Below are 225,339 nucleotides of genomic sequence, written 5' to 3' on the forward strand. Positions count from 1 at the left end.
AAGCCCACCATTCCCACCGTGATATAGGGGCGCTTCACGATATCCGCCCAGACCCGATCCAGAGCCTGAATATCCAGCACCGCCCAGGTCAGCAAGTGCAGGGTGACAAAGAAGAAGCAGCTCAGCCCGATGGCACGACGGAACTTCAGCAAGTTGACCCCAAATATCCGGCGCAGCGGCGTAACGGCCAATCCCGCGATCAGCAGATAGAGTGCGGCCTCGCCCAGTGCATGCTCCAGCGCTTCGACCGGGTTTGGGCCAAGCCTGTTCTCAATCCCCAGCCATAAAAGCCATCCGGCATAGGCAAAGCTGCCGATATAGATCAACCCGGCGGGCATGCGCCGCGCCGGCGCGTTGATGACGTCGGACGGGGTCACGCTTACACCCTGCAACAGGCATTACCCGTCTGCACCGGGGGACACCGAACCGTACCGTATGAGCAAAAGATACAGCAATCGCCCTCCAGCGGCTTCAACACCTGCCCGCAACCAAGGCATTCGTAGAAATAAATGCACGCGTTATCCGGCATTTCCTCGCGTGTGACATGGCCGCAATGCGGGCAAGAGAGGTCGGAATGGCGAACGATGCTCATCAGTGGAATTCGATCAGGTCCATACCCTCATAAAGGCTGGCGACCTCTTCCTCGTAACCGTTGAACATCCGCGTGGGGATCTTCTCGGCAAAAAGCCCCTGCCCCAGCAGCTGCTCATATTCCTGCGACCAGCGTGGATGCGCCCGGTTCGGATTCACATTGGAATAGAATCCGTATTCGCGCGCGCTGTACTTGTTCCAGGCGGTGGGGGGCTCGGACTCCGTCAGCGTGATGCGGACGATCGACTTGATGGACTTATAGCCATATTTCCACGGCACGACCAACCGTAGCGGCGCGCCGTTCTGGTTCGGGATATCCTTGCCATAGATGCCGGTGGCGATCATCGTCAGCGGGTGCATCGCCTCATCCAGCCGCAGCCCCTCGACATAGGGCCAGTCGATGACGGGCTGGCTGACACCCGGCATCTCGTCCGGACGCAGGGCGGTCTCAAAAGCCACGTATTTCGCATCGCTCTGCACCCCGGCCAGGGCCAGAAGGTCGGCCAGTTCGAACCCGTTCCACGGCACGATCATTGCCCAGCGTTCGACACAGCGGAATCGATAGATCCGCTCCTCGATCGTCATCTTGGCCAGGATGTCCTCAAAAGCATAATCACCGGGGCGGTCAACCAGCCCGTCGATCTTGACGCTCCACGGCTTGGTGGTCAGCATATGCGCATAGCGGGCCGGGTCGCCCTTGCCGGTGCCGAACTCATAGTAGTTATTGTAGCTGGTGATGTCTTCCCAGTCATTGGGCGCGCCGGTGTCCTCGCCTTTCCACGGCCCCATTGCCAAGGCCGGGGCAGCGGCGACACCCGCCGCGATGCTGCCCGCCGCCGACGCCATCAGCTGGCGGCGGTTGAGGAACACCGACTCGCAGGTGACTTCACTCTCTTTCAGTTTGTTCTTCCAGCGATGGGCCATTCGCACCGGTCCTTCTTGCAAGCGTTGGTCGCCCTTTGTCTAAGGGTCGCGCAGCTTGCCCGGCAAAACAACACTCCTCACGATGAGTTCAAGATCCTGAAACAAGCGGGATCAGACACCCAACAGCCGAGCAACGGCCTGCATGTCGTGGACGACGGCATCGCAATGTGGTGCCAGAAATGCCCCCTGCCCAGCATCGGCATACCCGATGCACCGCATTCCCGCCGCGCGCGCCGCCCGCGCGCCTGACACGCTATCTTCGACCACAACACAGTTTTCGGGGCTTGCATCCAGACAGCGCGCGGCATGCAGGTAGATGTCGGGCGCGGGTTTCGGGTTTTCCAGTTCCTGAGCCGAATAGATATGCGGCGAAAGCCAGTCTCGCAGCCCGGTACGCGTCAGGGTAATCTCCATCTTGGCAGGCGGCCCGTTCGACCCCACGGCCCGGGCAATCCCGGCCTGATGCAGCCGCGCCAGCAGATCGGTAACCCCGGGCACCGCCTCAACTTCCGCCGCCAGGGCCGCGAACATCTTGGCGTAGAAAAGCTCGGTCCAATCCTCTGGCAGTGCGGCCCCACGGCGGATGACCTCAACCGCACCTCCCTTGATCGTGCCGCCGACAAAGATCGCCATGATCTGATCCAAAGGCAGATCGAACCCATAGCGCGCCAGATCATCGCGCAGTAGGCGAATGGTTATCCGCTCGCTGTCGACCAGCACGCCATCGCAATCAAAGATCACCGCCCTGATGGCGGCACCCGGCAGTTTCATGTCACTGTTCCGGAAATGGCCAAACCGTCCAACATCAGCGCTTGTGGATCACGGCCACCTGGTCCTTGCGGCCTTTCTGAAACCGGACCGGTTCGATGATACAGCCCGAGATGTCCTCGCTCAGCGCGTTGAACTCTGCCGCTATCGCGGGATCGGAATGCCGGAATTCGCGATGATCCAGCCAGCTGCGGAACAGCTCGGCGGTCTTGGTGATGCCGGGCTGCTCGTAGGGTTTGGGCTGCCAGCGCAGGTCTTCGATCACGTAGAGCCCGCCGGATTCGAGCCTCGGGAAGATTTCCAGGAAGGCGTTCTGCTGGTGATGGCTGGCATGGCTGGCATCATCCACCACGATGGTAGGTGCGGGGGTGACCTCCTTGATCGCCCGGGCGATCTCGGGCCGGTTGTCCATGTCGCAGCGATGGAAGGTAAAGCGGTCATGCTTGAACCAGCTGAAATCCGACACGTCCAAGCCATGGACATGCGCCTTGGGGAAATATTCCAGCCACATGCGGACCGACGGCGCATCGGTGGTCTCGCGATCCTTGTCGATGCCGTGTTCCGGCCCGCCGATCAGCAGGCCCATTTCCAGAAAACTGATCTTGCGACCCCGGTAAGGGTGAAACAGCATGTGATAGAGTTCGGTATAGCGATGCTTGATCGACCCTTTATCAGATCCGTACCTGTCCGCGAGATCTGTCAGGTTCTCGCCGCCTTTGCCGGTCACCGCGCGCGGTACGGGATTGGCCTTGGGCGCCTCGGGCTTGGCCTTTTCCTTGGTTGCCTGCATGGCGGCTTTCTCCTCCCGCGACATGACCGGCGCGGCATCGGTGTCGATCTTGTGCTTTTTCAGAAGCATGTCCATGTAGCTGCCGTCGCCCGGCAACCCGCCGCGGTTTGACAGAAATTCGCGCACGCGACGTCCGTAAAAGTGGATCGAGTAGGTATCAGGGGTGACCACCGCCTCGACCTTGTCGCGCAGCCGCGGTTGCATCAGTTGCCGCCGCTGGCGGAAGCCGACCGGGTAAAGCCCCTCGACCGGCAGCGCGTATTTCGCCTCACCGGTTTTCTGCAGGTAATGCGTCACCGCATGGGGTCCCCAAACGCCCCACGCCATCTCTCCTACATGAATCGGCTTGCCGTCATCCTTCAGTTTTTGCAGGCGCGCCTTCTCTTCGTCCGAGGCCCATTCCGGAATACCAAACTCATCCTCGGTCATCTCCAGTAGCTGACCAAGCGCGTCGCTGTCCGGCGGCAGACCCAGAACGCCGCCATTGATATGCCGCTCGCTTTCCCAGCCAAAGAAATGGCCGGTCTCGCTTTCGAACGGTTTGACGCAATAGGCATCCAGATCCGCCCAGATCATCCGGTCATTCTGTTGCAGCAGATGATAGCGGAACACGTCGGAAAAGAGCGCAAAGCTGCCGGTGCGGCCATGCTGGATGAAGCGGTCAATCTTGAGCACGTTATCGCCATGCACCAGCTCGACGCCATCGGGGACGTTCTGCACATCCTTGTAGTGATAGAGCTTCACGTGATGCCCGGCATCCAGGAACGATTGCGCGCACAGCACTTCGACATAGCTCAGGGCACCTTCGACCCACAGCATACCGATCTCATAATCCCTGCTCATCTCAGCCCTCTTTTTCACGTTGCCGTTGATCGCGAACCGGCAATTCTTTTGGATAAGTTCTACGAAGGACCGCAACAGCACGCAAGAAGAAGCGGGCAGCCATCGCCGGAGTGTTGCAAAGTCACGTGTCGCCGGCCCGCAGAAACGTCACGCGCTCCATCCCGGCCACCTCTTCAAGATCACGTTCGTACATGCGTGTGAGATGCGCGCGCTCATGTTGGGACCAGGGATCATAGGCGGGGTATTTGTCACCCTTGGGAAAGCGCTCCTGTATCTCGACCCTTTTCTCCAGTGCCGCGGCGCCACCGATACGGTCGATCTCGATCAGAAGTTCCTGCACCGCCCTGTGCGATGCCGTAGGCCGCCCCCGCGACCGTTTGGGCTGCGCAAACTTCTCTACATCAATGCCCGGACCACTGAGATTCTGAATGATCCGCTGCGACAGCCTGCCAAACTCCTCATGCGGCCATAGAACCAACCGGGCATCGGGGAAGGCATCGGAGACGACCTCGATGAACCCTTTCCAGCTTGGCAGATTTGACAGCAACCTGAGCTTCATCTGTGCTTCGGTAACCAGTTTGTCACCGCTGGCCGAGCGTAGATATTCCACGTAGGCGGCCGCGAAAAAATCAGCGTAGTTACGTAGCGCGAGATGTACCTCCTGCACCGGATAGGCGATCTCACGGGCAAAAATCGGGATCAGCACGTCACGCCGGTTATAGAGCACACCTGCGTTGACGCATTGGCCGCAATGGCCCGGCATGTTCTCGTCTGACAGGATGATCCGCTCACCGGACTTGGCGCCGATCTTGTCGAAGAACTGACGGGTGGCTTTGCGCAACGTGTCGTCGGGAAATTTCCGGCGGTAATCCAGGCCCAGTTTTTCATAACCGTTCAGCTGGCAGGGATAAGTGAACTCCTTTCGGGTATCGCGGTGATGGACATAATGCACGCCGCGCTTGCCCATACGCCCTGCGTTGCGCTGCAGGATCGATTGGATGTAGCTGGTCGCCGTCTTGTGCACCCCGCCATGAACCACGACATAGGGGTCAGACCGGGGCATCTTCTGCCTGAACCTCATGGTTCTTCGGGGCAGCATTGATCTGACTGATACGCGCATGGAAATCGTCCCATCCATCGCGTTTCATCAGCTGTTTGATCTTGCCACGGTGCCAGTCGCATGCCCCTTTATGGAGTTGCGCCAATTTCCTGTCTTTCAGCAATTCCGCCAGTTCGGTCCGCAGCATGGGCAGCCGGTCATGGATCGAGGTATCGCGCGTCGTATTGTAGTTCATCGTCGACCAATAGGCCTCGCCCTGATCGTCCCCGACATGGTTGGTGCGCCCACGATCGCGCTTGACCAGAAAGCTTTCGACCGACCGGACCGCATAGTGATGCAGCCGCGCAAGATCGTGAGTGAAGCCGGCATGGGTTTTCCATCCGCCCTCAAGATACGAGTCAGGCATCGGTCGCCCCCCGCCATCGACCCACCTCACATCGCCCTTGTCCAGGCGAAAAGCAGGGCGGTGGATCCGCAGCCGGTCCAGCCGTTCGGACCGCCGAACCAGCGTTTTCATACCGCGAGCACGGAAGTTCGGATATTCATTTTCCCCGAGGCAGCAGTCGAACTGTTCCGTCACCAACCCCTCTTCATAGGTCTGCCGCCCGCTGTTGCCGAAGAGTTTCCAGCAGACCGAGATTGCATCGGCGTCGCCGACAGCAGCAAAGAGATCGTCAAGACGGCCCTTGCCGACCCGGATATTCAGGAACTCATCGCAATCGGCACAGATCAACCAGTCGGCATTCTGTACCAACGGCTCTGACTGGCATGCACGCAAGGCGGTACGCTGCGGACTGCCGCCTTTTTTGAACTTGTTTACACGATGCTGGGCCAGCCCAAGCTCCTGCAACCTCTCCGCGATCTGGTCGGTATTGTCATCGCAATCGTTGGTGTAGATCAGGAAATCCGTGAAACCGATCGCCCGGTTATAAGCCACCCATTCCAGCATGAACGGGCCCTCGTTCTTCATCGTCGTAACGATAACCCGACCGCTCGGATCCTTTTGCGTTGCAGTCGCCGATACCGTGGCCTCTACGACGCTGGGGGCCACGATCCTTGCCTTACCCTTGCCGTCAGCGGAGCGTTTTAATTTCTTGATTTTCTCCGGTTGCGATACCGCCTCTTGCGGCGGAGGGGTGGCAGGCATCTCCGCAGGCTCTTCTGACATGGCGGCATCGGCGCGCTTCTTGCGGCGAAGGCGGATACGAAAGGCCTGATCAAAACGTTCGGCAAGGCCATCCCGCCCCAGATCGCGGAAATAGGCGGAAACAGATCCGCGATACCACGGCAGATAACGCCGCGCACGGTAGAGCCGGTAGAATGACAGTTCCGTCAACTCATCAAAGATGCAATGCCGCATCACCGGTTTTAGCGCATCGATCTTGCGCAGGAACACCGCCGTCTTGTGATTGGAGAACCAGCATTTGAAGACATGGATATTCTTGCCGCTGAATCGCTGCACATGCTGGTGGTCCAACGCGTGATAGGGGTCGTAGAAGATATTCACCCGGCCTAGTTTCTTGGTCAACTTGGCCGCATCGCCCAGTGGCAAAGACCAATCCTGCCGTCGGCCGTTCTCATAGCGCGTTTCCCACGGCACCAGGTCCGGGTTCAGCGTGCTTTGCGGGTTGACCGATACCACATGGGCATCCGGCACGATCGAGCCATAGGCAATCGCCGCATAGCCGCCCATCGACACCCCGGCAAAGACCACCCGGTCATAGCCGTCAAAGAACCCGTCCTTCTTCAGCTTCTTCATCCGTTCGATCAGTTCCGGATCGCGGTACCAGTCGCTGACATGCGCCATGACACCCAGATGAGAGATATTCTCGTCCTGCGCGAACTTGAACGCCCACGGCTCTCGCTCGACCGAGGTATCGCCGACATTCGACAGGTTGTCGAAAGTAACAAGCAACCGGTTCACAGGGCGGCGGACGAAAAGCAGGCTGTGCCGCAACCGCTTCTCCAGAAACCCTTCGCCCTCACCACCCGGTCGCACCTCATCCAGCCAGCGCGGCGGCACCGGATCGTCGTTCGTCGTGGCTGACTGCTCTGCCATTGCTCGTACTTTTTTGTTCAGTATCGAGCCGGTAGTCTCGGCCCGCTTTGCCCATTATAGGCAATCGGTCCGAAAACACGCAACAACTGTCTCTATTCGCCTGACGACACAACGAAATCCGATGTCGGCCCGGTTTGCGCCTGCGCAAAAAGCAGCATGCCGGACAATTGGCCCAATTCGATCAAATTCTGGCCTTATTACCCAACCCTTCTGTCCATTCTTTTCGATTTCAAGCCGGAGGGTTTCATGCCGCGTATTACCGAAGATTACGATACCGAAAATCAATTTGACTGGTCTTACATGCGCACCAGTTACAGCAAGGGCAAGGTTGCCGAGATCTATACACTTTACGACGATGGCTCCGAAGGCTTTCAGACCTTCAACCGCGGCAACCTCGTTTCCGAAATCCGCACCGACAACCCTCAGGACGGCACGACCAACCCCTGGACCGAGATCCACACGGTCTATGACGCGAACGGCGCCCCCGCGAGCGTTCACACGATCAATGATGACGGCACCACGCAAGATGACCAATACGCGGATGGCGTCTTGACTTCGAGCGTTCTGATCGACGATCCCACCACCAATACCAAGGCTTGGGAACGGATTGAACGCAGCTACGACGCCAATGGCGATCTGCAACAGCAAATCATTTTCTTCGATAACGGCACCGTGCTGGATGAGGAGTACTCCGGCGGTCAGCTACTCTCGAGCGTGCATTACGACGATCCCACCACCAATGCCGAGGCCTGGGAACGGATCGAACGCAGCTACGACCCCAATGGCGATCTGCAGCAGCAAATCACTTTCTTCGATAACGGCACCGTGCTGGACGAAGAGTTCTCCGGCGGTCAGCTACTCTCGAGCGTGCATTACGACGACCCGGCCACCAATGCCGAGGCTTGGGAACGGATCGAGCGCAGCTACGACCCCAATGGCGATCTTCTGGAACAGGTGATATTTTTCGACAACGGAGTCGTCGATTTCTCTCAGTACATGGGCGGCACCCTGTCCTACCGCGCGCAATATGATGATTCCGACGGCAGCGCCGAAGATTGGGAGCGGATCGAAAGCCATTACAACGCGGCGGGCGAATTGCAGCAGGAGATCACGTTTTACGACAATGGCGTGGTAGACGACGCAACCTACTCCAACGGCATGCTGTCTCAACGCTCGCAATATGACGACCCTTACAGCAATGCCAAGGACTGGCAGCAGATCGACAGCACCTATGATGGCAGTGGCCAACTGTCACAGGAGGTCATCTTCTATGACAACGGCACGGTTCAGGATACGCAATATACCGATGGTACGATCTCCTACCGGGCTCAATACGACGACCCCTATTCGAATGCCGAGATCTGGGAACAGGTCGAAAGCTTCTATGACGGAAACGGGCTTCTGACGCAGCAGGTGACCTTCTACGACAACGGTATCGTCGATGACATGCAATATGTCAGCGGCACGCTCAGCTATCGCGCGCAATACGACGACCCCTATAGCAATGCGGCTGAGTGGCAATCCATCGAAAGCTATTACGACGGAAACGGGCTTCTGACGCAGCAGGTGACCTTCTACGACAACGGTATCGTCGACGACATGCAATATGTCAGCGGCACGCTCAGCTATCGCGCGCAATACGACGACCCCTACAGCAATGCGGCCGAGTGGCAATCCATCGAAAGCTATTACGACGGAAACGGCGACTTGCAGCAGGAGGTCACGTTCTACGACTCCGGCATTGTCGAAGATGCCCACTATCAGAATGGTAACATCAACCTGCGCGTACTGCATGACGATCCCTATACCAATGCCGAAGACTGGCAGACGATCGAGATTTGGTATGACGGTGCGGGCCAGATCGGGTCGCAGCTTACTGTTTACGACAACGGCATCGTCGATGACATGCAGTTCTATAACGGTTTGGCCACATACCGCATGCAGGTTGATGACCCCTACAACGATGCCGCCGCGTGGCAATGGATCGAAACTTTCTATGACGGATCGGGCGAAATCAGCAGCGAAACAACCTATTTCGATGAAGGTATCGTGGCGCACAATTCATATGAGAACGGTGCGCTTGTACTGGAGACGGCCTATGACGATCCCGACGGGCCGAACCTGCAGGAATGGACTGCCCAGGTCACCGAATACACGCCGGGCGGCCAGGAGATGCTGAGCGCGATACTTTACGATAACGGCGATTACATGCGGGACGATTACGCCGCCGACGGATCGCTGGCGATTCACTGGGATTACGATGGCGACGGTGACATGGCATGGCTTGGCAGGCGGATCGATTATGCACCCGACGGCTCCGAACTGGAGACCACCTATTGGTACGAGGGTGATACCCTGCCGCCGGAACTCAGCAGCGAGGATTACGTCGCCGTCATGTTCTGACCGGTCTCGTACAGGTCTGCCGTTGCGGCGGGCACCTGCCCGTGGACGCGCCCGAAGGGCAAGGACGAGATACCCTGCATGCGCGCCAGCGCACTCCTTCAGGCAACACTCCATAGATGACACACCCCGCCAATTTGATCGCGGGGTGTTTCGCTCATTCAGTGCACAACTGCGTCTTCGGGCGGTTGCCGTCCGGAAGTGCCTACCCGGTCGCCGATGATCAACCCTTCGGGCCCGGCGCCGACAGGCACCACCGCACCATCCAGCACCTCTCCTGCCAGCAGCATCTCGGCCAGCGGATCCTGCACTGCGCGCTGGATCACGCGCTTGAGCGGCCGCGCGCCAAAGACCGGATCATAGCCCTCGTCAGCCAGCCAGGCCCGCGCCGGATCATCCAGTTCCAGCGTGATGTTGCGCCCCGCCAGCCGTTTCGCCAGGCGTGCCAGCTGAATATCGACGATCCCGTCCATATCCGCCCGCGCCAGCCGGTCGAAGATGATGGTCTCATCCAACCGGTTCAGGAATTCCGGGCGGAAATGCGCCCGCACCGCATCCATCACGTCGCGCTTCGCGTCACTGGCATCCGCCCCATCGGGCAACCGGCTCAGCGCCTGCGCCCCAAGGTTCGATGTCAGTACGATCAGCGTCTGCTTGAAATCGACCGTGCGGCCCTGCCCGTCGGTCAGAACGCCGTCATCCAGCACCTGCAACAGCACGTTGAAGACATCCGGATGCGCCTTTTCGACCTCGTCGAAAAGCACCACCTGGTAGGGCCGGCGGCGGACGGCCTCGGTCAGCACGCCACCCTCGTCATATCCGACATAGCCCGGAGGCGCCCCGATCAGACGGGCGACGGCATGTTTCTCCATGAATTCGCTCATGTCGATCCGCACCATCGCGCTGTCATCATCGAACAGGAACTCGGCCACCGCCTTGGTCAGTTCGGTCTTGCCCACGCCGGTCGGGCCCAGGAACAGGAACGACCCAAGTGGGCGGTTCTCGTCATTCAGACCTGCCCGCGCCCGGCGGACGGCATTGGCCACGGCCTTCACCGCGTTGTGCTGCCCGATGACACGCTTGTGCAGACCATCCTCCATGCCCAGCAGTTTCTCGCGCTCGCCCTCCAGCATCTTGGCGGTCGGAATACCCGTCCAGCGTTCGACCACCTGGGCAATCTGCTCGGGCCGCACCGCCTCTTCCACCATGACGCCGTCTTCCTCGGCCTGCTCGGCTTCGGCAAGCTGCTTTTCCAGCTGCGGGATGGTGCCGTATTGCAGCTCACCCGCCCGGGCATAGTCGCCGCCCCTGGTGGCGTGATCCAATTCGATCCGGGCCTTGTCCAGCTGTTCCTTCAGGTCGCGGGCGCTGGCCAGCTTGTCGCGTTCGGCCTGCCACTGCGCGGTCAGTTCGCTGGATTTCTGCTGCAGCTCCGACAATTCTTTCTCAAGCTTTTCCAGCCGGTCCTTCGAGGCCGCGTCATCCTCTTTCTTGAGCGCCTCTGCCTCGATCTGCATCTGCAGGATCTGACGGTCAAGCTGGTCAAGCTCCTCTGGCTTGCTGTCCACTTCCATGCGCAGACGGCTGGCGGCCTCGTCCATCAGGTCGATCGCCTTGTCCGGCAGGAACCGGTCGGTGATATAGCGGTGGCTCAGCGTTGCCGCTGCAACCAGCGCGCTGTCACTGACCCGCACACCATGATGCAGCTCGTATTTCTCCTTGATACCGCGCAGGATCGAAATGGTGTCCTCGACCGTCGGCTCCTCGACCAAGACCGGCTGGAACCGCCGCGCCAATGCCGCGTCCTTTTCCACGTGCTTACGATATTCATCGAGCGTGGTCGCGCCCACACAGTGCAACTCGCCACGCGCAAGCGCCGGCTTGATGAGGTTCGCGGCATCCATCGCGCCATCCGCCTTGCCGGCGCCCACCAGCGTGTGCATTTCGTCGATGAAAAGAATGATCTCACCGGCGGCCGATGTCACCTCGTTAAGAACCGCCTTCAGCCGTTCCTCGAACTCACCACGGTATTTCGCACCGGCAATCAGCGCGCCCATGTCGAGCGCCAGAAGCCGCTTGTTGGCAAGGCTTTCGGGCACGTCGCCATTGACGATCCGCAATGCCAAGCCTTCGGCGATGGCGGTCTTGCCCACGCCGGGTTCACCGATCAGGACCGGATTGTTCTTGGTCCGGCGGCTGAGCACCTGCATGGCGCGGCGAATCTCGTCATCGCGGCCGATGATCGGGTCGATCTTGCCCTCTTCGGCGGCCCTGGTCAGATCGTGGGCGTATTTCTCCAGCGCCTCATAGGTATCCTCGGCGCTTGCCGTGTCGGCCTTGCGCCCCTTGCGGATGTCGTTGATCGCCTCGTTAAGCTTCTGCGCCGTCACGGCCCCGGCTTCCAGCGCTTCCTTTGCGGGCGATTTCACGATCGCCAGCGCGGTCAGCATACGCTCGACCGGCACGAAACTGTCCTTGGCTTTGGTGGCAAGCTTCTGGGCCTCGTCCAGCACCTTGGCGGTCTGCTGATCCATGTAGGTCTGACCGGCGTCACCACTGACCTGCGGAATCTTCTGCATGGCCACGTTCAGCGCCTCTGCCACGCGTTCGGGTGCGCCGCCCGCGCGCTTGATCAGGTTGCTGGCCAACCCTTCTGCATCATCCATCATGGCTTTAAGTATATGTTCGGGTGCCAGCTTCTGGTGGCTTTCCCGCATTGCGATCGTCTGGGCGGCCTGAATGAAACCGCGCGACCGCTCCGTGAACTTCGACAAGTCCATGGGCATTCTCCTTTTCACAAGCGTTACCCCGGTTGGCGCACCCTGCGATAGGCATGTGCCGGTCGGGAACCTTATGCCTTAGATGGGTAACACCTTCGTTATCGTCAACCCGGCCCTGCGGCAAAAGATTACAGGCAAGAACATTTCCGTGAATCCCACTTGGACCGACACGCAACCGTCATACTTATCCCCATAATTATCCACAGGCCCGCCAGGGGCTCGAGCAGAAGGAAGTTTTCATGCGTACCGATAAACTTCAGCTTTCGGACGTCCGCTACAACCCCGAGCGCAGCGCGTTCGAGGCGATCATCCGTATCCATGACGAGAACGAAACCTACGAATACCCCGCGCATGTCGTCGCGCCGGTTCAGGCAGAGTTTCCGCTGATTTCACGCGGACTTGTCGCGCAGGCCCACCGCGCCCACAAATCTGCGGCGCCCGCCCTGCGGATGCGCCGCGCACAGGCACCTGTCCAGACGGCAAACCGCCCGGCCCCAATGCGCACCGAAACACCGCTGATGGTTCGGATGCTGCGCGCCCTCGCCGCCTAACCAGCGTCCCGGCGCACCCCCAACCAGCGGACGGCCCGCCAAGGCGGGCCGCGCTGTCAGTGCAGGTCAATCAGGACGGCGGCGCCGTTTTCCGTCGGCGGCGCAGGATGCTCAGGCCACCCAGGCCCAGCAGGCTACCCAACCCCAACAGTCCCGAGGCAGGCAGGGGCACCACGCCGCTGATTTCCCGGATCGTGATCGTCGCCACCGAAAACCGGTCGGGATCCGTACCGAAATCAATCAGATTTCCGTCCAGAATACCCAAAGGCGTTTCGACCCCGGCAAAGGCGGCAAAGGATTCGACCCCGTGCACCACGCCGTTCTCATCGACACCCGCCAAGGCATCCTGCAGCGCGACGAAGGCAGGGCCACCCAGCGGATCATTTACCTCGGTGCCGGCATCCCACAGATGAGACGCGGTCACGTTGATGACCCTTTCGCCCAGGAAATTGCCGAGCGGGTCGAACAGTGAATAGGCCAGCGGATCATCGTTGCCCAGGAACGTGTCATTCGACGGCACCAGCATCGACAGGAAGGTGAAGTAGCGATTGACGCTGCCATCGACCTCGATCGTCGCCGTCGTGGTTTCGCCCGGATCGATCGTGGGCGGCCCGCTGCCCGGCGCGGCCACGACCGTGGCGACAGAGCCCGGCGCCACGGCCAGCCGTTCGGCAGGCAAACCGCCAGCACTGCCGGTCTCTGCGATCAGTTCGACACCGGCACTGGCGGTGCTGCCCGCGTCGAACGCATCAAAACTGCCATCGTGAAACGCAGAATAGACGGGTGTAATGGCAAACCCGCCGGTCTGGGCAGTATTGGTTATCGTGATCTCAAGCGTCGCGGCCTGGACGGCCGTCGCCAGCCCGAGGCCGGCAATAACCGAGGCCGCGAGGCCGAGATCGGGTAGTCTGGGACATTTCATGAAAGACTCCTCTCAAGGAAAGGCCACCGGGGAATTCCGGCAGCAAGGGCAGCGTGCCCCGTCTTCAAGAGGTTCGGAAAACACGTCTCTTGACGTTGTTGTGCATTACCTTGATCACATCGTGAGGATTTCGTGAGCGCCCAACCACCTGCCTGCCATGCGCCCTTACATAATTGCTTGACGGCGCATCGCTTGCCCGCGAAAAGGAGTGAATTTATTCATGAGGGGCCCGCACGATGTCTGATGACCGCCTGATCGTCGCGCTTGATGTCGCCAATGCGCTCGATGGGCTGCGGCTGGCGGACCGGCTGGGCGACAGCGTTTCGTTCTACAAGATCGGGCTGGGGATGCTGACCGGGGGCGGCCTGGCGCTGGCCAATGAGCTGAAACAGGATCACGGCAAACGCATCTTTCTGGACATGAAGCTGTTCGACATCGGGGCGACGGTCGAAAACGCCGTGCGCGGGCTGGCGCAGTTCGATCTGGATTTCCTGACGGTGCATGGCGACCCGCATGTGGTGCGCGCCGCCAAGGAAGGCGCCGCCGGCAAGGACCTGAAGATCCTGGCAGTCACCATCCTGACCTCGCTTGACCGCGCTGATCTGGATGCCGGGCTGATCCGCGCCGGAGACATCCCCGAGATCGTGGCCGAACGGGCCGCGCGCGCCTTTGATGCCGGCGCTGACGGGGTGATCGCGTCGCCGCAGGAGGCCGCCAGGATTCGCGCGTTGCCCAATGCCGCGGGCAGGCTGATCGTCACACCGGGCGTCCGGCCGGCAGGGGCCGATCTTGGCGATCAGAAACGTGTTTCGACCCCGGCCCGGGCGATAGCCGATGGGGCGGACCATGTCGTTGTGGGCCGTCCGATCCATCGCGCCGACGACCCGCGCGCGGCCGCGCTGGACATCCTGGCCGAAATCGCGTCGCCGCAGACGCAGCAGGTCAGCGGCTAGGTGACGGCGTTGCTTGCCGACAGATAGTCGCGCAGCCGGGCCTGAAATTGCGGCACCGCTTTGACATGTGACAGGTATTCTGCAGCGGGCATCAGTTTCCATGACTGCCCCTCGGCGCCGAATTCGATCTCTTCCGCCAGTCGCCCCGGCATCCGGGCCGCAAAAAACCAGTACACCATGCCGCCGCGATGATAGGCGCGGGCATAGCTCAGATCGCTCTCGGACAGGCGCAGGCCCAGTTCCTCGTTCAGCTCTCTCAGCGCGCAGGCCTCGGGGCTTTCCACGCCTTCACGCCCGCCGCCCGGCAGATCCCAATGACCGGGCCAGGGAATGTCATCGCGCTCGTCGCGCAGGATGACCGCCAGTTCATGGCCCAGGAACAAGGCAAGCTTGGCGCCATGAAATCGGCTGCGCTCGGCCTCGCCGGGTGTTACAAGAATATAGTCACTCATCGGTTCTGCCCATGCCTGCCCTCTGTCGCGATTGCCTGACCCAGTTCGATGCCGCACCGCGCTGCCCGTCCTGCCGCAGCCCGCGCGTCATCGCGCATGACGAACTGTTTGATCTGTCGATCGCGCATATGGATTGCGATGCCTTCTACGCCAGCGTCGAGAAGCGCGACAACCCTGAACTGGCCGACAAGCCGCTGATCATCGGCGGCGGGCGACGCGGCGTGGTTTCAACCGCTTGCTACATCGCCCGCATTCGCGGCGTCCGTTCCGCCATGCCGATGTTTCAGGCGCTGAAGCTCTGCCCCGAGGCCGTTGTGCTGAAACCCCGGATGGAGATTTATGCCGAGGCCTCCCGGGCGATCCGCCGGATGATGGAAGAACTCACCCCCGCGATCGAGCCGCTCTCGCTGGACGAGGCATTTCTTGACCTCAGCGGCACGACACGCCTGCATGGCGTACCGCCCGCGGTCATGTTGGCGGGGCTGGTGCGCCGGATGAAATCCGAGCTTGGCCTGACCGGGTCGATCGGCCTGTCGCATAACAAGTTCCTCGCCAAGGTCGCCTCGGACCTGGACAAGCCACACGGGTTTTCGGTGATCGGCAAGGAAGAGACGGCCGCGTTTCTGCGCGACAAGCCGGTCAGCCTCATCTGGGGCGTGGGGCAGGCCACGCGCTCGTCGCTGGACAAGGCCGGCATTCGAACATTCGCCGATCTGCTCCGGTGGGAACGCGAAGACCTGATCGCGAGGTTCGGGTCGATGGGCGACAGGCTGTGGCACCTGGCCCGGGGCCAGGACAAGCGCCGCGTTTCGGCCCATGCGCCGGTAAAGTCCATCTCCAGCGAAACCACGTTTTTCGAGGATACCGGCAATGTCGACATTCTGGACGGCCATATCTGGCGCCTGTCAGAAAAGGTATCGGACCGGGCCAAGACCAAGCAGATCGCAGGCCGGGTCGTGACCCTGAAGCTCAAGCGCGCCGATCATTCCCAGATCACCCGCCGGCTGTCGCTGCGCGACCCGTCGCAGATGGCTGACACGATCTACCGCACGTCCCGGAGCCTCTTTGACCAGGTGGTGGACCAAGGGCCTTTTCGCCTGATCGGCGTCGGCATTTCGGACCTGATCCCCGAGGATGGCGCGGATCGTTCCGGTGATCTTCTGGATCCGCTCGCCAGCCAGCGCAACAAGGCCGAACGCGCCACAGACAGCATCCGCCGCAAGTTCGGCCGGGATGCGATCCGCAAGGGGCGCTCGTTGCGATAGGGTGCTATTCGGCTGCCAGCGACTGCTTTTCGGGCCGGCCGATCTTGGCCAGTTCGGCAATCACGCCCCGTAACAGCGCGCGGAAACTCTTGAAATTGCCGTTGGGGCGAATCAATTGCTCGTTCATGTAAAGCGCCCGGTCGATCTCGACTTGAACGGCGTGGCGGCGACGCAGGGGGCGGCCGTAATGCTGTGTGATATAGGCCCCGGCAAAGGGCGTGTTGCGCGTTACCACCAGCCCGGCATCACGGAACGCCGCTTCGATCCGGTCCACGATTGTCTCGTCCGCCGCAGCGCCGAACCTGTCACCCAGCACGACCTCCGGGCGGCGGATACCCGAGCGCGCCACCGCATCCATCGCCTCATGCGGCATCGAGTGGCAATCAATCAGAATCGCCTCGCCAAACATCAGGTGCGCCTGATCCAGCTGGCCCTGCAACGCCTCGTGATAGGGCCGCCAGTATTGGGCAATGCGCCGTTCGGCCTCGGCCATGGTGATCTTGCCGGAATAGATCGCCTTGCCATTGGCCACGACGCGCGGCACCACGCCAAGCCCCGACGCGACGCGCGGGTTGTGCCCCTGTCGCTGTGCCCCTTGGATCAGCGCCGGGTCCAGTTCATCGTCGCTGCGATTGAGATCGATAAACGCCCTCGGCGCCCCGGCCTTGAGGAACGGCGCCCCGAATTGTGGCGCGCTATCAAACAGTTGATCCACAAAGGCGTCTTCGGAACTGCGCACCGTGTGTTCGTTCAGATTGGTCCGCCGGATGAAATGCCAGGGATAGTCGCGCCCGCTATGGGGCGAGGCGAAGACAACGCTGGTCGTGCGTCGTTCGGGGTGAATCAACTGATACGCAACTTTGGGCATGGCCGCTCCTGTTGCCGATTATCATACCTGCAAATTGCCATTCTAAAAGCCCTTGATCCCTCACCCGACTCCTTTTATAGAGCGGTCACTCCGGCGCGGATTTCCGCGCCCCTATTTATTGGGGCAACTGACGCGCAGGATGTACGGGCGATTAGCTCAGCGGTAGAGCACTTCGTTGACATCGAAGGGGTCACAAGTTCGATCCTTGTATCGCCCACCATATTCACTGTCCCGCGATCGCGGGGCACCCGCAACCCCAGGCGCTGGCCCGCGCCGCGACATTAAGGAGAGGACCATGAAGGTTCGCAACTCGCTTCGCTCGCTCAAGAGCCGGCACCGTGATTGCCGCGTCGTGCGCCGCAAAGGCCGCGTCTATGTGATCAACAAGACCCAACGCCGGTTCAAAGCCCGCCAGGGCTGAGCCTGCACCAACGAACGGTGAAAACGAAACCCCGCTGGCCAAAGCGGGGTTTTTTGCATTTAGGGTGGCGGGTTTTGGCGCGGATGCCCGGTACTGCGGGTCAGGACGGGCGGTCGAATGCCGACAGGCCGGCGCGCCGACCATGTCGCCGGACGGGATTACAGCCTGTCCCAGGCAACGTAGACGGCAAGAACCAGAATACCGCCCAGCAAGGAATAGATCAGCGGAGCACCGAGGTAGAGGCAGATGATCGCGCCTGCACCTGTTCCGATCAGAAACGTGATCAGCAAACCTATCGTGTCGCGGATGAGCCCCTGCAGGAGCGTGGCGAGAAACCCCTGCTTGTCCGAGCCGTCTGGCCTGTCCGGCTTATCATCCTTCTGCATGGAACGCCTCGTGCAATGTGCCGCCTCTCTGACTCAATATAGCACAAATGGGGCATCGCAGGGTATGAAAGCCACCTGCACTGTTTCCGACGCCATGCACCCGGCCCACCAAGACTGAGAAATTCCAACTGCAATGCAGATCCGGCTGCAGCCAAAGGTACTGGGCTCAATCGAGCGTCCGCGCCTCGTCGATCAACATCACCGGGATGCCGCTGCGGATGGGATAGGCAAGCCCGGCGCTGTGGCTTATCAGCTCTTGCGCCTCGGCATCATATTCCAGCCGGCCCTGGGTTTGGGGGCAGACAAGTGCCTCCAGCATATGCCGGTCAAAGGCCGGCTGCCTGGGTGTATCGGTCACTGCATCAGCTCCTCGTCATCCCCGCCACGCAGGGCAAACTCGATCAATGTCACCAGGGTTTCGCGCCGGGTGGACAGCGATGGCGCCTCAAGCAGCGCCTGCTTGTCCTCGGGTTCGAACCCCAGAAGCATCGACAGCGAGTTTATCAGCAACTCGTCATCCGCCTCTTTCAGCGAATCCCAGTCGGTCTGCAGCTCGCGCGCGTGGAAATACCGGCCCAGCAGATCCAGGAACGGGCCACGCTGGAAATGCACATCGACATCCGTCGGGCCGAGATCCCGCTCGAACCCCGCCCAGGAGACCCTGGCGCGGCGATAGGGCGTGAAGCCGTCGACCTCTTCAACGATGCGGAACCGCGAAACGCCCGTAAGCGTGATCATGTAACGCCCGTCCTCGGTTTCGGAAAACTGGGTCACGCGGCCCACGCAGCCGATCGAATAAAGCGAAACGTTGCAACCGTCCGGCACCCTGTTGGGTTGGATCATCGCGATCATGCGCTCAGGCGTCTTCAGCACGTCGTCGAGCATCGCAAGGTAACGAGGTTCAAAAAGATGCAGCGGCAGTCGGGATCGCGGCAGCAGAAGCGCCCCCGGCAAAGGAAAGATCGGGACAACATCCGGCAGGTCGGCGGGGTGTTTCATAACCCTAACCTAGCGCATGAGCCGGCTCAGGCAAATATCATCGAACTCAGTTTGCGCCGCCCGTTCAGAACCACCGGATCATTGGGTTTGAGCGCGTCAAAGATGGTGAAGAGCTGCTGTTTGGCAGCGCCCTCATTCCACTCGGAATCGCGGCGGAACAGTTCCAGCAGATGATCGACGGCCTCCTCGGTCTTGCCATTGGCGCTCAGCGCCTGCGCCAGATCGAAACGCGCCTGATGGTCGTCGGGATTGGCATCGACCGCGGCCGACAACTCGCCCACGGGTCCGGCGTCGGCGGCCTGGCGGGCCAGCTCGAGCTGGGCGAAAGCAGCCTCGATCTCGGGCGCGTGGCTGATCTCCGCAGGCGCGCCGTTCAGGATCGCCTCGGCCTGGTCCAGGTCATCCATCGCCAGGTGCGCACGGGCCAGCCCGGCATAGGCGGACGCGTTGGCGGGATCTTCCTGCAGAATGGCGGCAAAGGTCTGTGCCGCATCGGTGGCGGCTCCTTCTTCCAGCATTTCCTCGGCGGCGGCCACGGCCTCGTCCAGCCCGCCGCTGGCGTCGCCGCCCGCTGCCTTGACCGTGCGTTCGACAAAGGCGTCGATTTCCGACGGCGGAAGGGCCCCTTGGAATCCGTCGATGGGCTGGCCCTGCCAGAAGGCATAGACCGTCGGGATCGACTGCACGCGCAGCTGGCCCGCGATGCCCTGGTTCTCGTCGACATTCACCTTGGCCATCCGAACCGCACCCCTGGCCTTGGTCACGGCCGCTTCCAGCGCGGGGCCAAGCGTCTTGCACGGGCCGCACCAGGGCGCCCAGAAATCGACGATCACCGGCACGGTTTTCGACGCTTCCACGACCTCGGCCATGAAATCGGCCTCGGACACGTCCTTGATAAGATCCTGCGCGGGGGGTTGGCTGCCAAGTTCGATCATGTCACGCCTGTCCGTTCAACTTGCTGCATCGGGTTGGGGCTTACATGGCGCACCATGCCACCCGTTGCAAGGGCTAGCGTGCCGGAAGCGGCAAGCAACCCGGCAGGCCCGCCGGCAGCACCAGCCGTCCGCCCGCCCGGTAGAGCGCCCGTCCAAGGCCGGGATCATCCGACCGGACCGCCAGCCAGATGCCCCCGCCGCCCACCACCGCGGCTCCTGTGGGCAGGTTGCCGACAAACCCCTCACGGGGAAAGAACACGATGGCGCCCGGCGCCGCGTCGGTGAATATCATTACCGCCGACAACACCGCCAGCCAGCCCGCAACAACCGCGATGATCGCCAGCGCCCAGCGCCTAATAGTCATGGATATGTTCCAGGGTCAGCGGCCCGGTGCGCATCTCACGCAAGGTTTGCGCCAGTTCCGTCACCTTCAGCAGGATCAGATGCCGGAAATCGTCATGGCCCTGGCGCGGAAAGCTGAACAGCGCGTCGTTCACGCGCCCGCCCGGGGCCGTCGCCGTCAGCAGGATGTCGTCATTGCCCGCGATCTCGGTGAAATTCACGCCGTCGCGCGCCATCTGCTGCAAGAGACTCGTCAGCACCCGGTAACGCGGCGTTTCGATCTCGAACCCGTCGCCCAGGGGGCCGATGACCGTCACGCCCTCGTATTCCGCCAGGGCCTCGGGCGTCGTGTCCCGCACAACCATCCGCAGGCGCAGCGCATCAGCCCCGACATTGGCCACGGCCTGTTCGATCACCCCGGCATAGAGCGTCTTGACCCCGTATTCCAGGCTCAGCGCCAACAGGCGTTCGGTATCACGCAGACTGCCCGAGGTGTTGTCCGCCAGTTCCTGCGCATCCAGCGCGAAATCCCATTGATACCACGGCACCTGTTGCAGGAATTCGGCATATTCCGCCGCCTGGCGCGCGGACACGACATCCAGCGGCGCGCGCGGCGATTCCCGGGTCATCGCGGCCAGACGGCCAAGGGTTTCCTCGTAGGCGGCCTTGGCCAGCATCTCGGCGGTAAAACTGACCCCGATCGTATAGACCATCTGCTTGGTCTCGTCGGGGAAACCGCCATGCTCGGCCGAGGCATAGGACAGCTCGCATAGTGACGACCAGAAACCGCGGATCGCCCGGATGAAGCCGAACTCATGCGGATCGCCCTCCGCGATCACCTTTGCATAGTCGTCATAGGCGTGCACGATATGCCACTCGGGATAAGTCAGGAGCGTACGCGATTCCGGGCGGTGATGTTCCTCGGGCAGAAGGGCGGTATATTCCGCCTCGACCGGCTGGCGGATGCAGGCCATCTCGACATAGCCAACCGGCAGCAGCAGCCCGACCCCCAGAAGGATCAGCAACAAGACCAGCCGGAAGAACCATCTGAACAACCGCCGCATCACGCCTGCCCCCATCTCAGCCCGGCCCACAGGGCAAAGCCCCCCAGGGCGACATGCGGCAGGTTGGCAAAGACACGCGGCAAGGTAAAGGACATCCCCGCCGATGGATTGGTAAAGATGCCCATGTCCAGATATCCGTAACCGGTAAAGAACCCGAACACACCGTCGCCCAGATAGAGCGCGCCGAAGATCACCAGGAAGATGCGCGATGCGCGATGGCCGATCAGCCCTGCCGACAACGCCCAGAGGGCCGACGCCACATGCAGCGCGTCGTCAAAGAGATCGAGCGCGAATATCCCGAAGGCCAGGCCCTGATCGTCGGTCAGGCCGGGGATGTAATTCAGCGACGCCGCGATCATCAGCGCCACGAAATATCCCAATGAAATCTTCTGCAGTATGCTCATAGCGTGCCCAGATACCTGTCCCAGAGATTGTTGCGGAATGTCAAAGTCGGGTCCAGAGCACGTTTTGCGGCGGCGAACTCGGCGGCGCGGGGATAGGCGCGCGCCAATTGCTCCACCGTGGCATGGGGGCGGTACGGCAGGTAGTAGGTGCCGCCGATCCCGGTGATTCCGTCGATCAGCTCTCGTGTCATGCGCGCCATGTCGGCCTCGGCCCGGGTGGTCATTTCCTGGCTGAAGGACATGACGGCGGCAATGCGCGGTACCGGAGCGTAGGCCAGCCAGCTGTCGGGATCAGTATCGATGAAACGCAGCGTGACGTTCAGGAATTCCTGGTAGGACGCCGGGATCACCCGCCGGCAGATTGCGATAAACTCCGGAAACCGCTCCGGCGCGACAAAATATTCATGCAGAATATCCGTACGCTGCGGATCGCGGTCATCCAGCGTCACGACGGGCTCGTTTATCAGCGAGTTGCGCGTAACCGCCCCACCGGCCAGACGCGGCCCTATGTCGGTTTCCGTCCACCAGCGCAGCCGCTTGATGCGCTCGTTTCCAAGCTGTGCGCGGTAGACATACCGCGCCATCTTCGACGCAAACCCCGAGCCGCTGGCGGGCGGCAGATCATCCTGATCCCCGGTCTCGCGATAGGTGATCATCAGCGCTTGCCGAAAGAAATTCGCGCGATCCACGTTCAGTCGGCCATAGGCCATCGTCACGCCACCATCGGCAAGCGCGTCGATGAAACGGGTGCCGAAATCCTCGGCCGGCATCTCCTCGAACGAGGGTTTCAGGCGGCTGTTGCGCGCCATTTCCACCTCCATCGAGGTGATCGCCCCGGTCAGCCCGTAACCGCCCATGGTCATGCCGAAGAGCTCGGCATTTTCGTCGCGCGAACAGCTTACAAGTTCACCGGACGGCAGGACCATGTCAAAGCTGCGCACCGTCGCCCCCATCGGCCCCAACCGGACCGGCCAGCCATGGGCATTGACGCAGAAGGTCGCCGCGACGCCGAAATCGTTGTTGGATTGCATGACCTTGGGGCCAAATCCCAGCGGATCAAGCGCGGCGATGACCTGTGACCAGCGCGCGCCGGCATGAACGCGAAACGTGCTGTTGGCGATGTCCGGTTCGATCCAGCCGTTATCGTAGGTGACAGCGTAGCCAAGGTGGGGAATTGCCTGCGCGCCCATCGAGTGCCGCGCCGCACCCACGTTGAACGGCAGGCCGTTGGCCTGGGCATCGCGCAGCTCCGCCCGGATCGCGACCACCAGCGCCTCGCCTGGATCCTGCTGCAGGATCGCATGTCGGAATATCGGGGTTTCGCTGAGCCCGCTGGCATCGTTCAGCGTTGTGGCGGCGCCGGCCGGCTGAAGCGACCTGGTCCCTTCCAGCGTGGGATTGGCGGGGGTGAAATGCCGGGTCGCCCACCCGCCAATCACCGCGCCGCCGCCCAAGAGCAAAGTACGTCGGGAGATACTATTCATCATACTAAAATTTGCCCCTGTGAAGAGTGTTCAACATTTCGGCAAAAATAGATAGGTCTGGAAATCCTGACCTTGTGCGAGTATTGCATGCGTGCCTCACCGCAGTTCTTTCCGTAGCATCAGCTTCAACCCGGACCAGGTAGCATCGACGGCGCAGACCTTCACGTCTACCAGCCCCAGGGGTAATGCAATTTCCCGGATCTCGTCCTCGGTCACATCCGACGCCAGTTTCGATGCCTTCTTCGGCCAGCTTACCCAGATCATGCCGTCCCGCGCCAACTGCGTCAGCGCCTCGGGCAGAAATGCCTGCAGATGAGCACGTGACGCGGTGAACAGATGCACGACCTCCACCCCAGGGGTTAATGTATCCGTCAGTGAAATCTCTGGCGCGTCGGGCCCAAGCAGGTTCTGGTAGGCGTCAAAATCACAATCCGCGACAAGAGTAACGCGTTGGCCGGGTTTCAGGCCCAGCTTGGCATGGAGCGGTTTGCCCGAATATCCGGCCATCTACTCTCCCAGTTTGACATGCACCTCGTCCAGGTCGATCTCGCCGGTGGGCATCTTGTTCGACGGATCCTGGAAGTCATATCTGAACAGCTCGAAATCGCGTTTGTAGATCTCGTAGACAAGGTGCATCGACAGATCGTCGAAGTAATCCTGGACCGGGTGCGCGCGCTTGGGGCCGTGGCCTTCGGATTCATTGAAACGGGGGATCGCCTCGATATCCACCTTGTTGGGCGTGTCGATGGATTTCAGCACCGCCGCCATGCCCTCGTTGAACTTCTCGGTCCAGAAGATCTTGTCATAGGTGCCGCCATTGGCAATGAAGGTCGACACATGCCCCGCCTGCGCGGACCAGTGAATGTCAGGCTCCATCGGGCGGCGCCAGCGGATCGTGTCCCGGGCAAAGAGCAGAAAGCGGCGGAAACTCTTGATCTGGTCGAACTCCTGCTTGCCGTCATCGCCGCCCACTTCGATCCCGTATTTCTGCACCAGAAGCGGCACCAGCTTGCCGCGATAGCGTTTGCCATTGCGCTGAATGCCGCAGATCTTGTCGAAAAAGCTGCTGAGGATCCGCGTGTAAGGGTTGCGCACGCAGGTGAAGGCATAGGATTGGTGCGCCTTGACATTCGCCGTGATCACCGGCTGGCTTTCCTCGCGCGCCCATTTATGCAGGCCATCGACCGCATCGTGAATATCCCCGTCAAAGAACGCGCCGTGATCCGAGTAATACATGATCTGGCCGATGGTCGAGCAGGCGCATTTCGGCACGACGCGATAGACCACGCTTTCACTTTCGGTCATCCAGGTGCCGGGAAACCCCATTCTGCCGCCTCCGCGCTCGATCCGCCCGTTCTTTGAGGGCTTTATGATTTCTAGCGCGTTAAAAAATTCAAAGAAACCCTGTTTATTCAACGCTTGTTCATGCTTAACAATGTAAACAATCGCAGCAGCGCCAGGTAGATCGTTTCCCGTATGGCTAAAATCGCCTACATTCTTCTGTGTCACAAGGATCCCGATGCGATCATTGGCCAGGCAGAGATGCTGACGGCAGCGGGCGACTACATGGCGATCCATTTCGATGCCCGCGCCAAATCGGAACACTACCAGAAAATCCGCACCGCCCTTAAAGACAACCCCAACGTGACCTTTGCCAAGAAACGCGTCAAATGCGGTTGGGGCGAATGGTCGCTGGTGCAGGCCACGCTGAACACGATCGACACCGCGATCAGGGAATTCCCGAGGGCCACGCATTTCTACATGCTCTCGGGCGATTGCGCGGCGATCAAATCCGCAAAATACGCGCATGATTTCCTTGACGCCCGGGACGTGGATTACATCGAGAGCTTTGACTATTTCGACAGCGACTGGATCAAAACCGGCATGAAGGAAGAGCGGCTGATCTACCGCCATTTCTTCAACGAACGCAAGAACAAGCGACTGTTCTACGCCAGCTTCAATGCGCAGCGGAAACTGCGGCTGACGCGCGATATCCCCCATGACATCCAGATTCAGATCGGCAGCCAGTGGTGGTGCCTGCGCCGCCGCACAGTCGAGTGGATACTGGACTTTACCCGGCAGCGCCGCGACGTGATGCGGTTCTTCCGCACCACGTGGATCCCGGACGAGACCTTCTTTCAGACCCTGGTGCGCCATGTCGTCCCGGAAACCGAGATCGAGGTCCGCACGCTGACTTTTCTGATGTTCACCGATTACGGGATGCCGGTGACCTTCTACAACGATCACTATGATCTGCTGCTGTCGCAGGATTTCCTGTTTGCCCGCAAGATCAGCCCCGAGGCCTTGGAGCTCAAAGAACGGCTGGGCGCGCTCTACGCCGATGACGACGCGCAGTTCCAGATCTCGAACGAGGGACGCAGCCTGTTCAAATTCCTCAGCGGCCGGGGCCGGATCGGCCGCCGTTTCGCCAGCCGTTTCTGGGAGACCGAAAGCACGCTGGGCCGCGAACGCGAATTGATGATCGTGGTCTGCAAGAAATGGCACGTGGCCAAACGCCTGCTGGAACGCATCCGGCAGGTCACCAATGTTCCCGCGATCGAATACCTGTTCAACGAGGAGGATACCGCCCTGCCCGATCTGGGCGGCATTCAGGCGACGCTCGGCAAACGTACCCGCCACCGCCGCGCGCTCATGCGAATGCTGTTCGATTATTACGAGACCGACCGCCTGATTGTCTGCATTGACCCTGGCAATCTGGATCTGCTGCAGGATTTCTGCAGCGATCGGTCAACCACCAGGCTGCTGGAGATACAGTGCGAGTTCACCGACGACTACCTGACCGGGCATGCCATGCGCATCGGCCTGGCGGGCGAGCAGACACCGGCTGAAACCCTTGAGCGGCTGTTGCCCACGATCCGTGGCGACATGACCTTCGAATCGGATCGGATCAGGGATGCGGAGTTTGAAAATCATATGATCATGCGCCAATCATCCGAACCGGACCGCAACGCCGATCTGCTGTCGCAGTTCCTTGATCTCCCCGTGGAGAAAGCGCAAAAGATAGCCGAGCACGAACATCTTTTTGCCGATTGAGGATCCCTGCCCCATGCCCTACAGCTACGATGACCAGAATATCTTTGCCAAAATCCTGCGCGGCGAAATCCCGAATGACACCGTGCTCGAGACCGAGCACACGCTGGCCTTCAACGATATTCAGCCTCAGGCCCCCGTCCATGTACTGGTGATCCCCAAAGGCGCATATGTCTGCCACGATCATTTTGCGCTCGAAGCCAGCGATGCCGAGATCATCGATTTCAACCGCGCCGTTGGGCAGATCTGCAGCATGAAAAACCTTCAACCCGGCGAAGACGGCGCCGGCTACCGCACCATCGCCAATGCCGGGGAGCACGGCGTTCAGGAAGTACCGCATTTTCACATCCATATCCTTGGCGGTCGCCCGCTTGGCCGGATGCTGTCCGGCTCGGGCTGACGGTAGGCGTAGTTTGCTAACATTGGGCAAACCTCCGCTACCGTGTCGGCAGACGAAAATTACGGAAGAAAAGCGATGATTGAAGGTCTGAGCCACGTGACATTCATTGTAAGCGATCTCGACAAGATGGAAGAGATGCTTACGAAAGTTCTGGATGCCAACAAGATCTATGACAGTGGCGAAAAAACCTTCTCGCTTTCAAAAGAACGGTTCTTCGATATTGGCGGCGTTTGGGTGGCGACGATGGAGGGCGATCCGCTTTCAGCCAAGACCTACAACCACGTGGCCTTCAAAATGGCGCCAGACGAGTATGATAACAGACTTCAGCGTATCAAGGCGCTCGGTCTGGAGGTGCGTGAAGGTCGCTCACGCGTAGAAGGTGAGGGGCGTTCGATCTATTTCTACGACTATGATAACCACATGTTTGAACTGCATAGCGGCACTCTGGAAGAACGGCTCAGGCGCTATGCGGAAGCCTGAACGCAGCCATTCGCTGCGTCCTGGCGAATTCACGGGTTGGACTCTCAGCGAACAGGGCAGGTTCTGAACATGGGGCGCGGGGCTGTTTATCTGCCGCATGACACATCAAGTGCGCAGCCGGTCAGACCAGCGAAGTCACCCACAGGATCGTCGCATCCTCCTCGCTGACCGACACCACGTTATGCCCCATCGTCGCATCGTAATAGGCGCTGTCGCCGCGGCGCATCTCGATCGGTTCGTAGAATTCGGTATAAAGCCGGATCACCCCGGTCAGCACATACAGGAACTCCTCGCCGTCATGGCGCACCCAGCCGTCGAATTCCTCGACATTGCGGGCGCGGATGCGGGCGCGGTAGGGCAGCATCTGTTTCTTGGTCAGGGTCTCGGCCAGCAATTCGTGCTCGTAGGTCACCGTGGCCTGATGCGCGCCGGTGCCGGCCTTGGTCACAGCCATCCGGCCGTTGATCTTGTCACGCTGCGGCGGCGTGAACAGCTGCGGCACCGAGATCTCCAGCCCCACCGCCAGCTTTTTCAGCGCGTCATAGGTGGGCGACATCTGGCCGTTTTCGATCTTGGACAGGGTCGAACGCGCCAGCCCCGCCTGCGTGGCGGCCTGTTCCAACGTCCATTTCCGCGCCTTGCGCAGCTCGCGCACCCGCTCCCCTAGGTTGAGCGGCTCGGTCTCGACCGATTTGCCGTTTTCGCGGGCAATTCGGATCAGGCTGCCATGGTTTTGCGTCATGATCGGTATTATCGCAGCCTTTCGGCCACTTGCAACCGGCACGGCAGGAGCCTAAGCCAATAATATGATGTCCGAATTCAACCAGGGCCCGCCACCCCCCTGCCCGGCACCTTTCAACATGGCCGCGCATGTGCTGGGGCGCGCAGACCAGATGCCCGACAAGGTGGCGCTGGCCGTTCTGGGCCTGTCGGGTGCGGAACGCTGGAGCTATGGCCGGCTGAAGGAGGCGATCCTTGGAACGGCCACAGGTTTGTTGGAAACCGGCCTCAGTCGCGGGGATATCGTGCTGATGCGGCTGGGGAACACGGTGGAATTTCCCGTGGCCTACCTGGCCTGCCTCAGTGTCGGGCTTGTCCCGGTACCCACCTCGTCGCAACTGACCGAAACCGAGGTCGCCGGCATCCTGGATACGATCCGTCCTGCCGCGATCCTGCTGGGTGACGGCATCGCCTGCCCCGAAACCGGGACGAAGACCCTCGACCAGCGGACGCTTGAGGCGATGCGCGATCTGCCGCCCGCAGCCTATGACATGGGTGACCCGAACCGGCTGGCCTATGTAATCTACACCTCGGGCACCTCGGGCGTGCCGCGCGCCGTGGCCCATGCCCATCGCGCCATCTGGGCGCGGCAGATGATGTTCGAAGGCTGGTACGGACTGCGCGAGGATGACCGCCTGCTGCATGCGGGTGCCTTCAACTGGACCTACACGCTGGGCACCGGCCTGATGGATCCGTGGACCATCGGCGCTACCGCCCTGATCCCCCAGCCAGGCGTCACGCCGGAACAGCTGCCGCTGCTGATGAAGCGCCACGATGCCACGATCTTTGCCGCCGCGCCCGGTGTCTTCCGCAAGTTCCTGAGGGACGGTGCACCGATCAGCCTGCCGAAACTGCGCCATGCGCTCTCGGCCGGGGAAAAGATGCCCGATCGGGTGCGCACCGCCTGGATGGCGGCCACCGGCACCGAGGTCTACGAGGCCTACGGTATGTCCGAATGTTCGACCTTCATTTCGGGCAGCCCGTCAGGCCCGGCCGCTGCGGGCACGCTCGGACGTCCGCAGGCGGGCCGCCGGGTCGCCATCCTGGGCGATGACGGCCCCGTACAAGCGGGCGCCGAGGGCACCATTGCCATCCACCGCGACGATCCGGGGCTGATGCTGGGCTATCTGCACGCCGAAGACGACACCGCGGCGCGGTTTTGCGGCGACTGGTTCGTGACCGGTGATCTTGGGGTGATGGACGCCGACGGCCAGGTCACCTATCTGGGCCGCGCCGATGACATGATGAACGCGGGCGGCTACCGGGTCTCGCCGCTTGAGGTCGAGGCGGTGCTGAACGCCCACCCCGGCATCACCCAGGCCGCCGTCACCGATATCGAGGTCAAGCAGGACGCCCGCCTGATCATGGCGTTCTACACCGGCCCCGCGCCGCTGCCAGCGGACGAACTTGACGCCCTTGCCGCCGACAAGCTTGCCGCCTACAAGCGCCCGCGCGGCTATTACCACCTGGATAGCCTGCCCACCGGGGCCAATGGCAAACTCCTGCGGCGCAAACTGCGCCCGATTTACGAAAGCCTGCAATGATCAAGCTCGACATCATCTCCGACCCGATCTGCCCCTGGTGTTACATCGGGAAAACCCTGCTGGATCAGGCGCTGGCACAGCGGCCCGACCACCCTTTCGTGGTCGAATGGCACCCGTTCCAGCTTAACCCCGACATGCCCGCCGAAGGGATGGACCGGCGCGAATACCTCGAGACCAAGTTCGGCGGCAAAGAGGGCGCCATTCGCGCCTATGCCCCGGTGGTGGAGCGCGCCGAACAGGCCGGGCTCAAGATCGACTTTGCCGCAATCAGGCGCACCCCCAACACCATCGATGCCCACCGCCTGATCCATTGGGCGGGGATCGAGGACCGGCAGGATCAGATGGCAATGGCGCTTTTCGCCGCCTATTTCGACGATGGGCGCGATATCGGCGACAAGGAGGTCCTGGCCGACCTGGCCGACAGCCTTGGCATGGACGGCGCCGTGATCCACCGGCTTCTGCAGACCAATTCTGATACGGACGACATTCGCGCCCGCGACAGGCAATTCCGTGAAATGGGCGTCACCGGCGTGCCGACCTTCATCGTCGGCGGTCAGCAGGCCGTACCCGGATGTCAGCCCCCGGAACTGTGGTTGCAGGTAATCGACGAGCTTGCCGCCAAGACGGACGCGGCCAGCCGGGCGTGATAACCGCGCATCTGCCGGCCGGATACCTGACCGGGCGGACCATGGCGCGCGCGGGCCCGGTGCTTTGGGCGGCGGTGGCAGGCGGCGTTGCACCGGATATCGACCTGGTCTGGTTCTACCTGATCGACAGCCGCGCCTTTCACCACCATCACTACTGGGTTCATGTGCCCGCCTTCTGGATCATGTCGGCGGCTGTCTTGCTGCCGCTGTTGCACGCGTTCAGGCCCGGTTGGCTGCGCCCGGCATCAGCGTTTCTGGCGGCCGTTCTGGTACATCTCTGTCTCGACGGGATCGCCGGAGGCATCAAGTGGCTTTGGCCGTTTTCCGACCGGCTTTCTTACCTGCTGCAGGTTCCGGCCCGACATGCCCACTGGGTGCTCAACTTTGTCCTGCATCCGGTATTCCTGCTGGAAATCCTGATCTGGGCTGCGGCACTATGGGCCCTGTTCCACCCTGCCACCTACAGGAAAGGTAACTGAATGGTCATGCTCAGATTGATTACGCTGTTCTCCCTGCTTTCGTTCATCATCAGCACCGGCACTGTATTTTTCCGCCATGTCGAGGGGTGGAGCTGGCTTGATGCCTATTTCTTCACCGTCGTCACCCTGTCAACGGTCGGCTACGGCGAACTTGTGCCCGCAACCACACTGGGCAAGATCGGCACGACGATCTTCATTTTCACCGGTCTTGGCGTCTTTGCCCTGACGATCCAGCAATTCGCCGCCTTTGCCGTCAGGAAACGCGAGGAACATGCCGAGCGGCTGGCCCGGCGGATGGCTCGGGACACTGTCGAGGATACGGCCCGCCGGGACGGCTGAACCGCAGGCAACTGTGCGGAAATGACGGCGGGGCTGTGCGAAACGCTATCTGGCTCGGCACGGCCGGGAATGATAGGCGTCTGGGATGACGGATCACACGCTATCCACCGCTCGTCCCCGCATGGGCAAAGTGGAATTCATTGCCCTGATGGCGATGATGGGCGGCGTGGTTGCGTTTTCGATCGACGCGATGCTGCCCGCCCTTCCCCAGATCGCGGCCGAACTGTCACCCGGCGCGCTTAACCGGGCGCAGCTTGTCGTGACAACCTTTGTCCTCGGCATGGGGCTGGGGACATTTCTGGTCGGGCCGCTCTCGGACGCGTACGGGCGCAAACCGGTCATCCTGGCAGGCACGGCGATCTATATGCTGGCCTCGCTGCTGGCGCTGTTCGCCCCGTCGCTGGAGCTGTTGATCCTGTCGCGCATCCTGCAGGGCCTTGGCGTTTCTGCCGCCCGCATCGTGTCGATGGCAATCATCCGCGATCTCTACGCGGGGCGGGAAATGGCGCGGCTGATGTCCTTCGTCACCATGATCTTCATGATCGTGCCGGCCATCGCGCCGCTGATCGGCAGCGGTATCATCGCGCTGGCCGGGTGGCGGAGCGTGTTTGCCAGCTTTGTGGGCTTCGCCGCCCTCTACAGCCTGTGGATGACAGCCAAACTGGCCGAGCCGCTGCCCCCCGGACACCGCCGCCCCTTCCGGCCGCACGAGTTGCGGCGCGCGGTGCGCGAGGTGCTGGCGCATCGCACGGTTCTTCTGGCGATGGCGGTGATGACGCTCTGTTTTGCCGCGCTTTTCGCCTCTCTCAGCTCGATCCAGCAGATCGTGGGCAACACCTATGACCGCCCGGCACAGTTCCCCTACTGGTTCGGATTGATCGCGCTGATTTCCGCAGGGGCAAGCCTGCTCAATGCCGCGCTTGTCCTGCGCTTCGGAATGCGGCGGCTGGTGACCGCGGCACTGAGCGTCCAGGTACTGTGCTGCGCGCTGGCGCTGTTGCTGCTGCATGTCGGCCAGCCGCCGGGATGGCACTTCGCCATCTATTTCGCCTGGCAGGCCACGGTCTTTGCCGGCGCATCGCTGACCCTGGGCAACCTGACCTCGCTGGCGATGGAGCCGTTGGGGCATGTCGCCGGCATGGCCGCCAGCCTGATCTCGGGCCTGGCCACCGTCGGATCGGTTCTGCTGGCGATTCCGATCGGCCTGGCCTTTGACGGGACACCGACACCGCTGATCATCGGCGTATTGGCCTGTGCTTTCCTTGGCGCGATGATAATGCTGTTGCTGAAACGGAGGGAAGAATCTGCGGAGCAGGTCTAGACTTTCTCTGTATACTATTGCATACCGACTTTCAGAAACTGCCTGCCTGCTATATCGTGCAGGAAAATCCATAACCGGATCGAAAGGGTTCCCCGATGGCCACCACATCCAATCCAGATATTGTCTACACCAAAGTTGACGAGGCACCCGAACTTGCCAGCGCGTCGCTGTTGCCGATCATCCAGCGATTTGCCGCCGCCGCCGGCGTGTCCGTGGGCACCAAGGACATATCGCTGGCCGGGCGCATCCTGGCGACCTTCCCCGAACATCTGAGCGCGGATCAGCGCATCCCCGACGATCTTGCGGAATTGGGAGAGCTGGTGAAGACGCCGGATGCCAACGTGATCAAGCTGCCCAACATCTCGGCCTCGGTCCCGCAGCTGGTGGCCGCGATCCGGGAATTGCAGGACAAGGGGTTCTCTGTTCCGGACTATCCCGAAAGCCCCGAAACCGACGACGAAAAGCAGGTTCGCGCACGCTATGACACGATCAAGGGCTCGGCGGTGAACCCGGTCCTGCGCGAGGGCAATTCCGACCGCCGCGCCGCCAAGGCCGTCAAGGCCTTTGCGCAGGCCAACCCGCACCGGATGGGTGACTGGTCCGCAGACAGCAAGACCCGCGTCGCGTCGATGTCCGGCGGTGATTTCCGCTCCAATGAAACCTCCGCCACGCTCGACCGGGAAGCAACGGCGAAAATCGTGCTCGAAACCGCCGCCGGCGAGACGGTGCTGAAAGACGGCATCACCTACCCCGCCGGTACCGTCGTCGATGCCACCTACATGTCGGCACAGGCGCTCGATGCTTTCCTGGCCGACGAGATCGAGAAGACCAAGGCCGAGGGCGTGCTGTTTTCGCTGCACATGAAGGCCACGATGATGAAGGTGTCCGATCCGATCATCTTTGGCCATGCGGTCAGAGCGTTCCTTGCACCGGTCTTCGCGCAATTTGGCGACGAGATGGCGGCACTGGGCGTGAACCCGAACCAGGGTCTTGGCGCGCTGCTGGACAAGGTTTCGGGCAATGCCGATATCATGGCCGCAATCGATGCCTGCATGGCCGACCGCCCGCCGATGTACATGGTCGACAGCGACCGCGGGATCACCAACCTGCATGTTCCCTCGGATGTGATCATCGACGCATCGATGCCCGCGCTGATCCGCGCCGGCGGCAAGGGCTGGGGCCCCGACGGCAAGGAAGGCGATGCCGTCTGCGTCATCCCCGATGACAGCTACGCGCCGGTCTATGACGAGACGATCAAGTTCTTCAAGGCCAATGGCAAGCTTGACCCGGCCACCGCCGGCACCGTGCAGAATCTCGGGCTGATGGCGCAGAAGGCCGAGGAATACGGCTCGCATCCGACCACCTTTGAAATCCCCGAAGACGGCACCGTCAGGATGGTGCTGGACGATGGTACGGTGCTGCACACGCATCAGGTCGAAAAGGGCGACATCTGGCGTTCCGCCTCGGCCCGCAGGGCGCCGATCGAAGATTGGGTGAACCTGGCCATCGAACGGCAGAAGGCCACGGGTTACCGGGCGATCTTCTGGCTGGACGAGAGCCGCGCGCATGACGCGGAACTGATCGCCTATGTCAAACCGATCCTCGAGGCCAAGGGCGTCGCCGACAAGTTCGAGATCATGGCCCCGCGCGCGGCCTCCCGCGCCTCGCTGGAAACCATCACCAAGGGCGAAAACACCATCGCCATCACCGGCAACGTGCTGCGCGACTATCTGACCGACCTGTTTCCGATCCTCGAACTGGCGACTTCGGCCAAGATGCTGTCAATCGTCAAGCTGATGAATGGCGGCGGGTTGTTTGAAACCGGCGCCGGCGGCTCGGCCCCCAAGCACGTGCAGCAGCTGCACGCCGAGAACCACCTGCGATGGGACAGTCTGGGCGAATTCTGCGCCCTGGGGGAAAGCTTCAAGTTCCTGGCCGATGCCAGGGGTAACGCCCGCGCGAAGGTACTTGGCGAAGCGGTCGAGACCGCGACCCAGGGTATTCTGGACAATGGACGCTCGCCCAGCCGCAAGGTCGGTGAACCCGATAACCGCGACAGCCATTACTGGTTCGCCCGCTATTGGGCCGAGGCGCTGGCGGCACAGACCGACGATTCGGCGCTGGCCGAGGAATTCGCACCGATTGCTGCGGCACTGGCGGAAAACGAGGCGAAGATCACCGGTGAACTTGCCGCCGCCCAAGGATCGCCCGCGGATACCGGCGGTTACTACACCGCTGACCCGGCCAAGCTGGCCGCTGTCATGCGCCCCAGTGAAACGCTGAACGGGATCATCGGGTAACGCCTTTAGCTCTCTGGCGGGCCGGCCACACCGGCCCGCCATTGTTCCGCAAAATGTCCAATCTCAAAAACCTGTAATGCGGACGGAGCGGCCGCTGTTCCTTTCGGTGCAAGCCTCGCAGGGCGCCTGTCGACTGTCGGGGTAACGCTCAGAGCGGCCCCTCAACACAACCGCGCTCTACTGACCCCGGTTATGGGTTCTGGCGTACATCTCCGCGATCATCCGGCTTGCCGTCTTTTCGAAAGCGCAGGGCAGAATGGCGTGGATCAGCGCGCAGAACGCGGCCGCGAAAAGCTTCAGGCTGAACTTTCCGGCAAAGGCCATGTGTTCGAAATAGGTCTCATCGACGCTGCGCGGGTGGTCCAGAAAAATGCGGTTCATCATGGGATTGATCCTGTTCCGTGAGTGGTGTTTCAAGCAATCTACACCGTGCGGCGGTTGAAAATTTCTCAAATCTCCACGAAAATTTGTTGTATGCGGGATGATATCCCATGTAGATACCAAAGTATGAGCGTTCTTGACGAACTTGACCGAAAGCTGTTGACAGAAATTCAGCGCAACGTCGATGTGCCACTGGAAGAACTGGGCAATCGCGTAGGCCTGTCGCGTAACGCCTGCTGGCGACGGATCAAGGCGATGGAGGCCGCGGGTATCATCCGCGCCCGCGTGGCCCTGCTGAACCCGGCCAAGATCGGTCTGGGGCTGGAGGTCTTCATCCAGGTCAAGGCGGCGGCGCATGACGCGACATGGCTGGAAAAATTCGCCCGCGCCACGCGCGGCACGCCCGAAATCACCGGCGTCTACCGCATGACCGGCGAGCTGGATTACCTGATCCGCGCCCGCGTGGCCGACATGGCCGATTATGACAGGCTCTACCAGACGCTGATCGCGCGGGTGCCGATGGGCGATGTCTCGGCCAGTTTCGTGATGGAAGAGATCAAGGACACGACCGAACTGCCGCTGAGCCGGGCGGGTCGTGCATGAAGCGTCTCAAACGTATATTGATCGCGCTTCTGATCGCGGTTCTGGTCCCGACACTGGGCTTTCGCGCGGCGGCCATGTTGCGCGAAACCCAGAGCGCCGCCGAGGCCCGGCCGGAATCGGGCCGTATGATTCAGACCGCCATGGGCGCGATCTACGTGCAGGAGGCCGGGCCCGAAGGCGGCCCGCCCCTGCTGCTTGCGCATGGCACCGCCGCATGGTCGGGCCTCTGGGCCGAAACGATGGCCGCCCTGGCCGGTCAGGGGTACCGCGTCATCGCCTTTGACATGCCGCCCTTCGGCTTTTCCGAACGCGACGCAGCAGGCGATTACGGCCGCCGAACCCAGGCCCGGCGGATTCTGACCCTGACGGAGGCGCTGCAGACCCGCCCGACCCTGATTGCCCATTCCTTCGGCGCGGCCCCGGCGGCCGAAGCTGTGATGATAGATCAGGATGCCTTTGCCGGGCTGGTGATGATTGACGGCGCCCTGGGCCTCAACAGCCATCTGACCCCGAAACCCCTGCCCGTGCCGCTGCGCCCGCCCTGGCTGCGCCGGACCCTCGTGTCGCTGACCGGCACCAACCCGCTGCTGACCGGAACGCTGCTGGCGCAGCTCTTGTACGTCAAGGACGCCGCCACCGACGAGCTGATCGCGATCCTGCAGCGCCCGATGGTGATCGAGGGGTCCACCGCCGCCTTTGCCGATTGGCTGCCCTCTTTGCTGGTGCCGCCAACCGACGCACTCAGCACCCGGCCTGAAAACTACCGGGCCCTTGGCCTGCCGACGCGGCTTATCTGGGGCGACCGCGACACCGTGACACCGCCCGAACAGGCCACCGAACTGGCCGCGCTGATCGGCCAGGGCCCGCCCCTCATGCTGACAGATGTTGGCCATATCCCCCAGATCGAAGCACCCGGCGCTTTTCAGGCCCTTCTGTTTTCCGTGCTTTCCGATATTAAGGCAGGGAACTGAGCCAACAGGAAATCCCATGCCCTTCACCCTCGCCACCTGGAACATCAACTCGGTCCGCCTGCGCGCCCCCATCGTCTGCAAACTGCTCAGCGAAGAGGCGCCGGATGTGCTGTGCCTGCAGGAATGCAAATCCCCGGTCGAGAAGATCCCGCTTGAGGATTTTGCAGCCCTTGGCTACCGCCATATGCTGGCGCGCGGGCAGAAGGGGTATAACGGCGTGGCGATCCTGTCGCGCCTGCCGATCCAGGAAGTCAGCTCGCAGGATTTCGCCGGGCTCGGCCACGCCCGCCATATCGCCGGACAGCTGGAAAACGGGGTCACCATCCACAATTTCTACGTTCCCGCGGGCGGCGACGTGCCGGACCGCGAACAGAACGAGAAGTTCGGCCAGAAGCTGGACTACCTGACGGATATGCGCGATTCATTCCATGCCGACGCCCCGCGGAAATCCATCCTGGTCGGCGATCTGAACATCGCCCCGCGCGAGGATGATGTCTGGTCACACAAACAGCTTCTGAAGGTGGTCAGCCATACGCCCATCGAGGTCGAACACCTGGCCCAGACCCAGGAGGCCGGGAAATGGGTCGACGTGACCCGCGCCGATATCCCCGAAGGGCAGCTTTACAGCTGGTGGAGCTACCGCGCCCGCGACTGGGACGCCGCCGACAAGGGCCGCCGGCTGGATCACGTCTGGGCCACCCCCGACATCTCGGGCGCCGCCCATTCCAGCCGCATCCTGCGCGGCGCGCGGGGATGGGACAAACCCTCGGACCACGCGCCGGTTTTTGCGACATTCGACCTCTGAGTTGCCGGCGCCCTAGACCGCGTCCAGATCGGCGCCGCATTTGATGCAATAGCGATACCCCTTGCGGCGGGTCGTGCCGCAGCTGGTGCAAAAGACCACCCGGACCTTCGCCGTGGTCCCGCGCGGACGGGCGCTCTGCTTCGGCGGCGCATCGCTCCGCTTCTTCTGCTGATCCGCCCGGCTGGCGGGTTGCACCCTTTCCAGCGCCGCCAGTAGCGCGCCAGCGTCCTTGAACCGTTCCGGGTGCGGCGCAGTGCAGGTTTCGATCATATGGATCAGATCGTCATCCACATGCGCATGCCGCAGATAGGATTGCCAGTTGCCCTGCATCTTGGTGGTGACCGACCCCATCAGCAACTGAAAGAAGATCACCCCCAGCGCGTAGACGTCATCGCGCGGGTTCGGACCCTCGCCGGGGGGTTTCATCGGATCGGCATACATCGGCGTGAAGGCACCGGGGAAATAGGCGCTTTGCGTGATCTCGGTGTCGTCGGCATCCCCCACGGCGGGTTCGGATTGCGCCAACGCATAGCCGATGCCGAAATCGGTGATCTTGACGCGCCCGCCCGAGGACATCATCAGGTTGGCCGGTTTCAGATCGCGATGCACGATGTCACTTTCATGCGCAACCTGCATGGCCCGCGCGGCCATCTTCATCACGCTGACGACATCCCTGACCTGGGGCCGGGCACCGCCAAAGCCTTCGACCCAGTTCACCAGACTGCCGCCATCCATGTATTCAAAGACCAGAAACGGCGGGTCGGCGGTGAAATTCGTCTGCATCAGCTGCACGAAATCCTTGTCCGCCGCCGGATCAAAGCCGCCGATCCGGTCCAGCACGCGGATCTCGTTCTTCAGCCCTGCCATCAGCGCCTTGTCGAAGCAGAATTTCAGCGCCACCGGCCTGTCGCGGTTGAACTCCGTCGGGTAGGCTTTCCAGACCTCGGCGAACCCACCCATTCCCAACAGCGTATCCAGCCGGAAATCATGCCCCCTCAACGTGTCATCGGGCTGAAACCGCGGCGCGCGAAGGGGCACGAACTTGGCCATCTCTTCGGCGCTCTGGGGCACCTGCGACACCATCGTCGTGACATGGCCGTCCTTGTTGCCGCTCCGCAGTGCCTGGCGTGACGTCATGGGAATGGCTGCCAGATAATTGACCAGCTCGTCCTTCTGCGCCTTGCTCATGCAGGTCCGGTCAAGCTCCCGCTGGGCTATGTCGCGCGCCTGGGCATAGCTCAGGTTCGAGACGGCGGACATGGCCTCGGGCTCGACCCCGGCGAACTGCGTCTTGTACACGCGGAAGGCGGCGACAGTCGCGTGTTTGGCCACGGCGTAGAAGGTTTGTTTCATCGGAATGGCCACGCCGACAAGATCCTCGATCAGGGCCATCACGATGTCCTGGAATACCTTTTCACCGTTGATTACTGTGGCCATTCTAGGTCCCCTCCCGGAACCAGCGGGCTTGGGATGAACCCCGCGATCAACTCAAAAATGTCCCGATCAGCGCCAGTACCACGTAAATCACCGCGATCCATTTAAGCGCGATGATTACCTTGCCGCCCCATCCGGGCGTCGCGCTGGAGTTCAGCCAGCCCAAGACCCCGGGCTTAGCGGTTTGAATCTTTGCACCACATTTGCCGCAGAACCGGGCCGATGGCGGGTTTTCTGAATCACAGGAGTTACAAATCATCATCGCCTCCGCTGCCGTCACGGGCATATCTCTGGTCATCTAAATGGCGCCGTTCCGAAAAACCGGAGGGCAGAAAAAAACTTGTGGCTACGTTCCGCAATGCCAATGAACCGGGCGCGCCGGACTGCCCTCAATCTATGGGATTGCCGAGTATTAATTTCGCAACTTTAGCATTTAAGGCCGGAATTGTTAAGCCCGGTCCAGCGGGCGTATCGGTCACCGGTTTCGACCATGCGCAAAGAATGGCGTTGCCTATCTGACCGCCACAGCCCAGGCGCAGAAGCTAGCGGTTGGTCCCGAAGAGATCGCGCAAAAGATTCTCGATTGCATTGCCCCTGTTGCGCCGCTGGCGCTGCCGCTGGTCCTGCCGTTCCACGGTCTTGGGGGCGGGACGGGTCATCGGCAAGGCGTGGACGGGCGTTCCCTCGTGCACGCGCGTCATCGTTTCGTGCCAGATCTCCGCCGGAAGCCCGCCACCGGTTACACCGGTCAGGGGCGTGTTGTCGTCATAGCCCATCCAGACACCGGTCACGTAATCGGCTGTGAAGCCCAGGAACCAGGCATCGCGCGCCGCCTGGGTGGTGCCGGTCTTGCCCGCGGCATCACGGTCGGGCAGCTTGGCGCGGCTGCCGGTGCCGTTATTGACCACCTGGTACATCATCCATGTCAGCTCGCGCGCCGCGGCCTCCTGGATCACCCGCTCGCCAATCCCGCCGGTCTGGTCCATCGTGGGCTGGTCATCCCCCAGCAGGCGCAGCTCGGTCAGCCCGTAGGGAGTGACCGACGAACCGCCATTCAGAATGCCCGCATAGGCGCCGGTCATCTCCAGCAGCGTGCTTTCCGACGCACCCAGCGCCAGCGCCGGCCCTTCGGCGAGTTCATTGTCGATGCCGAACCCCGTGGCGACCTCGCGTACCAGCTCGCGGCCCACGCTTTCGCTGACCTTGACCGCCGGCACGTTGAGCGAATTGCGCAGCGCATCGACCAGCCGGACGCGGCCATAATGTTTGCGGGTGTAGTTTTCGGGGCACCAGCGGCCTGAACCGGGGATATTCAGGCAATAGGGTTCGTCCACCACCACCGAATCCCAGCCGTGGCCCAGCTCGAGCGCGGTGGCGTAGACGAAGGGCTTGAACGCCGATCCGGTCTGACGCTTGGCCTGTGTGGCGCGGTTGAAGGCGCCCACCACCTTGGAATCGCGCCCGCCCACCATCGCCCGCACCGCGCCGTCGGCGGACATGACGACGATTGCCGCCTGCGCCTTGGACCCGTCGCGCACCTTGTTCTCAAAGATATAATCCAGCGCATCTTCGGCCGCCTTCTGGATGCGCTGGTCCAGCGTGGTCCGGATAATCACGTCCTCGGTCGTGTCACGGGTAAAGAACTCGGGGCCGCTGTCCATCACCCAGTCGGCGAAATAGCCGCCGGTCTGCGCCTTGGCGGCCGCGCTCAGCGTCGCCGGGGCGTTCTGCGCCTCGCGCATCTGTTTCGCGGTCAGGTAGCCCTGCTCATACATCAGCCGCAGCACCGTCGCCGCCCGGTCCTGCGAACGCTTGAGGTTCGAGGTAGGCGCCAGGGACGAGGGCGCGGTCAGCAACCCCGCCAGCATGGCCGCCTCGGACGGGTTCACTTGCGCGCTCGATTTGCCGAAATAGCGTTGCGAGGCCGCCTCGGCACCGTAAGCCCCGCCGCCCATATAGGCGCGGTTCAGATAGATCGAGAGGATCTGGCCCTTGGTATATTTCAGCTCCATCGCCAGCGCATAGACCGCTTCCTTGATCTTGCGCGACATCGACCCGCGGCGGCAATCGTTCACATAGGCGGCCTCGTCCTTCCACTTGCTCTTGTCATATTCGACACCGAGGCACAGCAGCTTGGCCGTCTGCTGGGTGATGGTCGACCCGCCATGTCCGCTCAGCGGCCCGCGCCCCTCGCTCAGGTTGATGCGCACAGCACTGGCAATCCCGCGCGGGCTGATCCCGAAATGGCGGTAGAACCGCTTGTCCTCGGTCGCCACGACGGCGTTCTTCAGGTGCTTGCTGACTGTATCGGCCGTGACTTCGCCGCCGAACTGGTCGCCGCGCCAGGCAAATACCTCGCCTTCGCGGTCCAACAAGGTAACTGAGCCGCGCGCGCGCCCGTCCAGCAATTGCGCCAGATCCGGCAGCGTGGCGTAGACATAGCCCACCGACAACCCGACAACCAACGCAACCACCGCCGTTACCCGCCAGGTGATCCACCAGATGACCCGCAGGCACCAGCGCATGATCCGCAGGAAAAACGCCACGATCGGATTGCGTTTGCGCGCCGGTGTTCGCCGCCTGCGCTTGGTCGCGGGCTTGCGCCGGGTCGCCTTCGCAGACCTGCTCTTGCTATAACGTCTCTCGGCCACCAAAGGAGGCCTTTTCCCACCGGATTTACTCATGCGTGCCCTGCCCGGACCTTATTGTTTTGCGGCACTCTATCGTGCGATCGGGCAAATGTAGACCCCCGAGCGCAAGGTGTTTGTCCTTTTTGATTTGCACAATTTTTAGCCACTTCGTATTTTGTGATTAATTTTTGTGCAAATATCTCGCAAATATCGCACCTATCCCCACCCAAATCTTTTGCTGCGGCGCAGAATCAAACCAGTCTGAGCGCGACTGAAACATGTGTTCGGCACTTGAGAAATTAAAGGGGAAACAGGTGAAACTGATAATTGCGACGATCAAACCCTTCAAACTGGACGAGGTTCGCGAGGCGCTGACCGGTATCGGCGTGCGCGGCATGATGGTAACGGAAATCAAGGGCTTTGGCGCACAGTCAGGCCATACCGAAATCTATCGTGGCGCGGAATATGCCGTGAATTTCGTTCCGAAGGTCAAACTGGAAATCGCGGTAAGCTCGGCCATGGCCGACCAGGTGGTCAGCACCATCTCGGACGCGGCGCGCACCGGCAAGATCGGTGACGGCAAGATATTTGTCCTCGACCTCCAGCAAGCAACTCGCGTGCGCACCGGCGAAACCGATGACGACGCGCTTTGAGACAACCCACTACAGGAGAAACCACATGCAAACCCTGACTAAACTGGGCCTTGCCGCAACTCTGATCGCATTGCCGGGTATTGGCCTTGCGCAAGAGGCGGACACGACGCCCACCAATGCCGATATCGGCTTTATCTTCACCACGTTCATGTTCCTTGTCTCGGGCTTTCTGGTCTTTTTCATGGCCGCGGGATTCGCCATGCTTGAGGCCGGGCTGGTGCGCGGCAAGAACGTGACGATGCAGTTGACCAAGAACGTCGCGCTCTTCTCGCTTGCCTCGATCTTCTACTACGTGCTGGGCTACAACCTGATGTATCCGGGCGATGGCTGGTCGATTGACGGTATCCTGGGCGCGTTCTCGGTCACGTCGCTGGAACCCGTCGGGCTGGAAGGTGCCGAACCCGACCTTACCTATGCGTCGGTCGGTTCGGATTTCTTCTTTCAGCTGATGTTCTGCGCCGCCACCGCCTCGATCGTTTCCGGTGCGCTGGCCGAACGGATCAAGCTGTGGCCCTTCCTCGTCTTCGTTGTCGTGCTGACCGCCGTGATCTACCCGATCCAGGCCAGCTGGAAATGGGGCGGCGGCTTCCTTGACGGCATGGGCTTCCAAGATTTCGCCGGTTCGACCGTCGTGCATTCCGTCGGTGGCTGGGCGGCACTGACCGGTGCCATCATCCTTGGGCCGCGGCTGGGCAAGTACAAGGACGGCAAGGTACATCCGTTCCCCGGTTCGAACCTGGCACTGGCGACCCTGGGTACCTTCATCCTGTGGCTGGGCTGGTTCGGCTTCAACGGCGGCTCGCAGCTTTACATGGATACCGCCGGCAATGTCGCCGACATCAGCCGCATCTTCTCGAACACCAACACGGCGGCTGCCGCCGGGGCTGTCGTGGCGCTTATCATGACCCAGGTGATGTACAAGAAGCCTGACCTGACCATGATCCTGAACGGCGCGCTGGCAGGCCTGGTGTCGATCACCGCCGAACCGCTGACCCCGTCACTGATCCAGGCCACCCTGATCGGTGGGGCAGGCGGTGCCATCGTGGTCTTCACCGTACCGCTGCTGGACAAGTTCAAGATCGACGACGTCGTGGGCGCGATCCCCGTCCACCTCTTTGCCGGCATCTGGGGCACCATCGCCGTGGTATTCACCAATGACGCGGCCAGCCTGGGCACGCAGCTTTACTCGATCGTGGTCGTCGGCCTGTTCGTGTCGGCCGCTTCGGCCATCGTCTGGCTGGTGCTGAAGACCACCATGGGCCTGCGCGTCGACGAAGAGGTCGAGATCAACGGCCTGGACATGGCGGAACTGGGCATGGAGGCCTATCCCGAGTTCTCAACCACCTGAGACTTCCTGATCAGTTGGGACGAGACGCTACTGACCCGGGCAGAGATGCCCGGGTTCTTTCGTTGCGGCGGCCCGTCAGCCGGTGCCTCAATCAGCCATGGATGCGCTGTGGCGCGCCCGTTCCCATGTTGATGCCAAGATAGGGGTGCTTCGCGGCCTTCCACGCCCCGAACCCGCCGCGCATATGCGCAATGCGCTCGATACCGGCCTCGATACAGGCCCGCGCCACCCGTTCCGACCGGGCGCCGCCGGCACAGTGGAACACGATCCGTTTGTCCGATTGCCCAGGCAACTTGTCGGCATGAAAAAACGCCATCGGCATCAGCAAGGCGCCCTCGATGCTTTCCAGCGCATATTCCTGCACCGTGCGCACGTCGATCAGCACGATCTGGTTTGCCGCCCAGGCCTGTGCCACCTCGTCCACTTCCCAGGTTTCCAGCACCGATCCGCCGATGTTTTCCTGCTGCATGCCATGCCTCGCTTGCTGTCGGTCTTTGCTGGCTCACCCTATCGCGCCCGGGGCGGAACCTCCACCGTAATCCGGTTCCCGAATCGCAGACAACTGTGCTAAGTCTTGTGGCATGGCCCAATCCGCACCCCATATAAGCCAAAACCGCACCGAAACGGCACCCGTCATTCGCCAGCTTGACGATGCCGCGATCAACCGGATCGCCGCGGGCGAAGTGGTCGAGCGTCCGGCCTCGGCGGTCAAGGAACTGGTGGAAAATGCGCTCGATGCGGGCGCCACGCGGATCGAGATCGCCATCGCAGATGGCGGCAAGACCCTGATCCGCGTCACCGACGATGGCTGCGGCATCGCGCCGGATGATCTGCCGCTTGCCCTGTCGCGCCACGCCACCTCGAAAATCGACGGCAGCGATCTGCTTAATATCCACACGTTCGGGTTCCGTGGCGAGGCGTTGCCGTCACTGGGCGCCGTGGGTCGGCTGACCGTCACCTCCCGCACGCGGGGGACGGATGCCGCCGAGATTACCCTCAACGGCGGCACGACCGGCGCTGTCAGACCCGCCGCACTGGGAAGCGGCACCATCGTGACGCTGCGCGATCTGTTCTATGCCACACCGGCGCGGCTCAAGTTCATGCGCACCGACCGGGCCGAAACCCAGGCGATCACCGACACCGTGAAACGGCTTGCCATGGCCGAGCCCTTCGTGGGCTTCACTCTGCGTGACACCTCCGGCGGTGGCGAGGGCCGCGTGACCTTCCGCGCTGATCCCGAGACCGGCGACCTGTTCGACGCGCTGCATGGCCGGCTTGCCCGGATCCTGGGCAATGACTTTGCCGAAAATGCGCTGCGGATCGACGCCACCCGCGAGGGGCTGCACATGACCGGCTATGCCGCGCTGCCCACCTATTCGCGCGGTTCATCCGTGGCGCAGTACCTTTTCGTCAACGGCCGTCCGGTACGTGACAAGATGCTCTATGGCGCACTGCGGGCGGCGTATCACGATTTTCTCAGCCGCGATCGTCACCCGGCGGCGGCGCTCTTTGTCGACTGCGACCCGACGTTGGTCGACGTGAACGTGCACCCGGCCAAATCCGAGGTCCGGTTTCGTGATCCGGGGCTGGCGCGCGGCCTCATTGTTTCCGGTCTGCGCCATGCGCTGGCCGAGGCCGGGCACCGCGCCTCGACCACGGTTGCGGGCGCCACGCTGGGAGCATTCCGCCCCGCCCCCGGCACCCCGCGCGTGTACCAGATGGACCGGCCAGCCGCACCGCCGATGCCGCCTGTAGAGGCCCGTGGATTTGACGAGTTACAGGACCGCTACAGCGCACGGGTCGAACCCGTTGAAATCGAACAGCCCGAGACACCGGCGCAGGACATGCCCCTGGGTGCCGCGCGCGCGCAGGTTCATGAAAATTACATCATCGCCCAGACCGCCGATGGCATGGTCATCGTCGATCAGCACGCCGCGCATGAACGGCTGGTCTATGAAAAACTGAAACGCCAGATGGCCGAGAGCGGCGTCGCCTCTCAGGCCCTGCTGATCCCGGAAATCGTCGAGATGTCCGAGGCGGACGCCACCCGCCTGATGGAGCTGGCAGAAGGGCTTGCGACCCTTGGGCTAACGATCGAGCGTTTCGGGCCCGGCACGGTTGCGGTGCGCGAAACCCCCGCCATCCTGGGGCAGGTCGACGCGCGGGCGATGGTCCTCGATATCCTTGACGAGCTGGCTGACCAGGATGACAGCCTGACGGTTCGCGCCCGGATCGAGGCGATCCTGTCGCGCGTCGCCTGCCACGGGTCGGTCCGGTCGGGCCGCCGGATGCAGGCCGAGGAGATGAATGCGCTTCTGCGCGAGATGGAGGCGACGCCGCATTCCGGCCAGTGCAATCACGGCAGGCCGACCTATGTCGAACTCAAGCTGGCCGATATAGAACGGCTGTTCGGGCGCACATGATCCAGATCGGCCCCCACACCTTTGCTTTGAACGAGCCGCTGACCATTGCCGCGCTGGCCGGTGCCTTCGTGCTTCTGGTCATACTCGTGCTGCTTGTCATGGCGGTGCGCGCCTCGGGCCGTTCCGCCCGGACCGTCGAGGCCGTGGTGCAGCAGGTCGGGCAGCTCAACCGCGATGTCCAGACCATCGGCCAGAACCAGCACCAGCTTGCGGGCAACCTGCAGACCGTCAGCGAAACCCAGACCAATGCCCAGCTTCAGGTCATCCAGACGGTCGAAACGCGGCTGGCGGATGTGCAACTGCAGATGAACGAGAAGCTGGCCGAAAATGCCCGCCGCGCGGCACTGGCCCTGTCCGAGATGCAGGACCGGATGAAGGAAACGCTGCACGGCTCGTCCGAGAAGACCACCGAATCCCTGACGCAACTGCAGGAACGCCTGGCCACGATCGACAAGGCCCAGACCAATATCGAAAAGCTCAGCGGCGATGTGCTGAGCCTGCAGGATATCCTGTCCAACAAGCAGACGCGCGGTGCCTTTGGCGAGATCCAGCTGAACGATATCGTGTCCAAGGCGCTGCCCGCGGATGCCTACAGCTTTCAGGCGACCCTCAGCAACGGACGGCGGGCGGATTGCCTGATCCATCTGCCCAATCCGCCCGGTCCCATCGTGATCGACGCCAAATTCCCGCTGGAAGCCTACGAGGCGCTGGTCGCCGCCGAGACCAAGGAAAGCGCGAACCGCGCGTTGGGCGAGCTCAAGACCGCGGTGCGCACGCATATCAACGCGATCTCCGAAAGATACCTGATCGAAGGCGAAACCGCCGATGGCGCGTTGATGTTCCTGCCCTCCGAAGCGGTCTATGCCGAGTTGCACGCCCGCCTGCCCGATATCGTCCGCCACGGGTTCAACCAACGGGTCTGGATCGTCTCGCCCACCACCTGCATGGCAACGCTGAACACGATGCGCGCCATCCTCAAGGACGCGCGGATGCGCGAGCAGGCGGGCGCGATCCGCAAGGCGCTGAAACAGCTGCACCGCGATGTCGAGATCATCGGCGAAAAAGCCGGCAAGCTGGAAACCCATCTGCGCCAGGCGGGCGACGATGTCTCGGGGGTGATCACCGCCGCCACCCGTGCCGGAAAACGTGCCGACAGGCTGGATAATTTCGATTTCGAGGAACTGGCCCAAGACACCGACACGACCATCGTGAAACTGGCCAAGGACCGCTGAAAACCGGCTGGGCCAGGTGCTGGCCGCACAGCGCAGGGGAGCGCCGGAGGTTTCTGCATTCAGTACCTTTTAGCGCCCTGAACCTTAAGCGTGGTTTTTCGTGAAATTCCGACGTAGGATTCGGATCGTACATTATCCGAACGCGGGGTCTGCCCATGTCTGAACACACGATCATCCGCCCCATCGTTCCCGGCGACAAGACGCAATGGCGCAAGCTGTGGACCGCCTATCTGGAATTCTACGAGAGCAGCGTTTCGGACGCCGTCTATGAGGCAACATTCGAGCGGCTTTGTTCCCATAACCGACCGAATCAAAAGGGATTCGTGGCCGAACAGCACGGCGATCTGGTGGGGCTCGTGCATTACATCTACCACCCGCATAACTGGCGGCTGGAAAATGTCTGTTATCTTCAGGATCTCTATGCCGACCCGGCGGTGCGCGGCACCGGCGTGGGGCGCAAACTGATCGAGGCGGTCTATGCCGCCGCCGATACCGATGGCTGCCCATCGGTCTATTGGCTGACGCAGGATTTCAACAAGGACGCCCGGAAACTCTATGACCGGATCGCCACCCTGACACCTTTCATAAAATACAGCCGCTGAACTGCGGCATCACCAATGGTGCTGGCTGCACTAGGGCCAGGTTTTCTGGTGGTCAGGTGAATGCGCCGCACCTGACACGACCGGCGCGGCGCGATCAGCGACCGTGGCTTCGGTCGTAGCCGTTCGATGCGGGGCTTTGCCAGCCGTCCAGCGCGCCTTGCTGCGGTGCAAAAACCTCGACCAGCAGCGGATAGCAGGCCGCGTCATCGCTGGAATGCCCGGTCGAGCAATCGCCACCCGGACAGGCAGAGAGCGCGCCCAGAATGTCGATCTCGGCAAAGAACTCGATATAGTCGCCGGGGCGTACCGGGCTGGCCTTCATGAAATACTGCCCGGTATCGCGGGTGAACCCGGTGCACATGAAGACGTTGAGCACGTCATGCACATGCGGTTCGGCCTCTGCCAGCGACATCCCGGTCTCGTCCGCCAGGGCGCGGATCAGGTTGGAGTGACAGCAATGATGATACTGCGTACCGCTCAGCAGGTTGCCGGTATAGGGGTCGCAGCGCGTGCCGATCACGTCATGGACCGAGCCGCCGAACCCGTCGATCCCGTACCAGTTCAGCGTATCGGTGGTGATCGTCGCCATCGGCCGCATATGCGGAAAGGATGACCACATCCGCTCGCCGGTTGTCAGATGCGTGCCATGCAGCGCGCGGGATTTGCCCGAGTAGAACCGCTCGGACAGGTCATTGGCGTTCCACAGGTTCAGATCGCCCACCTGCGGCCCCTCGACCGACGTGATGCGAAAGAAATGGCCCGCCGGGGCGCGAAAACAGGCGGCCTCGCGCGGGGGTGCCAGCACTTCGGCAACCTTCTGCGCACCCTCCCGCGCAGACGCGTAAAGCGCCAGATCGGGTTCGAGCAAGGTGTCATTCGGATAGCAGATCACCGGCTTGATCGCGCGGCGGGCATCGGCATCAGAAGGGCTGGTCATGGGCGTATCCCTGGATCGTTCGCCCCGGATACTATCCGCCATTCACCGGCTCTGAAACCACGGATTACTCCGCCGCGACAGCCTTGGGGTCGGCCAGGGTCACGATATCCATCATGATCGTGTTCAGCTCGAAATCCTTGGGTGTGTAGACCCGCGCAACGCCCATTTCCAGCAATCGTCTGGCGTCTTCATCGGGGATGATGCCGCCCACGATCACCGGCACGTCGCCCAGACCGGCCTCGCGCATCCTTCCCATCAGGTCTTCGACCAGCGGCAGGTGCGAGCCGGACAGGATCGACAGCCCGACCACATGCGCCTGGTCCTCAAGCGCGGCGGTCACGATTTCCTCGGGCGTGAGGCGAATACCTTCGTACCCGATATCCATGCCGCAATCGCGGGCGCGGAAGGCAATCTGCTCGGCGCCGTTGGAATGCCCGTCCAGCCCCGGCTTGCCGACCAGGAATTTCAGGCGGCGGCCCAGACGGTCGCTGACCGCATCGACCGCGTCGCGGATCTCGTCCAGCCCTTCGGTCTTGTTCGACGGGCTGGCGGACACGCCGGTGGGGCCGCGATATTCGCCGTGGATCTGGCGCATCTGCGCGGCCCATTCGCCGGTGGTCACCCCGGCCCTGGCGGCCTTGATCGACGCGGGCATGATGTTCTGGCCTTTGCTGGCCGCTTCGCGCAGCTCCGCCAGCGCCAGTTTGACCGCGTCGCCGTCACGCTCGGCGCGCCATTCGTTCAGCCGCGCGATCTGTTCGACCTCAACCGCCGGGTCGACCACCATGATGCCGCCGTCGCCGGTCATCAGCGGGCTCATCTCTCCCTCGGTCCACTTGTTGACGCCCACGACGACCGTTTCGTTCTTCTCGATCCGGTTCAGGCGCTCGGCGTTCGAATCGACCAGCCGCGACTTCATGTAGTCGATCGCGCCGATGGCCCCGCCCATGCTGTCAAGATTCGCCAGCTCGTGCCGCGCGCCGTCCTTCAGCGCCTCGACCTTGGCATCCACCGCCGGGTTGCCGTCAAACAGGTCATCGAATTCCAGAAGGTCAGTCTCATAGGCCAGGATCTGCTGCATCCGCATCGACCATTGCTGATCCCAGGGGCGCGGCAGGCCAAGCGCTTCGTTCCAGGCCGGCAGCTGCACCGCGCGGGCGCGGGCTTTCTTGGAAAGCGTAACCGCCAGCATCTCGATCAGGATGCGGTAGACGTTGTTTTCAGGCTGCTGCTCGGTCAGGCCCAGCGAGTTGACCTGGACGCCATAGCGGAAACGGCGGAATTTCGGATCTTCGACGCCATAGCGGTGCTGCAGGATTTCATCCCAGAGATCGACAAAGGCGCGCATCTTGCACATCTCGGTGACAAAACGGATGCCGGCATTGACAAAGAACGAAATCCGCCCCGCCAGCGCCGGGAAATCGGCATCGGGCACACGCGGTTTCAACTCGTCCAGCACGGCGATTGCGGTGGCCAGCGCAAAGGCCAGTTCCTGTTCGGGCGTGGCGCCAGCCTCTTGCAGGTGATAGGAACACACGTTCATCGGGTTCCATTTCGGCACGTTCGTATAGCAGTATTCGGCCACGTCGCCGATCATCTTCAGGCTGGGCTTGGGCGGGCAGATATAGGTGCCGCGGCTCAGGTATTCCTTGATCAGGTCGTTCTGCACCGTGCCCTGAAGCTTGCCGACATCCGCCCCCTGTTCCTCGGCCACGGCGATATAGAGCGCCAGCAGCCACGGCGCGGTGGCGTTGATCGTCATCGAGGTGTTCATCTGTTCCAGCGGGATCTGGTCGAACAGCGCACGCATGTCGCCCAGATGGCAAACCGGCACGCCGACCTTGCCGACCTCCCCGCGTGACAGCACGTGATCGCTGTCATAGCCGGTCTGCGTAGGCAGGTCGAAGGCAACTGACAGCCCCGTCTGCCCCTTGGCCAGGTTCGACCGGTAAAGCGCGTTCGAGGCCTTGGCGGTGGAATGGCCAGCATAGGTTCTGATCAGCCAGGGGCGGTCTTTCTGCATCTGCGACATGGTCGGACCTCGTGAATCAGCTTGCGCAATTTTGTTACGTCAAGGGATTGATACTTGGAAGATTATGCCAATGTCAATTCGCTGCATCGCGGCATTTCGGAGCAATCACCCAACGGAACGTTCCATCGTCGTCGCCGCGCGAAAGCCGAAAACCGGTTCGAGCAGCCCGGTTCGGACACGGCCCGTCGCCACGAAGCCCTCGCGTTCGTACAGCGCCCGCGCGCGCGGGTTGCGATCAATTACATCCAGCCGCACGGAATTCAGGCCCGAATGGCGCGCATGTTCCTTGACCGCCGACAGCAGCGCGGTGCCCACGCCCTGGCTCCGCGCGGCAGGGCTTACGCAGATACCGTCCATCAGCAGCACGCCGGGCTGCACCTCGCGTTCCAGAAATGACAGGAAGAGCGCGCGCCAGGTGCCACCAACCCATCCGTAAGCGCCCGTCATGTCGCGCAGGGCGCCGCCCGTCAGGCTGCCATTTCCAGTCTTGAACCCGGCAAGCCCCAGCAGGGTGTCATCCGCGCCAATGGCGCAGAATACGTAACTCGGATCCATCGCGATCTCGAAATAGGCCAGCGCCCGTGCGTCCGGGCCCATCAATTTGCCAAGCTTTCCCCGGAACGACCGCCAGTATAATGCGGCGGCCGCCGCGCGATGGACCGGGCCGAAACCCTGCTGGATGGTGTATTTCTGCACGTGAACCTCTTGCCAATCCGTGTAACTGATATTGTCCCCCCGCCTCATTGCTGCAAGAGTCGCCGGATGATGCGTTCTGTCGAAATGCCCCTCTGGGCACTGGTGATGCTGTTGCTGTTCGCGGCGGTGACGTTTGCCTCGCATTTTCTGTTTCCCTCCGTGCGCTGGTTTTTCCGCCGCCGGATGGAACGGGCCGTGGCACGGCTGAACCAGCGGCTGGAGCGGCCGATAGAGCCATTCAAGCTGGCGCGGCGCTACGACATGATCCAGCGCCTGATCTACGATCCCGAGGTCAGCCGCGCCGTCGCCGATCACGCCCGGGCGGAAGGCATCCCCGAGAACGTGGCCTTCGAACAGGCCAAGCGTTACGCCCGCGAGATCGTGCCCGGCTTTTCCGCCACCGCCTATTTCGGCGTGGCGATCAAGCTGGCAAAATGGCTGAGCAGTTCGCTTTACCGCGTCCGGCTGGGCAATTTCGACGAGGCCTCGCTGAGCAAGGTCGACAAGGATGCGACGGTGGTTTTCGTAATGAATCACCGCAGCAACATGGATTACGTTCTGGTCACATGGCTGGCGGCGGAACGCTCGGCGCTGAGTTACGCGGTCGGAGAATGGGCCCGCGTCTGGCCGCTGAGCAGGCTCATTAAGGCGATGGGCGCCTATTTCATTCGCCGAAAATCCCGCAATGACCTCTACCGCCGGGTGCTGGCGCGCTATGTGGGCCTTGCCACCGATGGCGGCGTCACCCAGGCGATGTTCCCCGAAGGCGGGCTGAGCCTGGATGGCAAACTGTCGCCGCCGAAGCTGGGCCTGCTCAAATATATCGTCGAGGGCCGCACCAATCTGGAACGCGACGTGGTGTTCGTGCCCGTCGCCGTCAACTACGACCGCGTCTTCGAAGATCGCATCCTGGTCACCGCCGGCCAGAAAGGCGAGCGCCGGTTCCGGGCACGGATCAGCGTGATCACCCGTTTCGTCTTTCGCCAGATCAGGCTGCGGATCACCGGCAAATATCATCGCCACGGCTATGCAGCCGCCAGTTTCGGCGCGCCGGTGTCGCTGAACGGATTTCTCAAGGACCATCCGAGGGGCGATTTGAAAGACCTGGCCCGCCTGCTGATGACCCGGATCGGCGAGGAAGTGCCGGTGCTGCCGGTGCCCCTGGTTGCGCGCGCCCTGATACTGGCCGATGGCGCGCTGTCCCGGGCAGAACTGGATGCGCAGGTACAAGAGATGATGGCCGGGCTGCCTCAGGCCCACATACATATGCCGCGGGATGACGAGGAATACGCGGTGGATGTCGGCCTGCGAAACCTGGTCAAACGGGGCATGGTCATCGAGGATCAGGGACATCTGACCCTGGCAGAGCATGAACGACCGATCGTGGCCTATTACGCGGCGTCGATTGAACATCTATTTCGCAAACGCAGCGAATAGAGTCGATTTTTCTGCATCTGCTCGGTTATAAAATTACAAAAATACCACCTACGGCATTGCATTGTTGCGCATCGGGCGCTACCAATTGCCGGAAATCGCGATTCTGCATCGCGGCGAAACGCTCTGACAAGGAGGTCCTAATGGCTTTGGATACGGAAACCGGCATCGCGCCCTACGATGCACCCCAAAAAGACCTGTACGAAGTAGGTGAAATGCCCCCTCTGGGCTATGTGCCCAAGCAGATGTACGCCTGGGCCATCCGGCGCGAGCGCCAGGGTGAACCCGATCAGGCCATGCAGCTTGAAACGGTCGATGTGCCCATGCCCGACAGCCACGAAGTGCTGGTTCTGGTGATGGCCGCCGGCGTGAACTACAACGGCATCTGGGCAGGCCTTGGCATCCCGATCAGCATGTTCGACGTTCACGGCGCCGATTACCACATTGCCGGCTCTGACGCCTCGGGCATCGTCTGGGCGGTGGGCGACAAGGTCAAGAACTGGAAAGTGGGCGACGAGGTCGTGATCCACTGCAACCAGGATGACGGCGATGACGAGCACTGCAATGGCGGCGACCCGATGTATTCGCCCAGCCAGCGAATCTGGGGCTACGAGACGCCCGACGGCTCCTTCGCGCAGTTCACCTGCGTGCAGGCCCAGCAGTTGCTGCCGCGCCCGCGGCACCTGACCTGGGAGGAAAGCGCCTGTTACACGCTGACGCTGGCCACCGCCTACCGAATGCTGTTCGGCCATCATCCGCACGAGCTGAAACCCGGCCAGAACGTGCTGGTCTGGGGCGCCTCGGGCGGGCTGGGCTCTTACGCGATCCAGCTGATCAACGCGGCGGGCGGCAACGCCATCGGTGTCATCAGCGACGAGGACAAGCGCCAATTCGTCATGGACCTGGGCGCCAAGGGCGTGCTGAACCGCAAGGACTTCAACTGCTGGGGCCAGTTGCCCACCGTAAACACGCCGGAATATAACGACTGGTTCAAGGAAGTGCGCAAGTTCGGCAAGGCGATCTGGGACATCACCGGCAAGGGCAACAATGTCGATATCGTCTTTGAACACCCCGGCGAGGCGACTTTCCCGGTTTCCAGCTTTGTCTGCAAGAAGGGCGGCATGGTGGTGATCTGCGCGGGCACGACCGGCTATAACTGCACCTTCGACGTGCGCTATATCTGGATGCACCAGAAGCGCCTGCAAGGGTCGCACTTTGCCCACCTGAAACAGGCCGCGGCGGCCAATCAGTTGATGGTCGAGCGCCGGCTTGATCCGTGCATGTCCGAGGTGTTCCCGTGGGATGAGATCCCGGCCGCGCATGTCAAGATGCGCAAGAACGAGCACAAGCCGGGCAACATGGCAGTGCTGGTTCAATCCCCCAAAACCGGCCTGCGCACCGTCGAGGATGTCGTCGAAGCCGGCAAATAGGACACCCCCGCCCCGCCTGCCATGAAGGGCGGGGCGATCCGCAACCAAGCAAGGTTACACAACCCTGCGCAGCATCCATTCACCCCGCCAGGCTCTGTCCTGCAGCGGCTGCATCACAGGCATCACCGCGTCCTGAGCAGGTTCAGCACCTCTTTCGAAGCATACCCGTCGGGTTTGACACCTACCGATTGCTGGAAATGACGAATTGCCTTTGCACTGTTCGGCCCGATGATGCCGTCGATCTTTTCAAGCTGGTAGCCACGCCGTTTCAGCAGCCGCTGGACCTCCATCCGTCCCTCGAATGTTAACGGCTCGTAACCGCGTGGCCAACTGGCCTGAATCTCGGGCCCGCCCGCGATCCGGTCCGACAGATGGCCGACGCCGATCGCATAGGCATCGGCATTGTTGTAACGTTTGATCACGTCGAAATTGGCAAAGACCATGAAGGACGCGCCATTGGGCCCCGCCGGTTGCAGGATCCGCGCCGAGCCGAAATCGCGCACCGGTTTGCCGTCGATGCCGACCACCCCGCGCGCTGCCCAGTCCGAGGGCATCCGCTTGGCGCTGCCCGGATTGACGCCGCGGGGCACACGTACCTCGACCCCCCAGGGCATCCCCCGGCGCCATCCGAAGCGTTTCAGATAGGCGGCGGTCGAGGCCAGCGCATCGGTCGGGTCATCCGACCAGATGTCGCGTTTGCCATCGCCGGTAAAATCCACTGCATAGGCCAGGTATGAGGTCGGGATGAACTGCGTATGTCCCATGGCGCCCGCCCAGGAACCTGTCATGTTCGCCGGTGCCACGTCGCCCGACTGAATGATCCTGAGCGCCGCGATCAGCTGTTTTTCAAAGAAAGCCCCGCGGCGCCCGTCAAAGGACAGCGTGGCCAGCGCCCCGATCAGCGGCGTGTCGCCCTTGCGGGTGCCGTAATAGCTCTCGAGCCCCCAGATGGCGGTCACCACTTCTTTCTCGACGCCGTAGTGCTCTTCGATCCGGCGCAGCGTGCGGTTGTGCCGGCGCAGACCCTTCTTGCCGCCGTCGACCCGGGGCGGCGAGGTCGCGCTATCGAGATAGTCCCAGATCTGCCGCTTGAATTCCGCCTGGTTGCGGTCCTTCTTGATCACGTCCGGGATGTACTGCACCCCGCGGAACGCACGATCAAAGGTCCGGCTGCTGATCCCGGCATTCAGGGCGCGGCCCCGGAAGGCCGCGATCCAGCGGTCAAAAGCCGGGTTCGACGTGGCGACCTGGATGACCTTGGCCTCGCCACCGGTCGCGGCCGCCGCCGAGGGCCGCGCCACCGGTCTGAGGCTGCGCACGGGCAGGTCGATGCTGACAACCACCGCCTCCGCGCTCATCGTTCCGGGCCGTACCTGCGGCCTCAGAGAGGTTTCCACCGGCGCCGCCGCCAGTGCCGAAATTCCGATTGATGTGCCTGTTACTGCGGCCACCAGAACACGTATGTGCATTGCCCGGCCCCTTTTTGTTTTACCCGAACATAGTCCGAATCCGGTCAGATCGAAAGGGATCAAACTCGAAAGATGCGAGCTTCTGCCGACATCGCTGGAATCAGCCGCACATCTGCGCCAGGCAATCACGCAGCATCGGCACCCGGCGCGGCCGAAAGGAGGCATCCGTGACGGTCAGGTTGCGCATCCGGTCCAGCCGGAAGGCGCGGAAATCCTTGCGCAGATGACACCAGGCCAGCAGGCAATGCGATGCCTGCATGTAGACGATCGACAACGGATCGACGCTGCGCGTGGTCTGCCGCCCCTCGACATCGGAATAATCGAACCGAATCGTGCGCTCGTCCCACGTCGCCCGCCTGAGCACGGTGACGTCGACCCCCGGTTCCGGCAGGGGCGCGTATCGCTGCGCGGTCAGAACCGCGTGTTCCAGCCGGCGGGCCTGGCTTGCGGGCAGGCGGGCGCGAAGCTTGGACATCGCGCTGTCGGCCGCGGCGGCCAAAGCCGGGTCACCCACCACCCCCACCTCGCGCAGGCCCAGCACCAGCGCTTCCAACTCATCATCGTCAAAATTGAGCGGGGGCAGGGCCGCATCCTCGACCAGCGTGTAACCAAACCCCGCCGCCCCGTCGATCACCGCGCCCAGGCTGCGCAGGCCATCGATATCGCGATAGATCGTACGCGGCGTGACCCCCAGGGACTGGGCCAGCGCCGACGCGGTCGCTGGCGGCTCGGTATTGCGCAGCGACTGCATCAGTTGGAAAAGTCGGTGGGTCCGTGTCATGTCAGCCAGTATCTTCGCATATGCTGACAAATATTGTCATCAGCGGATGTTATCTGAAATTGTTTTTTTCATGAGCGATGTCATGCCCGCCCCGTGCCCGCCACCCGAGATAGCCCGTGTCATGTCAGGCTACAAGCCGTCGACTCGTGCGGGCGTGCTTATGCTGCGGGATCTGGTTTACCGCGTCGCGGAGGAGATTCCGCAGATCGGCCCGCTGCGGGAAGAGCTACGGTGGGGTCAGCCCGCCTATCTGACCTCAGGACGCGCGGGGTCGACGCTCCGCCTCGGGCCACACCGTGAAGCCAGCTTTGCCATCTTTGCCCATTGCCAGACCACGATCATCGCCAGCTATGCCCAGGCCTTTCCCGGCTGGGACCGGATAGACGGCAACCGCGCTGTTCTGTTCGACAGCCCGAACCAGGTCGAGCCGGAACGCCTGTCGTACCTGGTCCGGCACGCCCTGACCTACCACCTCAGCGCCGCCGTCTGACCTTGCGCTTGGTCTTGTCCGATTTGCGTTTGGCCTTGGTCAGCTGTCGCTTTGCCGGCCTGCCGCGCCTGCCGGTCCCGGATTTCGGCATCGCCTTGCCATCCAGGCTGACAAGGTCCAGCGCCAGCCCGCCCGTCACCGGCGCAGCCTCGGCCAGGCGCACGGTAACGCGTTGGCCCAGCCCGACCTGGATACCTGTATCCGATCCCATCAGCGTCCCGGCCTCGCGGTCGAAATGAAAATACTCGTGCCCAAGGCTGCGCACCGGGATCAGCCCGTCTGCTCCGGTTTCATCCAGCCGCACGAAGGCGCCGAACTTGGCCACACCGCTGATCCGTCCGGTGAATTCGTCACCCACCCGTTCGGAAAGATAGGCCGCAAGGTAACGGTCAGTCGTGTCGCGCTCGGCCATCATCGAGCGCCGTTCGGTATCGCTGATATGGGCGGCGGTGCCGTCCAGCCGGTCCTGATCCTCTTTGCTCAGCCCGTCATCTCCCCAGCCATGCGCGCTGATCAGCGCCCGGTGCACGATCAGGTCGGCATAGCGCCGGATCGGCGAGGTAAAATGCGCATAGGCCTGCAAGGCCAGTCCGAAATGCCCGAAATTCGACGGCGCGTAATACGCCTGGGTCATCGCGCGCAGCGTCGACATGTTGATCTGTTCGGCATGGTCCGTGCCCTGCGCGCCGCGCAGAAGCGCGTTGAGATGCGAGGTCTTCAACACCTGTCCCTTGGCCAGCACCAGCCCCGCCGCCTCGGCCACGTCGCGCAGCGTATCCAGCTTCTCCGGTGACGGCTCCTCGTGCACCCGGAACAGCAACGGGGATTTTCTGGCGATCAGCGTCTCGGCGGCGGCGACATTGGCCAGAACCATGAATTCCTCGATCAGCTTGTGCGCCTCCAGCCGGTCGGTGAAATTGACGCTTTCCACCGCCCCGTCATCGCCCAGCACCACCTTGCGTTCCGGCAGCTCCAGTTCCAGCGGCTGCCGGTTCCGGCGCGCGGCCTTGAGCGCGTCATGGGCGGCATAGAGCGGGCGAATCACCTCCTCCATCAGCGGTGCGCATTTGTCGTTGGGCGCGCCGTCCATCGCCGTCTGCACTTCGCGGTAGTTCAGCGAGGCCGGCGATTTCATCAACCCGCGCACGAACCGGTGCCCGATCTTGTCGCCCTGCGCATTCACCTGCATCCTGACGGCAATGCACGCCCGCGGCACGCCTTCGTGCAGCGAACACAGATCGCCGGACAGCCGGTCCGGCAGCATCGGCACAACGCGGTCCGGAAAATAGCTGGAATTGCCCCGCTTGCGGGCCTCACGGTCCAGCGCAGAGCCGGAAGTCACGTAATGCGCCACGTCGGCGATCGCGACCCAGATCACGTGACCGCCCTCGTTCTTCGGATCATCATCCGAATGCGCCCAGCAGGCATCGTCATGATCGCGCGCATCCGCCGGGTCGATGGTGATCAGCGGCAGATCACGCAGATCCTCGCGCCCGCTGAGGCCCGCGGGTTTCATCCTGTCAGCCTCGGCAATCACGTCATCGGGGAAATCATCCGGGATGCCGTGCTGGTGAATGGCGATCAGCGACACCGCCCGTGGCGCCGTCGGATCACCCAGGCGCTGGACGATGCGCGCCCGCGGCAGCCCCATGCGGCCCTTTGGCCCGGCCTGTTCGGCTTCGACCAGTTCGCCATCCTTGGCGCCGCCGGTGGCATCCGCCGGCACTTCCCATTCCTTGCCGTCGCCCTTGTCGATCGGCACGATGCGCCCGCCCTCGGTCCGCTTGCGGAAAACACCAAGTACCTTCAGCGGGTTGGTCCCGATCCGGCGGATCAGCCGCCCTTCGTAGTGGTGCGCCTCGCCTCTCACCTCGGTCAGGCGCGCCAGAATCCGGTCGCCTTCGCCAAGGGCCGGATCGCTGGACCGTGCGACAAGCAGGACACGCGGCGCCTCGCCCTCGCCATGCCATTCCAGCGCACGCGCAATCAGATCGCCGTCCGGCGTGACGCCGGAGACCTTCAGAACCGCAACGGGCGGCAGCTTGTCGGGATCGCGGTAGGTCTTCTTGCGTTTTTGCAGATGCCCGTCGGCCTCGAGCTCCTTGAGCATCCGTTTCAGATCAATCCGGGCCGCTCCCTTGATGCCAAAGGCACGGGCAATTTCACGTTTCGAGGTCTGGGTCGGGTTGTCCGAAATCCACTGCAGGATGTCGTCCTTGGAAGGCATGTCATTCATACCGCTGACCTACCATGAATGGCCGGGCCGCACCACACGGCAAACGCAACGCCGCGGGACGATATTCACAATCCACCGCCCGGTCCTGGCGGTCCGAGGAGGCGGGCAAAGCCCAACGACGAAGCAACCTGCGTGAGCGAAGCGAACTCCTTTTGGGAACACCCCCTTCAGAGATCGCCGGCGGTATCCACATCGCGCAATTCATCGACCAGCACGACACGGGCTGGCGTGCCCAGGCTGGCAATACTGTCCTGCAAGGCGTCTTCACTTGACCAACGGACGCCTTTGAACAGCGTCGCCGGAATCCGGAGACGCTTCAGCCCCACCAGCCAATACCCGCCATCCGGGGCCGGGCCGAACGCCGCCTCATGCGCGCCAAGCCGTCGGAATGCGCGCGCGATGTGGCTCTTGCGCACAGCCGGAATATCCCCGCCGATGATACAGACCGGCCCCGGCGGCAACCCGCGCATCAGCCGGGCCATTCGCGCGCCCAGATCGCCCGACCCCTGCGGCACCCGTGCCAGGTGCGGGGGCCAGACCCGCGAGGACATGCCCGCCGAATCCGGTGCCACCGCCAGGATCAGCCGCCATCGCGGGTCTTCGACCTCGCGCAGGAGCCGCCGCACCTGGTGGCGAAACCACCATGCCGCCCCGACCATGCCGATATCGCGGCCCAGCCTGGTCTTGACCCGGCCCGGAACCGGCTCTTTGAGCATGACTACCAGCGTTGGGCGCATCGGCTCAGCCGAAATAATCGCGCAGGATACGGGAATAGATCGCCTTCAACTGGACGATCTGATCGACGGCCACGCGCTCGTCCACCTGGTGCATGGTCTGGCCCACCAGGCCGAATTCGACCACCGGGCAATGATCCTTGACGAAACGCGCATCCGATGTGCCACCGGTTGTCGACAGGGCGGGCGCGATGCCGGTTTCCGCCTCGACCGCCGCCGCCACCAGGTCCGAGAGCGCACCGGGCGGTGTCAGGAAACTTTCGCCCGAAATCTTGACCTTCATCTCACCGCGCACCCCGAATTCTCCGGCAACCTTGTCCAGCTCGCCTTGCAGCCACGCGGACAGACCGGCGCCGGTATGGGCATCGTTGAACCGGATGTTCACCGTTGACCGGCACAGTGCCGGGATCACGTTGGTGGCCGGATTGCCGGTGTCGATGGTGACCACGGCCAGGGTCGAGGGGTCGAAATGTTCGGTACCCTCGTCCAGCACGTGGGCCGACAGGCGGTCCATCAGACGAGCCATCGCCGGCAGCGGGTTACAGGCCCGGTGCGGATAGGCGGAATGGCCCTGCTGGCCGGTGATCGTGAACCAGGCCGAAAGCGACCCGCGCCGCCCGATCTTGATCATCTCGCCCATCGTGTCGGGGCATGTCGGCTCTCCGACAAGGCAGACATCCATCGCCTCGCCCTGTTCTGCCATCCAGTCGAGCAGCGCAGTGGTGCCATGTTCGGCATCGCCCTCCTCATCGCCGGTGATGGCCAGGATGACCGCGCCGTCAGGCGGCGTCTGGCGGACAAAATCCACCGCCGCCGCGGCAAAGGCGGCCACGCCGGATTTCATGTCTGTCGCCCCACGGCCCCAGAGATGGCCATCCTTTATCTCGGCCCCGAAGGGCGGCACCGACCAGGCAGCCGCGTCGCCCAGGGGCACCACATCCGTGTGGCCGTTGAAACCGAACGTCCTGGCCGCGCCCTTGGTCCCCCAGCGGGCGAACAGGTTCGGAATGCCGCCGCGGTCAACCCGCGTACAGGCAAACCCCGCGTCACTGAGCAGCCCCTCCAGCAATACGAGCGCACCGCCTTCCTCGGGCGTGACCGAGGGGCAGCGCACCAGGTCGGCGGTCAGGTCAACGGGATCTACGGATGGATTGGACATGGTTTCTGATCGGATTTTCGTGTCGCGTTGCGCGGACCTAGCGCGCTTTGCGGCAAAGCGCAAATGCCACTGAAAAGCCGCACCCGGCCGGATTGCAGCAACCAAAAGCGAAAAATCCTTAACAGCAATGTAATTTCTTGCTAACGCCTTACTCAAACAAATGACCCGAGGCAGGGCAAATTCAGCAGGGCCGCAAAGGCCCGGTATCGAGCGGGCAATCAGATTGTCCATGTAACATAAGGCGGGGAAAACCCCGCCAGGCTGGCGTTTGCGCTGCCTCCAACAGATGGGTTGGGGCAGTAAATGGTTGCAGGTACCGAACTACCGATCAACAGAGGCGCATCTGCGACGCAGATGGCACAGGAAATCTTCGGGGATGGCGTCACCGTCGTCAGCGCCTCCTACACCGGTGATCGGGATTCCTCGGGCATCTACACAAATGGCGACGCCATCGCACCGGGCGTTACCCCCGGCGACAGCGGCGTTCTGTTTTCCACCGGTGATCTGCGCGGCTTCACCAACTTCAATCCGTTTCAGTCCAATCTGAACACAGGCACGACGACCAATTCGAGCGGGCCCAACAACGACCCCGATTTCAACGCCGCCGCCGGGACCAACACATTCGACGCGTCCTACCTGGATGTCGATTTCATCCCCACCGGTGATGTGATGACGATGCAGTTCGTCTTTGCCTCCGAGGAATACCCCGAATTCACCAACGGCCAGTTTCAGGATTTCGTCGGCGTCTGGATCAACGGCACCCAGGTCGACCTTGCCGTTGGCGATGGCGATATCGACCCGAACAACCTGAATTCCGGCAGCAACAGCAATCTCTTCCTCGACAACACGGCAGACCAGTTCAATACCGAAATGGACGGGTTTACGGTCACCATGACCCTGACCATACCGGTGAATTCCGGGGTGCTGAATTCGATCAGGATCGGTATCGCCGACGTGGCGGATAACCGGTACGATTCCACGCTGCTGATTGCGGGCGACAGTATCCAGACCACGCTGGTGGCAACGGACGATACCTCGAACCTCTTTCCGACCGGCACCAAGACCATCGACCTGCTGGCCAATGACATCAACAATACCGGCGGCACACTGACCATTACCGAAATCAACGGCCAGGCCGTGACCGCCGGATCCGTGGTAACACTCAACAGCGGTCAGCAGATCACCCTGAACGCCGATGGCACCATCACCATGGCCGGTGACGGGGATATCGAGGATTTCAGCTTCACCTACGAGGTTTCCAGCACCACAGGCAACACCGATGTGGGATTTGTCACCGTTTCGTCGATCCCCTGTTTCGTGGCCGGCACGCTGATCCGCACCCCTGAGGGCGAAGTGCCCGTCGATACGCTGGCTCCGGGCGATCTGGTGATGACGCAGGACGACGGCGCACAGCCGCTGCGCTGGATCGGTCAGCGCCATGTTCAGGCGATTGGCGATTTTGCCCCGATCCGGATCGCCCCGAACACCTTTGGCACCCATCGCGAACTGCTCGTGTCGCCGCTGCATCGCGTCCTGATCCGCGACAGCCTGGCCGAGCTCTTGTTCGGCGAAGCCGAGGTGCTGATTGCCGCGCGCGATCTGGTCAATGACCACAGCGTACGCCGTGTCGAAGGTGGCATGGTCGAATATGTCCACATCCTCTTCGACCGCCATCAGGTTGTCTTTTCCGAAGGATTGGAAACCGAAAGCTTCCTGCCCGGCCCGCAGACCGCCAAGAGTTTCGAGGCTGAAATCGTTGAAGAAATCTGCGCGCTTTTCCCCGAGATCGACCCGGAAACCGGCGCCGGATACAGCCCCGCCGCACGCCGCACGCTCAAACGCTACGAAGCACAGCTGCTGATGACCGGCAAAAGGGCGGCCTGAGATGGGATGGATTGGCATCGCCGACCGGAACGGCGGACGCTTTGACGCCGCAGGACTGGGGCAAGCGGCCGGTTCCGATGGCGGCCCGCGCGAGGTGGCGGACCTGATGCCGCGCGGCACGTTGATGCTGGAAACCAGCCTCACGCCCGAGAAGAAGCCGCAGACGCTTCTGGCCTTTCGCAGGCATTACCCCAGGCCCGGCAGCTTCTCGATCCAGGCGTTGCCCGGTGGCGGTATCATCCTGATCGAAAACCAGGGCGATGATATCCGCCACGCGACCCTCAGCCATGATCCCAACAGCCGGGCTACCGTTCTGCGCCTGACATATTCTTGGGATGCCCCCGGAGAATGGGCGCGGCTGACCCTGGAACAACCCGAACTGGATCTGGTGCAATCGGTGATGCTGGCACCGCCACGATCAGTGCCGCAGGAAGATTTGCGTATGCTCATCACCCAGCCTGGGCAGCGCGATGTGCATCCCGAGGTCGATTTCATCGCCGTTTCGTCACGCATCGAACCGGTCGGCCCGATGCCCGGCCTGACCGGTTCCATCAGAATTGCCACGCCGCACGGAGAGGTTTTCGCCGACCGTCTGAAGCGCGGCAACCTGGTTAAGACCGCCGAAGGCGATCAGGTGCCGGTGCTGCACACCGTGCGCAGAACCGTGCCGGCCCGCGGCAGTTTCCGGCCCGTCCTGATCCGCGCGCCCTATTTCGGCCTGCATCGCGACATCGTCGTCGCACCTCAACAGCGGCTGGTCCTGAGCGGTACCGAAGTGGAATACATGTTCGGCAAAGAGGCCGTTCTTGCCCCTGCCCTGCATCTAGTAAACGGTGTCTCGGCCAGGTTCGCCGAGGGTGCTGACCTCGTGACCTATCACCACCTCCTGTTACCAGGTCACGAGGCGATCCGGGCCGGCGGCTGCCCTGTCGAGAGCCTGTATATCGGCCGGCTGCGCCGCAAACCCAAAGAGCTTGCCACAAGTGTCCTGGCCGGTACCGACCGAGCCCGCCTGCCCGAACATGCCAAACCGATCTGGCCGGTGCTGAAACCGTTCGAAGCGATCACCCTTGCAATGAACAGAGCCGCATAAAGCGGATCGCGGCGCGCAGCGTTCCGAAATTCGCCTGCACGCCGGATTCGGCGGTGACCATGACAGGCGACCGGGGGCTTGGCCCACGGTCCGTCAATCGAAAAACGGCGTTACCTGCGCAACGATCACGGCGTTTTCATCCAGTGCGCGCTGCATCAGGTCGCGTTCCTCGTCGCTGATCTCATGCCCCTCGGCCAGGCGCTCGTCCAGGGTGCCGTAGCCCGAAACATCCAGCGGCGCGGTGTCGGCCTGTTTCAGAATCGCAACCGTTTCGCGGACGGCCTCGGCCTCATCCACCCCGCTGGCATAGATCACCAGCGCCGCACCCGTCGCGTTCTCGGCCAGGCCGTCGCCGTCCTTCCGGCCGATTTCGACCAGCAGGGTATAAACCTGCTGGCGCGATTTCTTGCCGGTCTTGTCAGTCACGCAGTAGCTCGTTGATGCCGGTCTTGGAGCGTGTCTTTTCGTCCACGCGCTTCACGATCACCGCACAATAGAGGCTGACGTTGTTCTTGGTTGGCATCGAGCCCGCAACCACCACCGAATACGGCGGCACCTCGCCATAGAACACCTCGCCGGTGTCGCGCTCCACGATCTTGGTCGACTGGCCGATGAACACGCCCATCCCCAGGACCGAGCCTTCGCGCACGATGCACCCTTCGACCACTTCGGACCGGGCCCCGATAAAGCAGTTGTCCTCGATGATCGTCGGCCCCGCCTGCATCGGTTCCAGCACGCCGCCGATACCGACACCGCCCGACAGGTGCACGTTCTTGCCGATCTGCGCGCAGCTGCCGACAGTGGCCCAGCCATCCACCATCGAACCCTCGTCGACATAGGCGCCGATATTGACGAAGCTCGGCATCAGCACCACGCCGGGGGCAACATAGGCCGAGCGGCGCACGATCGAGCCCGGAACCGCCCGGAAACCCGCCGCGCGCCACTGGTTTTCGCTCCAGCCATCGAATTTCGACGGTACCTTGTCCCACCAGCCGGCATTGTCCGGGCCACCCTCGATAATTGCCATGTCCTTCAGGCGAAAGGACAGCAGCACCGCCTTCTTGGCCCATTGATTGACATGCCAGTCACCATTCTCGCGACGCTCCGCCACCCGCAGTTTGCCGCTGTCGAGCGCATTCAGCGTGTCCTCGATGGCTTCCCGGGTCTCACCGGTTGTGGCCGTGGTAATGGAATCTCGCGCCTCCCAGGCGGCTTCGATGGCTGTTTCAAGCTGGGCATTCGACATGGGAACCTCCGTCAGGTTAATCATTTGCGTCGCAATCGCCTATATGACGTGCGTACGCGATGCGCAATGCGACCTCCCGCGGCGCAATCGCGCCAGCAAAGACGCGTGAGGGCGCGGGGGTGGGCGGGCGGGACGTGCCCGAACGCGTCTTTTTACGCCAGCGGGTCCGGCGCCACGTTTCCACCGCAGATCAGCACCGCCACCCTCTCGTCCGGCGCGGGCACATACGCGCCCGATATCAAAGCCGCCAGCGCCGTTGCTCCGGCCGGCTCCACCAGCTGCCGCGCCTCCTGCCACAACCACCGCTGCGCCTCTGCAATCGCGGCGTCGCTGACCAGCACCGAGGCCAGTTCCTGCTGCATCGCCAACCCGAAACAGATCTCGCCGATCCGCCTGGCGCCCAGCGCGTTCGCAGCCACGCCCGATACCTCGACATCAACCGGCGCCCCGGTTTCCAGCGCCGCGTGCAGGGCGCAGGATGTCTCCGGCTCGACCGCCACGACCCTGCGCCGCCCTGCCAGCCAGGCCATCGCCCCGGCGATCAGCCCGCCGCCGCCAACCGCGATCAGCACCGTGTCGGCCTTCAGCCCCTGGTCCTCCCATTCCGCCATGCAGGTGCCCTGCCCGGCCACCGTAGCCGGTGCGTCATAGGCATGAACCTGCATCGCGCCGCTGGCCTCTTCCACTTCGCGCGCCATCGCCAGCGCGTTGGCATATTCGCCCGGCACCACGGTCAGTTTCGCGCCGGTCCGCTCGATCAGCGCAATCTTGGCGGGCCCCGCCATTTCCGGCACGAAGATCTGCGCATCGTGACCCAGGTGATGGGCCGCATAGGCAACGGCGGCCCCGTGATTGCCGCCGCTGGCCGCCACGATCCCCGCCTGGGGCACCGGCCCGCTGAGCAGCGTGTTGAAGGCCCCGCGCGCCTTGAAACTGCCGGTATGCTGCATCTGCTCCAGCTTCAGCGCCACGGGCAGATCAATGCCGGGCAGGCGCACCTCCGCAACCGGCGTGTGGCGCACATGCCCGCCGATCCGTTCCCGTGCCGCCCCGATCAGCGATTTCCACTTCATCTCGCGCCCCTTTCACTGGTCAACCCGGAACGAGTCCTATACGCCTTGTTAACCATACCCAAGCAAGGATGTGCCGCCCATGAAAGATGATCGCCGCAGCCAGTTCCGTGACGCCCATTCCGACCGCTCCTCGGCCGAGCAGGTACCCGATACCCCACAGACCCGGGCACCGGCCTATCGTCTGGCCTTCAACGATATGGATTTCATGTGCCGGGACGAACTGCGCCCGGTGCGCCTGCAGCTGGAATTGCTCAAGCCCGAGATGATCCTCAACGAACGCGGAATCGAAAGCACGATCGTCCTTTTTGGCGGCGCCCGCATCCCCGAACCCACCCGGAAATCCGAGGCCCGCACGCAGACCCTTGCCGACCTGTCCGCCTATTACGACGAAGCGCGCGAATTCGCCCGGCTGATGACCGAAAAATCGATGGCCAGCTACGGGCGCGAATTCGTCGTGGCCACGGGCGGCGGCCCCGGTGTGATGGAGGCCGGCAACCGCGGCGCGGCCGACGCGGGCGGCAACTCGATCGGGCTCAACATCGTGCTGCCGCATGAACAGGCACCCAACGAATATGTGACGCCGGGGCTGTGTTTCAATTTCCATTATTTCGCCATCCGCAAGATGCACTTTCTGATGCGGGCCAAGGCGATCTGCGTCTTTCCCGGCGGCTATGGCACGCTCGATGAAATGTTCGAGGCGCTGACCCTGATCCAGACTGACCGGATGAACCGCGTGCCCTTCCTGCTCTTTGGCGAAAAGTTCTGGCGCTCGATCATCAACTGGGAGGCATTGTCGGAGGCCGGCACGATCTCACCTGAGGATCTTGACCTGTTCCGGTTCGTCGAAACCGCGCAAGAGGCGATTGACCTTATCGACAACTGGGAAGAACCCGCCTGATCCCGAGACTGCCGGTGTTTCCGTCAGGTCGTCTCAAGGCAATGCCGGCGAAACGCCCTTTTGAGCATATCCAGCTCCTCGCGCAACAGCGTGACTTCGGCGCGGATATCATAGCTCAGCGCGTCCCCTGACATCAGCGCAAAACTGTCAAGCATCTCGCCGTCGCGCTTGTCGCAGATCACGAAGGTCTGGACGCCGTCGGCGATGATCTCGGCCGGGATCGGCACCCGAACCACCCACAGGTTGCCCTCGGGTTTTTCGCTGACCTCGACACCGGCCACGGGTTTCTGCAGATGGGTCACCTCGATCTCGGGTTGGTAATTGCCCTCGCCCTCGTAGGTCAGCACGCCCTCCCAGACACCCTCGAAAAGCCGGGTCTTGGTCAATGTCAGTCCGTTCATCGAAACCTCCGTCAAAACTCGGCCCGCGGGCGGCGGCCGAAGGTCAGGTCGCGCAGGACCACCTGGCTCATCTGCGGGTTCTCGAAGATCAGGTCGATCCACGCACGCTCGATCCGCTTTTCATTCAACTGGCTGTAGGCCAGGTCGAATTCGACCATCACCTCTTGCTCGTGCAGCGGTAGTTCCCGCACCAGCTGCTCGGTGTTGGGACCGTGCTTGATGTTGAGACGCGCGAATATTTCCAGCGGCTTTTCCATCTCGACGATCGTATCCATCCGGATCAGGTGCTTGCGCGTCAGCCGGTCGACCGCCTCGAAGGGCAGGTCCAGCACCAGCGACAGGAACGACCCGTCGAAACTGAACACATCCATGCGCAGGCCATAGGGGGCCAGATCGGCCTCGCGGCTGTTGCGAAGCTGGCGCAGGGTCAGTTCGGAATGGGCGCAATCGTGAAACAATGTCACCTCGTCGCCCAGCATGGACTTGCTTTGCACCGAGGACATGCCCGGCGTCGCCAACGGTTCCCGCCAGAGCGACGGACGCCAGGACCAGTCGGTGCCATGCGGTTTGGGAAACGCGTTCGAGCCGATCATTGGCAGCGCCAGCCGATTATCAGCCACAGACACGACTTCGTTCAATGAATACATCAGCTTGCGTGCCCGCGCACGTTCCGAGCGCAGCAATGAAAGCCGCATTCGAGGCGCCTCGCGGGCGACCCGGCCCCACCGCCGCAACTCGCGCTTGTGGCGCGCCCAGTCAAACAGCGAGCTGCGTAATCTCAACATTGCGGATCCATCTTGCCCTGGTTCCGTCCCACTCTGCCCCGGATCATACTTCCATAGCATTAACCAGGATATGGAAACAATCCAGCCTGTTTGCAGCGCAACACCGGCGCCGCCGCACGGCTGCGGCGGAACGTCAAAGCTTTTCGCGGCGGGGAAAGGTCAGAGAAGCAGAACCTGCGTGCCCACGTCAGCCTGTGCGAACAATGCCTCGATATGGTTGTTGTACAGACCGATGCACCCGGAGGATGACCGGCGCCCGATCTTGCGCGTATCATGTGTGCCGTGGATCAGGTATGCGGGCCACGACAGGTAGAGCGCGTGCGTACCCAGCGGATTGCCCTCGCCCGCGGCCATGAATTCCGGCAGCGACGGGTCGCGTTCGCGCATGGACGCGGTCGGCGTCCAGGAGGGCCCGACCTTCTTGCGCACGATCTCGGTATAACCGCGGCGGGTCAGTTCATCGGATTTCGGTACAGAGGACGGGAACAGGCGATAGGTTTCCCCATCAGGGCTCCAGTAATGCAGCGCCCGGCTGTCGATATCCGCCACGATGGCGCCTTTGCCCAGGGTGTCGAAATGGTCGCTCCAATGCCGGGTACGGAACGAGGACATGTTGCGCCGCACGCCTTCGGGCGCCGGCTGCTCCTGCGCCCGCAAGAGAGCTGGGCTGGCCAATACGGTCAAACCACCCAAAAGAGTTGAGCGGCGGGTCAATCCGGATCGTGACATGATTTCTGTATCCTGTTTGCCTGAAAACTGCTCTGCCGCAAACCTAAGTCACTGTGATGCGGCAGACCATGCGATAGGGGTCTGTTCACGGAAATGTAATGACGCGTGTTCTGGCCGCAACCGGCCCGCGTCACGATCAGATATCCGCGTAGACGTGGCGTTCTTCGCCGCCCCCGGGATGCGTGACCGCGCCCTTGTAGGTCTCGCCGACCAATTGGGCGTATTTCCAGAGCGCACCGGAGGCATAGATGGTTTGCCGCGGGCCAGACCAGCTTTGCTTGCGGCTGGCCAGCTCGTCATCGCTCAGGTCGACGCTGATCTCACCCTTGATGGCGTCGATCGTGATCATGTCGCCATTCTGCACAAGCGCGATCGGGCCGCCATGGGCGGCCTCGGGGCCGACATGGCCGACGCAGAAACCACGCGTCGCGCCCGAGAACCGCCCATCGGTGATCAGCGCCACTTTCTTGCCCATACCCTGGCCGGACAGCGCCGCCGTGGTCGCCAGCATCTCGCGCATGCCCGGTCCGCCGGCGGGACCTTCGTTGCGGATGACGATCACTTCGCCTTCCTTGTAGGCACGCTCCTGCACGGCGGCAAATGCGTCCTCTTCGCATTCGAACACGCGGGCGGGCCCGGTAAAGACCTGCTGTTCCTCGCTCATGCCGGCGACTTTCACGATGGCGCCCGCTGGGGCCAGGTTGCCTTTGAGGCCAACCACGCCGCCGGTCTTGGAAAGCGGCTTGTCCACCGGATAGATCACCCGCCCGTCGGCCTCGCGCGTGATCTTGTCCAGCGCTTCGCCCATGGTGATGCCGTCGGCGGTCAGGCAGTCCTCGTGAATCAGGCCCGCCTTGCGCAATTCCTTCATCACCACCGGGACGCCGCCCACCTCGTAAAGATCCTTGGCCACGAATTGCCCGCCGGGCTTGAGATCGACAAAATAGGGCGTGTCCTTGAAGATATCACAGACATCGTCGAGGTAGAATTCGATGCCCGCCTCGTGCGCAATCGCCGGCAGGTGCAGCCCGGCATTGGTCGACCCGCCGGTGCAGGCCACCACGCGGGCAGCATTTTCGAGGCTCTTGCGCGTCACCACGTCGCGCGCACGTATGCCTTTCTCAAGCAGTTTCATCACCGCCGCGCCCGAGGCCTCGGCATATTGATCCCGGCTCTCATAGGGCGCGGGCGCACCCGAGGAATTCATCAGCGCAAGGCCGATCGCCTCGGACACACAGGCCATCGTGTTGGCGGTGAACTGGCCGCCGCAGGCCCCGGCCGAGGGGCAGGCGACCTTTTCCAGCTTTTCCAGCTCGCATTCGCTGAGGTTCCCGGCCTGGTTCTGACCGACCGCTTCGAACACGTCCTGCACGGTCACGTCACGGCCATCAAGCCGGCCCGGCAGGATCGACCCGCCATAAAGGAATACCGACGGCACGTTGAGCCGCACCATCGCCATCATCATGCCCGGCAGCGATTTGTCACAGCCCGCCAGCCCGACCAGCGCGTCGTAGCAGTGGCCGCGCATCGTCAGTTCAACCGTATCGGCGATCGCCTCGCGCGATGCCAATGACGAGCGCATCCCCTCGTGCCCCATGGCGATACCGTCGGTAACGGTGATGGTGGTGAATTCGCGCGGGGTGCCGCTGGCATATTTCACGCCCATCTTGACCGACTGCGCCTGACGGTTCAGCGCGATGTTGCACGGCGCGGCCTCGTTCCAGCAGGTGGCGACGCCGATCAGCGGCTGGTGGATTTCCTCCTCGCTCATGCCCATGGCATAGTAATAAGACCGGTGCGGTGCCCGCGCGGGGCCTTCGGTTACGTGGCGGCTGGGCAGCTTGGCTTTGTCGAATTTGGTCATGGCGAGGCCTCTTAAGAATGCTCCGAACGGTCTAGGACACGGGGCCGGATTGGGCAAGCGGGTTCCGGCCCCGATTGCGCTACCCCGGCTGCCCGCCTAGGGTGCGGCCATGCGATACGATGCCTACGATCCCCTTGTTGCCCCCGCCCGCGCGACGCCGGGACTGCACGTGCTGGCCACGGGTATCGTGCTGACGGTGCTGATCTATTACGTGATCAACTACGTGCTCTGGATGGTGATCTTTGCGGTGCTGACCGTGGATCAGAGCAACGCCGTGATCGCCACCGTGGACCAGCCGCGCACACCCGGCGGCGTGATCGCCAACCTGATGGTCTTCGCCCTGCTGACGGCTTCGCTGGCGGTGGCCCTCCGGGTGCTGCACCAGCGAACCCTCTTGTCGCTGATCGGCTCCGTGCCGCGGGCAGTCATGCAGTTCCGCCGGGTCCTGATCGCGCTGGCAATCCTTTTTGCCACAGCCTTCCTGTTACCGATGCCCGACGAGATAACCCCCGAGGCGAACCTGCCGTTCCGGCGCTGGATCCTCTTGCTGCCGGTGACCCTGGTGGCGCTGCTTATCCAGACCTCTGCCGAGGAACTGGCCTTTCGCGGCTATATCCAAAGCCAGCTGGCAGCGCGTTTTCCCAACCCGGCGGTCTGGATACTGGCGCCGTCGGTCCTGTTCGGCATCGTGCACTACGATCCGTCGCTGCCCACGCAGAACGCGTTGATCGTCGTGCTCTGGGCCGCGCTTTTCGGGATGGCTGCCGCCGACCTGACCGCGCGTTCCGGCACCTTGGGCCCGGCCATCGCCCTGCATATGGTGAACAATTTCAGCGCGATCGCCATCGCCGCGCCGAAGGGTCCATTCGATGGGCTGGCGCTTTTTACCTTTCCGTTTTCACTGGCCTCGGCAGATGAGCTGATGACCTGGGCGCCAGTCGACCTGATGATCCTTCTGTGCGGCTGGCTGGCCGCGCGTCTGGCGCTTCGACGCTGATTGCAATTCGCCGCGCGGGCCCTTATTTCTGGTCCGCAAAACGAACAAACGGACCATCGCTCAATGAACTGGATCACCAACTACGTGCGCCCGCGGATCAACTCGATCTTTTCGCGCCGTGAGATGCCCGAAAACCTCTGGTCCAAGTGCGATGCGTGCGGCACGATGCTGTTTCACCGCGAACTCAGCGAAAACCTTTTTGTCTGTACCGGCTGCGGCCACCACATGGCAATCAGCCCGCGCAACCGGTTCAAGGCGCTTTTCGATGGCGGGATCTTTACCGAGGTCAAGGTACCTGCGCCCAAAGCCGACCCGCTGCAATTTCGCGATCAGAAGAAATATCCCGACCGGATGAAGGCGGCACAGAAAGCCACCGGCGAGACCGAGGCGATGCTGGTTGTTACCGGTGAGATGGGCCGCACGCCCATTGTCGCCGCGGCGCAGGATTTCAGCTTCATGGCGGGGTCCATGGGCATGTACGTGGGCAACGCCATCATCGCCGCCGCCGAGGAGGCGGTGCGCCTGAAACGCCCGCTAATCCTGTTTTCCGCCGCCGGCGGCGCACGCATGCAGGAGGGCATCCTGAGCCTGATGCAGATGCCGCGCACAACCGTCGCGGTGCAGATGCTGAAAGAGGCCGGCCTGCCCTATATCGTCGTGCTGACGCATCCCACAACCGGCGGGGTAACTGCCAGTTACGCGATGCTGGGCGACGTGCACATCGCCGAGCCCAATGCGCTGATTTGCTTTGCTGGCCCCCGGGTCATCGAGCAGACCATCCGCGAAAAGCTGCCGGAAGGGTTCCAGCGCGCTGAATATTTGCTGGATCACGGGATGCTGGACCGGGTCACGCCGCGCCCGCAGATGCGGGACGAACTGATCACCATCACCCGGATGCTCCTGGGCCTGCCCCCGGCGGTGAAGGGCGATCTGCCCTCACCGGAAGCGCCCGCCGACACTGCCAAGGCAGAGGCCAAGAAGCCCGAAGAAAAGCCCGCCAAGAAATGACCGCGCCCAGTTCGGACATCGTCCTTGAACGGATGATGGCGCTGCACCCCAAGATCATCGACCTGACGCTGGATCGGGTCTGGCGCCTGCTTGCGGCCCTGGATAATCCGCAGGACAGGCTGCCGCCGGTGATTCACCTGGCCGGCACCAATGGCAAGGGCTCGACCCAGGCCATGATCCGCGCCGGGCTGGAGGCGGCGGGCAAGCGCGTGCACGCCTATACCTCGCCCCATCTGGCACGGTTTCATGAACGTATCCGCCTTGCTGGCGATCTGATCACCGAACCCGATCTGATCGCCGTGCTGGATGAATGTTATGCGGCGAATGGCGGCGAGGCGATCACCTATTTCGAGATCACGACCTGTGCCGCGATCCTGGCCATGAGCCGCATCCCGGCGGATTACACCCTGCTGGAGGTCGGGCTTGGCGGACGGCTGGACGCCACCAACGTGATCGACGCGCCCAAGCTGACGGTCATCACGCCGATCTCGATCGACCACGAGCAATATCTTGGCAACACGCTGGCCAAGATCGCCGCCGAAAAAGCCGGCATCCTGAAACGCGGCGTGTCCTGTATCGTCGGCCCGCAACCGGATGAGGCGATGGAGGTGATCGAGGCGCAGGCCACACGTCTTGGCGCGCCCCTGATCGCCCAGGGTCAGCACTGGCATGTCTTCCCCGAACGCGGGCGGCTGGTATTTCAGGATGAAAACGGCCTGCTGGACCTGCCACCGCCCAACCTGCCCGGCGCACATCAGATCGAAAACGCGGGGTCGGCGCTGGCGGCGCTGCGCCATCTGGGCCTGGGCGAACAGACCTGTGAGGCCGCCGTCACCGGTGCCCGATGGCCCGCCCGAATGCAACGGCTGGAAACCGGCCCGCTGGTCGACGCTGCGCCGCAGGCCGAACTGTGGCTGGATGGCGGGCACAATGCGGCGGCGGGGCAGGCGCTTGGCGCGCATCTTTCGACATTGCCGGCGCGGCCGACGCACCTGGTCTGCGGGATGCTGAACACCAAGGACGTCGCGGGTTACATGAGACCGCTGGCGCGCCATGCCGACAGCCTGACTGCGATTTCGATCCCGGACGAGGTCAACACCCTGCCCGCCAGCGAAACCGCCAATGCCGCGCGCGCCGCCGGCCTGAACGCCAGCACCGCCGACAGCGCCATCGAAGCGGTCACCCGAATCGTCGGCGAAACACCCCACGCCCGGATCCTGATCTGCGGCTCGCTATATCTGGCTGGTCATATTCTGCGTGAGAACGGCTGACGCCCGAAATTTGCGCCGAAACCCCAATAAATTCGTCAATCGAATCAGTTTCTGTTGACCGATTCGTTTCGCGTCGCCTATACCTGAAGCAATTAAATTACACGCTCTGGAATTTCAGAATCCAAACTATCCACTGAAGACACCAGGCAGGACGGATTGAGGGGCCGGATCAACGGCCCCCTTTCTTTTTTCATGCGGCAAAACCAGCGAAAACGACGCTATCGGCTGCCCCGCCATCTGGGGCTGGGTGGTATCGCGTGACGGCTTTGCCCGGGCGTAAACCCACCGTTACGCGGCGATATCGACCTCATGCCGGGTGCGGAAGCCCACCGCCAGCCTGTTCCAGATGTTGATCGTCCCGATGGCGACGCTGAGCTTCACAATCTCCTCTTCCGAGAAATGTCGGCGCAGCTCGTCGAACTCGGCATCCGGCGCACCGGTCTCGGCCAGATTGGTCAACGCCTCGGTCCAGGCCAGCACGGCGCGTTCGCGGGCGTCAAACACCGACGCCTCGCGCCAGACGCAGATCAGAGCGATCCACTGTTCGCTCAGCCCGTCCTTGCGGGCCTCCTTGCTGTGCATGTCGACGCAATAGGCGCAGCCGTTGATCTGTGACGCGCGCAGCTTCAGCAGATGTATCAGCCGCGCCTCCAGACCGGATTTCGCCGAGACATATTGTTCAAGTTCGTAAACCGCCTTGAACGCGTCCGGCGCTGCCTTCATGTAATCAACCCGTTGATGCATTTTCGTAACCTCTTCAGTTTGTCGGTTTGGAGTTAGGTTTGCGCAGATGTTCGGCCAGGAACGCGCAGCCGCGTGCTTCGATCGTGCCGTCGTCGTCCCGTGCCACCTCGGCGACCAATTGCGCGATGGTCACCGATTTCAGCTCGTTGCGATAGGCGCGTTCGGCGCGCAGCATCGCAGCGTTGATCTGGCAGGGCCTGGCAAAGGCAGACGCGGGCAGGGGATTTGGCCCGCGTTGCCTGATCTCCTTGCAGCGAAAGGCCGGTTCAGGCCCTTCGACAGCCAGGATGATATCAAGCAGCGTGATGTCCTTTGGCGCCCTGCCAAGGCGATAGCCGCCTTTCGGGCCGGCCACTGTCTGGACGATTCCGGTGCCCGACAGGGCCTGCATATGTTTGAGCAGATAGCTGACCGAGACGCCGTGAAACTCTGCCATCGCGGCAGCCGACAGCAGCCCGCCTTCCGGCACCGCCGCCAGAAGCGTCGCGCAATGAATGGCCTGTTCCACCCCGTCACCCAGTTTCATGTCCGCTCCTGATTTCGAATCATGGATAATTATTATCCACGTTATAGACCGGGTCAAGCGGAAACGGTTACGGCGTTTGCCGGATGGTTATAGTCTCAAAAAACAAAGACCCCGGACCTTTCGATCCGGGGTCTGATTGGTCTGTCAGACTGGTGTGCGTCAGTGCAGCTTGGCATCCACGTCGTCGATGGCGCTGTCGATCAGCTTGTTGGCTTCGGCATCTGTCATCTGCTTGGCGATGACATCCTTGGCCGCGCCAATGGCGATCGAGACAGCCCGGTCACGAACCTCCTTCAACGCCGCAGATTCCGCCGACGCAATCTGATCTTCGGCCGCGGCCAACCGGCGGGCGATCGACGTCTTCAGGTCTTCCTTGGCCTGCTCTGCCGCCGCCTTGGCCTCTTCCTTGGCATGGGCGATGATGCGTTCGGCCTGGTCCCGGACTTCTTTCTGCTTGCGCTCGTACCCCGCCAGCAGCGTCTGGGCCTCCTCGCGCAGGGCCCGGGCCTCGTCCAACTCGGCCTGGATCCCTTCGGCGCGCTTGTCCAACATACCGCCCAGCAGGGACGGTACCTTGTAATAGACCAGCACACCAATGAAGAGCAGGAAGGCCACCAGCACGACGAAATTGGTGTTGCTGAGCGACAGGAACGGTCCCGACGCGGCCAGCGCCGGGCTGGCTGCGGTCACGGCGGTCAGGGTTGCAATTGCTGTGCGCATGTCGTTACCCCTTCATCCGTGCAGTGACGGCTGCAGTGACCGATCTGGCATCGGCCTTGCCACCCATCGCCGCCACGATTTCCTTGGCGGTGTCCTTGGCGACGGTCTTGACGTTGTCGAGCGCGCTGGCGCGAATTTCGGCGATGGCCTTTTCGCTTTCGGCTGATTTGGCCGCGATCTCGGCATCGGCCTTGGCAATCGCGTCATCCAGGTCGCCCTGAATTTCCGCCTTGGCCTGTGCCACGATGTTCTGCGCCTCGGCGCGGGCATCCGCCAATGCCTTGTTATAGGCCTCTTCGGCCTCTTCGGCCTTGGCCTTGAAATCTTCGGCAGCGGCAAGGTCATTGGTGATCGACCCCTGACGCTCGGCCAGGATCGACGCAATTCGCGGCAGGGCGACACGCGACAGGACAAAGAAGATCACGACCAGCGTAACCACCAGCCAGAAGATCTGGTTCCCCATCCATTCGCCGCAAAGCTGCGGCATCCCCAGGGCACCGCCATGCGAATCGACGCAGGCGCTGGCCGCGGTATTGGCCGTATCGTGCGTTTCGGTTGCCATGTCGTCGTCCTCTCTTAAGGAAACTTTCCGATTACACCGGGGGGCAGGTCAAGCCCCGCCGCCCCGGCCGTAAGGATCAGGTTCCGTAAGTTAGACGGCGAACATCAGCAGAAGGGCAACGAGGAACGAGAAGATCCCCAGCGCTTCCGAGAACGCGATACCGATGAACATGGTTGCGATCTGGCCACCGGCGGCTGACGGGTTGCGCAGGGCGCCCGACAGGTAGTTACCGACAACGTGGCCCACACCGACAGCAGCACCGCCCATGCCTGTACAGGCCAGACCAGCACCGATGTATGCACCCATTTGTACGACGTCACCTTCCATTTGATTTCTCCTTACGATGGAATTGAGTTGTTAGATGTTGTTCTTGCGGCGGGCGCACCCGCCAAGTTGTTCGAGTTGCCCTTAGTGGTGCGGATGCAGCGCATCCTTCAGGTACACGCAGGTCAGGATCGTGAAGACATAGGCCTGAATGAACGACACCAGCAGTTCGAGCGCGTAGATCGCGGTGATCGCGAGGATCGACAGCGGCGTGACGACCAGCCCGATACCGGTCGAGATCAGGATCATCGGCGCGAAGGCCGCGAAAACCTTGATCACCGCGTGACCGGCCATCATGTTGCCGGCAAGACGGATCGAGTGGCTGACCGGGCGCACGAAATACGAGATTACCTCGATCAGCGCCAGAATGGGCCGCAACGGCAGCGGCGCGGCGCTGATCCAGAACAGGCTGAGGAATCCCATCCCGTGCTTGACGAAGCCCAGAACGGTCACGGTCAGGAACACCGCCATCGCCAGCACGGCCGTGACCGCAATATGGCTGGTGGTGGTAAAGGCGCCGGGGATCAGGCCCAGCATGTTCGAAAAGACGATGAAGACGAACAACGTCATGATGTAGGGAAAGTAGGGCAGCGCCTCTTTCGAGGCGACATCCTCGACCATCTTGCGGATGAACCCGTAGCAGAGCTCGGCAACCGACTGGATGCGCGACGGCACGATCGAGCGGCCCGAGGTGCCCAGAACCAGCAGCGCGATGATGCAGATCACGGTGATCGCCATCCACAGGGTCACGTTGGTGACGGTGAACAGGCCGACCCCGCCATCGCCGAAAAGCGGCTTGACGATAAACTGATCCATCGGGTGGAAAACCAGCTCTGCGCCTTTTTCTGCGGCATCGTGCGATTCAGTCGCCATCTTCTGTCCTCTCGTCATCACCCGGTGCGGGTGCGGTCTCTTTCTTCTGCTGGATTTCCGCGGCGCTGCGCATCATCGTCTTGATGCCCGCGGCAAGGCCCAGCAATGTAAAAATCACGAGGAAGATCGGGAGTGTCCCGAACAGGCTGTCCAGCCCGTACCCCATGCCGAAACCGATCAACAGACCGGCCACCAATTCGATCACCATGCGCCAGGCCAGATGCGCCTGGGAATAGTGCGTTTCCTGATGAGGCTTCGGCGCGTCCTTCGCCTTCAGCGCGTTGATCCTTGCCTCAAGCTGCGCCAGGCGCTCGCTTTCGTCCGGCTCTGCCACGCGGATTACCCCCTTGAAACGGTTGCCCTTTGCTATGCGGGCGCGCGGATTGAGTCAAGCTGGGCCGACGGCACCGATGTCGCAGATTAAAATACTGTTTTTAAACGAAAATGTTTGGATCGCTTGAATCCGCTTGGCGCCTGGAGACGCCCGAACAGGCCTGAATCCCCGAATTCACCATATTCAACCATCTGGTTTAGTTTATGGCCAGCCAGACCAGCCGCCAGCACGTGCCATTGCGCCGCTGTCGGGCTTGCAGGCGGCGCCAAACCCGTTCCGCCGCATCCGATGGCGCGGCGGAACGGATGGTTCACCTCCTCAGGAGACCAGGCGCTGCAATCCCGGAAGGCGGGAGATGACCAGCAGGTCCAGCGCCATCAGCGCAAGCAGCGTGATCCCGGCCATTGGAAACGCCAGCGACACCAGCAGACCGACAAGCACGGCGCCTTTCCACAGCGGCATCGAGGACGGCATCGGCGGCGCGGCAAGGCGCATGACCCCGGCGGGGCGGCGCATCCACCACATGACGATCGCACTGACGCACAGGAAGATCACGGTCAGGCAGACAAGCGTGTTGGCCAGAACCGACCACAGGCCAAGCGTGCCCATGTGCAGCGCGATACCAACGGCCATCGCCTTGCCCGCCAGCGAGTAATCCGCGAAACGCACATCGGCCAGGACCTGGCCCGAATAACGATCCACATGCACCGTCCGGTCCGCGGTCGGGTCGGGGCTGTCATTGCTCATCGAATCGCGGGCGAACGTCCAGACGCCGGTTTCACCCTGCGGTGTGCTCAACTGGTAACGGCCGTCGAAACCGATCTCGCGTGCAAGGGCGTCCATCTGGTCGAGTGTCGGGTTGAGCGCGGCCGCCGCATCCGTGACCGCACCGGCCGCAGCCGTTGCGGCCCCCTGCGAGCCACCACCATGTTCCGCGTGGGCGTCGGATGCCGGCATCGGCGTGAGTTCAAGCGCCCACGGGACCTCCTTGCGGCCACCGTTCAGGCTGGCATGGGTCATGTCCGACAGCGGCGCACCCCATTTCTCGGCGGGAAACTGGCTCCAGGCCTGTGTGATCTTCTCGCCCCACACGCCGGTCCAGGCAAGGCCGGAAATCAGGAAGAAGATCAGCACGGTCGAGATCCAGAACCCGGCCGCGCCATGCAGCGATTTCCACAGGTTTCGACCGCGGCCAACCGCCGGAAACAGGGCGGCGCGCCATCCGCCGCCCCGCGGCCACCACATGTAAAGCCCGGTGGCGATCAGGACCATGCCAAGCGAAGCCGCGATTTCAATCATCCGGTCGCCGGTGACACCCAGCATCAGACTGCTGTGCAGATTGTCCATGAAGTCGTACCAGCCGGAACGCCGGGGGTAGATCTGCAAAAGCGTTCCGTCATAGGGATCGACGGCAACCATGTGCGCCGCGCCGTCGCGGTCAACGCGGAACACCGCCGCCATGTCGTCGCGATGGGGCGAAAGATAGGTTTTCAGCGTACCGCCCGGCACGGCCTCGACCGCCACATCGGCCAGTGCCGATACGGCCAGCGTCTGTTCCTGCGGTACAACCGCGATACGCTCGCCATCGCGGCCATCCAGATAGGCCAGCCACAGCATGGTCAGCCCCGTCGCGGCCAACATGAGGAAAAAGGGAATGATGTAGAGGCCGGCGTAGAAATGCCACCGCCACGCGGCCTTGTAGCACTTGTGAGATTCCGGGGTGTCAGGCACCCTATTCGTCACGGTGTTTCCGTCGATCGAGACCATTGGTCCCTCCATTATCTGATCTTTTCTTGAGTTGGTTGGGGTCAGATCAGACCGTGGGCGGGGCCCGCGCCGGATAGGGGGTGACGGCCTGACGATGCGGCGCAAGGTCACGATCCGGAGATGCAGACCGGATACCGCTGATGCTGATCGGCGGGATTGGTCCAGAGATGACCGGCAGGCACAGGTTCTGGCCCAGAAGCGACCAGCCGCAATCGGCGCTCTCACGCGGGGTATCAATCGGTGCACCGTTCTCGTCGACGATGACGGTCAGCGGCCCGTCGCCGGTGCACAGGACAACCTCCAGGCCGCTGGCGCCACGCACTGCCATCGTGCCGTGCGGAAACGCAGACATGACCACCAGCGGCAGCAGCAGGAAAACCGCGATTGCCAGATGCCGAAGGGCGCTATGGGTACGACGAGACATGTCCTGCTGGCTACGTAATTTGCCAGGGCACGGCCAGATTTTTCTGATTTTTCGCGCGATATTTGTATTCACCGCACGGCGGAATGAACGATCACGCAACGAATCGCCGGGAATTCGGGAATTGACCCGGGCTTTGCATTGCCCCTAGGTGGAAGCCATGTCCGACCCGCTCGATACCGTTTTTGCCGCCATGGCCGATCCCACGCGCCGCGCGATCCTGGCGATGCTGCTGGAAGATGACATGGCCGTCACCGATGTGGCCGAACCGTTCGAGATGTCGCTGGCGGCAATTTCCAAACACCTCAATATCCTCAGCCGCGCCGGGCTGATCAGCCAGGAAAGGCGCGGTCGGGTAAAATGGTGCAAGCTGGAGCCGGACGCCATGAAGGCGGCCAGCGTCTGGATGCAGGGTTTCGGCCAGTTCGAACCGGTCAATCTGGACGCGTTCGAGAGGTTTCTCGCGGCCGAACTGACGCCCGGTGGCTCAGAGGATACCCAAAAATAAGGCGCCGATCGCAACGATCAGGATGATGCTTTCGATGTTGATCACTTTCCGCCCCCCATTGTGCAGCGCATTGTGTCTACACGCCGGACATTTCCCGCATAACGGGAATAGTAGAACGGTTTTCCCCGCCGACGACCCTAGTGCTCATCCTTGAGCAGCATGAGCAGGGCCAGAACGGTCAGGCCCACGCCCACAAGCAGCAGACCACGTGGCAGCCCGTGACCCAGAGCCGCCTGCCAGCAGATAACCCAGCTGGGCGTCAGATAGGTGTAGGCCATCACCTTGGCGCTCGGGAGCCTGAGCGAGGCATATTGCAGCAAGACGAAAGTCGCGGCGGTGGCAAAGACCGCCGTGTAGGCAATGGTGATCCAGACGATGGCCGGGAGGGATGTCCAATCCGTCGCGCGGATATCGCCCCACCCGGCCAGCGCGATCAACAGCGCCGCCCCGGCCATCGCCCCGAAGGAAAAGACCACTGGCGGCTCTCCCCGGTTCAGCCTGCGCACCAGCGGCGTATAAAACGCATGGGCCACGCAGCCCACGAAATAGATCGCCTCGCCCCGCCCCACCTGAAACGCCAGCAGCGCCTGCATATCAGCACGGAAAATGACCCAGAGCGCGCCCGCCGCCCCGACCGCCAGCGCCAGAGCCATGCGCCGCGTGGTGACCTGGCGCAGCAACACGTAGCCAAACAGCCCCGATATCACCGGCGTCAGGGTAAAGACCGCCGAGGCCGAAACCGGCGGCGCGGTTTTCAGCCCCTCGAACATCAGCACGAAATAGATGCCCATGCAGGCACCCATCAGAAGATAGCGCCAGGGGGCGGCCAGGGCGCCGCGGGAAATCCCGGTCGTGCCCAGCGCAACCGCCCCCACCAGCACCGACGCCAGCACGAACCGCACGGCATTCAGGGCCGTCGGTGCCACATGCGGCGCCGCCATTGATCCAAGCGCGAAAGAGCCCGCGATCAGGCCCGAAAAGCAAAGCATCGCCAGATGCCCGCGAAGGGCCTCGGTCATGCGGTTTCCCACGTCTTGGCGCGTTCTTTCAGGAAACTCAGAAAGGCCTGCACCTTGGTGGTCCGATGCAGATCCATGTGGGTAACAAGCCACAGCGGCGCCAGCCATTCCTCCTGGGGCGCGTGAACCTGGACCAACCCGCCCAGCTCGGCCGCGTGATGCTCGGACATGAAGCCGATCCCGATACCTTCCTGCACCGCACGGCGCAACGCATGCACGTCACCGCTGCGAAAGATTACCCGCTCGGGCGCGACATGTTCCCGCAGCCACTTGTTGAACGGTGCGCGCGACTTCGGATCGTCGGTACCGACAAAGCGATGGCTGTCATACGCCGCCGCCCCCTCCGGTATCCCGTGCCGCGCAATGTAGGCTTCGCTCGCATAGAGCGCGAATCTCTGCTTCAGGAATGTCTGCACCACGTTGTCGGGCTGGTCCGGCACTGAACCCGCACGAATGGCCACATGCGCCTCGCCATATTCCAGCCGGAACAGGCGATCCCCGGTCAGATAGCGCACGATCAGATCGGGATATTCTTCCTGAAAGTCTGCAAGTACCGGCACCAGCAAGTGGCTCAACCCGCCCAGGGAGGTCACCACAAGTTCGCCGCTGACCGCATCGCCCTGTCCCTTGATCCGCCCGGCCAGCTGGCTGAACTGGTCATCCGTCGCCTGTGCCACGCGCAGCAGGTCATCCCCTGCCTCGGTCGGCGTGTAACCCCGCGCATGGCGCTGAAACAGGCGCACGCCCAGCCGGTCCTCTAGCGCGTCGATATGGCGGATGACGGTGGCATGATGCACGCCCAGCACCTCGGCCGCGCCACTCACCGTGCCGATCCGTGCCACATTATAGGCGGTTCTGATTTCGTCCCAGTTTTCCATCTGTCTCTCGTGGTTCGCGTATGCGCAAATTCGCACATATCTTGTTATATTTCACCCATTGAGTTCAAAAACGCAATAGGCCATTTTCCCGTCAAGGTCAAAGCGACACTCTTGAAAAGGACTTCTGAAATGTCTCACACGGTTTTGCATGTTGACGCCTCTGCCCGTTTGAACGGCTCCACCACGCGCCAGCTGACGGCACAGATTGTTGAAAAACTCGGTGGCAAGGTCATCCACCGCGATCTGGCAGATGCGCTGCCCCAGATCGACGAAACCTGGGTCAATGCCAATCTTACGCCGGCTGACAAGCGCACCGGCACACAGCAGCAGGCCCTGGCCCTGTCCGACGCGCTGATCGCGGAAATCAAGGCGGCGGATACGCTGGTGATCGGCGTCCCCCTCTATAATTTCAGCGTGCCGACGGCGCTCAAGGCATGGATCGACCAGATCGGCCGTGCCGGGGTTACGTTCAGATATACCGAAACCGGCCCGGAAGGCCTGATGGAAGGCAAACGTGCCATTCTGGCCGTCGCCACCGGCGGCACCTCGGTCGGCTCGGACATCGACTTCGCCACGCAATACATGCGCCACTTCCTGGGTTTCATCGGCATCACCGATGTCGAAATCGTCGCGGCTGACCGGCAACTGGTCGATGCCGAACAGGCGCTGTCGGGCGCTCTGGCTCAGATCGACGCCTTGGCAGCCTGATATATCCCCCTCCTCCCTGCCTCATTCCCCCGGTGCCACCGCATCGGGGGTCTTTTTTGCCTGCGCATCTGCGCCTTGACTCACACCGTTCGCGCGCCTAAAAGCCGCGCAACTCCGGGAGTTCGTCAAAGCTTCCGGTCCCATGGGATATTCCCGGGATCGCCCTCCGTCAGCGCGTTGCGCCCACGGGGGCCTTTTTGATTTGAACCGTCGCCCCTAGATTGGCGGCAAGGACGTAACCGGCATAGGAGGCTTTGGGCCATGTTTGAAAATCTATCCGAACGCCTCTCCGGCGTCTTTGACCGGCTGACCAAGCAGGGCGCCCTCAGCGAGGACGACGTCAAGACCGCCCTGCGCGAGGTGCGCGTGGCACTGCTTGAGGCTGACGTGTCGCTCCCGGTCGCCCGTGAATTCGTCAAGAAGGTTCAGGAAGAGGCCACCGGCCAGGCGGTCACTAGGTCGATTACCCCGGGCCAGCAGGTCGTCAAGATCGTGCATGACGCGCTGGTCGATACGCTGACCGGCGAGGGTGATCCCGGCGCGCTCAAGATCGACAACCCGCCCGCGCCGATCCTGATGGTCGGCCTGCAGGGTTCGGGCAAGACCACCACCACAGCCAAGCTGGCCAAGCGGCTCAAGGAAAAGGACGGCAAGCGCGTGCTGATGGCCTCGCTTGACGTCAACCGCCCGGCGGCGATGGAGCAGCTCGAAATCCTCGGGAACCAGATCGGCGTCGACACCCTGCCGATCGTCAAGGGCGAGGATCCGGTCGCCATCGCCAAACGCGCCAAGACCCAGGCCAGCCTTGGCGGGTATGATGTCTACATGCTCGACACCGCCGGCCGGCTTCATATCGATGCCGAGCTGATCCAGCAGGCGGCGGATGTGCGCGATATCGCCAACCCGCGCGAAACCCTGCTGGTGGTCGATGGCCTGACCGGTCAGGACGCGGTCAATGTCGCTACCGAGTTCGACGACAAGATCGGCGTTTCCGGCGTGGTCCTGACCCGGATGGACGGGGACGGGCGCGGCGGCGCGGCGCTCAGCATGCGCGCGGTCACCGGCAAGCCGATCCGCTTCGTCGGCCTGGGCGAAAAGATGGACGCCATCGAGACCTTCGAGCCCGAGCGTATCGCTGGCCGCATCCTCGGCATGGGCGACATCGTCAGCCTGGTCGAAAAGGCCCAGGAAACCATCGAGGCCGAACAGGCCGAGAAGATGATGAAACGGTTCCAGAAGGGCCGCTTCAACATGAACGACATGAAGATGCAGCTTGAGCAGATGATCAAGATGGGCGGCATGGAAGGCGTGATGGGCATGATGCCCGGCATGGGCAAGATGGCCAAGCAGGTGCAGGATGCCGGTTTCGACGACAGGATCCTGAAGCAGCAGGTCGCGCTGATCCAGTCGATGACCAAGATCGAGCGCGCCAACCCGCAGATCCTTCAGGCCAGCCGCAAGAAACGCATCGCCAAGGGCGCGGGAATGGAAGTCTCCGAACTGAACAAGCTTCTCAAGATGCAGCGCCAGATGGGCGACATGATGAAGAAGATGGGCAAAGGCGGGATGCTGAAACAGGCGATGAAGGGCATGTTCGGCAAAGGCGGCCCCTCGCCCGAGGATATGGCTGCGGGCATGGACCCCAAGGCGCTGGAACAGGCGGCGAAACAGATGGGCAAAATCCCCGGTGGCGGGCTGCCCGGCCTCGGCGGCGGCATGTCCCTGCCCCCCGGCCTCTCGGGTTTCGGCAAGAAGAAATAGCGCCATGCTTTCATCGTTCCACAAATACTCCTGCCGGAGGCTCCCGTCCTCGACACCCGCGTCAGCGGTCGCGGCAGGGTATTGCGTGGACAAATCGCCGAAATCAGCCGCGCGGCAGCGCGACAACTGGATCGCGCCGTCATGAGTCTCACTCTCACCATTCCCCGGCTGGAGACCGACCGGCTGATCCTGCGCGGACCCGAAGCTCGGGATTTCGACCCGATTGCGGAGTTCTACGCCGATGAACGCCGCTCCTGGGGATTTGGCGGGCCGATGAACCGCGCCGACGCCTGGCGCTGGCTCGCCACCTCGGTCGGGCACTGGGCGTTGCATGGCTATGGCTTCTTCACGATGGAGCTGAAAGAGACGGGCACCGCCTGCGGCCTGACCGGCCTCTGGAATCCCGAGGGCTGGCCCGAGCCGGAACTGGGCTGGATCCTCTTCCAGGGGTTCGAAGGCAAGGGGCTCGCCCGCGAGGGGGCGGAGCGGGCGCGCGAATGGGCCTATCTCGATCTCGGGATGACCACGCTCACATCGAATATCAAACCCGGCAATGACCGCTCTGTCGCGCTGGCGGAACGCATGGGTGCATGGTACGAACGCACCTATCACAACGTGCATTTGGGCGAGGATCTGCTTTATCGGCACCCGGCACCTGCGGCGCTTGGGATGACCGGCGGCACGACATCCAGGCCGGAGGCGACCGCATGACGACCGCCTGCCAAGTTCCGACCATCAATACCGACGACCTGATCCTGCGCGAATACCGCGAAACGGATTTCGAGGCGTTTGCCGCCTTCGGCGCCTCCGAGCGGGCGCGTTTCGTCGGTGGTCCACAGGACCGCTGGAGCAGCTGGCGGTCCTTCATGGCGGGGATCGGCCATTGGACCCTGCGCGGCTACGGCATGTGGATGGTCGAGCATCGCCAGACGGGTCGTGTGGCGGGCCGCGTCGGCATGATCTTCAACGACAGCTGGGATGAACCGGAGCTTGGCTGGCACATTTACGATGGCTTCGAGGGCAAAGGCTATGCGTTCCAGGCCACGCACGCCGCCCGGGCCTATTCGGCCGAACATTTCGGTCTGGACGCGGTGATCTCCTATATCGACCCCGAAAACACGCGCTCCGTCGCGCTGGCCCGGCGGCTCGGCGCGCAGTTCGAACGCGAAGGCCGGTTGCTGGGTACCCCCTGTCACATCTATCGCCACCCCCGCGAGGTGCGTCGATGAAGATGCCCTGCGAAACACCATCGACCGGACCCGCGGCGGCCATCGCCGCCGGGCTGGCGGCGCGGATCCCTGAACTGCACACCCCAAGGCTGCGTCTGCGCGCGCCCCGGATCGCCGATTTCGACAGCTATGCCGGTATTGTCACCGGCCCGCGGGGGGCACATTTCGCCCTCACGGGCCGCGACGAAGCCTGGCTTGACTTCAACCAGATGGTCGCGGGCTGGGTGCTGCGCGGCCACGGGCTCTGGACGGTAGAAGATCGCCAGGGCGGCCTTCTGGGGTTCGTTCTGCTCGGCTTCGATCCGGAAGACCCCGAACCGGAACTCGGCTATATCTTCAGCGAAGCTGCCGAAGGACAGGGGTATGCAACCGAGGCGGCAACCGCGGTCCGCGACTTTGCCTTCGGCAGGCTCGGCTGGCCGACGCTGGTCAGCTTCATCAGCCCCGGCAACACCCGTTCGATCGCCCTGGCCGAACGGCTGGAAGCCTATCCCGACGGCCAGATCGACGATCCCGCCGGCGGCCGGACGCTGATCTATCGTCACCCGGCACCGGGAGGGCACCAGAATGCCTGATGGTGCTATTCCGACCCTCGAAACACAACGCCTGGTGCTGCGCAGCCCGAAGCCGGAGGATTACCCCGATTTCAAGGCCACCTTCACCTCGTACCGCTCCCGCTTCATGGGCGGGCCGCTCAACAAATACGAGGCCTGGATGCTCTATGCCGCCGAAATCGGCCACTGGAACATCCGCGGCTACGGCATGTGGATGATCCACGACAAGAATACCGATGAGACGCTCGGCATGGCCGGCGGCTGGTTCCCGGCGGCCTGGCCCGAGCGCGAAATCGCCTGGATCATCTGGCCCGAAAAAGCGGGCCGGGGATATGCGCTTGAGGCGGCACATGCCGCGCGCGGGTATCTCTACGCCCAGTTGGGATGGGAAGGTGCGGTCAGCTATATCGACCCGAAGAACCTCGACTCCATTCGCCTTGCCGAACGTCTGGGCGCGGTGAAGGACCACGAGGCGGCCACCATCGACGGCAACGACGCGGTCTATCGTCACCCATCACCTGCGCAATTGCGCTCCAGCCAGATTTCCGACGGGATCGAGCTGGAGATCAGCCATTATTGCGACCCGCTTTTCAAACCGAAAGGAATGCCCGTTGACTGATGAACATTCCCAGATCGCCGCGACGCTGCTGAAAGAGCACCGCGACAGCATCGACCGGCTCGATGCGGTGCTGGTCTATACGCTGGCGGAACGGTTCAAGCACACGCAGGCGGTCGGGCGGCTCAAGGCCAGCCACACCCTGCCCCCTTCTGATCCGCTGCGCGAAAGCCAGCAGATCGAACGGCTTCAGCGCCTGGCGCTGGATGCCGATCTCGACCCTGAATTTGCCACGAAGTTCCTGAACTTCATCATCGGCGAAGTCATCCAACACCACAAGAAACACCAGGAATGACGGGGCATTCGCCCCTCAAATAGCTAGGATATAGGAGAAAACACCATGGCTATGAAAATTCGTCTCGCCCGCGGCGGCTCGAAAAAACGTCCCTTCTACCGCATTGTTGCGACCGACTCGCGGATGCCGCGCGATGGCCGTTTCATCGAGAAACTGGGCACCTATAACCCGCTTCTGCCGAAGGATAGCGAAGAGCGCGTGAAAATGGACCTGGAACGCGTTCAATACTGGCTGGGTCAGGGCGCACAGCCCACCGACCGGATCAGCCGGATGCTGGAAGCCGCCGGCGTCCTGGAGAAGAAGGAACGCAACAACCCGCAAAAGGGTGAACCTGGCGCCAAGGCGAAAGAGCGTGTAGAAGAGAAAGCCGCCAAGGCCGCCGCCGCAGCCGAAGCAGCCGCCGCTCCGGCCGAAGAAGAAGCCCCCGCCGAGGAGGCACCCGCCGAAGAAGCGGCAGCGGAAGAGTAAGACAGGCACAAGCTGGAATGTCGCAGTTTTCCCAAGACTTCCAGAAAGACCTGCAAAACCTGATGCGGTGGCGGCGTGACGTGCGCCGCTTCCGCACGGAGGCTGTGGACGAGGCTGTGCTGACGCAGTGCCTCGACAGTTTCCTTTTGGCCCCGTCCGTCGGCCTCAGCGAACCGTGGCGCGTCGTGCGGGTTCAAAGCGCCGAAAGCCGGCAGGCGGCGCTGAGCAATTTTCAAGCCGCCAATGCCGATGCCCTGGCGGGCTATCACGGTGACAAGGCAAAGCTCTATAGCGGGCTGAAACTCTCGGGCATGCAGGAGGCGCCGGTACAACTGGCGGTTTTCTGCGCTGACGAAACCGCCAAGGGCGACGGGCTGGGCGCGGCCACCATGCCCGAAACGCGGGCCTATTCCGTGGTCGGTGCGATCACGCAATTCTGGCTGACGGCGCGGGCGGCCGGACTGGGCGTGGGCTGGGTGTCTATTCTGGACCCCGCGCAGCTTTGCCATGATCTGGATACGCCCCCCGACTGGCGGCTGGTGGCCTATCTCTGCGTCGGCTGGCCCCAGCAAGAAACCCTGACCCCCGAACTGGAAACCGCCGGCTGGGAGGCCCGCCGCGGCACCCTGCCGATCGAGGTGCGCTGAGAGATGTTTCGCCCCGTCCGCACCCTGATAACGCTGGCGATGGTTTTTGTCGCGGGCGTCTTCTATGAACGGTTCCAGCATGGTGAACGCTGCGTCGCCGCCGGCGGCGAGATGCAATCAGGGCTGTGCACCGGGGCAAAACCGGAGACAAGCGAATGAATGACAAGGGGCGTATCTGTGTCGGGGCCATTGCCGGCGCCTTCGGCGTGCGGGGCGAGGTCCGGCTGAAAAGCTTTACCGCCGTGCCCGAGGACATCGGCGGATACAGCCCGTTATATTCCGAAGACGGTCAGCAAAGCTTCAGCGTCAGCCTGATCGGCCAGACCAAGAACGGGTTTACCGCGCGCCTGACCGGCATTCAGACCAAGGAACAGGCGGATGCGTTGCGCGGGATGCGGCTTTATGTCGACCGCGATGTCCTGCCGGCATTGCCGGATGACGAATATTACCATGCCGACCTTATCGGGCTTGAGGTCTACGACACCGGCGGCACCTTGCTGGGCCGGGTCGCAAACGTGCTGAACCACGGCGCCTCGGACCTGCTTGAAGTGAAACCTGACCTGGGAGAGAGCGTGCTGCTACCGTTCACCATTGCCGCCGTTCCCACTGTCGATCTGGCGACCGGCCGTATCGTCGCCGATCCGCCGGAGGGCTTGTTCTAGCGACGCAAGACCCGATCCGTCAGGTTAAGGCGCCCGGCGACAATTGGCCTGAGCGCGGCGGCAAGCACCGGGTCGTCAGCCTGCAGCATTTCCAGTTCGTCCAGACGGTTGGTTGCGATCAGGTTCAACGCGTCCTCCCGCACCGCGCCCTCGGCGGTCCGCGGCAGGGACTTGACCGGCTGAATCAGTTCCGGCCTGGGCTCGGGCGCCAGGGCACGCAGCGCGGCCACCGGCAGATCGCACTCGACAAACGCATAGAGCCCGACCCCCTTGGCCGGCAGCGCGTAGGTGTGCAGCGCCACCCCGGTCACGCGCGGGTCCGCGGTCAGCGCGGCGATCAGGGCGGGGCCATCCCGGCTGATGCGGTCCTCGGTGCCTTCGCCATCGGACCAGTTCATCAGCCTGCGGGTGATGAAATTGTAGAGCCGTTTTCCCGTGGCCATCCAGATCCGCGCAGGCAGGGCCTTGGTGGCCAGCATCCGGTGCTCGGACGCGGTCAGCAGCTCGGGCGCATAGGCGCGTTTCTGTTTCAGCAGATGGCGCAGATCCTCGCGCGCCATGGTGCGAAACAATACGCCCCGGCGGCGGTGGACCGAGGCGAGTTGAAAATCAATCACCGCGGCGCGGCCATCCGGCGTCATCAGCCAATTCTGCGGCTTGGCAATGTCGTTATGGGTGACCCCCGCGCGACGCATCTGGCGCAACAGCCTTTTGGCATCGCGGTACCAGGCGGGATCGGTGGGCTTGGCCAGCTGCAATGGCGTGCCCTGCGTCCAGCTGCGCAACAGCCCGGTCTTGTCCACGCGCACCAGCACCGGCGTACCGTCGATCCCCTGCACGGCCCGCAGCCCCCTGATCTCCTTGCGGGCCAGAAACCAGGCGATCGGCCGGACATAGAATGGCACGCCGTCAAGTTTGCGCAAGACCACCGGGAAACCGGGGACACCCTCAAGCGTTCCCGAAATCGTCTCGGAAAAGATATCGCGCTTGTGCACGGTCCCGGGCACGAAGCGGGCGTTGGCGATCTCTGTATCGGGCATCATGGTCAGCGTCTTAGAGGCTTTGCGCCGCCGGCACTAGAGGCGCAGCCACTCTTCCGGGCAGATATCGGGGTTGCTGAGCGCGTCCTTGGCAAACCAGTCCTTCGGAGCGACAACCAGTCTACCCGGATGCGCGTTCAGCCAGGCCCCCCACCAGGAAAAGGTGGAATTGGCGATCACGTTATGGGCGCAGAGCGACATCAGGCGCAGGTCGAAATGGCCGGTTTTCTCGTCGTTGAGATCGACGAAGACACTCTCTTGCCCCAACTCGAGGTTGTCGCGTGCCCAGGCGGGATCGTTGGAGATCACGAAACAGGTAAGCGGCCCGCCCAACTTGTCCGCCAGCAGGTCGGTGGCGGCCCGGTAATATTCCGGCGAACAGGCCGCGTAGCTGCCAGAGGCGATGTAATCGCCACGCCGCACATGCAGGGCCACGGGGGTGGGTGCGGTGGCGATCTGCGCCGCCATCTCGGCATTGGCGGGGTTCAGGTCGGTCGTGAATTCCAGATCCTCGCGAAGCTGGTCGCAGATCGCCGCAAAATATCTCTGCGACTGCCAGTAACCATGCAGGTAGGTATTGGGCGGCAAATCGAAAAACGCCGGGTCAAAACCCAGCCCGCTTTCACGGTAAAATTTCGGGTCACGTCCGAATTTGCGCCAGAGGCCATAGCGCAGGGCGCCGTCGGATTTTGCCGGCGGCAGGTCGGCATCGCGGGTGAAACGGGCGTTGCTGAAATGCTCGAAGCAATCGCCCCTGTCAGCGCTGCCCGCCACGTAACGTGAATCGAGCACCAGATCGCACCCCAGATGATCGGCCAGCGCGCGCCCGGCGGCATATTGAAAGAGCTGGTTGCCAGCCCCGCCGAATAGGCGCGAGATAATGCGGTCAGCCATGCAACCCACCCTCCTTCGGCGCCTCGCTGCGACGAGAAAGTCGCTTGACCGCGCGGCGATACAGGCCGCGCGAAACCTCTCTTCGGACCTTTTCGATCAGCGGTTTCCGCCCGCCCTGAATGGTCGATCCATCCAGCGTCCCGGCAATTTCAAGAACACCCGAGGGCAGCACCATCGCCGGGCGCAACCCGGTATGCCAATGACTTTGCACGAACGTATCGACCGGGCGGTCGATGACCTGGGAGCTGTTCAACAGATGCTGTGCCGCCTCCTGGCTGACCATCTGCGCGGTGGTGCGCAATCCGCCCAGTTCGGGCACGACCAGCGCGCTGCCGCCGGCCGTATCCACCAGCGTCGTTGGTCCCCCCTGGTTGCGTGTCTGAAACTGGATGTACCCAAGCCTGTCGATATATTGCGCGGCCAGCTCCAGCGCCTTTGGAAACACGTCCAGATCCAGCCCGGCGTCATCTTCGATGATGAACGCCGCCGGAACCCCACGCCTGACAATCTCGGCCCACATCTGCCGATGGCTGAGGAAACACCCGATTTCGCCTGTCTTCAGGCCAAACGGATAGCGCGGATCGAACACCTGTTTTCGCACCACGCCCGCCAGATCGGCAGAGGACAGCGACGCGCCGTCAACCGCGGGCCAGATTTCGGCATCCAGCCCGCATTTTTCCTTTAGCTCAAGCGCGTTTGCCCGGCGTTTCTCCGCGCGGGTCAGATGCAGAACAAAAGCGCCAAGCTGCATCAATCAGGCGTCCGGGGTCCAGCCCGAAACGGCCTTGACCTCGACAAAATCCTCGATGCCCCAGGTGCCGCCCTCGCGCCCGTTGCCCGATTGCTTCATGCCGCCAAACGGCGACCCGGCAGAGCGGGGCTTGCCGTTCATCTCGACCATGCCGGACCGCAAGGCGCGCGCCAGGCGGTTGGCGCGGCCCGGATCGGAGGTCTGGACATAGTTGGTGAGGCCGTAAGGGGTATCGTTGGCAACCGCGACACCGTCTTCCTCGGTGTCGAAGGGCATGATCGACAGGACCGGGCCAAAGATTTCCTCGCGGGCGATGGTCATGTCGGGGGTCACGTCGGCAAACACCGTGGGCTTGACGTAAAACCCGCGGTTCAGCCCGTCAGGCCGCCCGGTGCCGCCAGCGACAAGACGCGCCCCCTCGTCGATACCCTTCTGGATCAGGTCCTGGATCTTGTTGAACTGCACCTCGTTCACGACCGGGCCCATGTGGCGGCCTTCGTCGTGCGCCGAACCGACCGTGACCTTGTTTGCCACCTCTGCGGCGGTTTCGACCGCCTGGTCGTAGATCTCGCGCTGAACCAGCATCCGTGTGGGTGCGTTGCAGGATTGTCCGCTGTTGTTCATGCAGTGCAGCACGCCGCGCTTGACCGCCTTTTCGTCGGCATCGGCAAAGATCAGGTTGGCGCCCTTGCCGCCCAGTTCGAGGCTCACGCGTTTGAGCGTGTCAGCCGCCGCCTTGGAAATCAGCTTGCCCGCACGCGACGACCCCGTGAAGGAAACCATGTCGACATCCGGATGCGCGGTCAGCTGGCTGCCAACGCCCGCGCCATCGCCGTTCACCAGGTTGAAGACGCCCGGCGGCAACCCGGCCTCGTCCAGTATCTCGGCAAAGAGGATGGCGTTCAAAGGCGATTCCTCGGACGGTTTCAGCACCATGGTACAGCCCGCGACCAGCGCCGCAATGACCTTGAGCGTGACTTGGTTCATCGGCCAGTTCCACGGTGTGATCAGCGCGCAGACGCCAACCGCCTCATGAATGATCCGGTCGTTCGGCGCGTGATCACCCAGGGGCGCGTCAAACTCATAGGCTTTGGCGGCGGTGATGAAATTCTTGATGTGCCAGCTGCCCGACGTCACCTGTTGCTGACGCGACATGTCGATGGGCGCGCCCATTTCAAGACTGATCGCCTTGGCCATCTCCTCGGTATGCGTGTTATAGATGTCCAGAATACGTTCGGCAGCAGCGATACGTTCTGCCGGAGAGGTCGCCATCCAGCCCGGCAATGCCGCCTTGGCGGCGGCAACCGCGGCATCCGTATCCGCCTGGGAACCCAGGGAAATAACGGCGCAGGGTTCCTCGGTCGACGGGTCGATCACATGGTGATCATTTGGCTGGCTGGGGGCCACCCAGGCGCCGTCAATGTAGAAATCGCGTTTCTCGATCATGGTTGACCTCCGTGAATTTTGCGGCACTGTGTCAGGGGACAAGCCGGCCTGCAAGGCCGGAAATATGTGATTTCAAGTATAGATCAAGTTTCGAAACAGACTGACCGAAACACCAGAGAGAGGACAAGACGATGGCTCTGCGCATCAACGATACGGCACCTGATTTCACCGCGGACACGACCGAGGGCAAGATCAACTTTCACGAGTGGATCGGCGACGGATATGCGGTCATGTTTTCGCATCCCAAGGATTTCACGCCGGTGTGCACAACCGAACTGGGCACGATGGCGGGAATGACGCAAGAGTTTGCCAAGCGCAATGCGAAGATCATCGGCATATCGGTTGACCCGGTCGAGGATCACCACCGCTGGAAGGCCGATATCAAGACCGTGACCGGTAATGACGTCAGCTATCCGATGATCGGCGACCCCAAGCTGGAAGTCGCCAAACTGTACGACATGCTGCCGGCCGCGGCGGGCGACAGCTCGGAGGGGCGGACCCCTGCGGATAACGCCACCGTACGCACCGTCTTCATCATCGGGCCCGACAAGAAGGTAAAGCTGAGCCTGACCTACCCGATGACCACCGGGCGGAATTTCGATGAGATCCTGCGCGCGCTGGATTCGATCCAGCTGACCGCCAATCACCAGGTTGCCACGCCTGCCAACTGGAAACATGGCGAGGACGTGATCATCACCCCGGCGGTGTCGAACGAGGATGCAAAAGAGCGGTTCGGCGAGTTCGAAGCGGTTCTGCCCTATCTGCGCAAGACCAAGATGCCGGGGTAAGCTGCGAAAGGCGGTTAACGGGCCGGGCAGCGGGTATCGCCGATATCCACCGCCCGGCAATGAATGGCCTCAGGCGCACCTAGCGGTAGAGCCGCATGATGGCCCGGGCTTTGGTATCGGCAACCCTTTCAAGCCTGCTGGCCTGCAATTCCGAACGGTGCAGCCCGATATCGGCAAGCTGCGCGTCACTGTGATAGGACAAATGCTCGATCGCCGCCCTCGAGGCTCGGGCAGCCCGGATCGTGGCCATTGCATCGGCCATGCGGGTCATCAGGCCGCGCGGCGTAAAATCGCGCGCATGCGTGGGGTTTGTGCGGAAAGTATCAACTTGTGTCATCGTAAAAGGTCCTTCTAAAAATACGATGACGAGGGGTTAATGGGCCCGTGTTTCAGTTTGTCGCCGCCGGCACGATAATCGTGTTTCAATCATTTCAGAGACAGCGCCGGGCCGGGCAATCACGCCGCACCGGTCTTCTGCCCGAAAGGCATCTTGTCACTTGTAAGCTGGATCCGAGCTGCTCGCGGCCCAGGCGGGCTCGAACCCTAGCACCTCCGTATCCGGAGGAAGGGCCGGATTGAAAAGCTTGTTATGGGCGATGGTGGCCTGATGCAGCAGGTTATGCGGTGCCAGCCGCCAGACCTTGCAGGATAGGTCGAATTTCTGCGCATAGGCATCAAACAGCAGGCGGCATTCGCCTGCCGAGTGGATCTGCGCGGCACCGGGTGAACCGGGCGGGAAGGTCGCCGTCAGGATGTCCGAGAACTCCTCGGCCTTTTGGTAATATCCCGCTGCCAGAAACCGCAAGGCGGCATCCCGGCGCTGAGCCGGGTCGTTGGTCTTGGCCGACATATGGGTAAGCTCGGCGGTCACTGAATAGGCCGGGGATTTGCTCATCACCGTGATGATATGGCCCATCGGCTCGGCATCGCCGGGCAACATCACACCCGGCATGATGGCATCGTCGGGCCGCCCGTCCTGATCGCGCATCGACATCTGGCGCACCCGGCATTGCCAGCGCAGAAACGCCTTGCGCAGGGGATGATCGGAATAGCTTTCGCCCAGTTGGGAGGCGACGGAACTCATGCAACATTCCTTTTGGTATCGGTCGCGAACGTGAAGGGCCTGTCATGGGTCAGGCTGGGGATACGGGCCTGGGTCTCGGCCACCTTGTCGAGGTCGATGCGCGCCTGGACCACACCGGGCAGGGTGCCGCCATCGCTGATGACTTCGCCCCAGGGGTCGACCACCAGAGAATGCCCATAGCTTTCGCCGCCGCCCGGCACCGGGCCGATGGCACAGGGAGATATCACGAAACGCGTGGTTTCGATCGCACGGGCACGGTTGAGGATATGCCAGTGCGCTTCGCCGGTCTTGCGGGTGAACGCTGCCGGGCAGATGATGATCTCGGCACCCGCCTGCGCCAGCCGGCGAAAAAGATCGGGAAACCGAAGATCGTAGCAGATCGTGTGGCCGATCCGGGCGAAGGGCGTGTCGTGGATAACAGCGGCCTCGCCGGGGCTGACACAGGCGCTTTCGCGGTAGATTTCCGTTTCCGACAACTGGATGTCGAACATGTGGATCTTGTCGTACTGCCCCCGGATCTTGCCGGTATCGTCCAGCATGTAGCCGCGGTTGATGATCCGCCCGTCCGGGCCGTCTACGGCAATCGAGCCAAGGTTGACCCAGACCTTCTTGCGCGCGGCGAAGTCCTGCATCGCCTGCAGAAACGGGTGCGCCTCGGCGGGTGCCGAAGGCGGGGTGACGCGCGGGCCGTCGGTTTTCAACCCGCCGCAATATTCCGGCAGGAAAAGGATATCCGCGCCCGCCGTGACCGCCGAGGTGGCCAGCGGCATCGCCTCGTCCAGCGCCGATGCGAATTCGGGCATCGGCCGAGTCTGGAGACAGGCGATATCAAGCGGGCGCGACATAGTTCAGAACTTCATATACGCCTTGCGCAGATTGACCAGCGGATGGCGGTCCGACATCTGGAACTTCAGCAGAAGTTCGCGCGCGATCATGTCGCGATCCTGCTGGTTGTCCGGCAGTGCGATCGAATCCGGCACCCGGATCCAGCCGTTATTGTTCCGGTCGAACACCGCGGGCATGCCTTCTTCGTAGCCCATGTGAACGTCTTCCAGCCAGTTCAGGTCGTCCCAACCCATCACCTCCATGTATTTTTCCAGGTAAGGGGTGATGCGGTTGTAATCGGGCACAAGGTTCACATCGTAGCGATAGCCGATATGCTGGCCGATTTCCTTTTCGCGCTCCGAGCCGAGCCCGTCAGCGTCTTTCAGGAACTGATCGACATCGGTGATCTCCGAGCCGCGGTACTGTGTTCCAGCCATTTTGTTTCTCCTTTCGGGTGGTGAGTGCCACCCCACCCTGCGCGATACCGGCAGGGCGGGGCTTCGGCTCACCTCTTACAGGTGGTGATAGTCTTCGATGCCGACCGTGTGGCTGGTGCCCGCAAGCGGCACACCGGCCATGGCCGAGGCTTCCATCGTCAGCGCCGCCAGATCCTCGGGCTCCAGCGAGTGGAGGTAGGTCTTGCCGCAGGCACGGGCGAAAAGCTGCGCCTCGATGGTGAGCGTGTGCAGGAAATTGTACACACGTTCCGCCGCCGCATCGGGATCCAGACGCTCGCGCAGTTTCGGATCCTGCGTTGCCACGCCGACCGGGCAGCGGCCCGTGTGGCAGTGGTAGCAGTAGCCGGGCTCGGCACCGATTTCCTCGGGGTAGTTGGCCTCGGGGATATCCTTGTTGCAGTTCAGCGCCATCATCGCCGAATGGCCGATGGCGATGGCATCCGCGCCAAGCGCGATGGCCTTGGCAACATCGGCCCCGTTGCGGATACCGCCCGCATAGACCAGCGTGATCTCGCCTCGTTTGCCCAGATCGTCGATCGCCTTGCGGGCCTGACGGATCGCGGCCATGCCGGGCACGCCGGTATCTTCGGTGGCAAGGTGCGGGCCGGCACCGGTGCCGCCTTCCATCCCGTCGATATAGATGCTGTCCGGGTCACATTTGACCGCCATCCGCACGTCGTCATAGACACGGCTCGCGCCCAGTTTCAGCTGGATCGGGATCTGCCAGTCGGTGGCTTCGCGGATTTCCTGGATCTTCAGCGCCAGGTCGTCCGGTCCCAGCCAGTCGGGGTGACGGGCGGGCGAACGCTGGTCGATCCCGGCGGGAAGCGAGCGCATCTCTGCAACCTGGTCGGTCACTTTCTGACCCATCAGGTGACCGCCAAGGCCCACCTTGCAGCCCTGACCGATGAAGAATTCGCAACCGTCGGCCAGAACCAGGTGGTTCGGGTTGAAGCCATAGCGCGACTGGATGCACTGGTAGAACCATTTCGAGCTGTAGCGGCGCTCGTCCGGGATCATCCCGCCTTCGCCGGAACAGGTTGCCGTGCCGGCCATCGTCGCGCCCCGGGCCAGCGCCGTCTTGGCCTCGTAGCTCAGCGCGCCAAAGGACATGCCGGTGATATAGACCGGGATGTCAAGTTCCAGCGGTTTCTTGGCCCGGGGGCCGATCACCGTCTTGGTCTCGCATTTCTCGCGGTAGCCTTCGATCACGAACCGCGTCAGCGTGCCGGGCAGGAAGGTCAGGTCATCCCAGTGCGGGATTTTCTTAAACAGCGAGAATCCCCGCATCCGGTAGCGGCCAAGTTCGGACTTGATGTGGATGTCATCCATCACCGCGGGCGGGAAGATGAAGCTGTCACCGATGCGGTTCACATCGCGCGCCAGCGCTGGTTTTTTGGGCAGATCTCCGTCAGCCATGTTGTTTTCCTTTCCTTGAGGGAATGGCGCAGCCCCCGCGAGGGGGCCGGGGCCCAATCACAGAATGAGTTTCTTCTCGGAAGGTTCGAGGTTGTCGTAGTTCCAGAGCTGCTTGCCGGCGACCACCTTGGTGAAATGATCCACCCCCTTGTCGGGCATCAGGCCGTATTGCGTCAGCTTGCGCTTGAGCCAGGCCTTGTCGAGATCGGTCAGTTCCGCCTCGACCGCGTCAACACCCAACGACTTGATTTCACCGCCGACAAAAATGGTGCCGTCATACATCGAGTCGCCAAGGTTCTTGCCCGCATTGCCGCACACAACCATCCGCCCGCGCTGCATCATGAAGCCCGAAAGCGCGCCGGTATCGCCACCGACGATGATGGTACCGCCCTTCTGGTCGATGCCTGTCCGCGATCCGACCGAGCCACGGCAGACCAGATCGCCGCCGCGAATGGCCGCACCAAAAGTGGATCCGGCATTCTTTTCGACCAGCACCGTGCCCGACATCATATTTTCGCCGCACGACCATCCCACGCGGCCGTTGATGCGCACGTTCGGCCCGTCGATCAGGCCCACGCCGAAATAGCCGGTCGAGCCCTCGATGATCAGGTTCAGGCGGCTGAGGACACCCACACCCAACGAGTGCTTGCCGCGCGGGTTCTTCAGAACGATCGTCCCGTACCCCTCGGCCATCAGCTCGCGGATTTTCGAGTTCACCTCGGTCGTGGTCAGGTCGTCGGTATCGATCTCGGTCCGCTTGTTGAAATCGACATCGGGCGCCCAAGGATAGGTGAAACGCTCGGTCGCGTCCGGGTCAAACTCGATATAGAGTGACTTGCCGGTGAGTTGTTCGGTGCGCATACCCAGGGCGGTCACCCGCTCCTCCTGGGTCATCTGCTTGAGTTCTGCGTCGCTTACGCTTGCCATACCCGGACCTCCTCGTCATAGGGATCTGTTGTGTCAATCTCTTCGGGAAGGATCGCGCGGATCGCCACCTCTTCCGAGGCCATGGCGATCAGATCGTCCGATTCATAGAGAACCAGCGGTTTCGCGGCCATCGTGTCCTTGGCCATGCCCAACTGGTCCTTGGTGGCGACCAGATAGGTGAACACCCCGTCAATTTCCTGAATCGACTGGCGCAGGCTGTCTTCGAGCGAGATGCCGTTGGCCAGGTTGTGCGCCGTGTAGACCGCCAGCAATTCGCTGTCACAGTTCGACATGAACCGATGGCCCTTGCGCTCCATCTCGCGGCGCATGATCCAGTAGTTGGTGATCTGGCCGTTATGCACGACGCTCACATCGTTATAGGGGAACGCCCAGTAGGGGTGCGCCGACTTGATGTCCACATCCGACTCGGTCGCCATGCGGGTATGGCCAATGCCGTGGGTGCCGTTGAAGTCATTCAGCCCGTAGGCTTCGGCAACCACCGACGCATCGCCCAGATCCTTGATCAGCTCCAACCCGTTGCCCATCGACAGGATCTCGACGCCCTCGGTTTCTTCGATATGCGTCGCCATTTCGCCGGTGTCGCCGTCATGGCTCAGCACGTAGCGCAGCGAATATTCGCGCGGGGCCTCTTTCGATTTGATCTTGGCGCCATGCTCTTTGAGGATCTCTTCGACCTCGGCGATGCGCTTTTCGATCACCGCGTGAATGCCGCGGCCGCGGTCCATATCCTCGGCTTCGGCCACCTTGAGGCGCATCACGTAGTCGCCTTCAACAGGTTCTCCGTAGACCGCGTAACCGGTGCTGTCCGGCCCACGGTGTTTAAGAGCTTGCAGCATCGCGGTCATTTCCGATCCGACGTTTGCGCTTTTGCCCTTATGTATCAATCCAGCAATTCCACACATCTGGATACGCCTCCTTCAAGTTGGCTGGTTCATCTTCGGAAAGGGCGGCAGGCGCTTGAGAACCTGCCGCCAGGTTTTGGAATGCCTCAGGGAAGACACTCCATATACCTGTCATTGTCCCATTCGGTCACGGTGGACATGAAGCGTGCCCACTCGTCGAACTTGTACTCATGATACAGTCGGTACATTTCACCCGGCAGGCCGCGTTGCACGACCTCGCTGTTCTGGAGGAACTCCAGTGCCTCACCCAGCGACATCGGCAATTTCTTGACCTGCTTGCCGGCTTTGATCGCCTCATAGATGTTGCGCTCTTCCGGCTCGCCGGGATCAAGCTTGTTGTCGATGCCGTCATCCATTGCCGCCAGCAGGGTCGTGCCCATCAGATAGGGGTTCACCATCGAGTCGACCGACCGGTATTCGAACCGTCCGGGCGCCGAGACACGCAGGCCGGTGGTGCGGTTCTGGAAACCCCAGTCGGCAAAGACCGGCGCCCAGAAACCCGTGTCCCAAAGCCGACGGTAGGAGTTGACGGTCGACGATCCGATCGCGGTCAGCGCCTGCAGGTGGTGAACCACGCCGCCGATCGCCTCAAGCCCTTCCTTCCCGGGCATCTGCGGATCGTCATCATCGGGCATGAAGGTGTTGTCGCCACCTTTCACGTACATGTAGTTCTCAGCCATGCCCGGCAGATCGTCCGGGTCATTGCCGCATTTGACGAACTCATCCTCGCCGCCGCGCCAGAGGCTCATGTTGTGGTGGCAGCCCGAGGCCGACACGCCCTCAAACGGTTTGGTCATGAAACAGGCGAAGATGCCGTTTTCACGCGCCACCTGGGCACAGATCTGGCGATAGGTGGTCAGACGGTCGGCATTGCGCAGCACGTCGTCGAACATCCAGTTCAGTTCCAGCTGGCCCGGCGCATCCTCGTGGTCGCCCTGGATCATGTCCAGGCCCATCTGACGGGCATAGCGGATCACCTGCATACTGACAGGGCGCAGCGATTCAAACTGGTCGATGTGATAGCAATAGGGCTTCGAATAACCGTCCTTAGGCTTACCGTTCTCATCGAACTTCAGCCACATCATTTCCGGCTCAGTGCCGATACGCAGGCTGCGGCCGTGCTTCTTTTTGAAGTCCTCATGCATCCGGCGCAGGTTACCGCGGCAATCGGATGTCAGATAGCCGCCGGGATTTTCCTTTTCCTCGCGATTGCGGAAGAGCGTGCAGTAGAACCGGCCGATCTGCGGCGCCCAGGGCAGCTGCATGAAGGTCTCCGGTTCGGGGATCCCGACCAGCTCGGCGGCTTCGGGACCATAGCCCAGATAGTTGCCCGCGCGGTCGGTAAACAGGTTTACCGTGGCACCGTAAACCAGCTGGAAACCTTTCTTGGCAACGCTTTCCCAGTGATCCGCGGGGATGCCCTTGCCCATGATCTTGCCGGTCACCGATACGAATTGCAGATAGAGATATTCGATACCCTTGGCATCGATCATCTTGCGAACTTCTTTGATCTTCTCGTCGCGTCCGGGGGCTTCGACGAATTTTTCGAGATCTGTTGCCACTGTTTTAGTCTCCCTGATTATGTCGCCCGGATCGGGTCTGGAACCCGGCCCTGGCGGTTTGGTTCAGCTCCTTTTGAGAGAGCCGTTCGGCGCCGGCCTGCCACCAAAGACAGACCGGCTGGATTCAATTGGTATACATGCAAATGAAGGTTTCGCCGGGCCCGCACTGAAATTTGCGAAATGCGGCATCTGGCGGGGAAGCTGGATCGCAAGGGCGCGAATGACAGAACACGACCAGAGCATCGAGGCGCCAAGCTTCCATGTACCGGACCCACCGTGTATACCTGCACGGCAGATCAGGAAATCGCCTTGATCCCTTAACGTCATCTGAGCAGGCTCCCTAGGTTAGATTAGGTGGCTTGATGTCAAAACCGGAACGGTGCACCGAAGTGTTAATGAAAGTCTTCCCTCAAGTCGCCCAAAAGTCAACCACTTTTGGTCCAATACTGGGAATTCCTGTTGTGATCGCTTTATTTCGGTATAATATTGGTTCATAATTGAGGTGCAATACATGATTGAATCATCCGAGCAGAAACTTGGGGCCGCAGACATTGCCGCGCTGTTGAGGCGGGAAATTTCCAAGGGATTCCTGCAGCTTCATGACAGGTTGCCTCCGGAAAGAATGCTGGCCGACACTTACGGCGCCGCGCGCGGCACGGTGCGAAAGGCGCTGACCCTTCTTGAAAGCGAGGGTTTTGTCGAAACCCGGCCCGGAAGCGGTACATATGTGGTGCATACGCCCGCAGACACGTCATCCGACGCGATCGAAAACGCGACGCCGCTGGAATTGATGGATACGCGATTCGCGCTTGAACCACATATCTGCCGCCTGTCCGTGCTGCATGGCAGGCGGGCTGATTTCGACGCAATGGAAAGCCTGTGCTCGCGGATGGAAACCCTGACCGATGACCCGTTGGCGTTTTCCGAAGTCGATTCCGAATTTCACCGCGCCCTGGCAGGTTCGACCCGCAACGGGCTGCTGATATGGATCATCGACCAGATCGGCCACGTTCGCAGCCAGGACGACTGGACGCGGATGCGGCACCTGACACTGGATGCGCGCACGATCAACCAATACAACGCCCAGCACCGTCAGATCCTGAACGCCATTCGCACCCGCGAACCGGAACGCGCCGCGAATATCATGAAAGAACATCTTGAAACCGCGCGCCTGTCTCTGACCCGCGCGGCCGAGACCTAGGGCAGCGGCCTACCGCGCGGTGGCGGTCATCTGCAGCCAGTTCATGTAGAGACGCTCAGCCATGTCATTGAACGACTGCATTCGCGCGGCGCATTCCGCGTCGAAACGGTCGACCGCGCCCTTTCCCTTCGCCTTTTCCAATGCACCGGCATATTCGGGTATGTCGGCCCAGTTCCGCACCGTGTCGCCTTCCAGCTCCACATGAAACTGCATCGAAACGGCGCGGGTTCCCCACTTCATCGCCTGCACGGCGCAGGCCGGTGATGTGGCCAGACACTGCGCGCCGGCCGGCATCTGCTTGACCTCGGCCGAATGCCACTGCAAGGTCTCGAACCGTTCCGGCAGACCGTCGAACAGCACGCCCGTCGCGCCCGCCTCGGTCAACTGCACTTCCATCACGCCAATCTCGGGAATATCCGACGGCCCGACCGCGCCGCCCAGCGCCTCGGCCAGCAGCTGATGGCCCAGACACAAACCCAGAAAGGGCAGGCCTTTTTCTTCTACCGCATTACGAATAAACGCTTTTTCGTCTTTCAGCCACGGATGCGCATCCTCTTGCCAGACATCCATTGGCCCGCCCATAACCCAAAGCGCATCATACCCGTCAAGTGCGGGCAACGCCTCGCCCCTGTCCAGTTCGACAGCATCCCAGGTGTGGCCGTCTTCGGTGAGAAAACCACGAAAAACGCCGGGATGTTCGACAGTCGCATGTTGCAAAACCAGAATGTGCATGAGGCCCTCCGAATTTGCGCCGACCCTAAGCCGCAAATGACGGCAAGCGCAAGTTTCCTAGCGCGAAGCCGAAGGCGGCTGCCCGAAATGCTGGGTAAAGGCGCGCGAGAAATGCGAGGAATTGGCAAAGCCCGTCGCCAGCGCGATCTCGGTCAGTGACAGGGGTGAATTCCTGAGCAAGCTCTGTGCCTTGTCCAGTCGCAATTCGCGGTAATAACCCATCGTGGATCGCCCGAGTTTTTCGCGAAAGAGCCGGTTCAGCTGACGCGGTGAAACACCGGCCGCCCGGGCCAGTTCGTCCAGATCGACTGTCTCGGCGACGTTGCTCTCCATCACGTCCACCGCATCGAGTATGGCTGCGTTGGTCGATCCGACCCGATCCACCAACCCGCCACGTTGCGGTCCGATCGAAGGGCGGATTTCCGTGTGCATGAACCAATCGCTGACCAACCTTGCGAACGGGGCCCCGTGGTGGCGCGCGATCAGGGCGTGCATCAGATCCAGCGGTGCGGTCCCTCCCGCGCAGGTCACCCTGTCGCGGTCAATCACGTAGAGCGTCCGGTCGATCATCAGATGCGGAGAAATCTCGGCCAGCGCCTGGGCATGTTCCCAATGGATGGTCATGCGCCGCCCCTCCATCAACCCGGCCCTGGCCAGTATCAGCGGCCCACCCGAAACGCCCCCCAGCCGCGTTCCGGCGCGCGCCTGCCGTACCAGCCACGGAAATAACGGGCGTTCGTTGTAATGCGCCGGATCGCCCCCCGCCACGACAAAAAGATAGTCCAGCTTCGGCGTCTCAGCGATGGTGGCCTGCGGTATCACCACCGCCGCGCCCGAGCTTTGTATCGGATCGGCAGTGACCCCGATATTGACGACCTCATACAAGGTCCGACGCCCCAGAAGGTTGGCCGCACGCAACGGTTCCACCGTCGACGAGTAGGACATCAACGCAAACCCGTTCAGGGTCAGGATACCGATTCGGCGCTTTTCGATCTGAGAACCAATTACGTCCATTTCAGAAACATAAAAGTCTATATAAGGAAAGTCGAGTCGCCAGATTCCCGCGATGCTTAATACCTGAGCTTCAGGGATCATCGCACAATGCGCTACTCAGCTTTCAAGATCTTTACCCAGGGATTGACCGGCAACAAGGGTTGGAAACCGGTCTGGCGCGAGCCCGACCCGAAACCGGAATACGAAGTCGTCATCATCGGTGGGGGCGGTCACGGGCTGAGCACCGCGTATTATCTGGCCAAGGAATACGGGATCACCAACGTCGCGGTTCTGGAAAAGGGCTGGCTAGGGTCGGGCAATATCGGGCGAAATACCACGATCATCCGCTCGAACTACATGCTGCCCGGCAATGAACCGTTCTACGAGTTCAGCATGAAACTCTGGGAAAACCTGGAGCAGGATTTCAACTACAACGCCATGATCAGCCAGCGGTCTATCCTGAACCTGGTGCATTCGGACGCGCAGCGCGACGCGTTCATCCGCCGCGGAAACGCGATGTTCCTTGCCGGCGCCGATGCCGAATATGCCGATGCCGATCAGCTGCGCCGGGAACTGCCGTTTCTCGATTTCGACAATGCGCGATTCCCGATCAAGGGCGGGCTTTACCAGCGGCGCGGTGGCACGGTGCGCCACGACGCGGTGGCCTGGGGCTATGCCCGCGGCGCCGACAGCCGCGGGGTCGACATCATCCAGAACTGCGAGGTCACCGGCTTCGACATCCAGAACGGCACCTGCCGCGGGGTGGAAACCAGCCGCGGGCCGATCCGCGCCAAGAAGATCGCTGTCTGCGTCGCCGGATCGTCGGGCCGGGTCATGGCCAAGGCAGGGATGCGTTTGCCCATCGAAAGCCACGTCTTGCAGGCTTTCGTCTCCGAAGGTCTGAAACCCGTCCTCCCTGGGGTTATCACCTTCGGGGCCGGGCATTTCTATGTCAGCCAATCTGACAAGGGCGGGCTGGTGTTCGGCGGCGATATCGACGGCTACAACACCTACGCTCAGCGCGGCAACCTGCCGGTGGTCGAAGATGTGGCCGAGGGCGGCATGGCGATCATGCCGATCATCGGCCGCGCACGGTTGTTGCGATCCTGGGGCGGCGTCATGGACATGTCGATGGATGGCTCTCCCTTTATCGACAAGACCCATATCGGTGGGCTCTATTTCAACGGCGGCTGGTGCTATGGCGGCTTCAAGGCGACGCCTGCCAGCGGGTTCTGCTACGCACATCTGCTGGCCCGCGACACACCGCACCCGGTGGCGACCGAAATGCGACTGGACCGGTTCCGGCGCGGTCATCTCATCGACGAAAAAGGCCAGGGCAACCAGCCCAACCTGCATTAACGGAGGGACCGGGAAATGATCATCAACCATCCGCTTCTTGGCCCCCGCGACGCCGCTGAATTCGTCTATCTGGGCGACGCCAGCCTGATTGACCGGCCCGATTGGCAGGACAAAAACGCCGATGAAAAGTTCTATGAATACGGATATTTGCGCGAAAACCCCGCCGGTAAACATCAGGAGCTCTGGTATCACGAACAAGGCGATAGGTCGTGGCTGGTGCTGACGCGCGACACACTGACCCATGAGATCACCAAGGTAGAAATGGCCCGTGACGTGGCCCGGGCACGGGGACGCAGCAAATGACGCAACCGAACCGGATCGAAGGCGGCCAGGTGGACCGCTCGAAAGAGGTAAAATTCACCTTCAACGGGAAGAACATGCGGGGCTATGCGGGCGACACGCTGGCCTCGGCCCTGCTTGCCAACGGGCAGCGTCTTGTCGGGCGATCGTTCAAGTATCACCGTCCGCGCGGCATCCTGACCTGCGGCAGCGAAGAGCCCAACGCGCTGGTGCAACTGCGCAGTGGCGCCCATCAGGAGCCGAACACACGCGCCACCGTGACCGAGCTGTTTGACGGCCTGACCGCCACCAGCCAGAACCATCGCGGATCGCTTGAACATGACTTGATGGCAGTGACCGATCTGCTGGCGCCGTTCCTGAGCGCGGGGTTCTATTACAAGACCTTCATGTGGCCCAAGGCGTTCTGGGAAAAGCTCTACGAGCCGATGATCCGCAAATCCGCCGGGCTGGGAAGCCTATCGATGCAGGACGATCCTGACAGCTATGACAAGGGGTTCTTGCATTGTGACCTGCTGGTGATCGGCGCGGGCCCTGCGGGACTGAGCGCCGCGCTTGCGGCCGGGCGCAGCGGGGCGCGCGTCATCCTCGCGGACGAGGATTTTACGCCCGGTGGGCGCCTCAATGCCGAAACGCTGGAAATCGACGGGATGGGCGGCGCCGATTGGGCCGCGCAGGCCCTCGCCGAACTGGCCGCGATGGACAATGTCCGGGTCATGACCCGCACAACTGTCTATGGCGCCTATGACCACGGCATATACGGCGCGCTGGAACGCTGTACCGACCACCTGGCAAGCTCAGATGGGAAGCCGCGGCAGATCCTGTGGCGGATATATTCGAAACGCGCGGTACTTGCGGCAGGCTCGACCGAACGCCCGATCGCCTTCGGTAACAATGACCGGCCCGGTATCATGCTGGCAGGGGCGGTGCGCGCCTATGTCAACCGTTTCGGCGTGACGCCCGGCCAGCAGGTCGCGGTTTTCACCAACAACGACGATGGCTGGCGCACCGCGGCTGATCTGGCCGCGAAGGGGGTCGAGGTGACGAACATCATCGACACCCGTGATGCGCCCGCCGTCTGCGACGTACCCGGCGCGCGCCATATCCGCAACGCCGCGGTGATGGATACGGTGGGCCGCAAGGGGCTGAAATCCGTCACCCTGACCAGCGGTCAGGTGATCCCCGCCGACTGCCTTGCAGTGTCGGGCGGCTGGAACCCCAATGTTCACCTGACCTGCCATCAGCGCGGCCGCCCCGAATGGCGGGACGACATCAGCGCCTTCGTGCCCGGCAGGGATCTGCCCGTCGGCATGGCCGTCGCCGGCGCGGCCAACGGCGCGATGACCCTCGCCGCCGCCCTGACCGAGGGCCGCGACGTGGCGAATGCGCAGATCAAGGATCTGGGCTTCACCGCCTCGCGCAAAACCGCCCCCAAGGCCGAGGATGAACCGCGCGATTGCGCGCCCATGTGGCATGTCGGCGAAAGCAAAAACCGCGCCTGGGTCGACCAGCAGAACGACGTAACGGTCAAGGACATCAAGCAATCCTATCGTGAAGGTTTCCGCTCGGTCGAGCATCTGAAACGCTACACCACGCTGGGCATGGCCACCGATCAGGGCAAGACGGCGAACATCCCGGCGCTGGCGATCATGGCCGAATGCACCGGCAAGTCGATCCCCGAGACCGGCACGACGATCTTCCGCCCGCCCTACACACCGATACCGCTGGGCGCCCTGGGGGGCCGCGCGCGCGGCAAGGATTTCCGCCCCTATCGCCTGACACCCTCGCATGACTGGGCCTCGAAGAACGGGGCGACATTTGTCGAGGTCGGCAACTGGCTCAGGGCGCAGTGGTATGCCCGCCCGGGCGAGCAGGGATGGCGTGACAGCGTTGATCGCGAGGTGGTGATGACCCGGAATTCGGTCGGCATCTGTGACGTGACCACCCTGGGCAAAATCGACATTCAGGGCAAGGACGCGGCGGATTTCCTGAACGTCGTTTACGCCAACGCCTTCGGCAAGCTGCCCGTGGGCAAGGTGCGCTACGGCCTGATGCTGCGCGAGGACGGCATCTGCTATGACGATGGCACCACCGCGCGGATGGGCGAGAACCACTTTGTCATGACCACGACCACCGCCAACGCGGTTCTGGTGTTCCGCCGGATGGAATTCGTCCGCCAGTGCCTGTGCCCCGACATGGATGTGCACCTGATCTCCACCACCGATGGCTGGGCGCAGTTCGCCGTGGCCGGACCCAATGCGCGCAACCTGCTGCGCAAGGTGGTCGACGAAGATCACGACATCTCGAACGAGGCCTTCCCCTTCATGGCCTGCGGCGAGGTCACGGTCTGCGGCGGCACGCCTGCGCGACTGTTCCGCATCTCTTTCTCGGGCGAGCTGGCCTATGAAATCGCGGTGCCTGCGCGCTATGGCAACGCGATGATCGAAGTGCTGATGAAGGCCGGTGAGGAGTTTGATGCCGTACCTTACGGCACCGAGGCGCTTGGCGTCATGCGCATCGAGAAAGGTCACGCGGCGGGCAACGAGCTGAACGGTCAGACGACCGCGCTGAATCTCGGGCTTGGCGGCATGGTCTCGGCCAAGAAGGACTGCATCGGCAAGACCCTCGCGCAGCGCCCCGAGATGAACCGCGACGACGCGATCCGGCTGGTGGGCTTCCGCCCCGTGGACCGCAGCCTGAAACTGATCGCCGGGTCGCATTTCATCAACCAGGATGAAGAGGCCGTCATGGCAAACGATCAGGGCTGGATGACCTCGGTCGCCTACTCGCCCTCGCTGGGCCATTCCATCGGGTTGGGCTTCATCAAGTCCGGACACGAGCGCATGGGCGAAATCGTTCGCGCCGTCAGCCCGATCCACGATACGGAAATGGATGTCGAAATCGTCTCGGCGCATTTCATCGACCCCGAAGGAGAACGTCTCCGTGCCTGAATTCACGCTCATCTCTGCCCCGCCGCTGGCGGGTTACGATCAAAGCTTTGATGGCGTGACCCTGAGCGCGCCTGCAGATCTGGCGATTGTGTCGATCGCCCTGCCCCTGGGCGGCGAAGCGGCGGCGGAAAACGCGATCAGCGCTGCCTATGGCGCCGCCTTGCCCGCTCCCGGAAAATCGGTGCTGTCCAAGGATGGCAAAGCCCGTCTGGTACGCCTGTCGCCGGACGCGGCATTCGTGATCTTCACCCACGCGACCCCGGACGTCGAGCCGCATGTGGCCGCCAGGCTGAAAGGCGACGCCTATACAACCGACCAGACCGATGTCTGGACCGGACTCGAGATCGCCGGACCCCGCGCGCGCACCGCCCTGGAACGCATCTGCCCGCTGGACATTTCGCCGCAGACCTTTGTCGAGGGTGACGCAGCGCGAACTATCATGGAACATTTGGGGGTTCTTATTATCCGCACCGGCGACGACGGCTTTCTGCTTCTTTCCGCCAGTTCGTCCGCCAAATCGTTCCTGCACGCGGTCGAAACATCCATCCACAATACTGCCTGAAATCCGGGCGGAAAAGTGACTCCGAAGAAGGAAAATAGCGATGTATCTTGACACGTTGAGCGCAACCCAAGCACCCGTTCCTTCTGCGATCCATTGCCGGCGTAGCCTGTCGGGTGATTTCGTGTTCCTGTCGCAGGACGAAACCGTGACCTTCGCCGCCGAGGCCTGTATCGACGTGCTGCGATCGGCCAACCGGCTGACCGGTGAAGACGGGTATCGCTGGACCCACCACATCGGCGAAGACTGCCTGGAGGACGGGCCGATCTGTGGTCCGGATCAGACGCTGGTATTGGTCGGCGGGGTCGATAACCCCTGGCGTCCTTCGCAGGAACGCCTGCTGGATCTGCGCGCCTGCATCCGCAACGCCGCGCGGGTCTGCGTGGTGGGGGCCGCGGTCTTCGTTCCGCTGGCCGCCGGCGTTCTGGGCGCCAAGCAGCTATCCGTTCATCCGAATTTCCGCCCGGGCGTGCGCGAAACCGGCCGGACAGTGGAACTGACCGAGGGCGCCACCTGTCACCACAAGGCGCTTTCCAGTGCCGTCAGCCCCACCGCGGCGATCCGCATGATGGTGGAACTGGTGGGCGCGCGCGACGGCGAATTCACCCGCGCAACGCTGACGAAATATCTTGGCCTGAGCGACCCGGACGAGGATATCGGCATGGCCGAGCACTGGCGTTACAAGCGGCTGGCCCAGGGCAACCTGGTAATCAGTGATGCACTCAAGATCATGCTGGATCACCTTGAGGACACGCTGAGCGTGGGCCAGATCGCGGATATTCTCGAGGTTTCTCCGCGCAAACTGGAACGCGGGTTCCGCGACCTCCTCAATCAGACACCGCTGAAAGTCTATCGCGATCTGCGTTTGGACCGCGCGCGAAGCCTGCTGGCGCAGACCTCGATGCCGATGAATGAAATCTCCGTCGCCTGCGGCTTTTCCAACGTGACGCTGATGAAGAAATGGTTCATCGAGAAATATGGCGAGTTGCCCGGCCAGGTGCGCCAGCACGCCTTTGGCGGAATGCTCCGCGCGTGATTTGACCGGGATCGGCCGCCTTGCCATTCTATAGCCCATGATACGTGGCGTTCTTCTGGATATGGCGGGCGTGCTCTATGATGGCGAGCAGGCCATCGAAGGCTCGGCCGAAGCGGTCCGGCGGCTGCATGATGCCGGTTTTCCCATACGTGTCATCACCAACTCAACCCGCAAGCCACGGCGGCTGTTGTTGCGGAGACTGGCCAAGCTGGGTTTCGATATCGATGCCGAGCAGCTCTTTACCCCGGCCAGCGCCGCGCGCGCCCGGTTGGTGAAAAAGGACCACGCCGCCCAATTGCTGATCCACCCGGATCTGGCCGAAGATTTTGACGATATACCCACGGGCAAGGAGGTGCAGGCGGTGGTCGTCGGGGACGCGGCTGAGTATTTCACCTATGACGCGATGAACGCGGCATTTCGCGCCTTGATGGATGGCGCCGAACTGCTGGCGCTGGCCAATAACCGCTGCTTCCGGGACGCCGGCGGTGCGCTCAGCATTGATGTGGGCGCCTATGTCGCCGCGCTTGAATATGCCAGCGGCACGTCGGCCAGCGTTCTGGGCAAGCCCGCCCAGGCGTTCTTCGAGACGGCACTGGCCAGCATGCAGGTTCCGGCAGCGGATGCGGTCATGATCGGTGACGACGCCGAGGCCGATGTGGCCGGCGCTCTCACGGCCGGGATCGGCACCGCGGGATTGGTGCGCACGGGCAAGTATCGTGACGGGGATGAAGCCCGGGTCACACCGAAACCCAGTTTCATCGCCTCGGACCTGTCTGAGGCCGTTGACTGGATTCTGAACAGGAAAGACCGCAAAGAATAAACCCCCGGAGAGGTTGCTCTCCGGGGGTGTGTTTCCTGGGTTTCGCCGGCAGCTACCCGGCGTGGCGCGCCTCATCCCGGAACTCGGTTTCGTCGGTCACGGTAAAGCGGCCGCCCTTGATTTTCTGGATCTTGCCGTCGCGCAAGAGCTTCCCGAACGAACGCAGCCCATCCTCGCGCGAGAAATTCTCTTTCTCGACTTCCTGGATCTTGTGCATCAGCATCGGGCGCGAAAACTGCGAACGACCCTCGACATCCGACATGTAGGCAGCGGCGGCTTCCAGCAGCTCGGACAGCTGGGTCGCGCCCATCTGCCGGGCATATTCGGTGAAGTTGCTGCCGGTATCGCGCGCATCGCCATCGTCTGCGCCGGCTTGCTCGGCGGTGGCCGAAACACGGCGGGGGCGGATCGGCGCCTGTTCGGTGTCGACACGCTGCTCGGCCACCAGTTTCAGCGGCGCCGGACGGCTTTCGGCCGGGCGCTCAGAACGGTTGCTGCCCTCGGTCGAACTGGGGCGACGCGGACGCACCACGCTGGCAAGATCGCTGCGATACGGCGCGTCATCCACGTTCTTTTTCAGATCCGCACCCGCCTTCTTTTCGGCCCTTGTCGCGGCCACGGCGGCGCGCAGGTGCTGGATGGCGCTGCGGCGCTGGTTTGATTCCGGCTTTTCAAGCTGGCTGTCGGCCTCGTCGAAAATCCGCTCAATATCCGAACTGCCATCCGCCGCGTCAAACCTGTATCGGCCTTCGCGGGCGGCCGGCTGTTCTTCTTCGGCAATACCGGGTTCTTCCGCATCGGCCTGGGCTTCATCGTCCTCGTCAGTCCCGGCTGCTTCCAGATCGGCTTCGACCTCGGCCAGTTCACGCTGCAGGTCTTCTTCCTGTTCCGGGCTCAGCAGCGTATCATCGGAGTCCTCGTCGGTTCCTTCGGCCGCGTCGTCTTCTGCCTCTTCGTCCGAAGAGGCATCGGCGACCATACTTCCGCCTATCGTGGCTTCGAAATCCTCGTTCTTCATCTTGATGACGCGGGCGTTCAACGGATCGCGCATCTCGTCTTCGTCGCCCACGGCTTCTTCGCCCTCGGCTTCTTCACCCTGGGCGTCATCGAATGGCGCCTCACCCGATTGCAACATCTCCGCGGTCTCATCCGCGGGCTGTTCCTCCAGGTCGGCCAGATCATCCTCGGCCGTGCTTTCATCGACGGTATCGGCTTCACCGATCAGTTCATCGCCCTCGCCACCTGTCGCAACGTCATCGTGGTCCTCATCGGTGATGGAATCGGCCAGAAGTTGCGACAACGTGTCTTCGAAACCGTCATCCGCCTCCGGCACGCTCGTTGCCGGCATATCTGCCGCGACGCTCTCTTCTTCGGGCTCCGCGTCTTCTAGCACTTGCTCTTCTTCGATTTCGCGCGCCCGCTTGCCAGCCAGCGACATCAACATGTCGGCATCCGTGTCGGCGCCGGTCTCTGCCGTTTCGCTCGCCCGCAGTTCGGCGGCGTCGTCCATGGCCAGAGCAGCGTCCAGATCGGCGGCTGTTTCGCTCAGGAAGTCCTGCGCATGTTCGTCTTCGCTGTAATCGTCGTCCTCGTAGGGCTGTTCGCTCTGCGATACGACCGACCGAATACGGCTCAGCTTGGCAGCAACGCTTTCGGAATCGGCGGCAGGCGCCTCCGCTTCCTCGGTTTCGTAAAATGACGGTACTTCAGGTTCTGCAGATTTCTGGAAAAATTCCTCTGCGGTTTCAATCGTTTCCTCCGCAACCTCTTCCGCCTCGGTCACCGGATCTTCTGTCGGGGCAACAACTTCTTCTGTGGCGGGTGCCTCCAGTTCGTCAGACGCTGTTTCAGCCTCGGCTTCAGCCGGCTCAGCGATCCTGGCAACTTCGTCCTCGAACGGTTCGGCATGTGCCTCTGCCGGGGCTGCACTCGACAGATCCTCGGCCGGTTCATCCGCAAGGTAGTCGGTCGCAACGAGATTATCGGCCGGATCGGGCACGGGAGTGTCAGCAACCGTTTCCTCGTATTCCGGACCGATTTCCGCGCGACTATCCTCGTCGGCGGCACCGATCGGTTCCTCGACAGGTTCGGCATCCGCCACCGCGTCAAAGGTCGTTTCCTGAACTTCCTCTTCCGCGGTTTCCGTGGCGGCGTCTTCCGGCATCGCGTCGGTCGGTTCCGCGGCTTCCGGCGTTTCGGCGACGGCTTCCGCGATCACTTCGGCGGCTTCCTCTGGCGCGGCTTCCTGCGCGTCAAGGACAGGCTCTGCCACGGGTTCCGCAGCTTCGGACGCTTCGGCCTCCGACGGTTCGGCTGGGGTTGTTTCCTCGGGCTGCCTCAGCCCGGCATCCGCCAGCGCCGCGGCAAGCGCGGGGCTCTCGCCTGCGCGCAGCACGATCTTACCCTGATCTTCATGCGCCTCGACCCGGCGTGCGATTTCGCGTTCGGCGATGCGGGCCAGCATCTCGGCATCCGGCGTCGGAGGTTCGGCGCCGAAATAGCGATCATCAGCAGCGAGGTCGCGGAAATACTCGGCAATCGCCTTCATCGTTTCGAAGGAGTCGTCGAACCCCTCAAGCGTGCACGAGAATGTTCCGTAGGAAACCGTAAGAATTTTACTTGTATTAACCATATTGTCGCTCGCTTTGCTTTGCCTGCAAAGAAGGTATTTACCATCAGCCTCGGGACGAAAGCTGCCCGATTCTTAGAGTTTTAACGTACCATTTTGTGGCGAGAATGTGTTCACTTGGATAAATAGCGGTTAATTCCGGGGAAAAAATGATCGTTCAACAATCACACCCCGTCACCCTGATTGGTGGTGCAGCGGTAAACAATCAAGGGCTTGCGCGCGCATTGGCTTTGGCACCGGTCGTCGTAGCAGCCGATGGCGGGGCCGATACGGCGCTGGTCCAGGGGGTGACGCCTGATGCGGTTATTGGTGATTTCGACTCGATCAGCGAATCGGCTCGCGATGTGATTCCCGATTGCCGTCTGCACCCGATCACGGAACAGGACAGCACCGATTTCGACAAGTGCCTGGGCAATATTCGCGCGCCCTTGATCATCGGTCTGGGGTTTGCCGGCGCACGGATGGATCACCAGCTGGCCGCGTTCAATTCGTTGGTACGCCACCCGGCGCAGCGCTGTATTCTGGTGGGCGAGGCCGACCTGGCCTTTCTCTGCCCGCCGTCACTGCGGCTTGAGGTGCCCCCCGCCACGCCGTTATCCCTCTTTCCGATGGGGGCAGTCGAAGGCATCTCGGACGGGTTGAACTGGCCGATTGCCGGGCTGAATTTCGCACCTGACGGGCGGGTCGGCACCTCGAACCGGACCACCGGACCGGTTTACCTTGACGTCACCGCGCCCAAAATGCTTGTCATCCTGCCCAATTCAACACTGGAAAGTGTCGCTGCCGCGCTCCTGGAAACCACTTCCGCCTGGGAATGACCCCAATTGGTCAGGCGGGTGGCATCGGCCGGCGCTGCATGGCCCGTTCTCGCACAAAGACGTAAAGACCCGACCCGACGATCAGCGCGATGCCGACAAATGTCAGCCCGTCGGGCAAATCGCCAAAGATGTAGAACCCGAAAATCGTGGCGCCCACGATCTCAAGATACTGCAACGGCGCCAGGACCGAGGCAGGGGCCAGCGACAGAGCGAAGCTGATACAGATATGGCTGATCGTCGCGATAATCCCCAGGGCCGCCAGCAGTTTCAACTCACGCGCCTCGGGCCAGGCCGGATCCAGCGGGCCGATGTTACTGCCGTCAAAGACCCAGAGCACCGGAACGGCTATCACCAGGGCGGCCAACCCGGTATAGACCTGAAGCGTGATCGGGTGCATCCGCGTCGCCATGCGACGTGTCAGGATCATGTAGAACGCAAAGCAGAGCGCGGTGACCAAAGGCAATAGCGAGACGGGGCCAAGTTCTTGAAAACTGGGCTGAATGATCAACAATGCGCCACCGAACCCGACGACACAGGCGATATAACGGCGCAGGCCCACCTGTTCGCCCAACAGCCAGCCCCCCAACAGCGTCAGGATGAAGGGTTCGACGAAAAAGATCGCGATCGCGTCGGCGATCGGCATGAACCGGACCGCGGTAAAGAAAAATGCGGTGGCCACCATCAGCAGGGCCGACCGCGCCAGGTGCAGGCCCAGTTCCGCGCGATCCGGCCGGTGCATCCAGCCCATCAGCGCCGCCAGTGGCAGCAGCAGCGCACTTTGTACCAGGAACCGCGTGGCGGCGATCTGACCCACCGCAACCGCATCGCCGATCAGCTTGGCCATACTGTCCATCAGCGGGGCAATCAGCGAAAACCCCACCATCAGAAGAATACCGTAAAGGGTGCGATCCCTGGCCATGCCGCGACGCTATGCGCAGCGCGACGGATTGGCAATCGGGATCGGAAAAAAGGCGACCTTTAGCGGGCCGACCTGCGCTGTGCATCGGCCGCCAGCCGGTCGAACGGGTCCGGGCGATTGGCCAGCGCCTTCGGTTTGCGGTCCAGCGTTGCCAGCCGCGCCACAAGGAGCTGGATTTTCGCGCTCACCCCCTCGGGCGCCTCTTCCTCGCCCTGAAGGTGCAGCTTCGCGGATTGGAACGCGTCCTTCTTGCGCGGCGCTCTGATAACGGTCGCCTTTGCGGCATCTTCGGCCTCGGCGTTATCCGCGGTCTTGCGCCGGAAAAACGGGAGATACAGGGTGAAACCACGTGTCGGCGCGTCCGCCGCGATTGCTGCATTTTCGGCGTTTTCGGCCATATTAGTCTCTGATTTCATGTCAAACTGGCCCCCGCGTTCTTGCCGTGGCGTGATCAGCGACATGGGAAATTTCCATCCGGATTTCTCGGCAATGGGCGCAGCCGGGAGACCAGCCTCTGCCGGCCCAGCTGTCGGGTTTTCCCGGCGGCGGCGCAAGGAGAACTTGGCAAAGATCGAACGCATCGTGCGACATTCCTGAGTCAATTAGAACTTGTCTCAAAATCGCTCGACCTTCCCGGCGAAAATTGGGCGCCGGCGTGGTTATTTGGCGAAAACGGTGGAGAAATCAGCAGTTTGGAACGTTGACGGCCAACCCGCCAAGCGATGTTTCCTTGTATTTCTCGCTCATATCCGCACCGGTCTGGCGCATTGTTTCGATACAGGCATCAAGCGGCACCAGATGGGTGCCGTCGCCGCGCAGGGCCAGCGATGCCGCCGACACCGCCTTGATCGCGCCCAGGCCGTTGCGTTCGATGCACGGTACCTGCACCAGGCCTTTGACCGGATCGCAGGTCATGCCCAGATGATGCTCCAGCGCGATCTCGGCGGCGTTTTCAATCTGCGCTGGCGTGCCGCCCAGAACAGCCGCCAGCCCGGCCGCCCCCATCGCCGAAGCAGAGCCTACTTCGGCCTGACAGCCCGCTTCGGCACCGCTGATCGAGGCGTTGAACTTTACCAGACCGCCAATCGCCGCCGCGGTCAGCAGGAAATCTTCGATCTGTTTTTCCGACGCACCCGGCACATGTTCGAGCCAATATTTGATGACCGCCGGCACCACACCGGCCGCGCCGTTGGTGGGCGCGGTCACCACCTGCCCGCCGGCCGCGTTCTCTTCGTTCACGGCCATCGCGTAAACGCTCATCCAATCGTTGATCTTGTGCGGTGCGTTCAGGTTGGTACCGCGTTCCGCGATCAGCGCATCGCGGATACCCTTGGCGCGGCGCTTTACGTTCAGCCCGCCGGGCAAAACACCGTCGGTGTTCATGCCGCGCTCGATACAATCATCCATCACCTGCCAGATACGCGCCACGCCGGATGTCAGGTTTTCCGGCCCGCCACGCGAATGTTCGTTGGCTTTCTTCATCTCGGCGATGGTCTTGCCGCTGGTTTCGGCCATCTCAAGCATTTCCGCCGCGGTCTTGAACGGATAGGGCACCGGATCGCCCTCTTCGGTGTTGCGGCCCTGCGCCAGTTCAGCCTCGGTCATCACAAAGCCGCCGCCGATCGAGTAATAGGTTTCCTGCAGGATCACGTCGCCCTGCTTGTCGGTGGCCATCAGGATCATGCCATTGGCGTGGCCCGGCAGGTTGGGGCCAAAATCGAACAGCAGATCTTCCTTGGGATTGAACTTGAGCTCGGGCAGCCCCTTGGGGTGCACCGTGTGCGTTTCGCGTATCTGCTCCAACGCGGCTTCGGCCTTGTCGTTGTCATAGCTGTCGGGAACAAAGCCTGCGAGCCCCAGGATCGTGGCCCTGTCGGTGGCATGGCCGACACCGGTAAACGCAAGCGACCCATGCAACGAGCCCTTGACCCCGTGGCAGGTGAACTCTGCCGCGCGCATCTTGTCCAGAAACCGCGCCGCCGCCACCATCGGCCCCATCGTGTGCGACGATGACGGGCCGATACCCACTTTGAACATGTCGAAGACAGAAAGAAACATCAGCTGGCAAACCCTTCTGGCGGATTGGCGTATCGCGGGGCGGTGAACGGATGCGGCCCCAGACCCTCGGCATCTATGGCACGTCGGACGCTGGCGCAAGGCTCCAGTCGCGCCGCCATAGCCTGCAAATGCGGCCATTTCGACAGGTCGAACCAGTCACAGCCGCCCACCGGGTAAAGCACCATCCAGCGCAACAGGCAAGCAACATAGAAATCCAGCACCGAACGGGCCGCGCCGCCAAACCAGGCAGGACGGGCGGCTGCCGCGGCATCGAGCGCGGCAAGGTGGTGTGACAACTGCCCGTGCACATGCCCGCGCAGGCCCTCTTGATGCGCGCGGTCCGGCCCGACATATTGCTCCGAATAAAACAGCAGCCGCATCCCCGAATGCACCGTGTTTGACGTGAAGAAGAGCCATTTCAGAAACGTCGCACGTTGGGGGCTGTCCGGGGCCGGCGCCATGCCGCCGTGGCGATCCGCCAGCCAAAGCAGGATTGCCCCGGTTTCGAAGATCGGCCCGTCGGGCGTTTCCAGCACCGGGATCAGCCCGGCGGGGTTCAGTTGCAGATACTCGGCAGACCTTTGCGCGCGCTTGCGCCTGTCCACCAGCACGGCGTCATAGGGCTGTTCCATCTCTTCCAGCGTCAGCCGCACGATCAGGGACGCATTGTCTGGTGCATAATGCAGGCGATAGGGCGTGTTCATGTCACGACCCTATGGCACCCTTGGTGCCCCGCCCGTCAAAAAACGACGCCTCGGCCGTCAAAACTTGCCCTCGGCATGGATTGCCCCCTCGCACCCCGCCTGCATTGCCCCTATAACCGCTGCCAAAGATCGGGGAGTCGCTCATATGTCCGGAGAATTATCGCCCATTGACAAGGCCAAGTTCGTTGCCGCCAAGCGTGCTGTCGATTTTGTCGAGGACGGGATGCGCGTGGGGCTCGGCACCGGCAGCACCGCCGCCTGGATGGTGCGCTGCCTGGGCGAGATGGTTCGCGATGACGGGCTGAAAATCCGCGGTGTGCCGACCTCGACCCGGACCGCCGACCTGGCGCGCGAAGTGGGGATCGAGGTGATCAGCCTTGATGAGGCGAAGTGGCTGGATGTCACGATCGACGGGGCGGATGAATTCGATGCCGACCTCAACCTGATCAAGGGCGGCGGCGGCGCATTGTTGCAAGAAAAGATCGTGGCGACCGCCTCGGACCAGATGATCGTGATTGCCGATGTTGGCAAGGAGGTCGAAACCCTCGGTGCGTTCCCCCTGCCGGTCGAGGTCATTCCGTTCGGCTGGCAGACCACGAAATCGCTGATCGAGGAATTGTTGATCAGCATGGATGTCCTTGGCCGCGACGCCACCCTGCGGATGAATGGCGAAAGCCCCTTCGTGACCGACGAGGGCAATTACATCCTTGATCTGCACCTGGGCCGGATCGGCAACGCGCAACAATTGTCTCTGGCGATGAACCAGATGCCGGGGGTGGTTGAAAACGGGCTGTTCATTGATATCTGCGACGTGGTGGTTCTGGGCTATGGCGATGGCCGGGTCGAGACGCGCGACATCAACCAGGGCACGGTGGAAGAGGACCGTCTGGATTTCCTGGAATCCGACAACCTGTTCACCGATATGCTTGATTAAGGCAGGAAACGGAATGGCGTTTGACTATGATCTCTTTGTGATCGGTGGCGGCTCGGGCGGGGTCCGGGCGGCGCGGGTGGCGGCCTCGGGCGGGGCAAAGGTGGCGCTGGCCGAAGAGGACCGCTATGGCGGCACCTGCGTGATCCGCGGCTGTGTGCCCAAGAAACTGATGGTCTTTGCCTCGGAATTCGCCGGCACACCCGATCAGGCGCGGGCCTATGGCTGGGATCTCTCGCTGGGTGCGTTTGACTGGACGGCCTTCTCGGGTCAGCTGAATACCGAGCTTGACCGCCTGGAAGAGGTCTATCGCAACCTGCTGAAGAACAGCGGTGTGGATAGTTTCGACGCCCGCGCACGGCTGACCGACGCGCATACCGTCGAGCTCAGCACCGGCAAGAGCTTTACCGCCAAGCACATTCTGGTGGCGACCGGCGGCCATCCGGTGCGCCCGGACATGCCCAACGCGCATCTGGGCATGGTCTCGGACGACATTTTCAAACTCAAGAAGCTGCCCAAGTCCGTGCTGATCGTTGGCGGCGGATATATCGCCTGTGAATTTGCCGGTATCCTCAATGGCCTGGGCGTGAACGTGACACAATACTACCGCGGCGCGCAGATCCTGCGCGGCTTCGATGACGAGGCACGCGGGCTGATCGCCGAATCGATGCAGGAAAAGGGCATCGACCTGCATCTGGGGACCAACATCCTGGAAATGGCACCGGCCTCCGCAGATCATTCGGCCAGCCACGCCGGCACAGGTTCAGATGCGGCGATGGGTGCCCCTGTCGGCACCACGCAAGATCTTCTGCCCGGCGCCGAGGACACCGGCGAACCGGTCTGGGTCAAGGCGACCAACGGATCGGAAAACGTGTTCGACGCGGTGTTCTTCGCCACCGGGCGCGACCCGAACACCGCCGACATGGGGCTGGAAGAGGTCGGCGTGAAAATCGGCCGGCGGGGTGAGATCGTGGTTGATGAATACAGCCAGAGTTCGGTGCCGTCGATCTACGCGATCGGCGACGTGACCAACCGCGTTGCCCTGACGCCGGTGGCTATCCGCGAAGGCATGGCCTTTGTCGAAACCGTGTTCAACGGCAATCCGACGCCGGTGGATCATGAACTGATCCCGACCGCGATCTTCACCCAGCCGGAAATGGGCACGGTTGGCATGAGTGAGGAAGAGGCCCGCGAACAGGAGCCGGTCGAAATCTACTGCACCTCGTTCCGGCCGATGAAATCCGCCTTTGCCAACCAGCCAGACCGGGTGCTGTTCAAGCTTGTCGTGTCCAAGGCGACGCGCAAGGTGCTTGGCTGCCACATGGTCGCGCCCGGTGCCGGCGAAATGATCCAGCTGGCGGGTATTGCCATCAAGATGGGTGCCACCAAGGAAGATTTCGACAGGACCGTGGCGGTACATCCCACCATGTCCGAAGAGATTGTCACGATGCGGGAGCCGATCAGGACAGCTTGAAATTTTGCCTTTACGGCACAGGTTAGATACACCGCTTGGAAAAGCGGCATAAGAAGGGAAGATGATACATGGCTGGACATTCTGGCGGCCCCTGGGGCGGCGGCGGAAATTCGGGCGGCGGCGATGACGACCGCGGCGGCAATCGCGGCGGCAGGCGCCCGCCGGAGGGCGGGCAGATCCCCGAAATCGAACAGCTTGTGAAAAAAGGCCAGGACCAGTTGCGTGTGCTGATGGGCGGTCGCGGCGGCAATAGCGGCGGCGGTGCGGGCGGCGGCGGTAATGGCGGCGGCATCGGCAGGGGCACCATATTTCTGGGACTTGCGGCGGCTGTTTTTGCCTGGGGGATGGCCAGCTTCTACACGGTCAAGCCCGAAGAACAGTCGATCGAGCTGTTTCTGGGCGAATTTTCCGGCATCGGCACCGAGGGTCTGAACTTTGCCCCCTGGCCGGTGGTCACCTACGAGGTCTTCAACGTCACCACCAACCGCACCGAGGATATCGGTGTGCGCCGGTCGGGCCGGGACAATGACGGGCTGATGCTGACCACCGACGAGAATATCGTCGACATTGATTTCCAGGTGGTCTGGAACATCAAGGACGCCAAGAATTTCAAGTTCTCGCTGAAATATCCCAACGATTCGGTCCGCGCGATTTCCGAGGCCGCGATGCGCGAAGTTATCGCGCAATCCGAACTGGCCCCGATCCTGAACCGCGACCGGGCCGCGATCGAGGCGCGGGTCAAGGAGCTGATCCAGACCACGCTGGACAACCGCGAAACCGGCATCAACATCGTCCGCGTCAACTTCAACAAGGTGGACCCGCCCAGCCAGCGCGTGAACGTGACGGACACCGAAGGGCGCACGTCATCGGTGTCGGTGATCGACGCCTTCCGCGACGTGCAGGCGGCAGAGCAGGAACGCGACAGGGTGGAGCGCCAGGCCGATGCCTATGCCAACCGCAAACTGGCCGAGGCGCGCGGTGAATCCGCCCAATTGCTCGAAGCGGCCGAGGGGTATCGCGCCCGCGTCGTGAACGACGCCGTGGGTGAGGCCAGCCGTTTCCTGGCCGTTCTGGCCGAGTACCGCGAAGCGCCGGAAGTGACCCGCAAGCGCCTCTATCTGGAAACGATGGAAAAGGTGCTGGGCGATGTCGACAAGATCATCCTTGAAAATAACACCAATGGCGGTGCGCAGGGCGTGGTGCCCTACCTGCCGCTGAACGAACTGCGCCGCAATCAGGGGGCAAACTGATGGGAAAAACCAAACTCCTCATTCCGATTCTCATCGTTGCCGTGGTCGCGGTGCTGTCGGCGATCTTCATCGTCGATGAACGTGAGAAGGTCCTGGTCCTGCGCTTTGGCCAGATCAAGCAGGTACGGGTCGAGCCCGGCCTGGGTTTCAAGGTGCCGTTGCTGGACGAGGTGGTCCGCTACGAGGACCGGATCCTGTCGCTGGAAACCCCGGTTATCGAAGTCACCCCCGCCGATGACCGGCGGCTTGAGGTGGACGCCTTCGTGCTGTACCGCATCACCGACGTGGTGCAGTTCAGGCAGGCCCTTGCGGCCGGCGGCGAGCGTGAGGCGGCAATCCAGCTAAACGACATTCTTGACGGTCAGATCCGGGCGGTTCTGGGTTCGCAAGGCGTGACATCAAATACCATCCTGTCACCTGAACGCGCGGGCCTGATGGAACAGATCAGAACCCGTGCCGACAGCCGCGCCGCGGCGCTTGGCCTGGATGTGGTCGATGTGCGCCTGCGCCAGACCAATCTGCCCGAGCAGAACTTTGACGCGACGCTTCAGCGGATGATTGCCGAACGTGAACGTGAGGCCACCGACGAACGCGCCCGGGGCCGCGAGGCCGCGCAGCGTGTGACAGCAACCGCCGACCGAACCTACGAGGAGATCCTGTCGGAAGCGCGCCGTGATGCCCGGATCATCGAAGGTGAGGCCGACGCGGAACGCAACAAGATCTTTGCCGAAGCCTATGCGCAAGATCCCGAATTCTTCGAGTTCTACCGTTCGCTGGCGGCCTATGAGCAATCGCTCACCGGTCAGAATTCGTCGATGGTCCTTTCGCCCGACAGCGAATTCTTCAACTATCTGCGGTCCGATCAGGGCGCCGCGGCCATCCGTTCGCAGCAGGCGCAATGATCGAAACCACGTTTCTGGCCCTCGGGCTGGTACTGATTGTCGAGGGGCTGGTCTATGCACTGGCCCCTTCGCTTATTGACCAGTTGTTGGTGGCACTGCGGGCCATGCCGATCGAAAGCCGCCGCCTCCTGGGCTGTCTTGCCATCGTTCTGGGGCTTATCATGGTCTGGGTCGCCAAAACGCTTGGCGCCTGATAAGCTGCCCCAGACCATCACATGCACGTGACCGGATGTTGCGGTCTTTGCGATCTGCGGATCGGCACCTAAATATATCAATAGACAGGTCCGGCTTCGTGGCCGGGTAATTTGAGGACACCAAGGGAGATTTTCGCGTGAAGGCTCAATCCGTTCCGGTAACACGGCAGAATATCAACAGTTTGCGCGCATTCTGGCTGACGGCACTGACGTTTGCGCTGCTGCTGGCACAAAGCATTGTGGCCCAGGCTCGGCCCGACAGTTTTGCTGATCTGGCCGAGAAATTCAGCCCTGCGGTCGTGAACATCACCACATCGACGGTCATGGCACAGGGCACCGGCCCGTCGCCCATCGTTCCCGAAGGTTCTCCGTTCGAGGATTTCTTTCGCCAGTTCCGCGAACGGAACGAAGACGGCGACCGCCCCCGCCGCACTTCGGCCCTGGGCTCGGGTTTCGTGATTTCCGAGGATGGCTATGTGGTCACCAACAACCACGTGATCGAAAGCGCCGATGAAATCATCGTCGAATTCTACTCGGGCAAGGAGCTTGAGGCCAAGGTGATCGGCACCGACCCCAAGACCGATATCGCATTGCTGAAGGTCGATGCGAAAGAGCCATTGCCCTTCGTCAGTTTTGGCGACAGCGATCTGGCGCGCGTGGGCGATTGGGTGGTTGCGATGGGCAACCCGCTTGGACAGGGTTTTTCCGTCAGTGCGGGCATCGTATCGGCCCGCAACCGGGCGCTGTCCGGTACCTATGACGATTACATCCAGACCGACGCCGCGATCAACCGCGGCAATTCGGGCGGGCCGCTCTTCAACCTCGACGGCGAGGTGATCGGCGTGAACACCGCAATCCTCAGCCCCAATGGCGGTTCGATCGGCATCGGATTCTCGATGGCGTCGAACGTCGTCACCAAGGTTGTCAAACAGCTTCAGGAATTCGGTGAAACCCGCCGCGGCTGGCTGGGTGTCCGCATCCAGGATGTGACCGATGACGTAGCCGAGGCGATTGGCCTCGAGAAGGTTGCCGGCGCTTTGGTGACCGATGTTCCCGAGGGCCCCGCCGCCGAGGCCGGCATGGAATCCGGTGATGTGATCATCTCGTTTGACGGCAAGGAAGTCGAAGATACCCGCGGCCTGGTGCGCCAGGTGGGTAATACCGAGGTCGGCAAGACGGTACGCGTGAAGGTGTTCCGCGATGGCAAGACACAGACGCTGAAGGTCACACTGGGTCGCCGCGAAGCGGCGGAAGGCGCGGTTCCCGCCGCCCAACCGGGCACCGAGGACGATGATGCCGAGGAACCTCAGCAAAAGGAAATGCTGGGCCTCTCGCTGAGCGCCATCACGAACGAGGCGCGCACGGCGCTGAACCTCGATGCAGACACGACCGGCCTTCTGGTCACGGATGTGGATGAGCTTTCTGAAGCCTACGAAAAAGGCGTGCGTCCGGGTGATCTGATCACCGAAGCCGGCGCAGGCATGCTCAAGATCGCCGGAATCGCCGAATTCGAAGATCTGGTGGACAAGGCGAAGGATGCCGGCCGCAAATCCATCCTGCTGCGCGTCGTACGCGATCAGGATGCCAGGTTCGTGGCACTGCCGCTGGAAGAAAAGAAGAAAGACGGCGAATAATACCGCTGCCTTCGCAGAACAAATGAACGGGCGCTCCGAATTCGGGGCGCCTTTTCTTGTTCACTGGCCGAGCTTGGTTAGAGATCACGATTTCCGGTTTGCGCCCGGGCTTGCCAAGCAACCGGAGCCGCGCGAGGCGCAAAGTGCCAAGGATGAGACTGTTCGCAAAGCGGCAGACATACCCTTTGCCTGCCGCGCTGCGCTAGCGTTTCCCGTAATAGAGTCCGACCACGTGTTCGGCCTCGGCAAAGAACAGCCAGCGCGATGCGGCGATGCCCATCAGGTGCAGCACGATCGCAACCAGGGCCAACGCATGCGCGAAGGGGATCAGGATCAACAGAACCGGCAGGACAAAGCCCAGAACCAGCGCAATGGCCCGTAATTTCACCGCGTGCTTGCGGCCCACCTCAAAGACCAGTTCGCGCAGCAGGTAATTGGTGCCTGTATGCGGCGGTTCGAACGCGCGGACGCTGCCGATATTTCCCAGCCCCGTGGCGCTGGCCATGTCGGTGCCGCTCTGTTTCAGCGCAGTGTCGCCGCGTACCCACCAGATCACCTGGATCACGGCGGCAATCGGCAGCAGGATCTTGGCCAGCGCCAATTGGCCGGCCAGAAGCGCGCCACCGGCCAGCGAGATCGACAACAGAAGCGCAGGCGTCAACGCGGTTTTCCAGCGCGGCACGGTGCTGAGCTGGGCATAGATCATCGAGGTGGCATAGACCGTCGCCAGGCAAAGCACCGCACCGATCCATCCCAAGGGGGCCAGTTTCACGTCCAGAAAGATCAGCAATGCCGCATAAAGCCCCATGACCAAAAGAGCGGCCACGGCGGCCACGCCCTCGCGGCTGAGCCAGCTGCTGCGCCATTGGCTGAAGGCCTTGATGGCGCGTTCGGGATGGCCCAGGTGAAAGGTCGAGGCCAGCAACCCGCCCACCGCCAAGCCGAAACCCATCGCGAAAAACACGAAAGCGACCCAGCCCGAGACATCCGGCAGCCCGAGACCGAGGAAAAACAGCAGGCCAAAGCCAAGACCCGAGAGGGTGGTGAAGACGATGACCGAAGGGGCCGGGTGCATCTCAGATCCTTTCCAGTGCCTTGTCGAGCCAGCCGAGGAAGCCCCTGGGCTCTTCCACCACCGGTTCAAGAAACGGGGCCAGCACGTCCACCTCGCCGGCCCGGTCCATCTGATCCTTGGGGCGAGGCGGCAGGTATTTGTTGACCGGCTTGGTGCCTTGCTCGGGCATCAGGTCCATGCCGCCACGTTCGGCGCTCAGCTTGCTGACATGGCTTTCCGGGTCCGCGAAATCGCCGAAATGGCGCGCGCCGGCGGGACAGGTGCGCACGCAGGCGGGCACGCGGTCCACTTCCGGCAAGTTCTCGTTATAGATGCGGTCGACACAGAGCGTGCATTTCTTCATCACCCCCTCGGCGGCATCAAGCTCTCGCGCACCATAGGGGCAGGCCCAGGCGCAGAGCCCGCAACCGATGCAGTCGCTTTCATTGACCAGCACGATCCCGTCCTCGACGCGCTTGTAGCTGGCGCCGGTCGGGCAGACGGTGACGCAGGGCGCGTCCTCGCAATGCAGGCAGGATTTCGGGAAGTGGATCAGCTGGGCGGCCGGGTGCGGCATCTCGGACGTGGCCAGTGGCTGTACCTCATAGCTGTGCACGCGATTCAGAAACGTGCCGGAAGCCGCACCGTCATAGGCGTTCTGATCGGAAAGCGGCGCGCCGTAATTCTCGGTATTCCAGCCCTTGCAGGACACGACACAGGCGTGGCAGCCCACACATGTATCAAGGTCGATCACAAGACCCAGCTTACGTTGCGTGGTGGCGGGTAACTGCGTCATCGGGTGCCTCCGGCAGCCGGAAAATTTGAATTTTCCGGGCAATTTTCTTTGAAGAAAATTGTTGCTCTCATTTGCCCACCTTCCAGGTCAATTGTTCGGGGCCCTGACCCACCGGGGATGCGATTGGGTCAAAACTCGGCAGGCTCTCGGTCGGAGCGGCGGTTTTTTCGATCTTCACCCGCAGGTCGAACCACGCCGCCTGGCCGGTGATCGGGTCCGAGTTCGACCAGCGCAGACCGTCGCCCTTGGGTGGCTGCAGCTCGTGGATCAGGTGGTTGAGCAGGAAACCCCGCGTGGCCTCGGACGCGTCCTCGCCCAGGGCCCAGGCGCCCTTGCGCTTGCCGATCGCATTCCAGGTCCAGATCGTGTTCTCGTTGAGCGCCGCCATATGCGCCACGGGCACGGTAATCTCGCCATGCGCAGAGGTGACCTTGGCCCAATCGTCTTCCTGGAACCCGTTTGCCTCCCAGATCCTGGTCGGGACATAGAGCGGGTTGCGGCCGTGGATCTGCCGCAGCCAGGCGTTTTGCGTGCCCCAGGAATGATACATCGCCATCGGCCGTTGGGTTAGCGCATGGATCGGAAACTCGACCGGGTCGACATTGCCATCCTCGAAAGGCGCGTACCAGATCGGCAGCGGATCCATCGTGGCCTTGATCCGTTCGCGCAGGTTGTCGGGTGGCTGACGATCGCCGTGTCCCTCGGCGGCCAGCTGAAATTTGCGCATGGTCTCGACATAGAGCTCGAAGACATACGGCTGAGGCGTGTCGTAAAGGCCTATCTCGACCGCCCAGTCCTGATAGGCCACATTCCACGGTTTGTAGTAGTTCGCCCCGTCGGGGATGTGTTTCACGCAGAATCCGCCATTGGCGATATAGCTTTCCAGCTGTGACGGGTTCGGGGCGCCGCGTCCGTGGTTCAAACCCTTCTCGCCGATGCGCCACCCCGCCAGCGGCCCGACACCCGGACGGCGTTCGTGGTTGACCATGTAATCGGCGTAATCGTGGTACTTCGCGCTGCCATCCTCGTTGGTAAACCCGGGCAGTTTCATCCTGTTGGCAAGTTGCACCAGAACCGTCTGAAACCCGCGCACGTCGCGATCGGGTTCGATCACCGGCCAGCGGATTGCATCCGCCGCGCCGTCGGCTTCGCAGATCGGTCGATCGAGCAGCGAGATGCAGTCATGCCGTTCCAGATAGGTGGTGTCGGGCAGGATCAGGTCGGCATAGGCCACCATTTCCGAGGAATAGGCATCGGAATAGATGATCCGAGGGATCACGTATTCGCCGTTGTCATCGGTGTCGGTCAGCATCTCCATGACACCCTTGGTGTTCATCGAAGAATTCCACGACATGTTCGCCATATACATGAAGAGCGTGTCGATCTTGTACGGGTCGCCCGCATGGGCGTTCGAGATCACCATATGCATCAGGCCGTGGGCCGACATCGGGTTTTCCCATGTAAAGGCCTTGTCGATCCGCGCCGGCGTGCCGTCTTCCTTCAGCGCCAGATCGTCCGGCCCCTCGACAAAGCCCAGATGCGGCCCGTTGAGCGGCGCGCTCGGGTTGACGCCGACATGTGGTTTGGGATGGGCGCTGACCGGCTTGGGATAGGGCGGCTTGAAGCGGAAGCCGCCCGGCACCTCGACCGAACCCAGCAGGATCTGCAACACATGCAGCGCGCGGCAGGTCTGAAAGCCGTTGGAATGGGCGCTGACCCCGCGCATCGCGTGAAAGCTGACCGGGCGGCCCACCATCCTGGTATGTTTTTCACCGCGGAAATCGGTCCATTCATGGTCCAGTTCAAAGGCTTCATCGAACGCGACGCGGGCCAGTTCGGCGGCGATGGACCTGATCTTTTCCGGCCTGATGCCGCAGCGTTCCGCGACGGCCTCGGGCGCATATTTCTTGTCCAGGTACCGTTCGGCCATCAGGTGCAGGATCGGGCGATGCGTGACACCGGCGGCGCGGTGGGTGGCGCGCAGGTCGGGGCGCACGCCGGGCTTGTCAAAGGCGGTCAGCTTGCCGGTCTTGCGGTCAATGACCAACGGCTTGCCCACCGCGTCGCGCAGGAAGAGCCCGTATTCGGGCGATTTCTCATCCCCGTTCACCAGCACCGGCGCGTTGGTGAAACGCGCCAGGTAATCAAGGTCGATCCTGCCCGCCTTCATCAGCTCGTGCACAAGCGACAGGATGAAAAGGCCATCGGTGCCCGGCGTAATCCCGACCCAATCGTCGGCTACCGCATTGTATCCCGTGCGGATCGGGTTGACGCCGATGACCCGTGCACCGCGCGCCTTGATCTTGCCGATGCCCATCTTGATCGGGTTGCTGTCATGGTCCTCGGCCACGCCGAAAAGCATGAATAGCTTGGTGTGGTCCCAATCGGGCTGGCCGAATTCCCAGAAGGCACCGCCCATCGTGTAGATGCCCGCCGCCGCCATGTTGACCGAACAGAAGCCGCCATGTGCCGCATAGTTGGGCGTGCCGAAATTCTGTGCCCAGAAGCTGGTGAAAGACTGCGACTGATCGCGGCCGGTGAAGAACGCCAGTTTCTCGGGGTTGTCCTTGCGGATCGGCTCCAGCCAATCGGTGGCGATCTGCAACGCCTCGTCCCAGCTGATTTCCTCGAATTCGCCCGAACCGCGCGGTCCCACCCGTTTCAGCGGTGCGCGCAGGCGCGACGGGGCATTGACCTGCATGATGCCGGCGGACCCCTTGGCACACAGCACTCCGCGATTGACCGGATGGTCCCGGTTGCCTTCGATATAGGCAACCTTGCCCCCCTTGAGGTGCACGTTGATGCCGCAGCGGCAGGCGCACATGTAACAGGTGGTTTTGCGAACCTCGTCCGAGACCTTGGGCGAGGTTTCGATCTTGGGCTGATTGAACGTCATCACTGGTTTCCTGTTCGGGCGCGGTTCAGGTTAAGGCAGATTTCATGGTGCCGCGACCGGTTTCTTGGTCCTGCGGAATCGATGGGTTTTACCCTTCCGGCCGCGAAGGCGCAGGTCATTGCGTCCGATCCATCAGATTCAACGCATCACTGGCGATCTGTCTTTCTTCCTGTGCCGGGATGACATGAATATCGACGTCTCCGGCCCATGCCAGCTGACGGGCAATCGCCTCGCGCACCCGGGTCGCGTTTTCACCGATGCCGCCGGTAAAGGCGATCGCATCCAAGCCTTCCATCGCCGCGATCAGCGATCCGGAATGCCGCGCGGCCCAATAGCAGAAGTGATCGACGGCGAACCGCGCCTCCCGGCCACCCTCCTGCTCAAGGTAGCGCATATCTTGGCTGAGCCCCGACAGGCCCAGAAGGCCGCTTTCGTGGTTGAGCAAGCGATGGGTTTCCGCGATGCCGATGGTCGCGGCCAGGTGCAGGACGGCATTGCCGTCGATGCCGCCGACGCGGGTTCCCATGGTCAGACCTTCGAGCGGCGAATACCCCATGGTGGTTGCCACCGACTGCCCATCGCGAATGGCACAGACCGAGGCGCCATTCCCCAGATGAAGCGCCAGCAGGCGCGCCGGGAGCGGCGTTCCGGTATGCGATTGCCAATTCGACACCAGCGCCGCGTAGCTGATGCCGTGAAAGCCATACCGGCGAATGCCGCTGGTGTCGGTCCTGTCCGGCAGCGCGTAACGTGTCGCCACCTCGGGATTCGTTGCGTGAAACGCGGTGTCGAAACTTGCGAACTGCGGCAAATCCGGAGCCATCTGGCCGATAGTGTCAATGGCGGCCAGACTGTTCGGGTTGTGCAGCGGCGCCAGCGGCGTGCAGGCCTCGATGGCATTGCGGATGGCCGGTGTAATCTCTTGGGGTGCGGTCAGTTCGGTCCCGCCGTGAACGACGCGATGTGCAACAGCGCGCAAAGCCGAGAGCGCGAACCCCGCATTCGCAAGCATTTCCAACAATACACGCAGCGCCGCAGCATGGTCCGGCAGCGCCTGTTCCCGCTGCCGGCCGGCAATGTCCACACGGCCGCTGCGGGCGCCGATCCCGGTGGCCGATCCGTTTAGTGTTACCGTCAGGGCCGGGTCGAAAACCGCCAGTTTGATCGAGGACGACCCGGCATTGATGACCAGTATGGAATCGGCGTCCCCCATGTTTCCTCAGGTTTTCTGAGGGCGCATGTCGGCCTTGTCGATCCCGGCCACCCGGACGGGTTTCTTCATCGCGTCGCGGCGGAAGGGTTCGCCCAGCTCCTGGTTGATCATGGCTTCGATCAGCGTAGTCTTGCCCGCTTTCTGATCCTTGATCGCCTGATCCAGTGCCGCGGTCAGCTCTTCCGATGTCCGCGCGACGACGCCCTGCAGGCCACAGGCCTTGGCGATCCCGGCATAAGTGACCTGCTCGTCCAGCTCGGTGCCGACGAAGTTGTCATCATACCAAAGAGTCGAGTTCCGCTTCTCCGCGCCCCATTGGTAATTTCGGAAAACGATCTGGGTGATTGCGGGCCATTCCTCGCGGCCGATGGCGGTCAGCTCGGTCACGGCAATGCCAAAGGCACCGTCGCCCGAGAAACCCACAACCGGCACGTCCGGGCAACCGATCTTGGCGCCGATCACCGATGGCAGGCCATAGCCACAGGGGCCAAAGAGGCCGGGCGCCAGGTATTTGCGGCCCTCCTCGAAGGACGGGTAAGCGTTGCCGATGGCGCAGTTATTGCCGATATCCGAGCTGATGATCGCCTCTTTCGGCAACGCGGCCTGGATGGCGCGCCATGCCTTGCGCGGACTCAGCCAGTCCGGCTTGGCGGCGCGGGCACGTTCGTTCCACGTGGTGCCGGGGTCGTCCTCTTCGTGGTCGAGCGAGGTCAGTTCCTGCGCCCAGGCCGATTTGGTCTTGGCGATACGGTCCTTGCGCTCGTCGCGGCCGGCGTCGCCGGCGGTGTCACTCAGCTGCGCCATGATGCCATTGGCCACCTTGGTCGCGTCACCGATGATGCCCACTGTGACCTTCTTGGTCAGGCCTATCCGATCGGGGTTGATGTCGACCTGGATGATCTTGGCATCCGAGGGCCAGTATTCCATGCCATAGCCCGGCAGGGTCGAAAACGGGTTCAGGCGGGTGCCAAGCGCCAGCACGACATCGGCCTCCTTGATCAGCTGCATCGCCGCCTTGGAACCGTTATAACCCAATGGACCGGCAAAAAGCGGATGCGAGCCGGGGAAGGCATCATTGTGCTGATAGCCAACACAGACCGGCGCATCCAGACGTTCGGCCAGTGCCATCGACGCGTCGATACCGCCCTTGGACAGCACGACGCCGGCACCGTTCAGGATCACGGGGTTCTTGGCGTTCGACAGCAGTTCGGCAGCATGGGCCACCGCTTCGACACCGCCGGCGGGGCGTTCAAATTCGACAATCGCCGGCAGGTCGATGTCAATCACCTGAGTCCAGAAATCCCGCGGCATGTTGATCTGCGCGGGGGCCGAGGCGCGCCTGGCGTTCATGATCACCCGGTTCAGCACTTCGGCAACGCGGCTTGGGTCGCGCACTTCTTCCTGATACGCCACGCAATCCGCGAACATGCGCATTTGCTCCATTTCCTGAAAACCGCCCTGGCCCATGGTCTTGTTGGCGGCCTGCGGCGTGACCAGCAGCAACGGCGTGTGGTTCCAGTAGGCGGTTTTGACGGCGGTCACGAAGTTGGCGATGCCCGGGCCGTTTTGGGCAATCATCATCGACATCTTGCCGGTGGCGCGGGTATAGCCGTCGGCCATCATGCCGCCCGACCCTTCGTGGGCACAATCCCAGAAAGTGATTCCAGCTTCGCCGAAGATGTCGGAGATCGGCATCATGGCCGATCCGATGATGCCGAAAGCATGTTCAATACCGTGCATTTGCAGGGTTTTGACAAACGCTTCCTCGGTGGTCATTTTCATGGGGTGATCCTCGTCTGCAGGAGAATTGATGAAGGGCGGGAAAATTTGGCCGGAAAGTAGCGGCGAGACGGATACACTGTTAGGGCCAGTTTGACAGCTACGGTATGTCCAGAAACCCCGGACATCGAATGTAATGGTTCAAGAAAACATGTGCGTCTTGCAAGCCGCTTTTGCCCTCGTCGAAAGAAAAATTCCGGTTTCCTGTAAATTGCAATCTGTTTCATTGCCGGCCGGCGATCTGCGCCGAGATCAGCCTTTGTCCAGTTCCCGCGCCAGGATCGCCAGGCCGTCGGGGATGCGCGCCGCCGGGATCGAAGAATAGGCCAGCCGGTAGAAATTGCGCGGTGGGTTTTCTCCGTGAAAGAAGTGAACCCCGGGTTCGATCAGGACGCTTTGGCGGCGCAGGCGCGCATCCACCGCATTCATATCAATACCATCCGGGGCGCGCATCCAGATCGACGATCCGCCAAACAACCCCCGGCCGGTAATCTGCAGGCCAAGATCCTCCAGCGCATGTTCCATCGCCTGGCGACGCTTAGCGTAGACCTGACCCATCTTGCGGATCAGGCTGTCGTAATGGCCGAGCGACAGGAAATAGGCCGCGGTGCGCTGAATATGTCCCGGCGGGTGGCGCAAGACGCTGGTACGCAGGGCGCGCACCTCGCGGATGAATGCCTTGGAGCCGACGAGATAGCCAAGTCGAAGCCCGGGAAAAATGGATTTTGAGAAGCTGCCCACGTAGATCACCCGCCCATCGGTATCGAGCGACTTGAGCGCCGGCAGCGGGGATCTGAGAAACGACATCTCGAACTCGTAATCGTCCTCGACGATCAGCGCGTCCATCTCGCGCGCCTTTTTCAACAGCGCCTTGCGCCGGTTCAGCGGCATGGTGGCATTGGTCGGGGACTGGTGGCTTGGCGTGGTGAAGATAACATCCGCCTGTGCGGGCAGCGCCTCGGGGGGCAAGCCGTCCCGGTCGACCGTGATCGGCGCGAGATGGCAGCGCGACTGGGTCAGGATATCGCGCAGCGCGTGATAGCAGGGATCTTCGATCGCGGCGGTGCGGCGTTGCGTCAACAACACCTGTGCGGTCAGCCACAGCGCGTTCTGCGCCCCCATCGTGATCAGGATTTCGGCAGGGTCTGCCAGAATTCCCCGGCGTGGCAGGGTGTGGCGGGCGACAAACTCGATCAGTTGCGGATCGTCCTGATCGTAGTAGTCCGTGGTCATCGCCTGGAAGTCCTTCTGGCCCAGCGCCTGCAAGGCGCACTGACGCCAGTTGCCGTGATCAAAAAGTTTCGGATCGGCCTGCCCGTAGACGAAAGGGTAGCGATAGCGCGACCAGTCCTGTGGCTTTTCCGGCGTCACGCCCCCGGTAAACCGCCGCCCGAGGGCGCGCGACCAGTCGATCCTGTCCTGCCGCGGGTGGTGCGCGGAAAACTCGGGCGGCTCCGGCGCGTTGTCGGACACGTAATACCCCGACCGGTCCCGGGCCGAGAGGTAATCATTGGCCTGCAGCTCGGTATAGGCCAGGGTCACGGTGATCCGGCTGACCCCCAGATGGCTGGCCAGCTTGCGGGACGAGGGCAGCTTTTCACCCTTGCGGAACCGACCTGACAGGATGCCCTGCGCGATCATCTGCTGGATCTGCGCCTGCAGCGTGCCTTGGGCGTCGGGATCGAGAAAAAAGGTTTCGACGGAGATAGCCATCGCCGCAGTCTAGACTGGACTTATCTGGCGCGCAATCTGGCCTGATGCCGGCACGGGCACCTTCCCTGTGCGGGTTTCAGGACCACACGGCCCGGCAAGGCATCGCAGCGGTCAGGGCGTCGGAAAGGCGTTGTTGAAATTCGTCCTGCCCGAGGGTGAGAAGCGGATCACCCGCGTGCCTTCGATCCGCCTGGCCCAGCCATGATCCTGCATATGGCTGAGCAGCGCACGCCCGAGCCGTCCGGCAAGGTGCGAGCGGCGCTCGGACCAGTCGAGGCAATCACGGCACATCGGGGCCCGTGAGGGCGGCAGCGCGTCGAGGTCGATCCCCAGCCCGGCGACAAAGCTGAGGCCCTCATCCGTCAGCAGCAACCCGCCATTGGCCCGGCGCAGAAATCCACGGGCGACCATGCTGTCATAGGCCCGTGTGCCCATGTCCCCCGCAAGGTGGTTATAGCAGATCCGGGCGTGGCGCAGTTCGGGGTCGCGCGGGCCGGGGCGGTGGCGCAAATGGCCGGTGCCGGCGGCCAGGCCCATCAGCGCCTCGAGCACATGGGCCACGTCTTCGGAGGCCAGCGAGAAATACTTGTGCCGCCCTTCCTTGCGTGGCCGGATCAACCCGCCCTCGTGCAGTTTTGACAGATGGGCCGAGGCGGTCTGCAGGGTCACGCCGGCCTCGCCGGCCAGCTCGGTCGCGGTCAGGGCCTTGCCGGTCATCAGCGCGGTCAGGATGTTGGCGCGTCCCGGATCCCCGATCAGGGACGCGATGCGGGATATGTCAGGGGCGTCTTTCATGGTTCGATGGTAAACGAATTATACCCGTCATGCAATCTGCTAACGTTGCGGCAGCTGCCAAAGGAGGTCACCATGCTTACCTGTATCATCCGCTATCACATCGATCCGACCAAGAAAGCGCAGTTCGTGCGCTACGCCCGGAACTGGGCCGAGGCGATCCCGCGCAACGGCGCCGACCTGATCGGTTATTTCGCCCCGCATGAGGGCAGCAGCACCCTGGCCTATGGTATCTACGACATCGCATCGCTCGCCGACTACGAGGCTTATCGCGCCCGGCTGGCCGCAGATCCGCTGGGGCAGGAGAACTATGCCTATGCCCAGGCCGAGAAGTTCCTGCTGCGCGAGGATCGGACATTCCTGAAACGGATCAGCACAACACAGGATGGTCAGCCTTGACCGCCCGTCGCGCCGATGCGGCGGCCCATTCCGGGGCCGTCCCGGCCCGGCAGATGCACATGCTCGCTCTTGGAACGGTCCCGCCGCACCAGATCACCACCCGTTCGTGACTGCCACGGCCTTGTTCAGATCGCGGGAAGGCCCCGACATTGCCAGGTCGAGGCTTGTGCTCACACGGAAGCACTCTTCAGGCTTGCCATCAGATTATGGAATTTCTCACCCTGCACGGCCACGTGGCTGCGAAGGGCGTTCGCGGCGCTTTCCGCATCGCCGCTATCCAGCGCCTGAACGATCGCCTCGTGTTCTGCCATGGATTGCGCCATCCGGCCACGAAACCGTAATTGCTGCCTTCTGAACGGCTTGAGCCGCTTGTGCAGTTTCACCGCTTCATTTTCCAGAAACGAGTTGCCGGACTGGTGATAGATGATTCGGTGAAACCTTTCGTTTTCCGCGTAGTAGGAATCGGGGTTTCCGGCATCAACCGCCTTTTTGCACTTGTCATTCGCGCCGCGAAGATCCTGCAGGGCGCTTTCGGAAATGCGCATCGCCGCAAGCCGCCCGCACACCGCTTCCAGCTCGGCCATGACCTCGAACATCTCCAACAGGTCAACCGGTCCGGGCTGCCGGACAAACGCGCCGCGCCGCGGGATAAGTTCTACCAATCCCGACAGGGCAAGCCTTTGAAAAGCCTCTCTAAGTGGTGTCCTGGAAACACCGAACTGCTGCGCAAGACGGACCTCATCCAACCGTTCGCCATCAGAAAAAGTCCCATCGAAAATGAGCTCTTCAAGTTCCTCGGCAATGTTATCGGCACGGCGTTGCTCCATGTTCTTTGTATTATTACGAGGAGATATAAAATTCAATAATTGATTTCTTGTATACAATAAACTTGACATAAAAAACACAAATCACTTACCCTTTCGGTGCCCCCGGGAATCGCCGGGTTTGGAAAGCTGGGAGGAAACCATGAAATCCATTCTTAAATCTGCTGTGGCCACGCTTGCACTGGTGGCAACAGGATCCTTGGCGCAAGCGACCGAGTTGCGCTTGTCTCACCAATGGTCGAACAAGGACATCCGCCATCAGGTGGCGCAAATGGTGGCTGATGAGGTGGCAGCCGCCGGTGTAGATCTGGAAATAAAGATCTTCGGTTCGAAATCGCTGTTCAAGCCACGTGAGCAATACAAGCCCTTGAGCCGCGGACAGCTTGATATGACGGTGCTGCCGCTGAGCTATGCCGGCGGTCAACAACCTGCCTACAACCTGACCTTGATGCCCGGCCTGGTGAAAAACCACGACCACGCGGCGCGCCTGGCCGAATCGCCGTTCATGCAGGCGCTAGAAGAGAAGATGGCAGAAGATGACGTGATGGTGCTGGTTCACGGCTACCTGGCGGGCGGATTTGCCGGCAAGGACAAGTGCATCACCAAGCCCGAAGACGTGAAAGGGCTGCAAACACGCGCCGCTGGCAAATCCTTTGAACAGATGCTGGCAGGCGCCGAGGCGTCGATTGCCTCCATGGCGTCGTCTGAAATCTACAACGCGATGCAAACCGGTGTTCTGCAGGCTGCAAACACCTCGTCCTCCTCTTTCGTATCGTATCGGATCTACGAACAGGTCAGCTGCTACACCCCCGCCGGTGATGTCGCTCTGTGGTTCATGTACCAGCCGCTGCTGATGAACAAATCCACCTTCGAAGGCCTGACCGAAGATCAGCAGAACGCGTTGCTGGCGGCATCGGAGAAAGCCGAGGCCTTCTATCTGGAAGAAGCCAAGAAACAGGACGCGCAATCGGCTCAGGTGTTCAAGGACGCCGGTGTCGAAATCGCCGAGATGTCGGCGGAAGATTTCGAGGCCTGGCGTGAGCTAGCCAAGGCGACGTCCTACAAGCTGTTCGTCGAAGAGGTTCCGGACGGACAGGAGCTGCTCGACAAGGCGCTCGCCGTCGAATGACACCCTAAGTCGGCGGAGCAGCCGAACCCGGTCCTGCTCCGCCTCTTCCGCAATGTCCTGAACCCAGAGGTATTCGATATGGCTGGTCATAGCTCCGCGGTCGCCGCACGGTCGGGCGATAACCCGTTCCTGAAAACGGTTGCCGCGATTTCCACCCTGGCGGGCTGGTGCTCTGCCGCCATGATCGTCGCTGCGGTCGCGATCACCTGTCAGATGATCATCGTCCGGTTCGTCCTGAACCAGTCGACGATCTGGCAGACCGAGGCCGTGATCTATCTGGTGATCGCCGCCACGCTTGTCGGCCTGCCCTATGTGCAGCGTCTGCGGGGCCATGTGAATGTCGACCTGGTTCCGATATCGCTGCCGCCGCGTGCCCGTTTTGCCATGGCGATCCTGACCTCGGTCCTGTCGATCGGTATCGTCACGGTGATGCTCTGGTACGGCTATGAATACTGGCATTTCGCCTGGGAACGTGGCTGGAAATCCGACACTGTCTGGGGCGTGCGCCTGTGGATTCCCTACCTGGCGATCCCGGTCGGCTTTGGCCTCTTTCTTCTGCAACTGATCGCAGACCTCATCGCCGTCCTGCTCGGCATCGATAAACCTTTTGGATTGGAGTAGAGCTGATGGACCCCCTTCTGCTTGGCGGGATCGTGGCCATCGCCACCATCCTTGTTCTCTTCTCGGGCGTATCCGTCGCCATCGGCCTTCTGATCGTGTCAGCCGGTTTCCTGATTGCCTTCGATGGCGCACGCTCGCTGGAGTTGATGCCGGAAATCCTGTTTGGCAAGCTCGACAATTTTGCGCTGCTGTCGATCCCGATGTTCATCATCATGGGGGCGTCGATTGCCTCGACCCGCGCGGGCGCTGACCTCTACGAAGCGCTGGAACGTTGGCTTACCCGCGTCCCCGGCGGCCTTGTGGTGTCAAACCTTGGTGCCTGCGCCCTCTTCTCGGCGATGTCGGGCTCGTCGCCCGCCACCTGCGCGGCCATCGGCAAGATGGGCATCCCCGAGATGCGCAAGCGCGGCTATCCCGACGCGGTCGCCGCGGGATCAATTGCTGCGGGCGGCACGCTGGGCATCCTGATCCCGCCTTCGGTCACGATGATTGTCTACGGTATCGCGACCGAAACCTCGATTGGCCGGCTGTTCCTGGCCGGCGTCATCCCCGGCCTGATGCTGGTCGGCCTGTTCATGGCCTGGTCGCTTTATTCGACCTGGCGCAGCGGTGACGCGACGCGCCTTGGCTCGGGCAGCTACACTTGGGCGGAGCGGTTCGAGATCCTGCCGCGAGTCGTGCCCTTCCTGCTGATCATCCTCGGGGTTCTCTATGCCATGTATGGCGGCATCGCGACGCCCTCCGAAACGGCCGCCGTCGGAGCACTTCTTTGCCTGCTCATCGCCATGCTGATCTACAAGCTCTGGGATCCGCGCGACCTCTGGGTTGTGCTGCGCGACAGCACCAAGGAATCGGTGATGATCCTGTTCATCATCGCCGCCGCCGGCGTCTTCTCCTACATGCTCAGCTCGCTTTTCATCACGCAATCCATCGCCGAATGGATCGGAACGCTTGATGTGAACCGCTGGGTGCTGATGGGTGCCGTGAACGTCTTTCTGCTGATCGCCGGGTTCTTCCTGCCGCCTGTCGCCGTGATCCTGATGGCCGCGCCGATCCTGCTGCCGATCATCACCACCGCCGGTTTCGACCCGATCTGGTTTGCCGTGGTGCTCACGATCAACATGGAGATCGGGCTGATTTCACCTCCGGTTGGCCTGAACCTCTATGTCATCAACGGCATCGCGCCGGACATCTCGCTGAAGACCATCCTGACCGGCTCGCTTCCCTTCGTCGCGTGCATGATCCTGGCGATCATCCTGCTTTGCCTGTTCCCGGGTCTTGCGACCTGGTTGCCTGATGTGGTCATGGGGGCCGCGATATGACACTTCTTGCGGATCTTCTTTCAACCGTATTCGAACGGCGCTACCGGCGCGAATCGCGTGAAGGCACGATGGATGACAAGCCACTGCCCGAGCTCTGTGATGCACTGGTCGGGTCGGCGGGCGAAACTTCGGGGCTGGCACTTGCCGAGGAAATCCTGTCACGTTTCGCGCGGCTGGACGACGCCGACAAGCTGGCGTTCTTCACCTATCTCACGAGCGCGATGAACATCGACCCCGAGACCGTCCGCACGACGCTGGATGAATATGAAAAACATCCCTCCAAGGCGACCTACCGTTCCTTTGCATCCGCGGTCGAACCGGCGCGGCAAGAGCTGATACGCCGTCTGAACCGTGTCCCTGGTGCGACAGGCGCGCTCGTCCGGATGCGCGCCGACCTGCTGCGCCTTGGCAAGGGTGCGCCGGAACTGGAAGCGCTGGATCTGGATTTCCGCCACCTGTTCGTCTCGTGGTTCAACCGCGGCTTTCTGGTTCTGCGCCCGATCAGCTGGGAAAGCCCGGCGCATATCCTTGAGAAAATTATCGCCTACGAGGCCGTGCACGCAATCGACAGCTGGGAGGATCTGAGGCGTCGGCTGGAACCGGCCGACCGCCGTTGTTTCGCGTTCTTCCACCCCTCGATGCCGGATGAGCCGCTGATTTTTGTCGAGGTGGCGCTGACCGCCGGAATACCCGGATCGATACAAGCGCTGCTGGCCGAGGACCGCACGGCAATGCCGGCGGGTCAGGCCGATACCGCCGTGTTCTATTCGATCTCGAACTGCCAGGCCGGTCTTGCCAGCATCTCGTTCGGGAATTCTTTGATCAAACAGGTGGCCTCGGACCTCTCCGTCGAACTTTCGGGGTTGAAGACCTTTGTCACGCTTTCGCCCATACCCGGCCTTACCAAGTGGCTGGGTGAACAGGGCCACGCGTGGTCAGCCGACGACCCCGAGAGGATGCAGAGCCTGGCCGCGCATTACCTGCTGCATGCCAAAGGCCGTGGCGGGTTACCCTTCGATCCGGTGGCGCGGTTTCACCTTGGCAACGGCGCGATCATTCACGCGGTCCACGCCAACGCGGACACGTCGGAAAACGGCATCGCCCAATCCGGTGGCGCAATGGTGAACTACCTCTACGACCTGCCGAAGGTCGCCCAAAACCACGAGCGTTTCGTGAACACGAACGAGGTCATCGCGGCGTCGAAAGTGAAGGCGCTCGCCGATACGGCCACTCTCTCGCAGACGGAAGAAAGGTAACACAATGGCAAACCCTCTCTACGATGGTCTCTTTGGTCGTCATGCCGGCAAGTCGACGCCGTTTCTTCATCTGCTGGACGGGTCGACCGTCACGCATCAGGATTTTCTGGCCCTCGCGGCCCGGATCGCGAATGTCTTGCAACAGATCGGGTTGAAGGCGGGTGATCGGGTTGCAGCGCAGATCGAAAAGTCACCCGAGGCGCTGGCCCTTTACGCGGCCTGTGCGCAATCGGGGCTGGTTTTTCTACCGCTGAACACGGCCTACACAGTGGATGAGCTGACCTATTTCATCGAGAACAGTGGCGCGGCATTGATCGTCTGCGATGGCCGGAGCGAAACCGACCTGGCACCGGTGGTGGACAAGCTGGGGGCAAAGCTGGAAACGCTGAACGCGGACGGATCGGGCAGCCTGACGGACAAGGCGCGATCCATGCCCTCGACCTTTGCCACCGTCGACCGCGGCGCGGACGATCTGGCGGCATTTCTCTATACATCGGGCACCACGGGCCGGTCCAAGGGCGCAATGCTGACCCAGCAGAACCTGCTGTCCAATGCGCTGACCCTGGTCCAAGCGTGGCGGTTCACCGGCGACGACGTGCTGCTGCACGCCCTGCCGATCTTTCATACTCATGGGCTTTTCGTGGCCACGAACACCACGCTGGCGGCGGGCGGCAGCATGATTTTCCTGCCGAAATTCGATCTTGACGAGATGGTGGCGCGCATGCCCGAGGCAACAACCATGATGGGGGTTCCGACCTTTTATACGCGCCTGCTGGGCGACCCGCGTTTCGACCGGGCGTCGACCGCACATATGCGCCTGTTCGTGTCGGGTTCCGCACCGCTGCTGGCCGAAACGCATATCCAGTTCGAAGAACGCACCGGGCACCGCATTCTTGAACGCTACGGCATGACCGAAACCAACATGAACACCTCGAACCCCTATGACGGCGAGCGCCGGGCCGGGACCGTGGGCCTGCCCCTGCCGGGTATCGAAGTGAAGATCACCGACCCCAATGACGGCAGCGAACTGCCGCAGGGAGAAATCGGCGAAATCGAAGTGCGCGGGCCGAACGTCTTCAAGGGCTACTGGCAGATGCCCGAAAAAACCGCCGCCGAACTGCGCGAAAACGGGTTCTTCATCACCGGCGATCTGGGGCGGATCGACGAAGATGGCTACATCCACATCGTTGGCCGCAACAAGGATCTGATCATTTCCGGCGGCTACAACATCTATCCCAAAGAGATCGAGCTGGTGCTGGATGAGCAACCCGGCGTCCTGGAAAGCGCGGTGGTAGGTGTACCTCATCCGGATTTCGGCGAAACGGTGCTTGGCGTGGTCGTGCCCGAGCCCGGCAGCACACCCGATCTGGACGCCATCATGGAGGCCGTACGGGCATCGCTGGCACGTTTCAAGCATCCGCGCGAACTGATCGTTCTGGATGAACTGCCGCGGAACACCATGGGCAAGGTTCAAAAGAACATTTTGCGCGATCAGTACAACGACCTGTTCGCGCCCGCCTGATGGCAACATGAAAACCGGCGCCGCTTGATGGCGCGACGGATTGCGCCGCGTGCGTCGTGTTCTGCGCCTGTCATCGGGCAACCGTTGGAATATCCCGAATGCGCACGATGTTGGAGCACGCGCGCGTTGGAGCCGCCATGTAACCCCCGGAAAAGTCGTTGCCGGGGCCGTTGACCGGATCACGGATCGTCGATCATCGCTTGGCAAAGCGGGTGTGAAGGCTTAGATGCAGCCTCATGGCAAAGAACAAGTTTCATGACGGGCCCGGCCCGTCGCAGCGGCAATTGCGCGTCGGCGAACTGATCCGCCGGACATTGTCCGACGTGCTGATGCGTGGCGACATTCATGATCCCGACCTGAACCGCCTGTCGGTGACCGTGGGCGTGGTGCGCACCTCGCCCGACCTAAAGGTTGCGACCGCCTATGTGCTGCCCCTTGGCGGAAAAGGGCAGGATGAAATCGTTGGCCTGCTGGCGCGCAACAAGTCCGAACTGCGGCGGATCATCGGCAAGAAGCTAGAGCTGAAATACGCCCCGGATCTGCGGTTCCGGCTGGACGAGACTTTTGACCAGATGGATGAAACCCGGCGGCTGTTCTCTCAGGAAGATGTGCGCCGGGATCTGGACGAGTGATGCGGCTCTTCGGGTTACTCGCATTTGTGCTGCTGGCGGGGCCTGCCTGGGCGGTTGATTGCCGCGCGCTGAACCACGCGGGGGCCGCCTATACGGTTTGCGAGGTGGACACCGGGGCCGAAGATCTGCGCCTGTTTCTGAACCACCCCGAAACCGGCAAGCCGCTTGGCAACTTCACCAGCGTCGAGAACCTGCTGAAGGATGAAGGGCAGCTTGCCTTCGCGATGAACGCGGGCATGTACCACACAGACCGCCGCCCGGTGGGCCATTACGCCGAAGGCGGCAGGGCGCTGGCGCCGGTGATCACGCGCGAGGGTCCCGGTAATTTCGGGTTGCTGCCCAACGGCGTCTTTTGCATCCGGGAAGGCCGCGCCGATGTCATCGAAACCACGCGATTCGTTGCCGAGGAACCCGCTTGCGCCTTTGCCAGCCAATCCGGTCCGATGCTGGTGATCGACGGCGCGCTGCATCCCCGGTTTCTGCCGGACAGCGACAGCCGTTACATCCGCAACGGCGTGGGAACAACCGCGAACGGCGATACGGCCTATTTCGCGATTTCAGATCAGCCGGTGACGTTTCACCAATTCGGCAGCCTGTTCCGCGACGGGCTGAAACTGCCGCAGGCGCTCTATTTCGACGGCAATATCTCGCGTCTTTATGCGCCGGGGCTGGAGCGGTTCGACGCGGGCTTTCCCATGGGGCCGATGGTCGGCGTGGTGGCCACGCCGCCGGAATGATTGACGCCCCGGTTCCGACGCGGTAACGCGCGGGATCTGAGAGGCAAGCAAGGTGCATGGATGGGACGCAAACGCAAGGGTCGAGACATCTCGGGCTGGCTGGTGGTCGACAAGCCTGCGGGCATGACCTCGACCGCCGTGGTGAACAAGGTGCGCTGGGCGTTTCAGGCCAAAAAGGCCGGCCATGCGGGGACGCTGGACCCGGAGGCGACCGGTGTGCTGGCGGTGGCCCTGGGTGAGGCGACCAAGACCGTTCCCTATGTCACCGACGCGCTCAAGGCCTATGAGTTCTGCATCCGCCTGGGCCAGGCAACCAATACCGACGATGCCGAGGGTGAGGTGATCGCAACCAGCGACACACGCCCCGGCGACGATGCGATCAAGGATGCATTGCAGCGGTTCGTCGGTGATATCGAACAGGTGCCGCCCAAGTTTTCGGCGGTCAAGATCGACGGGGAGAGGGCCTACAAACTGGCACGTGACGGGGCGGAGGTGGAAATCGCCGCGCGCCCCTTGTGGGTCGAGGAACTGGTGTTGACCGACCGGCCCGATGCCGATCATGTGACGATTGAAATGACCTGCGGCAAGGGCGGCTATGTGCGCGCCATCGCCCGTGATCTGGGCGAGGTGCTGGGCTGCTACGGTCATGTCGTGTGGCTGCGCCGGCTATGGTCCGGGCCGTTCGACGCCGCCGACGGGATCGGCATCGACCAGATCGACCAGCTGGCCCATACGCCCGAACTGGATGCCTTTCTGCGCCCGCTCGAAGAGGGTCTGGCAGACCTGCCGATGCTGCCTTGCAGCCCGGAGGCCGCCGCGAAAATGCGCAACGGCAATCCCGGCATGGTTATCGCCAGCGACGTGGAATACGGCGATGAATGCTGGGCCGCGCTGGACGGCAGGGCGGTTGCCGTGGGCCGGTACAAGACCGGCGAGCTGCACCCGAGCCGGGTGTTCATCGCATGAGCGGCGCCGCGGCGCATGACCCGGGCGGCAAGGTTCGGCTGAAGCTGCCCGACGGGGTGATCGGCGGCGCCACGTTTTCCCCCTGCGGGCGGTACCGGCAGGCGCTGACGCGGGACTGGACGGCGGATGGCGGGGCCGCCCGGCCGATCCTCTTCATCGGGATGAACCCGTCGGTCGCGGCGGCGGATATCTCTGACCCCACCTGTCACCGCGAATTGATGTTCGCCCGCGACTGGGGCTATACGCGCTATCTTAAGGGCAACATGCTGGACTGGCGCGCGACCTCGCCCAGGGACATCCCGGCCGACCCGGAACTTGCCTGTAGCCCGGATAACATACCAGCGCTGATCGCGATGGCGAATGAAGCGGAAACGCTGGTGATGGCATATGGCAAGCTGCACAAACGGTTCGATCCTGTTGTCATGCGCGTACTGCGCGCGATGCAGGCGACGGGCAAACCGCTGATGTGCCTGGGTGTCAACCAGGACGGATCGGCCAAACATCCCCTGTACCTGCGCAAGGACACGCAGCTGCGGGCTTTCGAGATACCGGACATTCGGTGAGACACTAGTGCGCTTGCGGGGCGACGCGGGCATTCCGGGCCGTCAGCCTGACGGCTGCAGGTCATCTCTGCTTCGACGCGGTTTGCCTTTGCGGCCAGAAAACTTCGACAAAGACCGATCCCGAAACCACCAGGATCGCAGCCACCTGAAGCGAGGTTGGACTGTCGCCCAGGAAGATGATCGCAAGTCCCGCCGCGATCACCGGCTTGAGGAAGAACAGGTAAGAGGCGCGCGTCATATCCGGCGCCGCAGCCAATCCCCCAAGCCAGAGAAGCTGCGTGATCGTCGTGTTCCAGAACCCCAGGACAAGAAGAGACCATACCGCCACCGCCGGCTTGTCGGTCAGGGACAGCGGATTCACCCATTGCCCCCAGAATGTACCCACGCCAAGCCAAAGCCCGATCGCGCCAATGCAGATTGCCAGCGTCGTGATACGCATGCCGCCGTGGCGTGTCATCAGGGGCTTGGCCAGTACCGAGTAGCCCGCAACCAGCGCCGCGCAGACGATGGCCATCAGGACACCCAAAAGAGATTCGCCCCCGGCCGTCAGCACATCCAGGTACCCGTCGGTCAGCAACGCCGCAACACCCAGGACCGCCAGGGCGCCGGTGATGATCTTTACCGCGGAAATAGGGGTTCGGTTGACCGCAAGGTTGATCAACCCGACGAAAATCGGGATCGTCGTGACCAGGGTCGCGACCTGGATCACGCTGGCAAAATCCAGCGACCAGTGAAAGAAGAGATAAGCAAGCGAGACCCCCAGCAAAGATAGAGGTACCAGCATGCGCCAATCATCACGGAGCGGCGTCACGAGGTCGCGCGTATCGCTGCGCAAGAGCGCCCACACCAACAATCCCGCCGCGCCAATAAGGTAACGCCAGACAGATACCTCGGGACCGGCGACACCTGTCAGTTTCGCAAAGAACTCCGAGCTTGCGTGACCGCAAACACCTACAAATACCGCCAGAGATGCCCACCGGGCCGGAATGTTCATCGCGTCTCGATCTCCGTACCGAATTTGGCAAGGCTGTCGACAAGCTTTTCCGGGCGTTCCAAGGGCAGGAGATGCCCGGCATCCTCCCATTCTTCCCGGCGCGCATCCGGCAACAGCGCGAACAGGCGGTCGATCACTTCGGGATCACGAAACACACGGTCGTGCAAACCGGTAATCGAAAGCACCGGAAGGTCAAGCGACCCCCACGGGAAATTCCAGTCGGTTTCGACAGAGTTGCGCATCAGATTGGCGTGGCCATGCGCGGGGTCCAGCGGCGCATAGGGACCAGTCAGGAAATTTGGCCGGGCGCTGGCCGCGAATTCCGGGTTGGTGAGCAGCGGCATCATCAACCCCATAAACAACGCGGCGCCACCGGTCGCCACGTAATGCGGCAGCGCGTCATTGATCCAGGCGATGCGGGGATTGATTTCCCGAAGCGTGTTCAGCAGGACAATGCCACTTGCCGCAGCGCCTTTCATGATTGACTGCGCCGCATAAAGCCCGCCGATGGACAGCCCGGTCAATATCGGCCTGCCGGGTTTGATATCTTTCAGAAGGCGTACCAGGTCGCCGACAATAACCGCGTTCGTCAGCTCCAGGCCCTGACCGAATGACGAATTGTCCTGACCACGGAAATTATAGCTGAGCGTCCCGAAACCCTGTTGTCGCAACCCGGGCGCAACCGTGGCCTCCCAGTGTTCGGTCGAGCCCGTCAAGGCATTGACGAACACGAAGGTGGGCGCGCCTTCGCGGGCGGGCGTCGCATGAAGGTAATAGATCGAGTTATCCGTGTCGAAGCGGAGTTCGGCCATTGTCTGCTCCCCCCAAAGAAGACTGACGTGCATGATACTGCAAAACGGTTTTCTGCCAAAGAGATCGATTGCGCAGGGCAGAAGGGGTTCGTTATCCTTGCGCCGGCAGATCATACGGTTCTATTTGGGTGCCCGCCTGAGCGCCCTCGCCTTCCCGCAGGCACAGCGTGGCGAAACGCCCGACCTTCGAAGGCTCAGAGCGGCCGCAGATTGACGACAAAATCGACGACCTCCTCCTGGGTCGTTTCGCAGGGATAGAGGCGCATGCCCGAGGCAAGCCGGTAGAGGTTGAAGCTGATATAGCCGTTTCCGCCCAGTTCCTCGGCGATCAGCTTCTGGCTGTTGCCCGCCGCGAAATCCTGCCGGGTGACGATGTATTGGCGCCCGTTCGAAACTCCGGTGAATGTGCCCATCGGCAAGGCGTCGAAGACCTTCAGGAAATCCTGTGTCACTTCTGGCCGATTTTCGGCTCGGTCCCGGCGCGCAGGCGTTTGATGTTGGCCTTGTGCCGCCAGAACACCATCAGCGTCAGCACGATACCCAGAAGGAAGGTGGAGCCGTCCGCCAGAAACAGCATCCAGATCGTGCAGGACGCCGCCGCCGTGATCGCCGCCATCGACGAGATGCGCGATACCGCCGCCGTGACCAGCCAGGTCAGGCAGCAGGCGATCCCCACGGGCCAGACCAGCGCCAGCAGGATCCCCAGGAAGGTGGCCACGCCCTTGCCGCCCCGAAAACCAAGCCAGACCGGGAAACAATGGCCGATGAAGGTCATCAGCCCCGCCAACTGCGCCGCATCCTCGCCGGTGATCCAGCGCGCCAGCAGAACCGCCACCGCACCTTTGCCGCCATCCAGCAGCACGGTCAGGGCGGCGGCAGTCTTGTTGCCGGTGCGCAGCACGTTGGTGGCGCCGATATTGCCGGACCCGATCTCGCGCAGATTGCCCAGGTTCATCACGCGGGCCAGCACCATGCCAAAGGGGATCGACCCCAGCCCGTAGCCAAGCACGGCCCAGACGATCAGCAGCAGGTAGGATGTGTCGACGGGGGGCATCAGGGGGCCTCGAATACACAGGTGCCGGCAACGTATGTCGCCCTGACCTTACCTTGCAATCTGGCGCCGTCAAACGGCGTGTTCTTGGATTTCGAGTTGAGCTTCCAGCGGTCCAGAACGAAAGGCGCGTCGGGATCGAACAGCACCAGATCGGCCGGGGCGCCAGCCGCCAGGCGGCCACAGCCGAGGCCGAGCCGTTTCGCCGGGTTGAGCGCCATCGCCCGGAACAGCGTCGGCAGGTCCAGATCGTCCGAGTGATAGAGCCTGAGCGCGGCGGGCAGCAGGGTTTCCAGCGCGACGGCGCCGCTTGCAGCTTCTTCGAAGGGCAGGCGTTTGCTTTCCTCGTCCTGCGGAGTGTGCATCGAGCTGATGATGTCGATCAGGCCGTCGCGAACGGCGGCAATGACCGCCTGCCTGTCCGCCTCGGGCCGCAGGGGCGGCTTGACCTTGAAGAAGGTCCGGTAATCGGCCACGTCCAGTTCGTTCAGCGTCAGGTGATGGATCGACGTGCCGGCGGTGATGTCGAGCCCGTTGCGCCTGGCCCGTTCCAGCGCGGGCAGGGCGCGGGCGGTGGTAATCTGATCGGCGTGATAGCGGGCGCCGGTCATCTCCAGCAGGGCGATATCGCGGTCCAGCCCCATGCGCTCGGCCATCGGCGACACGGCCGGCAACCCGCGCAGCGAGGCGAATTTACCACTGGTGGCGGCGGCCCCGGCGCTAAGGCCCGGTTCCTGCGGATGCGCAATGACAAGGGCGCCGAGTGCGCGCGCATAGGTCAGTGCCCGGCTGAACACCTTGGTGTCGGTGACCACATGATCGCAATCGGTAAAGGCCACGGCGCCCGCGTCCATCAGGAACCCGATCTCGGTCATCTCGCGCCCTTCACGCCCCTTGGTCAGGGCGGCCATCGGCAGTACGTTGACCGGCGCGGCCTCGTTCGCGCGCCGCGCGACGAATTCCAGCGCTTCGGGCGTGTCGATCGCCGGCAGCGTATCGGGGCGTGTGGCCATCGTGGTCACCCCGCCTGCCGCCGCCGCCAGCCCGGCGGATCTGTAGCTTTCCTTGTGGCGTTCGCCGGGTTCGCAGACCTTGACGCCGATATCGACAATCCCGGGCGCCAGGCATTTGCCGTCGCAATCCACCACCTGCGCGTCGGGTTCAGGGACATCGCCGTAATGGATTTCCTCGATCGCGCCACCGCTTACCAGCAGCGCGCCCAACCGGTCGGTACCGTTTTCCGGGTCGATCAGGCGGGCGTTGGTAAAAAGCTTCTTCATCGGGCCACTCATCCTGCGATCCAGACCAGAACCACAACCAGCAGCGCCAGAACCAGCAGCGCGGCCATCGCCACGCGCCCGGACATGGCCGCGTTCGACGGGCGCGGTTTCGTGTCGGTGTTGACATTCCCGCGCGCGGTCTCGGACGGAAGAGGCTGAAACTGCACCGGCGCGGTCTCTTCGGTATAGGTGCCGATCCACCTGAGAGGGGCACGCGGCGACAATGTCTGCGCGAACCCGCCGAATGCCGACGAGACCACGATCAGGATATGCCCCTTGAGAGATGACAGGCGCGCATGATCTTCGGCAATGTCTTCTTCGGCAATCCCAAGCCCTTCGACCATGTATCCCGGCAGGCCCAGACCCGTCAGGTTGGTGATCGGGAACAGTTCAATGAAATCCAAATCGAGATATTGCGCGCCAAGCGCCTCCTTCAGCGGCCACGGCGTATCATCGTTTTCTTCGCCAAGGGGTTTTTCGGCAAAGGCGCTGATCTGCTCGGGCGGTAGATCGACGCTGAACAGCCGAATGATCCCGCGCTCGTTTTCGGCGACTTCGAAACGCTCGCTCATGCCATCACGCCCTTCGGCCTGGCGCGCAGGTTGCGGGCCAACAGATCCATTGCGGCCATGCGCACGGCGACGCCCATCTCGACCTGTTCCTGGATGACGCTGCGGTTGATGTCATCGGCGATCTCGCCGTCGATCTCGACGCCGCGATTCATCGGGCCGGGATGCATGACGATGGCGTCGGGTTTGGCATAGCCCAGCTTTTCCGCATCGAGCCCGTAGCGGTGGTAATATTCGCGTTCCGAGGGGATGAACCCGCCATCCATCCGTTCCCGCTGAAGGCGCAGCATCATCACCACATCGACATCGCGCAACCCCTCGCGCATGTCGTCATAGACCTCGACGCCGAACTCGTCGATCTGGCTGGGCATCAGCGTCGGCGGGCCGACAAGCCGCACGCGGTTTTCCATCTTGCCCAGCAGCAGGATATTCGACCGCGCCACGCGCGAATGGGCGATGTCACCGCAGATCGCGACCGAAAGGCGATGCAGCCGCCCCTTGGCGCGGCGGATCGTCAGCGCGTCCAGCAGCGCCTGGGTGGGGTGTTCGTGGCGCCCGTCGCCCGCGTTCAGCACCGCGCAATTGACCTTTTGCGCCAAAAGGTCCACCGCGCCCGAGTGCGGGTGCCGCACCACCAGCAGGTCGGGGTGCATCGCGTTCAGGGTCAGCGCCGTGTCGATCAGCGTCTCGCCTTTCCTGATCGAGCTGGCCTGCATCGCCATCGACATGACATCGGCACCAAGGCGCTTGCCGGCAAGCTCGAAACTCGCCTGGGTGCGGGTCGAGTTTTCAAAGAACATGTTGATCTGCGTCAGCCCCGCCAGCGCATCGGAATGCTTGATGTCGCGGCGGTTGAGATCGACATATTTGCCGGCCAGATCGAGAATGGTGGTGATATCGGTCGGGCTGAGGGGTTCGATCCCCAGAAGATGGGATTGTGAAAAGCTCATCCGCCACTCCGTTCCGACTCGGGTGGTTATAGGAAGGGTCTGCGCGGGGGGCAAGGCGGCTCTGGCAGGGCGAGGGGCGGAAACACCGATGGCCTGCGACTCACGCACCAGTCTCTTGCATCAACCTGTCGGCCTCACACGGGGTGATTGGTTTCTGCGCAGGGTCGCGCCTGATGCAGCAGGTTCGTACAAAAGAAAACCGCGCCCGGGGCAAAATGCGGGGCGCGGTCTGAATTCGGTTCGGATTTCAGCTTAGCGGCGGATGCCGAGGCGCTGGATCAGGTCGCGATAGCGGGCCTCTTCCTTGCCTTTCAGGTAATCCAGAAGCTTGCGCCGCTGAGCGACCATCTTCAAAAGGCCACGGCGGCCGTGGTTGTCTTTCTTATGGGTCTTGAAATGCTCGGTCAGCGCGGTAATCCGCGAGGTCAGAATGGCAACCTGAACTTCGGGCGAACCGGTGTCGCCTTCCTTGGTCGCGTATTCCTTCATCACGCGGGCTTTCTCTTCGACAGTAATCGACATCGGGGTCTCCTTCTTCAAAAGGGTTCAGGGCACAAGCCGGGATGTCGTCCAGCAGGGTCCGTGGAGAAATCCCCCGGATTCCCCGGGAGATGCGCGCGTATAAGAGATATTCCGCGGAAAGAAAAGCGAAAATCGCAGCGCCCTTGTTCAGGCAGCGGCATTTTGTGGCGGGGCATAGGCCGGGTTGCCAAGGCTGCTTTCCGGCACGAGGGTGATGTGGTCCAACGTGAGCCCGTCGACCACGTCCACCGTCGCGATCCTGACACCGTTCAGGGCGACATGTGTATGGGCGCTATCGGCCGCATCGCGTTGCAGTTCCAGCCGCGGGTCAGGGTCGACCTGATCGTCAAAAACGACGACCAGCTTATCCCGCTGAGGCGAAAACCCGGTGACGTTCTCCTGATGGGCTTGCAACAGACCGTCATTTTCAAACTCGGCGCCAACCGCGCCTTCATCCAGGGACAGCCCGGCAGAACGCGATGTTGCGCCTGTCATCCCGGGCTCCGCAATTGAGGCGCAGGTCGCGTCCTGACCATCACGCGGACCGCCACGGAGCCGACGATCCACATCACGGGCAATCGCCGCCGGATCAACCGGCGGGGCGGCGCAGGCCAGGCTGCCGCCCATGTCGGTCACGTATTCGGACTCGTCATCGGAAATATCGGTGTCGGGGGTGTCCGCAGCAGCGGCGTTACCCTGTTCGTCGGCCGGGCGCGGTGCGGTCTCGAACCAGACAAGCGCGGTCGCGCCAATTGCCAGAATGCCCATGAGGCCTGCGAGTAACAACATTGAACCGATCCCAAAGCTGCCCCCGGCCCAATTGGCCATATTCGCCACCCGTAATCAATCTGATCTCATGACAGTGGTAAAAGAAGCCTTAATGATCGGGCCTTTTCGGGTCGATTTCATCGGCAAGCTGACCCAGCCAGTCACCGACCAGCGGCACCCATTCGAACTGCGCCAGCCAGTACACCACGATCGACAGCAGAACCGTCGCGCCCATGACCGACCCCAGACCAAAGGCCAGGCCGCGCATGAAATTGAAGGTCAGCAAACGCCAGAGCGAGTTGTGCATTCGGATGAAACGGTGCCGGTTCAGCCGGCGCAGTTCTTCCGACAGGTTGGTCAGGGTGTCCACCTGCTCCGGTGTCAGCAACTCGCTGCCCTGTCTGTTCTTTTTCGGTTTTATCGGCATCTTCCGGTTGCTCCCGCGGGCAGGAAATTGTGGTTGAGTGTAAAACCATCACCAAGCTGACGCCAACAGCGGAGTTCACCAGTTCTGCTGAAAATTTGGGCACGCGTCGCGCCGGATCATTCAACATAGGCAGACCGCGGCGTAGGGCCTATAACGATGGCGCGCGGAATCGATTTTCTTTGCAATTTCGCGCATTAAATTTTACCGACTGGTAAAACAATAACAAACCGGGAGAAATTATATGAAACGGACACCATTTGCACCGATGTCGCGGCGCGCCTTTCTGGGGACGACGGCGGGGGCCAGCCTGATTGCCGCCGCACCGTCCCGCCTGTTGGCGGCGGATCCGATCAAGACCGCAGGTATCTATACCGTGCCGGTCGAACAGCAATGGGTCAGCCGAATTCACAAGGCTGCCCTGACGGCGCAGGACCGGGGCGACATCAGCTATACCTTCTCGGAAAATGTCAGCAATACAGACTACACGCGGGTGATGCGCGAATATGCCGAGCAGGGTCACAAGCTGATCATCGGCGAGGTGTTCGGCGCCGAGCAGGAGGCGCGCGAAGTGGCCGCCGAATATCCCGACATCGCCTTCCTCATGGGGTCGAGCTTCAAGGAAGACCCGGCGCTGCCGAATTTCGCGGTCTTCGACAATTACATCCAGGACGCGTCCTATCTGTCGGGTATCATCGCGGGGGCGATGACCGAGACCGGCAATATCGGGATGGTCGGCGGCTTTCCGATCCCCGAGGTCAACCGCCTGATGCACGCTTTCATGGCCGGCGCACATGAAATGAACCCGGATATCAGCTTCCAGGTAAGCTTCATCGGTTCATGGTTCGATCCGCCCAAGGCCAAGGAAACCGCCTTTGCGATGATCGAAAACGGGGCTGACCTGCTCTATGCTGAACGTTTCGGCGTCTCGGATGCGGCGCAGGAAAAGGGAATCCTGGCGATCGGCAACGTGATCGACACGCAGGGCGACTATCCGGAAACCGTGGTCGCCTCGGCCATCTGGCACTTTGAACCGACGCTGGACGCAGCCATTGCCAGAGTCCAGGCCGGTGACTTCGCCGCCGCCGATTACGGCATCTATTCCTTCATGAAGGAGGGCGGCTGTTCGCTGGCGCCGCTGGGCACGTTCGAGGGCAAGGTGCCACAGGAGGCGCTGGACCTGGTGGCCCAGCGCACCGAGGAAATCAAATCGGGCGCCTTCGCGGTAACGATCAATGACGAAGAGCCGAAATCTTCGTAAATGACGGGCCGGGACAGATTGCAGGACGATGCGCCCGTCGTCCTTCGCCTGAACGACATCACCAAGACCTTCGGCGCGCTGACCGCGAATGACGCGGTCAGCCTGTCGCTTTGCCGGGGTGAGGTGATTGCCCTGCTGGGGGAAAACGGCGCGGGCAAGACCACGCTGATGAACATCCTGTTTGGCCAGTATACCGCCGATAGCGGTTCGGTCGAAGTGTTCGGGGCCGAGTTGCCGCCGGGCAATCCGCGCGCGGCGCTGGATGCGGGCGTGGGCATGGTGCACCAGCATTTCACCCTGGCCGATAACATGACCGTGCTTGAGAACGTGACCCTTGGCACGCGCTCGCTGTGGCGTCCGGGGCTGGACCGGGCGGCGGCCCGGGCGAAGATTCTGAAACTGGCACAGGATTTCCGGCTGTCGGTCGATCCAGATGCCCGTGTCGGCGCGCTGACCGTGGGGGAAAGGCAGCGGGTCGAGATCCTCAAGGCGCTTTACCGCGATGCCCGCATCCTGATCCTGGACGAGCCCACGGCGGTTCTGACCCCGCAAGAGACCGATGATCTGTTCGAGACGCTGAGCGAGGCGGTGGCAAAGGGGCTGTCGATCGTCTTCATTTCGCACAAGCTGCACGAGGTGATGGCAATTTCCGACCGGGTCCTGATCCTGCGTCATGGCAAGCTGGTTGCCGAGGCACGAACCGAGGACATGGACAAGCACAGGCTGGCGGCGCTGATGGTCGGCTCGGACGTGGCCGCGCCCGAGGTCGCCCCCTCCGAGCCCGGAGCGGCCCTGATGAGTTTGCAAGGGGTGGTGACGCCCGATCAGGGCAACGCGCCGGGGCTGAAGGCGGTCACGCTGGCGCTGCGCGCGGGGCAGATCACCGGGCTGGCGGGCGTGTCGGGCAACGGCCAGGCCGCGCTGGCGGACCTGATCGGCGGGCTGATCCAGCCGGCAGCCGGCACGTTGGCTCTGGCGGATGAAAACCACCCTCACTGGACCCCGCGCGAGGCGGTGCAAAGCGGCATCGCCCGCATTCCCGAGGACCGGCACAAGACCGGCACGATTGCCGATTTCGACTTGACCGAAAACGCGATCCTGGAGAGTTATCGCGACGCACCCTTCAGCCGCCGGGGCTGGATGAACTGGGGCCGGGCCGAGGCATTCACCCGCGGCGTGATCGACACCTATGACGTGCGCTGCCCCGGGCCCGGGACGCGGATCAGGCTCTTGTCCGGCGGCAACATGCAAAAGCTGATCCTGGGCCGGGTGCTGGAGGCCGAGCCGCGCATCATCCTGGCCAACCAGCCGGTACGTGGCCTGGATATCGGCGCGGTCAACTATGTGCACTCGCGGCTGCTGGAGGCACGGGACAATGGCGCGGCGGTGCTGCTGATTTCGGAAGATCTGGATGAGATCATGACGCTTTCGGACGTGATCCATGTAATCTCAGAAGGGCGTCTGTCGCCGGAATTTCCACGCGGGACGATGACACCGGCCGAACTGGGCGTGTGGATGGCGGGGCATGGGTTTGACGACGAGGTGGCCCATGCGTCTTGAACCCATCGCCAACCCGACGCTGGCACGCTCGATCAGCCTGCCCTTTGCCGCGATTGCGGCAACGGTGGTGATCGCCTCGCTGCTGGCGATGGCGGCGGGGGCCAATCCTTTTGCGGTGCTGGGGCTGATTCTGAAAGGCGCGGCAGGGTCGAAATTCGCCCTGCTGGAAACCCTGAACCGGGCCACCCCGCTGATATTCACCGGGTTGGCCGTGGCGGTCGCCTTCCGCGCCAAGCTGTGGAACATCGGCGCCGAGGCGCAGCTCTACGCGGGCGCATTGGTGACGGTGGTGCTGGGCACCGGGGCGCTTGGCTGGCCCTCGGGGCTTTTGCTGCCGACGCTGGCGGTGCTGGCAATGCTGGCGGGCGCGGTGGTGCTGCTGGTGCCGGCGCTGCTGAAGGTCCGCTTCGGCGTGGACGAGGTGGTGACCACACTCCTGTTCAACTTCATCTTCCTGTTGTTCATCTCGATGCTGCTGGAAGGGCCATTGAAAGACCCGATGGGCATGGGCTGGCCAAAATCCGCCCGGCTCATTCCCGAGGCGCGGCTGCCGCGCATCTTCGACGGGTTGCGGCTGCATTGGGGCTTTGCCCTTGCGCTGATTGCCGCCGGGGTCGTCTGGGTGATCGAGCGGCGCACGACGCTGGGCTACGAAATGCGCGCCGTGGGTCTGAACCGCGAGGCAGCGCAATTCGCCGGCATCCCCGTCAACGCGGTGCTGATCAAGACGGCGCTGTTGTCGGGCGGGCTGGCCGCGCTGGCAGGGTTTTCCGAGGCGGCGGGGCTGAAGGGCAACCTGACCTTGGACCTCAGCCCCGGCTTTGGTTACACCGGGATCATCGTGGCGATGCTGGCGTTGCTGAACCCGTTGGCTGTGATTGCCGCGGCGCTGTTCGTGGCGGGTATCTTCGTGGGCGCCGACAGCATGAGCCGCGCGGTGGGCGTACCCACCTACCTGGCCGATATCATGCTGGCGACGGCGCTGCTGCTGATGGTGCTGGCGATCCTGCTGACACGGTTCCGGGTGGTAAGGGAGTAGCCGGATGGATATCCTCGAGATTCTCCTTTCCGCCAGTTTCTGGACCGCCGCGATCCGCATTGCCAGCCCGCTGATCTTTGCCACGCTGGGCGAGCTCATCTGCGAACGCGCCGGTGTGCTGAACCTTGGGATCGAGGGGATCATGGTGGCGGGTGCCTTTGCCGGGTGGATGGCGGTCTATTCCGGCATGGGCCTGTGGGGCGGGGTCTGCGTGGCGATGGCGGTGGGGATGATGTTTGGCCTGATCCATTTGGCCCTGACAGTGCCGTTCGGGCTATCGCAACATGTGGTCGGGCTGGGGGTCACGTTGCTGGCCACGTCATTGACCTATTACGCCTACAGGCTGGCCCTGCCCGAAGTGACCAGCCCACCCAAGATCGAGGCGTTCCAGCCGTTCGAGATCCCCATCCTTTCCGACATTCCGCTCATCGGTCCGGCGCTTTTCGCGCAGACACCTCTGACCTATCTGGCGTTTATCCTGGTGGTCGTCGTGTCGCTGGTGCTGTATCGAACACCGCTGGGGCTGGCGCTGCGGGCGGCCGGAGAGAACCCCTCGGCGGTGGAGGCGCAGGGGTTGTCGGTGACGGGCATCCGCATGGGCGCGGTGATCGTGGGCAGCGGGCTGATGGCCGTGGGCGGCGCGTTCCTGACGATGTCCGCCTTTGACAGTTTCTTCTTCGAGATGGTCAACGGGCGCGGCTGGATCTGCATCGCGCTGGTGGTCTTTGGCGCGTGGAAACCGGGCAAGGCCCTGCTGGGCGCAATCCTGTTCGCGGCCTTCGATGCCCTGCAGATCCGGGTCCAGCAGACATCGCTGGGGGCTGACATCCCCTATCAGATATTCCTGATGATGCCCTATTTCCTGTCCATCCTGGCGCTGATCGTCATGTCGCGCCGGGCCGAGGTACCGGCCGCGCTGATGGTGCCGTTCAACAAGGGAGAACGCTGATGTTCGATCTGATTGTCAAAGGCGGCACGCTGCCCGACGGGACGGTGGCGGATATCGCGATCAACGGCGACAGGATCGCCGAGATCGGCAGGATAGAGGCCGAGGCCGCACAGGTTATCGATGCCGGCGGTGATCTGGTCAGCCCGCCCTTCGTCGATCCGCATTTTCATCTGGATGCCACCCAATCCTACGGTATTCCGCGGATCAACGCCTCGGGCACGCTGCTCGAAGGGATCGGGCTCTGGGGCGAATTGAAGGCGGTGATGACCCAGGACGAGGTGGTCGAGCGCGCGCTCGCCTACTGCGACTGGGCGGCCAGCATGGGCTTGCTGCACATCCGCAGCCATGTGGATACCTGCGATGACCGACTGCTGGGGGTCGAGGCGCTGTTGGAAGTGCGCCAGAAGGTCAAGCACTACATCGACCTGCAACTGGTGGCCTTTCCGCAGGACGGGTTCTACCGCGACCCGACGGCGCGGGAAAACACCATCCGCGCGCTGGATATGGGCGTCGACGTGGTTGGCGGCATCCCGCATTTCGAACGCACGATGGCCGATGGCGCCGCCTCGGTGAAGGAGCTGTGCGAGATCGCCGCCGACCGCGGTCTGATGGTCGACATGCATTGCGACGAAACCGACGATCCGATGAGCCGCCATATCGAGGCCCTGACCCATGAGACGCAGCGTCTGGGCCTGCAAGGCCGGGTCGCCGGGTCTCACCTGACCTCGATGCATTCGATGGACAATTACTACGTCTCGAAACTGCTGCCGCTGATGGCCGAGGCAGAGGTATCGGCAATCCCCAACCCGCTGATCAACATCATGCTTCAGGGCCGGCACGACACCTTCCCCAAGCGGCGCGGCCTGACCCGGGTAAAGGAAATGCGGGCTCAGGGCATTCGCGTGGGTTTCGGACAGGATTGCGTGCTGGATCCGTGGTACAGCCTTGGCACCGGCGACATGCTGGATGTGGCCTTCATGGGTCTGCACGTGGCGCAGATGTCCAGCCCCGACGAAATGCGCCATTGTTTCGACATGGTCACCAGCGAAAGCGCGGCAATCCTGGGCCTGGCAGATTACGGGCTGCACAAGGGCGCCACGGCCTCGCTGGTGGTGCTGGATGCGGGCAACCCGATCGAGGCGGTGCGCCTGCGTGCCACGCGGCTGCATGTGATCGCCAAGGGCAAGCTGATCGCATCGACTCCGCGCGCAGACGCCGATCTGTCGATACCCGGACGCCCCGGTCAAATACGCCGCAGGCACGGCGCCCATAGTTGAATTCTGGCGCTGCCGAGACTTCAAGAAATCGCCATATATTAACCATATCAGCGGGTTCAGATGCTGTGCGCCGCGAAATTTCATGTTATGCGTGCGCCTAACAGATGTATTCCTGGCCGGGAGATCACAGTTGACCCAGATTACCCCAGTTTTGCTTGCCGGCGGCTCCGGTACGCGCCTGTGGCCCCTGTCGCGCAAGAGCTATCCCAAGCAATTCACCAAGCTGGTCGGCGACCAAAGCCTGTTTCAGGCCTCTGCCAGGCGTCTTTCCGGGCCGGAATACGCGCCGCCGGTTGTCATCACCGGGTCGGATTTCCGGTTCATCGCCACCGAACAGCTGCGCGATGAGGGCGTCGGCGATGGCACCGTCCTGATCGAACCCGAGGGGCGCAACACCGCCCCCGCCGTCCTGGCCGCCGCGCTCTGGCTTGAGGCGCGCGATCCGGACGGGCTGATGCTGGTGGCACCCTCGGATCACATCATTCCGGGAAATGCCGCGTTCACGGCCGCCGTCCAGATGGGCAAAAAGGCGGCCCAGGCCGGCAAGCTGGTCACGTTCGGCATCGCGCCGGACAGGCCCGAGACCGCCTATGGCTATCTGGAACTGACCGCCGATCCATCAACTGCCTCGGACCCGATCCCGCTGGCGCAATTCGTCGAAAAACCCGACCGCAAGACCGCACAGGCGATGCTGGAAAGCGGGAATTACCTGTGGAACGGCGGGATCTTCCTGTTCTCGGTCAAAGCCATCATGGCCGCCTTCCACGCCCACGCCCCACAGCTGGTGGACCAGGTGCGCGCGGCGGTGGAAAAGACAACGCCCGATCTGGATTTCTTCCGCATCGATCCGCAGGCATGGGCGGCGGTCGAGGATATCTCGATCGACTACGCGGTGATGGAAAAGGCCGATAACCTTGTGGTCGTACCTTATGCCGGTGGCTGGTCGGACCTGGGCGACTGGGATTCGGTCAGCCGGCACATGGCGGCGGACGGCGCCGGAAATGCGGTGCACGGTTCGGCCATGGCCGTGGATTGCACCGACAGCCTGCTGCGGGCTGAGGATGATGGCGTGGAACTGGTCGGCCTGGGCCTGAAGGACGTGATGGTTGTCTCGACCCGCGACGCGGTGCTGGTCGCGGACAAATCCCGCGCACAGGACGTGAAGAAGGTGGTTGACCAGCTGAAGGGCAAGGAGGCCAAGCAGGCAACCGAGTTTCCCTGGGATCAGCGCCCCTGGGGCATGTTCGAAACCCTGGCCCTGGGCGACCGGTTCCAGGTCAAGCGCATCGTGGTCAAACCCGGCGGGATCCTGAGCCTGCAAAGCCACCATCACCGGGCCGAACACTGGATCGTGGTGGCGGGCACCGCGAAGGTGACGATCAATGACGAGGTCAAGCTGATCTCGGAAAACGAGAGCGTCTACATCCCCCTTGGCGCCGTGCACCGGATGGAGAACCCTGGCAAGGTGCCGATGGTCCTGATCGAAGTGCAGACCGGCAGCTATCTGGGCGAGGACGACATCGTGCGCCTGGAAGATGTCTATGAGCGGGGACAGGGCGCGAAAGGGTGACCCGCATCGAAATTGCGCCAGGGAATCAAAGGACGAACCAGCGGAAGCCTGCCAGCCAGCAAGGATTTAGCCAATCTGCCCTAACGGCTGGATGTTCACTTCGAGCCCAAAGAGTCAAATGCTGCGGGATGTACGAATGGCCGCTCTTAGGTGGCTGCTATCCACTAAGTGATACCGAAAATGTTAAGTCGAAGTCCTCAAAGCCCGTGTTTTCGTATGTCATGACCCACTTAGTGACCATTGTCAGCGGAACTTTCCCGTCGCAGAAATCACCGAACACAAATTTGGTAATATCGACTGGGTTATGGACATTGGAAAAGTAGAATGACGCGTCAATGTAGCCATCCTTAGGATTGGCCGGAAAATCGAAGGTTTTGTTTTGCAATCGAGATAGTTCTGTCGTCGGTAAATTTATGAAGTCAGCTTGAAGCGTTGTGTTGAAATCCAGCAATTCAGAACCTTCTTTTTCAGATGTCGTTAAAGTGAAAGGTGCAAAACTCACTTCGATTGAAGGCTTGCCCGATGCTCCCAGGGCGAGCTTAGCTTGCAAAGGGCGGATTTTTGAAACAGGAAATTTTGTCACGACTTTCCTATGCATTTCTTTATCTGTCTCGCATTGAATTTCACAAAAAGCAGCTCTTGGCAAATTAGGGATCAATGTCGGCAAAGTCCGCACAGCTGACATGCGAATGCGGCTGTAACCAACTGCGGAACACGAGCAGATTAGAGCTTTTTCAGATACTTGCCGTAGTCGTTCTTCATGTATTTCTCGGCCAGCGCCATTAGTTCGCCCCGGCTGATGAAACCCATCTCATAGGCGATCTCTTCGGGGCAGCCGATTTGCTGGCCCTGGCGTTTCTGGATCGTGCGAACGAAGTTGCCCGCGTCCAGAAGGCTGCCGTGGGTGCCGGTATCAAGCCAGGCATAGCCGCGGCCCATGCGCTGCACGTCCAGCGTACCCTCGTGCAGGTAAATCTCGAGCAGCGAGGTGATTTCAAGCTCGCCACGGGCAGAGGGTTTGACCTGCCTGGCCTTTTCCGGCGCGGTACCGTCGACGAAGTAAAGCCCGGTGACGGCGTGGTTCGACGGCGGTATTTCAGGCTTTTCCACGATTTCGCGCACGGTGCCATCCTTGTCGAAATCGACGACACCATAGCGTTCCGGGTCGGCCACCTGATAGCCAAAGACCGTGCCGCCGGTTTCCTTCCGGTCGGCCTCTTCCAGCAACTCGGGCAAGCCGTGACCAAAGAAAATATTATCGCCCAGAACCAGGGTAGAGGGCGCACCGGACAGAAAATCCTCGGCCAGGATGAAGGCCTGTGCCAGCCCATCGGGCGAGGGTTGCGCGATATAGGTAAAGTTCAGCCCCCACTGGCTGCCATCCTCCAGCATCCGCTTGAACTGGTCCTGGTCTTGCGGGGTGGTGATGATCGCGATTTCGCGTATGCCCGACAGCATCAGCACGCTGAGAGGATAGTAGATCATCGGCTTGTCATAGATCGGCAACAGCTGTTTCGACACGCCTTTTGTGATCGGGTAGAGCCGCGTGCCCGAGCCGCCCGCCAGAATGATGCCTTTGCGTTCAGTCATGAAGGGGTTCCTTTTTCGAGGTCGCGCAGGATGTCGGCCAGACCGCTGCGCCAGTCAGGGCGGGCGATGCCGAAAGTGGCCTCGAGGGTCGAGCAATCCATGCGCGAATTGTGCGGCCTTGCTGCGGGTGTCGGATAGTCCGTACTTGGAATATCCGCAACCTCGCAGGCAATGCCGGACTGCACGAAAATCTCGCGGGCGAAATCGGCCCAGCTGACATCGGGCGCGCCGGCGAAATGGTAGGTGCCGGACCTCTTGGGGTCGGCGATCAGGGCCCGCGCCATGCGGTGACAGGCCGTGGCGATGTCACGGGCGGGGGTCGGGCCACCGATCTGGTCGGCGACAATGGTCAGGCGGTCGCGCTCTGCGCCCAGACGGAGCATGGTCTTGACGAAATTCGCACCATGCGCCGAAACGACCCAGCTGGTGCGCAGGATCGCATGGGTACCGCCGACAGCGCGGATAGCTTCTTCGCCCCTGAGTTTCGAACGGCCATAGGCGCCAAGCGGGCCGGTCGCATCCCCCGGTTGCCAAGGGGCAGTTCCGCCGCCTGAAAAGACGTAATCGGTCGAGATGTGGACCAGCGGGATATCCAGATCGGCGCAGGCGCGCGCCATCGCACCGGGGGCGGCGCCATTTATCAACGTGGCCACGTCCTCTTCTGACTCGGCCTTGTCGACGGCGGTATAGGCAGCGGCGTTGATCACCGCCTCGGGGCGCGATCCGGCAATCTGCGCCGCGCAGGCGGCGGCGTCGGTCAGGTCGGCCTGGTCCCGATCCAGACACGTCACGCCCGGCAGGTGCGCCAATTCAGTGGCCACCTGCCCGGTTTTACCGAAGACGAGAATTGTCATTCAACCACTCCCTGCCGCCCCGGTTCAGCCGGTCTTGCCCAGACGCTGGCCCACGCCCTCGCGCGATTGCAGGGCCCGCCACCAGTCCTCGTTGTCCAGATACCATTGCACGGTCTTTTCCAACCCCTGCTCAAGCGTCACCGATGGCCGCCAGCCCAGTTCGGTCGCGATGCGGGTCGGGTCGATTGCATAGCGCAGGTCATGGCCGGGACGGTCGGTTACAAAAGTGATCTGGTCGGCATAGGGCGCCGCAGCCGGGCGCTTCTGGTCAAGGATGGCGCAGATCATGCGCACGATGTCGATGTTCTTCGCCTCGTTCTCGCCGCCGATATTGTAGCTGCGGCCCAATTCGCCCTTTTGCAGCACGGTCAGCAGCGCATCGGCGTGGTCCTCGACATAAAGCCAATCACGCACGTTTTCGCCTTTGCCGTAAACCGGGATCGGTTTGCCGCCAAGCGCATTCAGTATCACCACCGGGATAAGCTTCTCCGGGAAGTGATAGGGCCCGTAATTGTTCGAACAATTGGTCATCACGATCGGCAGACCGTAGGTCTCGGACCAGGCGCGGACCAGATGGTCGCTGGCGGCTTTCGAGGCCGAATAGGGCGAATTGGGGGCGTAGGGGGTTTCTTCGGTAAACTGACCCTCATCGCCCAGGGTGCCGAACACTTCGTCGGTCGAGATATGATGGAAGCGGAAGCTGTGGGGCTTGCCCTGGGCGGTCCAATAGGCGCGCGCCGCCTCAAGCATGTTGTACGTGCCGGTAATATTGGTCTCGATGAAATCGCCGGGCCCGTCGATGGAACGGTCCACGTGACTTTCGGCCGCCAGGTGCATCACGGCGTCGGGCCGATGGGCGCCGAACACGCGGTCCAGCTCGGCGCGGTTACGGATATCGACATGCTCGAACGCATAATTCGGATCATCGCTGACCGGCGCGACATTATCCAGACAAGCGGCATAGGTCAGCGCATCCAGGTTGACCACCTGATGACCGTCGCGCACGGCCTGCCGCACCACCGCCGATCCGATAAACCCCGCACCGCCCGTTACGATCAGTTTCATGTGGAGGGTCCTTCGAAAAGAAAGGGGCTGTCGAAATCGGCAAATAACGGGGCGGCGGCATCTTTTTCGCTGAGCACCGGATCAATGCCGTCAAGTGGCCAGTCAATCTCCAGCCCCGGGGAATTGAACCGCACGGCGCCGTCGCAATCGGGCGCGTAGTAGTCCGAGCATTTATAGATGATCTCGGTATCCGGCTGCAGGGTCACAAACCCGTGCAGGAAGCCTTTGGGCACCAGCAGCTGCCTGCCGTTCTCAAAACTGAGCACCGTGCCGAACGCTTGCCCGAAAGTCGGCGAGCCCTTGCGGATATCCACGGCGACATCAAAGAGCGCGCCGCGCCCGCAGCGCACCAGCTTGTCCTGCGCGTGGGGCGGCGATTGGAAATGCAACCCCCGGACAGTGCCCTTTTTCGCGGAGAGCGAGTGATTGTCCTGCACCCAGTCATGGCTCAGTCCTTGCTCGGCCATGACCCGGCGGCTCCAGCTTTCCGAGAAGAACCCGCGCTCATCGCCAAAGCGCCGCGGTATCAGGATTTTGACGCCATCGAGATTTGTGTCCTGTACTTCCAATCTACTCTCCGCAGGTGCGTTGCTGGGGCCGTTTAACAAGCCCGGGCAGGTGAGTCACCCCTTTGGCGTACAAGCGAACATGGCAAGTGGACAAGAGCGAAATCCGGTGCCGTTCTCGCCAACTGATGGCGAGACTAAAGAAAAGATTAAAAGCAGGGGCGGCGGGCACAGGGATCGGCAAACTTTGGTCCGCATTTTTCGGCTGAGTTTTGAAACAGGGATTCTGCCATGCCGGACCAATTGCCCAACCTTAACCTGCCCATCCTGTCCCCCTCGCAATCGCAGAAACACGTGACCCATAACGAGGCGCTGCGGATCCTCGATGTAGTGACGCAATTGGCCGTAGTTTCGGACGTGATCGACACGCCGCCCACCGACACCGGTGAAGGGGCGCGCTATCTGGTGCCCGCCGGCGGACAGAATGAATGGGCAGGACAGGATGGTCAGATCGCGAGTTATGAACAGGACACCTGGGTCTTTTACGCGCCGCGGGTCGGATGGCGGATCTTCGTCATCGACACCGGGCTGCTGAAGGCCTTTGACGGCACGGCCTGGCAGGCGGTCGGCGGCAGCCTGCTGGAAAACCTGACCGGGTTGGGTATCGGTGTTGACACTGCCAGCGCGCCGTTTTCCGCCAAACTGAATGCCGCGCTCTGGACGGCGCGATATGCCGCCGACAGCGGCAGCGGCGATCTGGTTCAAACCCTGAACAAGGAAACACCCGGCGGTGATGCGGGCTTCGTGCTGCAGACCGATTTCGCCACCCGCGCGGTTCTGGGCCTTTTTGGCAGCGACAACCTGCGTATTGCCGTCACGCTCGATGGCACCAATTTCCGCGACGGTTTGGAGATTGATGCCGGTACGGGAATTGTCAGCCAGCCCAATCTGCCACGGTTTTCCGGCAGCACGAATTTCGACAATTTCGGCGCAGCGGATACCTGGGTGAAAATTGCCATCAACACTCTGGCCTATAACGATCAGGCCAGCTTTGACGCCGGTACCAACGTCTTTACCGCGCCGGCGGACGGCTTCTATCAGTTCGGCGGGCACCTTCTGTTCAAACAAGATACCAGCAGCGCGGCACGCATCAATGCGCGAGTGCTGAAGAACGGAACCTCGCAGCTTGCCGGCAGCTTCGGCGGGATCACCGGGGATCATGTCGACGGGATCACCTTCGTGAACACCCAGGCAACAGCCGTTCTGTCCGCTGGCGATACGGTCGAGCTTCAGGGTATGTTCAGCGGCGCCTCAGGTTATTTCCAGGCCGACGAGACAGCGTTCTGGGGCTACAAGGTGGGTTGAGCACCCACCGATCAGGCTAGAAGACAAACAGGCTGTCGCTCAGATCATCAAGACTGCGCACCCGATGGAGAGTGATCATCTGGTCATTTCCGAATTCATCTTCACCGAAGTTCAGCCGAACGGTTCTGCCCAGATCTTCACCATAGGTACTCAGAATCTCAGCTGCGGACATTGTCGGGTCACTCAGTAGCGCATCGTCGATATACAGCAGGTCAAATCTGGTTGAGAAATCCTTGATCCAGTCATTGCCTTCGGTGAAGTAGAATGTGTCGGCACCGAACCCGCCACCAAGGTTGTCATCGCCCGCGCCCCCGATAATCGTATCGTCGCCGCCACCCCCGCGGAGGCGGTCGTTACCCGCGTCACCGTTCAGGTGATCATTGTCACTATGACCGACCAGGATATCAGCGCCCTCGCCGCCAGACAGGGTGTCATGCCCCCAGCCGCCCAACAGCTTGTCATTTCCGGCGGCCCCTCGAAGGTCGTCGTCGCCCGAACGTCCGGCGATAAAGTCACGACCCTCGCCCCCGTCAAACCAGTTCTGACCGTGATCGCCAATCAGCGTGTCGCCGAAATCGGTTCCCTCGATCCCCTCGATCGAAAAGAACTGATCCTTGGCCACATCGCCTCTTTCCCGCCTGCCGAATATCATGTCTACCTTGATACGCGATGTGGCGTTTTCATAGGACACGATGTCAAACTCACCGCCTCCGACAAAGACGTCCCTGCCCCCGGCGGAGTAGAATATGTCCTGACCGGCATGACCAAAAAGAACATCGTTGCCCGACGTGCCGTAATGCTCGCTGTCCAGATCGGCAGCTTGGGGCGCGTTGGTGATAATCGAATGGCTCGGATTGATCGTGATACGTTCGATCAGCTCGGCCGGTTCAAGGGTGCCGCCATCATGTGACCTCACACTTACCATGTACCCCCCGAACGAGATATCCACCCGGTCGGCGTAGGCCACGAAATTCAGCTGCGAAGTATCATGCAGGAGAAACCAGCCGGACAGATCCAGCAAATCCTCGGCCACGTTGAAATCATCGATTCGGCCCCCATCCTGCGCATCACCGAACACAAAGACATCCGCGCCCTGCCCGCCGATCAGTCGGTCCGCCCCCTGCCCGGCGATGAGAGTATCGCCGCCGTCGCCGCCGGAAAGAACGTCATGTCCGGCCCCGTGACCGCCAAACAGGACATCGTCCCCGGACCCGCCCGTCAAGATGTCATCATCCGCACCCCCAACTTCGACGACACCCGCCACACCCAGGTCAAACGTCAGTTCTGTCAGGCCTGTCTCGGTCGCGCTGGCGGCGAAAACATGCAGGACATTGCCTTGCACCTGTGCAGCCAGGCCCGAAACATTCTGCAATGTCACCGCGTCACTGTCGGCGATCGTGGCGTGGTGAATCAGGCGGCCATCGGGCAACAGTTCGAGAAGCGTAAACCCGTCATCCGCACCCGCCGCCAGAACGAAGGCACGCCCGTTTGTTTCGACAATTTCAAGCTCGGAAATTGACGCAAACCTGGTGCCCTGCCCGTCAATCACATGATCGCGCGCAATCAGCTCGCCGGTATCGGATATTTCGAACACGCTGATTGACGAACTGCTGCCGGCGGCAACGATGCCGAAACTCTGTCCGGCAATGTTGACAACGCGCAGGATTTCCGGCGCGACAAGCCCAAGCCCATCCATCACGCCAAGCGTATCAGCAAAGGTCAGCGTCCCGTCATTCGCCACGCGGTAAGACAGGATCTCGTTGCCGGCCCGGTCGATGGCCAGTGTCAGCCCGGTGCCACCGACCTCGATCATCTCGATATCCACGATCTCGCCCCCTTCGACCGTGATCGACTGGACATGTGCAAGTGTGAGGTCTTCATTGACCGATTGAACAGAGAAACCGGACTGCCCGCCCTGGGCCGTCGCCAACAAGCTCAGCCCTTCCAACTGCGCCGACACGATCGCCGTCAGCGCGCTGGTCAGTCCCGAGGTCGGCGCAAGCGCGAAACCTTCACCGAAACTGCCTGTAACGTCGATATCATAGGCATTGTGCAGTACGTCGCCGCCCCCGGAAAATACCGCGAACGTATCGGTACCGGTTGAAACGATCTCCAGCCCGGTTGCCGGCATCTGCCCCTCGCCGGTCGCAAAAACCTCCGCAGCGCTTTCCTGCAGCTCGCCCGCCATGACGTCGAACACACTGATCTCGTTTTCGATCCTGCTGGTCGCGAATAACCGCCATTGGTCACCGAACAGCGCTGCATCCAGATCACTGATGCCGGCAAGAGGCCCGACCAGCGCATTGGCAAAAACCGATGATGACGTAAACTGTACCATTTGGGGCTCCAGAAACTTCCTTGCCGGAAATATCGGAGGACACGGCGGCGAATCCGCGGCGAAGCTGGTTACGCAATCAGGCGAATCCACGGCCCGAACAGACGTTTTTCCTATATTTTGAAATGATTATGAGTGGGATTCTTTATTGTCCCATAATCTTTCTAAACCAATGCCTTAACCGGAAGGAAAAGATGCTGCGGCACGACCGGGAACGGCTGCCGGCACCCCAGATACCCACACCTGGGCCCGATCCTACGGTGACAACCGTCTGCGATTGCCACATTTGCGCCGAACTCGATCCTCAGCTGTGCTGAATATGGCGAGATTGTGGCAGAATTTCGTGACAGTCACAGCGCGTTCAGCAAAAGGGAATGTGTGCATCGGCGCCATTTCACGCCGTCCGAAATGTTTTGGCCTGACCATTACCAATGTTTTCGGTGACGCATACCGACATCCAAGACCAAGCATCGGCATCGCCCGAGGCAAGAGGGTGATCGTCATGTCGCGCATGGCGGGTTCGCCCGCAAGATGCTGCAAGTTAACGCCAGCGCTGTACAGGTCTGCCATAAGGCGGCGGCGCGGTCTGAGGCGACGCCATCTGATGATATCCCGGCTTACCCAACAAGAAATTCTCTTTGAACCAGCGGATCGCAAGCGAGAAGCGGAATGTCACTACCCCTAAACCTCGGTTGATCCGACGGAACCGGAAACCGGCAATCAGAAAAGGGGCGTTCCAACAGTATTGCAATGCGCCGCTCATGCCGCTAAAACCCGCTCGATTCCTGCGGCGATCGGGCCAATGGTCTCGTTTCCTTGGACGCAGACACCACAGCGCCATCGAATGCCCCTATAGCTCAGCTGGTAGAGCAACTGATTTGTAATCAGTAGGTCCGCGGTTCGAGTCCGTGTGGGGGCACCATTATCAGATTGGTACCCTTCAAATATTTGCGCGCCTTGAAGAAAAACCGGCGGTCTTCATCCAGATGTGATGCTGGGCGTTCCCGGCGGCCGCTGACAAAGGCGATACGGTCAAGGATACCGGGCCGCCCTTGTTTGTCACTCTTGTTGGGCAAGCAGATTCCGTTCGTTGCGGAGGAATGCTGCCAGATCTGCTTTCAGCTCAAAGGCTTCGGCGGTATCCAGCATTTTCTTCGCGTCTCCGGACCTGCCAGCGACCCGATAAGCCTGCGCCAGATGGGCGATGATTTCGACACTGTCCGGCGCCTCGCTTTTCGCCTGCTCCAGGATATCGATAGCCTTGTCCGTCTGGCCGGATTTCAGCAACGCCCAGCCATATGTATCAGCGTAATTGGGATCATCCGGCGCGTCCTTTCGCACCAGCTCTGACAAGTTCAGCGCCACCTCCGGGTCGACATCGGCCAACAGCAATTCATACGCAACGTTGTTGCGGTCCCTGGCATGGTCCGAGGATTCCTTTTCGTAAAGCTCGTGCAAAAGGAAACCGATATGGTCGTCGCGCAATTTGCGTGCGGCGGCCTCGGGCATGTTCCGGCTAGACGAAATCACAGTTACAATTCGATCCACCCGCGTTTCATGCCGTTTCAGTCCGATGCGTTCAAAGGCGACTGACTTGCCGGCTTCCTCGCCATTCAGGCGGACACCCTGTTCACGGTCGGATATGCGGATCAGGCTGGCCTCCAGATCGGCGATAACAGGTTGATCGTTCAGCATTTCAATCAGGCCTGTTCGTTGCAGTTCAAAAATCGCGTGGAACAATGCGCGCCCATAGTAGACAGTGCCAGAGGCCTGCCAGAGCTCGGGATTCTCAGGATGGGGCCAGATCGCGAATGGCCGCATCACCGCCTGCGCGCGATCAAACTCTTCTTCTCCGGCGGTTTCGGAGAAGGGAATATCTGCCGTGCTCTCCACGATAGAGAAACTGCCCTCGTCGCCGTTCACGTAATGCGTAAAGAACCGCAGATATGCTGCGACCTGCTCTTGCGTGTTCAGAACGATTGGGGTTTTGGCATTGGCCTCGTGGATCGGCGGTGATGTCCCCGACAAACGGAAAACACTGTCTCCATTGGTCACCAGAAAGGCAATCAGCCTTGCCTGATCCCCTACGCCCAACTGCATTTCGACCAGATAGCCATCGTCATAGAAACTCAACCTGGTAGACCGGATGTAACTCACCTCGGACACATCAAACCCGGGCACACCTGCGGTGATCGTGTCCAGCATCCCATTGAACGCATCCCCTTCAAGAGTGTGCCAGACGGCTTCGTAAAGCGGCGGGCGCACCCAGAAGATCGCTTCGCCTTCCAACTCGTCCATGGTCAGTTCACGCAGTTTTTCGCGAGCGAGTGCGCCGATGACCTCTCCGGTGTCGTTGCGTGCAACTTTCGTGCTAGCAGCTTCCGCGAAAACGGCCTGGTCGACAGCTTCTGAAATCAGAACCGAGGCCTCGCGCAGGCCCCGAGAAATGCCTTGCGCCCCCTCGTCCGCAGAGCCGGACATTTTTTCTGACAGCTCCTTGGCTTCTTTCGCCAACGCTTCCAGTTGCCTTTTGTTTTCTATCAGCGAGTCAAACCTGTCTGTATCGGCCACGTGCTTCGCAACCAGGTCGTCCAGCCGCGCGACATCCGTCTCGTCCAGCAGTTCCTCGCCCAAGCCGACGACGTTCCGCATGAGCTTGACCGCATTCTCGATCGACCGGAAATACTCTCTTTCGCGAATGCCTTTCGACCCTGCCGCGTTCATCGCGCTGTCGAAGGCATCACGATAAAGTTCAATCGCTTCCGCTTGCTTACCCGCGCCGCGGGTTGCCTCGGCAGATGACCACAGATAGCTCGTCTGATTGTTCGTCCAGCGGTATTCGCCGGGCGCGATTTTCAGCAAGGCGTCGGCTTCGCGAAAACCAAGATCGTAGGCACGAGCCCATTCCTCCTCGCCCAGACGTTTGGCGCCGGCAAAAATCAGCTGGTAATGAAGAAACTGACGTTGAGCGAGGTTGAAATAGGCATTCGATTGCGGGCTGTCAGCCACGGGATGCGCGCTCATTGCGGCCCGGATCGTTTCTTGGATATCGGCGTAGTTGACCTCATCCCGGGTCAGCATGAAGAGATCGACATAGGCGGCCAGCATCTTGGCTTCTGAAAGCAGCCGGCTGTCGACAGACGAATCATCGTTCAGGCTCGCCACGCTGTCATGCAGCTGCTGCCGTGCGATGGCTTTCGCGTTGCCTTTGTCCCCATCGCGAGCGACAACATATTGCCACTCGTAATACCGCAACCAAGGTTCACGAGAGATGCGTTCCGTTCTTGGCATCCGCGCCGCGCGCAACTCCAACAACAAATCGTTGGCTGCGGAAAGATCCCTGCTTGCCTGGCCCAGCTGTCCCGCGTCGATTGCGTAATTTGCGCGAAGGGTAAGGGCGCCCAGCAACCGGCTGCGGTACCGGCGGTTGGTCGTATCCAGGGCGCATAGCGTCTCGGCGATCCGCACGGCACTGTCCATGAATTCAACGGCGCGCAGCGATTTGTTGTCATTGTCGTTGGACTCCGCGGCCTTCATCCCGTTGAGCATGATCTCGGCAAGGCCCAATTCACCCTCGTCGAATCCCTCAACGCGCTCAAGGAAATCAACGGCGCGCTGCGCGCTGATCTGCAACTGCGGATAATCAACCCCATAGCGCGTATCAGCATCTATTTTGCGCACGGTGTTCGCCGCAAACCCGTTTGCCATCACGACGGTATGGGCCAGTTCCGCCAGCGCCAGTTGCTTTTGCCCGAACGCTGCCGGATCACGCTGGCGGTTTCGGGAAACCTGGGGCGCCTCGATGATCGCCATTTGCCGATCAAACTCGGACCAGATCTTTCTTGCCGTGTCCAGCAGCCTTTCGTGAAGGTGCCACTGTTTCGCGATTTGAGCGTCGGCCAGAAGAATTTGCGCCTGCCGCGCCAGGTAACCCGGCGTTTCCGGGTCGGTCAGTTCGTTCTGCTCCTGTGCCCGCTGCAACCAGCGATCCGCGCTTTCCAGGCGCGCATAGACGCGGTGGAAATCAGCCAGGGCTATTGAACTTCTGATCTCCAGTACCGGAGCCGGCGACCAGTCTGCCGGTTTCTCCAGAAGCAACGCCTCAAGCTGTCTTGCGTAATCCTCGGCTTCGTTCCAAAAGCCGCCGGCACGCAGGGCATCAAGGCTTGCCAGAAGGAATGTCGCCCGCTGGTCGACGAATTCCACGTCATCCGCGCGGCTCTCTGCAAGCGCCGCGATGGCCGCTTCAGTGTCACGGATCAGGCTGTATTTGCTGGCCACCGGGATCGTGTCATCCGTATCCAGGGTTTCGACCAGGCCCGTCGCCAATGATTCCGTCACGGCCAGGAAATGCGCTTCATTGACCTCGGCGGTATTGCGCAACGTGATGGCTTCGTCGCGCTTTGCCTGCGCATCGAAAAAGAAGAACGCCGCGGCGATTGCCGTTGCCGACGTCGCCGCCAGAAAGAAACGCAATGTGCGCTTCTCTCTTGCATCTTTCTCCTGCCGCGCCTTCTGGCGCGCTTCCTCGGTTTCCTGCGACCTGCGCAGATAGGCCGCCAGGCCCTCGAAATCCGAGGTATAGCGCTGCCCCCAGTCGGCCGAAGGCTGATCGTGTTCCCACCAGCTGGTGATATTGGCCAGATCAAGCCCCGACAACAGGTCGCCCTCACCGGCTTCGTACCGGCTCCTGGCATCGGCAACGCGGCGCATCACCGCCGCGGCCCGCGCTTCGTCCAGCATCCATTCGGACAGCTTCGACCATTGCCGGATCAGGCTTTCGTGGCTGATGTCGATGACGGAATCGTCGCTTAGCGGGACCGATGGCGGCGGCCGCAGAAAATTGACCTCTTCGCTGCGGAAGACTTCGACGATCGCGCGCACCTCGTCGACCGGCAGGCCGGTTTCCTGTGCCAGGCGCCCCAGGGCGACCGGGCGGCGGCTTGCGGTGATGATCGAATTACCGTCGACCAGGGCGCGAAAGATCTTTTCGCAGGCCGTCAGCTTGTCCGAACCCAGCTCATCCAGGACCTGGCCCCCATGCTGGTTCAGCGCGCCCTTCATGCCGCCCAGGTCTTCATACTTGTCGTAGCTCAGGTGTTGGGCGTCCTTGCCGACAACCTCTTCGCGCCAGATCCGGTTCAGCACATGCTGCATCACCGGCAGCTGGTCCGCCCGGCGCGACAAGGCACGCAACTGGTCGCCGCCACCCTGTTCATCAAACGGCGCAAAGGTCGCCAGATCGTTCAGCAGCCGGTTGACCAGGGCGGGTTCGACATCCCTGCCGAACATGCGGGCCGGCCCGACGATGGCCTTGCGGCAGCCCTCGCGATCCATGCGCGGGGTCAGGTAGGTGCCCGCGTTTATGGTTTCGGCAAGGTCGGGGATCAGGACGCAGGCACCCAGGAACTCCGAGCGCATCGTGATGACGACATGCATACGCCCCGCATCCTCGCGGCTGGCATGGATGAGAAGCTGCACAAAGGCCTCTGCCTCCTCGCGGTCATCGTAATCGCCGAACCTGAATAGCTCTTCGAACTGGTCCACCAGCAAGAGAAGCTGCACGTCAGATGGCAAATGGCCTTCGTCCAGCCATTCGATCAGCGACCTCGGGCCGCGGCGCAAAAACCATTCGAGGGATTCGATATCATCTTCCGAGGGGTCCTCCCGACCCTCGTCCCCAGCCGAAACCTGAAGCAGCCCCCGCGCCAGGCTTCGGATCGGCTGACCGCCCGGCGCCATGTCACAGAAACGCCAATTGGCACCGGCCGGATGCAGGCCCAGTTCCAGCCCATCCAGCAGCCCGGTCCGAACCAGAGAGGATTTGCCGGTGCCCGACGCGCCCAGCACGGCCAAAAACCGCGTCTGGCTGAGGCGCAGTATCAGCTCGTTAACCGCCGCATCGCGGCCAAAGAACAAGTCCGCCTCGTCGCGGTTGAACGCGCGCAGACCCGGATAGGGCAGACGGTCCATCCCTCCGATCAAAGCCGGGACTCCACCACTGAAACGATGTGGTCTACATCAAATTTCTCTGAGCAATCAATAACTTCCAGATTCGGGAACGCGTGGTTGAGCCCCTCGGATTTCGGCGGGGGCGCCTTTACCAGTGCCTGGTATTCGCGGGGTGATTGCCGGGCGGCCAGGCTGCGCCCCATGCGCCTCAGGAATCCGCGCACCCATGTCGTCGGCGCATCGCCATGCACGAAAACGACACTATCGCTGTCGATCAGGTTCTCTTCGAGATCCTGCTGAATTTCCTCGGGCGTCCCCTCGTAAATGGGTACGGCAACCGGCAGCCCGCGTTTCGACAGCGCCTGCAGCAATTCCTCGGCCAGCGGCATGTCCGACCGGTCAGCCCCGATGAAGATCAGCGAGTTGCGCGTGGGACGCGGTTCCTTGTTCTGGCTCTCGATCTCCTTAAGGATCAGCGATTTGAACGATTCCAGCCCGCTCGCCATCACGTTCGGGCCACTGACAAGCGCCTTGTGAACCGGGTTGTCGATATTGGTGGTGTCGGTTTCGGGATGGCGCCAGCACAACAGGGTCTTGCCCGCCTTTTCCGCCGCCGTGCATTGGTAGGTCATGTACCCGTCCGGCATGTCGGCAGGCATCCGTCCGCTTGCCTGACTCAGAAGCTGAACGACCAGATCGGCCTGTTCCAGATCGGCGCTATAGGCCTTGCGAAACTCCACGCCGCCTTGCGGGTAATCCATTTGTGGCAGGACGCGGACGTTGAACTGGGCCAGCGCACTGCGCACCTGCCCGCGCTGATATTCAAGATCGTCGGTGGTTTGCGCCAGCAGCACGGTTGCGATCGGGTCGACGGGCGCCGCGACCTCGGTCGCCGCCACACCCTGTTCCTGCCGCCTGAGCCGCACAAGCTGGTCTTTCAGCTGCGTGCAGAAATCCGTCAGCGCGGTCATGTACATCTGGCGGTCCAGCTTCGGATCCAGCGTCATGGGTGTTGCGCCGCTTGCGCCCGTGTTGTGCCAGAACTCGAACCGCTTGTGTTCCCTCAGCACGGGATGCTGCGCGTCATCACCGCCTGACGGCAAGACTTCGAAGACGAACAGCCTGTCTTCGGCCCCGGGCTGTTTCAGGAACGCCTCGAGCTCGGCGATGGTATAGTCGCCGGAATGATATGCCGGCGACACGATTGCCACCATGATGGCAGAGTGTTCGACCTCTTCCATCAACGTGGTGTCAAGCTTCTGATTGGCCTTCAGATGCGAGGCATCCCAGAAGACTTCTACGCCCTCACGGCTGAGCCGCTGTTGCAGGATCGAGCGCAACTGACGGACGATCAGGGATATACACTGCTGACCATCGAGATCTTCGGCGTTGTCGACATGCGAATAGCTGATGAAAACATCGTTTCTTGTTTTCTCGAGATACGCCAAAAACAGCTCCCCAGTTACACCCACGAAGCCCACTATAATGCGCGAGATGATTCGGTTAACCCCTGATTTCCAGTTCTTTTTGTGAGCGGATTACCACGGCCCCGGATCAGAAAACCGCTCGAACGGGTATCGCAGAGCCCGGGCATGACGCTGTCTGGATTTTCGCCAGAGGGCATGCAGTGCCGGCAAAACAGAGCCATCACCAGCAGCGCGCCAGACACTGCAACCTGCCCGCGCATTTTTACCTTGGCACAGTCGGGCATGATGTTATCGTCGCCAATGTTCGTAAACAGTGGAAAGGCCGCTCTATGGCGTGCGACGAGCCTGTCATTTTTGACGGCCACAACGATGTTTTATGCAAGCTGTTCCGCGCTGGCGGCCCTGGTCAGGCGCACAGTTTCGCCGATGGGCGCGATGGCGCAATTGACCTGCCAAAGGCCAGGACCGGCGGATTCGGCGGCGGGTTCTTTGCGGTCTATGTACCTTCGCCGGGCGATGGCGACGACAAATACGAAGAGATGACCAGGTCATCCTATGACCTGCCGTTGCCGGACCCGGTGGCGCTGGAATACGCGCAGACCGTGGCGCTTTCGCAGGTGGCAACCTTGCTGGAGCTGGAACGCCAGGGCAGCCTGGTGATCTGCCGGACGGTGGCCGACATCCGCACGGCGCTTGCCGCCGGCCGGATCGCCGCCATCTTTCACGTCGAGGGCGCGGAGGCGATTGATCCCGATCTGCACATGCTTGACGTGCTCTACGCGGCGGGCCTGCGATCGCTTGGGCCGGTCTGGAGCCGCGACACGATATTCGGGTACGGTGTGCCGTTTCGCTTTCCCTCGTCGCCAGATACCGGTGACGGCCTGACCGATCTGGGGCTGCGGCTGATCCGCCGCTGCAACCAGCTGGGCATCATGGTGGACCTGTCCCACCTGAACGAGGCCGGTTTCTGGGACGTGGCCAGGCATTCGGAAAAACCATTGGTGGCGACACATTCCAATGCCCATGCCATATGTCCGCATTCCCGCAACCTGACCGACGATCAGCTGCGCGCCATCGCCGACAGTGACGGGATGGTCGGGCTGAACTTCGCGGTTGCCTTCCTGCGCGAGGACGGCAAGATGCTGGCAGATGTCCCGCTGAGCCAGGTGCTGAAACATCTTGATCACATGATCAACATCGCCGGTGAGGACCGCGTCGGGCTGGGTTCCGACTATGACGGTGCGGTGGTGCCACAAGACCTGACCACAGTGGCGGGGCTGCCGAAACTGAGACAGGCCATGAAAGTGCACGGATATGATGATGCCCTCATCGCCAAACTGTGCCACGAAAACTGGTTGCGTGTGCTGGAAAGGACCTGGGGGGCCTGACACACGGGAAAACCGCAGAAGATAACCAACAGGAGAGGAAAGAAGATGAATATTTTCAGCAGATTGATGGCCGGTGCAGCGCTCGGGCTGTCGGTCGCGGTCACGGCGGTGCCGATGGCCGGGGCAGAGACGCCGCCGAACATGCTGGTCATTGCCAACCGGATTGACGATATCACCACGCTGGACCCGGCCGAAAGCTTCGAGTTCGCGGGGTCGGACGTGATCCGCAACGTGTACATGAAGCTAGTGAATTTCGACCCGGCAGACCTGGACGCGGGCTATCAGCCGGAAATCGCGGAAAGCTGGACCGTCAGCGACGACGGCAAGTCCATCACTTTCACGATCCGGGACGGGTTCACTTTTCACTCCGGCAATCCGGTGACCGCCGAGGATGTCGAGTTCTCGCTGCGCCGGGCGGTCATTCTGAACAAGACCCCGGCCTTCATCCTGACGCAGTTCGGGTTTACCGCCGAGAATGCCGATGAAACCATCAAGGCCGACGGCAACACCGTCACAATCACCACCGACAAGCCCTACGCGACATCCTTCGTGCTGAACTGTCTGACGGCCACGATCGGCGGGATCGTCGACAAGCAGACCGTCATGGCCAATGAGGTCGACGGTGACATGGGCAACAGCTGGCTCAAGACCAATTCGGCCGGTTCCGGTGCCTATTCACTGGTCAGCTGGAAACCCAATGAAAGCGTGACACTGCAATCGAACCCCGATTTCCATCTGGGTGCCCCGGCGATGGAGCGCGTCATCGTGCGCCATGTGCAGGAAAGCGCCAGCCAGCGCCTGCTGCTGGAGCGCGGCGATGTGGACGTGGCCCGCAACCTGAACCCCGAGGATATCGCCGGTGCGCGCGAGGCCGAGGGCGTCAAGGTCTATGACGAGCTGCGCGGGCGGCTGATGTATCTGGCCTTCAACCAGAAACACCCCGAACTCTCCAAGCCCGAGGTGCGCCAGGCGATGAAATACCTGGTCGATTACGAAGGGATGCAGAACAGCTTTCTCAACGGGCAGTACGTGACGCATCAGAACTTCCTGCCGCGCACGTTCCTGGGCGCCGTGGATGAAAACCCGTTCAGCCTGAACGTTGAGAAGGCCAAGGAAATGCTGGCCGCCGCCGGGGTTCCCGAAGGGCTAGAGATCGAGGCCGGGGTGCGCGAGGCGCAAGAGCGGATCGAGATCGCCCAGACCTTCCAGAACGCGCTGGCGCAGGTCGGCATCAAGCTGAACATCACCGTGGGCACCGCCAAGCAGATCCTGGCGCGCTACCGCGCCCGCGAACTGGATGTCTATGTCGGTGCCTGGGGCCCGGATTACCCGGACCCGCATACCAACGCGGGCACTTTCGCCTATAACCCCGACAATTCGGACGAGGCACAGGCCACCGGTCTGCTGGCCTGGCGGAATTCCTGGGATACCGGCGGGCTGACCGAGATGACATCCGCTGCGGTGATCGAAAACGACCGCGACAAGCGCGCGGCCATGTATGCCGACATCCAGGCGCAATTCCGCGAAACCTCGCCCTTCGTTGTCATGTTCCAGAAGATCGAGCAGGCGGCGATGCGCGACAATGTCGAGAACCTCAACCTGGGTGGCGCAACCACCGCCGTATCCTACTGGCCGGTCACGAAATAAATGGCCCTGGCCGAAAATGATCGCGAAGGACGCAGACCCGCGTCCTTCGCACCCTTTCTGAAAACCGCCGGCGGCAGCCTGGCGTCGATCGCCGTGACGATGCTGGGCCTGCTGCTGGTGACTTTCATCATCGGCCGGGTCATGCCGATCGACCCGGTGCTGGCGATTGTCGGCGAACGCGCCTCGCAATCGACCTACGATGCGGTTTACGAGCAGCTCGGGCTCGACAAGCCGGTGATCGTGCAGTTCTTCTATTACATCAGCGACGTGGTCCGCGGCGATTTCGGCATGTCGCTGCTGAACGCGCGGCCCGTGTCCGAGGATATCGCGCGGGTATTCCCCGCCACGCTGGAACTGGCCACGCTGGGCACCATCTTCGGCGTTCTGATCGGTGTGCCGCTCGGGGTGATTGCCGGGGTCCGGCGCGGTTCGTGGATCGACCAGATCGCCCGTGTCGTTGCCCTTGTCGGCTATTCGATGCCGATCTTCTGGCTGGGCCTTGTCGGCCTGCTGATCTTCTACGGCATTCTCGGCTGGGTCGGCGGGCCGGGCCGCCTGGATATCTTTTATCAGGATATCGTGCCCACCCGCACCGGCATGATCCTGATCGACAGCGCAATCTCAGGCCATTGGGACGTATTCCGCAACGCCTTCAGCCATCTGATCCTGCCCGCCTCGCTTCTGGGCTATTATTCGATGGCCTATATCAGCCGGATGACACGGTCGTTCATCCTGGAACAGATGAGCGCCGAATACATCATCACCGCCCGCGTCAAGGGCATGTCCGAACGCGCGGTGATCTGGCGCCACGCCTTCCGCAACATCCGGGTGCAGCTGATCACCGTGATCGCGCTTTCCTATGCCAACCTGCTGGAAGGGTCGGTGCTGACCGAGATCATCTTTTCCTGGCCCGGCATCGGCAGCTATATCACCACCGCGCTGCTGAGCGCGGACATGAATGCCGTTCTGGGCGGGACAGTTGTTGTCGGACTGATCTTCATCTGCCTAAACATCCTGTCCGACCTTCTCTACCGCATCTTTGATCCGAGGTCGAAATGAGCGACACAACCCTGCGCCAGTGGCTTCTCAGCGATGCGCCCACCTCTCGCCGGCAGGCCCGGCTGGCCAGCCTCTACAAGGGCTGGCTCAACTTCCGCTCGAACACGATGGCGATGTTCGGCCTCGGCATCCTGGTGTTCCTGGTCCTCATCGCCTTCTGCGCGCCGCTGGTTGCCCCGCATGACCCCTATGCGCAGGACCTGGCAAACCGGTTGCAGCCCATCGGCACCGAAGGGCACCTGCTGGGCACTGACAGCCTGGGCCGCGATATCCTCAGCCGGCTGATCTATGGCAGCCGGATCACGCTCTATATCGTGACGCTGGTGGCGTTGATTGCACCGGTGGCGGGGCTGCTGGTGGGTACCGTGTCGGGCTATCTGGGCGGATGGGCGGATATCGTGCTGATGCGGATCACCGACATATTTCTCGCCTTCCCCCGGCTGGTGCTGGCGCTGGCCTTTGTAGCGGCGCTTGGCGCCGGGATCGAGAACGCGGTGCTGGCCATTTCGCTCACGGCCTGGCCCCCCTATGCCCGCATCGCCCGGGCCGAGACCCTGACGATCCGGTCGTCGGATTACATCAGCGCGGTGCGCCTTCAGGGTGCCGGGCCGCTCAGGATCATCACCAAGCATATCTGGCCGCTCTGCATCTCGTCGCTGATCGTGCGCGTGACGCTGGACATGGCGGGGATCATCCTGGCAGCCGCCGGCCTCGGCTTTCTCGGGCTGGGCGCACAGCCCCCAAGCCCGGAATGGGGCGCGATGATCTCGGGCGGGCGGCGGTTCATCCTTGATCACTGGTGGGTGGCCACTGTGCCCGGTCTGGCGATCTTTACCGTCAGCCTCGCCTTCAACCTCCTGGGCGACGGGCTGCGCGACGTGCTGGATCCGAAAGGCAACAGCCAATGACCCTGCTGGACGTGCAAAACCTCTGGGTCAGGTTCCCGACCCGGCAGGGCCTTTTCGAGGCCGTGCGCGGAGTGTCCTTTACCCTGGGCAAAGAGCGCCTGGGGATCGTCGGCGAAAGCGGGTCGGGCAAATCCATGACCGGGCGCGCCATCCTGCGCCTGATCCGCCCGCCGGGGATCGTCGAAGCAGATCACATCACGCTGGAGGGCCGCAACCTGCTGGACCTGCCGGAAACGGCGATGCGCGACATCCGCGGTGAAAAGATCTCGATGGTGATGCAGGATCCCAAGTTCTCGCTCAACCCGGTGATGCGGATCGGCGACCAGATCATGGAGGCTTACCTGGTCCATAACCGCGTTTCGAAATCCGAGGCCTGGACCAGATCGGTCGAGATGCTCCAGGCCGTGTCGATCCGCGATCCGGAGCGGGTGATGCGCGCCTTTCCGCATGAGATGTCCGGCGGCATGGGGCAGCGGATCATGATCGCGATGATGCTGATTCCCAACCCGCAGATCCTGATCGCGGACGAGCCCACTTCGGCGCTGGACGTGACCGTGCAGCGGCAGGTGCTCGATATCATGGACAGGCTGGTGCGCGAGCGCGGCATGGGCCTGATCTTCATCAGCCACGACCTGAACCTCGTGGCCGATTTCTGTGACCGGGTGCTGATCATGTATGCCGGCCGGATCGTCGAGACCTGCGACGCGGGCAAGCTGCACGAGGCCAGGCATCCCTATACCCAGGGGCTTCTCAACTCGTTGCCGCGTTTTGACCAGCCGCGCAAACATCTCGATGTTCTGAAACGCGATGCCGCCTGGGCCGATGCGCCCGGTCAGAAGGGCCCGGCATGAGCATGATCGCGATCAGTGACCTGAATGTCTGGTATGGCCAGGGGCGTGATCTGGTCAACGCGGTCCGGAACGTGGCGCTGGCGGTACAACCAGGCGAAAGTTTCGGCCTGGTGGGCGAAAGCGGGTCCGGCAAGTCGACGATCCTGCGGGCGATCACCGGACTGGCCCCCAACTGGTCCGGCCGGATCGAAATCGCCGGCCAGGCACTGGCCCCGGGCAGGCGCGACCGCGAGTTCTACAGGCGCGTGCAGATGGTGTTTCAGGATCCCTACGCCTCGTTGCATCCCCGCCATACGGTCGATCAGGTTCTTGGCGAAACGCTTTACCTGGCCGGGTTGAAGGGGGTCGACGAACGTATCACCCAGCTGTTGGACGATGTGGGCCTGAGCCGCAAATTCCGCTTCCGCTATCCGCACCAGCTGTCGGGCGGCCAACGTCAGCGGGTCGCCATCGCCCGGGCGCTGGCCGGCGAGCCCGATATCCTGCTGCTGGACGAACCGACTTCGGCGCTGGATGTGTCGGTGCAGGCCGAGATCCTCAACCTGCTGACGGATCTGCGCGACGAACATGACCTGACCTATCTGATGGTATCGCATGACCTGCCGGTGATCAGCCATATGTGCGACCGGCTTGCCGTGATGAAGGATGGTGAGGTGCTGGAGACGCTGAGTGTCGACGCCCTGCGCGCCATGCAGGCGGAACATCTCTATTCCATTTCGCTGCTCAAGGCGTCGGTCGTATGAGACACCGCCAAGGGGTCACGCCCTGACCTGGCCTGCCGTGAGCGGCATGTTCCGGGTAGATGCCGTGACTTCAGCTTGCTGCCAATAGGTCCGCGGCCAGACAATTGCCCGCAATCCACATCGGATCAGCATCGCCCCCGGAAGGACAAACCTGTCTGACGATTCACATGGATCATTGGTCGGAGTGAGAGGATTCGAACCTCCGGCCCCTGCCTCCCGAAGACAGTGCTCTACCAGGCTGAGCTACACTCCGACCGTGAGGTGCCGGATAGACGAGGCGGCACGGTTTGGCAAGCCCCGTCATGCACCCGGCGCTGGCGGTCAGCTATCGCCGCCGCGGCGCCTGAAGATCAGGTTCTTCAGCCAGAACAGCGGGATGAGCGCGACAAACCAGAATTTCTTGAGGAAAACCAGCGCGACCGCCAGGAACCCGGTCTTGGCGAGCGCCTTGCCGGCGATCAGGCCGCCGATGCCGACCGCGGCGACCGTGTCGATAGACGGATCGAAATCACTGTAACGGTTCCCCGGCGTGAAACTGACCATCTCCAGCACATCCGGGGTGGCGGCGCGGACCGCCTCCAGCTGTTCCATCCCGGCGATGAAATTGACAACCAATACGCCTTTGCGGCCCAGGGCGCGGATATTGTAGTTGAGCGTATTGGTCTCCATGTCGCCGAAAGACAGCTCCTTGGCCCAATAAAGCTTGCGGCCATCGGCATCGTAGCGCGGCTTGTCGGCCCACCCGACCAGGCGAATCGGCGCATAGCCCTGTTCGGCGCGAATCGTGTTCTCGGCCAGGGTGTCCTTCTGCATGGTCTTCAGCAGGGCGTCATAGTCATAATCGGCCGCATCCTCGTCGGAGACATAGCCGATATCCTCGTAGGAGACCTCTATCCCCCAGGTGTCATGCAGTGGCGTCTTGTCGATGGGAAACACCATGCCCAGCGTGGCCTGCGAGGGCGGGTTGCCCCAGAGCTCGACAAGGACATGGCGGGCATCGTCCGCATCCAGGAAATAATACCGCTCGCCCAGGTCGAAACGCGCGAGGTCGTCGCCGACCGTCACCGCCCCGGTCCGGTAATCCATCCCGTCCAGCAAGGCGAGCGTCTCGGCATCAAGCTCGGCGGCAAGTTGCGGGAACAGCTCCTTGAAGGGTTTGGCGGGGGCCGCGCCCGCAAGCGCGATCAAGATGAGAATGGCGAGGGATTTTCGAAGCATGATAAGATCCAATCGTAACGGTGTCGCGCAGATACCGCCTAGCAGAGCCATCCCAGGGTGCAAGCGCTAATCCTATCGCGCGGCGCGACCCACGCTGGCGTTTCAGGTCAGCCGGTCGATGAAATCCTGAAACTCAGCGGCCATGATCCGATAGGTTTTCTTTGCCTTCTCCGGCGCGTTGATCGCCGTGTAAAAGGCCTGTCCATTTTTGTTGTCGCCATCGGTCTGCCAGTCGAACCTGACGCAGCCTTCGGCCTGCGCGATGTCCAGAAGGCCGGCCAGCAATGCCCGACCGGCGCCTGTACCCCGCGCGGCTCCGGTCACGAATATCTCTTTCATGTAGAGCGCCACGCCAGCCCCGGCCGGAAAGGTCAGCGCCCAGGTGGCAAACCCCACGGGCCGCGCTCCGTCATGGGCCAGAAGGCAGGACATATGCCGCCCCGACGCCAGCAGCGCCAGGATACGTTCCTCCTGCTCTGCCGTTGCCGGCGGGATATCGTAATGCCGCAGGCAGGCGCGGTAGAGGGTCAGGAAATCCTCCTGGTCCTCTGCCGCGTAAGGGCGGGTTTCTATCACAGGCTGGCGTCAAGCGCGGCGATGATGGCGTCGCCCATTTCAGTGGTGGCGCATGGTTTGCCCCCCTCCGCGCCCAGCAGGTCGCCGGTGCGCATCCCGTCGGCCAGCACCTTCTCGACAGCGGTTTCGACCCGGCTTGCCTCTTCCCCCATGTCAAAGCTGTAACGCAACGCCATCGCAAAGCTGAGAATGCAGGCGATCGGGTTGGCCTTGCCCTGGCCGGCGATATCGGGGGCCGAGCCATGCACCGGCTCGTAAAGCGCCTTGGGCCGGCCATTGGCCATCGGTGCGCCCAACGAGGCCGAGGGCAGCATCCCGAGACTGCCGGTCAGCATCGCCGCGCAATCCGACAGGATGTCACCGAATAGGTTGTCGGTCAGGATCACGTCGAACTGTTTCGGCGCGCGCACCAGCTGCATCGCGCCATTGTCGGCATACATATGGCTCAGCTCGACATCGGCGTAATCGGCGTCGTGCACGCGCTGTGTCACTTCACGCCACAAGATGCCCGATTCCATCACGTTGGCCTTTTCCATCGAACAAACCTTGTTGTTCCGCCGGCGGGCCAGTTCGAACGCGGCGCGGGCGATACGCTCGATCTCGGATTCGGTGTAACGCTGGGTGTTGATGCCGACGCGCTCGTTACCCTCGTTGATGATGCCGCGCGGCTCGCCGAAATAGACGCCGCTGGTCAGTTCGCGAACGATCACGATATCCAGACCCGCCACCACGTCTTTCTTGAGCGAGGAGAAATCCGCCAGCGCATCGAAACACTGGGCCGGGCGCAGGTTGGCAAACAGGTCCATCTCCTTGCGCAGGCGCAAGAGCCCGCGTTCGGGTTTCACCGAGAAATCCAGGTCGTCGTATTTCGGCCCGCCGACCGCGCCCAGCAGAACCGCGTCCACCTCCTGCGCCTGGGCCATCGTATCGTCATGCAGCGGCGTGCCATGCACATCATAGGCCGCACCGCCGACCAGTCCCTCGCTGACATCGAAATCGGTACCGCGCTTGGCGCCGAACCAGTCGATCACCTTGCGGACTTCGGCCATCACTTCGGGGCCGATCCCGTCTCCGGGCAGAATAAGAAGCGAGGGGGTGCTCATGTCGGAGTTTCCTTGGCTGAACCTACGTTGCCAACCGCCTAGCGCGCCCGCCGGGAATGGTCAAGAAACCCCGGCTGCGCGCAGCCTACTCGCGTTCCAGCAGCAGATCGACCCAGACCAGCCGATGGCGGCTGGCCGTCGCGGCAAGCGCGGCGTCGGCCGTTCCCGCCTCGGGCCAGTAAACGCTCGACGCGGCCACCGTCAGCCCGGCCGAAGGCAGGATGTAATCCACCCGCAGCGCCCCCGGACCCGGCGCCGGCCAATGGACCGTATCCAGCCGCGCGTCGCCGGTGTGGTGCGGATCGGTTTCGGCGGCGCCCCGTCGCATCGGGCGGGGATCCTGCAACCTGTCATCGGCCAGGAGCGCCGCGATGGCCTCGCGCCGCCCGTCGCTGTCGGCCGGGTCAAGATTTGCGCCGCCAACCAGGGCAAACGCGCCGGCGGGCGGCGGCCCGAAACTGCCGTCCAGGTAATGCCGCCAGAATATCAACTCGTCATGATTGCGCCTGCCGTTTTGATCCTCGGGCCCGTCGAAAACCGGCGGTGACGCGTGAAAGACCAGCAGGTCAAGCGTGGTGTCACCCACCAGGACCGGCACAACCCAGTGCCCGACCGTGGACAGCCGCTGGATCGCCTGTGCCTCGGGGGACGGAAAGGGGGCACCATCGACCTCGGGCAACAATGCACCCGGCAGATCGCGCCACAGGAACGCGCTGAAATCCTTTGCCCTCTGTGCCTCCAGCGGGAAGCGGGACAATATGGCCATGCCGCTTTGGCCGGCAAATTCACCATAGCCCTGCGCATCGCGCGGCTCTGCCACGCGGCCATTGCCATCCATGTCCAGCCCGGTGGGCATCCCGGTATTGGGCCGCAGGGCGAAGAGGTGGGGAAAGTCCAGGCCGCGCGTCGCAATCGCGTCACGCAGGGCGGTCAGGGCGCGCAGTTCCAGATCATAATCGACGCGCTGCAAGACCAGGATATCCGGCGCGTTGCGCGCGATCACCTGCGTCACCGCCTCTATCTGCGCGTCCTCGCCGCGCAGAATATCGCGCAGCAGCAGGCCCGGCCCGTCACGGTCCAGTTCTGTGTTGAAAGTGGCGATCCTGATGGTGTCGGCGGCGGTGGCGGCCTGTGCCAGCCAGAATGCCGCGAATGCGGCGATCAGGCGCGCTGCAGCCCGTCGGCCTCGGCCTTGGCATAGGCACGGCGGCGCTTTTCCTCGATCATGTCGGCGATGCGGCTCATGGCAATGCCGCGCATCAACATGCTTGCAGGTAGAAACGCCCATGCGGTCATCGTCCAGATCAGGGTTTGCGGGCTTGCGATCGAGATCGGATCCACCATATCCGACGCCATTCTGACGGTCGCCGGAATCAAGAATGGCAGCAAACTTCCTAACACAATGTTAAGGCCCGCATCCCGCTTGAGCCGGTTGAGCACGTCACCGCCGCCGGTGGGGTCGAAAAGCGGCAGGTTGACCCAGACGTTGAAGGCGCCGTTGCGGACGGGCCAGCCGAACAGGCGCACCAGCGTCAGGAAGATGAAGAACATCAGAAGCGACACCATGTAGGAAATGCCCGCCGCCGTCCTGACCGAGGCGATAAGTTCGGCATCGGCATCCGCCGGCATCATCAGAACCACCATCCGAACCGGCGAATAGGGGAAATCAATCGCCTCGCCCAGACCATCGCCCAGCTGGGTCAGGAACATCGTCAGGTTAGTCGGGTCGGTCTTGCCCCGGCAGATCAGGGACAGGAACAGGATGGTCAGCGCCAGCCCGAGGAATTTCAGCCTGTTGAACGGCGGCGCAAACCGGAATTCGATGATGCTGGGATAGCGGCCGTAATACTCGATGAAGGTCATGAAAGAGGCGAGGATGGCCAGCACAACGACGATCTGCGCCGTGTCGGCCGCCGTCGACGGCAACAGCAGCGAAGGGGTCGCTACAAGGAGCGCCACCAGCATCGCACGTGTCAACGCACTCGTCACTTGTGAAATCACTGTCCATTCCCTTCAAACTGGTCGAACGCAGTGCGATGCTGCGCCCTTGTTCCAACTTGATCCCGCACATTGTGGCGGCCTGCCTCATTTGTGCCCAATTTTTGCCTTCTTTCATTCTGCGGCTCAAGTCATGGTTAATATGAGTTCAGGTTTAAGGCGAATTGATGGAATTAGTGGTGCGAGATTGCATCAATTTGGGCACGGAAACGCGGCATATGCCTAGGGGCACACAAGATGTTGTGGCCGCTGATTTTTTGCCTACAAACCGCGTTCAGACGGTGGCAACAGTGCGACAAATCCGGGCGGATTGAAAACGCCGCCCACCCGCGGTGGACGGCGCTGATACAATCACAGGCTGTATCGCGTCAGACCCAGGGGCGTGCCTCGGCGGCGCGCGCCTCGAACGCGTCAACCGACGCCTTCTTCTCCAACGTCAGCCCGATATCGTCGAGCCCTTCAATCAGGCAGTGTTTCTTGAACGGATCCACGTCAAAGCTGATGACCTCCCCGTCCGAAGTCGTGATCGTCTGCGCCTCGAGGTCAACCTCCATCCGGGCGTTGGCGCCCTTTTCGGCGTCTTTCATCAGGACATCGACGGTTTCCTGCGGCAGGGCGATGGGCAGGATTCCGTTCTTGAAACAGTTATTGAAGAAAATGTCGGCAAAGCTGGGCGCGATCACGCACCGGATGCCGAAATCCTTGATCGCCCAGGGCGCGTGTTCGCGGCTTGATCCGCAGCCGAAATTATCACCCGCCACAAGGATCTGTGCCTCGCGGTATTGCGGTTTGTTCAGAACGAAATCGGCAATCTCGTTGCCGTCGCCGTCATAGCGCATCTCGTCGAACAGGTTCACGCCCAGGCCCGAGCGCTTGATCGTCTTGAGGAACTGCTTGGGGATGATCATGTCGGTATCGACATTGATCAGCGGCATCGGCGCCGCGATCCCCGTCAGGGTCTGGAACTTATCCATTGGTATTGCTCCTTGTCGTTGAAGGACGTGTCTTGCGGTCCAACCCGGCCTGCCACTCGGAGTTTTGACAGGGTTGGCGGTTCATGTATCCATACGCGTGCAATCCGCGCAGGTCAGGGACAGTGCCAGAATGAAACCCGTAACCGATGTCTGGACCTGTTTCGATGACAGGTGGTCGCCGACGATCGGCGATCCATCGGTGATGGGATGGGTGACGGTGGCGGCCTATGCGGTCACGGCGGTCCTGACCGCCAGGCTTGCGTTTGGCCCCGGCGGCCGTCCCGAGCGGGTTTTCTGGCTGATGCTGGCGCTGTTGCTGGCGGCACTGACCGTGAACAAGCAACTTGATCTGCAATCCGCGCTTACCGCCTTTGCCCGCTGTCTGTCCAAGGCGCAGGGCTGGTACGAGAACCGCAAATGGGTACAGACCGGCTTCATCCTCGGCCTGCTGGCGGGCAGCATCGTGTTCCTCGTCGCGCTTGGCGTGATGATGCGGCGGCATCTGCGCCGGACCTGGTGCGCGGTGCTGGGGCTGGTCTTTCTGACCGGCTTCGTCGCGATCCGGGCCGTGGGCTTTCACCATTTCGACATCCTGATCAAAAGCGATTTTGCCGGGATCAGGATCAACTGGCTGCTCGAACTGGGCGGCATCGGCCTGATCCTGGCCAATGTCCTCGCCCTGTTGATAACCAGCCGTAAAATGGCCGCGCCCGACTGACATCACATCATCTCGCGCACGTCGGTCAGGTGGCCGGTCACTGCCGCCGCCGCCGCCATCGCCGGTGACATCAGGTGGGTGCGTCCACCCCGGCCCTGGCGGCCCTCGAAATTCCGGTTCGAGGTGGCGGCGCAGCGTTCGCCGGGGCTCAACTGATCGGGGTTCATCGCCAGGCACATGGAACATCCCGCCAGGCGCCACTCGAACCCGGCGTCCTTGAAGATGTCCGCCAGCCCCTCTTCCTCGGCCTGTGCCCGCACCAGGCCCGAGCCGGGCACGACCATCGCGCGCAGCCCGTCCTTGATCTTCTTGCCCTTCAGGATTGCGGCAGCAGCACGCAGATCCTCGATCCGGCCATTTGTGCAGGAGCCGATGAACACCGTGTCGATCTCGACCTCGCTCAGCGGCGTGCCCGGTTTCAGGCCCATATAATCAAGCGAGCGTTGTGCCGCACCGACCTTGCCGCCCTCGAAATCCGACGGGCTGGGGACGGCGGCGGTGATCGGCAAGACGTCTTCGGGCGAAGTACCCCAGGTCACGACCGGCGCGATGTCCTCGCCCTTGATGGTGACCACCTTGTCCCACTGGGCACCGTCATCGGAATAAAGCGTTTGCCACCAGGCCAGCGCGGCCTCCCATTGATCGCCTTGCGGCGCGTGCGGGCGGCCCTTGACGTATTCAAAGGTCTTTTCATCCGGCGCAATCAGCCCGGCACGAGCACCGCCCTCGATCGCCATGTTGCAGACAGTCATCCGGCCTTCCATGGAAAGATCGCGAATGGCCTCGCCGCAATATTCGATCACGTAACCGGTGCCGCCGGCGGTGCCGGTCTCGCCGATCACGGACAGGGTGATGTCCTTGGCGGTGACACCGGGGCGCAGCTTGCCGGTGATCTCGACCTTCATGTTCTTGGATTTCTTCTGGATCAGCGTCTGGGTGGCCAGCACATGCTCGACCTCGGACGTGCCGATCCCGTGCGCCAATGCGCCGAATGCCCCGTGCGTCGCGGTGTGGCTGTCGCCGCAGACGACGGTCATGCCCGGCAAGGTCCAGCCCTGTTCCGGGCCGACAATATGCACGATGCCCTGACGGACATCATTCACCGGGTAATAGTGAATGCCGAAATCCTTGGCGTTCTGGTCCAGCGCCTCGACCTGGATGCGGCTTTCCTCGTTGTCGATGCCTTTGACACGGTCGGGCGTGGTGGGCACGTTGTGGTCCGGCACCGCGATCGTCTTGTCCGGCGCGTGAACGGTGCGACCCGCCATGCGCAGCCCCTCGAAGGCCTGCGGGCTGGTCACCTCGTGCACGAGGTGGCGGTCGATATACAAAAGGCAGGTGCCATCCTCGGCTTCATGCGCCAGGTGGGCATCCCAGATCTTGTCATAGAGTGTCTTGGGGGACATTTGCCCTCTCCCATATGTTAGATGATGTTCGGAATCGACAGGGTTGCCGCGCCCTATAGGCGGGCCAGCACAGTCATCGTCGCGCCGAAGAACCGCCAGGGCAGGCGCGCGCGATCATCCATGTCAAAAATCCGTGTCATGAGGATGATCTACGCCTGCGGCGGCAAGACTTCAAGGATTCTATCTGCTAGCGTCATTCCGGGGTTCACCTGCGGGAGCACGAGATTGAGCGGTTATTTCGGAACCGAAGCCCAACAGAAATTGCAACGCAAATCCGACCGGCTGACAGCCTGGATGATGAACACCCCCGGCGCCTGCCTGTCCGGGCGGCTCATCGCCTCGGACGATCCGGACAGGCTGGGCTGGAAGATCATCCGCGAACACCTGCTGGAAGACGGCGTGTTTTCCTTTCGCTGGGTCGATCGCAACGGGCTCGAAAGGATCAAATCCGAAACGCGCGACCTTGGCGCATCGGTCCACGGCTGGGACGGGTTTTGCAACGATAGCGCGGCACTTCGTCCGATCGCCACAGATCTGCTGACACATGAGATGCCGGCGGGTCTTGGCTGCCGCATAGCTGATCAAACATCGGTCCGAGCTCTGCAGTCCTTCTTTGTCGATAACGCCATCTCGCCCCTGTCGGCGGCGGTCCTGACCGGAGCCAATTGCAACACGCGTTCGGTCCTGATTGCTGATGAGCGCGACAAGATCGCCGCCGCGGGATTCGTCGGGATGCTGCAAAACAGGTTCTCGCCCCTACATGATTGCGCCTGGCTGGGACTGATCACCTGCGATCCGGACATGCGCGGCCACGGGCTGGGGCGGCGGGTAACGGCAGAGTTGATCCGAGTAGCCCTTGACGACCTGGGCGCGGGGCGGGTGATGGGATTTGCCGCCGCGAGCAATGCCGCGTCCGGCGCCATGTTGCGCGGGTGCGGATTGCGGCCGGTGAATCACGCGTCCTATGTCGCTACCCTGTCGGCAACGCGCTTCACCGCCTGAAGCTCAGGATGCGTCGCCGCGCCGCCGCCAGCAATAGCCGGGAATAGACACGATGCGCACCCAACAGCGCCGTGAACAGCGGGCCCATTGCCGGCTGCGCCGCGCCGTCCGGGCCTTTCGGCGCAACGACCGAGCCGAAGAGCAACCGGGTTCTCGGACCATCCGCCGTGCCACAGTCCTGGGTCATGAACCACGAAGAAGTGCGCCCTATCGCTTTCATCAGGAGCTGCCGGTCAGATCGTTCTGCCACCTGCCATGCGGCAAACCGGTCAAGCTTGCCCAAGGCCAGTTGCCTGGCGTCAAGATCGCTTGACCGCAGTCCGGCAAAGACGCGCAACACCAGGCGTTCGGCCTTGAAGATCGGCGTCGTATAGAAGGCCTCTACATAATCTGCGAAATCGACGGTCCCGTCGACCTCAACCGCGAAGCAATCGGTGTAATAGCCCGGTTTCTGCGCATAGGCGTTCAGCGCGGTCCCCGGTGGCACCGGGTATGGGGTGACCTTTGACAACCCCGCCTCAGTCCGGGACCAGCATGTAACCCTCGCCGCGCACCGTCTGCAGGTAGCGCGGCTGTTTCGGGTCGGTCTCCAGCTTGCGGCGCAAACGGGTGATCTGAACGTCCACCGCGCGCTCCTGCGCCTGCCCGCCGTCACGGCCCAGATCTTCGACCAGCTTGGTGCGGCTGACCGGCTGGCGCAGGTTCTCGACGAAAATGCGCATCAGCTGAACCTCGGTGGCAGTCAGGCGCACGACCTGATCACCCTGCATCAGTTCGGAACGTTCGATGTCAAACCGGATCGGCCCCATATGCAGCACCTTGGGCACGGTATTTTCCGGCTCGGGCGTGGGCATCCGCCGGAGGATCGCGTTGATCCTGAGCAGCAGTTCCTTGGGCTCGAACGGTTTGGGCAGGTAATCATCTGCTCCGGCCTCAAGCCCGGTGATGCGGTCATCCGTATCGCCCTTGGCGGTCAGCAGCAGGATCGGCGTGGTAATTTCACCATCGCGCAGACTACGGGTCAGGGCAACACCATCCTCGCCGGGCATCATCACATCCATCACGATCAGGTCGAATTCCAGCCCCGACAGGATGCGCCGCGCATGGGCGGCATCGCGCGCGACCGAGACCAGGAACCCCTGGCGCGCCAGGAACTTGCGCAGCAATCCGCGGATGCGCTCGTCATCGTCAACGATCAGAAGGTGCGGCGCCGGATCGCTCATGACTTGGAATCCCTGATTTGGTAATACTGCCGGCGCATGTCCGCGTCCATCATTGCCTCCAATACCTGACGGAAACCGGACACGGCCTCGGGCCCGGCGGCGCGATAGGCAGCGCGCATTCGCGCCCGTTGCGCATCACTCAGCTTGCGTTCCAGCTCCAGCCCCTCGTCAGTCAGGTACAAATTCCGCTCTCTCTTGTCGCTCTTGCCGACACGGCTGTCCACCAGGCCATCCTCGACCAGGGTGCGCAACACGCGATTCAGTGACTGTTTTGTCACCCCGAGTATGTTTAGCAGATTGTTGACCGTTGTCCCCGGCGCACGGGCAATAAAGTGAACCGCCCGGTGGTGCGCCCGCCCGTAGGCCATGCCGGAAAGGATGCGATCCGGGTCCGCGGTGAAGCCGCGATAGGCAAAGAACATCGCCTCGATCCCCTGGCGCAGCTGTTCATCGGTCAGAAACAGCAGGTTCTCGCCACCTTGCACTTCGGGCATCGCATACTCCGTTCACAAATCTCCCGCACAGGTGTCATAATAAGTCAGCTTTGTTGACATTCCAAGTTCAAACTGGTAGCGAATCGCAGTTTCAGCGTAACTTTATGTCCGTTTCGGACATAGTTTGCGCAACAAATGAAAAGATGGCCGGAAGAGGAGAGTAAGAATGGCTGGCTATGACGACCGTGACGGAAAGATCTGGATGGATGGCACGCTGATTGACTGGCGCGACGCCAATGCGCACATCCTGACCCATGCCATGCATTATGCCAGTTCGGTGTTCGAGGGCGAGCGTGCCTATAACGGCAAGATCTTCAAAAGCCGCGAACATTCCGAGCGTCTGCATTTTTCAGCCAGTGAACTGGATTTCGAGATTCCCTTCACCGTGGATGAAATCGAAGCTGCCAAGAAAGAGGTACTTGAGGCCAACGGCCTGTCAGATGCCTATGTCCGCGCGGTGGCCTGGCGCGGTGCCGGCGAAGACATGGGCGTGGCCTCGCGCCGCAACCCGGTGCATCTGGCCATCGCCGCCTGGGAATGGGGCGCCTATTACGGGGACGCCAAGATGAAGGGCGCGAAACTCGACATCTCGAAATGGAAACGCCCCAGCCCTGAAACCATCCCGGTCCACGCCAAGGCGGCGGGCCTTTACATGATCTGCACCACCTCGAAACATGCCGCCGAGGAAAAGGGCTGCTCGGATGCACTGTTCATGGATTACCGCGGCTACGTGGCCGAGGCGACGGGCGCCAATATCTTCTTCGTCAAGGACGGAGAGGTGCACACGCCGAAACCGGATTGCTTTCTCAACGGGCTGACCCGCCAGACCGTGATCGGGATGCTGGAGGACCGCCAGATCAAGGTGCATGAGCGCCACATCATGCCCGAGGAAATGGAAGGGTTCGAGCAGTGCTGGCTGACCGGCACCGCCGCCGAGGTCACCCCGGTGGGCCAGATCGGCGACTATACGTTCGAAGTCGGCGACATGGCGCGCGAAATCTCGGAAGCCTACGAGAAACTGGTGCGCGAATAATCCCGAAGGGCGAAGCCCGCTGCAGCAATCGGTCGGATTGCAGGAACTAATCTAGGCGGGCGTCCGGCGCCCGCCGGGCCATCTAGCCAAGGCGGGTGGTTCTGCCCAGCATACTTGCCGCAGCAAAACAGAGGGCAGCAACGCAGACAATCGTGGGACCGGCCGGCGTGTCGACAACATACGCGGTTCTCAGGCCGATGATCACCGAGGCTGCGCCAATGGCCGCGGCGGTCATGGCCATGCCTTCGGGTGTACGCGACAGCGGTCGTGCCGCTGCCGCGGGAATGATCAGCATGGCCGCGATCAGCAACACACCCACAACCTTGATGGCGACGGCGACGGTGATCGCCAGGGATAGTGTCAGAACCAGCTTTTCCCGCCTGGGATCTATCCCGCAGGAATAGGCAAGATCTTCGTTAAGGGTGGCCGTCAGCAAGCCGTGCCACCGCCACGCGATCAGCCCCACGACAAGCGCTGCACCACCCCAGATGATCGCCAGGTCGCCGCGCGAAACCGAAAGAATATCCCCGAACAGATAGGCCATCAGATCAATGCGGACGCCCGACAGGAACGATACCGCCACCAGACCGAATGCCAGCGCGGAATGCGCCAGAACGCCCAGCAGCGTATCCATGGCATAGCCCCGCCCGGACAGCGCCGAAACGGTGAGGGCCATGACCAGCGCGACCGCGACCGCACCGACGAAGATGGACATCGACAGGGCCAGAGAGATCGCAACACCCAGAATGGCGGCATGAGCGGTCGCGTCGCCGAAATACGCCATGCGCCGCCAGACCACGAAACTGCCCAAGGGGGCAGCGGCGAAAGCCACGCCGACGCCGGCCAGTGTCGCGCGCATCATGAAATCGTCTAGCATCACTCGGCGGCCTCTTTGGGGGAATGTCCATGATCGCAGGTCGCATCGTGGGCATGATCGTGCTCGTGCCGGTAAAGCGCCAGGGCACCACCGGTGCCGCTGCCGAACAGCGCCCGGTATTCCGGCGCCGATGACACGATGTCGGGCGAGCCCTGACAGCAGACATGGCCGTTCAGGCAGATGACCCGGTCCGAGGCGGCCATCACGACATGCAATTCATGGCTGATCATCAGCACCGAGCATCCCGTTTCGCGGCGCACATCTTCGATCAGGCGGTAGAAGGCGGCTGAGGCGGGTTGATCCAACCCCTGCGTCGGCTCGTCCAGCAGCAACAATTCGGGACGATTGGCCAAGGCGCGGGCCAGCAGAACCCTCTGCAACTGCCCGCCTGACAATTGAGACATCTGCCGCGACGCGATATCCGGCACGCCAGCGCGTTCCATCGCCGTGTTGAGCACCTCGGTATCCACGCCGTGCGGCAGGCGCAGGAATCGTGCCACCGTGATCGGCAATGTGGGATCCACGTGCAGGCGCTGCGGCACATAGCCGACACGCAACGCCGGTTTCTTGTTCACGGATCCCCGCGCGGCAGGAATCGCGCCGACGATGGCGCGCAACAGGCTCGTCTTTCCCGACCCGTTCGGGCCGACGATGGTCACGATCTCGTTCGGTTCGACAACCAGGCTGACATCATGCAGTGCCCGATGCGCTCCGTAGCTGACACTCAGATTTTCGACAGAGATCAGGCTCATGGAGCGGCCTTTTCTACACAGGTGGGACACAAGCCTTCGGCCTCGACGACCGTACGCTCAATCACGAATCCCGCGTCCCTGGCCGCATCGCCCAATGCGCCGCGCGCGGGCATCGACTGCGTTTCCGCGACCGATTCACATTCGCGGCAGATCATGAAGGCCGGTGAATGCGAAGTGCCCGGGTTGGCGCAGGCGACAAAGGCATTCAACCGCTCGATCTTGTGGACGAACCCATTGGCCACAAGAAATTCCAGCGCACGATACGCGACGGGCGGCTGTGATCCGAACCCGTCTTCTCTCAGCCGGTCAAGAACCTCATAGGCGCCAAGCGCACGATGCTCCTGCAACAGGATCTCCAGCGTTTTCTGTCGAACAGAGGTAAACCGCAATCCTTCCTGGGCACAGCGCGCCTGGGCCGCGGCCATGCCTTTCTGCACACACGCGTCATGGTCGTGCTGCTCGAATCCGAGCGCATCGCTAGCTTTACCTGTGTCGTGGGCGCCGTGACTTGTCATGTTATAGCATTTCAGTTATCGGGAGTGTAACGTTATAAAATCACACGGAGAGCTCGATGTCCAGAAAGCTGTTAGCAATTGGCGCCACGATAACGTTGTTGAGTACCACAGCGCTTGCGGACGTGCCCCGCGTGGCCACGGACATCGCCCCGGTCCATTCCTTGGTGGCGCGCGTGATGGATGGGCTGGGCGCACCGGACCTGGTGATTTCACAAGGAGCAAGCCCGCATGAATACAGCTTGCGGCCATCCGAGGCCGGCGCCCTTCAGGAGGCTGGGCTGGTGTTCTGGGTCGGAGAAGATCTGACCCCGTGGATGAAGGACGCCATCGAAACTCTGGCAGGCAATGCCGAAGTGATCGGGTTGCTGGATTCGGATGGTGTAACCCGTTTGCCCTTCCGTGAAGGGGCATTGTTCGAGTCGCATGATCACGGTCACGGGCACGAAGATCATGACGAACATGACCACGACGAGAATCACGGTCACGAACATGACGATCATGCCCACGAAGCGGACCATGGCGATGAACATGACGGGCACGCCCATGACGAACACGGTGACGAGCATGACGACCACGATGACCATGTCGGCGGACACGATGGTCACCACCACGCAGAGCACGATCCCCACGTCTGGCTTTCCCCGCAGAACGCTGCCGTCTGGCTGAACGCCATCGCCGCTGCCCTTTCCGCCGCTGATCCGGAGAACGCCGGGACATACTACGCCAATGCCGCCGCAGGCCGCCAAGAACTGGCGGCGCTGTCGGACGAGATCGAGGCGACCCTTGACCCGGTCAGGGGTGGAAAATTCGTCGTGTTCCACGACGCCTACCAGTATTTCGAATCCGCGTTCGATTTTCCGGCATCCGGCGCAATCTCGCTTGGTGATGCGTCGGACCCAAGCCCGGCACGCATCGCGGAAATCCAGGGCCGCGTCGCCGATGAAGGCATCGCCTGCGTGCTGTCCGAACCGCAGTTCAACCCGAATCTCGTGGCCACCGTGATGGGTGGAACCCAGGCCAAGTCCGCGATACTTGACCCGCTTGGCACCGGGATCGAACCTGGTCCAGGACTCTATCCAAATCTTCTGCGAAACCTCGCCGACACGTTGGCAGATTGCTTGTGATGCTCACCTCGTCATGGCAGCTTGCACCATCTTTGAAGAGGGGTGGCTGGTTTGTGGTATCGTACTGCACTTATGATGATTTCGCTCGTGCTCACCCAGGGGGCGGCATCGGCCCATCCGCATATTTTCGTCGATGCCAAGGCAGGCTTTCACATCAACGAGGACGGACTGCTGACCGGGCTCCACATCTCGTGGACCTATGACCCTTTCACGACGCTTTTTCTGTTCGACGTGCTTGATCTGGATCGTGACAAGGATGGCGCGCTCGACAACGAGGATTACGCCGCCATCCTGCGCGGCGAAACCGAATGGGCGGATGACTATGTCGGCGATATCTACCTGGAGGTAAACGAGACGGTGCATCCGCATCTCAAACCGGTGGGCGCGCAGGCGGATTACCGTGACGATCGGATTACCGTCCGGTTCGACCTGCCGCTCGCGGAACCCGTCGCTGTTCCCGGCAAGGATATCGTTCTGAGGATCTATGACCCCAATTACTATTATGCCTATACGGTGATTGAGATCGCAGAGCCTGGCCTGTTGCCCGAGACGTGCGAGGCCTCGATCTATGCCTTTGAACCGGACGCCGTTACCGGTGATCTTCTGGTTACCCTTGGCACCCTGTCACGTGAGGAATCGCCAGAGCAGGCCAATGTCGGCAGGCTGTTTTCCGACGAAGTGGCGCTGTCGTGCGACTAGGCTGGATCATACCCTGCCTCGCCGTTCTGGCCGCCGGCTTACTGATCTGGACCTTGGTACCGTGGGCTGAAGTGTCACAATGGGCCGCCGCACAGCAGCGCGGGTTTCAGAATGCGATGGCGCGCGCCCTGCAGGCCATCCGGGACGGAGAGCCGAGAGCGTTGTGGCTGCTGTGCATTTCCACGGCAGCCTACGGCGTGGTGCACGCGATCGGACCGGGCCACGGCAAGGTGCTTCTGGGCGGGGCGGCCTTTGCGAGCGGCGCAACCTTTCGCCGGCTCGCAACTCTCACTCTCGCGTCCAGCCTGGCACAATCCGCGACGGCGATCCTGCTGGTCGGCGCTTTGGTGTTCGGCGCCCGCATGGGGTCGGGTGAGACGGCAGAGCTCACGGAAACCTGGCTTGCACCGCTCAGCATTGCGGCGATCGGCGCCATCGGTGCCCTGCTGATCTGGCGCGGCGCAAGGTCATTCGGCAGGCTGACGGTACCGGCCGAAACCCACGCCTGCGGCTGTGGCCATGCCCATGGCCCAACGGTTCAGGATGTCACGTCACTGGAAACCTTCCGGGATGCCGCGGCCCTGGTGGGCAGTATCGCCATTCGTCCCTGCACCGGCGCCCTGTTCGTGCTGGTCATCGCCGCGCGGTTCGATGCGTTCGCCGCAGGCTGCCTGGCGGTTCTCACCATGGGATTGGGCACGGCGGCCTTCAACCTGATCGTGGCAGGGGGCGGTACGGTGGCCCGCCGCCTCGCATTGTTGGGGCAGGGCGCGGAATCAAGCAGCGCCTTGCTGATGTCCGCATTCCTTCACATTGTCGGCGGTGGCGTGATCGTGACATTCAGCTTCCTCACCCTGCTGGCCTGAGCGGTTGATTCCGGAATCGCTGTCTTGCACATTCTAAGTGTTATGTGATAACATATCATTTCATTTGCTGCCCACCCGGAGCATGAATCCATGACCGACAAAGACCTGCGCCTTCCCGTCACCCTGTTCACCGGGTTTCTCGGGGCGGGCAAGACGACCCTGCTGAATTCTATCCTGCAAGACGGGGCTGCTGGTCGCATCGCCGTGGTGGTCAATGAATTCGGCCAGGCGGGTCTGGACCATGACCTGATCGCAACCGCGGACGAGGACATCGTCCTGATGCAATCGGGCTGCCTGTGCTGTTCCATCCGCGGCGATCTGTCCAGAACCATCGGTGAATTGCTGGCAAGGCGTGGCACGGGGGCCGTCGCCTTTGACCGTGTCGTGATCGAGACAACCGGCCTTGCCGATCCGGCGCCGATTCTGCAGACGCTGCTTGTCGATCCTGCCCTGGCGGCGGCCCTGCGAATGGACGGTGTCGTCACATTGGCGGATGCCGCGGCGGGGCCCGCCACGCTTGATGCGCAATTCGAGGCCGTTTCCCAGGTGGCGATGGCGGACCTGATCGTTGTCAGCAAGATCGACCTTGTCACACAGTCCGAAGCGCGAGAATTCCAGGATCGCTTGCGCCGCCTTAATCCGACCGCGCGCATTGTCTTGGCAGACCACGGCAATGTGCCCGCGCCACGGCTGTTCGGCCTCAGCGGGTTGCGGCACGACGCACATGCCTATCAGGCCTTGACCTGGCTGACGCCGCCGAAGCCCGATCCGCTGGCCAATCTGTCCGGCCTCGCGCCCATGTCAGGATCCGCGGCGGCTTCGCCGCATGACACGCGCATCCAGTCGGTGTCGATCGTGCTGGATCACCCCTTGCCGGACGCCCCGTTCGACCTCTGGCTCGACACGCTGATTGCGCTGAAGGGGCCTGATATCCTGCGGGTGAAGGGGATTGTGTTCCTCAAGGGGATCGAGCGGCCTTTTGTCTTTCATGGCGTGCAGCACATCTTTGACCCGCCCGTGCAGCTCAAGGACTGGCCCAGCGGTGATACCCGCTCGCGCATCGTGGTGATTGCGCGTGATCTAACGCGACCCGAACTGCAACGCAGCTTCGACATGCTGCGCGCCTCCCAACCCGCCGAATATCCTGTCGACGATAACAAGAAAGTAGCTTTACCATGACCGATAACCGCCTTCCCGTGACCGTGCTTTCGGGCTTTCTGGGCGCTGGCAAGACCACCCTGCTCAACCGTGTTCTGAACAACCGTGAGGGCCGCCGCGTGGCCGTCATCGTCAACGACATGTCCGAGGTCAACATCGATGCCGATCTCGTCCGGGCCGATACCGAGCTTAGCCGGACCGACGAGACGTTGGTCGAAATGTCCAACGGGTGCATCTGCTGCACATTGCGCGACGACCTTCTTGCAGAAGTACGCAAGCTGGCATCGGAAAACCGGTTTGACTATCTGCTGATCGAATCGACGGGCATCTCCGAACCGTTGCCCGTGGCGACAACCTTTGAGTTCCGCGATGAGGCTGGCCAAAGCCTGTCGGACGTGGCGCGGCTGGATACCATGGTGACGGTGGTTGATGCGGTCAATCTGCTGCAGGACTATTCCAGCCATGATTTCCTGCACGACCGTGGCCAGACGATGGGCGACGAAGACGAACGCACGCTGGTGCATCTGCTGACCGACCAGATCGAATTCGCCGATGTGGTGATCCTCAACAAGGTGGCGGACGCCGGCCCCGAGCGCGCTGACGCGGCGCGCAAGATCATCCGCAGCCTGAACGCCGATGCGCGGATCATCGAAACCAATCATTCTGATGTGCCCGCCGATGCCATTCTGGACACGGGCCTTTTCGATTTCGACAAGGCCCATGAGCATCCGATGTGGGCCAAGGAGCTTTATGGCTTTGCCGATCACGTACCCGAATCCGAGGAATATGGTGTGGCATCTTTCGTCTATCGCGCGCGCCAACCGTTCGAGCCGGAAAAGATCATGGCCCTGCTCAACGGCGACCTGCCGGGCGTCATCCGGGCCAAGGGGCATTTCTGGATCGCCACACGCCCGGATTGGGTGGCTGAATTTTCCCTCGCGGGCGCTCTGTCCAGCGTGACGCCGATGGGAACATGGTGGGCATCGGTCCCCAGGGAACGATGGCCGGATCACGATGGCGCACGGAATTACATCGCGCATCACTGGTCCGAACCCTGGGGTGACCGGCGTCAGGAGGTTGTCTTTATCGGTGCCGGTATCGACTGGGCCGCGCTGAAGGCACGCCTCGACGCCGCGCTTGTGCCTGAGCATGTCGCGCCCGGGCCCGATGCGCTGCCCGATCTGCCGGACCCGTTCCCGATCTGGCGCCGCGCGGAGGCCGCGGCATGAGTTTTCAGCGTGAGATTGTCGAAGGTGCGGCGGCAGGGGTCGGGATTGCCGCGAGGGCAGAAGATTTGTCCACCATCCACAGTCCCGGCTGCGCTGCGGCGATCTGGCGCCGCCAGTTGGCACCCGAACTGCAATCATTTCTCGGCGAACTGGACCCGGCACACTGGCCACAGGCCCGGGTCATCCTGCGCCCGCAGGACATGCACCGGGCGCTGACCGGCCTTTGCAGTAATGCCGGTACGCCGGAGGCCAAGGAATGCGCTATGCTGATCGACGACATCGCGACGCTGTCGGGTCTCTTCGCGGAACTGATGAGCGCACGCTATCTGCGATTGAGGCTTGAGCGTGTGACCACGAACGCCTGCCGCAAGTTCCATATTGATGCAGTCACCGCGCGGCTGATCTGCACCTATCGCGGCACCGGAACGCAATACGGCATATCGACGGACGGCGCCGATCCGGCCCGCGTCTTCACGGTCCCGGCAGGAATGCCCATGATCCTGCGCGGGACATTATGGCCAGGCGACCCGCCCTCGGGTCTTCTCCATCGCTCGCCGCCGATCGAAGGCACGAATGAGGTGCGGTTTGTCCTTGTCCTGGATCCGGTCATCGACCCGGAGTTCGAGATATGAACGGCAATCTCGGGGCTACGAACCTGAAACGCCGGCGGCGCCAGGATGACCCGATGCGCCTGTTGGACACTCTTCCGCCGCAGCTTCGCGCCTGGCTGACAACCGCGGCGCTGCCTTGGTCACCGCGATCCTGCGCTAGGATATGGTACAGAGCGCAACGCGAAGGCTTGTCGGCCTCGCAAACCGTCGCGCGTCTGACGCGCAGCGAGGCGCGTGCCCTGGAGCGCGACAACGCTCACAAAAGGGTGCGGCCGCCGGACAGATAGAAATGCAGCCCCGGGATCGGATGCCCACTGCAACATGCTCACCATTTGCCGGCGATTTGTGATATGCTGAGCCCGAGGATAATCTTGCAGGAGAATTGCCCGGTGCTGTTGAACGCGCTCCGCCCCGCCTTTGCCGTCATGTTCATGACCGTATTGTCGGGGTCGCCGCCGACACCCGCGGCGGCACAGTCGACAAACATTCCGGCCTGGCTGCAAAAGCATGTCGGCACCGGTGACGGCCAGATCGCCCCGGTGGTCCTGGAGAGGGCGCGTGAGCTTTACCAGCGGAAGTATCGCCGGGGCGAAGTCAGAAACCCGTGCTACTTGGCCAAGGATGCAACGCGCCCAAGCATGTCGGTCGGCAAACCCGGGCGCCGGTTCTACATCATCTGCGAAGCAAGCAAGACTTTCCGCGCGGTTTCGTCGGGTTATGGCAACGGCCGAAAACTGCAACGCGCGAATTTCTCGAACGGACGGCAATGCGCAAGAAACTTCAGCAACGCCGAGGGGTCGAAACTGACCATGGGCGGCGCCTATGTGACGGCGGAAACAAGAACGTCTTTCAAAGGCTATCATCGTCAATCCGGCAAGCGGGTGCCGTTCTATCGCACGTTCCTGCTGTTTGACGGCGAAGGCGATACACAGAATGCCCGAGAGCGGGCCATCGGCGGGCATCCGGCCGTGTTCCTGAAATGGCAATGCCGCTTCAGAAATCCAGGCAGCCCCCATGCCGACGACGAAGGCTATGTCCCCTACGGAAAGCTGGTGGATTACACCAGCGGCCGCAGCAATGGCTGCACGACCTGGTCACAGACCGCGTCCAGGGAGATACTTGCGCTGGTGGAGGACAATCCGACGACGCTCTACATCTACCCGGAATCCGGTGATATCAACGCCGTTGCAAAGGCGGTGCAGAAGGGGCGTTCCCTGTCGCGCTCTGGGCTCTATTGGAATGCTGCGTGCCTCGAGGCAATCCGCTCTCCCAAGTTCTGGCCCAAACGAACCCTTCAGCCGATCATCAATGAATGGAGACGGTCGCTGCCGAAACAGCCTCCGCTTGTCTTGCCGATTTGCAGGTGAAACCGATTTCGGGCTGCGCGAGGGGCGCACCGCAACACGCGTGCGCCGGGCGCCCGTTTTTCAGTAATACGGTAAGGGCAAAAAGCTGATCAGGTTGGCCTGATGCCCCGCAAACGCTCCGACCGGCGGCGCAGCAGCTCGACCGTGGTCAGAAGCGCGATCGAGATCACCACGAGGATCGTGGCAACCGCCAGGATCGTCGGGCTGATCTGTTCGCGCAATCCGGTGAACATCTGCCAGGGCAGCGTTTTCTGACTGGCCGAGCCGACGAACAGCACCACCACCACCTCGTCGAAAGAGGTGATAAAGGCAAAGAGGCCGCCGGAAATCACGCCCGGCAGGATCAGCGGCATCTGGATCTTGAAGAAGGTGGTCACCGGATCCGCGCCCATGTTGGCCGCCGCGCGTGTCAGCGACCGGTCAAAGCCCACCAACGTGGCGGTCACGGTGATGATGACAAACGGAATGCCCAGCACGGCGTGCGCCAGCACGACCTTGACGTAACCCACGAAGTTCTTGTTGAAGCCAAGCGTTCCCTCAAGGAAATTGCCGACCTGGCTGTAGAAGAAGAACATGCCGGTGGCCGAGATGATCAGCGGTACGATCATCGGCGAAATCAGGATCGCCATGATCGCCCGGCGGAACGGCACATGCGATTGCGACAGACCGATGGCCGCAAGCGTGCCCAGCGAGACCGAGATGATCGTGGCGATGGGCGCGATGATCAGCGAGTTCTTGAAGCTCCGCTGCCATTCGTTGTTGTTCCAGAAATCCTTGTAGTGCTTCAGCGAATAGCCCTCGGGGTCAAACCGCAGCATTTCCGGCGTGAAGGTAAAGAAATCCTCGGCGTTGAAGCTGAGTGGCAGGACAACCAGGATGGGCGTGATCAGAAAGATGAAGATCAGTGCACAGATGACCCGGAAAGTGTAGTACCAGACGCGCTGGCCGAATGTTGCATAGATTGGCAGACCCATATCGCGTTACCCCAGCTTCACGTTGTCGATGCCCACGATCTTGTCATAGGCCCAGTAGAGGATCAGAACCGCCGCCAGCAGGATCGTCCCCAACGCGGCCGCAAGACCCCAGTTCAGCGAGCTTGAGATGTGGTAGGCAATCCGGTTCGAGATGAAGACACCCTTGGTTCCGCCGACGATCTCGGGCGTGATGTAATAGCCGATCGCCAGGATGAAGACGAGGATCGATCCCGCGCCGATCCCCGGAACCGACTGCGGGAAATAGACCCGCCAGAAGGCGGTCCAGTTGGTCGCGCCCAGGGATTTCGCAGCCCTCAGATAAGTGGGGTTGATCGTCTGCATCACCGAATACATCGGCAGGATCATGAAGGGCAGCAGGATATGTGTCATCGCCACGATCGTGCCGAACTGGTTGTTGATCATGATCAGCCGGTTCGCGTCATCGACCAGCCCGATCCAGACCAGAACATCGTTGATGACACCCTGTTGCTGCAACATGACCTTCCAGGCAGAGGTCCGCACCAGCAGCGATGTCCAGAATGGCAACAGCACGAGGATCATCAGCAGGTTGGCCTTGGCCGTGGGCAGGTTCGCCAGGATCCAGGCCACCGGATAGCCCAGCAGGATACACGAACCGGTGATGGCCAGCGACATGACGAGCGTCCGGACGAACAACTTGACCAGGATCTGCTTGTCCTCGGGCTGCGCCTGCGCGCCTTCGGGCGTCTTGCGCATGTCCACCGCGTTCAGGAAATAACCGCCGGTATAGGGCGAAGCATGGGTTTGAATCGTGCGCCAGGTTGCGGGGTTGACCCATTCCTTGTCGATATCCTCGAACACCGCGCTGAACACCGGCGGGGCGGACGCTTCTGGATCTGCGGCCAGTTCGCGCAGCAGCTGCGCATGCGGACCCTCGTAGCCGGCAACATCGGCAGCGGCCAGATCGGCGGCAAGCGCAACATAGATCGATTCCCACGGCTTGGTCTTGACGGCCTCTTTTCCCTCGACCAGCTCGGTATAGAGCGCGAAAATGGTATAGTTGCGGGCGGTCAGCGGCAGCAGTTCGGCAATTTCAGCCGACGGCGCAAAACTCAGCGTTCCGCGGACACCGGCATCGCTGAGCGTCGAGAGCCGGCTTCGCTCGCGCGCAACCAGGTCATCCGCGCGCGGCGCGCCATCGGCACCGCGCACGAGTTCATACCAGGTTTCCGGCTCGACAGCGCTTTCATCGACGTTATCGAAGGCTTTCCGGTAATCCTTGCCGATATCATCCAGTTTCCTGCCGCTCTGACGGAACAGCGACGAAAACCCGCTTTCTTCGTAGTTCAGCCGTGTACCCAACCTCGTGTGCCGCTTGAGTTCCGCGGCAGCGAACATGTCGAAATAGAACGCTTGGAAGACCTCTTCCGATGGCACCTGATCAGAGGTTCCGTCCCAGGCGCTCAGTGCCTCTGTGGTATGGGGCAGCGTGTTTTCGACGATCTCGTTCTCGACCGATCGGAAAAGCATCTCGACGATCGGCACGACGAAGGTAAAGAGAACAAAGATGAGAAGCGGTGCAATCAGCAGCAAGGCACGCATCTTCTGCACACGAAGCGCCCGCGCCAGGCTGCGTTTCAGCGGTGTGCCATCCGCGGCCAGAACCGGGCCGGTCTCTGCAGTGTCACTCATGTCATCCCCGTCGTCTTATTATTGTGCCCCACGCCTTGCTGGCCGGGCAGCGAAGGGGCCGGCACGCGGCCCCCTCCTTGTTTTCAAACCGGCTTATTGCGCCAGCCACGCCTGGAATTTGGCGTCGATGTCATCGCGGTAATCCGCCCAGAACTCGTAGTTATAGAGGAACGTGTTCTTGGCGTTTTCCGGGTCGGTCGGCATATGCGGTGCCATGTCGATGCCCAGATCGGCATGTTTGCCAACCAGCGGAGCCGACGATTTGCGGGCAGGACCGTACGAGATGTACTTGGCCTGATCCGCAAGACGCTGCGTGTCGGTGGCGAACATGATGTAGTCCAGTGCGCGCTGCTTACGCTCTTCGCTCAGACCGGCGGGAATGATCCAGCCGTCCAGATCGAACACCTGCGCGTCCCACAGCATGGCCACGGGCTGCTTCTGCTCTTCGATCACGCTGAACAGGCGGCCGTTATAGGTAGAGCCCATGACGACCTCGCCATCGGCCAGCAGCTGCGGCGTGTCCGCACCGGCATTCCACCAGACAACCTGATCCTTGATCGTGTCGAGCTTGGCCAGCGCCTGATCCTGACCTTCCTCGGTGGCCAGAACGTCATAGACGTCTTCCTTGGCGACACCGTCGCACAGCAACGCCCATTCCATGTTGTTGATCGGACGTTTCTCAAGGCTGCGCTTGCCCGGATAGGATTCCAGATCGAAAACCGCGCAGATATCGGTCGGCGGTGTGTCACCGACCATGTCCGTGCGATAGCCGAACGTGGTCGAATAGACGATCTGCGGAATGAAGCAATCACTGACCAGCAGGTCACCGAAATCCTCGGATGCGGGCGTGCCATCGGGTGCTGCGGCAAGCTGCGTGTCGGCGTCGATTTCCATCGCCAGCCCCTCGTCGCACAGACGGATCGCGTCTGCCGCCACAACGTCAACCACATCCCAGGTGATGTTGCCTGCTTCGTCCATCGCCCGCAGTTTCGCAACCGCTTCGGCCGAGCTGTCATCGTTGATGATGGTCACGCCGGTCTTTTCCGAATAGGGGTCGTGATAGGCTAGCTTTTGCGATTTCGAATAGGCGCCGCCCCATGACACGATGGTCATTTCCTGGGCGGCAACAGCGCCCGCTGCGACAGTCAGAGCCGTCGTGGCAAGCAGAGTTCTGGTAAGTTTCATACTGGTTTCTCCCTAAAGTATACCCGTCACTCTCATCTTCGGGGCCCGGCCACGGGCTTGACCATGGCACCCGCTGTTCATCGCGTTGAGAAGGGACGCGATATTCCAAATCTATTACGCATCAAGCGCCCGGCAATCCTGCGGCAGCCAGCCGATTTCCAGCTGCGTGCCCGGTTCCAGCCGTATCTGATCCGGCGCGTTCCGGGTCTTGACGATGAATTCGTCATTGCCGGCAACCCTGAGACGGGTGCGGAAAATATCACCCATATAGATGAATTCCAGCACCTCGGCCTTCAGCGTATGCGCGCCTTCCTTCAGGCGGCTCCTGTTGAATTCGACCCGTTCGGGCCGGATCGACACGCGGGTCCGTTCGCCCACCTTGCTGACATTGACAGGCTTGCAGTCGATAACCTCGCCATCGTCCAGCTCAACAAGCGCCAGATCACCCTTGATCTCCTTGACCGTGCCCATCAGCGTGTTGTTCTCACCGATAAACTGGGCCACGAAACTGTTTTCCGGCTCTTCATAGAGCGTATCTGGCGGGGCGATCTGCTGGATGCGGCCGTCGTCAAAGACCGCAACCCGGTCCGACATTGTCAGCGCCTCGGTCTGGTCGTGGGTCACGTAGACGGTGGTGATGCCCAGATCATGCGCCAGGTTGGTGATCTCGAACTGCATCTTCTCACGCAGCTGCTTGTCGAGCGCACCCAGGGGTTCGTCCATCAGCACCAGTTCGGGCTCGAACACCAGCGCCCGCGCCAAGGCGATCCGCTGTTGCTGGCCGCCGGACAGCTGCGCCGGGCGACGGCCGCCAAATGCCCCCATTTCCACCATGTCGAGCGCGCGTTTGACCTTTTCTTCCCGCTCCGACTTGCCGATCTTGCGCACTTCCAGCGGAAAGCTGAGATTTTCGGCGATCGTCATATGCGGAAACAGGGCGTAGTTCTGAAACACCATGCCGATGCCGCGTTTGTGCGGCGGGATGTTGTTGATCTCGCGCCCGGCCAGGCGAATCTCGCCATGGGTGGCGGTCTCGAAACCGGCCAGCATCATCAGGCAGGTGGTCTTGCCGGAACCGGACGGCCCGAGCATTGTCAGGAACTCGCCTTTCGGCAGCGCGAGGTTGAGATCTTTTACGACAAGCGTTTCGCCATCATAGCTTTTTTGCACACGTTCAAATTCAACGAACGCATCGTTGTTTGCTGGCTCTGCCAATTGGAGCTCCCCGTTATGTTTATTCGCGATTTTCCCGCGTTCGCGCCAAACTAAAACGTCAAATCGGACGCGATGCAAGCAGAGTACGGCATTTTTAGCCGAATTCGCGACCTTGCGATGAAATTAGTTCTCTTCACTGAACTGAAAGAGGAATTTAGTCGCCAGGACCGGCGGCCGATGCCGGCATTGCACGGCAAGGGCCTGATTCGCCGGCAAATCGGACCGATCCGGTCCATCAGCCCAGCACGGCCTGCACGGCGGTGACGGTTTTTGCCACGATCTCGTCCGCCTCGGGCCGGGTCAGGCAGAAGGGCGGCGCGAATCCCAGTATGTCACCCTGGGGCATGGCGCGTCCGATCACCCCCTCGGCGGCCAGTGCCGCGGCAATCTGCGGGCCGATCTTGTCCTCCGCGGCAAAGAAACGGCGGCTGTCCCGATCCTTGACGAACTCCACGGCGCAGAGCATCCCCTCTCCGCGCACGTCGCCCACATGGGCATGATCGCCCAGCGCGTCGGTCATGGTCTTGTTCAAATAGGCCCCGGTGTCGCGATTGTTTGCGATCAGGTCCAGATCGTCCAGCAGCTTCAGGTTGGCAACCCCTGCTGCCGCTCCGATGGGATGGGCGGAATAGGTCCAGCCGTGACCGATGGGGCCGTTCTCGTCCGTCCCTTGCTCCAGCACCTTCCACATCTTGTCACTGACGATACTGCCCGATAGCGGCGCATAGGCCGATGTCAGCCCTTTCGCGATGGTGATGAGATCGGCTTCGATCCCGTAATGATCGCAGCCCATCATCGTACCCAGGCGGCCGAACCCCGTCACCACCTCGTCCGCGACCAGCAGAATGTCGTGTTTCTTCAGCACCGCCTGGATGGCCTGCCAGTACCCTTCGGGCGGCGGCACGATGCCCCCGGTGCCCAGCACCGGCTCGCCGATGAAGGCGGCGATGGTGTCGGCCCCTTCGCGCTCGATCAGCGCCTCCAGTTCGGCGGCGCAATGGGCCACGAACTGCTCTTCACTCTGGTCCAGATCGTCGCGGCGGAAGTAATACGGCGCCTCCGTATGGATCACCTGCGCCAGCGGCAGGTCGAATTTCTTGTGGAACAGCTCCAGCCCGGTGAGCGAGCCCGTCATCAGCCCCGAGCCGTGGTAGCCCCGCCAGCGCGAGATGATCTTCTTCTTCTCGGGCCGCCCGAGGATGTTGTTGTAATACCAGATCAGCTTGACGTTGGTCTCGTTCGCGTCCGAACCGGAAAGCCCGAAATAGACCTTGGACATGTTTGCCGGTGCGCGATCCAGCACCATCTTGGCCAGCGTGATGCTGGCCTCGGTCCCGTGGCCGACATAGGCGTGGTAATAGGCCAGCTCCTTCGCCTGCCTGGCAATCGCCTCGGCGATATCCTCGCGGCCATAGCCCACGTTGACGCAATAGAGCCCGGCAAAGGCATCGAGCAGGCGCTTGCCGTCGCGGTCCTCGATATGGCAGCCGCTGCCGCCGGTGATCACCCGGTTGGGCAATTCGCCGCGCGCGAATTGCGCCAGATGGGTCGAAGCGTGAAAGAAATTGTCGCGATCCCATTCCGCCAGTTGATCGTTTCTCAGCATGGTCTGCCCCTGATTCCAAGTCGTCTTGTCCAGGCGCGAAGATGCACCGGCATCACCAGATCGTGTATCCGAACTTGCAGGCATGTGCAGAAGAATCTTCTGCGCCGCCACCCTCAGCCCAAGATCTGATCCAGCGGCGGTATGGACGACCCTTTTACATCCTTGGTCACCACATAGGTAAAATAGCGCGCCAGCCCGACATTCGCCTCCAACATCGCGTCCATCAGCGATTGATAGGCATCAATATCCCGCACCACCACCTGCATCAGATAATCGAAACCGCCCCCCAGGGCCCAGCACGCCGTCACCTCCGCCAGCTGTTGCACATGCCTTTCGAACACGCGGAAGGCGGCGGCAGTGTGGTCGGTCAGTTCCACGGTCACGAATATGGTCATCACCGGTGCCAGCTTTTTCAGGCTGATACGCGCGCGGTAGCCTTCGATGATCCCGGCCTGTTCCAGCTTGCGCACCCGCTCCCAGCAGGGGCTGGCCGACAGGCCGACGCGTTCCGCCAGTTTCGCGTTGCTGACCCGCCCCTCCTCGGAAAGCACCCGCAGAATGGCAATATCTCGTTCATCAAGTTTCAACATCGCATCTCACAACATCCCGCAATCGCGCAGATACGGCAGGCGCGCCTGCATCATGCGGACCTTGTCCCGGTCGATCTCGGCGATGATAAGCACCTCATCCTGACCGGCGACCGCCGCCGCCGCGCCATCCGGCGCAACGATCCGGCTGCCACCGTAGTAGCGCGCGCCGTTTTCCGCGCCCGCATGATCGGCATAGGCCAGCCAGACGCCATTCTCAAACGCCCGCGCCGGCAGGATCTTTTGCGCGACCACCCCCCAATCCGCACCCAGGGCCGTGGGCACCAGCACCAGATCGGCCCCGCCCTGCGCCGCCTGCCGGACGGTTTCGGGAAATTCGACCTCGTAGCAGATGATCATCGCCACCCGCCAACCACGTATGTCGGCAAAGGTCACACCGTCACCCCGGCCAAATGCCTGTTCCTCGAAACTGCCGGGCGATGGCAGCTGCTTGCGGTGGGTGGCCAAGAGCAGACCGCCGGAATCGTATAGCGCCGCCGAATTATACAGGCCCGTGTCCGCCCGCTCCGGATAGCCATAAGCTATCGCGCACCGGTATTTCTGTGCCAGCGCCGCCATCTTGCGCCCGAACGGGCCATCGGGCGGCTCGGCCAACCGGTCGATGTCGCGCCCGACATTGTACCCCGACAGGAACAGCTCGGGACAGACCAGCAGGTCCAGTTCCTGACCTTCAAGATGCTGCTCCAGCACGGCCAGACGCGCCTCTGGGGATCGGCCCGCCGCGATACACTGATAGATGCCCAGCTTCATGCCCCGGCCATGCCCCGCGCCGGTGCATCCATGCTGCAGCCCGCGGGCGGACATCCCGGCAGGCGGGCAAGCCGCATCACGATGCGGCCTCGTAGGGCCGGCCCGGCACCGTGATGTCGCCAAGCGTGATGTCCTGTCCGGTCACGATCCGGGTAAACATGTGCATATCCAGATTGCGCCCGGTGATCGTGGTGGCGGTCGGCCCCTCTGGCGTGACCTTGCCGGACATGACCGCCGCCAGCCCTACCACGCAAGCCCCTTCGGCCACGATGCGATCCTCGAAATACAGCGCCTGCATGGCATGATAGACGTCCTCTTCGCTGACCAATACCAGATCGTCCAGCAGGTCGCGGCACATCGCCATGCTCAGCCGGTTCTGCAACCCGATCCCGCCACCCAGGCTATCCGCAAGCGAGGCATGTTCCTCGACCTCGACGGGTTTGCCGGCCTTCAGGCTGGCATACATCGCCGCGCCGCGGTCCATGCTGATGCCGATCACCCTGACGCCGGGCTTGATCGCCTTGGCCGCCAGCGCCACGCCCGAGGCCAGACCACCCCCCGAGACCGGCACCAGCAGCGTGTCGACATCCGGGCGCGCGGCCATGATCTCAAGCCCGATCGTCCCCTGGCCGGCGATAACATGCGGATCGTCGAAAGGCGAAATCTCGACCAGGCCGTCCTTAGCCACCAACTGCTGACAGGCCGCCAGCGCGTCATCCTGGCTGGTGCCGATAATGCGCACCTCAGCGCCCAGCGCCTTGATCCCGTCGACCTTGGCCTGCGGCACCAGCGACGACATGCAGATCACCGCGCGCAGCCCCCTTTGTGCCGCCGCGAAGGCCACGCCGCGCCCGTGGTTCCCGGTGGAACAACAGGTCACACCTGCCACATCCGGATCCAGCGCAGCCACGGCATTCATCGCGCCGCGCAACTTGAACGCGCCGATGGGCTGCATGTTTTCCAGCTTCAGCAGAAAATCCGCCCCGGTCCGGGCCGTCATGAACGGCGACGGCACCAGCGGCGTCGCATCCGCCACTCCACGGATCACCCGGGCCGCCGCGTGAATATCTGCCAGCGTCAGCTGCATCTCTTTCCTCCAGAACTGCCGCACACTCTTGGACAGGTTTGACATAAGGTCAACGCACCGGCGGGCTGCTTGTGCGAAAACGACGTGCTTTGCCGCAATTCTTGGGGCAGTCTGCCGAACAGCGGCCAATATGGGCCACAGGTAAATGAACAGGTTTGACCATGATCCACAAAGACCTCCCCTTCTCGCAGGGCGAATACCAGCGGCGGCTGACCAAGACTCGCGCGGCAATGGACAAGGCCGGAATCGACGTTCTATTCGTCACCGACCCGTCGAACCAGAACTGGCTGACCGGCTATGACGGCTGGTCGTTCTACGTGCATCAGGGCGTTCTGATCTTTCCCGATGACGATCCGATCTGGTGGGGCAGGCGACAGGATGCCAATGGCGGCGTGCGCACCGTGTGGATGGATGACGATCGCGTTCAGGGCTATGCGGATCATTTCGTGCAATCCACCGTGCGCCACCCGATGCAGGACCTGGCGCAGCGGCTCAGGAACATGGGCCGCGCGACCGGGCGGATCGGCGTCGAGATGGACAATTATTATTTCTCGGCCAAGGCCTTTGCCGTGATGCAGGCCGAGCTGGGCGACGCCACATTCGTGGACGCCACCGCGCTGGTGAACTGGCAGCGCGCCGTCAAATCCGATGAGGAGCTGGCCTGCATCCGCAAGGCGGCGGCAATCTCGGAAAAGATCATCGACGGGCTTCTGGAACGGGTCGAGCCGGGCGTGCCCAAGAACCAGATCACCGCCGAAATCTTCCGCGACGGCATTCGCGGGGTCGATGGCGCCTGGGGCGATTACCCGGCGATCGTGCCGCTGCTGCCGTCGGGTTCGGATGCCGCGGCCCCGCACCTGACATGGAACGGGCGCGAGTTTCAGAAGGGCGAAGCAACCTTCTTTGAAATCTCCGGCTGTTACCGGCGCTATCACGCGCCCTTCTGCCGTACGCTGTTCCTGGGCAAACCCGGCGACACGATCCTGCGAGCCGAGGCCGCGCTGACCGAGGGGCTCGAAGCCGGGCTGGAGGCCGCCCGCGCCGGCAACCGTGCCTGCGACATCGCCAACGCGCTGGCTGCCCCGCTTGAACGCGCCGGGATCGAACGTGGCGCGCGCTGCGGGTATCCCATCGGCCTCAGCTATCCGCCCGACTGGGGCGAGCGCACGATCAGCCTGCGCGCCGAGGATGAAACCGTGCTGGAACCGGGCATGACCTTCCATTTCATGCCGGGGCTCTGGATGGATGACTGGGGGCTTGAGATCACCGAATCGATCCTGATTACCGAGGACGGTCCGGCACATACCTTCTGCAACCGTCCGCGCAAGATGTTCGTCAAGGACTGAGGCGGCAAGGGGATCAGCCGCGCGCAGGGATGTCGCGATCCCGGGCCATCTGCGTCAGGCAATGGTGATTCCCCAGCCCTGCCATCCCTCGGGGTCAAGCAGCGCGTCCCCGACATCACCCATATCGGGGGCGCAGCAACGGAAATTGACGCGTAGCTCCGGTTACGCGCCAAAGTTCGTGTCAGGCGGCTTTCAGCAGCCCGTCATCGCTCAACTTCTTGTAGGTGATGTCCAGCGCCTTCCAGGCGCGGTCGACCAGCATGTCGATCTCGGATTTGGTGATCACCAGCGGCGGAGAGATCACCATCCGGTCCCCGGTGTGGCGCATCACCAGCGAATTCTCGAAACAGGCTTCGCGACAGATCAGACCGGCGGTTCCGGCCTCGGCGGCGAATGCCGCGCGGCTGGCCTTGTCCGGCGTCAGCGCGATCGAGCCCATCAGGCCCTGAATCACAGCTTCACCGACCAGCGGATGATCCGCCAGCCCCTGCCATTTTTCCTTCATGTAAGGCGCCGTCTCGGACCCGGCCTTCGCGACGATCTTTTCCTCTTCGAGAATGCGCAGGTTTTCCAGCGCCACGGCACAGGCCACCGGATGGCCGGAATAGGTATACCCATGCACGAACTCACAGGCATCCATGACCTTGGCCACCGCGTCGCTGACGATCGACCCGCCGATCGGCGCATAGCCCGAGCTCAGCCCCTTGGCGATGGTCATGATGTCGGGCCGGATGCCGAAGGTCTGGCTGCCGAACCAGTTGCCGGTACGGCCAAAGCCGCAGATCACCTCATCGGCAATCAGCAGGATTTCATACTTGTCGCAGATCCGCTGGATTTCCGGCCAATAGGTGCTGGGCGGGATGATCACCCCGCCGGCACCCTGGATCGGTTCGGCGATAAACGCGGCCACGCGGTCCTCGCCCAGTTCGTGAATCGCGTCTTCCAGTTCGCGGGCGCGGGCCAGCCCGAATTCCTCGGGCGTCATGTCGCCGCCCTCGGCGTACCAGTGCGGCTGCCCGATATGATGCACTCCCGGGATCGGCAGCCCCCCCTGCGCGTGCATCGGCTTCATGCCCCCCAGGCTGGCGCTGCCCACGCTCGAACCGTGATACCCGTTATGACGCGCGATGATCACCTTCTTTTCCGGCTTGCCCAGTTCGGCCCAGTAGGTGCGGACCATGCGGATATTGGTGTCGTTCGCCTCGGACCCGGACCCGGCAAAGAACGTGTGGTTCAGATCGCCCGGCGCCAGTTCGGCCAGCTTGGTGCTCAGCGCGATGGCCGGCACATGGGTCGTCATGAAGAAGGTGTTGTAATAGGGCAGTTCCTGCATCTGGCGTGCGGCGGCTTCGGCCAGTTCCGGCCGGCCATACCCCAGGTTCACGCACCACAGCCCTGCCATCGCATCCAGAATGTCGTTGCCCTCGCTGTCGGTCAGGGTGACGCCCTTGGCGCGGGTGATGACGCGCGCGCCCTTCCCGGCCAGTTCATCGTTGTTGGTGAAAGGGTGCATGTGATGCGCCGCATCCAGCGCCTGCAGTTCAGCCGTCGGCATATGGTTCGAGATCATGTTCATGGTCAGGCCTTTCGAAACCGGGAATCAGGGAGAGTCAGGACAAGCGTCCAACATTCGCCCCCAGAATATGATCAAATTATTTGATGTCAATCGAATCAGTGCGCCGCCGCCGACAGCTCGAGCGAGCGGCGCACCTGTTCCATTCCCTGGATCACATCTTCACGAATGGCGCGTGCGGCACGCTCGGCATCGCGCGCATGCATCGCCGCCAGCATGTCCTTGTGCTTGTCCGGCAGGTTTTGCGTTCCCATCCGGCCGCAGACAACCCTGAGTGATGGCCCGAACCGCAGCCACAGCCCATCCGCCAGCTCGGCCAGAATCGGCGCGTCGGCAATCTCGTATAGACGTCTGTGAAACCGGTAATTCAGCTCAAGATAGGCCCGCAGATCACCCCCCGAAATGGCGCTGTCCAATTCGCCGTCCATCACTGTCAGATCATCCAGTTCGTCCAGGGTGATACGCTCGGTCGCGCGCAGTGCCAGATGCGGATCAAGCCATTGGCGCGCAACGATTAGTTCACTGATATTATCCGCCGACAATTGCGGGACGCAGACCCGCCTGTTGCCCTGGAATTCCAACGCCCCTTCGGCAATCAGCCGGCGGATCGCCTCGCGCACCGGGGTCATGCCGGCCCCCAGCCGTTCGGTCAACCCCTGGATGGTCACCGCCTGGCCCGGCGCCAGATCGCCGAACAGGACCAGTTCGCGCAACTGGCGATAGATCAGTTCGTGCGTCGGCAGCTGGTTTTCGCCAACCCCGCCCACCACCGGTTTCCCTGCCTGTTTCCTTGTCGCCATCGGCTAATTTCATCACTCCAGTTGTCTTGCCTTGCGACCTTAAGGCTTGCGTGAAAAAATTACCATATTGCCAGACGCGGGTTTTTTTGATCAAATGCGCGCGCACGGCAATCGACTTGCCGACCAACGGGAGAAAAACATGAAGAAGCTGATTCTGACCACCGCCACCCTCGCCCTGGGCGCGCTCACCGCCCATGCCGAAGAGGTAAGGGTGTACAACTGGTCTGACTATATCGACGAGGCGCTGCTGGAGAAGTTCGAGCAGGAAACCGGCCTCGATCTGATCTATGACGTATTCGACAGCAACGAAGTGCTCGAGACCAAGATGCTTGCCGGCGGCTCGGGCTATGATGTGGTTGTGCCGTCGGGCACGTTCCTGCAGCGCCAAATCACCGCGGGCGCGTTCCAGAAACTCGACATGTCGAAACTGCCGAACCATGAGAACATGTGGGACGTGGTAGAGTCGCGCACCGAACAGTACGACCCCGACAATGCCTATTCGATCAACTACATGTGGGGCACCACGGGCATTGGCGCGAATGTCGGCAAGGTACGGGAAATCCTGGGAGAGGACGCACCCATCGACAGCCTCGAACTGGTGCTGAACCCCGACAACATGTCCAAGCTGGCCGAATGTGGCGTGCACTTCCTTGATGCCCCGGCCGAGATGATCCCGATGGCGCTGAAATACATCGGTGAAGATCCCGACAGCCACGACCCCGACGTCATCGCCAAGACCGAAGAAGTGTTCATGCCGATCAGGCCTTATATTCAGAAATTCCACAGCTCGGAATATATCAACGCTCTGGCCAACGGGGATATCTGTGTCGCCGTCGGCTGGTCGGGTGATATCCTGCAGGCCCGCGATCGCGCCGCCGAGGCCGAAAACGGCGTTGAAATCGCCTACCACGCCGCAAAGGAAGGTGCGCAGATGTGGTTCGACCAGATGGCAATTCCGGTTGATGCACCCAACCCCGACGGCGCGCACAAGTTCCTGAACTTCATCATGGACGCGCAGAACATGGCGGATGCGTCGAACTACGTCTATTACGCCAACGGCAACAAGGCGAGCCAGGAGCACCTGATCGAGGATGTGATCGGTGACCCGGCGATCTATCCGGACGAGGGAACGCTGAACAACCTGTTCACCACAACGCCTTACCCGGCCAAGGTCCAGCGCGTCGTCACGCGCCTCTGGACCAAGATCAAGTCAGGCACCTGAGGCTTCGGGCCGCGCAGCAACTGTTGCGCGGCCGCTTTCTCATCATGGGGGACAGGGATGGGACAGACCGTTTTCGCACCGTGGAATGATCCGGACCAGAAACCGCTTATTCAGTTCAGGAATGTAACCAAGCGATTTGGCGATTTCGTCGCCATCGACAACCAGTCCTTTGACATCTACGAACAGGAATTCTTTGCCCTGCTGGGCCCGTCGGGCTGCGGCAAGACCACGCTGATGCGGATGCTGGCGGGATTCGAGACACCGACCGAAGGTACCATATTGCTGGGCGGTCAGGACATCGCGCCCATCCCTCCCAACAAGCGCGCGGTGAACATGATGTTCCAGTCCTACGCGCTGTTTCCGCATCTCAATATCTGGGAAAACATCGCCTTTGGCCTCAAGCGCGACAAGATGCCCAAGGATCAGATCGACGCCCGCGTGGCCGAGATGCTGAAGCTTACCCGCCTGGAAAAATTTGCACGCCGCAAACCGCATCAGTGTTCCGGCGGTCAGCGCCAGCGCGTGGCGCTTGCCCGGTCATTGGCCAAGGCGCCCAAGCTCCTGCTGCTGGATGAACCGCTTGGTGCGCTGGATGCCAAGCTGCGTCAGGACACCCAGTTCGAGTTGATGGACATTCAGGAAAAAACCGGCACCACCTTCGTGATCGTGACCCACGATCAGGAAGAGGCGATGACCGTTGCCTCGCGCGTTGCGGTCATGGATCACGGCCGCATCATCCAGGCCGACACGCCGGCGAATATCTACGAGATGCCGAAATCCGTCTACGTGGCCGATTTCATCGGCGATGTGACGATCATCAGCGGCAAGGCCACACCCGCGGGCGACGGCTATGACATCGCCTTTGCCGAAGGTCTGCCGATCCTGCACGCCAAATCCGACATTCAGCTGTCAAAGGGGCAGTCCTGCCACCTGGCGATCCGGCCTGAAAAAGTCTCTATCACAGCCGAAAAGCCGGTGGATGCCGCCAATGCCGTGCAGGGCAAGATCCTCGATATCGCCTATCTGGGCAACCTGTCGACCTACCATGTCGAGCTGCCCAACGGCCAGATTGTCAAATCGCAGACCGCCAATACCCGACGCCTCTCACGCCGCTCTTTCACCTGGGAAGATGACGTCTGGCTTTCCTGGACGGACACCGCCGGTGTCCTGCTGAAGGAGTAGACCGATGCGTCGCGCCACCCTGATCCTTGTTCCCTACCTGTGGCTTCTGGCGCTATTCCTGGTGCCGTTCCTGATCGTGCTGAAAATCAGCCTCAGCGACACGGCGCTGGCCATCCCGCCCTATACACCGACGCTGGACCTGGGCAATGGCTGGCAGGGGATCAAGGAATTCTGGGCAGAGCTGGATTTCGAGAATTTCGAATTCCTGACAACCGACGACCTTTACTGGAAAGCCTACCTGTCGTCGCTCAAGATTGCGGTGATCGCCACCTTCCTGGCGTTGCTGGTGGGTTATCCCATCGCCTATGGCATGGCCAACGCACCGGACCACTGGCGGCCAACACTGATGATGCTGGTGATCCTGCCGTTCTGGACCAGCTTCCTGATCCGGGTCTATTCCTGGATGGGCATCCTCAGCAGCGAGGGCTACCTCAACCAGCTTCTGCTGGGTATGGGCCTGATCTCCGAGCCGCTCACGATCCTCAATACCAACACCGCCGTCTATATCGGCATCGTCTACACCTACCTGCCCTTCATGATCCTGCCGATCTATTCGGCGCTGGAACGGCTTGACGGTTCGCTGCTGGAAGCCGCCGAAGACCTGGGCTGTTCCCGCCTGACCGCGTTCTGGCTGGTCACGGTGCCGCTATCGAAGAACGGCATTATCGCCGGGTGTTTCCTGGTCTTCATCCCGACACTGGGCGAATTCGTGATCCCCTCCCTGCTGGGCGGCTCGCAAACCCTCATGATCGGCAAGGTGCTGTGGGAGGAGTTCTTCAACAACCGCGACTGGCCGGTGGCCAGCGCCGTCGCGGTGATCCTGCTCCTGATCCTGATCATCCCGATCATCCTCTTCCAGCGCAACGAGCAGAAGAGCCGGGAGGCCGACGGATGAGACGCTTCACCTCGTTCAATGCAACGGCGCTCACGCTGGGCTTCGCCTTCCTCTACCTGCCGATGCTGATCCTCATCATCTTCAGCTTCAACGAGTCGAAACTGGTGACGGTCTGGGCGGGGTTCTCCACCAAATGGTATGGCGAGCTGATCCAGAACGAGGCCTTCCTGAACGCCGCCTGGGTCACTCTCAAGGTTGCGGTCATCAGCTCGACCTTTGCCACGGTTCTGGGCACGATGGGCGCGCTGGTGCTGGTGCGGGCCGGGCGTTTCGCCGGGCGCACGCTGTTCTCGGGCATGATCTATGCGCCGCTGGTGATGCCCGAGGTGATCACCGGTCTGTCGCTGTTGCTGCTCTTCATCGGTATCGGCCTGGACCGGGGCGTGCTGACAATCGTGCTGGCGCATACCACCTTCTCGATGTGCTATGTCTCCGTCGTGGTCTCCTCGCGGCTGGTCAGTTTCGACCGCTCGCTTGAAGAAGCCGCGCTTGATCTGGGCTGCTCGCCGATGCAAGCCTTCCGGCTGGTCACCCTGCCGATCATCGCGCCCGCGGTGATCTCGGGCTGGCTGCTGGCCTTCACACTCAGCCTTGATGACCTGGTCATCGCCAGCTTTACCGCCGGTCCCTCGGCCACCACCCTGCCGATGAAGATCTGGAGTTCCGTGCGCCTGGGCGTCAGCCCCGAGATCAACGCGCTGTCGACCATCATGATCAGCGTCGTGGCGGTGGGCGTCATCACCGCCTCGCTGATCACCAAGCGCGCCACCTTGCGCCAGCAGGCAGAGGAACGTGCCGCCGTCGCCGCATGAGCCGCGTCTTTCCCGCCTATACCTATGGCCAGGGCCCGCGAGAGCATTGTTACTGGCCGGCCACCGCCACCCCGCCGCACTTCCCGGCAGCGGAAGGCGCGATCACCTGCGACGTGGCGGTGATCGGTGCGGGTTTCACCGGCCTTTCTGCCGCGCTGCATCTGGCCGAGGCCGGCAGCGATGTCGTGGTGCTTGAGGCGCAAGACCTCGGCTGGGGCGCATCCGGGCGCAATGGCGGCTTTTGTTGCCTGGGCGGTTCGGCCGCGTCGGACAGCATGCTTGCCAAGCTCTACGGCGAACCCGCCCGCCGCGACTTTCGCACAGCCGAACACCGCGCCGTCGATCTGACGGCGGGTTTGATCGAACGGTTCGCGATCGGCTGCGATACCCATTCCCGCGGCGAAACCCTGCTGGCCCACACCCGGAAGGCGATGAACGCGTTCGACGCCAAGGCAAGGCTGATCGAACGCGACTACGGCGTCACCGCCACGATCACCCCACAGCAGGATCTGGCCGCCAAGGGCATGAATGGCCCGTTCTTCGGCGCGATCACCACACCCATCGGATTTGCGCTGAACCCGTTGAAATACGTTATCGGCCTTGCCGGCGCGGCCGGGCAGGCAGGGGTGCGGATCTTCACCGGATCACCGGTTCAACGGATCGACCGGCAGGGCGCATATACCCTCACCACGCCCCGGGCAACCGTCACGGCCAAACGTCTGATTGTCGCCACCAACGGCTATTCCTCGGATGACCTGCCGGGCTGGCTGCGGGGGCGGTACCTGCCCACCCAGTCCAACGTCATCGTCACCCGCCCGCTCACCGAGGCCGAGCTTGCTGCGCAGGGTTGGACCACTCACCAGATGGCCTATGACGACCGGTTCCTGCTGCATTACTTTCGCCTGATGCCCAACCGGCAGATGCTGTTCGGCATGCGTGGCGGGCTGTTCAGTTCGGCCGCCGCCGATGCCAGGATGTACCAAGTGGTCCGCCAGCAGTTCGAGGACATGTTTCCCGCCTGGGCACGCGTCGAAACGCCCTATAGCTGGCAGGGGCTTTTGTCGATCTCCCGCGATCTGACCCCTTTTGCCGGGCCGATACCGGGGATGCCCGGGGCGTTTGCCGCGCTCAGCTATCACGGCAACGGTGTGGCGATGGGAACCTATGCCGGGGCTCTGCTGGCTGATCTGGTGCAGGACAGGGTACCACGAAACCTTTATCCGAAGATCATGCAGACCCCGCCCAGACGCTTTCCGCTGGGCCGCTTCCGCCGCGCCGCTCTGTGGCCGGTCTATGCGATGGCGATGGTGACCGGCGGTTAGCCTTGCGGCGTCTTGACCGACCGCGCCTGCCCCCGCTTGAGGCCCAGCTGGCGTTCGCGCCAGATGATGATGCACCCGGCCAGCACCACGATCGCCGCGCCCAGCAGCATGGTGCCGGTCGGCACCTCGCCAAAGACAAAGAACCCGATGCCCAGCGCAAAGATCATCGACGCATAATCGAACGGCGCCACCACGCTGGCATCGGCGAACCGGTAGGCCGAGGTCAGGAAAATCTGTCCCGCCCCGCCCAGCAATCCGGCCAGCACCAGCAGGGCAAATTCGCCCGGCGTCGGCATCACCCAGCCAAACGGCAGCGTCAGCAACGACAGCGTGGCCGAGGTGACCGAGAAATAAAACACGATCGCCGCCGTGTTTTCGACCTGCACCAGCTTGCGGATATAGATCTGCGCAAGCGCCGCGCAAACCGCCCCCATCAGCACCAGGATGACCCCCAGCGCCTGGGCGCTTTCGATCGTTTCGCTGCCGATCACGCTGAGCCGCGGAGAGACAACGATCAAGACCCCGGTCAGGCCCAGCGCCACGGTGCTGATGCGAAACACGCCCACCTTTTCATCCAGGAACATGGCCGCGAATATCACCGTCAGCAACGGCGCGGCATAGCCGATGGCGGTCACCTCGGGCAACGGTAGCAGGCCAAGGCCGGCAAAGCTCATCCCCATGGCAAGGCTGCCGACAAACCCGCGCCAGAAATGCCCCAGTTTCGATTTGACTTTCAGGGCGGTCGCCAACTCGCCCCGCGCGATGACCCATCCCAGAATCACCGGGATCGCAAAGAATGACCGAAAGAACACCGCCTCGCCGACAGGTACGTGCTGGGACGTCGCCTTGATCAGCGATACCATCGTGATGAACAACACGACCGAGCAGAGTTTCAGCGCGATGCCCTTGATCGGGCTCATGGTGTAATCCTTCCTTGCCAGACAGTGTCCAATGCCTCGGGCGCCGTCAATCGCCGCCCTTGCATTTCGGATTTATCCAAAAGGCTCGATCAGCCGAACAGACACTATTCATGCCAAAAACAGGGAATGGTGCCGGGAAACCCCATGCCAACTTCTTCGGCTGTCAGATCTCTTTCAGCTTGTCCACCGTCAAGGGGCAGGACAGGTAAACGCCAAATTCGCTGCCGATATCCGCGCTGACCCGGGCATGGACCGCGCCCTGCCTGTCCAGGAACCGCTGCGTATCCTCCACCGGAAACACGCCTTCGTGCCAGATCCCGGCATGGATGTAGATGCCCTGGCTGCCATCCCCCCAGAAGGCCACGACCTTATCGGGCGTCAGGTTGTCGCCGGGCAGGGCGGCGGGGACGATGAACGGTTTGCGGTCCAGCGGAAAAAACAGCTGTCCGCCATCCGGGTGGTAATTCATGTGCCACAGCAACACCTGATCGCGCGGGGCGGTCTGCCGGTCAGCCTGCGCTTGTTGCGGATCGGTGGACCAGCCCAGCACGTAGTGCCCCTTGACCGCTTCGTTCTCGCCATAGAGCACGTCACCGCGCCAGTCACAGACAAACGTGCCCTCGACATAGCCGCCCTCATCCCCGGTGCCGTCGTCGATCGGGCGCCAGCCCTGTTGCGGCCAGCGGGTGATCTCGATCTCGAACTGGTCGGGATCGTCCACCAGACAGCCATACCCTTTGAGGCTGGCCTGCGTCGCCCGGATCAGCGGCACCTCGTGCAAGGGCAGGGACGGCTTGCTGCTGGCTTCGAAAATATACTCGGGCGCATTCATGTCTCTTCTCCACAATGCCGGTCGACCACCCGCTGCACCATCGGTGCGAAATGTGCGAAACCGGGCGTTTCCATGTCTGGCTCCTTGCCCGCGTCATCCAGATACCGCACCGCAACGATATCCTCGACATTCGGGTTCTTCTCGAATTCGGCCACTTCGCCGGGGGTCATCGGACCGCCCTGCAGGTTCAGAGAATGAACCGACGCCTCGCTGAGCAGGGCCAGGTATTCGGGGCGCGTCGCGCACAGGTACCGTTTGGCGGCCACGTGGTAGCGAACGCAATCGGTCACCAGGGTGGGAAAGAACCTCTCCAACACCCGTGCGCCGGCTTCCTCGTGAAAACGGTCCTCGGTGTCGTGCATGCTGAAGGTGCCGAACTCGGATGTGAAATGGCCGATATCATGCAAAAGCGTGGCAACGATGATCTCTTCCCTTTGACCCTCGCGTTCGGCGATCGTGGCGCCCTGCAGCATATGTTGTGCCATCGTAACCGGCTCACCCAGGTATTCTTCGCCGCCGCGCCGGTCAAAGATATCCGCCAGGAAGTCAACGATATTCGCCTGCGTTAGTGTCTGATTTAGGTGGCTCATTGCGCTGCCAGCCCCAATTCCTGCACCAGCGCGGCATGGGTAGACCGCAGCCCGTCCATATCCGCGTAGCACCCCTGCAGCCAGCGCGACCCCTCGCCGGAATAACCCTTGCGCGCGTGCAGCACGCGGGTGTTGTCGACAATGAAACATTCCCCCGGCGCCAGTTTGAACGTGACCTCCATCGCCGGGTCGTCGATGATTTCGCCCAGGTGACGATAGGCGGTGTAGTAGGCTTCCATCTGATCGTAGGGCACGTCGGTGATCGCGGCGGCGGATCGGTTGTTGAACCGCACCGCGATCAGCTCGCCGTCCGGGGCCAGTTCGATCATCGGGCGACGCGACCGCAAGCAGACTCCATCCTCGCCCGCATATTCGAACCGCGCGCAATAGCGGCTGAGCAGGCCAAAGTTTTCGGGGCTTTCGTCGCGCAGACGTTGCGCACAGGCAAAGCCGTCCACCACCATGTTCTCCCCGCCCTCGGCAGAATTTTCCAGGCAATAGAGGATTTGAACCGACGGCACCGGGTCGCGGTAGGGATTGTCCGTGTGCGCCTGCAGGCCCAGCCCGGTATAGGCCAGGTTCGTCGGGTTTACCTCGGTCCGCACTTCGAAATGGCGGCCATAGTTCGTCTCGCGTACATATCCGAACAGATCGGCCACCCGAAACAGCGCCCCTTCCTCGACCGGCCCACCCGTCAGCTTGCCAAAACCAAACCGCGCCACACCGCCCAGCCAGTCGGACAAGGCGACGCGGTCACTGCTGACCTGCCCGAAATCCGCCAGCGGAATATGGTCTGCCAAGCGGCCATCCCATGTTTCGATATCGTCACTAACTCGGCCCAATTCGGGCTTGTTTGGGCAATCGTAGGAATGGTCCATCAGCCAGCGCACATCATAGTCGATATGGCAACCCTCGGGCAGGAACTTGATCCGGACTTTCCCGCCATGCACCTCTGCCGAGCTGACCCGCGTCCGTGCCGGAATATCGCGCAGCGCGATCAGCCGTTGCCCGTTGCCCGGTGCCCGCGTGGCCGCATCCCAGGCATTATCGCGCAACCAGATGGCATGATACCGGAAGGTCCGTCCGCCCGATGTCAGCGCAACCGCATTGCCGCTGTCGATAATCTCTGCTGTGGTCATGGTCGTCTCCGATCAGGATGCGCTTGCCGTCAGGATGCGCCATCCGGCACGTCGCCACATTGCGAAACGCGACGTTCTACTATGCCCAAAAACGACAAAAGATCGCCAAAGAGCGGCTTATTTCTCGGAAAACAGCAGGCTTGATCCGCGCGTGTCCCGGCTTGGCGCGACACCAAACGCCTTGCGATAGGTCTTGGAGAAATGCGACGGCG

224 protein-coding genes and 3 tRNA genes (2 of these 227 running past the window's edge) are annotated in these 225,339 nt (G+C 62.0%); 100 read left to right on the plus strand and 127 right to left on the minus strand.

Annotated features, from left to right (window positions below; genetic code table 11):
- The 7 genes from msrQ to AAFO92_RS06590 all read right to left on the minus strand — a co-directional run.
- Positions 1-377 carry the 5' portion of a protein-methionine-sulfoxide reductase heme-binding subunit MsrQ gene (msrQ, locus tag AAFO92_RS06560; RefSeq protein ID WP_347533917.1) on the minus strand. Its footprint begins 229 nt before the window's first position, so 377 of the gene's 606 nt are visible here — the first part of the coding sequence; its start codon is at positions 375-377; its stop codon lies beyond the left edge, outside the window.
- Positions 378-379: 2 nt separating this feature from the next.
- The gene (locus AAFO92_RS06565; RefSeq protein ID WP_347533918.1) at positions 380-592 is read right to left on the minus strand and encodes a GDCCVxC domain-containing (seleno)protein; all 213 of its coding nucleotides are present in this window, start codon (positions 590-592) and stop codon (positions 380-382) included.
- Positions 592-1,515: a protein-methionine-sulfoxide reductase catalytic subunit MsrP gene (msrP, locus tag AAFO92_RS06570; protein ID WP_347533919.1), complete on the minus strand. Its 924-nt coding sequence runs from the start codon at positions 1,513-1,515 to the stop codon at positions 592-594. Before msrP ends, AAFO92_RS06565 begins: the two co-directional genes overlap by 1 nt.
- A 111-nt stretch (positions 1,516-1,626) precedes the next feature.
- Positions 1,627-2,286, minus strand: coding sequence for an HAD-IA family hydrolase (locus AAFO92_RS06575; RefSeq protein ID WP_347533920.1), 660 nt, complete (start codon positions 2,284-2,286; stop codon positions 1,627-1,629).
- A gap of 34 nt (positions 2,287-2,320) precedes the next feature.
- Positions 2,321-3,916, minus strand: coding sequence for a hypothetical protein (locus AAFO92_RS06580; RefSeq protein WP_347533921.1), 1,596 nt, complete (start codon positions 3,914-3,916; stop codon positions 2,321-2,323).
- Between the two features lie 121 nt (positions 3,917-4,037).
- The gene (locus AAFO92_RS06585) at positions 4,038-4,979 is read right to left on the minus strand and encodes a hypothetical protein (protein ID WP_347533922.1); all 942 of its coding nucleotides are present in this window, start codon (positions 4,977-4,979) and stop codon (positions 4,038-4,040) included.
- Positions 4,966-7,035 carry a glycosyltransferase family 2 protein gene (locus tag AAFO92_RS06590; protein ID WP_347533923.1) on the minus strand — a complete coding sequence of 690 codons (2,070 nt, stop codon included), beginning with the start codon at positions 7,033-7,035 and terminating at the stop codon, positions 4,966-4,968. Before AAFO92_RS06590 ends, AAFO92_RS06585 begins: the two co-directional genes overlap by 14 nt.
- 246 nt (positions 7,036-7,281) lie before the next feature.
- Between AAFO92_RS06590 and AAFO92_RS06595 the strand changes: the two genes are divergently transcribed.
- On the plus strand, positions 7,282-9,438 hold the full coding sequence (locus tag AAFO92_RS06595; protein WP_347533924.1) for a hypothetical protein: 2,157 nt from the start codon (positions 7,282-7,284) through the stop codon (positions 9,436-9,438).
- A gap of 158 nt (positions 9,439-9,596) precedes the next feature.
- On the opposite strand, the gene clpB is transcribed toward AAFO92_RS06595, so the two are convergent.
- Positions 9,597-12,215, minus strand: a complete 2,619-nt coding sequence (gene clpB, locus AAFO92_RS06600) for an ATP-dependent chaperone ClpB (protein WP_347533925.1) — start codon at positions 12,213-12,215, stop codon at positions 9,597-9,599.
- Between the two features lie 239 nt (positions 12,216-12,454).
- Here clpB and AAFO92_RS06605 point away from each other — a divergent pair, with 239 nt between their 5' ends.
- The gene (locus AAFO92_RS06605) at positions 12,455-12,766 is read left to right on the plus strand and encodes a hypothetical protein (RefSeq protein WP_347533926.1); all 312 of its coding nucleotides are present in this window, start codon (positions 12,455-12,457) and stop codon (positions 12,764-12,766) included.
- A 70-nt stretch (positions 12,767-12,836) separates the two neighbouring features.
- Here the strand turns inward: AAFO92_RS06605 and AAFO92_RS06610 are convergent, their stop codons facing one another.
- Positions 12,837-13,688: a spondin domain-containing protein gene (locus tag AAFO92_RS06610; RefSeq protein ID WP_347533927.1), complete on the minus strand. Its 852-nt coding sequence runs from the start codon at positions 13,686-13,688 to the stop codon at positions 12,837-12,839.
- Between the two features lie 236 nt (positions 13,689-13,924).
- Between AAFO92_RS06610 and pyrF the strand changes: the two genes are divergently transcribed.
- Entirely contained in the window at positions 13,925-14,641 is a 717-nt protein-coding gene (gene pyrF, locus AAFO92_RS06615; protein WP_347533928.1) for an orotidine-5'-phosphate decarboxylase, read from the plus strand.
- On the opposite strand, the gene AAFO92_RS06620 is transcribed toward pyrF, so the two are convergent.
- The gene (locus AAFO92_RS06620) at positions 14,638-15,093 is read right to left on the minus strand and encodes an NUDIX hydrolase (RefSeq protein ID WP_347533929.1); all 456 of its coding nucleotides are present in this window, start codon (positions 15,091-15,093) and stop codon (positions 14,638-14,640) included. The two genes, pyrF and AAFO92_RS06620, sit on opposite strands and share 4 nt — an antisense overlap.
- Before the next feature lie 11 nt (positions 15,094-15,104).
- Here AAFO92_RS06620 and AAFO92_RS06625 point away from each other — a divergent pair, with 11 nt between their 5' ends.
- The gene (locus AAFO92_RS06625) at positions 15,105-16,358 is read left to right on the plus strand and encodes a DNA polymerase IV (RefSeq protein WP_347533930.1); all 1,254 of its coding nucleotides are present in this window, start codon (positions 15,105-15,107) and stop codon (positions 16,356-16,358) included.
- Positions 16,359-16,362: 4 nt separating this feature from the next.
- Here AAFO92_RS06625 and AAFO92_RS06630 read toward each other — a convergent pair whose 3' ends face one another.
- Complete coding sequence (locus tag AAFO92_RS06630) at positions 16,363-17,226, minus strand: N-formylglutamate amidohydrolase (RefSeq protein WP_347533931.1); 864 nt, start codon at positions 17,224-17,226, stop codon at positions 16,363-16,365.
- A gap of 145 nt (positions 17,227-17,371) precedes the next feature.
- On the opposite strand from AAFO92_RS06630, the gene AAFO92_RS06635 reads away from it, so the two are divergent.
- Together AAFO92_RS06635 and ykgO are read left to right on the plus strand one after the other, a co-directional pair.
- Positions 17,372-17,446, plus strand: a tRNA-Val gene (locus tag AAFO92_RS06635).
- Positions 17,447-17,521: 75 nt separating this feature from the next.
- Positions 17,522-17,647, plus strand: a complete 126-nt coding sequence (gene ykgO / locus AAFO92_RS06640) for a type B 50S ribosomal protein L36 (RefSeq protein ID WP_028287243.1) — start codon at positions 17,522-17,524, stop codon at positions 17,645-17,647.
- 158 nt (positions 17,648-17,805) lie between these two features.
- Here ykgO and AAFO92_RS06645 read toward each other — a convergent pair whose 3' ends face one another.
- The 10 genes from AAFO92_RS06645 to AAFO92_RS06690 all read right to left on the minus strand — a co-directional run bounded on the left by AAFO92_RS06645 (position 17,806) and on the right by AAFO92_RS06690 (position 24,587).
- Positions 17,806-18,033, minus strand: coding sequence for a hypothetical protein (locus tag AAFO92_RS06645; protein WP_347533932.1), 228 nt, complete (start codon positions 18,031-18,033; stop codon positions 17,806-17,808).
- Positions 18,034-18,199: 166 nt separating this feature from the next.
- A complete protein-coding gene (locus AAFO92_RS06650; RefSeq protein WP_347534325.1) occupies positions 18,200-18,352 on the minus strand; it encodes a Trm112 family protein in 153 nt (50 codons plus the stop codon).
- A 35-nt stretch (positions 18,353-18,387) separates the two neighbouring features.
- Entirely contained in the window at positions 18,388-19,032 is a 645-nt protein-coding gene (locus AAFO92_RS06655; RefSeq protein ID WP_347533933.1) for an LON peptidase substrate-binding domain-containing protein, read from the minus strand.
- A 26-nt stretch (positions 19,033-19,058) separates the two neighbouring features.
- Positions 19,059-19,967, minus strand: a complete 909-nt coding sequence (locus AAFO92_RS06660) for a co-chaperone YbbN (protein WP_347533934.1) — start codon at positions 19,965-19,967, stop codon at positions 19,059-19,061.
- Positions 19,968-20,040: 73 nt separating this feature from the next.
- Positions 20,041-20,331, minus strand: a complete 291-nt coding sequence (locus AAFO92_RS06665; RefSeq protein ID WP_347533935.1) for a hypothetical protein — start codon at positions 20,329-20,331, stop codon at positions 20,041-20,043.
- On the minus strand, positions 20,321-21,373 hold the full coding sequence (locus AAFO92_RS06670; protein ID WP_347533936.1) for a hypothetical protein: 1,053 nt from the start codon (positions 21,371-21,373) through the stop codon (positions 20,321-20,323). The genes AAFO92_RS06665 and AAFO92_RS06670 overlap by 11 nt, the downstream gene beginning before the upstream one ends.
- On the minus strand, positions 21,373-21,777 hold the full coding sequence (locus AAFO92_RS06675; protein ID WP_347533937.1) for a hypothetical protein: 405 nt from the start codon (positions 21,775-21,777) through the stop codon (positions 21,373-21,375). The genes AAFO92_RS06670 and AAFO92_RS06675 overlap by 1 nt, the downstream gene beginning before the upstream one ends.
- Positions 21,774-23,264 (minus strand): FAD-binding oxidoreductase, encoded by a 1,491-nt coding sequence (locus tag AAFO92_RS06680; protein ID WP_347533938.1) that lies wholly within the window; start codon positions 23,262-23,264, stop codon positions 21,774-21,776. The genes AAFO92_RS06675 and AAFO92_RS06680 overlap by 4 nt, the downstream gene beginning before the upstream one ends.
- Before the next feature lie 93 nt (positions 23,265-23,357).
- Positions 23,358-23,768 (minus strand): DUF3052 family protein, encoded by a 411-nt coding sequence (locus tag AAFO92_RS06685; protein ID WP_347533939.1) that lies wholly within the window; start codon positions 23,766-23,768, stop codon positions 23,358-23,360.
- On the minus strand, positions 23,769-24,587 hold the full coding sequence (locus AAFO92_RS06690) for a sulfotransferase family protein (protein ID WP_347533940.1): 819 nt from the start codon (positions 24,585-24,587) through the stop codon (positions 23,769-23,771). It abuts the gene before it with no gap.
- 150 nt (positions 24,588-24,737) lie between these two features.
- Between AAFO92_RS06690 and AAFO92_RS06695 the strand changes: the two genes are divergently transcribed.
- From AAFO92_RS06695 to fosX, 3 genes are all read left to right on the plus strand, one after another.
- The gene (locus AAFO92_RS06695) at positions 24,738-26,315 is read left to right on the plus strand and encodes a DUF5928 domain-containing protein (protein WP_347533941.1); all 1,578 of its coding nucleotides are present in this window, start codon (positions 24,738-24,740) and stop codon (positions 26,313-26,315) included.
- Positions 26,316-26,328: 13 nt separating this feature from the next.
- Positions 26,329-26,712 carry an HIT domain-containing protein gene (locus tag AAFO92_RS06700; protein ID WP_347533942.1) on the plus strand — a complete coding sequence of 128 codons (384 nt, stop codon included), beginning with the start codon at positions 26,329-26,331 and terminating at the stop codon, positions 26,710-26,712.
- A gap of 75 nt (positions 26,713-26,787) precedes the next feature.
- The gene (gene fosX / locus AAFO92_RS06705; RefSeq protein WP_347533943.1) at positions 26,788-27,192 is read left to right on the plus strand and encodes a FosX/FosE/FosI family fosfomycin resistance hydrolase; all 405 of its coding nucleotides are present in this window, start codon (positions 26,788-26,790) and stop codon (positions 27,190-27,192) included.
- 121 nt (positions 27,193-27,313) lie between these two features.
- On the opposite strand, the gene AAFO92_RS06710 is transcribed toward fosX, so the two are convergent.
- Entirely contained in the window at positions 27,314-27,934 is a 621-nt protein-coding gene (locus tag AAFO92_RS06710; RefSeq protein ID WP_347533944.1) for an XRE family transcriptional regulator, read from the minus strand.
- Between the two features lie 64 nt (positions 27,935-27,998).
- On the opposite strand from AAFO92_RS06710, the gene AAFO92_RS06715 reads away from it, so the two are divergent.
- The 6 genes from AAFO92_RS06715 to AAFO92_RS06740 all read left to right on the plus strand — a co-directional run bounded on the left by AAFO92_RS06715 (position 27,999) and on the right by AAFO92_RS06740 (position 34,602).
- On the plus strand, positions 27,999-29,516 hold the full coding sequence (locus AAFO92_RS06715; RefSeq protein WP_347533945.1) for a class I adenylate-forming enzyme family protein: 1,518 nt from the start codon (positions 27,999-28,001) through the stop codon (positions 29,514-29,516).
- A complete protein-coding gene (locus AAFO92_RS06720; RefSeq protein ID WP_347533946.1) occupies positions 29,513-30,163 on the plus strand; it encodes a DsbA family oxidoreductase in 651 nt (216 codons plus the stop codon). Before AAFO92_RS06715 ends, AAFO92_RS06720 begins: the two co-directional genes overlap by 4 nt.
- A complete protein-coding gene (locus tag AAFO92_RS06725; protein ID WP_347533947.1) occupies positions 30,088-30,642 on the plus strand; it encodes a metal-dependent hydrolase in 555 nt (184 codons plus the stop codon). Before AAFO92_RS06720 ends, AAFO92_RS06725 begins: the two co-directional genes overlap by 76 nt.
- A gap of 6 nt (positions 30,643-30,648) precedes the next feature.
- Positions 30,649-30,981 (plus strand): potassium channel family protein, encoded by a 333-nt coding sequence (locus AAFO92_RS06730; RefSeq protein WP_347533948.1) that lies wholly within the window; start codon positions 30,649-30,651, stop codon positions 30,979-30,981.
- An 85-nt stretch (positions 30,982-31,066) separates the two neighbouring features.
- A complete protein-coding gene (locus tag AAFO92_RS06735; RefSeq protein ID WP_347533949.1) occupies positions 31,067-32,302 on the plus strand; it encodes a multidrug effflux MFS transporter in 1,236 nt (411 codons plus the stop codon).
- A gap of 95 nt (positions 32,303-32,397) precedes the next feature.
- Positions 32,398-34,602 carry an NADP-dependent isocitrate dehydrogenase gene (locus AAFO92_RS06740; RefSeq protein ID WP_347533950.1) on the plus strand — a complete coding sequence of 735 codons (2,205 nt, stop codon included), beginning with the start codon at positions 32,398-32,400 and terminating at the stop codon, positions 34,600-34,602.
- Between the two features lie 177 nt (positions 34,603-34,779).
- On the opposite strand, the gene AAFO92_RS06745 is transcribed toward AAFO92_RS06740, so the two are convergent.
- Complete coding sequence (locus tag AAFO92_RS06745) at positions 34,780-34,986, minus strand: DUF6356 family protein (protein WP_347533951.1); 207 nt, start codon at positions 34,984-34,986, stop codon at positions 34,780-34,782.
- 123 nt (positions 34,987-35,109) lie between these two features.
- Here AAFO92_RS06745 and AAFO92_RS06750 point away from each other — a divergent pair, with 123 nt between their 5' ends.
- From AAFO92_RS06750 to AAFO92_RS06760, 3 genes are read left to right on the plus strand one after another with little or no spacing between them, the layout of a single operon-like run.
- Entirely contained in the window at positions 35,110-35,586 is a 477-nt protein-coding gene (locus AAFO92_RS06750) for an Lrp/AsnC family transcriptional regulator (protein ID WP_347533952.1), read from the plus strand.
- Positions 35,583-36,557 (plus strand): alpha/beta hydrolase, encoded by a 975-nt coding sequence (locus AAFO92_RS06755; protein ID WP_347533953.1) that lies wholly within the window; start codon positions 35,583-35,585, stop codon positions 36,555-36,557. Before AAFO92_RS06750 ends, AAFO92_RS06755 begins: the two co-directional genes overlap by 4 nt.
- A 16-nt stretch (positions 36,558-36,573) precedes the next feature.
- The gene (locus tag AAFO92_RS06760; protein ID WP_347533954.1) at positions 36,574-37,362 is read left to right on the plus strand and encodes an exodeoxyribonuclease III; all 789 of its coding nucleotides are present in this window, start codon (positions 36,574-36,576) and stop codon (positions 37,360-37,362) included.
- Positions 37,363-37,374: 12 nt separating this feature from the next.
- Here the strand turns inward: AAFO92_RS06760 and AAFO92_RS06765 are convergent, their stop codons facing one another.
- The 3 genes from AAFO92_RS06765 to AAFO92_RS06775 all read right to left on the minus strand — a co-directional run bounded on the left by AAFO92_RS06765 (position 37,375) and on the right by AAFO92_RS06775 (position 41,480).
- On the minus strand, positions 37,375-38,799 hold the full coding sequence (locus AAFO92_RS06765; RefSeq protein WP_347533955.1) for a protein kinase: 1,425 nt from the start codon (positions 38,797-38,799) through the stop codon (positions 37,375-37,377).
- 46 nt (positions 38,800-38,845) lie between these two features.
- A complete protein-coding gene (locus tag AAFO92_RS06770; protein ID WP_347533956.1) occupies positions 38,846-39,094 on the minus strand; it encodes a zinc-ribbon domain-containing protein in 249 nt (82 codons plus the stop codon).
- Positions 39,095-39,338: 244 nt separating this feature from the next.
- Entirely contained in the window at positions 39,339-41,480 is a 2,142-nt protein-coding gene (locus tag AAFO92_RS06775) for a PBP1A family penicillin-binding protein (protein ID WP_347533957.1), read from the minus strand.
- A gap of 260 nt (positions 41,481-41,740) precedes the next feature.
- On the opposite strand from AAFO92_RS06775, the gene AAFO92_RS06780 reads away from it, so the two are divergent.
- Positions 41,741-42,079 (plus strand): P-II family nitrogen regulator, encoded by a 339-nt coding sequence (locus AAFO92_RS06780; protein ID WP_347533958.1) that lies wholly within the window; start codon positions 41,741-41,743, stop codon positions 42,077-42,079.
- A gap of 25 nt (positions 42,080-42,104) precedes the next feature.
- A complete protein-coding gene (locus AAFO92_RS06785) occupies positions 42,105-43,427 on the plus strand; it encodes an ammonium transporter (protein ID WP_347533959.1) in 1,323 nt (440 codons plus the stop codon).
- Between the two features lie 91 nt (positions 43,428-43,518).
- Here the strand turns inward: AAFO92_RS06785 and AAFO92_RS06790 are convergent, their stop codons facing one another.
- A complete protein-coding gene (locus AAFO92_RS06790) occupies positions 43,519-43,896 on the minus strand; it encodes a rhodanese-like domain-containing protein (protein WP_347533960.1) in 378 nt (125 codons plus the stop codon).
- A gap of 112 nt (positions 43,897-44,008) precedes the next feature.
- Between AAFO92_RS06790 and mutL the strand changes: the two genes are divergently transcribed.
- The 3 genes from mutL to AAFO92_RS06805 all read left to right on the plus strand — a co-directional run bounded on the left by mutL (position 44,009) and on the right by AAFO92_RS06805 (position 47,684).
- Positions 44,009-45,850: a DNA mismatch repair endonuclease MutL gene (mutL, locus tag AAFO92_RS06795; protein WP_347533961.1), complete on the plus strand. Its 1,842-nt coding sequence runs from the start codon at positions 44,009-44,011 to the stop codon at positions 45,848-45,850.
- Positions 45,847-47,082 carry a DNA recombination protein RmuC gene (gene rmuC, locus AAFO92_RS06800; protein ID WP_347533962.1) on the plus strand — a complete coding sequence of 412 codons (1,236 nt, stop codon included), beginning with the start codon at positions 45,847-45,849 and terminating at the stop codon, positions 47,080-47,082. The genes mutL and rmuC overlap by 4 nt, the downstream gene beginning before the upstream one ends.
- Before the next feature lie 155 nt (positions 47,083-47,237).
- The gene (locus tag AAFO92_RS06805) at positions 47,238-47,684 is read left to right on the plus strand and encodes a GNAT family N-acetyltransferase (protein ID WP_347533963.1); all 447 of its coding nucleotides are present in this window, start codon (positions 47,238-47,240) and stop codon (positions 47,682-47,684) included.
- A gap of 94 nt (positions 47,685-47,778) precedes the next feature.
- On the opposite strand, the gene AAFO92_RS06810 is transcribed toward AAFO92_RS06805, so the two are convergent.
- The 3 genes from AAFO92_RS06810 to AAFO92_RS06820 form a co-directional block, all read right to left on the minus strand.
- Positions 47,779-48,621: a DUF1989 domain-containing protein gene (locus AAFO92_RS06810; protein ID WP_347533964.1), complete on the minus strand. Its 843-nt coding sequence runs from the start codon at positions 48,619-48,621 to the stop codon at positions 47,779-47,781.
- 64 nt (positions 48,622-48,685) lie between these two features.
- Positions 48,686-50,653, minus strand: a complete 1,968-nt coding sequence (locus AAFO92_RS06815; protein WP_347533965.1) for a protein meaA — start codon at positions 50,651-50,653, stop codon at positions 48,686-48,688.
- 105 nt (positions 50,654-50,758) lie between these two features.
- On the minus strand, positions 50,759-51,349 hold the full coding sequence (locus AAFO92_RS06820; RefSeq protein WP_347533966.1) for a GNAT family N-acetyltransferase: 591 nt from the start codon (positions 51,347-51,349) through the stop codon (positions 50,759-50,761).
- Positions 51,350-51,415: 66 nt separating this feature from the next.
- Here AAFO92_RS06820 and AAFO92_RS06825 point away from each other — a divergent pair, with 66 nt between their 5' ends.
- Positions 51,416-52,786, plus strand: coding sequence for a 1-acyl-sn-glycerol-3-phosphate acyltransferase (locus AAFO92_RS06825; protein WP_347533967.1), 1,371 nt, complete (start codon positions 51,416-51,418; stop codon positions 52,784-52,786).
- 140 nt (positions 52,787-52,926) lie between these two features.
- Complete coding sequence (gene ccrA / locus AAFO92_RS06830) at positions 52,927-54,213, plus strand: crotonyl-CoA carboxylase/reductase (RefSeq protein WP_347533968.1); 1,287 nt, start codon at positions 52,927-52,929, stop codon at positions 54,211-54,213.
- Between the two features lie 122 nt (positions 54,214-54,335).
- Here the strand turns inward: ccrA and AAFO92_RS06835 are convergent, their stop codons facing one another.
- Both AAFO92_RS06835 and AAFO92_RS06840 read right to left on the minus strand, forming a co-directional pair.
- Positions 54,336-55,682, minus strand: a complete 1,347-nt coding sequence (locus AAFO92_RS06835; protein WP_347533969.1) for a lytic murein transglycosylase — start codon at positions 55,680-55,682, stop codon at positions 54,336-54,338.
- 100 nt (positions 55,683-55,782) lie between these two features.
- Positions 55,783-56,463 carry a YafY family protein gene (locus AAFO92_RS06840; RefSeq protein ID WP_347533970.1) on the minus strand — a complete coding sequence of 227 codons (681 nt, stop codon included), beginning with the start codon at positions 56,461-56,463 and terminating at the stop codon, positions 55,783-55,785.
- Positions 56,464-56,545: 82 nt separating this feature from the next.
- On the opposite strand from AAFO92_RS06840, the gene AAFO92_RS06845 reads away from it, so the two are divergent.
- Entirely contained in the window at positions 56,546-56,953 is a 408-nt protein-coding gene (locus AAFO92_RS06845; RefSeq protein ID WP_347533971.1) for a DUF1801 domain-containing protein, read from the plus strand.
- Here the strand turns inward: AAFO92_RS06845 and rnr are convergent.
- From rnr to dapE, 3 genes are all read right to left on the minus strand, one after another.
- Positions 56,937-59,189 carry a ribonuclease R gene (gene rnr, locus AAFO92_RS06850; RefSeq protein WP_347533972.1) on the minus strand — a complete coding sequence of 751 codons (2,253 nt, stop codon included), beginning with the start codon at positions 59,187-59,189 and terminating at the stop codon, positions 56,937-56,939. The two genes, AAFO92_RS06845 and rnr, sit on opposite strands and share 17 nt — an antisense overlap.
- Positions 59,190-59,356: 167 nt before the next feature.
- On the minus strand, positions 59,357-59,926 hold the full coding sequence (locus AAFO92_RS06855; RefSeq protein ID WP_347533973.1) for a TIGR04282 family arsenosugar biosynthesis glycosyltransferase: 570 nt from the start codon (positions 59,924-59,926) through the stop codon (positions 59,357-59,359).
- 4 nt (positions 59,927-59,930) lie between these two features.
- Complete coding sequence (gene dapE, locus AAFO92_RS06860; protein WP_347533974.1) at positions 59,931-61,082, minus strand: succinyl-diaminopimelate desuccinylase; 1,152 nt, start codon at positions 61,080-61,082, stop codon at positions 59,931-59,933.
- Positions 61,083-61,385: 303 nt separating this feature from the next.
- On the opposite strand from dapE, the gene AAFO92_RS06865 reads away from it, so the two are divergent.
- Positions 61,386-62,966, plus strand: coding sequence for a Hint domain-containing protein (locus tag AAFO92_RS06865; RefSeq protein WP_347533975.1), 1,581 nt, complete (start codon positions 61,386-61,388; stop codon positions 62,964-62,966).
- A 1-nt stretch (position 62,967) separates the two neighbouring features.
- Positions 62,968-64,059: a Hint domain-containing protein gene (locus AAFO92_RS06870; RefSeq protein WP_347533976.1), complete on the plus strand. Its 1,092-nt coding sequence runs from the start codon at positions 62,968-62,970 to the stop codon at positions 64,057-64,059.
- A gap of 93 nt (positions 64,060-64,152) precedes the next feature.
- Here the strand turns inward: AAFO92_RS06870 and AAFO92_RS06875 are convergent, their stop codons facing one another.
- From AAFO92_RS06875 to AAFO92_RS06885, 3 genes are all read right to left on the minus strand, one after another.
- Positions 64,153-64,485 (minus strand): hypothetical protein, encoded by a 333-nt coding sequence (locus AAFO92_RS06875; protein ID WP_347533977.1) that lies wholly within the window; start codon positions 64,483-64,485, stop codon positions 64,153-64,155.
- Entirely contained in the window at positions 64,478-65,305 is an 828-nt protein-coding gene (gene dapD / locus AAFO92_RS06880) for a 2,3,4,5-tetrahydropyridine-2,6-dicarboxylate N-succinyltransferase (RefSeq protein ID WP_347533978.1), read from the minus strand. The genes AAFO92_RS06875 and dapD overlap by 8 nt, the downstream gene beginning before the upstream one ends.
- A 152-nt stretch (positions 65,306-65,457) precedes the next feature.
- Complete coding sequence (locus AAFO92_RS06885) at positions 65,458-66,378, minus strand: threonine/serine dehydratase (RefSeq protein WP_347533979.1); 921 nt, start codon at positions 66,376-66,378, stop codon at positions 65,458-65,460.
- A 79-nt stretch (positions 66,379-66,457) separates the two neighbouring features.
- Between AAFO92_RS06885 and AAFO92_RS06890 the strand changes: the two genes are divergently transcribed.
- Positions 66,458-67,276, plus strand: a complete 819-nt coding sequence (locus AAFO92_RS06890; protein ID WP_347533980.1) for a TIGR00730 family Rossman fold protein — start codon at positions 66,458-66,460, stop codon at positions 67,274-67,276.
- Positions 67,277-67,299: 23 nt separating this feature from the next.
- On the opposite strand, the gene AAFO92_RS06895 is transcribed toward AAFO92_RS06890, so the two are convergent.
- The 4 genes from AAFO92_RS06895 to ilvD all read right to left on the minus strand — a co-directional run bounded on the left by AAFO92_RS06895 (position 67,300) and on the right by ilvD (position 71,055).
- Positions 67,300-67,677: a hypothetical protein gene (locus tag AAFO92_RS06895; protein ID WP_347533981.1), complete on the minus strand. Its 378-nt coding sequence runs from the start codon at positions 67,675-67,677 to the stop codon at positions 67,300-67,302.
- An 11-nt stretch (positions 67,678-67,688) separates the two neighbouring features.
- Complete coding sequence (locus tag AAFO92_RS06900) at positions 67,689-68,462, minus strand: DUF6478 family protein (RefSeq protein ID WP_347533982.1); 774 nt, start codon at positions 68,460-68,462, stop codon at positions 67,689-67,691.
- 159 nt (positions 68,463-68,621) lie between these two features.
- Positions 68,622-69,191 (minus strand): L,D-transpeptidase, encoded by a 570-nt coding sequence (locus AAFO92_RS06905; RefSeq protein WP_347533983.1) that lies wholly within the window; start codon positions 69,189-69,191, stop codon positions 68,622-68,624.
- Positions 69,192-69,327: 136 nt separating this feature from the next.
- Positions 69,328-71,055 (minus strand): dihydroxy-acid dehydratase, encoded by a 1,728-nt coding sequence (gene ilvD / locus AAFO92_RS06910; RefSeq protein WP_347533984.1) that lies wholly within the window; start codon positions 71,053-71,055, stop codon positions 69,328-69,330.
- A 109-nt stretch (positions 71,056-71,164) separates the two neighbouring features.
- Between ilvD and AAFO92_RS06915 the strand changes: the two genes are divergently transcribed.
- From AAFO92_RS06915 to AAFO92_RS06925, 3 genes are all read left to right on the plus strand, one after another.
- On the plus strand, positions 71,165-72,052 hold the full coding sequence (locus tag AAFO92_RS06915; protein ID WP_347533985.1) for a type II CAAX endopeptidase family protein: 888 nt from the start codon (positions 71,165-71,167) through the stop codon (positions 72,050-72,052).
- A 63-nt stretch (positions 72,053-72,115) separates the two neighbouring features.
- The gene (accD, locus tag AAFO92_RS06920; protein ID WP_347533986.1) at positions 72,116-73,060 is read left to right on the plus strand and encodes an acetyl-CoA carboxylase, carboxyltransferase subunit beta; all 945 of its coding nucleotides are present in this window, start codon (positions 72,116-72,118) and stop codon (positions 73,058-73,060) included.
- The gene (locus AAFO92_RS06925) at positions 73,057-74,331 is read left to right on the plus strand and encodes a folylpolyglutamate synthase/dihydrofolate synthase family protein (RefSeq protein ID WP_347533987.1); all 1,275 of its coding nucleotides are present in this window, start codon (positions 73,057-73,059) and stop codon (positions 74,329-74,331) included. Before accD ends, AAFO92_RS06925 begins: the two co-directional genes overlap by 4 nt.
- Positions 74,332-74,619: 288 nt before the next feature.
- Here AAFO92_RS06925 and AAFO92_RS06930 read toward each other — a convergent pair whose 3' ends face one another.
- From AAFO92_RS06930 to AAFO92_RS06970, 9 genes are all read right to left on the minus strand, one after another.
- On the minus strand, positions 74,620-75,075 hold the full coding sequence (locus AAFO92_RS06930) for a carboxymuconolactone decarboxylase family protein (RefSeq protein ID WP_347533988.1): 456 nt from the start codon (positions 75,073-75,075) through the stop codon (positions 74,620-74,622).
- 13 nt (positions 75,076-75,088) lie between these two features.
- Entirely contained in the window at positions 75,089-75,601 is a 513-nt protein-coding gene (locus AAFO92_RS06935; RefSeq protein WP_347533989.1) for an Rrf2 family transcriptional regulator, read from the minus strand.
- A gap of 159 nt (positions 75,602-75,760) precedes the next feature.
- The gene (locus AAFO92_RS06940; RefSeq protein WP_347533990.1) at positions 75,761-76,321 is read right to left on the minus strand and encodes a F0F1 ATP synthase subunit B; all 561 of its coding nucleotides are present in this window, start codon (positions 76,319-76,321) and stop codon (positions 75,761-75,763) included.
- 4 nt (positions 76,322-76,325) lie between these two features.
- Complete coding sequence (locus tag AAFO92_RS06945) at positions 76,326-76,883, minus strand: F0F1 ATP synthase subunit B' (protein WP_347533991.1); 558 nt, start codon at positions 76,881-76,883, stop codon at positions 76,326-76,328.
- Between the two features lie 90 nt (positions 76,884-76,973).
- Positions 76,974-77,210 (minus strand): F0F1 ATP synthase subunit C, encoded by a 237-nt coding sequence (locus AAFO92_RS06950; RefSeq protein WP_347533992.1) that lies wholly within the window; start codon positions 77,208-77,210, stop codon positions 76,974-76,976.
- 81 nt (positions 77,211-77,291) lie between these two features.
- Positions 77,292-78,080 carry a F0F1 ATP synthase subunit A gene (locus tag AAFO92_RS06955; RefSeq protein ID WP_347533993.1) on the minus strand — a complete coding sequence of 263 codons (789 nt, stop codon included), beginning with the start codon at positions 78,078-78,080 and terminating at the stop codon, positions 77,292-77,294.
- Positions 78,070-78,414, minus strand: a complete 345-nt coding sequence (locus AAFO92_RS06960; protein WP_347533994.1) for an AtpZ/AtpI family protein — start codon at positions 78,412-78,414, stop codon at positions 78,070-78,072. Before AAFO92_RS06960 ends, AAFO92_RS06955 begins: the two co-directional genes overlap by 11 nt.
- A gap of 318 nt (positions 78,415-78,732) precedes the next feature.
- The gene (locus tag AAFO92_RS06965; protein WP_347534326.1) at positions 78,733-80,181 is read right to left on the minus strand and encodes a PepSY domain-containing protein; all 1,449 of its coding nucleotides are present in this window, start codon (positions 80,179-80,181) and stop codon (positions 78,733-78,735) included.
- A gap of 46 nt (positions 80,182-80,227) precedes the next feature.
- Complete coding sequence (locus tag AAFO92_RS06970; RefSeq protein ID WP_347533995.1) at positions 80,228-80,605, minus strand: DUF2946 family protein; 378 nt, start codon at positions 80,603-80,605, stop codon at positions 80,228-80,230.
- Between the two features lie 157 nt (positions 80,606-80,762).
- Here AAFO92_RS06970 and AAFO92_RS06975 point away from each other — a divergent pair, with 157 nt between their 5' ends.
- Positions 80,763-81,110, plus strand: a complete 348-nt coding sequence (locus AAFO92_RS06975) for a metalloregulator ArsR/SmtB family transcription factor (protein WP_347533996.1) — start codon at positions 80,763-80,765, stop codon at positions 81,108-81,110.
- A gap of 137 nt (positions 81,111-81,247) precedes the next feature.
- Here AAFO92_RS06975 and AAFO92_RS06980 read toward each other — a convergent pair whose 3' ends face one another.
- Entirely contained in the window at positions 81,248-82,129 is an 882-nt protein-coding gene (locus tag AAFO92_RS06980; RefSeq protein WP_347533997.1) for a DMT family transporter, read from the minus strand.
- Entirely contained in the window at positions 82,126-83,007 is an 882-nt protein-coding gene (locus AAFO92_RS06985; protein ID WP_347533998.1) for a LysR family transcriptional regulator, read from the minus strand. Before AAFO92_RS06985 ends, AAFO92_RS06980 begins: the two co-directional genes overlap by 4 nt.
- 129 nt (positions 83,008-83,136) lie before the next feature.
- Between AAFO92_RS06985 and AAFO92_RS06990 the strand changes: the two genes are divergently transcribed.
- From AAFO92_RS06990 to rimM, 11 genes are all read left to right on the plus strand, one after another.
- On the plus strand, positions 83,137-83,715 hold the full coding sequence (locus AAFO92_RS06990) for an NAD(P)H-dependent oxidoreductase (RefSeq protein ID WP_347533999.1): 579 nt from the start codon (positions 83,137-83,139) through the stop codon (positions 83,713-83,715).
- A 261-nt stretch (positions 83,716-83,976) separates the two neighbouring features.
- Positions 83,977-85,476, plus strand: a complete 1,500-nt coding sequence (ffh, locus tag AAFO92_RS06995) for a signal recognition particle protein (RefSeq protein ID WP_347534000.1) — start codon at positions 83,977-83,979, stop codon at positions 85,474-85,476.
- Positions 85,477-85,617: 141 nt separating this feature from the next.
- Entirely contained in the window at positions 85,618-86,187 is a 570-nt protein-coding gene (locus AAFO92_RS07000; RefSeq protein WP_347534001.1) for a GNAT family N-acetyltransferase, read from the plus strand.
- Positions 86,184-86,705: a GNAT family N-acetyltransferase gene (locus tag AAFO92_RS07005; protein ID WP_347534002.1), complete on the plus strand. Its 522-nt coding sequence runs from the start codon at positions 86,184-86,186 to the stop codon at positions 86,703-86,705. The genes AAFO92_RS07000 and AAFO92_RS07005 overlap by 4 nt, the downstream gene beginning before the upstream one ends.
- Positions 86,702-87,280: a GNAT family N-acetyltransferase gene (locus AAFO92_RS07010; protein ID WP_347534003.1), complete on the plus strand. Its 579-nt coding sequence runs from the start codon at positions 86,702-86,704 to the stop codon at positions 87,278-87,280. Before AAFO92_RS07005 ends, AAFO92_RS07010 begins: the two co-directional genes overlap by 4 nt.
- Complete coding sequence (locus AAFO92_RS07015) at positions 87,273-87,878, plus strand: GNAT family N-acetyltransferase (RefSeq protein ID WP_347534004.1); 606 nt, start codon at positions 87,273-87,275, stop codon at positions 87,876-87,878. Before AAFO92_RS07010 ends, AAFO92_RS07015 begins: the two co-directional genes overlap by 8 nt.
- Entirely contained in the window at positions 87,871-88,170 is a 300-nt protein-coding gene (locus tag AAFO92_RS07020; protein ID WP_347534005.1) for a chorismate mutase, read from the plus strand. The genes AAFO92_RS07015 and AAFO92_RS07020 overlap by 8 nt, the downstream gene beginning before the upstream one ends.
- Before the next feature lie 45 nt (positions 88,171-88,215).
- A complete protein-coding gene (gene rpsP, locus AAFO92_RS07025) occupies positions 88,216-88,638 on the plus strand; it encodes a 30S ribosomal protein S16 (RefSeq protein WP_347534006.1) in 423 nt (140 codons plus the stop codon).
- Between the two features lie 17 nt (positions 88,639-88,655).
- Positions 88,656-89,285, plus strand: a complete 630-nt coding sequence (bluB, locus tag AAFO92_RS07030; protein ID WP_347534007.1) for a 5,6-dimethylbenzimidazole synthase — start codon at positions 88,656-88,658, stop codon at positions 89,283-89,285.
- Between the two features lie 3 nt (positions 89,286-89,288).
- On the plus strand, positions 89,289-89,444 hold the full coding sequence (locus AAFO92_RS07035; protein WP_347534008.1) for a hypothetical protein: 156 nt from the start codon (positions 89,289-89,291) through the stop codon (positions 89,442-89,444).
- Positions 89,441-89,947 carry a ribosome maturation factor RimM gene (gene rimM, locus AAFO92_RS07040; RefSeq protein WP_347534009.1) on the plus strand — a complete coding sequence of 169 codons (507 nt, stop codon included), beginning with the start codon at positions 89,441-89,443 and terminating at the stop codon, positions 89,945-89,947. The genes AAFO92_RS07035 and rimM overlap by 4 nt, the downstream gene beginning before the upstream one ends.
- Here rimM and AAFO92_RS07045 read toward each other — a convergent pair.
- From AAFO92_RS07045 to AAFO92_RS07060, 4 genes are read right to left on the minus strand one after another with little or no spacing between them, the layout of a single operon-like run.
- Entirely contained in the window at positions 89,944-90,990 is a 1,047-nt protein-coding gene (locus AAFO92_RS07045) for a serine/threonine protein kinase (RefSeq protein WP_347534010.1), read from the minus strand. The two genes, rimM and AAFO92_RS07045, sit on opposite strands and share 4 nt — an antisense overlap.
- Before the next feature lie 33 nt (positions 90,991-91,023).
- Positions 91,024-91,881 (minus strand): alpha-1,2-fucosyltransferase, encoded by an 858-nt coding sequence (locus AAFO92_RS07050; RefSeq protein ID WP_347534011.1) that lies wholly within the window; start codon positions 91,879-91,881, stop codon positions 91,024-91,026.
- The gene (locus tag AAFO92_RS07055; protein WP_347534012.1) at positions 91,874-92,632 is read right to left on the minus strand and encodes a glycosyltransferase family 25 protein; all 759 of its coding nucleotides are present in this window, start codon (positions 92,630-92,632) and stop codon (positions 91,874-91,876) included. Before AAFO92_RS07055 ends, AAFO92_RS07050 begins: the two co-directional genes overlap by 8 nt.
- 3 nt (positions 92,633-92,635) lie before the next feature.
- Positions 92,636-94,078 carry an aldehyde dehydrogenase family protein gene (locus AAFO92_RS07060; RefSeq protein ID WP_347534013.1) on the minus strand — a complete coding sequence of 481 codons (1,443 nt, stop codon included), beginning with the start codon at positions 94,076-94,078 and terminating at the stop codon, positions 92,636-92,638.
- 131 nt (positions 94,079-94,209) lie between these two features.
- Between AAFO92_RS07060 and AAFO92_RS07065 the strand changes: the two genes are divergently transcribed.
- Positions 94,210-94,866 (plus strand): peroxiredoxin, encoded by a 657-nt coding sequence (locus AAFO92_RS07065; protein ID WP_347534014.1) that lies wholly within the window; start codon positions 94,210-94,212, stop codon positions 94,864-94,866.
- Positions 94,867-94,945: 79 nt separating this feature from the next.
- On the opposite strand, the gene AAFO92_RS07070 is transcribed toward AAFO92_RS07065, so the two are convergent.
- From AAFO92_RS07070 to AAFO92_RS07105, 8 genes are all read right to left on the minus strand, one after another.
- Positions 94,946-95,203: a DUF1127 domain-containing protein gene (locus tag AAFO92_RS07070; protein WP_347534015.1), complete on the minus strand. Its 258-nt coding sequence runs from the start codon at positions 95,201-95,203 to the stop codon at positions 94,946-94,948.
- A gap of 156 nt (positions 95,204-95,359) precedes the next feature.
- The gene (locus AAFO92_RS07075; RefSeq protein ID WP_347534016.1) at positions 95,360-95,950 is read right to left on the minus strand and encodes a hypothetical protein; all 591 of its coding nucleotides are present in this window, start codon (positions 95,948-95,950) and stop codon (positions 95,360-95,362) included.
- Positions 95,947-96,795, minus strand: coding sequence for a carbon-nitrogen hydrolase family protein (locus tag AAFO92_RS07080; protein WP_347534017.1), 849 nt, complete (start codon positions 96,793-96,795; stop codon positions 95,947-95,949). Before AAFO92_RS07080 ends, AAFO92_RS07075 begins: the two co-directional genes overlap by 4 nt.
- Positions 96,796-96,798: 3 nt before the next feature.
- Positions 96,799-97,212 carry a hypothetical protein gene (locus AAFO92_RS07085; protein WP_347534018.1) on the minus strand — a complete coding sequence of 138 codons (414 nt, stop codon included), beginning with the start codon at positions 97,210-97,212 and terminating at the stop codon, positions 96,799-96,801.
- A gap of 75 nt (positions 97,213-97,287) precedes the next feature.
- Entirely contained in the window at positions 97,288-98,652 is a 1,365-nt protein-coding gene (locus AAFO92_RS07090; protein ID WP_347534019.1) for an FMN-binding glutamate synthase family protein, read from the minus strand.
- A 57-nt stretch (positions 98,653-98,709) separates the two neighbouring features.
- Complete coding sequence (locus AAFO92_RS07095) at positions 98,710-99,579, minus strand: GXGXG motif-containing protein (protein ID WP_347534020.1); 870 nt, start codon at positions 99,577-99,579, stop codon at positions 98,710-98,712.
- Entirely contained in the window at positions 99,567-100,436 is an 870-nt protein-coding gene (locus AAFO92_RS07100) for a glutamine amidotransferase (RefSeq protein WP_347534021.1), read from the minus strand. The genes AAFO92_RS07095 and AAFO92_RS07100 overlap by 13 nt, the downstream gene beginning before the upstream one ends.
- Before the next feature lie 152 nt (positions 100,437-100,588).
- Positions 100,589-102,064 (minus strand): glutamine synthetase family protein, encoded by a 1,476-nt coding sequence (locus AAFO92_RS07105; protein WP_347534022.1) that lies wholly within the window; start codon positions 102,062-102,064, stop codon positions 100,589-100,591.
- A gap of 511 nt (positions 102,065-102,575) precedes the next feature.
- Between AAFO92_RS07105 and AAFO92_RS07110 the strand changes: the two genes are divergently transcribed.
- The gene (locus AAFO92_RS07110) at positions 102,576-103,265 is read left to right on the plus strand and encodes a FadR/GntR family transcriptional regulator (RefSeq protein WP_347534023.1); all 690 of its coding nucleotides are present in this window, start codon (positions 102,576-102,578) and stop codon (positions 103,263-103,265) included.
- A gap of 9 nt (positions 103,266-103,274) precedes the next feature.
- Here AAFO92_RS07110 and AAFO92_RS07115 read toward each other — a convergent pair whose 3' ends face one another.
- Positions 103,275-103,997 (minus strand): type 1 glutamine amidotransferase, encoded by a 723-nt coding sequence (locus AAFO92_RS07115; RefSeq protein WP_347534024.1) that lies wholly within the window; start codon positions 103,995-103,997, stop codon positions 103,275-103,277.
- 57 nt (positions 103,998-104,054) lie between these two features.
- Positions 104,055-105,011: a GlxA family transcriptional regulator gene (locus AAFO92_RS07120; RefSeq protein WP_347534025.1), complete on the minus strand. Its 957-nt coding sequence runs from the start codon at positions 105,009-105,011 to the stop codon at positions 104,055-104,057.
- An 87-nt stretch (positions 105,012-105,098) separates the two neighbouring features.
- Here AAFO92_RS07120 and AAFO92_RS07125 point away from each other — a divergent pair, with 87 nt between their 5' ends.
- From AAFO92_RS07125 to AAFO92_RS07150, 6 genes are read left to right on the plus strand one after another with little or no spacing between them, the layout of a single operon-like run.
- The gene (locus AAFO92_RS07125; RefSeq protein ID WP_347534026.1) at positions 105,099-106,349 is read left to right on the plus strand and encodes a sarcosine oxidase subunit beta family protein; all 1,251 of its coding nucleotides are present in this window, start codon (positions 105,099-105,101) and stop codon (positions 106,347-106,349) included.
- A 15-nt stretch (positions 106,350-106,364) separates the two neighbouring features.
- Positions 106,365-106,652, plus strand: coding sequence for a sarcosine oxidase subunit delta (locus AAFO92_RS07130; protein ID WP_347534027.1), 288 nt, complete (start codon positions 106,365-106,367; stop codon positions 106,650-106,652).
- A complete protein-coding gene (locus tag AAFO92_RS07135) occupies positions 106,649-109,597 on the plus strand; it encodes a sarcosine oxidase subunit alpha family protein (protein ID WP_347534028.1) in 2,949 nt (982 codons plus the stop codon). Before AAFO92_RS07130 ends, AAFO92_RS07135 begins: the two co-directional genes overlap by 4 nt.
- Entirely contained in the window at positions 109,590-110,159 is a 570-nt protein-coding gene (locus tag AAFO92_RS07140; RefSeq protein ID WP_347534029.1) for a sarcosine oxidase subunit gamma, read from the plus strand. Before AAFO92_RS07135 ends, AAFO92_RS07140 begins: the two co-directional genes overlap by 8 nt.
- Before the next feature lie 40 nt (positions 110,160-110,199).
- Complete coding sequence (locus AAFO92_RS07145; protein ID WP_347534030.1) at positions 110,200-111,192, plus strand: helix-turn-helix domain-containing protein; 993 nt, start codon at positions 110,200-110,202, stop codon at positions 111,190-111,192.
- A 37-nt stretch (positions 111,193-111,229) separates the two neighbouring features.
- Complete coding sequence (locus tag AAFO92_RS07150; RefSeq protein WP_347534031.1) at positions 111,230-112,012, plus strand: TIGR01458 family HAD-type hydrolase; 783 nt, start codon at positions 111,230-111,232, stop codon at positions 112,010-112,012.
- Between the two features lie 52 nt (positions 112,013-112,064).
- Here AAFO92_RS07150 and AAFO92_RS07155 read toward each other — a convergent pair whose 3' ends face one another.
- A complete protein-coding gene (locus tag AAFO92_RS07155; protein WP_347534032.1) occupies positions 112,065-114,644 on the minus strand; it encodes a hypothetical protein in 2,580 nt (859 codons plus the stop codon).
- Between the two features lie 146 nt (positions 114,645-114,790).
- On the opposite strand from AAFO92_RS07155, the gene AAFO92_RS07160 reads away from it, so the two are divergent.
- Positions 114,791-115,459, plus strand: coding sequence for a thiamine diphosphokinase (locus AAFO92_RS07160; protein WP_347534033.1), 669 nt, complete (start codon positions 114,791-114,793; stop codon positions 115,457-115,459).
- 10 nt (positions 115,460-115,469) lie between these two features.
- Here the strand turns inward: AAFO92_RS07160 and AAFO92_RS07165 are convergent, their stop codons facing one another.
- The 4 genes from AAFO92_RS07165 to AAFO92_RS07180 all read right to left on the minus strand — a co-directional run bounded on the left by AAFO92_RS07165 (position 115,470) and on the right by AAFO92_RS07180 (position 119,140).
- Positions 115,470-116,378, minus strand: a complete 909-nt coding sequence (locus AAFO92_RS07165) for a DMT family transporter (protein ID WP_347534034.1) — start codon at positions 116,376-116,378, stop codon at positions 115,470-115,472.
- A 59-nt stretch (positions 116,379-116,437) separates the two neighbouring features.
- Positions 116,438-116,959 (minus strand): hypothetical protein, encoded by a 522-nt coding sequence (locus AAFO92_RS07170; protein ID WP_347534035.1) that lies wholly within the window; start codon positions 116,957-116,959, stop codon positions 116,438-116,440.
- A gap of 103 nt (positions 116,960-117,062) precedes the next feature.
- Entirely contained in the window at positions 117,063-118,436 is a 1,374-nt protein-coding gene (locus AAFO92_RS07175; protein WP_347534036.1) for an L-serine ammonia-lyase, read from the minus strand.
- Positions 118,436-119,140, minus strand: a complete 705-nt coding sequence (locus AAFO92_RS07180; RefSeq protein WP_347534037.1) for a glutathione S-transferase family protein — start codon at positions 119,138-119,140, stop codon at positions 118,436-118,438. Before AAFO92_RS07180 ends, AAFO92_RS07175 begins: the two co-directional genes overlap by 1 nt.
- 145 nt (positions 119,141-119,285) lie before the next feature.
- On the opposite strand from AAFO92_RS07180, the gene rpiA reads away from it, so the two are divergent.
- The 6 genes from rpiA (at position 119,286) to AAFO92_RS07210 (ending at position 125,525) form a co-directional block, all read left to right on the plus strand.
- The gene (rpiA, locus tag AAFO92_RS07185; RefSeq protein WP_347534038.1) at positions 119,286-120,074 is read left to right on the plus strand and encodes a ribose-5-phosphate isomerase RpiA; all 789 of its coding nucleotides are present in this window, start codon (positions 119,286-119,288) and stop codon (positions 120,072-120,074) included.
- 13 nt (positions 120,075-120,087) lie between these two features.
- Positions 120,088-121,545 (plus strand): FAD-dependent oxidoreductase, encoded by a 1,458-nt coding sequence (locus AAFO92_RS07190; RefSeq protein ID WP_347534039.1) that lies wholly within the window; start codon positions 120,088-120,090, stop codon positions 121,543-121,545.
- A 68-nt stretch (positions 121,546-121,613) separates the two neighbouring features.
- Positions 121,614-122,795: an FtsH protease activity modulator HflK gene (hflK, locus tag AAFO92_RS07195; RefSeq protein WP_347534040.1), complete on the plus strand. Its 1,182-nt coding sequence runs from the start codon at positions 121,614-121,616 to the stop codon at positions 122,793-122,795.
- Entirely contained in the window at positions 122,795-123,697 is a 903-nt protein-coding gene (gene hflC / locus AAFO92_RS07200) for a protease modulator HflC (protein ID WP_347534041.1), read from the plus strand. Before hflK ends, hflC begins: the two co-directional genes overlap by 1 nt.
- A complete protein-coding gene (locus AAFO92_RS07205; protein WP_347534042.1) occupies positions 123,694-123,891 on the plus strand; it encodes a DUF2065 domain-containing protein in 198 nt (65 codons plus the stop codon). Before hflC ends, AAFO92_RS07205 begins: the two co-directional genes overlap by 4 nt.
- Before the next feature lie 137 nt (positions 123,892-124,028).
- A complete protein-coding gene (locus AAFO92_RS07210) occupies positions 124,029-125,525 on the plus strand; it encodes a DegQ family serine endoprotease (protein WP_347534043.1) in 1,497 nt (498 codons plus the stop codon).
- A gap of 202 nt (positions 125,526-125,727) precedes the next feature.
- Here the strand turns inward: AAFO92_RS07210 and AAFO92_RS07215 are convergent, their stop codons facing one another.
- The 7 genes from AAFO92_RS07215 to AAFO92_RS07245 form a co-directional block, all read right to left on the minus strand.
- A complete protein-coding gene (locus AAFO92_RS07215; protein WP_347534044.1) occupies positions 125,728-126,600 on the minus strand; it encodes a DmsC/YnfH family molybdoenzyme membrane anchor subunit in 873 nt (290 codons plus the stop codon).
- 1 nt (position 126,601) lies between these two features.
- On the minus strand, positions 126,602-127,375 hold the full coding sequence (locus AAFO92_RS07220; RefSeq protein WP_347534045.1) for a 4Fe-4S dicluster domain-containing protein: 774 nt from the start codon (positions 127,373-127,375) through the stop codon (positions 126,602-126,604).
- Between the two features lie 67 nt (positions 127,376-127,442).
- Positions 127,443-130,271, minus strand: a complete 2,829-nt coding sequence (locus AAFO92_RS07225) for a molybdopterin oxidoreductase family protein (protein WP_347534046.1) — start codon at positions 130,269-130,271, stop codon at positions 127,443-127,445.
- Positions 130,272-130,386: 115 nt separating this feature from the next.
- On the minus strand, positions 130,387-131,484 hold the full coding sequence (locus AAFO92_RS07230; protein WP_347534047.1) for an acetate/propionate family kinase: 1,098 nt from the start codon (positions 131,482-131,484) through the stop codon (positions 130,387-130,389).
- A 6-nt stretch (positions 131,485-131,490) separates the two neighbouring features.
- Positions 131,491-133,266, minus strand: a complete 1,776-nt coding sequence (xsc, locus tag AAFO92_RS07235) for a sulfoacetaldehyde acetyltransferase (RefSeq protein ID WP_347534048.1) — start codon at positions 133,264-133,266, stop codon at positions 131,491-131,493.
- A gap of 249 nt (positions 133,267-133,515) precedes the next feature.
- Positions 133,516-134,976, minus strand: a complete 1,461-nt coding sequence (locus tag AAFO92_RS07240; RefSeq protein ID WP_347534049.1) for a PLP-dependent aminotransferase family protein — start codon at positions 134,974-134,976, stop codon at positions 133,516-133,518.
- 111 nt (positions 134,977-135,087) lie between these two features.
- A complete protein-coding gene (locus AAFO92_RS07245; RefSeq protein ID WP_347534050.1) occupies positions 135,088-135,771 on the minus strand; it encodes a winged helix-turn-helix domain-containing protein in 684 nt (227 codons plus the stop codon).
- A 72-nt stretch (positions 135,772-135,843) separates the two neighbouring features.
- On the opposite strand from AAFO92_RS07245, the gene AAFO92_RS07250 reads away from it, so the two are divergent.
- Positions 135,844-136,167: an NIPSNAP family protein gene (locus tag AAFO92_RS07250; protein ID WP_347534051.1), complete on the plus strand. Its 324-nt coding sequence runs from the start codon at positions 135,844-135,846 to the stop codon at positions 136,165-136,167.
- 170 nt (positions 136,168-136,337) lie between these two features.
- Here AAFO92_RS07250 and AAFO92_RS07255 read toward each other — a convergent pair whose 3' ends face one another.
- A complete protein-coding gene (locus AAFO92_RS07255; protein ID WP_347534327.1) occupies positions 136,338-136,994 on the minus strand; it encodes a GntR family transcriptional regulator in 657 nt (218 codons plus the stop codon).
- A 139-nt stretch (positions 136,995-137,133) separates the two neighbouring features.
- Between AAFO92_RS07255 and dctP the strand changes: the two genes are divergently transcribed.
- The 9 genes from dctP (at position 137,134) to AAFO92_RS07300 (ending at position 145,739) form a co-directional block, all read left to right on the plus strand.
- The gene (gene dctP, locus AAFO92_RS07260) at positions 137,134-138,120 is read left to right on the plus strand and encodes a TRAP transporter substrate-binding protein DctP (RefSeq protein ID WP_347534328.1); all 987 of its coding nucleotides are present in this window, start codon (positions 137,134-137,136) and stop codon (positions 138,118-138,120) included.
- 78 nt (positions 138,121-138,198) lie between these two features.
- Positions 138,199-138,741: a TRAP transporter small permease gene (locus AAFO92_RS07265; protein WP_347534052.1), complete on the plus strand. Its 543-nt coding sequence runs from the start codon at positions 138,199-138,201 to the stop codon at positions 138,739-138,741.
- A gap of 5 nt (positions 138,742-138,746) precedes the next feature.
- A complete protein-coding gene (locus tag AAFO92_RS07270) occupies positions 138,747-140,063 on the plus strand; it encodes a TRAP transporter large permease (protein WP_347534053.1) in 1,317 nt (438 codons plus the stop codon).
- Positions 140,060-141,319, plus strand: a complete 1,260-nt coding sequence (locus AAFO92_RS07275) for a malonyl-CoA decarboxylase (RefSeq protein WP_347534054.1) — start codon at positions 140,060-140,062, stop codon at positions 141,317-141,319. The genes AAFO92_RS07270 and AAFO92_RS07275 overlap by 4 nt, the downstream gene beginning before the upstream one ends.
- Positions 141,320-141,323: 4 nt before the next feature.
- Positions 141,324-142,841 (plus strand): malonyl-CoA synthase, encoded by a 1,518-nt coding sequence (locus AAFO92_RS07280; protein WP_347534055.1) that lies wholly within the window; start codon positions 141,324-141,326, stop codon positions 142,839-142,841.
- 236 nt (positions 142,842-143,077) lie between these two features.
- On the plus strand, positions 143,078-143,473 hold the full coding sequence (gene rbfA / locus AAFO92_RS07285) for a 30S ribosome-binding factor RbfA (RefSeq protein WP_347534056.1): 396 nt from the start codon (positions 143,078-143,080) through the stop codon (positions 143,471-143,473).
- Entirely contained in the window at positions 143,473-144,210 is a 738-nt protein-coding gene (locus tag AAFO92_RS07290) for a phosphodiester glycosidase family protein (RefSeq protein ID WP_347534329.1), read from the plus strand. Before rbfA ends, AAFO92_RS07290 begins: the two co-directional genes overlap by 1 nt.
- Positions 144,211-144,270: 60 nt before the next feature.
- Positions 144,271-145,176, plus strand: coding sequence for a tRNA pseudouridine(55) synthase TruB (gene truB, locus AAFO92_RS07295; protein ID WP_347534057.1), 906 nt, complete (start codon positions 144,271-144,273; stop codon positions 145,174-145,176).
- Entirely contained in the window at positions 145,173-145,739 is a 567-nt protein-coding gene (locus AAFO92_RS07300) for a DUF1643 domain-containing protein (protein ID WP_347534058.1), read from the plus strand. The genes truB and AAFO92_RS07300 overlap by 4 nt, the downstream gene beginning before the upstream one ends.
- A gap of 61 nt (positions 145,740-145,800) precedes the next feature.
- Here AAFO92_RS07300 and AAFO92_RS07305 read toward each other — a convergent pair whose 3' ends face one another.
- The 10 genes from AAFO92_RS07305 to AAFO92_RS07350 form a co-directional block, all read right to left on the minus strand.
- Positions 145,801-146,733 (minus strand): DMT family transporter, encoded by a 933-nt coding sequence (locus AAFO92_RS07305; RefSeq protein WP_347534059.1) that lies wholly within the window; start codon positions 146,731-146,733, stop codon positions 145,801-145,803.
- Positions 146,730-147,545, minus strand: a complete 816-nt coding sequence (locus AAFO92_RS07310) for an alpha/beta fold hydrolase (RefSeq protein WP_347534060.1) — start codon at positions 147,543-147,545, stop codon at positions 146,730-146,732. The genes AAFO92_RS07305 and AAFO92_RS07310 overlap by 4 nt, the downstream gene beginning before the upstream one ends.
- A 194-nt stretch (positions 147,546-147,739) precedes the next feature.
- On the minus strand, positions 147,740-147,997 hold the full coding sequence (locus tag AAFO92_RS07315; protein ID WP_347534061.1) for a hypothetical protein: 258 nt from the start codon (positions 147,995-147,997) through the stop codon (positions 147,740-147,742).
- Complete coding sequence (gene plsY / locus AAFO92_RS07320; protein ID WP_347534062.1) at positions 147,994-148,599, minus strand: glycerol-3-phosphate 1-O-acyltransferase PlsY; 606 nt, start codon at positions 148,597-148,599, stop codon at positions 147,994-147,996. Before plsY ends, AAFO92_RS07315 begins: the two co-directional genes overlap by 4 nt.
- A complete protein-coding gene (gene pyrC, locus AAFO92_RS07325) occupies positions 148,599-149,876 on the minus strand; it encodes a dihydroorotase (RefSeq protein WP_347534063.1) in 1,278 nt (425 codons plus the stop codon). Before pyrC ends, plsY begins: the two co-directional genes overlap by 1 nt.
- 8 nt (positions 149,877-149,884) lie before the next feature.
- Complete coding sequence (locus AAFO92_RS07330; RefSeq protein ID WP_347534064.1) at positions 149,885-150,448, minus strand: hypothetical protein; 564 nt, start codon at positions 150,446-150,448, stop codon at positions 149,885-149,887.
- Complete coding sequence (locus AAFO92_RS07335; RefSeq protein ID WP_347534065.1) at positions 150,445-151,395, minus strand: aspartate carbamoyltransferase catalytic subunit; 951 nt, start codon at positions 151,393-151,395, stop codon at positions 150,445-150,447. The genes AAFO92_RS07330 and AAFO92_RS07335 overlap by 4 nt, the downstream gene beginning before the upstream one ends.
- Positions 151,396-151,647: 252 nt before the next feature.
- A complete protein-coding gene (rpsO, locus tag AAFO92_RS07340; RefSeq protein WP_347534066.1) occupies positions 151,648-151,917 on the minus strand; it encodes a 30S ribosomal protein S15 in 270 nt (89 codons plus the stop codon).
- Positions 151,918-152,064: 147 nt separating this feature from the next.
- The gene (locus AAFO92_RS07345; protein ID WP_347534067.1) at positions 152,065-152,706 is read right to left on the minus strand and encodes a hypothetical protein; all 642 of its coding nucleotides are present in this window, start codon (positions 152,704-152,706) and stop codon (positions 152,065-152,067) included.
- A gap of 88 nt (positions 152,707-152,794) precedes the next feature.
- Entirely contained in the window at positions 152,795-153,112 is a 318-nt protein-coding gene (locus tag AAFO92_RS07350; RefSeq protein WP_347534068.1) for a DUF5665 domain-containing protein, read from the minus strand.
- A gap of 241 nt (positions 153,113-153,353) precedes the next feature.
- Between AAFO92_RS07350 and AAFO92_RS07355 the strand changes: the two genes are divergently transcribed.
- From AAFO92_RS07355 to AAFO92_RS07380, 6 genes are all read left to right on the plus strand, one after another.
- Positions 153,354-154,370 carry a BMP family protein gene (locus tag AAFO92_RS07355; RefSeq protein WP_347534069.1) on the plus strand — a complete coding sequence of 339 codons (1,017 nt, stop codon included), beginning with the start codon at positions 153,354-153,356 and terminating at the stop codon, positions 154,368-154,370.
- Positions 154,371-155,930 (plus strand): ABC transporter ATP-binding protein, encoded by a 1,560-nt coding sequence (locus tag AAFO92_RS07360; RefSeq protein WP_347534070.1) that lies wholly within the window; start codon positions 154,371-154,373, stop codon positions 155,928-155,930.
- Positions 155,920-156,969 carry an ABC transporter permease gene (locus AAFO92_RS07365; protein ID WP_347534071.1) on the plus strand — a complete coding sequence of 350 codons (1,050 nt, stop codon included), beginning with the start codon at positions 155,920-155,922 and terminating at the stop codon, positions 156,967-156,969. Before AAFO92_RS07360 ends, AAFO92_RS07365 begins: the two co-directional genes overlap by 11 nt.
- 4 nt (positions 156,970-156,973) lie before the next feature.
- Positions 156,974-157,918 (plus strand): ABC transporter permease, encoded by a 945-nt coding sequence (locus AAFO92_RS07370; RefSeq protein ID WP_347534072.1) that lies wholly within the window; start codon positions 156,974-156,976, stop codon positions 157,916-157,918.
- On the plus strand, positions 157,918-159,195 hold the full coding sequence (locus AAFO92_RS07375) for an amidohydrolase family protein (protein WP_347534073.1): 1,278 nt from the start codon (positions 157,918-157,920) through the stop codon (positions 159,193-159,195). The genes AAFO92_RS07370 and AAFO92_RS07375 overlap by 1 nt, the downstream gene beginning before the upstream one ends.
- 82 nt (positions 159,196-159,277) lie before the next feature.
- Positions 159,278-160,765: a mannose-1-phosphate guanylyltransferase/mannose-6-phosphate isomerase gene (locus AAFO92_RS07380; protein ID WP_347534074.1), complete on the plus strand. Its 1,488-nt coding sequence runs from the start codon at positions 159,278-159,280 to the stop codon at positions 160,763-160,765.
- Positions 160,766-160,922: 157 nt separating this feature from the next.
- On the opposite strand, the gene AAFO92_RS07385 is transcribed toward AAFO92_RS07380, so the two are convergent.
- From AAFO92_RS07385 to rfbC, 5 genes are read right to left on the minus strand one after another with little or no spacing between them, the layout of a single operon-like run.
- The gene (locus AAFO92_RS07385) at positions 160,923-161,432 is read right to left on the minus strand and encodes a hypothetical protein (protein WP_347534075.1); all 510 of its coding nucleotides are present in this window, start codon (positions 161,430-161,432) and stop codon (positions 160,923-160,925) included.
- 56 nt (positions 161,433-161,488) lie between these two features.
- Positions 161,489-162,355, minus strand: a complete 867-nt coding sequence (rfbA, locus tag AAFO92_RS07390; RefSeq protein ID WP_347534076.1) for a glucose-1-phosphate thymidylyltransferase RfbA — start codon at positions 162,353-162,355, stop codon at positions 161,489-161,491.
- On the minus strand, positions 162,352-163,209 hold the full coding sequence (rfbD, locus tag AAFO92_RS07395; protein WP_347534077.1) for a dTDP-4-dehydrorhamnose reductase: 858 nt from the start codon (positions 163,207-163,209) through the stop codon (positions 162,352-162,354). Before rfbD ends, rfbA begins: the two co-directional genes overlap by 4 nt.
- A 24-nt stretch (positions 163,210-163,233) precedes the next feature.
- On the minus strand, positions 163,234-164,274 hold the full coding sequence (gene rfbB, locus AAFO92_RS07400) for a dTDP-glucose 4,6-dehydratase (RefSeq protein ID WP_347534078.1): 1,041 nt from the start codon (positions 164,272-164,274) through the stop codon (positions 163,234-163,236).
- Positions 164,271-164,843, minus strand: a complete 573-nt coding sequence (gene rfbC / locus AAFO92_RS07405) for a dTDP-4-dehydrorhamnose 3,5-epimerase (protein ID WP_347534079.1) — start codon at positions 164,841-164,843, stop codon at positions 164,271-164,273. Before rfbC ends, rfbB begins: the two co-directional genes overlap by 4 nt.
- 228 nt (positions 164,844-165,071) lie before the next feature.
- Between rfbC and AAFO92_RS07410 the strand changes: the two genes are divergently transcribed.
- On the plus strand, positions 165,072-166,145 hold the full coding sequence (locus AAFO92_RS07410) for a DUF2793 domain-containing protein (protein ID WP_347534080.1): 1,074 nt from the start codon (positions 165,072-165,074) through the stop codon (positions 166,143-166,145).
- 16 nt (positions 166,146-166,161) lie between these two features.
- Here AAFO92_RS07410 and AAFO92_RS07415 read toward each other — a convergent pair whose 3' ends face one another.
- Positions 166,162-168,483 (minus strand): calcium-binding protein, encoded by a 2,322-nt coding sequence (locus tag AAFO92_RS07415; protein ID WP_347534081.1) that lies wholly within the window; start codon positions 168,481-168,483, stop codon positions 166,162-166,164.
- Between the two features lie 843 nt (positions 168,484-169,326).
- Between AAFO92_RS07415 and AAFO92_RS07420 the strand changes: the two genes are divergently transcribed.
- Positions 169,327-169,402, plus strand: a tRNA-Thr gene (locus AAFO92_RS07420).
- A 137-nt stretch (positions 169,403-169,539) separates the two neighbouring features.
- On the opposite strand, the gene AAFO92_RS07425 is transcribed toward AAFO92_RS07420, so the two are convergent.
- On the minus strand, positions 169,540-174,453 hold the full coding sequence (locus AAFO92_RS07425) for a tetratricopeptide repeat protein (RefSeq protein ID WP_347534082.1): 4,914 nt from the start codon (positions 174,451-174,453) through the stop codon (positions 169,540-169,542).
- An 8-nt stretch (positions 174,454-174,461) separates the two neighbouring features.
- Positions 174,462-175,880: a toll/interleukin-1 receptor domain-containing protein gene (locus AAFO92_RS07430; RefSeq protein WP_347534083.1), complete on the minus strand. Its 1,419-nt coding sequence runs from the start codon at positions 175,878-175,880 to the stop codon at positions 174,462-174,464.
- 308 nt (positions 175,881-176,188) lie between these two features.
- On the opposite strand from AAFO92_RS07430, the gene AAFO92_RS07435 reads away from it, so the two are divergent.
- From AAFO92_RS07435 to AAFO92_RS07460, 6 genes are read left to right on the plus strand one after another with little or no spacing between them, the layout of a single operon-like run.
- Positions 176,189-177,247, plus strand: a complete 1,059-nt coding sequence (locus tag AAFO92_RS07435) for a dipeptidase (RefSeq protein ID WP_347534084.1) — start codon at positions 176,189-176,191, stop codon at positions 177,245-177,247.
- Positions 177,248-177,292: 45 nt separating this feature from the next.
- Positions 177,293-178,894 carry an ABC transporter substrate-binding protein gene (locus AAFO92_RS07440; RefSeq protein WP_347534085.1) on the plus strand — a complete coding sequence of 534 codons (1,602 nt, stop codon included), beginning with the start codon at positions 177,293-177,295 and terminating at the stop codon, positions 178,892-178,894.
- Positions 178,895-179,953 carry an ABC transporter permease gene (locus AAFO92_RS07445; protein ID WP_347534086.1) on the plus strand — a complete coding sequence of 353 codons (1,059 nt, stop codon included), beginning with the start codon at positions 178,895-178,897 and terminating at the stop codon, positions 179,951-179,953.
- Positions 179,950-180,861, plus strand: a complete 912-nt coding sequence (locus AAFO92_RS07450; RefSeq protein WP_347534087.1) for an ABC transporter permease — start codon at positions 179,950-179,952, stop codon at positions 180,859-180,861. Before AAFO92_RS07445 ends, AAFO92_RS07450 begins: the two co-directional genes overlap by 4 nt.
- Positions 180,858-181,712, plus strand: a complete 855-nt coding sequence (locus AAFO92_RS07455) for an ABC transporter ATP-binding protein (RefSeq protein WP_347534088.1) — start codon at positions 180,858-180,860, stop codon at positions 181,710-181,712. Before AAFO92_RS07450 ends, AAFO92_RS07455 begins: the two co-directional genes overlap by 4 nt.
- A complete protein-coding gene (locus tag AAFO92_RS07460) occupies positions 181,709-182,455 on the plus strand; it encodes an ABC transporter ATP-binding protein (RefSeq protein WP_347534089.1) in 747 nt (248 codons plus the stop codon). Before AAFO92_RS07455 ends, AAFO92_RS07460 begins: the two co-directional genes overlap by 4 nt.
- Positions 182,456-182,631: 176 nt before the next feature.
- On the opposite strand, the gene AAFO92_RS07465 is transcribed toward AAFO92_RS07460, so the two are convergent.
- The 7 genes from AAFO92_RS07465 to leuD form a co-directional block, all read right to left on the minus strand.
- Positions 182,632-182,708 (minus strand) — tRNA-Pro (locus AAFO92_RS07465).
- Positions 182,709-182,776: 68 nt separating this feature from the next.
- A complete protein-coding gene (locus tag AAFO92_RS07470) occupies positions 182,777-183,673 on the minus strand; it encodes a DUF2167 domain-containing protein (RefSeq protein ID WP_347534090.1) in 897 nt (298 codons plus the stop codon).
- A 102-nt stretch (positions 183,674-183,775) separates the two neighbouring features.
- Positions 183,776-184,249 carry a GNAT family N-acetyltransferase gene (locus tag AAFO92_RS07475; RefSeq protein WP_347534091.1) on the minus strand — a complete coding sequence of 158 codons (474 nt, stop codon included), beginning with the start codon at positions 184,247-184,249 and terminating at the stop codon, positions 183,776-183,778.
- Entirely contained in the window at positions 184,246-185,352 is a 1,107-nt protein-coding gene (leuB, locus tag AAFO92_RS07480; RefSeq protein ID WP_347534092.1) for a 3-isopropylmalate dehydrogenase, read from the minus strand. The genes AAFO92_RS07475 and leuB overlap by 4 nt, the downstream gene beginning before the upstream one ends.
- A gap of 85 nt (positions 185,353-185,437) precedes the next feature.
- The gene (locus AAFO92_RS07485; RefSeq protein WP_347534330.1) at positions 185,438-186,517 is read right to left on the minus strand and encodes an endonuclease/exonuclease/phosphatase family protein; all 1,080 of its coding nucleotides are present in this window, start codon (positions 186,515-186,517) and stop codon (positions 185,438-185,440) included.
- Positions 186,514-187,317, minus strand: coding sequence for a hypothetical protein (locus AAFO92_RS07490; RefSeq protein WP_347534331.1), 804 nt, complete (start codon positions 187,315-187,317; stop codon positions 186,514-186,516). Before AAFO92_RS07490 ends, AAFO92_RS07485 begins: the two co-directional genes overlap by 4 nt.
- 401 nt (positions 187,318-187,718) lie before the next feature.
- Complete coding sequence (gene leuD, locus AAFO92_RS07495) at positions 187,719-188,324, minus strand: 3-isopropylmalate dehydratase small subunit (RefSeq protein ID WP_347534093.1); 606 nt, start codon at positions 188,322-188,324, stop codon at positions 187,719-187,721.
- A gap of 130 nt (positions 188,325-188,454) precedes the next feature.
- On the opposite strand from leuD, the gene AAFO92_RS07500 reads away from it, so the two are divergent.
- Positions 188,455-189,042, plus strand: a complete 588-nt coding sequence (locus AAFO92_RS07500; protein ID WP_347534094.1) for an isopropylmalate isomerase — start codon at positions 188,455-188,457, stop codon at positions 189,040-189,042.
- Between the two features lie 2 nt (positions 189,043-189,044).
- Here the strand turns inward: AAFO92_RS07500 and leuC are convergent, their stop codons facing one another.
- A complete protein-coding gene (gene leuC, locus AAFO92_RS07505) occupies positions 189,045-190,448 on the minus strand; it encodes a 3-isopropylmalate dehydratase large subunit (protein WP_347534095.1) in 1,404 nt (467 codons plus the stop codon).
- 225 nt (positions 190,449-190,673) lie between these two features.
- On the opposite strand from leuC, the gene AAFO92_RS07510 reads away from it, so the two are divergent.
- Positions 190,674-191,450, plus strand: coding sequence for a GNAT family N-acetyltransferase (locus tag AAFO92_RS07510; protein WP_347534096.1), 777 nt, complete (start codon positions 190,674-190,676; stop codon positions 191,448-191,450).
- Here AAFO92_RS07510 and AAFO92_RS07515 read toward each other — a convergent pair.
- The 3 genes from AAFO92_RS07515 to AAFO92_RS07525 are packed head-to-tail and all read right to left on the minus strand — an operon-like array spanning position 191,440 to position 193,167.
- Positions 191,440-191,961, minus strand: a complete 522-nt coding sequence (locus AAFO92_RS07515; RefSeq protein WP_347534097.1) for a hypothetical protein — start codon at positions 191,959-191,961, stop codon at positions 191,440-191,442. The genes AAFO92_RS07510 and AAFO92_RS07515 overlap by 11 nt on opposite strands.
- Before the next feature lie 7 nt (positions 191,962-191,968).
- Complete coding sequence (locus tag AAFO92_RS07520) at positions 191,969-192,673, minus strand: response regulator (protein ID WP_347534098.1); 705 nt, start codon at positions 192,671-192,673, stop codon at positions 191,969-191,971.
- On the minus strand, positions 192,670-193,167 hold the full coding sequence (locus AAFO92_RS07525) for a MarR family transcriptional regulator (RefSeq protein WP_347534099.1): 498 nt from the start codon (positions 193,165-193,167) through the stop codon (positions 192,670-192,672). The genes AAFO92_RS07520 and AAFO92_RS07525 overlap by 4 nt, the downstream gene beginning before the upstream one ends.
- Positions 193,168-193,333: 166 nt before the next feature.
- Here AAFO92_RS07525 and AAFO92_RS07530 point away from each other — a divergent pair, with 166 nt between their 5' ends.
- Positions 193,334-194,200 carry a branched-chain amino acid aminotransferase gene (locus AAFO92_RS07530; RefSeq protein WP_347534100.1) on the plus strand — a complete coding sequence of 289 codons (867 nt, stop codon included), beginning with the start codon at positions 193,334-193,336 and terminating at the stop codon, positions 194,198-194,200.
- A gap of 82 nt (positions 194,201-194,282) precedes the next feature.
- Here the strand turns inward: AAFO92_RS07530 and AAFO92_RS07535 are convergent, their stop codons facing one another.
- From AAFO92_RS07535 to AAFO92_RS07545, 3 genes are read right to left on the minus strand one after another with little or no spacing between them, the layout of a single operon-like run.
- The gene (locus AAFO92_RS07535; protein ID WP_347534332.1) at positions 194,283-195,077 is read right to left on the minus strand and encodes a metal ABC transporter permease; all 795 of its coding nucleotides are present in this window, start codon (positions 195,075-195,077) and stop codon (positions 194,283-194,285) included.
- On the minus strand, positions 195,077-195,829 hold the full coding sequence (locus AAFO92_RS07540; protein ID WP_347534101.1) for a metal ABC transporter ATP-binding protein: 753 nt from the start codon (positions 195,827-195,829) through the stop codon (positions 195,077-195,079). The genes AAFO92_RS07535 and AAFO92_RS07540 overlap by 1 nt, the downstream gene beginning before the upstream one ends.
- Entirely contained in the window at positions 195,826-196,344 is a 519-nt protein-coding gene (locus tag AAFO92_RS07545) for a transcriptional repressor (RefSeq protein ID WP_347534102.1), read from the minus strand. The genes AAFO92_RS07540 and AAFO92_RS07545 overlap by 4 nt, the downstream gene beginning before the upstream one ends.
- A 56-nt stretch (positions 196,345-196,400) precedes the next feature.
- Here AAFO92_RS07545 and AAFO92_RS07550 point away from each other — a divergent pair, with 56 nt between their 5' ends.
- The 8 genes from AAFO92_RS07550 to AAFO92_RS07585 all read left to right on the plus strand — a co-directional run bounded on the left by AAFO92_RS07550 (position 196,401) and on the right by AAFO92_RS07585 (position 203,398).
- Positions 196,401-197,468: a zinc ABC transporter substrate-binding protein gene (locus AAFO92_RS07550; protein WP_347534103.1), complete on the plus strand. Its 1,068-nt coding sequence runs from the start codon at positions 196,401-196,403 to the stop codon at positions 197,466-197,468.
- A gap of 72 nt (positions 197,469-197,540) precedes the next feature.
- On the plus strand, positions 197,541-198,167 hold the full coding sequence (locus AAFO92_RS07555; RefSeq protein WP_347534104.1) for a DUF1007 family protein: 627 nt from the start codon (positions 197,541-197,543) through the stop codon (positions 198,165-198,167).
- A 53-nt stretch (positions 198,168-198,220) separates the two neighbouring features.
- Positions 198,221-199,033, plus strand: a complete 813-nt coding sequence (locus AAFO92_RS07560; RefSeq protein ID WP_347534105.1) for a hypothetical protein — start codon at positions 198,221-198,223, stop codon at positions 199,031-199,033.
- Between the two features lie 90 nt (positions 199,034-199,123).
- Positions 199,124-200,212 (plus strand): GTP-binding protein, encoded by a 1,089-nt coding sequence (locus AAFO92_RS07565; RefSeq protein WP_347534106.1) that lies wholly within the window; start codon positions 199,124-199,126, stop codon positions 200,210-200,212.
- The gene (locus AAFO92_RS07570) at positions 200,209-201,420 is read left to right on the plus strand and encodes a GTP-binding protein (protein WP_347534107.1); all 1,212 of its coding nucleotides are present in this window, start codon (positions 200,209-200,211) and stop codon (positions 201,418-201,420) included. Before AAFO92_RS07565 ends, AAFO92_RS07570 begins: the two co-directional genes overlap by 4 nt.
- Positions 201,417-202,052 carry a DUF1826 domain-containing protein gene (locus AAFO92_RS07575; protein WP_347534108.1) on the plus strand — a complete coding sequence of 212 codons (636 nt, stop codon included), beginning with the start codon at positions 201,417-201,419 and terminating at the stop codon, positions 202,050-202,052. Before AAFO92_RS07570 ends, AAFO92_RS07575 begins: the two co-directional genes overlap by 4 nt.
- Positions 202,049-202,318 carry a DUF6525 family protein gene (locus AAFO92_RS07580; RefSeq protein WP_347534109.1) on the plus strand — a complete coding sequence of 90 codons (270 nt, stop codon included), beginning with the start codon at positions 202,049-202,051 and terminating at the stop codon, positions 202,316-202,318. The genes AAFO92_RS07575 and AAFO92_RS07580 overlap by 4 nt, the downstream gene beginning before the upstream one ends.
- A gap of 84 nt (positions 202,319-202,402) precedes the next feature.
- Positions 202,403-203,398, plus strand: a complete 996-nt coding sequence (locus tag AAFO92_RS07585; RefSeq protein ID WP_347534110.1) for a hypothetical protein — start codon at positions 202,403-202,405, stop codon at positions 203,396-203,398.
- 89 nt (positions 203,399-203,487) lie between these two features.
- On the opposite strand, the gene AAFO92_RS07590 is transcribed toward AAFO92_RS07585, so the two are convergent.
- From AAFO92_RS07590 to eutB, 8 genes are all read right to left on the minus strand, one after another.
- On the minus strand, positions 203,488-204,372 hold the full coding sequence (locus tag AAFO92_RS07590; protein WP_347534111.1) for an ABC transporter permease: 885 nt from the start codon (positions 204,370-204,372) through the stop codon (positions 203,488-203,490).
- A gap of 6 nt (positions 204,373-204,378) precedes the next feature.
- Positions 204,379-206,043, minus strand: a complete 1,665-nt coding sequence (locus AAFO92_RS07595; protein WP_347534112.1) for an ABC transporter permease — start codon at positions 206,041-206,043, stop codon at positions 204,379-204,381.
- Between the two features lie 93 nt (positions 206,044-206,136).
- Positions 206,137-207,228, minus strand: a complete 1,092-nt coding sequence (locus AAFO92_RS07600; RefSeq protein ID WP_347534113.1) for an extracellular solute-binding protein — start codon at positions 207,226-207,228, stop codon at positions 206,137-206,139.
- A 114-nt stretch (positions 207,229-207,342) separates the two neighbouring features.
- The gene (locus AAFO92_RS07605) at positions 207,343-208,443 is read right to left on the minus strand and encodes an ABC transporter ATP-binding protein (RefSeq protein ID WP_347534114.1); all 1,101 of its coding nucleotides are present in this window, start codon (positions 208,441-208,443) and stop codon (positions 207,343-207,345) included.
- A gap of 235 nt (positions 208,444-208,678) precedes the next feature.
- Positions 208,679-210,049: an aspartate aminotransferase family protein gene (locus tag AAFO92_RS07610; RefSeq protein WP_347534115.1), complete on the minus strand. Its 1,371-nt coding sequence runs from the start codon at positions 210,047-210,049 to the stop codon at positions 208,679-208,681.
- Positions 210,050-210,162: 113 nt separating this feature from the next.
- Positions 210,163-210,636, minus strand: a complete 474-nt coding sequence (locus AAFO92_RS07615) for an Lrp/AsnC family transcriptional regulator (RefSeq protein ID WP_347534333.1) — start codon at positions 210,634-210,636, stop codon at positions 210,163-210,165.
- Between the two features lie 9 nt (positions 210,637-210,645).
- The gene (locus tag AAFO92_RS07620) at positions 210,646-211,407 is read right to left on the minus strand and encodes a carbon-nitrogen hydrolase family protein (protein WP_347534116.1); all 762 of its coding nucleotides are present in this window, start codon (positions 211,405-211,407) and stop codon (positions 210,646-210,648) included.
- Between the two features lie 76 nt (positions 211,408-211,483).
- Positions 211,484-212,494: a hydroxyectoine utilization dehydratase EutB gene (gene eutB / locus AAFO92_RS07625; RefSeq protein ID WP_347534117.1), complete on the minus strand. Its 1,011-nt coding sequence runs from the start codon at positions 212,492-212,494 to the stop codon at positions 211,484-211,486.
- Between the two features lie 161 nt (positions 212,495-212,655).
- Here eutB and AAFO92_RS07630 point away from each other — a divergent pair, with 161 nt between their 5' ends.
- Entirely contained in the window at positions 212,656-213,840 is a 1,185-nt protein-coding gene (locus AAFO92_RS07630; RefSeq protein WP_347534118.1) for a M24 family metallopeptidase, read from the plus strand.
- Between the two features lie 181 nt (positions 213,841-214,021).
- On the opposite strand, the gene AAFO92_RS07635 is transcribed toward AAFO92_RS07630, so the two are convergent.
- Together AAFO92_RS07635 and AAFO92_RS07640 are read right to left on the minus strand one after the other, a co-directional pair.
- A complete protein-coding gene (locus tag AAFO92_RS07635; RefSeq protein ID WP_347534119.1) occupies positions 214,022-215,416 on the minus strand; it encodes an aspartate aminotransferase family protein in 1,395 nt (464 codons plus the stop codon).
- A 95-nt stretch (positions 215,417-215,511) separates the two neighbouring features.
- Positions 215,512-216,213 carry a GntR family transcriptional regulator gene (locus AAFO92_RS07640; protein WP_347534120.1) on the minus strand — a complete coding sequence of 234 codons (702 nt, stop codon included), beginning with the start codon at positions 216,211-216,213 and terminating at the stop codon, positions 215,512-215,514.
- Positions 216,214-216,352: 139 nt separating this feature from the next.
- Between AAFO92_RS07640 and AAFO92_RS07645 the strand changes: the two genes are divergently transcribed.
- From AAFO92_RS07645 to AAFO92_RS07665, 5 genes are read left to right on the plus strand one after another with little or no spacing between them, the layout of a single operon-like run.
- Positions 216,353-217,435, plus strand: coding sequence for a polyamine ABC transporter substrate-binding protein (locus AAFO92_RS07645; RefSeq protein ID WP_347534121.1), 1,083 nt, complete (start codon positions 216,353-216,355; stop codon positions 217,433-217,435).
- Positions 217,436-217,492: 57 nt separating this feature from the next.
- Positions 217,493-218,617, plus strand: coding sequence for an ABC transporter ATP-binding protein (locus AAFO92_RS07650; RefSeq protein ID WP_347534122.1), 1,125 nt, complete (start codon positions 217,493-217,495; stop codon positions 218,615-218,617).
- Between the two features lie 4 nt (positions 218,618-218,621).
- On the plus strand, positions 218,622-219,512 hold the full coding sequence (locus AAFO92_RS07655; RefSeq protein WP_347534123.1) for an ABC transporter permease subunit: 891 nt from the start codon (positions 218,622-218,624) through the stop codon (positions 219,510-219,512).
- Positions 219,509-220,324, plus strand: coding sequence for an ABC transporter permease subunit (locus AAFO92_RS07660; protein ID WP_347534124.1), 816 nt, complete (start codon positions 219,509-219,511; stop codon positions 220,322-220,324). The genes AAFO92_RS07655 and AAFO92_RS07660 overlap by 4 nt, the downstream gene beginning before the upstream one ends.
- Entirely contained in the window at positions 220,321-221,646 is a 1,326-nt protein-coding gene (locus tag AAFO92_RS07665) for an FAD-dependent oxidoreductase (RefSeq protein ID WP_347534125.1), read from the plus strand. The genes AAFO92_RS07660 and AAFO92_RS07665 overlap by 4 nt, the downstream gene beginning before the upstream one ends.
- Here AAFO92_RS07665 and AAFO92_RS07670 read toward each other — a convergent pair.
- The 5 genes from AAFO92_RS07670 to AAFO92_RS07690 form a co-directional block, all read right to left on the minus strand.
- Positions 221,643-222,566: a DMT family transporter gene (locus AAFO92_RS07670; protein ID WP_347534126.1), complete on the minus strand. Its 924-nt coding sequence runs from the start codon at positions 222,564-222,566 to the stop codon at positions 221,643-221,645. The two genes, AAFO92_RS07665 and AAFO92_RS07670, sit on opposite strands and share 4 nt — an antisense overlap.
- Positions 222,567-222,729: 163 nt before the next feature.
- Positions 222,730-223,398 carry an ureidoglycolate lyase gene (locus AAFO92_RS07675; protein ID WP_347534127.1) on the minus strand — a complete coding sequence of 223 codons (669 nt, stop codon included), beginning with the start codon at positions 223,396-223,398 and terminating at the stop codon, positions 222,730-222,732.
- The gene (locus tag AAFO92_RS07680; protein WP_347534128.1) at positions 223,395-223,988 is read right to left on the minus strand and encodes an HD domain-containing protein; all 594 of its coding nucleotides are present in this window, start codon (positions 223,986-223,988) and stop codon (positions 223,395-223,397) included. The genes AAFO92_RS07675 and AAFO92_RS07680 overlap by 4 nt, the downstream gene beginning before the upstream one ends.
- Entirely contained in the window at positions 223,985-225,127 is a 1,143-nt protein-coding gene (locus tag AAFO92_RS07685; RefSeq protein WP_347534129.1) for a TauD/TfdA family dioxygenase, read from the minus strand. Before AAFO92_RS07685 ends, AAFO92_RS07680 begins: the two co-directional genes overlap by 4 nt.
- A 117-nt stretch (positions 225,128-225,244) precedes the next feature.
- A protein-coding gene (locus tag AAFO92_RS07690) for a GlxA family transcriptional regulator (protein WP_347534130.1) crosses the window boundary here: on the minus strand, positions 225,245-225,339 show its final stretch. Its footprint extends 889 nt past the window's final position; 95 of the gene's 984 nt are visible here — the last part of the coding sequence; its start codon lies beyond the right edge, outside the window; the stop codon is at positions 225,245-225,247.

The sequence above is a fragment of the Roseovarius sp. CAU 1744 genome (genome assembly GCF_039839345.1).
Lineage (GTDB): Bacteria > Pseudomonadota > Alphaproteobacteria > Rhodobacterales > Rhodobacteraceae > Roseovarius.

Excerpts from the sequence above, each read along its gene's own strand:
- rfbA (WP_347534076.1), bottom strand. The coding sequence starts at position 162,355 with ATGACTGAACGCAAAGGCATCATTCTGGCGGGCGGCTCGGGCACGCGG.
- AAFO92_RS06660 (WP_347533934.1), bottom strand. The coding sequence starts at position 19,967 with ATGATCGAACTTGGCAGCCAACCCCCCGCGCAGGATCTTATCAAGGAC.
- AAFO92_RS06975 (WP_347533996.1), top strand. The coding sequence starts at position 80,763 with ATGTCCGACCCGCTCGATACCGTTTTTGCCGCCATGGCCGATCCCACG.
- AAFO92_RS07425 (WP_347534082.1), bottom strand. The coding sequence starts at position 174,453 with ATGGACCGTCTGCCCTATCCGGGTCTGCGCGCGTTCAACCGCGACGAG.
- AAFO92_RS07610 (WP_347534115.1), bottom strand. The coding sequence starts at position 210,049 with ATGCTGAGAAACGATCAACTGGCGGAATGGGATCGCGACAATTTCTTT.
- AAFO92_RS06855 (WP_347533973.1), bottom strand. The coding sequence starts at position 59,926 with ATGCGCCCAACGCTGGTAGTCATGCTCAAAGAGCCGGTTCCGGGCCGG.
- leuD (WP_347534093.1), bottom strand. The coding sequence starts at position 188,324 with ATGGATAAGTTCCAGACCCTGACGGGGATCGCGGCGCCGATGCCGCTG.
- AAFO92_RS07190 (WP_347534039.1), top strand. The coding sequence starts at position 120,088 with ATGGCGTTTGACTATGATCTCTTTGTGATCGGTGGCGGCTCGGGCGGG.
- AAFO92_RS07580 (WP_347534109.1), top strand. The coding sequence starts at position 202,049 with ATGAACGGCAATCTCGGGGCTACGAACCTGAAACGCCGGCGGCGCCAG.
- hflC (WP_347534041.1), top strand. The coding sequence starts at position 122,795 with ATGGGAAAAACCAAACTCCTCATTCCGATTCTCATCGTTGCCGTGGTC.
- rpiA (WP_347534038.1), top strand. The coding sequence starts at position 119,286 with ATGTCCGGAGAATTATCGCCCATTGACAAGGCCAAGTTCGTTGCCGCC.
- AAFO92_RS06765 (WP_347533955.1), bottom strand. The coding sequence starts at position 38,799 with ATGGCCACAGTAATCAACGGTGAAAAGGTATTCCAGGACATCGTGATG.
- AAFO92_RS06685 (WP_347533939.1), bottom strand. The coding sequence starts at position 23,768 with ATGGCCGGATATTCGGGCAAACCGCTCCATGCCAAGCTGGGCCTGAAA.
- ilvD (WP_347533984.1), bottom strand. The coding sequence starts at position 71,055 with ATGACCAAATTCGACAAAGCCAAGCTGCCCAGCCGCCACGTAACCGAA.
- AAFO92_RS06625 (WP_347533930.1), top strand. The coding sequence starts at position 15,105 with ATGCCTGCCCTCTGTCGCGATTGCCTGACCCAGTTCGATGCCGCACCG.
- AAFO92_RS06915 (WP_347533985.1), top strand. The coding sequence starts at position 71,165 with ATGCGATACGATGCCTACGATCCCCTTGTTGCCCCCGCCCGCGCGACG.
- AAFO92_RS07055 (WP_347534012.1), bottom strand. The coding sequence starts at position 92,632 with ATGCAGCTTGGCGCTTTTGTTCTGCATCTGACCCGCGCGGAGAAACGC.
- ccrA (WP_347533968.1), top strand. The coding sequence starts at position 52,927 with ATGGCTTTGGATACGGAAACCGGCATCGCGCCCTACGATGCACCCCAA.
- AAFO92_RS07575 (WP_347534108.1), top strand. The coding sequence starts at position 201,417 with ATGAGTTTTCAGCGTGAGATTGTCGAAGGTGCGGCGGCAGGGGTCGGG.
- rbfA (WP_347534056.1), top strand. The coding sequence starts at position 143,078 with ATGGCAAAGAACAAGTTTCATGACGGGCCCGGCCCGTCGCAGCGGCAA.
- AAFO92_RS07670 (WP_347534126.1), bottom strand. The coding sequence starts at position 222,566 with ATGAGCCCGATCAAGGGCATCGCGCTGAAACTCTGCTCGGTCGTGTTG.
- AAFO92_RS07685 (WP_347534129.1), bottom strand. The coding sequence starts at position 225,127 with ATGACCACAGCAGAGATTATCGACAGCGGCAATGCGGTTGCGCTGACA.
- AAFO92_RS07290 (WP_347534329.1), top strand. The coding sequence starts at position 143,473 with ATGCGGCTCTTCGGGTTACTCGCATTTGTGCTGCTGGCGGGGCCTGCC.
- AAFO92_RS06905 (WP_347533983.1), bottom strand. The coding sequence starts at position 69,191 with ATGTCACGATCCGGATTGACCCGCCGCTCAACTCTTTTGGGTGGTTTG.
- ykgO (WP_028287243.1), top strand. The coding sequence starts at position 17,522 with ATGAAGGTTCGCAACTCGCTTCGCTCGCTCAAGAGCCGGCACCGTGAT.
- AAFO92_RS07350 (WP_347534068.1), bottom strand. The coding sequence starts at position 153,112 with ATGCCGATAAAACCGAAAAAGAACAGACAGGGCAGCGAGTTGCTGACA.
- pyrC (WP_347534063.1), bottom strand. The coding sequence starts at position 149,876 with ATGAAGAAGCTTTTTACCAACGCCCGCCTGATCGACCCGGAAAACGGT.
- AAFO92_RS06700 (WP_347533942.1), top strand. The coding sequence starts at position 26,329 with ATGCCCTACAGCTACGATGACCAGAATATCTTTGCCAAAATCCTGCGC.
- AAFO92_RS07370 (WP_347534072.1), top strand. The coding sequence starts at position 156,974 with ATGGATATCCTCGAGATTCTCCTTTCCGCCAGTTTCTGGACCGCCGCG.
- AAFO92_RS06760 (WP_347533954.1), top strand. The coding sequence starts at position 36,574 with ATGCCCTTCACCCTCGCCACCTGGAACATCAACTCGGTCCGCCTGCGC.
- accD (WP_347533986.1), top strand. The coding sequence starts at position 72,116 with ATGAACTGGATCACCAACTACGTGCGCCCGCGGATCAACTCGATCTTT.
- AAFO92_RS07555 (WP_347534104.1), top strand. The coding sequence starts at position 197,541 with ATGATGATTTCGCTCGTGCTCACCCAGGGGGCGGCATCGGCCCATCCG.
- AAFO92_RS07500 (WP_347534094.1), top strand. The coding sequence starts at position 188,455 with ATGAAACCCGTAACCGATGTCTGGACCTGTTTCGATGACAGGTGGTCG.
- AAFO92_RS07435 (WP_347534084.1), top strand. The coding sequence starts at position 176,189 with ATGGCGTGCGACGAGCCTGTCATTTTTGACGGCCACAACGATGTTTTA.
- AAFO92_RS06750 (WP_347533952.1), top strand. The coding sequence starts at position 35,110 with ATGAGCGTTCTTGACGAACTTGACCGAAAGCTGTTGACAGAAATTCAG.
- AAFO92_RS07090 (WP_347534019.1), bottom strand. The coding sequence starts at position 98,652 with ATGGCTGACGGAGATCTGCCCAAAAAACCAGCGCTGGCGCGCGATGTG.
- AAFO92_RS06590 (WP_347533923.1), bottom strand. The coding sequence starts at position 7,035 with ATGGCAGAGCAGTCAGCCACGACGAACGACGATCCGGTGCCGCCGCGC.
- AAFO92_RS07635 (WP_347534119.1), bottom strand. The coding sequence starts at position 215,416 with ATGAACATGATCTCGAACCATATGCCGACGGCTGAACTGCAGGCGCTG.
- AAFO92_RS06930 (WP_347533988.1), bottom strand. The coding sequence starts at position 75,075 with ATGCATCAACGGGTTGATTACATGAAGGCAGCGCCGGACGCGTTCAAG.
- AAFO92_RS07045 (WP_347534010.1), bottom strand. The coding sequence starts at position 90,990 with ATGATGCCCGATACAGAGATCGCCAACGCCCGCTTCGTGCCCGGGACC.
- AAFO92_RS06810 (WP_347533964.1), bottom strand. The coding sequence starts at position 48,621 with ATGACCAGCCCTTCTGATGCCGATGCCCGCCGCGCGATCAAGCCGGTG.
- AAFO92_RS07100 (WP_347534021.1), bottom strand. The coding sequence starts at position 100,436 with ATGCTGCAAGCTCTTAAACACCGTGGGCCGGACAGCACCGGTTACGCG.
- AAFO92_RS07180 (WP_347534037.1), bottom strand. The coding sequence starts at position 119,140 with ATGAACACGCCCTATCGCCTGCATTATGCACCAGACAATGCGTCCCTG.
- AAFO92_RS06565 (WP_347533918.1), bottom strand. The coding sequence starts at position 592 with ATGAGCATCGTTCGCCATTCCGACCTCTCTTGCCCGCATTGCGGCCAT.
- AAFO92_RS07595 (WP_347534112.1), bottom strand. The coding sequence starts at position 206,043 with ATGAGTGACACTGCAGAGACCGGCCCGGTTCTGGCCGCGGATGGCACA.
- AAFO92_RS06970 (WP_347533995.1), bottom strand. The coding sequence starts at position 80,605 with ATGTCTCGTCGTACCCATAGCGCCCTTCGGCATCTGGCAATCGCGGTT.
- AAFO92_RS07265 (WP_347534052.1), top strand. The coding sequence starts at position 138,199 with ATGGCTGGTCATAGCTCCGCGGTCGCCGCACGGTCGGGCGATAACCCG.
- AAFO92_RS07660 (WP_347534124.1), top strand. The coding sequence starts at position 219,509 with ATGAGACGCTTCACCTCGTTCAATGCAACGGCGCTCACGCTGGGCTTC.
- AAFO92_RS07115 (WP_347534024.1), bottom strand. The coding sequence starts at position 103,997 with ATGCACATTCTGGTTTTGCAACATGCGACTGTCGAACATCCCGGCGTT.
- AAFO92_RS06925 (WP_347533987.1), top strand. The coding sequence starts at position 73,057 with ATGACCGCGCCCAGTTCGGACATCGTCCTTGAACGGATGATGGCGCTG.
- AAFO92_RS06865 (WP_347533975.1), top strand. The coding sequence starts at position 61,386 with ATGGTTGCAGGTACCGAACTACCGATCAACAGAGGCGCATCTGCGACG.
- AAFO92_RS07135 (WP_347534028.1), top strand. The coding sequence starts at position 106,649 with ATGACGCAACCGAACCGGATCGAAGGCGGCCAGGTGGACCGCTCGAAA.
- AAFO92_RS07175 (WP_347534036.1), bottom strand. The coding sequence starts at position 118,436 with ATGTTTCTTTCTGTCTTCGACATGTTCAAAGTGGGTATCGGCCCGTCA.
- AAFO92_RS06755 (WP_347533953.1), top strand. The coding sequence starts at position 35,583 with ATGAAGCGTCTCAAACGTATATTGATCGCGCTTCTGATCGCGGTTCTG.
- AAFO92_RS07310 (WP_347534060.1), bottom strand. The coding sequence starts at position 147,545 with ATGGCCGAACTCCGCTTCGACACGGATAACTCGATCTATTACCTTCAT.
- AAFO92_RS06825 (WP_347533967.1), top strand. The coding sequence starts at position 51,416 with ATGATGCGTTCTGTCGAAATGCCCCTCTGGGCACTGGTGATGCTGTTG.
- AAFO92_RS06695 (WP_347533941.1), top strand. The coding sequence starts at position 24,738 with ATGGCTAAAATCGCCTACATTCTTCTGTGTCACAAGGATCCCGATGCG.
- AAFO92_RS07245 (WP_347534050.1), bottom strand. The coding sequence starts at position 135,771 with ATGAAAGACGCCCCTGACATATCCCGCATCGCGTCCCTGATCGGGGAT.
- AAFO92_RS07250 (WP_347534051.1), top strand. The coding sequence starts at position 135,844 with ATGCTTACCTGTATCATCCGCTATCACATCGATCCGACCAAGAAAGCG.
- AAFO92_RS06775 (WP_347533957.1), bottom strand. The coding sequence starts at position 41,480 with ATGAGTAAATCCGGTGGGAAAAGGCCTCCTTTGGTGGCCGAGAGACGT.
- AAFO92_RS07640 (WP_347534120.1), bottom strand. The coding sequence starts at position 216,213 with ATGGCGACAAGGAAACAGGCAGGGAAACCGGTGGTGGGCGGGGTTGGC.
- AAFO92_RS07450 (WP_347534087.1), top strand. The coding sequence starts at position 179,950 with ATGAGCGACACAACCCTGCGCCAGTGGCTTCTCAGCGATGCGCCCACC.
- AAFO92_RS07010 (WP_347534003.1), top strand. The coding sequence starts at position 86,702 with ATGAAGATGCCCTGCGAAACACCATCGACCGGACCCGCGGCGGCCATC.
- dapE (WP_347533974.1), bottom strand. The coding sequence starts at position 61,082 with ATGTCCAATCCATCCGTAGATCCCGTTGACCTGACCGCCGACCTGGTG.
- truB (WP_347534057.1), top strand. The coding sequence starts at position 144,271 with ATGGGACGCAAACGCAAGGGTCGAGACATCTCGGGCTGGCTGGTGGTC.
- AAFO92_RS07170 (WP_347534035.1), bottom strand. The coding sequence starts at position 116,959 with ATGCGTTCGATCTTTGCCAAGTTCTCCTTGCGCCGCCGCCGGGAAAAC.
- AAFO92_RS06815 (WP_347533965.1), bottom strand. The coding sequence starts at position 50,653 with ATGTCGCAGATGCAGAAAGACCGCCCCTGGCTGATCAGAACCTATGCT.
- msrP (WP_347533919.1), bottom strand. The coding sequence starts at position 1,515 with ATGGCCCATCGCTGGAAGAACAAACTGAAAGAGAGTGAAGTCACCTGC.
- AAFO92_RS06980 (WP_347533997.1), bottom strand. The coding sequence starts at position 82,129 with ATGACCGAGGCCCTTCGCGGGCATCTGGCGATGCTTTGCTTTTCGGGC.
- AAFO92_RS07355 (WP_347534069.1), top strand. The coding sequence starts at position 153,354 with ATGAAACGGACACCATTTGCACCGATGTCGCGGCGCGCCTTTCTGGGG.
- AAFO92_RS06870 (WP_347533976.1), top strand. The coding sequence starts at position 62,968 with ATGGGATGGATTGGCATCGCCGACCGGAACGGCGGACGCTTTGACGCC.
- AAFO92_RS07255 (WP_347534327.1), bottom strand. The coding sequence starts at position 136,994 with ATGGAGCAACGCCGTGCCGATAACATTGCCGAGGAACTTGAAGAGCTC.
- AAFO92_RS07080 (WP_347534017.1), bottom strand. The coding sequence starts at position 96,795 with ATGTCGCGCCCGCTTGATATCGCCTGTCTCCAGACTCGGCCGATGCCC.
- AAFO92_RS06745 (WP_347533951.1), bottom strand. The coding sequence starts at position 34,986 with ATGATGAACCGCATTTTTCTGGACCACCCGCGCAGCGTCGATGAGACC.
- xsc (WP_347534048.1), bottom strand. The coding sequence starts at position 133,266 with ATGAAAATGACCACCGAGGAAGCGTTTGTCAAAACCCTGCAAATGCAC.
- AAFO92_RS06580 (WP_347533921.1), bottom strand. The coding sequence starts at position 3,916 with ATGAGCAGGGATTATGAGATCGGTATGCTGTGGGTCGAAGGTGCCCTG.
- hflK (WP_347534040.1), top strand. The coding sequence starts at position 121,614 with ATGGCTGGACATTCTGGCGGCCCCTGGGGCGGCGGCGGAAATTCGGGC.
- eutB (WP_347534117.1), bottom strand. The coding sequence starts at position 212,494 with ATGCAGCTGACGCTGGCAGATATTCACGCGGCGGCCCGGGTGATCCGT.
- AAFO92_RS06985 (WP_347533998.1), bottom strand. The coding sequence starts at position 83,007 with ATGGAAAACTGGGACGAAATCAGAACCGCCTATAATGTGGCACGGATC.
- AAFO92_RS06655 (WP_347533933.1), bottom strand. The coding sequence starts at position 19,032 with ATGAAACACCCCGCCGACCTGCCGGATGTTGTCCCGATCTTTCCTTTG.
- AAFO92_RS07330 (WP_347534064.1), bottom strand. The coding sequence starts at position 150,448 with ATGAGCGAGCGTTTCGAAGTCGCCGAAAACGAGCGCGGGATCATTCGG.
- AAFO92_RS06965 (WP_347534326.1), bottom strand. The coding sequence starts at position 80,181 with ATGGTCTCGATCGACGGAAACACCGTGACGAATAGGGTGCCTGACACC.
- AAFO92_RS06575 (WP_347533920.1), bottom strand. The coding sequence starts at position 2,286 with ATGAAACTGCCGGGTGCCGCCATCAGGGCGGTGATCTTTGATTGCGAT.
- AAFO92_RS07620 (WP_347534116.1), bottom strand. The coding sequence starts at position 211,407 with ATGAAGCTGGGCATCTATCAGTGTATCGCGGCGGGCCGATCCCCAGAG.
- AAFO92_RS07130 (WP_347534027.1), top strand. The coding sequence starts at position 106,365 with ATGATCATCAACCATCCGCTTCTTGGCCCCCGCGACGCCGCTGAATTC.
- bluB (WP_347534007.1), top strand. The coding sequence starts at position 88,656 with ATGTCGCAGTTTTCCCAAGACTTCCAGAAAGACCTGCAAAACCTGATG.
- AAFO92_RS07145 (WP_347534030.1), top strand. The coding sequence starts at position 110,200 with ATGTATCTTGACACGTTGAGCGCAACCCAAGCACCCGTTCCTTCTGCG.
- AAFO92_RS07570 (WP_347534107.1), top strand. The coding sequence starts at position 200,209 with ATGACCGATAACCGCCTTCCCGTGACCGTGCTTTCGGGCTTTCTGGGC.
- AAFO92_RS06610 (WP_347533927.1), bottom strand. The coding sequence starts at position 13,688 with ATGAAATGTCCCAGACTACCCGATCTCGGCCTCGCGGCCTCGGTTATT.
- AAFO92_RS07305 (WP_347534059.1), bottom strand. The coding sequence starts at position 146,733 with ATGAACATTCCGGCCCGGTGGGCATCTCTGGCGGTATTTGTAGGTGTT.
- AAFO92_RS07540 (WP_347534101.1), bottom strand. The coding sequence starts at position 195,829 with ATGAGCCTGATCTCTGTCGAAAATCTGAGTGTCAGCTACGGAGCGCAT.
- AAFO92_RS06835 (WP_347533969.1), bottom strand. The coding sequence starts at position 55,682 with ATGCACATACGTGTTCTGGTGGCCGCAGTAACAGGCACATCAATCGGA.
- AAFO92_RS06665 (WP_347533935.1), bottom strand. The coding sequence starts at position 20,331 with ATGACTATTAGGCGCTGGGCGCTGGCGATCATCGCGGTTGTTGCGGGC.
- AAFO92_RS06690 (WP_347533940.1), bottom strand. The coding sequence starts at position 24,587 with ATGGGGTTTCCCGGCACCTGGATGACCGAAAGTGAAAGCGTGGTCTAT.
- AAFO92_RS07645 (WP_347534121.1), top strand. The coding sequence starts at position 216,353 with ATGAAGAAGCTGATTCTGACCACCGCCACCCTCGCCCTGGGCGCGCTC.
- AAFO92_RS06605 (WP_347533926.1), top strand. The coding sequence starts at position 12,455 with ATGCGTACCGATAAACTTCAGCTTTCGGACGTCCGCTACAACCCCGAG.
- AAFO92_RS07375 (WP_347534073.1), top strand. The coding sequence starts at position 157,918 with ATGTTCGATCTGATTGTCAAAGGCGGCACGCTGCCCGACGGGACGGTG.
- rpsP (WP_347534006.1), top strand. The coding sequence starts at position 88,216 with ATGGCTATGAAAATTCGTCTCGCCCGCGGCGGCTCGAAAAAACGTCCC.
- AAFO92_RS07085 (WP_347534018.1), bottom strand. The coding sequence starts at position 97,212 with ATGGCTGGAACACAGTACCGCGGCTCGGAGATCACCGATGTCGATCAG.
- AAFO92_RS07535 (WP_347534332.1), bottom strand. The coding sequence starts at position 195,077 with ATGCTAGACGATTTCATGATGCGCGCGACACTGGCCGGCGTCGGCGTG.
- AAFO92_RS06945 (WP_347533991.1), bottom strand. The coding sequence starts at position 76,883 with ATGGCAACCGAAACGCACGATACGGCCAATACCGCGGCCAGCGCCTGC.
- AAFO92_RS06805 (WP_347533963.1), top strand. The coding sequence starts at position 47,238 with ATGTCTGAACACACGATCATCCGCCCCATCGTTCCCGGCGACAAGACG.
- AAFO92_RS06785 (WP_347533959.1), top strand. The coding sequence starts at position 42,105 with ATGCAAACCCTGACTAAACTGGGCCTTGCCGCAACTCTGATCGCATTG.
- AAFO92_RS07075 (WP_347534016.1), bottom strand. The coding sequence starts at position 95,950 with ATGAGTTCCGTCGCCTCCCAACTGGGCGAAAGCTATTCCGATCATCCC.
- AAFO92_RS07335 (WP_347534065.1), bottom strand. The coding sequence starts at position 151,395 with ATGAGCTTTTCACAATCCCATCTTCTGGGGATCGAACCCCTCAGCCCG.
- AAFO92_RS06675 (WP_347533937.1), bottom strand. The coding sequence starts at position 21,777 with ATGAGCATACTGCAGAAGATTTCATTGGGATATTTCGTGGCGCTGATG.
- AAFO92_RS06840 (WP_347533970.1), bottom strand. The coding sequence starts at position 56,463 with ATGACACGGACCCACCGACTTTTCCAACTGATGCAGTCGCTGCGCAAT.
- AAFO92_RS06845 (WP_347533971.1), top strand. The coding sequence starts at position 56,546 with ATGCCCGCCCCGTGCCCGCCACCCGAGATAGCCCGTGTCATGTCAGGC.
- AAFO92_RS07445 (WP_347534086.1), top strand. The coding sequence starts at position 178,895 with ATGGCCCTGGCCGAAAATGATCGCGAAGGACGCAGACCCGCGTCCTTC.
- dapD (WP_347533978.1), bottom strand. The coding sequence starts at position 65,305 with ATGTCGAATGCCCAGCTTGAAACAGCCATCGAAGCCGCCTGGGAGGCG.
- AAFO92_RS07360 (WP_347534070.1), top strand. The coding sequence starts at position 154,371 with ATGACGGGCCGGGACAGATTGCAGGACGATGCGCCCGTCGTCCTTCGC.
- AAFO92_RS06720 (WP_347533946.1), top strand. The coding sequence starts at position 29,513 with ATGATCAAGCTCGACATCATCTCCGACCCGATCTGCCCCTGGTGTTAC.
- AAFO92_RS07000 (WP_347534001.1), top strand. The coding sequence starts at position 85,618 with ATGAGTCTCACTCTCACCATTCCCCGGCTGGAGACCGACCGGCTGATC.
- rfbD (WP_347534077.1), bottom strand. The coding sequence starts at position 163,209 with ATGACAATTCTCGTCTTCGGTAAAACCGGGCAGGTGGCCACTGAATTG.
- AAFO92_RS06940 (WP_347533990.1), bottom strand. The coding sequence starts at position 76,321 with ATGCGCACAGCAATTGCAACCCTGACCGCCGTGACCGCAGCCAGCCCG.
- AAFO92_RS06790 (WP_347533960.1), bottom strand. The coding sequence starts at position 43,896 with ATGCAGCAGGAAAACATCGGCGGATCGGTGCTGGAAACCTGGGAAGTG.
- ffh (WP_347534000.1), top strand. The coding sequence starts at position 83,977 with ATGTTTGAAAATCTATCCGAACGCCTCTCCGGCGTCTTTGACCGGCTG.
- AAFO92_RS07215 (WP_347534044.1), bottom strand. The coding sequence starts at position 126,600 with ATGCACCCGGCCCCTTCGGTCATCGTCTTCACCACCCTCTCGGGTCTT.
- AAFO92_RS07005 (WP_347534002.1), top strand. The coding sequence starts at position 86,184 with ATGACGACCGCCTGCCAAGTTCCGACCATCAATACCGACGACCTGATC.
- AAFO92_RS07410 (WP_347534080.1), top strand. The coding sequence starts at position 165,072 with ATGCCGGACCAATTGCCCAACCTTAACCTGCCCATCCTGTCCCCCTCG.
- AAFO92_RS07230 (WP_347534047.1), bottom strand. The coding sequence starts at position 131,484 with ATGGGGGACGCCGATTCCATACTGGTCATCAATGCCGGGTCGTCCTCG.
- AAFO92_RS06595 (WP_347533924.1), top strand. The coding sequence starts at position 7,282 with ATGCCGCGTATTACCGAAGATTACGATACCGAAAATCAATTTGACTGG.
- clpB (WP_347533925.1), bottom strand. The coding sequence starts at position 12,215 with ATGGACTTGTCGAAGTTCACGGAGCGGTCGCGCGGTTTCATTCAGGCC.
- AAFO92_RS07110 (WP_347534023.1), top strand. The coding sequence starts at position 102,576 with ATGATTGAATCATCCGAGCAGAAACTTGGGGCCGCAGACATTGCCGCG.
- dctP (WP_347534328.1), top strand. The coding sequence starts at position 137,134 with ATGAAATCCATTCTTAAATCTGCTGTGGCCACGCTTGCACTGGTGGCA.
- AAFO92_RS07590 (WP_347534111.1), bottom strand. The coding sequence starts at position 204,372 with ATGGGTCTGCCAATCTATGCAACATTCGGCCAGCGCGTCTGGTACTAC.
- AAFO92_RS07545 (WP_347534102.1), bottom strand. The coding sequence starts at position 196,344 with ATGACAAGTCACGGCGCCCACGACACAGGTAAAGCTAGCGATGCGCTC.
- AAFO92_RS06895 (WP_347533981.1), bottom strand. The coding sequence starts at position 67,677 with ATGAACGGACTGACATTGACCAAGACCCGGCTTTTCGAGGGTGTCTGG.
- AAFO92_RS06650 (WP_347534325.1), bottom strand. The coding sequence starts at position 18,352 with ATGCTGGAGGCACTTGTCTGCCCCCAAACCCAGGGCCGGCTGGAATAT.
- fosX (WP_347533943.1), top strand. The coding sequence starts at position 26,788 with ATGATTGAAGGTCTGAGCCACGTGACATTCATTGTAAGCGATCTCGAC.
- AAFO92_RS07125 (WP_347534026.1), top strand. The coding sequence starts at position 105,099 with ATGCGCTACTCAGCTTTCAAGATCTTTACCCAGGGATTGACCGGCAAC.
- AAFO92_RS07220 (WP_347534045.1), bottom strand. The coding sequence starts at position 127,375 with ATGACGCAGTTACCCGCCACCACGCAACGTAAGCTGGGTCTTGTGATC.
- AAFO92_RS07150 (WP_347534031.1), top strand. The coding sequence starts at position 111,230 with ATGATACGTGGCGTTCTTCTGGATATGGCGGGCGTGCTCTATGATGGC.
- AAFO92_RS06740 (WP_347533950.1), top strand. The coding sequence starts at position 32,398 with ATGGCCACCACATCCAATCCAGATATTGTCTACACCAAAGTTGACGAG.
- AAFO92_RS07205 (WP_347534042.1), top strand. The coding sequence starts at position 123,694 with ATGATCGAAACCACGTTTCTGGCCCTCGGGCTGGTACTGATTGTCGAG.
- AAFO92_RS07525 (WP_347534099.1), bottom strand. The coding sequence starts at position 193,167 with ATGCCCGAAGTGCAAGGTGGCGAGAACCTGCTGTTTCTGACCGATGAA.
- AAFO92_RS07470 (WP_347534090.1), bottom strand. The coding sequence starts at position 183,673 with ATGCTTCGAAAATCCCTCGCCATTCTCATCTTGATCGCGCTTGCGGGC.
- rnr (WP_347533972.1), bottom strand. The coding sequence starts at position 59,189 with ATGAATGACATGCCTTCCAAGGACGACATCCTGCAGTGGATTTCGGAC.
- AAFO92_RS07550 (WP_347534103.1), top strand. The coding sequence starts at position 196,401 with ATGTCCAGAAAGCTGTTAGCAATTGGCGCCACGATAACGTTGTTGAGT.
- AAFO92_RS06990 (WP_347533999.1), top strand. The coding sequence starts at position 83,137 with ATGTCTCACACGGTTTTGCATGTTGACGCCTCTGCCCGTTTGAACGGC.
- AAFO92_RS06950 (WP_347533992.1), bottom strand. The coding sequence starts at position 77,210 with ATGGAAGGTGACGTCGTACAAATGGGTGCATACATCGGTGCTGGTCTG.
- AAFO92_RS07275 (WP_347534054.1), top strand. The coding sequence starts at position 140,060 with ATGACACTTCTTGCGGATCTTCTTTCAACCGTATTCGAACGGCGCTAC.
- AAFO92_RS06935 (WP_347533989.1), bottom strand. The coding sequence starts at position 75,601 with ATGAAACTGGGTGACGGGGTGGAACAGGCCATTCATTGCGCGACGCTT.
- rmuC (WP_347533962.1), top strand. The coding sequence starts at position 45,847 with ATGATCCAGATCGGCCCCCACACCTTTGCTTTGAACGAGCCGCTGACC.
- AAFO92_RS07225 (WP_347534046.1), bottom strand. The coding sequence starts at position 130,271 with ATGACGTTCAATCAGCCCAAGATCGAAACCTCGCCCAAGGTCTCGGAC.
- pyrF (WP_347533928.1), top strand. The coding sequence starts at position 13,925 with ATGTCTGATGACCGCCTGATCGTCGCGCTTGATGTCGCCAATGCGCTC.
- AAFO92_RS07675 (WP_347534127.1), bottom strand. The coding sequence starts at position 223,398 with ATGAATGCGCCCGAGTATATTTTCGAAGCCAGCAGCAAGCCGTCCCTG.
- AAFO92_RS07070 (WP_347534015.1), bottom strand. The coding sequence starts at position 95,203 with ATGACACAAGTTGATACTTTCCGCACAAACCCCACGCATGCGCGCGAT.
- AAFO92_RS07270 (WP_347534053.1), top strand. The coding sequence starts at position 138,747 with ATGGACCCCCTTCTGCTTGGCGGGATCGTGGCCATCGCCACCATCCTT.
- AAFO92_RS07160 (WP_347534033.1), top strand. The coding sequence starts at position 114,791 with ATGATCGTTCAACAATCACACCCCGTCACCCTGATTGGTGGTGCAGCG.
- AAFO92_RS07365 (WP_347534071.1), top strand. The coding sequence starts at position 155,920 with ATGCGTCTTGAACCCATCGCCAACCCGACGCTGGCACGCTCGATCAGC.
- leuC (WP_347534095.1), bottom strand. The coding sequence starts at position 190,448 with ATGTCCCCCAAGACACTCTATGACAAGATCTGGGATGCCCACCTGGCG.
- AAFO92_RS06900 (WP_347533982.1), bottom strand. The coding sequence starts at position 68,462 with ATGTTGAGATTACGCAGCTCGCTGTTTGACTGGGCGCGCCACAAGCGC.
- AAFO92_RS07490 (WP_347534331.1), bottom strand. The coding sequence starts at position 187,317 with ATGCTGGTGGCGCTCCTTGTAGCGACCCCTTCGCTGCTGTTGCCGTCG.
- AAFO92_RS06885 (WP_347533979.1), bottom strand. The coding sequence starts at position 66,378 with ATGAAGTGGAAATCGCTGATCGGGGCGGCACGGGAACGGATCGGCGGG.
- AAFO92_RS07240 (WP_347534049.1), bottom strand. The coding sequence starts at position 134,976 with ATGGCTATCTCCGTCGAAACCTTTTTTCTCGATCCCGACGCCCAAGGC.
- AAFO92_RS07345 (WP_347534067.1), bottom strand. The coding sequence starts at position 152,706 with ATGTTGTTACTCGCAGGCCTCATGGGCATTCTGGCAATTGGCGCGACC.
- AAFO92_RS06630 (WP_347533931.1), bottom strand. The coding sequence starts at position 17,226 with ATGCCCAAAGTTGCGTATCAGTTGATTCACCCCGAACGACGCACGACC.
- AAFO92_RS06710 (WP_347533944.1), bottom strand. The coding sequence starts at position 27,934 with ATGACGCAAAACCATGGCAGCCTGATCCGAATTGCCCGCGAAAACGGC.
- leuB (WP_347534092.1), bottom strand. The coding sequence starts at position 185,352 with ATGAGCACCCCCTCGCTTCTTATTCTGCCCGGAGACGGGATCGGCCCC.
- rimM (WP_347534009.1), top strand. The coding sequence starts at position 89,441 with ATGAATGACAAGGGGCGTATCTGTGTCGGGGCCATTGCCGGCGCCTTC.
- AAFO92_RS07460 (WP_347534089.1), top strand. The coding sequence starts at position 181,709 with ATGAGCATGATCGCGATCAGTGACCTGAATGTCTGGTATGGCCAGGGG.
- AAFO92_RS07630 (WP_347534118.1), top strand. The coding sequence starts at position 212,656 with ATGATCCACAAAGACCTCCCCTTCTCGCAGGGCGAATACCAGCGGCGG.
- AAFO92_RS07530 (WP_347534100.1), top strand. The coding sequence starts at position 193,334 with ATGGCTGGCTATGACGACCGTGACGGAAAGATCTGGATGGATGGCACG.
- AAFO92_RS06890 (WP_347533980.1), top strand. The coding sequence starts at position 66,458 with ATGAAAGATGATCGCCGCAGCCAGTTCCGTGACGCCCATTCCGACCGC.
- AAFO92_RS07065 (WP_347534014.1), top strand. The coding sequence starts at position 94,210 with ATGGCTCTGCGCATCAACGATACGGCACCTGATTTCACCGCGGACACG.
- AAFO92_RS07165 (WP_347534034.1), bottom strand. The coding sequence starts at position 116,378 with ATGGCCAGGGATCGCACCCTTTACGGTATTCTTCTGATGGTGGGGTTT.
- AAFO92_RS06715 (WP_347533945.1), top strand. The coding sequence starts at position 27,999 with ATGATGTCCGAATTCAACCAGGGCCCGCCACCCCCCTGCCCGGCACCT.
- rfbB (WP_347534078.1), bottom strand. The coding sequence starts at position 164,274 with ATGAAACTGATCGTAACGGGCGGTGCGGGGTTTATCGGATCGGCGGTG.
- AAFO92_RS07655 (WP_347534123.1), top strand. The coding sequence starts at position 218,622 with ATGCGTCGCGCCACCCTGATCCTTGTTCCCTACCTGTGGCTTCTGGCG.
- plsY (WP_347534062.1), bottom strand. The coding sequence starts at position 148,599 with ATGCCCCCCGTCGACACATCCTACCTGCTGCTGATCGTCTGGGCCGTG.
- AAFO92_RS06670 (WP_347533936.1), bottom strand. The coding sequence starts at position 21,373 with ATGCGGCGGTTGTTCAGATGGTTCTTCCGGCTGGTCTTGTTGCTGATC.
- AAFO92_RS07440 (WP_347534085.1), top strand. The coding sequence starts at position 177,293 with ATGAATATTTTCAGCAGATTGATGGCCGGTGCAGCGCTCGGGCTGTCG.
- AAFO92_RS07050 (WP_347534011.1), bottom strand. The coding sequence starts at position 91,881 with ATGGCTGACCGCATTATCTCGCGCCTATTCGGCGGGGCTGGCAACCAG.
- AAFO92_RS07455 (WP_347534088.1), top strand. The coding sequence starts at position 180,858 with ATGACCCTGCTGGACGTGCAAAACCTCTGGGTCAGGTTCCCGACCCGG.
- AAFO92_RS07380 (WP_347534074.1), top strand. The coding sequence starts at position 159,278 with ATGTTATGCGTGCGCCTAACAGATGTATTCCTGGCCGGGAGATCACAG.
- AAFO92_RS06680 (WP_347533938.1), bottom strand. The coding sequence starts at position 23,264 with ATGATGAATAGTATCTCCCGACGTACTTTGCTCTTGGGCGGCGGCGCG.
- AAFO92_RS06725 (WP_347533947.1), top strand. The coding sequence starts at position 30,088 with ATGTCAGCCCCCGGAACTGTGGTTGCAGGTAATCGACGAGCTTGCCGC.
- mutL (WP_347533961.1), top strand. The coding sequence starts at position 44,009 with ATGGCCCAATCCGCACCCCATATAAGCCAAAACCGCACCGAAACGGCA.
- AAFO92_RS07015 (WP_347534004.1), top strand. The coding sequence starts at position 87,273 with ATGCCTGATGGTGCTATTCCGACCCTCGAAACACAACGCCTGGTGCTG.
- AAFO92_RS07060 (WP_347534013.1), bottom strand. The coding sequence starts at position 94,078 with ATGATCGAGAAACGCGATTTCTACATTGACGGCGCCTGGGTGGCCCCC.
- AAFO92_RS07280 (WP_347534055.1), top strand. The coding sequence starts at position 141,324 with ATGGCAAACCCTCTCTACGATGGTCTCTTTGGTCGTCATGCCGGCAAG.
- AAFO92_RS07095 (WP_347534020.1), bottom strand. The coding sequence starts at position 99,579 with ATGGCAAGCGTAAGCGACGCAGAACTCAAGCAGATGACCCAGGAGGAG.
- AAFO92_RS07300 (WP_347534058.1), top strand. The coding sequence starts at position 145,173 with ATGAGCGGCGCCGCGGCGCATGACCCGGGCGGCAAGGTTCGGCTGAAG.
- AAFO92_RS07035 (WP_347534008.1), top strand. The coding sequence starts at position 89,289 with ATGTTTCGCCCCGTCCGCACCCTGATAACGCTGGCGATGGTTTTTGTC.
- AAFO92_RS07415 (WP_347534081.1), bottom strand. The coding sequence starts at position 168,483 with ATGGTACAGTTTACGTCATCATCGGTTTTTGCCAATGCGCTGGTCGGG.
- rpsO (WP_347534066.1), bottom strand. The coding sequence starts at position 151,917 with ATGTCGATTACTGTCGAAGAGAAAGCCCGCGTGATGAAGGAATACGCG.
- AAFO92_RS07600 (WP_347534113.1), bottom strand. The coding sequence starts at position 207,228 with ATGAAACTTACCAGAACTCTGCTTGCCACGACGGCTCTGACTGTCGCA.
- AAFO92_RS07520 (WP_347534098.1), bottom strand. The coding sequence starts at position 192,673 with ATGAGCGATCCGGCGCCGCACCTTCTGATCGTTGACGATGACGAGCGC.
- AAFO92_RS07650 (WP_347534122.1), top strand. The coding sequence starts at position 217,493 with ATGGGACAGACCGTTTTCGCACCGTGGAATGATCCGGACCAGAAACCG.
- AAFO92_RS06770 (WP_347533956.1), bottom strand. The coding sequence starts at position 39,094 with ATGACCAGAGATATGCCCGTGACGGCAGCGGAGGCGATGATGATTTGT.
- AAFO92_RS07565 (WP_347534106.1), top strand. The coding sequence starts at position 199,124 with ATGACCGACAAAGACCTGCGCCTTCCCGTCACCCTGTTCACCGGGTTT.
- AAFO92_RS06730 (WP_347533948.1), top strand. The coding sequence starts at position 30,649 with ATGCTCAGATTGATTACGCTGTTCTCCCTGCTTTCGTTCATCATCAGC.
- AAFO92_RS07680 (WP_347534128.1), bottom strand. The coding sequence starts at position 223,988 with ATGAGCCACCTAAATCAGACACTAACGCAGGCGAATATCGTTGACTTC.
- AAFO92_RS06620 (WP_347533929.1), bottom strand. The coding sequence starts at position 15,093 with ATGAGTGACTATATTCTTGTAACACCCGGCGAGGCCGAGCGCAGCCGA.
- AAFO92_RS07155 (WP_347534032.1), bottom strand. The coding sequence starts at position 114,644 with ATGGTTAATACAAGTAAAATTCTTACGGTTTCCTACGGAACATTCTCG.
- AAFO92_RS06735 (WP_347533949.1), top strand. The coding sequence starts at position 31,067 with ATGACGGATCACACGCTATCCACCGCTCGTCCCCGCATGGGCAAAGTG.
- AAFO92_RS07120 (WP_347534025.1), bottom strand. The coding sequence starts at position 105,011 with ATGGACGTAATTGGTTCTCAGATCGAAAAGCGCCGAATCGGTATCCTG.
- AAFO92_RS06955 (WP_347533993.1), bottom strand. The coding sequence starts at position 78,080 with ATGGCGACTGAATCGCACGATGCCGCAGAAAAAGGCGCAGAGCTGGTT.
- AAFO92_RS06645 (WP_347533932.1), bottom strand. The coding sequence starts at position 18,033 with ATGCAGAAGGATGATAAGCCGGACAGGCCAGACGGCTCGGACAAGCAG.
- AAFO92_RS07665 (WP_347534125.1), top strand. The coding sequence starts at position 220,321 with ATGAGCCGCGTCTTTCCCGCCTATACCTATGGCCAGGGCCCGCGAGAG.
- AAFO92_RS06585 (WP_347533922.1), bottom strand. The coding sequence starts at position 4,979 with ATGCCCCGGTCTGACCCCTATGTCGTGGTTCATGGCGGGGTGCACAAG.